Raw genomic sequence first — 187,929 nt, forward strand, 5'->3', positions numbered from 1 at the left:
CGGTATCGATGCGGCGCGCGTCGTGACCATCGCCGCGCCCGCCGACGCCGACCTGCTGCTGAGCCAGTTCCAGGGCATGCTCGGCTACTCCGACGCGGTCGCGGCGAGCATGCGCGAGCGCTTCGCGACCCGGTACTTCCCGGGCGAGCCGGACCCGCTCGCGTGGCTGTCGGGTGTGCGGCGCCCGCTGCCAGGCGGGGTGCCGCTCCTCGTCGTCCACGACCACGGCGATCGCGTCGTGCCGTTCGCCGAGGCGGGGCGGGTCGTCGCCGCCAACCCGGGGGCGCAGTTGCTCGCGACGAAGGGCCTCGGGCACAACCGCATCCTCACCGAGGACGCGGTGCTCGATGCCGTGCTGGACCACGTCCGCACTCCGCTCGTCGACGTCGAGCGGGTCGAGGCCGAACGTGTCGAGGTCGCGGAGTTGGGCGCGGTCGCGGCGTAGCAGCACCGCGTGCGCAGAATCGGAGGTTCTGTGCGACGCGCCGGGACACGGATGCTGCCGCTCGGCGCGTCGCGCGAGACCTCCGATTCTGTGCGCACAGATCTCGGCCGTTCGGCACATCTGCGACGCAGCGCGCAGCGGCGAGTACTCGCCGGGCGGGGCTCAGAAGAGCCGAGCGGATGCCTCGGCCCCAGGCAGCGACCGGGAGGACGCCGCCCGCAACGACGTCGCGGCGGCACGCCCGCGCGAGGTCGTGATGATCGGCGGCGCGCTGCGCGCGTCGGCTCGATCGGCGAGACCCGCCACGGGCGCGCCGCGTGGATTCTCTTCCTCGGACTGCCCGTCGAGGCCGTGCACGCGCAGCAACGGGCGCACCCGCTTGGCGAGCCACGAGCGGTATGCCTTCGGCGCGTATGCCGTCGCGCCGGGGTAAAGCCCTCGATATGACGACACGAGCTCGGGGTGCCGCTCGGCAAGCCACTCGAGGAACCACTGCTTCGCGCCGGGCCGCAGGTGCAGTGCGCCATAGACGACCCGCACCGCTCCCGCCGCCTTGATGCGGGCGAGTGCGTGGTCGATCGTCGCGATCGAGTCGGTGAGGTGCGGGATGATCGGCATCAGGAACACCGTGACGCGGAATCCCGCCTCGGTCGCCGCGCGCACCGTCTCGAGGCGCGCGGTCGCATTGGGCGTGCCGGGTTCGATGAGATGCTGCAGCTCATCGTCGAACACCGCGATCGACATCGCGAGCGTCACGTGCACCTGGCTCGCGGCATCCTGCAGCAGGGGCAGATCCCGCCGCAGCAGCGTGCCCTTCGTGAGGATCGAGAACGGCGTGCCCGACTCGGTCAGGGCCGACACGATCCCGGGCATCAGCTTGTAACGCCCCTCCGCGCGCTGGTACGGATCGGTGTTCGTGCCGAGCATGACCGGATCGTGCTGCCAGCTGCCCCGGCGCAGTTCCTTTCCGAGCACCTCGGCGACGTTCACCTTCACCACGACCTGCGTATCGAAGTCCCGGCCGGCATCGAGCTCGAGGTACTCGTGCGTGCCCCGCGCGAAGCAGTAGACGCATGCATGACTGCAGCCCCGATAGGGGTTCACTGTCCAGTCGAAGGGCATCGCGGAGGCGCTCGGCACGTGGTTGAGGGCCGACTTGCAGAGCACCTCGTGGAACGTCACGCCCGCGAACTCGGGGGTCGTCACCGAGCGCACCAGACCGTTCAGCTGTTCGAGGCCGGGCAGGGCCGCGGCATCCGCCACGCCCAGTTCCTGACCTTGCCACCGCATGCATCCATGAGAACAAAGCTTCGAACTTAAGTCAAGACGGATGTCGTCGTGTCTAGAACATCGACGAGACGGACGCCGCTTGCCTGGCCAAACCGGCCGTCGCGGGTGAGAATGGCTGACGTGACGGAGCCTGGCGGGCTCGCTACCCCCCGAGCCGCCCCCGAGACTCGTCGTGCCGCCCGAGCGATGCGCGAGGAGGCGGCGAGGCGTGCCCGCGAAGCGGAATCCGCCCCCGCCGATGCGGCCGCTCCCGTCGCCGATCCCGCCGACGACGTCCGGGCGTCCGAGCTGCCGAGCGACGAGTTCGCGCCGGGTTCGATCCCGTCCGGCGCGCCGTCCACGCTGCCGCTGGATCTCCGCCCGACGGGCGCCCCGGCGCACCGCACCGACTCGACGCCCCACCGCATTCCCGAGGCGCGCGTGCGCGGACGCCGCCGGGCGGTGCGCTCACCCCGCCCCGTCGTCAGCGAACGTCGCGCGGCGCGCGCGGCCGAGCTGCTCGAGGTCGACGAGAGCGCGCAGCCCGTCCGGCATGCGCGGCCGCGTCGACTGACCAAGCGGCTGATGCTGGTCGCCGGGCTCGCGACCGGTGCGGCGCTGCTGCTCGGGTCTGCGGCGATGACCGCGATGATGCTCCCGTCCGAGTCGCAAGCCGCCGGTGCCGACGCGGCGCCGACGATGACGATGGAGCTGCCCGAGATCCAGCAGCTTCCGGTTCCCCAGGTCGAGGAATCCCCGCCGGCGGCCGACATCTGCGCGCTTCCCGACGTGGCCGCCTCTCTCCAGCGGGGCGACGACGAGGCCGCGATCGTCGCGGCCGGCGGCGGCGAGGCGTTCCGCGCCGCGGTCGTCGAAGGGCGGGCTCTGTGCGTCGACCTCGGCGACTCCGCCCGCGTCTGGACCGTCATGGACAAGATCCGCCCGGCCAGCCCGATCGACTATCGCCCCGGCGCGCTCGTGCTCCCCGACGGGGTGCGCAACATCGAGGGCGGCGCGCTGCGTTCGGACGCGGCATCCGCTCTCGCCTCCCTCGCCACTGCCGCCCGCAACGCGGGCGTCGGCGAGATCGCGCTCGAGAGCGGGTTCCGCTCGTACGAGACCCAGCAGCAGACGTACGGGCGCCACTTCGCCGAGAAGGGCGAACGCGCCGACCAGGTGAGCGCGCGGCCCGGTTACAGCGAGCACCAGCTGGGACTCAGCGCCGACGTCGTCGCGTGCGCCGGCTCGTGCGGCACGCTCGACCAGCTCGCCGCGACGCCGCAGGGCCAGTTCGTCGCCGAGCACTCGTGGGAGCACGGGTGGATCGTCCGCTACACCGAGGGAGCCACCCCCGTGACCGGGTACCTGCCCGAGCCGTGGCACCTCCGCTACGTCGGCCACGAGCTCGCGAAGGCCTATCACGAAGGCGGCTGGACCTCGCTCGAGGAGTTCTTCGCGCTCGACCCGGCACCCGACTACCTCGGCTGACGTCGGGCGTCGGCGCTACGCTGCGGATCACGGATGCCGCGGCTCACAGCATCCATCACGGTGAAACTGAGTACCATATGCCGTGAGATGCAATTCCACCGGGGGTGCGTCTCCACACAGACTCGAGGATGAGAGGAAGGCGCATCATGGAGCGCGAGATCTACGACGAGGACCACGAGGCGTTCCGCGATGTCGTCAAGGAGTTCGTCAAGCGCTACGCGTCGGACGAGAAGCGCAAGCAGTGGGACGCCGCCGGCGAGATCGACCGGGCGACCATGCTCGCCGCGGGCGAGGCCGGCATCATCGGCCTGTCGGTGCCCGAGGAGTTCGGCGGCGCCGGCATGCTGCAGGACTATCGCTTCCGCTCGATCGTGCTCGAAGAGACCATCGGCGCCGGCCTCGGCTCGCTCGCCGGCGCCCTCGGCATCCAGGATGACCTGGCCGTGCCGTACATCGTGCACATGGGCACGCAGGAGCAGAAGGAGAAGTGGCTCCCGGGCATGGCGACCGGCGAGATCCTCGGCGCCCTCGCGATGACCGAGCCCGGCGCGGGCAGCGACCTGCGCGGGATCAAGACCACCGCCAAGCGGGTCGAGGGCGGCTACGTCGTCAACGGCGCCAAGACGTTCATCTCGTCGGGCAAGACCGCCGACATGGTCGTGACGTTCGTGAAGACCGGCGAGGGCAACCGCCCCGACGCGTTCAGCCTGCTGATCCTCGAGGACGGCATGCAGGGCTTCGACCACGGCAAGAAGCTCGAGAAGATGGGCTTCCACGGCTGGGACACCGCCGAGCTCTCGTTCACCGACGTCTTCGTGCCGGAGGAGAACCTCATCGGCGGCAAGGAGGGCCTCGGCTTCATCCAGCTCATGATGAACCTGCCGCTCGAGCGTCTGTCGATCGGTGTGGCCGCAGCGGCAGCCGGCGAGGCCGCGTTCGTCTGGACGCGCGACTACGTGCTCAGCCGTGAGGCGTTCGGTGAGCGGATCGCCGACTTCCAGAACACCCGCTTCAAGCTGGCCGACATGGCGACGACCGTCGACGTGATGTGGGCCTACGTCGACCGCGCGATGCTGCTCTACAAGGACCAGAAGCTCACCGCCGAAGAGGCGGCGAAGGTCAAGTTCTGGACCACCGACCGCGAGGCCGAGCTCCTCGACGTCGGCGTGCAGCTGCACGGCGGCTACGGCTACATCACCGAGTACCCGATCGCCCGCGCCTACCTCGACGCCCGCGTGCACCGCATCTACGGCGGCACGAACGAGATCATGCGCGACCTGGTCTCGCGCCAGATCGTCGGCAAGCGCTGACGCCTTCTCGACAACGGATGCCGCGAGCCCGCGCCTCTTCGAAGGCGCCGGGTCGCGGCATCCGTCGCGTGTGAGCGTTCCTTCCGCAGTCACCTTCGGCGGGTGCAGTTCGATCCGACCCGCACGAAGTGACTGCGGAACTCAGTGCTGGCCGGCGGGACCCGCACCGCGGCCGAGGCCACGCGACGCCAGGCCGCGGCGACGCGCGAGCTTCGCGACGCCGGCCCTGCGGAGACGGTCGGCCACGAGGATGCCGAGCGCGACGCCTGCGACACAGCTCGCGATCGTGAGGGCGAAGAAGGTGATGAGGGCCCACGGCTCCATCGCCCACAGGTTGAACGAGGCGGCGGCGAGCAGTGGGTAGATCGCACCCACGAAGACGGCGCCGGCGTAGTACTGCCAGGTCCGCCACGAGCGGTACAGGGTCACCAGGAACGCGAGCTCGGCGAAGAACGCCCACCAGATCGCCGCCCCGAGGAACGGGAACACAACGAGCCCCGAGATCACGCCCACGAGGATGCCGGCGAACGGGCGCTCGAGCAGGCGCAGCGCGACGGTGGCCGGCAGGAGCCAGAGACCCGCGATCGCGACCGAGACGAACGGCACCGTCGCGAAGAGGACGGTCGAGATCCAGCCGGCGCCCCACAGCATCACACCGCCGGCGACGCCGATCGCGGCGCACGTCAGCAGGTACGCGGTGGTCGCGCGACCGCGGGGGCGGCGCGGGGGCGTGGGGGTGATGATCGTGTCGTCCGCGCCGCTCACGAGTGGGCCTCGGCGGTCGCACGCCGGGACTTCGGGGCGGGCGACGCGGCTCCGACGCGCCAGTAGCCGCAGAAGCTCACCTGGTCCTTCGGGACGCCGCACTCGCCGACGAGGTGCCGGCGACCCTCGGTCGCGAGGGCCTGCTCGCCGACGATGTACGCGTGGGATGCGGCATCCGGGATCGAAGCCTGGCGGAGTGCCTGCAGCGCCAGGGTTCCGGGCTTCACATCGTGGTCGCGGACGATCCAGCGCACCGTGACGCCGGCGGGATGCGGGAAGTCGAGCGCATCCTCCGCGGAAGGCGCTTCGACGATCGCGAGACCGGTCGCGTGCGACGGGAGCGCCGCGCAGATGCCGGAGATCGCCGGCAGGCCGGTCTCGTCCGAGACCAGCAGGACGCGGTCGGTGCCGCGGTCGGGGTTGAAGGTGAGGCCCTCGTCGATCACGACGACGCTCTCGCCCGCCTGGCACGACTCGGCCCAGCGCGAGGCGGGTCCCGCGGTGCCGTCGGCGGCGGAGCCGTGCAGTACGAAGTCGACGTCGATCTCGGCGCCCGTGGTCGCCGTGGCGGGGCGGAACGCCCGCACGGTGTAGTTGCGCATGACCGGCCGGACGCCGTCGGGGATGCGCAGATACTTGAGGTACCCGAACATCTTGTTCGCCTTCGCGGGCAGGCGCTCGAGGCCCTCGTCACCACCGAGCGGCAGGAACAGGCGGAACCACTGGTCGTACCCCATCGGGCGGAACCGATCGATCTCGCCGCCGCCGAGCGTCACGCGCAGCCAATGCGGCGACAGGCGCTCGGTGCGCAGCACCGTGAGGTGCACGAGCCCCTGCGTCTCGGGCTTGACCAGTCGGGGATGAGCCATGTCGGTGCTCCTTGTCGGGAGGGCGAGGGGGTCAGAGGCCCCAGGGGAAGAAGACGGCGAACACCGCGGCGGACGCGAGCCAGAAGGCGAGCACGAACACGGTGTCGCGGACGCGCCACGGCACGAGGTATCGCTCGGTGCGGTCGGGGTGGGCGCCGAACGCACGGGCGTCCATCGCAAGGGCGACGCGCTCCGCGTGGCGGATGGCGCCGGCCATGAGCGGCACGACGTAACCGAACCAGCGGGCGATCGCGGCGAACGGCCCGCGCCCGCCGTGGGCGCCGCGCACGCGGTGCGCCTGGCGGATGACGTCGAGTTCGTGCCCGAACCTCGGGACGAACCGGAACGCCGCCAGCGCCGTGTACCCGATGCGGTACGGCACGCGCAGCTGCTGCACCGACGCGCGCACCAGGTCGGGTCCGGTGGTCGAGAGCCCTGCGATGAGTGTGAGGCCGACGATCGCCGCGAGGCGCAGACCCGTGGCGAAGCCCACCTCGAGCGCGCCGCCGTACATCGTCCAGCCGCCGATCTGCCACACCACGACCGACTGGTCGACCCGCGACGCGTCGGTCCACAGTGCGAACCCGAAGCCGATGACGAGCGCGCTGAGGGGCAGCGCGAGGAACAGGATCGCCGCGAGGCGCCGGGTGAACGACACCCCCACCAGCAGGACGACGTACGCGAGCGCGAGGAACGCGGCCGGCGTCGCGGCATCCCGCACGAACACCAGCAGCGCCATCGCGGGCAGCGGCGCGGCGAGCTTCGCGAGCGGGTTCATCCCGTAGAGGAAACGGACAGCGGATGCCTCGACCCGCCGCGCGTACGGATCGAAGGTCGAGTGCGCGGCCGTCGCCGCGGTGAGCGGGCCGGTGTCGGTCACGCGGCACCTCCCGTGGCGTGCGGGGCCGGGGCGGCCGTCGGCGTCGATCCGGTTCGCAATTCAGGATCGTTGGAGCGCGGCGGGTCGATTCGGGGGGATTCGACGGCGTCGGTCCTGAATTGCGAACGCGACGGGGCGAGGGGCGCGGGTGCGTCGGGCAGGTCGGCGAGGCGGGCGATGCCGGAGAGTCCGGGATGCCGCTGCACGGCCTGCAGCGCGCGGCGCAGGGGTGGCGGGCGCAGTCCTGCGCGGGCGATGAGGGCGTCGTCGGCGAAGACGTCGGCGGTCGCGCCCTCGGCGAGCACTCGGCCGTCGGCCAGCACCGCCGTGCGTTGCGCGTAGTCGGTCACGAGCTGCATGTCGTGCGTGACCACGATGATCGTGGTGCCCTCGGCGTTGAGCTCCGACAGCAGCGAGAGCAGCTCGTCGGCGCGGGCGCGGTCCTGACCGAAGGTCGGCTCGTCGAGCACGAGCACCGGCGCGCCGGCCACCAGCGCGGTGCCGACCGAGAGCCGGCGCTTCTGCCCGCCCGACAGCAGGAACGGATGGCTCTCGGCCTTGGCCGAGAGGCCGAACCGCTCGAGCAGCGCCTGGGTGCGCATGCGAACCTCTTCGTCCGGGAGGCGCTGGCGACGCAGGCCGTGCGCGATCTCGTCGAACACGGTGTGCGCGATGAACTGATGCTCGGGGTTCTGGAACACGAAGCCGATGCGCGAGCTCAGGGTGCGCGCGTCGGAGCGTCCGACGTCGAGCCCGTCGACGTGCACGGTGCCCTTGGGCGGTGAGACCACCCCGGCGAGCGCCTGGATGAGGCTCGTCTTGCCCGCGCCGTTCGCGCCGACCACCGCCACGAAGGCGCCTCGGGGCACGTCGAGGTCGACGTCGTGCAGGACCTCGGTGCGGCTGCGGCGCAGCGTAAGGCTCCTGACGCGGATCAGCGGTGCATCCCCACCCCTCTTCGCGGATCCGGAACTCGGAGATTCGTCGCGTTTGCGGAGCGCGGCGGCCGCAGCATCCGGAATCGGCGCGATTGTCCGAATTCCGGATGCTGCGGAGAGAGGCACGTGCGAAACCCCGGCGGGAGCGGCGGCGGGAGCAGGGCCCGTCGGTGCGGGGTCCGCGGGAGCGGGGCCGGCGGGTGGGGGGCCCGACGGGGCGGGCTCGGCGTCGAGCGCGGCCCGGAGCTCGTCGGGGGTCAAGGGCAGAGGATCCAGAGCGAAGCCGGCGCGGCGGAGCCGCAGGGCGGCGATCGTCGATACGGGCAGCCACACGCCCATCGCGTGGAGGTCCTCCGCACGGCCGCGCAGCACGTCATCCACCGAGCCGTCGGCCGCCAGGAAGCCGTCGTGGTCGAGCACCACGACCCGGTCGACGAAGCCTACGGCGGCGTCGAGGTTGTGCTCGACGAGGAGGATCGCCCGGTCGCCGGCTGCGACGAGTTCGGCGAGGGCGGCGTACACCTCTTCGATCCCGGCGGGGTCGAGATTCGCGGTCGGCTCGTCGAGCACGAGGAGCGGCGACCCCATCGCGAGGGCGCACGCGATCGCGAGCCGCTGGCGTCCGCCGCCCGACAGGCGGTCGGGGTTGTCGCGTCGGCGTTCCCACAGGCCGACCCGGCGGAGGGCCTCCTCGGCGCGGGCGAGCACCTCTGCCACCGGCATCCGGAGATTCTCCGGCCCGAACGCCACCTCGTCGAGGAGCGTGCCGGTGACGAGCTGCGCGTCCGGGTCCTGGAACACCATGCCGACGCGGGTGCTGAGCTCGGCGACGGGCGTCGCCTGGGTGTCGAGTCCCTCGACCTCGACCGATCCGGTGACGGTCGCCGGCACGGCCTGCGGCAGCAGCCCATTGAGAGCGAGGGTCAGCGTCGACTTGCCCGACCCGCTCGGGCCGAGCAGCAGCACCACTTCTCCGGGGGCGACATCGAACGAGACGGATGCCGGCGCCGGCGTGGTCTCGCCGTCATGGGTGATGCCGAGCTCGCGCACCCGCAGCAGCGGCACGGCAGCAGACACGGGCATCCGATCGTCGAATGAAACTTAGCCTTCCCTAACCTACCGGGCGCCCGTATGGCGGCGAAACGGCGAGCGGAGTGACGGATGCCTCAGAGCTGACTGCGGCGGGCGACCCCCGCACGCCGCAGCGCGGACCCGATCGCGAGGCCCACGGCGGTCCATGCCACCGGGCCTGCGATGAACAGTGCCACGTAGACGATCTGACCCCACAGCGGGAAGCGGGTCACGTCCGCCGCGAACCAGATCGCGGCCGCGATGACGGCGCCGACGATGACGGCCGAGAGGAAGAAGCGCCACGGCTCCCAACGCTTGTAGCGCGAGGTCGCGGCGATGATCTCCTGCAGCCCGCCGATGAGGAGGGCGGTGCCGATGTAGCGGCCGATCCAGAGGGGCACCACTGCGCTCGCGACGAGGGCGGCGACCATGTGCGTGATCAGCGCGACCCAGGGGCGGCGCAGCAGCTCCTGCGCGACCACCCCGGGCAGCACATGCACGCCGAGGACGAGGCCGTAGAGGATCGGCGCCCCGGCCGAGACGAAGCCGCTGATCGCTCCCGCGCCCGCCTGCAGAACACCGGTCGCGACGCCGATGGCGGCGCAGGTGAGCAGAACGCTCGTCGAAATCCGGGTGCGGGCAGCCACCTGCCCAGCGTACTGGGATGCAGCCTCGCGATTCTCACTGAGCTCTCATTAACTGAGATTCACCTGGCAGTTACGTTTGAATCCGCTGCGCCCCGACGATGTGGCGCAGCGACTCCCCACATATCAATGGAGGCCACGTATGGGTCGATCCTCCGTCAGAGCAGCCGCGGTCGTCACACTCGCCGCACTGTTCACGGGCACCGCCACCGCCAGTTTCGGCAGCGTCCCGGAGGAGGTGAACACCCCGACCCCCATCAACGCCGAGGACGGCCAGTACATCGTCCTCCTCAAGGACGCGCCCCTCGCCACCTACGAGGGCGGCTCGAGCGGCATCCAGCGCACCAAGCCCGACAAGGGCACGCAGCTGGACGCCAATTCCACGAACTCCAAGAAGTACCTCGCGCACCTGAAGAAGCAGCAGGCGGATGTGGCAGCCGAGGCCGGCGTCACGCCCCAGCAGTCCTACGGCGTCACCGTCAACGGCTTCAGCGCCGCGCTGACGGCGAAGCAGGTCGCCGAGCTGAGCGCAGACAAGGGCGTGCTGGGCGTCTTCCCCGACGAGATCCACCATCCCACGGCCGCCGTCCCCTCGACGGAGTTCCTCGGCCTCGGTTCGAACACGACCGGCGGGGGCGGAATCTGGGATGCCGTCGGCGGCGTGGGCGAGGCCGGCAAGGGCGTCGTCGTGGGTGTGATCGACACCGGCATCGCGCCCGAGAACCCCTCGTTCGCGGGCGATCAGCTCAAGAAGAGGGGCGCAGCGGGCGTCCCGTACACGGAGAACGGCGACACGATCGTCTTCGACAAGGCGGACGGCGGCCAGTTCCGCGGGCCGATCACGATCGCCCAGAGCTGGGACAAGCGCCACTACAACACCAAGCTCATCGGTGCCCAGTACTTCTCCGCGGGTGCGGCGGCGTCGGGCTTCGACTTCAGCTACGACTTCCTGTCGCCCCGTGACGGCGACGGCCACGGCTCGCACACCGCGAGCACCGCGGCCGGCAACTTCGGCGTCGACGCGTCGGTTGAGGGCATCGGGTTCGGCAAGATCTCGGGCGTCGCTCCGGCGGCCAAGGTCGCGGCGTACAAGGCCTGCTACGTCGGACCGGACGACCTCGTCACGACCGACGACATCTGCGCGGGCAGCGACCTGATCGCGGCCATCGACAAGGCCGTCGCGGACGGCGTCGACGTGATCAACTACTCGATCGGCGGCGGTGCCGCGTCGACCGTGCTGAGCGCCGACGACTACGCGTTCCTCGGCGCGGCCGCCGCGGGCGTCTTCGTCGCGGTCAGCGCCGGCAACGACGGCCCCGGCGCCTCGACCGCCGACCACGGATCGCCGTGGTACACGACGGTCGCGGCATCCACCATCCCGACCTACGAGGGCACGGTCAAGCTGCCCAACGGCTTCCAGGCCGCGGGCGCATCGGTGACGGTGCCGTTCGGCAAGGAGCTGACGGGCCCCGTCGTGTACGCGGGTGACATCGCCAAGGCGGGTGCCGCGCCGAACGAGGCGGCCCTGTGCTTCCTCGGGACGCTCGATCCGGCCAAGGCGGCGGGCAAGACGGTGATCTGCGACCGCGGCACCAACGCCCGCGTCGAGAAGTCGCAGGAGGTCAAGGCAGCGGGCGGCACGGCGATGATCCTCGTCAACGTGACCGCCGGATCGCTCGACAACGACTTCCACTCGGTGCCGACCGTCCACATCGACGCGCAGTACCGTGCGGCGCTGCTGGACTACGTCCGCACCGCGGGTGCCGGCGCGACGGCGACGCTCGTGGGCGACAACGTGACCGGCAAGGTGACGCCGACCCCACAGATCGCCGGCTTCTCGAGCCGCGGCCCGATCCTCGCGGACGGCCGTGACGTCATCAAGCCGGACGTCTCGGCTCCCGGTGTCGCGATCCTCGCGGCCACGCACAACGGACCCAAGGAGAAGCCCACATTCGGCTTCAAGTCGGGCACCTCGATGTCGTCGCCGCAGGTGGCGGGCCTCGGCGCGCTCTACCTCGGCGAGGAGCCCCTGGCGTCGCCCGCGAAGATCAAGTCGGCGCTCATGACGACGGCGTACAACCTGGTCGACGCGAACGGCCGGCAGACGGCCGACACGTTCGCCCAGGGCGCCGGTCACGTCGACCCGAAGCGGTACTTCAACCCGGGTCTCGTCTACGAGAACGGCATCGTCGACTGGGCCGGGTACCTCGAGGGCGCCCTCGGGCAGGACTACTTCTCGGACGTCGACCCGATCGACCCGAGCGACCTCAACCTCGCCTCGATCGGCATCGGCGCGCTCGCGGGCACGCAGACGATCACGCGCACGGTGACGGCCACCACAGCCGGCACGTACACCGCGTCGGTGAGCGTCCCAGGTGTCGACGCGGTGGTCCAGCCGTCGGCCCTGGACCTCAAGGTCGGCGAGTCGAAGTCCTTCACGGTGACCTTCACGACGGCCGGTGCGGCACTCGAGAAGTGGGCGACCGGGTTCCTCACGTGGACGGGGGCCGGCAACACGGTGCGCTCGCCCATCGCGGTCTACCCGGTCAGCGCCGACGCTCCGCCCACCGCGTCGGGCACCGGCGCCGAGGGCGACCTCGACGTCACGGTCACCCCGGGCTTCACCGGGCAGCTGCCGCTCACGGTGCTCGGCCTCGCCAAGGCCGACGTGCTCATCGACGGCACGGAGAAGACCGGCGAGGCGAACGGCGGCATCACCAACGTGCTGATCCAGGTGCCGGCGGGCATCGACGTGGCGAAGTTCGCGCTGGACTCGTCGGTCGACACCGCGGGCACCGACCTGGACCTCACCGTCTACCGCGTGGTGAGCCCGACCGACCTGCGCTACTACGAGCGCTGGCAGTCGGCCACCGCGTCCGCGGACGAGGCCGTGCAGATCACGCAGCCGACCGGCGGGTGGTACGTGGTCTCGGCCAACGTCTACGCGTTCACCGGTCCGTTCACCTGGACGGCGACGAGCGCGCTCGTCGGTCCCGGCGGCGTCGGCTCGCTCACCGCGACCCCGAGCACGCTGGCGGCCCAGCAGGGAGAAGCGGCGACGTACAACCTGTCGTGGTCGGGCCTCGACAAGGGCAGCTACCTGGGCGTGGTCCGCTACGGCGACTCGCAGGTGCGCACGGTGGTGTCGGTCGACGTGCCGTAACCCATCCGCACACGAGGGGCGCCCGGGCTCAGGCCCGGGCGCCCTTCGCATTGACGGGAAGGGTCACAGGCGGCGCCGGCGTCGCGTCAGGCGGACGGCGGGCATCGGCGGCGCGGGAATGCGCTCGTCGCCATGGTCGACGACGCGGCCGAAGCGGTCGGCGCCCGTCTCCCAGGCCTCGCGGGCCTCGACGATCTCTTCGTGGGTGCGGCCGACGAAGTTCCACCACATGACGACGTCGTCCTCGAACGGTTCGCCGCCGAGGAGGAACAGCGTCGCACCGGCCGGGCTCGAGATCACGACCTCGTCGCGGTGTGTGCCGAGGTAGAGGAGATGCGCCGCGTCGACCACGACGTCGTCGCCGGCGTCCGCCGTGACGGCGGCCTGGCCGTAGACGGCGACGAGCGCGTGCTCCCAGGCGCGCTCGAGCGGCACCGTCACCGTCGCGCCCGCCGGAAGCCGCAGCTCGGCGCCGACGATCGGCGTGTAGACAGTGGCCGGCGACGCGACGCCCGCGAGCACGCCGAGCACCACCGTGGCCGAACCCGCGTCGCCGGTGACGGGCGCGAGCTCCACTTCGGGCAGTACCGCATGCTGCTCGAACGCTGGTTCGCCGTGGCGTCGTGACTCGGGGAGGGCGACCCAGAGCTGCAGGGCATCGAGGGGTGCGGCATCCTCGCCGACCGAGTACTCGGAGTGGGCGATGCCCGCGCCGCTGGTCATGAGGTTGAGGGCGCCGCGACGCACGACGACGTCGCTGCCGACGGAATCGCGGTGGCGCACGTCGCCGAGATACGGCCAGGTCACCGTCTGCAGGCCAATGTGCGGGTGAGGCTCGACGCGCATGCGCGTCTCCTGCGGACCGAATCGGTCGAGGAAGCACCAGGCGCCCACGAGCGGCAGTTCACGCTGCGGGAGCGCGCGGTGCACGGACATCGCGCGAACTCCGCCGAGCGGCACCTCGCGGGCCTCGAGCAGCAGGGTGCGCGGGCCCGCGCACTCGACAGCGGATTCGGTGGCGACAGCGTCGTCGGCGTCCAGTCGGGTCATGTCGCCGGCTCCGATCACTCCGGGTGCGGCTGGTCGGGCCACTCGACGATGAGCCCGGGTACGTCGTGCGTGCGGAGGTACTTCACCACCACCGGGCAGTGCGGCACGACCGTCTCGCCGCGGCGCGCGACATCCGCCATCGCCTCCGAGACGACGATCTGCGCGAGACCGCGACCGCGGAAGGCGGGGTCGACCTCTGTGTGCGGGAAGTGCAACCGGCCCTTCGCGTCGATGCGGAAGACAGTGAACCCGGCGAGCACCTCGTCGACGTGCACCTCATAGCGGCGATCCTCGTCGTTGCGGGTCACGATGGTCTGCGCTTGCGTCTCGGTCACTTCAATCCCTCCGTCGTGCTTCTCAACGTACGGGTCGGTCGCGTGATTCCGCCACCGCGCGCACACGCGAAGCCCTGGCGGGACCGTCGCCACGGGTCTATCGTCGGCCTCGTCCGCACTCTGCGCGGGCCGATTCGGGGGAGTCGATCCGGTGAGGATTCGAAGGGGAATCATGAAACGACGCATTCTGGCCGCGCTCGCGGCCGTCGCACTGGGGGCCGTCGTGCTCGTCGCGGGGGCGGCAGGGCCGGCCACGGCCTCGCCGCTGCTGGTCGCCAAACACGTAGCCCTGGGCGACTCCATCGCCGCGGGACAGGGCGGCGGCGTACCGCTGGACGCCTGCGCCCGGACCGACGGGGGCTACGCGGCCCAGCTCGACCAGGCGCCGAAGTTCAACCTGCTGCGCAACGCCGGGTGCTCCGGTGCCACGATCGCCGACACCATGGGTCAGCTGTCGCAGGTGAACCGGGGCACGAACGTCGTGACGCTCACCGTCGGCGCGAACGACCTCGACCTCGACCAGGTCTACGCCGCGTGCGCGGCCGCGGCGGCGGGCGGGGACCCCGCGCCGTGCCTCGCCGCGATCCAGATCGCCGTCGGTTCCGCGCCGGGGATCGTCACGCCGCTCAGCTCGCTGATCGCATCGGTCGCCCAGCGCTCGCCGAATGCGACCATCGTCGTCACCGGGTACCCGCATCTTCTCGCCGCGCCGCCGGGTGCCCCGCAGTTCGCCCAGCTCGCCGCCCTCGTCGCCGCCGTGAACGGGGCGACCGACGCGCTCAACGCCGCGATCCAGGGCGCCGTCAGCGCCGCCGCCGCGGGCGGCGCGAACGTGAGGTACGCCGACGTGGTCGAGGCGTTCGCCGGGCACGGCGTGCAGCTCGTGCCGGGCGTGCCCAGCGACCCGTGGTTCGGGATCGACCCGGTGGGCGACCCCGCGGGCTACCTGCACCCGACGTACGCGGGGTACAGCGCCTACACCGAGGTGATCCTGGGCGAGCTCGGACGCTGAACACGGATGCTGCGGCCGGGCCGCGGCATCCGTCTCCTCTCATGCCCGCGCCGGCTCCTCTCATGCCCGCGCCCCACCCGGCTTGCGTCTCCGGAACTCGGAGTTGTGATCCCTTTCCGCAGCGTGGAGCCCTGCGGCTGCGGAGACTGTGCGAAAGTCCGGATTCCGGATCCGCGAAGGGGAGGGGCGCGCGAGAGGGGCCGAGTGAGCGCGGCGACGGCCGGGACGCACGGATGCTGCGACCTGGCAGACTCGGACGGTGACGCTTCTCGAGACCATCAGGGCCGCGGCCGAGGCCTCGGGTGCGCCCGCGGGGGCGCCCGACGCCGACGCGCTGTACGACGCGTTCGTGGAGTGGGCGGGAGATCAGGGCTTCGCGCTGTACCCCGCGCAGGACGAAGCGGTCATCGAGATCGTGTCGGGTTCCCACGTGATCCTGTCGACGCCGACGGGCACCGGCAAGTCGCTCGTCGCGGTCGCGGCCCACGCGGCATGCGTCGCGCGCGGCGGCCGCACCTACTACACCGCCCCGATCAAGGCGCTCGTGAGCGAGAAGTTCTTCGCGCTCGTCGACATCTTCGGCGCCGCGAACGTCGGCATGGTCACCGGCGACTCGTCGGTGAACCCGGATGCCCCCATCGTGTGCTGCACGGCGGAGATCCTCGCGAACCTCTCCCTGCGGCAGGGAGCGGATGCCGCGGTCGATCAGGTCGTGATGGACGAGTTCCACTACTACGGCGACCCCGATCGCGGATGGGCCTGGCAGGTGCCGCTGCTGCTCCTGCCGCGTGCGCAGTTCGTGCTGATGTCGGCGACTCTCGGCGACGTCACCACGATCGCAGAGGACCTCGAGCGCCGCACCGGCCGCACGGTGTCGCGCATCACCGGCGTCGAGCGTCCGGTGCCGCTGCACTTCTCGTACGCGCGCACGCCTGTGCACGAGACCGTGGAGGAGCTGCTGCAGACCGGCGAGGCGCCGGTGTACATCGTCCACTTCTCGCAGGCGGCCGCGATGGAGCGGGCGCAGGCGCTGTCGTCGATCCGGATCGTCTCGCGTGAGCAGCGGGATGCGATCGCCGAGGCGATCGGCGGCTTCCGCTTCACGACCGCCTTCGGCCGCACCCTCTCGCGATACGTGCGCGCGGGCATCGGCGTGCACCACGCCGGCATGCTGCCGCGCTACCGCCGGCTCGTCGAGACGCTCGCGCAGCGCGGCCTGCTGCGGGTGATCTGCGGCACCGACACCCTGGGCGTCGGCATCAACGTGCCGATCCGCACGGTGCTCATCACGGCGCTGTCGAAGTTCGACGGCACGAAGATGCGCCAGCTCTCCGCGCGCGAGTTCCACCAGGTCGCCGGTCGGGCGGGACGCGCCGGTTACGACACCTCAGGCACCGTCGTCGTGATGGCGCCGGAGTGGGAGATCGAGAACGAGGCAGCCCTCCGCAAGGCCGGCGACGACCCCGCCAAGCGCAAGAAGATCGTGCGCAAGAAGGCGCCGACGGGCGTCGTCAACTGGGGCCTCGGATCGTTCGAGCGCCTGGTCGAGGCCGAGCCCGAGCCGCTCGTGCCGCAGTTGCAGCTGACCGCCGCGATGCTCATCAACGTCATCGCCCGCGGCGGCGACGTGTTCGAGAACGTCCGCTCGCTCGTCTTCGACAACCACGAGCCCCGCGCCCGTCGCTACGAGCTCGCGCGGCGCGCGATCGCGATCTTCCGGACGCTGCTGACCGCCGGCGTGATCGAGATCGACCGCACCGGGGGTCCGGATGCCGGGGGTCGCGGCATCCGGAATCACATCCGTCTCACCGTCGATCTGCAGCCCAACTTCGCGCTGAACCAGCCGCTGTCGCCGTTCGCGCTCGCCGCGATCGAACTGCTCGACCCCGACGACACGAGCGCTCGCGACACGAACTCCTTCGAATCGGGGGCCGTGGGCCCGGAATCCGGCGGATCCGCCGGCGAACGCGCGGCTCGAAGGAGTTCTGACGGCGCCCGCACCGGCACCGGCCACTACGCGCTCGACGTCGTGAGCGTCATCGAGGCGACGCTCGACGACCCGCGGCCGATCCTGTCGCAGCAGGAGTTCAAGGCGCGCGGCGAGGCGGTCGCGGCGATGAAGGCCGACGGCATCGAGTACGACGAGCGCATGGCGCTGCTCGAAGAGGTGACGTACCCGAAGCCGCTCGAGGAGCTGCTCGCGCAGTCCTACGAGGTGTTCGCGTCGAGCCAGCCGTGGGTGCGCGACTTCGAGCTGTCGCCGAAGTCCGTCGTGCGCGACATGTTCGAGCGCGCGCTGTCGTTCTCGGAGCTGATCTCGCTCTACCAGCTCGCGCGCAGCGAGGGGCTGGTGCTGCGGTACCTCTCGGACGCGTATCGCGCGGTGCGTCAGACCGTTCCGGCCGAGGCGCAGACCGAGGACCTGCACGACCTGGTCGCGTGGCTCGGCGAGGTCGTCCGACAGGTCGACTCGAGCCTCGTCGACGAATGGGAGGCGCTGATCAACCCGGTCGACGACCCGGCCGCGCCGGTGGTTCCCCCGGCCCCGCCGTCGGTGCTGACCAACCGGCGGGCGTTCGGGGTGCTGGTGCGCAACGAGCTGTTCCGGCGGGTACAGCTCGCCGCGCTGCAGCGCGACGAGGAGCTCGTCGAGCTCGACCCCGAGGTGGACTGGCCGGCCGCGCTCGACGCCTACTTCGACGACCACGACGAGATCCTGACGGGCGGCGCGGCGCGCTCACCCCGACTGGTGACCGTGGACGAGACGGATGCTGCGGAGTCGGGGCTCTGGCGCGTGGAGCAGACCATCGACGACCCGGCGGGCGATCACGACTGGCGCATCCGCGGCGTGGTGGACCTCGCGGCGTCCGAGGAGGCGGGCACCGCCGTGGTGCGGGTGACCGAGGTCGTGCGGCTGTAGCCCGCGGGCCTCGCTCGTGCCCATCGCACGACGAAACTCGCCGCGGCCGCGCTCAGCCGAGTCCGAGGCCGCCGTCGGTCGAGAGCACCTGGCCCACCACCCACGCGCCGTCGGGCGTCGCGAGCCAGCCGATGAGCCGTGCTGGGTCGGCGGGCTCGCCGTAGCGGCCGAACGGTGTCGATCGCATCCACGTCTCGATCTCGTCGAGGGACCGATCGGTCGTCTCGGGGTCGAGATAGCCGGTGTTGACGGGACCCGGATCGATCGTGTTGAGGATGATGCCGAGGTCGAGCAGCTCCGCCGCGACCGTCTTCGTGACGCCCGCGAGTGCCGCCTTGCTCGCCGCGTACGCGACTTCGCCCCGCATCGCGCCGTGGATCTGGCCAGACGTCATCCAGAACACGCGCCCCGTCGGCTCGGCGAACGGCCCCCGCCGCTCGATGCGCTCGCCGGGGCGCGAGTCGGGTGCGGGCGCGCCCGCGTGCAGCCTCGCGAACTCCCGCGTGAGCAGCAGAGTCGATCGCGTGTTGGTCTGCCAGAAGGCGTCGAGCCGCTCGGCGGTCATGTCGAGGATCGACCCGTCGTCGCCCGACTGCGCGTGATTGCACACCAGGATGTCGAGCCGCCCGGTCAACGCCCGTGCGGTCTCGATGACGAGGGGGACGGTCCCCACGCCCCCTCCAGGCGCCGCTGGCGCGTCGCCCGGAGCCTCCGGGCGCGTGGGCCCAACTGCGTCCCGCAGGTCCGCGCTGATGTCGCCGAGTTGCGCGCCCGGCGCGAGCTCCGCGCGCAGAGCCTCGCGCACGGCGTCGAGGTCGTCGCCGCCCCACGGCAGGCGTGTGTCGTGCGGGCGGTAGTGGTGAAAGAAGACATCGGCGCCGAGGCGCGCGAACTGGGCGGCGACGGCGAAGCCGATGCCGCGCCGACGAGAGACGCCGGTGACGAGGGCGGTCTTGCCGGCGAGCGGAAGGGACGACGTGGAGGGGAACATGCGATGCCTTTCCACGGACGCCGGGTGGCAGCATCCGTGATCTTGTCCGTGCTGTTCGCGAACGGACGGAGTGGTGACGGAGACGGGTCACAGGCATTGCATGCGAAGAGGCTAGCGGATCGCCTGAGCCGGGGCTCGGTAGCTGCTGGTCTTTCCTGCGACTGCTGCGTCGCGCGACACAGCAGTCGCAGGGAACTGCAGCGGTCGCGCACGGGGAGCGGCGTTGTCGGGAATGATGGCGTCATGCCGACGTATGTGGCGTTCCTGCGCGCGATAAACCTCGGGGCGAACCGGAAGTTCCCGAAGGCCGACATCGTGCGGGTGGTCGAGGGCGTCGGGTTCACCGATGTCCAGACCCACATCAACACCGGCAACGTGCGCTTCACGACGCCGATGCGCTCGCGGGCGAGGATCGAGAAGACGCTCGAGGACGCGTTCGCGGAGGATCGCGGGTTCGACGTGCCGTCGATCGTGTTCACGATCGACGAGCTGGCGGCGATCGCCCGTGACGCCGTCGTGCTCACCGCGGGCCGCCACGGCCCGGAGCGTCACTACGTGTATCTGCTGAAGGAAGCGCTGCCGGCCGACACGGTCGCCGAGATCGAGGGGCTGAAGACGGATGCCGGCGAGATGGTCGTGCGCGGCCGGGTCGCGCACGCGCTGCTCGGCCCGGGCTACCAGGCCGGAACCGTCGACCCGCTCCGCGCGGCGAAGCTGCTCGGCGTCGCGACCAACCGCAACCTCAACGTCATCGCGACCCTCGCCGACAAGTGGTGCTGAGCTCGTCGCGAGGCGGCTCCGCCCGCTCCTCGATTGAGGACCAGGGCCGGAATGCGGACCTGGCCACGGCGCACCGCTACTCATCTCGGCCCTGATCCTCAATCGAGGATGCCGGGAGGCTCCTCCCCACAACCCGGGGGCCCGGTTCGCGACGGGGTTGTGCACGGTGGTGCGGGCGCGGGGGAGCGCGTCGGATGCCGCGGCTACCCTGGGACGGGTGACGATCCCCCAGGGCGACCCGTACGCCGACCTCGCGTGGGAGCCGGAGTTCGCTCCAGCGCCCGACGATTCATGGGCGCCGCCGGAGGACGGGTGGATGCCCCCGCCCGATCCGCTGCTGGGCGCCTCGACATCGATCGACCCGTTCGCGGGGGCCGGTCCTCGCCGTGACTTCACAGGGGCCGATGCGGCCACCGTGCTGCGCGAGGTGTACGGCTACGACGCGTTCCGCGGTGAGCAGGACGCGATCGTCGACCACGTCATCGCCGGCGGCGACGCCGTCGTGCTGATGCCCACCGGCGGCGGCAAGAGCGTCTGCTACCAGGTTCCGGCGCTCGCGCGCCCGGGCACGGGGCTCGTCGTGAGCCCGCTCATCGCGCTCATGCACGATCAGGTCGACGCGCTCGTCGCCAACGGCGTGCGGGCGGCGTATCTCAACTCCACACAGGCGCCGCCCGAGCGCGCGGCCGTCGAGCGTGCATACCTTGCGGGTGAGCTCGACCTGCTGTACGTCGCACCCGAGCGGCTGAACACCGAGGCGACGCTGCGCTTCCTCGCGCGCGGAAAGCTCAGCGTCATCGCGATCGACGAGGCGCACTGCGTGTCGCAATGGGGCCACGACTTCCGGCCCGACTACCTCGCGCTGGGCGCCCTCGCCGAGCGGTTCCCCGGGGTGCCGCGTCTCGCGCTCACCGCGACGGCGACGCCCGCGACGCATCGCGAGATGACCGAGCGGCTGCAGCTGCCGCAGGCGCGCCACTTCGTGTCGAGCTTCGATCGGCCCAACATCCAGTACCGCATCGAGGCCAAGTCCGATCCGCGGCGCCAGCTCGTCGCGTTCATCCGGTCGCAGGGGTCGGGCGCGGCGGGCATCGTCTACGCGCTCAGCCGCAAGTCCGTCGAGCAGACGGCCGAGTTCCTCTCGGCGCAGGGCGTCGACGCGCTCCCGTACCACGCCGGTCTTCCCGCCGAGACGCGCGCCGCGAACCAGTCCCGGTTCCTCCGCGAGGACGGCGTCGTCATGGTCGCGACGATCGCCTTCGGAATGGGCATCGACAAGCCAGACGTCCGCTTCGTCGCGCACATCGATCTGCCGAAGTCGGTCGAGGGCTACTACCAGGAGACCGGTCGAGCCGGCCGTGACGGCGAGGCATCCGTCGCGTGGATGGCCTATGGACTCGGCGACGTGGTGCAGCAGCGCCGCATGATCGACCAGTCGCCCGGCGATCGCGCTTTCAAGACCCGGCTCGGGCAGCACCTCGACGCCATGCTGGGTCTGTGCGAGACGGTCGGATGCCGCCGTCAGAACCTGCTCGCCTACTTCGGCGAGGCCTCATCCCCGTGCGGCAACTGCGACACGTGTCTCGAGGCGCCCGACACGTGGGACGGACTCGTCCCCGCGCAGAAGCTCCTCTCGACGATCGTGCGCCTCCAGCGCGAGCGCGGTCAGGCGTTCGGCGCCGGCCACCTCGTCGACATCCTCCGCGGCGCCTCGACCGACCGCATCCGCCAGCAGGGGCACGACAAGCTCTCGACGTACGGGCTCGGCGCCGATCTCAGCGATCAGGACTGGCGCAGCGTGATCCGCCAGCTGCTGGCCCGCGGCATCCTGGTCGCCCGCGGCGAGTACGGCACGCTCGCGCTCGGCGATTCTGCGGCCGGCGTGCTGCGCGGTGAGACGCCGGTGCCGCTGCGCCGCGACGTGATGGGTCGCTCGGGCGGTGTCCCGCGCGTCCGCAAGACGACCGCGCCTGAGACGCTCGACCCGGCGAACGCCGGCCTCTTCGAGGCGCTGCGCGCGTGGCGGGCCGGCGTTGCGAAGGAGCTCGGCGTGCCCGCCTACATCGTGTTCGGCGACGCGACGCTGCGCGCGCTCGCCGAGCGCCGGCCCGCGAGCCTCGCCGACCTCGACGGCGTCTCGGGCATCGGCGCCAAGAAGCGCGAGGCCTATGGCGAGGCCGTGCTCGCGGTGGTCGCGGCCGCCTGATCCGTCACCGTGGCAGCACGTCGTCGAGGTGCGCTGACAGCTGGGCCGCGACATCCACCGAGGAGCGGTCGTAGAGCCACTGGTACTGCAGGCCGTCCCAGAGGGCGGTGAGCCAGAGTGCCTCGAACTCGGGGTCGCGGTGGGAGGGAAGGTCGCCGTCCTCCTGGGCGGCGCGGAACAGCGCGGCGAAGTGGTCCACCACACCGCGGAAGCGCTCCGCGAAGTAGGCGTGCGCGGGGTGGTCGGCGGGAACCGCCTCGCACGAGAGCACGGCGTAGACCTCGATGAGGCCAGGGGCCGTGGCCGCGTTGACGGTGGCCCCGCGAGGGAGGCCGCGCAGCTCCTCGACCGTACGGTCGGCGGGAACGTAGTCCGCCCGCGACTCGATCTGCCGGTCGCGGTGGCTCAGCACCTCGCTCAGCAGATCCTCCTTCGACGCGAAGTGGTGGAGCAGCGTCGACTTCGAGACCCCGACGCGCTCGGCGATGTCGCGCAGGCTCGTGTCGCCGTAGCCCTCCTCGGCGAAGAGCGCGGTGGCGCCGTCGACGATGAGAGCGCGGCGCTCGCGGCCCACGCGATAGCCCGAGGGCGCAGCATCCGCTGTCGCGAATGAGGGCATCGGCGGCACCGGCGCCGCCGTCGTCGCGGGTGGGGGATCGTCCGCGCCACGCCAGCCGACGGGCAGAGCGAGCGACTCCTCGTAGGTCTCGAGGGTCTCGGCGATGTCGACCCGCTCGGGAAGGTACTGCGCCAGCAGCTGGAGCCCGTCCCATGCGGCGGCGATGCGCACGGCCTCGCCGCCCGGGTCGCGGTCCGCCGCCACGGTGTCCTGCGTGATCGCCTCGTCGATCGCGTCGGCCGACAGCTCGCGCAGGCGCGCATACCGGTCGCGCATGATCTCGTGCGCGGGATGACGGGGAGTGGATGCCTCGCCCGTGAGCGCGGCGAAGAGCGCCAGGTACCCGGGCACGGTCTCGTTGTGCCGGGCCAGCTCGCTGTAGGCGAGGTGGCCGGGGTCTTCGGCTGCCATGCGCTCGAGGAGCTCGGTCTCGTTGTCGCGCTCGAACAGGTCGACCACGGCCGCGAGCAGCTGGTCCTTCGTGGCGAAATGCCGCAGCAGACCGGGATGGCTGATGCCGGCGGCGGCGGCGATGTCGCGGAGCGACGTGGCGCGGTAGCCGCGGGTGACGAACGCGTCGTGCGCCGCGGCGACGATCGCGGCGCGGGTCTGCTCGGTGCGGGCGGTGCGCACGGCGCCGGGTGCCGTGGTTGTCGTCATGTCGTCACCGCCTCCCTGCGCTCGCCCGCGCCCATCCTATCCTCGTCGATTACCGCTCGGTCGAAATTGAGTTACCAAGCGGTCGGGTTTCATGTACGCTCGTGCCTGGACGCGCGTCGGAGCCGACCCGCGTCGCACCCGAGAAAGGACTCCGATGACAGAGATGTCGCACGCCGCAACGGCTGCCGCCGCCGGCACGACCGGCTTCAAGGCCCCGGGCACGACGCCCGAGAAGACTCCCCGGGGCTACACCCCCGGCCTCGCCGCAGTGAACTTCGGCGTCTATCTCGCGCTGCTCACGCCGGTCATGGTGTCGATGGCGTTCAAGATCCAGCACATCTCGGCCACGCCGGAGGAGGCCACCGGCAACCTCGGCCTGGTCCTCGGCGTCGGCGCGCTCTTCGCGCTCATCGCCAATCCGCTCGCGGGCCGTCTCTCCGACCGCACCACGTCGCGGTGGGGCATGCGCCGCCCGTGGATCCTCGGCGGCACGCTCGTCGGGCTCGGCGGCTTCGCGCTCATCGGCGTCACCGAGTCGCTGTGGGTCGTGCTCGTGGCATGGTGCATCGTCCAGGCCGCGATGAACGCCGTGCTCGCCGCCGCCAACGCGACTCTTCCCGACCAGGTGCCCCAGCAGAGCCGCGGCAAGGTGTCGGGCATCATCGGCATCACCACGCCGCTCGGCATCCTGGGCGGCAACTTCCTCGTGACGTTCCTCTCCGACGACTTCGCCCGCTTCGTCGTGCCGGCGGCCATCGCCACGGTGCTCTCGGTGCTCTTCGTCCTGGTCCTCAAGGATCGCCGCCTCGAGCACAAGCCGGCGCAGCGCTTCACCGTCGGCCAGTTCTTCGGCTCGTTCGTCTTCAACCCGGTCAAGCACCCCGACTTCGGCTGGACGTGGCTGACCAAGTTCTTCGTCATGTTCGGCTACGCGGGCGTCGCCACGTTCCTGCCCTTCTACCTCACCGAGAAGTTCCAGCTCGACGAGCAGGCCGCCATCACGACGATCCTGATCGCCAACCTCGCGTCGATGGCCGCGATGATGATCTCGGCGCCGGTCGGCGGCATCCTGTCCGACAAGATCGGCAAGCGGCGCCCGTTCGTCGCGATCGCCGGCGGCATCATGGTCGTGGGCCTTGCCCTGCTGGCGGTCGCACCCGACATCACGACGCTGATCGTCGCGCAGGCGATCATCGGCCTGGGGGCCGGCTCGTTCCTCTCGGTCGATCTCGCCCTCGCGACGCAGGTGCTCCCCAACCCGGAGGACACCGCGAAGGACCTCGGCGTGCTCAACATCGCCAACGCACTGCCGCAGTCGATCGCCCCCGCGATCGCCCCGGCCATCATCGCGATCGGAGCGGCCACGCCCCTCGGCGGCTACACCACGTGGTACCTCTTCGGCGCGCTCGTCGCCCTCGCCGGTGCCGTGCTCGTCTACCGCATCAAGGGAGTGAAGTGATGACCGACACCACGACGACGATCGCGGATGCTGCGACCCCCGCCGCATCCGCCCGGCCCTGGCTCGACGCGAGCCTGCCCGTCGACGAGCGCGTCGAGCTGCTCCTCGCCGAGATGACGGTGGAGGAGAAGGCGGGCCTCTTCTTCCAGACGATGATCGTGATGGGCGAGGGCGGCGAGCTCTCCGAGGGGGACGCGGCCTTCGGCATCCCGTCGAACCGCGAGTACGTGGCCGGCCGTCACATGAACCACTTCAACCTGCTGGGCGTCGCGCCGAAGGCCAGTGACATCGCGGCCTGGCACAACAAGCTGCAGGAGCTCGCGGCATCCACTCGCCTGGGCATCCCGGTGTCGATCTCGACGGATCCGCGCCACTCGTTCAGCGACAACCCGGGCGCCGCGATGTTCGCCGGCCCGTTCTCGCAGTGGCCCGAGCCGCTGGGGCTCGCGGCGACGCGTGACGCGGAGCTGGTGCAGCGCTTCGGCGACATCGCGCGACAGGAGTACACGGCCGTCGGCATCCGCGTCGCGCTGCACCCGCAGGTCGACCTCGCGACCGAGTCGCGCTGGGCGCGCCAGCTGCAGACGTTCGGCGAGGACGCGGATCTCGCCGGCGAGCTGGGCGCGGCCTACGTGCGCGGCTTCCAGGGCTCGGCCTTCGGACCCGGCTCGGTGAGCACGATGACCAAGCACTTCCCGGGCGGCGGCCCGCAGAAGGACGGCGAGGACCCGCACTTCGACTACGGCCGTGAGCAGGTGTACCCCGGCGGGCAGTTCGAGCTGCACCTCAAGCCGTTCGAGCAGATCTTCGCCGCGGGCGGCCGCCAGATCATGCCGTACTACGGCATGCCGGTCGGCACCGAGTACGAAGAGGTCGGCTTCGGCTTCAACAAGGGCGTGCTCACCGGACTGCTGCGCGAGCGCTTCGGCTTCGACGGCATCGTGTGCACGGACTGGGGCCTCGTCACCGATCAGCCGATCATGGGCACGGACTTCGCCGCCCGCGCGTGGGGCGTTGAGCATCTGACCCCCGCCGAGCGCATGGTCAAGATCCTCGACGCCGGCGCCGACCAGTTCGGCGGCGAGCACGACCCGTCGCTCCTCCTCGGCCTCGTGCGCGACGGCCGCGTGAGCGAGGAGCGCCTCGACGTCTCGGCGCGCCGCCTGCTGCGCGAGAAGTTCGAGCTCGGCCTGTTCGAGAACCCGTACGTCGACGTCGAGGCGGCCGACGCGATCGTCGGCTCCCCGGAGTTCCGCGCGGCAGGTGAAGCCGCGCAGCGCGCCTCGATCGCCGTGCTCTCGAACGACGGAGTCCTGCCGCTGCGCCGCGGCGTGAAGCTCTACGTCGAGGGCATCGCGCCTGAGGCGGTCGCCCACTACGGCGAGATCGTCGCGACGCCGGACGACGCGGATGCTGCGATCGTGCGTCTCCAGGCGCCGTACGAGCAGCGCGGGTCGATGTTCGAGAACTTCTTCCACGCCGGGTCGTTGGACTTCCCCGAGGATGTCGTCGCCCATGTGCGCGCGGTGTCGTCGGTCGTGCCGACCGTGGTGGACGTGTTCCTCGACCGCCCCGCGATCCTCGGCCCGATCGTCGAAGCCGCCGGCGCCGTCACCGCGAACTGGGGGGCGAACCCCGACGCACTGCTCGACGTGCTGACCGGCGGATCCCCGGCGACGGGCACGCTGCCGTTCGACGTGCCGAGCTCGATGGCGGCCGTCGAGGCCTCGCGCCCCGACGTGCCCTTCGACACCGCCGACCCGCTGTTCCGCTTCGGCCACGGGCTCTCGCTCTGACCCGCTGACACCCAGGATGCTGCGCCGCGACCTTGCGGCGCAGCATCCGTCGTCGTGTTTCCGGCGCACAGAGTCGGAGACTCTGCCCGACACGCGGGCTCGGGATGCTGTGACCCGGCGTGTCGCCGAGAGCCTCCGATTCTGTGCAGGGCTACGCGCCGGTCCCCGGCACGACCACGACGGGCACGGGTGCGTTGCGCAGGATCTTCGACGCGCTGGAGCCCAGGAACACCTGGGCCAGGCGGTGCGTGGAGGACGATCCCACGACCATGACGTCCCCCTCGGTCCAGCCGACCGACGACACCGCCGTGCCCCAGTCGCCGGCGGCGGCGATGCCGTACTCGAGCTCCTCGTCCGAGAATCCCAGCGTCTTCAGGTGCGCTGCCGCCTCCTGTAGCGCGGCCGCGGCCTGCACTCCCCACAGCTCGATGACCTGGGTCTGCGCGTGGCTGATGTCGGTGGTGACGGGCCGGCGCGCCGGGTTCACGAGGAACGTCACGAGGCGCATGCGCGCCGACGCGAGCCTGCTGAACTCCGCGACGCGGTTCAGCAGCGACCAGCTGGCGTCGTCGTCGCGGAAGCCGACGGTCACCCTCGTGACCGCGCTCGTCGTGCGGAAGCTCCGCGGCGCGATGGCCACCGGCAGAGGCGAGGAGTGGACGAGACGGTCGGTCTTCGAGGTCAGCCGCACGCGCCCGGGCTCCGCGTCCTCGGCGGATCCCACGACGATCATCCGCGCATCCCGCGCCACGGCCTGCTCGATCAGCGTCGCGGGCGCGGATCTGCCGGCGACCCACACCGCCTCGGCGGGAATGCCGGGGTGGTGCGCGAAGTCCGACAGGGCGAGCTCCGCGCTCAGCCGGCCTTCGCTCGCGGCCCACTCCTCGTACTCGCGGTCGACACCGCCGGCGAGCGGGGTGCCCCAGCCCTGCGGGACGACCGACACCGCCACCACCGGCTCGGGATGCGAGCGGGCGAACTGGAACGCGAGTTCGATCGCGCTGCGATCGTCGCCGCGCGGTCCGTATCCGACGAGGTAGGTCACGTCTCGTCCTCGGGACGGATCGGCTCGGCGATCTGCTCCGCCGAGGTGTAGTCGTTCAGCGTCGCGTGCTTTCGTCCGTAGAACCAGTAGTAGAGCAGCACGATCGCGATCCAGGTGCCGAAGATCACCCATGTGATGGCCGCCAGCCCCGACAGGATGTAGACGCACGCGGCGATGGTGAGGATCGGAACCACCGGGTAGAGCGGAACCCGGAAGGGTCGCTCGAGATCGGGCTTCGTGCGACGCAGCACGATGACGGCGAGCGCGACGACGCTGAACGCCATCAGCGTGCCGATCGAGACGGTGTCCCACAGGTAGTCGGACGGCACGAAGCCGGCGATGATCGCGACGATCGTCGAGACGACGACCGTGTTGTAGATCGGCGTCATCGTCTTGGCGTTGACGCGGAGGAACTTCCGCGGGACGAGCCCGTCGCGAGAGATCGAGAACAGGATGCGGGTCTGCCCGTACAGCGTCACCAGCGTCACGGAGAAGATGGAGACGACCGCGCCGGCCGCCAGGATCGTGCCCCAGATCGGGTTGCCCGTGATGTTCTCCAGGATCTGGGCGAGGCCTGCCTCGCTGGCCTCCTCGGTGGAGTAGAACTCGACCGGCTCTGCGGCGAGACCCGCGATCGCGACCAGGATGTAGACGGTCGAGACGATGATGAGGGCGCCGATGATCGCCCGGGGGAGCGCCTTCTGCGGGTTGCGCACCTCCTCGCCCGCTGTCGCGACGGCGTCGAGGCCGATGAACGAGAAGAAGATGGTCCCCGCCGCGGCGCTGATGCCGGCGGCGCCGAACGCGAAGAAGTTCTCGAAGTGGTCGGCGTTGAACGCGGTGAAGCCGAGGACGATGAACAGCGCGAGCACTCCGAGCTTGATCAGCACCATGATCGTGTTCACCGTGGCCGACTCGGCGACCCCTCGGATCAGGAGCAGGCAGCACAGGGCCACGAGGACGACGGCGGGCAGGTTGATGATGCCGCCGGTCGCCGCGCCATCGGATCCGGGTATGAACGACACCGACAGGGCATCCGGAAGCCGGAAGCCGAGCGTGTTCTCGAGCAGTTCGTTGAAATAGCCGCTCCAGCCCACCGCGACCGCCGAGACGGCGACGCCGTACTCCAGCAGCACGCAGCCCGCGATGATCACCGCCCAGATCTCGCCCAGCGCGTGGTACGTGTACGAGTAGGTGGATCCGCTCACGGGTATCGCTGAGGCGAGCTCGGCGTAGCACAGCGCCGAGAGGCCGGCGCAGATCGCGGCGACGATGAACGAGATGATCACCGCGGGGCCTGCCTCGGGGATCGACTCGCTCAGGACGAAGAAGATTCCGGTGCCGACGGTCGCGCCGACGCCGAACATCATGAGCTGGAAGGTGCCGATGTTGCGGGCGAGCTCCTCGCCCTTGTGGTGCTTCTGCTGTATGACGATGGGCTTGCGTCGAAAGAGCTGTTCGCCGAGTGCGGCCATGTCGGACTCCCACGGGGTGGCCGGGCCACAGCGCCCGGAGTGCCCCCAGTCTGGTGCGCGAGGCGGGGCGGGCATAGGCCCGCGCACCCGACCAGCGTCTGGGATCACAGACGTCAGAGGGGGAACGGACGCTGCCCCCCGGGGTCGCGGCGGTAGCCTTGCGCCCATGCCGCGCCTTCTCGTCCGTCGTCCATCGCCCCGTCTCGCGGAGGGCGAGCTCACCCACATCGCGCGCGTGCCCGTCGATGCCGCGCTCGCGCAGCGTCAGTGGGAGTCGTACGTCGACGTGTTCCGCCAGCGTGGCTGGGACGTCGTCGAGGTCGCCCCGGCCGACGAGCACGCCGACGGCGTGTTCATCGAAGACGCCGTCGTCATGTTCGGCGACCTCGCGGTGCTCACGAGCCCGGGGGCGGAGTCCCGCCGGGGCGAGATCGCCTCGACGCGGTCGACGCTCGAGGGTGCCGGCATCCCGTACCGCGCCATCGAGCTGCCGGGCACGCTCGACGGCGGTGACGTGCTGAAGATCGGGCGCACGGTGTACGTCGGGCGGACGCTGCGCACGAACGACGAAGGGATCACGCAGCTGCGCGACCTGCTCGCGCCGCGCGGCTGGAGCGTCGTCGGCGTGCCCGTCTCGAAGGTGCTGCACCTCAAGAGCGGCGTGACCGCGCTTCCCGACGGCACGGTCGTCGGGTTCGAGCCGCTCGTCGACGACCCGGCCGCCTACCCGGACTTCCTGGCGGTGCCCGAGGAGCACGGCACCGCCGTCGTCGTGCTCGACGACGCCACCGTGCTCATGTCGGCCGACGCGCCCGAGACCGCCGAGCTCTACCGGTCGCGCGGGCTCGAGGTCATCACCACGCCGATCACGGAGTTCGAGAAGCTCGAGGGCTGCGTGACGTGCCTCTCGGTGCGCGTCCGCGACGTGTGAGCGCCACCCGCATAGGCTGACGGAGGCGGGCGACGAGGCCCGCAGCGGGGAGCGAGCGTGGCCACGAGCAACATCGAGATCGCACAGCAGGCCGAACTCTGGCCGATCACCCGGATCGCCCAAGGGCTCGGCATCCCTGACGAGGAGCTCGAGCCATACGGCCGGTTCAAGGCGAAGGTGTCGCTGCGGCACCTGCGGACGCTCCAGGACAAGCCGCGCGGGCGGCTCGTGCTGATGACCGCCGTCTCGCCCACACCCGCCGGCGAGGGCAAGACGACGACCACTGTCGGCCTGGGTGACGCGCTCACCCGCATCGGTGAGCGTGCCATGATCTGCCTGCGCGAGCCCGCGCTCGGACCGGTGTTCGGCATGAAGGGCGGCGCCGCGGGCGGCGGGTACGCGCAGGTCGTGCCGATGGAGGACATCAACCTCCACTTCACGGGCGATTTCTCGGCCATCGCGATCGCCACGAACCTGCTCGCGGCGCTCATCGACAACCATGTGCACCATGGCAACGCGCTCGGCATCGATGTGCGGCGTGTGACCTGGCGGCGCGTGCTCGACGTCAACGACCGGGCGCTCCGCGACGCCGTGATCGGCCTCGGCGGTCCGTCGAACGGCTACCCCCGCGAGGACGGCTTCGACATCGTCGTGGCGAGCGAGGTGATGGCGATCTTCTGCCTCGCCACCGACCTCGCCGACCTCAAGGAGCGGCTCGGCGAGATCGTCGTCGCGTACACGCGTGACCGCGCTCCGATCCGTGCTCGCGACCTGCACGCGCACGGGGCCATGGCCGCGATCCTGCGCGACGCGCTCGCGCCGAACCTCGTGCAGACCCTCGAGCACACGCCCGCGTTCGTGCACGGCGGCCCGTTCGCGAACATCGCCCACGGCTGCAACTCGTACCTCGCGACCGACTCCGCGCTGCGGATGGCCGACTACGTCGTCACCGAGGCCGGCTTCGGCGCCGATCTCGGCGCGGAGAAGTTCGTCGACATCCTGTGCCGCACCACGGGGCTCCGCCCCGACGTCGCGGTGGTCGTCGCCACGGTGCGCGCCATGAAGTTCCATGGCGGCGTCGAGGTCCAGGGCCTCCCGCACGAGAACGTCGCCGCCCTCGAGCAGGGCACCGCCAACCTCCTGCGGCACCTCAAGACCCTCCGTGAGACGTGGGGCATCCCGACGGTGGTCGCGATCAACCATCGCGCCGAGGACACGGATGCTGAGACCGCGGCGCTCGCCGCGGCCGCCCAGTCCGTCGGGGTCACCGCCGTGGTCGCGAAGCACTTCGCCGAGGGCGGCGCGGGCGCGGAGGACCTGGCGCGCGAGGTCGTGCGGCTGTGCGAAGAGCGGGCCGCGCAACCAGACGACGAAGGAGCGCTGCGCTTCACATACCCGGACGACGCGACGCTGTGGCGCAAGATGAGCGCGATCGCGACGCGGATCTACGGGGCGTCCGAGGTCACCGCATCGACCGCCGTCCGCGCGCAGATCAAGCGCCTGCAGGACGAGGGGTACGGCGGGTACCCGGTGTGCGTCGCGAAGACGCAGTACTCGTTCTCCACCGACCCGAAGCTGCGCGGTGCGCCGACGGGCCACGTCGTCGACATCCGCGAGGTGCGCCTCGCCGCCGGCGCGCGGTTCGTCGTGATGATCTGCGGCGACATCATGACGATGCCCGGACTGCCGGTGACCCCTGCGGCGAACAGCATCGACGTCGACGACGACGGGCGCATCGTCGGGCTCTTCTGAGACGGATGCCGAGACCGCGGGTTCGCCCGGCCCTGCGGCGTCACGGGGGCGGGTCGGTGCGCACTCGGGTGCACGCGGCCCGGGGCGTCACGAGCGCGGGAAGGTGCGCACCCGCTCGACGCGGAACGTGTGGGGGAGCGCCGCGACGTCGCGCGTGCGGTCTGCGCGCGGCAGCTCGTAGAGGTCGAGCATGAGCTGGACGGGGTAGTCGATGCGCTGGCGCACGGTCTTGACCCAACGGTGATCGATGAAGAATCGCACCGCGTCGGGCGTCCACTCGGCGGCGTAGTCGTGCATCTGGGTGAGATCGCCCTCGACACGGATCTTCTCGAAGTCGTCGCGCAGGCGCGGGTCGTGCTGGCGCTTGACGCCGACGCCGACCCAGCCGCCCTCCTCGCCGACCTCGCTGCCGAAGATCTCGGCGATGCAGATCTCGCCGGAGTCCTCGGGGCGGTCCTCGAAGCCGATCGGCCAGAACGCCACCATCGCGTCCGGGTGGCGCACCGCGGCCATGCGGACTTCGACCACGCCGTACCGCGGGAGGTGGAGCCGGCGCTCCGGCTGCTCTTCGCGCACCACCAGGCCGTCGCGGAAGCGGTGCTGCCCGATCGTGCTGCCGCGCGCGCCCGAGAACTGGCCGGTCTGCACGTGCGAGACGCGGTTGTCGCCGTCGAACTCGGGTGACCACGGCGCGGTGTCGGCGTCGATGAAGAGTTCGAGCGCGTCGGGCGCGATCGAGTACCGGGCGGCCGTGCGCTCGCGCGACGCCCAGTGCGGCAGGTAGTGCGGCCACCACACCTTCTCGTCGAGCACGCCCTCGCCGAAGCGCTCGTCGAGGTCGGGCTCGCGGCCATCGAGATCGAGGGGGGAGAGGTCGAGGGTCCAGATGTGGAAAGAGAGTTCCGAGCCGCGCCAGGGCTGCGTGCCCGAACCGCGGTGCTCGAATCCCGCGGTGCGGCAGAGCGCGTTGGACGCGGCGTTGTCGACGCCCGGGAAGGCGACGAGCAGGTGGCGGTCGTGGCGGGCGGCGATCTCGTGGGTGAGCAGGCGCAGCGCCGCCCGAGCGAGGCCGCGGCCCTGCCACTCGGGGAACACGTTCCACCCGGCTTCCCACGCGGGTGTGCCGTCGTGGTCGATCCGCCAGTACCCGATGCCGCCGACAGCGACGCCGCCGAGCTCGATCCGGTACATGACCGCCTCGCCGGTGCGCATGAGGCGGAGGTGGCGTTCCTGCCGCTGCGCGAGCTCGGCGGGCGTCTCGGGACCGCCGAGGTGCGCCGTCATCTCCGGCGTGTTGGCGCGCTCGAGCAGCGGCAGGTCGTCGGGACCCCACGCCGCGAGGGTGACGGTCGCATCGGTCATCCCGTCCATTGTGCGCCCGCGCGGCGATGGCTGCGTGGCGGGGCGGCCGGGTGGGCGTGGGGGTGGCCGGGCAACCGGCCGCGTAAACACGGCCGCACGGGACCGCGCGGCTGCACGGGGGTCAGCGGGCGGGGCTCAGCGGTCGGTCACGAGGATGGTGTTCCCGTCGGGGTCGGTCGCGGTGAAGAAGAGGCAGCGGTCGGGGTCGCCGAGCTCGTCGCCCGGGTGCGCCCCGAGCCGCGCCAGGCGCTCGTGCACGGAGGCGAGGTCGTCGACGCGGAAGTTGCAGGTCGCCCATGGCAGCCCCGGTTCTACGTGGATGCCGCTCTTCGGGCCCATGAGCGTCACCTGCCCGTGCGAGCCCGCGAGCACGCTCGAGGAGTCGCTCTCCTCGACGACGCCGAGGCCGAACGCATCCGCGTACCAGTGCGCGCTCGCTCGCGGATCGTGCACGGGGATGAACGCGGTCGTGATCGCCGTCGGCGGGCTCATGACCTGAGCCTAGGCCTGGACGCGGACCTTCGCGCGGTACTGCCCGAACACCGCGGGCACGGCCTCCCGAGGCGCCCTTGCTGTGCGTCTCGCACAATGCATCCGTCACCAGGGTCGCTCCAGCGTTGTGGACATCCACTAGAGGCTTTGAGTGGAGGTTGTGGGAGTCCTACGGTCTAAGGGAACTTGATCCTTCCCGTCGCACCGAGAGGTGATGCACATGGCTGACGCCGCCGTCCGCACCAAGAAGCCCGCCGTCCACAAGAACACACCCGCCGGCGGAGCGCCGACCGCTCCGCACACCGCTGCCGAGGCATCCGATCCCCGTATCGACATCGCTGCGGTCACCGATCTGCTCCTCGGGACGTGGGGCGAGACCCGCCGCGAAGCCCGCGAGATGATCAAGGACCCCGCGTTCTGGCGCATCGAGGGCCAGCCGATGCCCGAGCACCGCGAGCGTGTGCTGACGCAGCTGCACCTGCTCGTCGAGCACGGCGGCTCGCGCCGCGCGATGCCCGAGAAGTTCGGCGGACTGAACGACAACGGGGCGAACCTTGCCGGCTTCCAGGAGCTCGTGCTCGCCGACCCCAGCCTGCAGATCAAGTCCGGCGTGCAGTGGGGCCTGTTCGGCTCGGCCGTCTTCCAGCTCGGCACCGAGAAGCACCACGACAAGTGGATGCCGGGCATCACCGACCTCTCGATCCCGGGCGCGTTCGCGATGACCGAGACCGGACACGGATCGGATGTCGCGTCGATCGGCACGACCGCGACCTACGACCCCGAGACCGAGGAGTTCGTCATCCACACGCCGTTCCGTGGCGCGTACAAGGACTACCTCGGCAACGCGGCGCTGCACGGCAAGGCGGCGACCGTGTTCGCGCAGCTCATCACGGGCGGCGTCAACTACGGCGTGCACTGCTTCTTCGTGCCGATCCGCGACGACGAGGGTGCGATGCTCCCGGGCATCATCAGCGAGGACGACGGCGTCAAGGGCGGCCTCAACGGCATCGACAACGGCCGCCTCGCGTTCGACCAGGTGCGCGTCCCGCGCTTCAACCTGCTCGACCGCTACGGTCAGGTCGCCGCGGACGGCTCGTACACCTCCGACATCCCGACGCCCGGCCGCCGCTTCTTCACGATGCTCGGTGCACTCGTGCAGGGCCGCGTGTCGCTCGACGGCGCCGCGACCACCGGCACCGCGCTCGCCCTGCACATCGCGCTCACCTATGCGAACCAGCGCCGCCAGTTCGACTCGGGCGCGGGCACCGAAGAGGTCGTGCTGCTCGACTACGGCAAGCACCAGCGGCGCCTGCTGCCGCTCCTCGCCCAGAACTACGCGCAGTTCTTCAGCCACGACGAGCTGCTGAAGAAGTTCGACGCGGTCTTCTCGGGCCGCACCGACACCCCTGAGGAGCGCGAGGACCTCGAGACCCTCGCGGCGGCGCTCAAGCCGCTGTCGACGTGGAACGCGCTGAGCACGATCCAGGAAGCCCGCGAGGCCTGCGGCGGCTCCGGCTTCCTCGCCGAGAACCGCATGGTCGGCCTCCACCAGGACCTCGATGTCTACGTCACCTTCGAGGGCGACAACAACGTCCTGCTCCAGCTGGTCGGCAAGCGGCTCCTGTCGGACTACGCCAAGCAGTTCAAGGGGAAGGATGCCGCGGCCCTCGCCCGCTTCGCCGTCGGCCACACGGCGGGCAAGGTGTTCCACGGAGCGGGCCTGCGCCAGCTCGGGCAGACCGTGACCGACTTCGGCTCGACGGCGCGCTCGATCGAGCTGGGACTGCGCACCGACCAGCAGCACGAACTGCTCGCCGGCCGCGTGCAGCAGATGGTGGCGGACGTCGCCGCCGCCCTGCGTCCGGCCGCGAAGCTGTCGCCCGCCGAGGCGGCGGCGCTTTTCAACAGCCACCAGTCGGAACTCATCGAGGCCGCCCGTGCTCACGGCGAACTCCTGCAGTGGGAGGCCTTCACCGACGGAGTGAACCGCGTCTCCGACGAGGGCACGAAGCAGGTGCTGACCTGGCTCCGCGACCTGTTCGGGCTGCACCTCATCGAGAAGCACCTTGCGTGGTACATCATCAACGGGCGGCTCTCGACCCAGCGCGCGGCATCCGTCTCCCGCTACATCGACCGGCTCGCGGCGAGGCTGCGTCCGCACGCGCAGGATCTCGTCGACGCCTATGGCTTCGCGCCCGAGCACGTCCGCGCTCCCATCGCGTCGGGTGCCGAGCGCACGCGCCAGGACGAGGCGCGCGAGTACTACCGCGCGCTCGCCGCGTCGGGAACCGCCCCTGTGTCGGAGAAGTCGCTCAAGAAGAAGTGACGGCGCCCGGCTCGCACCGTGCGAGCCGGCGTCCTCGAATGAGGAGCGGAGCCGGGATGAGGGCTGGTCTGCGCCGACGGCTCCGCTGCTCGGCAACGATCCTCGATCGAGGATCGGGATCGTCCGTCAGGAGGCGGTCCAGCCGCAGTTGCCGCATTCGCCCGTCGCGGAGACCTCGATGAAGCAGTTCGGGCACATCGCGCGCACGCGCTCGGGGACGACGGGCTTCGCGACGCGACGCTGCGCGGCCGGACGCGGGGACGACGACTTCGCGCGCGCGGTCGGCGCGGCCGCCGCCGGCTGCGGAACGATCGCCGCTGCGGGGACGTGGTACGCGCAATAGAAGCGCACGTAGCCGTCGTGGTTCTTGGGGTGACGGTGCTTGTACGCCCACAGCTCGGTGCGGGGCAGCAGCTCGGAGTCGGGGCCGCACGTGAAGCAGCGCGTCGCCTCGCCCGGGACCACGTCCGCGAGGAGCACGGGGTTCTCGAAGGGGACCGAGTCCCGCCAATCCGCCGACGCGACGATCTTCATGGTCCTGCCTCCCAGCTGCGCGGACCCGAACAGCCCGACATTCCAAGGTAAGCGACGCGGGCGGCATCCGGGAATCGGCGTGGTGACGCGCGTCTGAACTCCGGCGACGTCGGCGGGGGAGCCTAGGCTGGCGCAGTGAGCACCGATGTCCGCCTCGGCGCCGACGGCCGCGCGCGCTGCGCGTGGGTTGGCGACGACCTCGAGTACGCCCGCTACCACGACGAGGAGTGGGGTGTGCCCCTGCACGGCGACCGGGCCCTCTTCGAGAAGATGAGCCTCGAAGGGTTCCAGGCGGGGCTGTCGTGGATCACGATCCTCCGCAAGCGCCCGCGGTTTCGCGAGGTGTTCGCGGGCTTCGAGCCCGAGGCGGTGGCGGCGTTCGGCGACGACGACATCGCACGCCTGATGACTGATGCCGGCATCATCCGCAACCGCGCCAAGATCGAGGCCACGATCTCGAACGCGCGCCTGGTGCTCGAGCTCGAGCCCGGCGAGCTCGACGCCTTCATGTGGTCCTTCGCCCCGGCATCCCACCGACGCCCGGCGACCTTCGCGGACGTTCCGGCGATCACCGCCGAGGCGGCGGCGATGAGCAAGGCGCTCCGAAAGCGCGGGTTCCGGTTCGTGGGCCCGACGACGATGTACGCCCTGATGCAGTCCGCCGGCATGGTCGACGATCACGTCGACGGCTGCTGGAGGGTGGCTCCGTAGAAACGGATAGTTCATCCGTTTCGGGTGTAGGCTGAGGGCGTGAGCCCCCGAGCCGATGCCCTGCGCAGCCGTGAGCGCATCCTCGAGGTCGCGCGCCGGCATGACGTGCGCGCGTTGCGACTCAACGACATCGCCCGCGCTGCGGGCGTCGGCATCGGCACCGTCTATCGGCACTTCCCGACCGTGAGAGCGCTCGTCGAGGCGCTCAGCGTCGACACGCTGGTGCGGTTGGGCGACGCCGCCGACCGCGCGACCGCCGAACCGGACGCGCGGCAGGCGTTCCGGCGGTTCCTCGACGACGCCCTGACGCTCCAGCTCGAGGACGGCGGTCTCGAAGCCGTGCTCACCGACATGGCCCGCACGGATCCCGTGCTGCACGACGAGTGCGCCGCGGCGCGGGGCAAGGTGTTCGCGGGCTACGACGCGGTGCTCTCGCGGGCCCAGCGAGACGGCGTCGTGCGCGGCGACGTCTCGGCCGCGCAACTGCAGCGACTCCTCTGCGGTGTCGAGCACGCCGTGCGTCTCGGCGTCCCTGCCGACCGGGACCTGCTCCTCGACATCCTCCTTTCGGGCATGCGTCCCGACCCCCAGGCAGCCCCCGACTCACCGGCCGGCGTCGCAGCGATCCGTCGCCCCGCGGCACTCGGCTGAAAGGACCTCATGGACTACGGACACCCGCTCGAATTCGGCGCCTTCATCACCCCCTCCGCCGCGAGCCCCGAGGCCCCGGTGCTGCTGTCGCAGGTGGCCGAGGCATCCGGTCTCGATCTCGTCACCTTCCAGGACCACCCGTATCAGCCAGCGTTCCTCGACACGTGGACGCTCATGTCCTTCGTCGCGGCACGCACCTCCACCATCCGCATCGCGCCCAACGTGCTGAACGTGCCGCTGCGCCCGCCCGCCGTCGTGGCGCGCGCCGCCGCGAGCATCGACCTGCTGTCGGGCGGGCGGTTCGACCTCGGCCTCGGTGCCGGCGGATTCTGGGACGCCATCGAAGCGATGGGCGGCAGGCGGCTCACGCCGGGTCAGGCCGTGACGGCGCTGGGCGAGGCGATCGACCTCATCCGCGAGCTGTGGCGCACCGACGAGCGGCGGGGCGTGTTCACCGACGGGAAGTTCCACGCGGTGCACGGCGCGAAGCGGGGGCCGCGGCCGGCGCACGACATCCCGATCCACATCGGCGCGTACAAGCCGCGCATGCTCGCGCTCACCGGGCGCAAGGGCGACGGATGGCTGCCGTCGCTCGGCTACATGCAGCCGGGCGACCTCGCCAAGGGCAACGCCGCGATCGACGAGGCTGCGCAGTCCGTCGGCCGCGACCCGCGCGAGATCCGGCGTCTGCTCAACATCGGGCAGCTCGCCGCCGATCCGCGCGAGTTCGCCGAGCGCCTCGCGAAGCTCGCGGTCGAGGACGGCATCGGCACGTTCATCCTCGCCGGCGACGACCCGAACCTGCTCCAGCGCTTCGGCGAGGAGGTGGCCCCCGCCGTTCGCGAGCTGGTGGCCGCCGCGCGCGGCACCCGCGGGGTCGACGCCGCGCCGGTGCGGTCAGCCGCGGCGCTCGCCGCACGCCGTGACGGCATCGCGTACGACGACGTGCCGGCCGGCCTCCGCGCGATCGAGCCCGGAGACTTCGAGTACAGCGACGTGCGCGCCACCTACATGCGCGGCGGGCGGCCGGGGATCGTGCTCCAGCCCTCGTCGGCCGAACAGGTCGCAGAGTCGCTCGCGTTCGCGCGGCGGCATCCCGAACTTCCTCTCGCGGTGCGCAGCGGTGGCCACGGCATCAGCGGCCGGAGCACCAACGACGGCGGCATCGTGATCGACCTCCGCAGCCTCGACGAGATCGAGGTGCTCGACACCGACCGCAGGCTCGTGCGCATCGGACCGGGAGCGCGCTGGGCGCAGGTCGCCGCAGCGCTCGGGGAGCACGGCTGGGCGCTGACGTCCGGCGACTACGGCGGCGTGGGCGTCGGCGGTCTCGCGACGGCGGGCGGCATCGGCCTCCTCGCCCGCGAGCACGGCCTCACCATCGACCATCTCCGGGCGGCCGAGGTGGTGCTCGCCGACGGCTCGATCGTGCGGACGGATGCCTCGACCCACCCAGACCTCTTCTGGGCGATCCGCGGGGCCGGCGCCAACGTCGGAATCGTCACGGCGTTCGAGTTCGAGGCCCGCGAGGTCGGTCAGGTGGGCTACGCGCAGCTCGCGTTCCAGGTGGACGACGTGGCGGAGTTCCTCGAGGGCTACGGGCGCATCGTCGAGGAGTCGCCGCGCGACCTCACGCTGTTCCTGCTCACCGGCGGACCGCGCCCCGGTCAGCCGCAGGTCGTCCAGCTCTACGGGATCGTCGACTCCGACGACCCCGACACGATCATCGCCCGCCTGCAGCCGTTCGCCGAGCTCGCCCCCCTTGTCCAGCAGTCCGTGCAGCTGACGACCTACGCGCAGATCATGGCGAACGCCGACCTCGGCCCGCAGCACGGTGCCGGCGAGCCGCACTCCCGCTCCGGGCTCATCGAGCACGTCACGCCCGCCTTCGCGAAGGCGGCGTCACGGATGCTGGACTCCGGCGCCGTGCCGTTCTTCCAGCTCCGCGCGGTCGGTGGGGCGGTGGCCGACGTCGCGGAGGACGCGACCGCGTACGCGCACCGGTCGGCGAACTTCTCGGTCGCCGCACTCGGATCCCACCCCGACCGGCTCGACGCCCAGTGGCGCACGCTCGCGGATCATGTCGACGGCATGTACCTGAGCTTCGACTCGTCCGAGCGGCCGGAGCGGATCGCCGAGGCCTTCCCGCCCGCGACGCTCTCCCGACTGCGTCGCGTGAAGGCGACCTACGACCCGACGTGCGTCTTCCGCGACAACTTCGCGATCGAGCCTGCGGACTCCGAGGCGGCCTGAGGCGCAGCATCCGTCCCCCGTCCCCCGCGTTTGGGGCGCATTCCTTCCGTTGGGGCGCAGATTCTCCGCCCCAACGGAATAACTGCGCCCCAAACCCCCCAGGTGGTCCGGATGGAGCAGGATTCAGGAAGCGAGGTGTCCGGGTTGACCGGCATACTCGTCGGCATGGCATCCGAGTCCCACATCGCTGATTCGCACGAGGTCATCCGCGTCGTCGGCGCCCGCGAGCACAACCTCAAGGACGTGTCGGTCGACATCCCGAAGCGCCGCCTGACGGTGTTCACCGGGGTGAGCGGGTCCGGCAAGTCGTCGCTGGTGTTCGGCACGATCGCGAACGAATCGCAGCGCCTCATCAACGAGACGTACCCGACGTTCGTGCAGCAGTTCATGGGGCAGTTGAGCCGGCCCGAGGTCGACGCGCTCGAGAACGTGAGCCCGGCGATCATCGTCGATCAGGAGCGCATGGGTTCGAACGCTCGGTCCACGGTGGGCACCGCGACCGACGCGCACGCGATGCTGCGGCTGCTGTTCAGCCGCATCGGCGTGCCCCACGTCGGCTCTCCGCAGGCGTTCTCGTTCAACATCCCCTCGGTCTCGGGCGCCGGCGCCGTGACGTTCGAGAAGGGCGGCAAGAAGGTCAAGGAGCGCCGCTCGTTCGAGATCACCGGCGGCATGTGCCCGCGCTGCGAGGGCCTCGGCGAGGTGAGCGACGTCGACCTCGATGAGCTCTACGACAAGACCAAGTCGCTCAGGGAGGGTGCCATCCAGGTTCCCGGCTACAACCCCGACGGCTGGATGGTGAAGGCGTTCACCGAGTCCGGCTTCGTGGACCCCGCCAAGGCGATCCAGGACTACAGCGCCGAGGAACGCGCCGACTTCCTCTACAAGGAGCCGACCAAGGTCAAGATCGCCGGCATCAACATGACCTACGAGGGTCTCGTGCCGAAGATCACGAAGTCGATGCTCCAGAAGGATCGCGACTCGCTGCAGCCCCACGTCCGCGCGTTCGTCGACCGTGCCGTGAAGTTCCTGCCCTGCCCCGACTGCGGCGGCACGCGTCTGAACGAGGGCGCGCGGTCATCGAAGATCAACGGGACGAGCATCGCGGATGCTGCGGCCATGCAGATCACGGACCTCGCGGTGTGGCTCGACACGGTGAACGACCCCTCGGTCGCGCCGCTCATGGTGGGCCTGCGCCAGACGATCGCGTCGTTCATCGACATCGGCCTCGGCTACCTGTCGCTGGACCGCGCCTCGGGCACGCTCTCGGGCGGCGAAGCGCAGCGCACGAAGATGATCCGGCACCTGGGCTCGGCACTCACCGACATCAGCTACGTCTTCGACGAGCCCACGGCGGGCCTGCACCCCCACGACATCCAGCGCATGAACCGGCTGCTGAAGCTGCTGCGCGACAAGGGCAACACGGTGCTCGTGGTCGAGCACAAGCCCGAGGTCATCGAGATCGCCGACCACATCGTCGACCTGGGCCCCGGCGCCGGCCGTGCGGGCGGCGAGGTGCAGTACGAGGGGGATGTCGAGGGTCTGCGCACGTCCGGCACCATCACCGGCCGGCATCTCGGCGACCGCGCGCGCCTCAAGGACTCGACGCGGGCCGCGAAGGGCGCGCTCGAGATCCGCGGAGCCACCCAGCACAACCTCAAAGAGGTCGACGTCGATGTGCCGCTCGGCATCCTCACCGTCGTGACCGGCGTCGCGGGGTCGGGGAAGTCGTCGCTCATCCACGGCAACGTGCCCGGCTTCGACGACGTCGTGGTCGTCGACCAGTCGCCCATCAAGGGCAACCGGCGCTCGAGCCCGGCGACGTACACCGGCATCCTCGACACGATCCGGTCCGCGTTCGCGAAGGCCAACGGCGTCAAGCCCGCGCTCTTCAGCGCGAACTCCGAGGGCGCTTGTCCCGCGTGCCGCGGCCTCGGCGTGATCATCACGAACCTCGGGTTCACGCAGACGGTCGAGACCCTCTGCGAGCTCTGCGAGGGATCGGGTTTCAGCGACGAGGTGCTCGAGTACACGCTCGACGGCAAGAACATCGCCGAGGTGCTCGCGATGTCGGCGGCCGAGGCATCCGTCTTCTTCTCCAAAGGTCCCGCACACACGACTCTGATGCGCATGATCGACGTCGGCCTCGGCTACATCACGCTCGGCCAGGCGCTCAACACCCTGTCGGGCGGCGAGCGTCAGCGCCTGAAGCTCGCGATCTCGATGGCGAAGAAGGGCGCGATCTACGTGCTCGACGAGCCGACCACCGGGCTGCACCTCGCCGATGTCGAGAACATGCTGGGGATGCTGGATCGCCTGGTCGAAGCCGGCAACAGCGTGATCGTGATCGAGCACCACCAGGCCGTGATGGCGCACGCCGACTGGATCATCGACATCGGTCCGGGGGCCGGACACGACGGCGGCTCGATCGTGTTCGAAGGCACGCCCGCCGACCTCGTCGCGGGTGCAGAGACGCTGACGGCCCAGCATCTGCGGGAGTACGTCGGCGCGTGACCGAAGCCCGCGGCCGGGGATGGGTGTTTGTCCCCATCGATCATGTCTGATCAGGTGGAATACGATCTCCGGAGTTGACACTCCCTGTCTCGTCACACCCCGTGCCGCGGGTTAGGCTGGGGTGTTCCCCCAGGTCTTCTGTGAGCTCGCGACGCCCCTCGCCGGGGTCCCACGCCACGACAAGACGCACGATGCCCCGGAGGAGGCCGACGTCCCATGAGCTCATTCGCCTGGCTTCGCGCGCGCCCGCGCGCCCTCGCGTCGGCGGGCGCGGTGACGGCTGCGGCGGTCACGATCACGACGCTCGCGTTCGTCTATCAGGGCGTGCCCACCACTGAGGTCGACCTCCACGACGGCGGTGTCTGGGTGACGAAGCAGTCGAGCCTGCTCGTCGGCCACTTCAACCACGAGTCCCAGGTGCTCGACGGCGGCCTGCGCACCACGAGCGACGACTACGACATCCTCCAGTCGGGCAGCACCGTCCTCCTCGTCGACGACTCGGGCTCGTCCGTGAGTGTCATCGACCCCGCCATGGTCGCCCTGTCGGGGGCTGCCGGCCTGCCCGGCGACGCCGACGTGGCGCTCGGCGGCGAGACGGTCGCGATCCTGGACCGCGCCTCCGGCGACCTGTGGGTGGTTCCGAGCGCAAGCGTCGGCTCGTTCCAGATCGAGGGCACCGACCCCACTGCCAGCGTCGGCAAGGGAGCGGATGTCGCGGTCGGTGTCGACGGCGTCGTCTACGCGGTCTCGCCCGAGAGCGCCGAGCTGATCACGATCCGGGTCGGGGCGGACGGAACCCCGGAAGAGCCCTCGCGAGCCGGGCTGCCCGGAATCGACGGCAAGGCCGAGCTCTCAGTCACGGCTGTCGGCGACAAACCCGCCGTGCTCGACACGGCCACCGCGACCGTGATCGTCGACGGCCGTGCGTCCGAGATCGACGGCGGACGCAACGCCGTCCTGCAGCAGCCGTCCGCAGCGTCCGATGCCGTCGCGCTCTCCACGGCCTCCGCCTTCGTGCGCGTGCCGTTCGACGGGTCGGAGCCGACGAGCGTGAAGGCCGGTGCAGACGGCGCGCCGGCCGCGCCGGTGTGGCTCGACGGCTGCGGCTACGCCGCGTGGACGGGCTCGGGCCGGTTCGTGCGCGACTGCGCCGGCGAGGCCGACGACCTCGCGGCCGACATCGACGGCATCGAGCCGACATCGCTGCTGAAGTTCCGCGTCAACCGCGACGTGGTCGTGCTCAACGACGTCGTCGGCGGAGCCACCTGGATGGCCGCCGAAGACCTGCAGCGCGTCGACAACTGGGACGAGATCACCCCTCCCGAGGGCGAGACCGAGGACGACGAGCAGACCACCGAGGAGACGACGGAGACGGTCCTCCCGGAGCGCTCCGACATCAACACCCCACCCGACGCGAACGACGACGACCTGGGCGTGCGTCCGGGCCGCACCACGATCCTGCCCATCCTCGACAACGACAGCGATCCCGACGGCGACGTGCTGACGACGCGCGTCGTCGACGGCGGCCCCTCGGTGGGCGAGATCCAGTCGATCGACAACGGCCGGTCGCTGCAGATCGCGGTCCCGGAGGACGCCCAGGGCTCGACCTCTTTCACGTACGAGGTCTCCGACGGGCGTGGCGGCACCGACACCGCCCGTGTCTCGCTCGCGGTGCACGGCTGGGACGTCAATTCGCCGCCGAAGCAGAATCGCGTGACGACCGTCGCCGTCGAGGCCGGCGGCACCATCACATACAACGTGCTGCCGGACTGGATCGACCCCGATGGCGACGACGTGTTCCTCGGCTCCGTCCAGCCGGCGGAGGGCGACGAGGCCGACTACACGTCGGACGGGCGCATCACGTATCGCGCGGTGGGCGGCACGCAGGGCCGCAAGGATGTCGAGATCACCGTCTCGGACGGGTCGGATGTGACCGTCGGCACCGTCCGCTTCGACGTGCGCCCGGTCGGCTCGATCGACCCGGTGACGAACGCCGACTACATCGCCGTCCGCGCCGGACAGACGGCCACCGTCTCCCCGCTCGCGAACGACGTCGGCGCCGGCCGCGAGCCGCTGCGCCTTGCGCGCGTCGACCCGGTGACGGGTGCCGACATCGTCCCCGACTACGCGAACAAGACCTTCACGTTCCGCTCGGCGACGCCGGGGACGTACTACGTCCAGTACATGGTCGCCGCAGGAGCAGCCGGCGTTCCGGGCATCGTGCGCGTCGATGTGCTCCCCGACGGCGAGACCGACCTGCCGCCGGTCGCCGTGCGCGACGTCGCCCTGCTGCCGAGCGGCGGCGAGGTGCTCGTCAACGTCCTGACCAACGACTCCGACCCCTCCGGCGGCATCCTCGTCGTTCAGTCGGTCACCGTCGAGCCCAACTCGGGCGTCGCGGTGGCCGTGCTGAACCACGAGACTCTCCGCATCAGCGACCAGGCGGCGCTGTCGGAGCAGGTGCGCATCTCGTACCGCATCTCCAACGGCTCGCAGTCGGCCGAGGGCGACGTCATCGTGATCCCCATCCCGGCCCCCGCTCAGCTGCGCCCGCCGGTCGCCAACGACGACCAGGTGGTGGTGCGCGCCGGAGACGTCGTGACCATCCCGGTGCTCGACAACGACTACCACCCGAACGGCGACACGATCCACGTCGCGCCGGAGCTGGTGCCGCCCCTCATCGAGCCCGAGGACGGCGAGATCTTCGTCTCGCAGGACACCGTGCGCTTCCGCGCCTCCGACGAGCCGGGCACGGTCTACGCGACATACGAGGCCGTCGACAGCACCGGGCAGAAGGACGCCGGCTACATCACGATCCAGGTGCTGCCGGTGAACGCCGACACCAACGCGGCCCCTCGCCCACGCGACCTCACCGCCCGCGTTCTCGGCGGCAGTCGCGTGCGTATCGCGGTGCCGCTGGACGGCATCGACTCCGACGGCGACTCCGTCGAGCTCGTCGGCCTCGCATCATCGCCGGGGAAGGGCCGGATCACCGAGACCGGATCCGACCACCTCGTCTACGAGGCGTTCGACGACACCGCGGGCGTCGACACCTTCACCTACCGCGTGCGCGACCGCCTCGGCGCGGAGGCCACGGCCACCATCCGCGTCGGCATCGCGCCTCCGGAGGGCGTGAACCAGGCGCCGTACGCCGTCAAGGACTCCGTGATCATGCGTCCCGGTCGCTCGGTCGCCGTGCCGGTGCTCGCGAACGACTCCGATCCCGACGGCGACGAGTTCGGCATCGTCAAGAACGGCCTGATCCTGCCCGACGTGGCGGGCCTGAAGGCGAAGGTCGACGGCAACCGCGTCGTGGTCACTTCGCCGTCGCAGCCCGTCGAGACGTCGTTGCAGTACACGATCCGCGACGCGCGCGGCGCCGAGGCGAAGGCCGTGCTGCAGATCACCGTCGCCGAGGACGTGCCCCTGCAGAAGCCGATCGCGCGCGACGACTACGTCCGCGCGGCCGACGTCGAGGACGGCGTCGTCGACCTCGAGGTGCTCGCGAACGACGAGGACCCCGACGGCACGGTCGACGACCTCGAGCTGAAGGTGGCCGACGCGGATTCGCGCGTGCTCGCCGACGGCAAGGTGCGGATCACGCTCGGCGACGCCGACCGGCTCGTCACCTACACGATCACCGACCGCGACGGGAACGAGGCATCCGCGTTCATCCACGTCCCTTCTCTCTCCTCGCTGCCGCCCACCCTCGTGTCGGCCGAGCCGGTCGAGGTCAACAGCGGCGAGACCGTCGAGCTGGCGCTCTCGAAGTACGTGCGTGCGGCGGGCGGCGGCAAGGTCGTCATCACCGAGGCCGCCAAGGTCACCGCCGCCCACAACGACGGCTCGTCGCTGATCAAGGATCAGACGACGCTCGTCTACACGTCGGCGCAGGGCTACTTCGGACCGGACGCCATCACCTTCGAGGTGACCGACGGGACCGGGCCCGACGACCCCGAGGGTCTTAAGGCCACGCTGACCCTTCCGATCACCGTGCTGCCGCCAGAGAACCAGCAGCCGACGTTCGTGAACGGGCAGATGGATGTCGCGCCCGGCGAGGACGCGACGACGCTCGACCTCGGCGGACTCACGACCGACCCCGATCCCGAGGACGCGGGCCGCATCGAGTACCAGATCGTCGGCGGCGCCCCCGAGGGCATGACGGCGACGATCGACGGCGACGAGCTGAAGGTCAGCGCGGCGGCCGAGACGAAGAAGGGCACCGCGGCGACGATCCGCCTGAGGATCGACGACGGCACCACCGAGCCGGTCGACGGCACCGTCAACGTGCGAGTGATCGCATCGACGCGCGAGCTGCCCACCGCCAACGACGACATCGTGCCGGAGGCCCACCAAGGCAAGACCGTCACCGTGGGGGTGCTGAGCAACGACGTGAACCCCTTCCCGGGGAAGCCGCTGAAGGTGACGACGGCGCTCACCGAGACCGGTCAGGGCGATGTCCGCGTGGCGGGCGACCAGGTCGAGGTCACGCCGGACGCCAAGTTCTTCGGCACGATGGTGGTGCGCTATCGCGTGCAGGACGCCACGGGCGATCCCGATCGTGAGGTCGAGGGCCGCATCCGGCTGACCGTGCAGGGCAAGCCCGATGCTCCGGGCACCCCGATCGTCTCGAGCGTGCAGGATCGCACGGTCGTGCTGTCGTGGACGCCGCCGGCCAACAACGGCGCCGAGATCGAGCGCTACCTCGTCACCTCGACGACCGGCGGCTACGAGAAGGTCTGCCTCGCGACCACGTGCACCCTCGACCAGCTGACGAACAACGTCGAGTACAACTTCACCGTGGTGGCCGAGAATCGCGTCGGCCCCTCCGACCCGTCGGCGCCGTCCGAGACGGCCCGCCCAGACGCCCGGCCCGACACACCGGCCGCGCCGACCCTCGTGTTCGGCGACCGGAGTCTCACCGTCTCGTGGGTGACGCCGACGACGCCGGGTTCGCCGGTAGAGAAGTACACGCTCGAGATCTCGCCCGCGCCGCCGTCGGGGCTCGGCCAGAAGACCGAGGTCACGGGCAACTCGATCGTGTGGGACGGGCTGCAGAACGGCGTCGCGTACCAGGTGCGCGTGCAGGCGCACAACCGCGCGCCCGACCCGTCGAGCTTCAGCCCGTGGTCGGTGAGCGAGATCCCGGCGCGCGCGCCTGAGGCCCCCGGGGCCCCGTCGGTGAACCGTCTCGACCCGGTGGGCAATCAGGCCCAGCTCGAGGTGGTGTGGGGTGCGCCGGCCGACAACGGCGACGCGATCTCGGGCTACGAGGTGCAGGTGATGCAGGGCTCGAGCGTCATCAACACTGTCACCGGCATCCCGGGCACGCAGACCCGTCAGGCGATCAACGTCGCGACGTCCACGAGCGACTACACGTTCCGCGTCCGCGCCTCGAACAAGGCGGGCTGGAGTGCGTGGGGTGCTCAATCGGCACCGCGTCGCGCGTTCGGCGTGCCGGGTGCGCCGACGGCCGTGAGCGCGACGACGCCGCGCGGTGACAGCAGCATCGACGTGTCGTACTCGCCCGCGCCCGGCAACGGCGCGACGGCCGGCGAGGTCAAGTACGAGTACTCGCTCAACGGCGGAAACTGGCAGTCGCTCACCGGCAACACCATCGGCGGGCTCAGCAATGGCACCGACTACACGGTGCGGCTGCGCGCGTACACCGCGATGGACGGGGTGCGGTACAACGGCGACCCGTCGGCGGCGTCGAACGTGGCCAAGCCGTACGGTCCCGTCCGCAACCCGGGTGTGTCGGCTTCCGCCAATGGCCGATCGATCACGTACTCGTGGAGCGCCCCGTCGCCGAACGGTCGTGCCATCACCCAGATGCAGATCCGCATCGACGGCGGCGGCTGGCAGAACGTCGCGAACAACGGCTCGACGTCGGCCAACTACGGCTACAGCGAGACGCACCGGATCGACGCGCGCGCACAGGATGCCGCCGGCCAATGGAGTGCTGTCGTGTCGGACTCGGCACGGACGGTGGATGCCCCGAAGCCGCGCGCCTGGACCAGCAAGGGCTCGAGCGCCCAGGGCATGCCGGGCTGCAGCAGCGCGTCCTGCGGCTACATGGTGCTGAACGTCGAGAACTGGGTCGCCGGCAATTACACGCTCAATTGCAACGACACCGAGGGTCGATGGGGCAACCGCACCTTCTATGTGCCGGCCAACGGCAGCGTGCAGCTGGGCTGCTACACCGGCTACACCGGGTACACCAGCTGGGTGAGCTACAGCGGCCCGGGCGGCACGGGCAACGCCGAATCGATGGTCTGGTACTGACCGCTGTGCCCTACGAACACGACAGCAACGAGAGAACGAGAACACGCATGACGATGACCCCCGAACAGGCGGCCTGGTTCCAGGGAACCTTCGCGCGACTTGTCGACAACGTCGACCAGGCCCTCATGGGCAAGCGCGATGTCGTGGCGCTGGTGCTCTCGGCGATGCTCGCCGAAGGCCACGTGCTGCTGGAGGATGCCCCGGGCACGGGCAAGACGAGCCTCGCCAAGGCGCTCGCGGCCACCGTGCAGGGCACGTCGAGCCGCATCCAGTTCACGCCCGACCTGCTTCCGTCGGACGTGACGGGTGTCACGATCTACGACCAGACATCGCACCGCTTCGAGTTCCACCGCGGCCCGGTGTTCGCCTCGATCGTCCTCGCGGACGAGATCAACCGCGCGTCGCCGAAGACCCAGTCGGCGCTGCTCGAGGTCATGGAGGAGTCGCGGATCACCGTCGACGGCGTCACGCACGACGTCGGTCGTCCGTTCCTCGTGATCGCGACGCAGAACCCGATCGAGCAGGCGGGCACCTACAAGCTGCCCGAGGCGCAGCTCGACCGCTTCCTCGTCAAGACGTCGATCGGCTACCCCGACCTCGCGGTGGCCGAGCGGATCCTCGCGGGCGCGGCCGACCGCAACCCGTCGGCGCACCTGCCCGCGATCATCACGACCGGTGCCGTCGCCGACATGGCCGACCTCGCCGGCACCGTGCACGTCGACCCGGCTGTGCTGCGCTACACCGCGCAGCTCGCCGAGGCCACGCGCAACGACCCGGCCACGCGCGTGGGCGTCTCGGTGCGTGGTTCGCTCGCGATGATCCGCGTCGCCAAGGTCTACGCCGCCGCACAGGGCCGCCACTTCGTGCTGCCCGACGACGTCAAGGCGCTCGTGGCGCCGGTGTGGACCCACCGCCTCGTGCTCGACCCCGAAGCGGAGTTCGCCGGCACCTCGGCCGAGACCGTCATCGGGCGCGTCCTCGAGTCGGTCGCCGCACCGCAGGCGAGGTCCGCGGCCTGATGACGACGGAAGCACTCGGGCAGCCGGCGGCCACGGAGGACCGCCGCGCCTGGTACGGGCAGCTGGTGCTCGGCGCGCTGCGGCGCGTCGGCGCGGTGCTCGGCCGCGCGTTCGGGGTCGTGCGCCCCGTCGCCTGGGTGCTCATCGCCGGTGCGCTCACCTTGTGGATCGCCGGCCGGTCGCTCGGCTGGTGGGAGCTCACCGTTGCGGCGATCTCGATCACCGTCGTGCTGGCGCTGTGCCTGCTGTTCCTCATCGGCCGCACGGCCTACGACGTGTCGCTCGACCTCAACCGCACGCGCGTCGTGGTGGGGGAGCGGGCCGTCGGTGCGCTGACCCTCGCCAACACCGGCTCGCGCGCGATCCTCCCCTCGCGCGTGCTGCTGCCGGTCGGAGGCGGCCGCGGCGTCTTCGACGTGAACCGGCTGGCCGCCGGCGAGTCCGCCGAAGAGCTCTTCGCCATCCCGACGTCGCGACGCGCGGTCGTCAAGGTCGGCCCGGTGAGCGTCGTGCGCGGCGATCCGCTCGGCCTCTTCGAGCGCGTGCACCGCCGCGACGAGCCGGTCGACCTGTTCGTGCACCCGCGCACGGTGCTGTTCGACGGGCAGTCGCTCGGGTTCCTGCGCGACCTCGAGGGCCTTCCCGCCACCGACCTGTCGCCCGACGACGTCTCGTTCCACGCACTGCGCGAGTACCAGCCCGGCGACGACCTCCGCCACGTGCACTGGAAGTCGACCGCGCGCACCGGCCACATGATGGTGCGCCAGTACGAGGAGACCCGCCGATCGCACTTCGTGATCGGCCTGTCGACGAGCCCCGGCGACTACCGCGACGACGACGAGTTCGAGCTCGCGATCTCGGCGGCGGGCTCCCTGGGCCTGCGCGCCTTGCGCGACTCGCAGCGCGTCGAGGTGCGGGTGCAGGAGCGCGCGCTGCCGGCCGGCACGGGCAAGCAGTTCCTCGACTCGCTCTCGGCGCTCGGGCATTCGAAGGCGAAGGCGGGCTCCGTCGTCGAGCTCGCCGGCGTCGTCGCCGCGACTCTGCCCCTCGCGAGCGTGGTCGTGCTGGTGTGCGGCAGCAAGGTCGACTCCAACGATCTGCGCACCGCGTGCAGTCGCCTGCCGTTCGGCGCGCGCGTGCTCGCCGTGGTCGCGTCGCCGGGCGACTCCGCGCCGTCGCTGCGCAGAATCGGCGACGCGGATGTCGTGACCCTCGGTGCGCTCGACCAGCTCCCGAACGCCCTCCGGAAGGTGCTCGCATGAGCGCGTCCGTCACGCCGCTTTCCACGCGGGCCGAGGCTTCGACGCCGCCTCGGGCGGCGGCATCCGGTCCCCGCGCGTCGCGCGCCGACGCGCTCCCGGCCCGGCGCTGGATCCTCGACCTCGGCGCTGTCGCGCTGCTGCTGCTCATCCCGATCGTCGGGTTCGCGCCGACGTTCGACGGCGCGAGCTATCTCGTCGCCGCGCTCGGCGGACTCGTGCTCGGCATGGGGCTGGGCGTGCTCGGACGGCTGTTCCGCTGGGGCATCCTGCTGCTGACGGCAGCTGCGATCGCCGTCTACTTCCTCTTCGGCGGGGCGCTCGCGCTGCCGCACACGACGGTCGCGGGCGTCATCCCCACCCTCGAGACGCTGGGGCAGCTCGCGCTCGGCGTGGTCATGTCGTGGAAGCAGCTGCTCACCACCATCGCTCCGGTGGCGACCGACGACGGTCACCTGATCGTGCCGTTCATCCTCTCGCTCGTCGCGGCGGTGCTGACGACGTCCCTCGCCCTGCGGCTGCGCAGCGCCGGCTGGGCGCTGATCCCTGCGGCCGCGTTCCTCGCCATCGAGATCGCGCTCGGCACGTCCGAGCCGTTCGTGCCCGTCGTGCAGGGCGTCGCGTTCGGGCTCGTGGCCGTGGTGTGGCTGGCGCTGCGCCAGGCGTGGCAGCCGCAGGCGGCCGCGATCTCGGTCGGCGAGGGAGCGGCGAAGTCGGGCGCCGGTCTGCGGCGCGTGCTGATGGGCGCCGCCGTCGTCGCGATCGCCGCCGTCGTCGGCGTCGCCACCAGCGGGTTCGCGGCGCCGTCGTCGCCGCGGTACGTGCTGCGCGACGTCGTGATCCCGCCGTTCGACATCCGCGAGTTCGCCAGCCCGCTGCAGTCGTTCCGCGCGTACGTGCGCGACCACCCCGAGGACCCGCTCTTCACCGTCAGCGGCCTGCCCGAGGGCGCCCGCATGCGTCTGGCCACGATGGACGCGTACAACGGCACCGTGTACAACGTGTCGGACGACGGAAGCGGTTCGTCGAGCGCGTTCACACCGGCGCGCACCAACATGTCCGCCGGCGCCGAGGGCACGCCCGCGACGGTGCACGTCGAGATCGGGGAGCTCGAGGGCGTGTGGATGCCGGATGCCGGCGCCGTCCGCAGCGTCACGTTCGACGGCGACCGCGCCGACGACCTCCGTCGCACCGCGCACTACAACGAGGCGACCGAGACCGGCGTGGTCACGGTCGGGCTCGAGAAGGGCGACGAGTACACGCTCGACGCGGTGATCCCGGAGGTGCCGAGCGACGAGGCGCTCGCCGACCAGAGGTTCGCACCGCTGAAGATGCCGAAGCAGACCGGCGTGCCCGAGGCGCTGGCCGACATCGCGTCGAAGACCGTCGCCGAGGCCGAGACGCCCGTGGAACAGGTGCGCGCGCTGCAGCAGATGCTGTCGGAGGGCGGCTACTTCAGTCACGGTCTCGCCGGCCAGCCGCTGTCGCGCGCCGGCCACGGCGCCGAGCGCATCGCGACGCTGCTCGGCTCCGAGCAGATGGTGGGTGACGACGAGCAGTACGCGACGGCGATGGCCCTGCTCGCGGGCCAGGTCGGCATTCCGGCGCGCGTCGTGATGGGGTTCTACCCTGACGAGGATGCCGCCGGAGAGCCCGTGTACGCCGCGACCGGAGAGACCCTCCACGCGTGGGTCGAGGTCGCCTTCGACGGCGCCGGATGGGTGCCGTTCGACCCGACGCCTCCCGAGGACCAGGTCCCCAGCGACCAGACGACCAAGCCCAAGGCCGATCCCAAGCCGCAGGTGCTGCAGCCGCCGCCCCCGCCGGCGGAGCCCGTCGACCTGCCTCCGACGGTCGCCGACGACCGGGGCTCGGAGGACGAGAACGCGTTCGACGCGGGCCTGCTGTGGACGATCGTGTCGATCGGCGCAGGCCTGCTGGGCCTTCTCGCCGTGCTGCTCGCGCCCTTCATCGTGATCGGCGCCCTGAAGGCCACGCGCCGCCGCAAGCGGCGCGATGCCGAGCGCGCCGCCGACCGCATCAGCGGCGGGTGGGACGAGCTCGTGGATCGCGCCTCGGACTTCGGGGCGCCCGTGCGCCCCGGAGCGACGCGCCAGGAGGACGCCGGCGTGCTCACCGCGGCGTTCGCCGAGCCGCGGGTCGCGACCCTGGCATCCCGCGCCGACCTCGAGGTGTTCGGTCCCACCGAGCCGTCGCCCGATGACATCGCGGCGTTCTGGACACAGGTCGACGAGATCGTCGGCGGCATGGGGAAGGGCCGCTCGGTGTGGCAGCGTCTCGGCGCGAGGCTCAGCATCCGTACACTCCTCGAGGGCACGCGATTCGCGCTGCCTGCGCGCCCGGCGCGCGCACCGCGGACGCGGACGCCGGACGCCGTCGCTGCCCCGCAGCCCGACGCATCGGACGCCGACGCGGCCCAGACCTCGACCCGGCGCTCGCGCCGCGGCAGCAAGACCCGGAGCGCACCCGAGCGCTCCACCCACCCCGCACAGGAGAACGAATGACCGCGAGCCCGCCAGGCGCCGCCCCCGCGGCGACCATCGGACGCCGAGTGGGGGCGTTCGCGATCGACATCGGCGTCGCCTGGGTGATCGGCGCCGTGCTGGTCGGCATCGTCGTCGGCATCATCTTCGGCGTGGGCCCCGCCTGGGACCGCGACGGCCTGGCGGTCATGATCCTGCTCAGCTACGCCGGGATCGGCCTCCTGCTGTTCGCCTGGTGGCTCGTCTACTCGGCGATGCAGGGCAGCGGCGGCGGGTCCATCGGGCAGCGGATCCTCGGACTGCGCCTGCACGACGCCGCTTCGGCCGCCCCGATCGGCTTCTGGCGCGCGATCCTGCGCAACATCGTGTTCAGCCTCGCCGCGTCGATCGTTGTCGGCTACTTCACGCCCCTCTTCGACGCGAGCGGCCGCCGGCAGGGCTGGCACGACATGGCATCGCGTGCCCTCGTGGTCGATATCCGGAAACGGGATGCTGCGCCCCCTGCGCCCGCGGCGACGGCCACGGCGAACCCGTACCTGCCTCCGCCGACGGGGGCCGCATCGCTGGCGCCGGCGCCCTCCCTGCAGCCTGCGGGCCCGTTGCCCGCACCGGGGTTCATGCCGGCTCACGCAGCCCCGGCCTCGACGCGCCCGGCCGCTCCTGTATCGACCGGAGTGATCGCCGACGTCCCGTGGATCACGCACGAACCCGGGCCCACGCGGGCGGCCGGGTCCTTCCCCAGCGTCACCATGCCCTTCCCCGCCGCGACCACGACCGAGCCGCTCGGCGCCACCGCGACCGCCTCCACCGTCGTCCCCGCCTCCGCGGAGGAGGACGTCGAGTCCACGCGCATCGTGGTGCCGCCGCCGGCGCAGCGGGCCGCGCTCTACGACGGCGCGCCCGTGCTCGCGGTGCTGACGTGGGATGACGGCACGCGCATGGCCGTGTACGGGCGCACCCTCTACGGCCGCAACCCCGCGAGCGGGGACGGCGCGGTCGCGATCCCGGTGCGCGACGAGACGCTGTCGCTGTCGAAGACGCACTTCGAGGTCGGCGGCGACACCGCCGGCGCCTGGATCGCCGACCGGCACTCGACCAACGGCACCACGCTCGTCCGCGACGGCGGGCGGATCCCGCTCACTCCGGGCGTCCGCACGAACCTGCGCGACGGCGACACGCTCGAGTTCGGCGACCGGCGCGTGACGGTGGGGCTCGAGCGATGACCGGATCACCTCCGCCGATCGCGGTCGCGTTCGGGGCGTCGACGGACGCGGGCCTGCGCCGCCGCATCAACGAGGACTCGCATCTCGCGGTGTCGCCGCTGTTCCTCGTGGCCGACGGCATGGGCGGTCACAACGCCGGCGAGATCGCGAGCGCGACGGTGATCCACGAGTTCTCGGGCCTCTCCGGACGCGAGAGCCTGACTATCGACGACGTGCAGGCCGCGGTCGTCGCCGCGCGCCGCCGCGTCGCGGCGCTGCCGGCCGGCGCCGGTGCGGGTGCCGGCACGACGCTCGCGGGCGTGGTCATCGCCGACGTCGACGGTGAGGGTTACTGGCTCGCGATCAACCTGGGCGACTCGCGCACCTACCGCCTGAGCGAGGGCCATTTCGAGCAGGTGAGCGTCGACCACTCGGTCGTGCAGGAGCTCGTCGACAGCGGGCAGCTCGCCGCCGACGCCGCTCAGCGCGACTCCCGCCGCAACGTGATCACGCGCGCGATCGGGGCGGGCAGCGACGCCGAGCCCGACTACTGGCTCATCCCGGCCGAGGACGGCGACCGCATCCTGGTGTGCTCCGACGGACTCTCGGGCGAGCTCGAGCAGGACGCGATCCACGGCATCCTCCTGGCCGAGGCCGACCCGCAGGCGGCGGCGACGCGGCTGGTGCACGAGGCGATGGTGCGCGGCGGCCGCGACAACATCACCGCGATCGTCGTGGACGCCCTCGCGGTTCGCACGCGCACGAGCCGCACGTGCGAGCGCGACACGGTGCCGGCGAACGCCGCCGGCACCACCGACGCCGACATCGACGGCGACACGCTGCCCCGCGCGGTGTTCGCGGGAGGATTCTGATGCCCACGATCTACGCTCCGGGAACGACGCCGGTCGCCGTCACCCCACGCGGATTCGCCGTGCTCGAGCCCGGCGCCTCGGCGTCGCTGCTCGCCCGCATCCGGTCGGTGCTCGCCGACGGCCGCGGCTTCGGCGGCGTCATCGAGGCGCTCACCGGTGCCTACGGCGCGTCGCTGACCGCGATCCCCGCGTTCGCGGTGGCCCTCGCTGACGGCGACGGGATCCGCGTCGCCGTGCGCGGCGACTTCGCGTTCGACGTCGATGCCGCGGCGTCGGAGCGCGTATCGGGCGCCGGCGTCACGACGTGGACCGAGCGCGTGATCCCGGGCGCGGTGCGCGTCGCGCTCACGACGCCGGGGTCCGACACGCCGGCCGAGTTCGAGATCGCCGACGGCATCGTGCTGGCGAGCAGGATCGAATGGGATGCTGCGCCGGCGGGTGCGACGTCGGCCGCCGGTGACGCCCCGGTCGAGCCCGCACCCGGTCCGCGTCGGCGCGACGTCGCGGTGCCCGCGGCGTCGGAGCCGGCTCCCTCAGCCGATGCGCCGGCAGCCGCAGAAGCGCCGGCGAGTCCGGTGGCGCCCGCGGCAGCCTCTTCGTCGGGCGAGCCGCCGGTTCGCGGTCCGTGGTCCTCGCGCGTCGCCGTGCCCGACGTGCCGTCCTCGACCCCCGCCGCCGAGCTCATCGACTCGACGGCCGTGCCGTCGGTCGTCGACGCCGAGACCCTGCTTCCCCTCGACTCGGCCCTCATCCCTCCCGCCGCTGCGGACACCGTTGTGCCGTCGCCCGCCGCGCCGGTCGCCGCCGAGGATTTCGCCTCGACCACGGGCTACGACCACCTCTGGGGCGCCACGGTGATCCGCTCGGTCGAAGACGCCGCCGTCCGCCCCGAGGGCGACGACGAAGACGGCGCTCCCACAGCCCCGCCCGCCGGCGACCACGACGGGGCCACGATCTCGCTGGCCCAGGCCCGCGCCCTGCGTGAGGCGGCGGGCGGAGCCGGAGTTCCCATCGATTCGACCCCCGCGCCGCTCGCGCCGCCGCGGCCGCCCGCCCCCGGACGCATCCGGGTGTCGACGGGGCAGGTGCTGCTGCTCGATCGCACCGTCGTGATCGGCCGGCGCCCGCGCTCGACGCGCGTGAGCGGCACCGACCTGCCGCACCTGGTGGCCGTCGACAGTCCGCAGCAGGACATCTCGCGCAGCCACGTCGAGCTGCGGGTCGAGGGCGAGAGCATCGTCGCGACAGACCTGCGCACCACGAACGGCACGACGCTGCTGCGCCAGGGCGCCGAACCGGTGCGGCTGCATCCGGGGGAGGGGGCGGTCGTGATCCCGGGCGATGTGCTGGACCTGGGCGACGGCATCACCGTCGCGATCGAGGGGCTGTCGTGAGCGCCAAGCGCGCGCCCATGGCGCCGCCGGATCTTCCCGGCTTCACCTACGTCGACCTGCTCGGATCGGGCGGCTTCGCCGACGTGTTCCTGTACGAGCAGCAGCTGCCGAAGCGCCGCGTCGCGGTGAAGGTGCTGCTCACGGACCGCATGTCGAGCGGCTCGGTCGAGGAGTTCACCGCCGAGGCGAACGTCATGGCGATGCTGTCGACGCACCCGGCGATCGTCACGATCTACCAGGCGGGTGTCGCCAAGGACGGCCGCCCCTACCTCGTGATGGAGTACTGCCCGCGGCCGAACCTGCAGGTGCGGTACCGGCGCGAGCCCTTCTCGATCGCGGAGTCGCTGCGCGTCGGCGTTCAGGTGGCCGCCGCCGTCGAGACGGCTCACCGCGCGGGCGTGCTGCACCGCGACATCAAGCCCGCGAACATCCTCGTCACCGAGTACAACCGCCCGGCGCTCACCGACTTCGGCATCGCCTCGACCACGAACGCGGCCGCCGAGTCGGCGGGCCTGTCGATCCCGTGGTCGCCGCCGGAGTCGTTCGCCGACGTGCCCCGCAGCGAGCCGCGCTCCGACGTGTACGCGCTGGGCGCGACCGTCTACACGCTCCTGGCCGGACGCTCGCCGTTCGAGCTGCCCGGTCAGCGCAACGGCGCGGCCGAGCTCATCCACCGCATCGAGACGCTGCCGCTTCCCACTCTCGGTCGCGCCGACGTCCCCGTGTCGCTGCAGCGCGTGCTCGAGCGCGCGATGGCGAAGGCACCCGCCGACCGCTACGAGAGCGCGCTCGCCTTCGCGCGTGCGCTGCAGACCGTGCAGATCGAGCTGTCGCACTCGGTCACACCGATCGACATCCTCGACGACCAGCTCCCGGACGACATCGAGGAGGACGAGGACGACGGCCTCACCCGCGTCCGCGGCGTCGTCAGCATCAACCCCGAGACGACTCCCGCCGCGGGCATGACCCGCCCCTCCGCCACGACCGCGCCGAGCCAGGCTTACGCGCCGCGGTTCGACGCGGCGCCCGTCGAGACCGAGACCGTCGCCCGCCGGGTGCCCGCGGCCCCGCCGTCGGCGTACGAGCAGACGGTCCGGCGCGATCAGGTCGGCCTGCCGGTGTCGCTCGACGAGACGATCGTCCGCGCTCCCGCCTTCGAGGCGGCACCTCCGCAGGAGGAGAACACGGATGCTGCGCCGCGTCGCCGCCGTACCGGTCTGTGGATCGGGCTCGGCGCCGCCGCGCTCGTGATCGTCGCGGTCATCGTCGGGGTGTCGCTGCCGGGCATCCTGTCTGGCACGGCGCAGGAGCAGCCGAGGCCGACGGAGTCCTCGAAGCCGCAGGATCCGCTCTCGACCGTCGTCCCGGCCGTCGCAGACGTCGTCGGCGCACCGGTCGAGGGCGGCGTGAGGTTCACGTGGACGAACCCGGATCCCCAGGAAGGCGACTTCTACATCATCGAGGCCGTCTCGCTGACCGACGGCACGGGCGAGACCGAGCCGGTCGAGGCGCCCGAGATCACCGTGCCGGCCGCGACGACGGGGCAGACCTGTGTGGACGTCACGCTGGTGCGGGCCAACGGTCAGCAGCAGCCCGATCCCACCCGGGGGTGCACGCCGTGACCACCGCAGAGGCCGACGCGCTCACCGTTGAGTTCGCGGGCGAGGAGTTCTCCGTCGAGCCCGGCGCCGTCTTCACGGTGGGGCGCGAGGGCGACCTCGCGATCGACGACAACCTGTTCCTGCACCGGAACTTCCTCACGATCCAGAACGTCGAGGGGCTCTGGCTGCTCTCCAACGTGGGCTCGCGGCTGTCGGCGACGGTCACCGACTCCGGCGGGCGCGTGCAGGCCTGGCTCGCCCCCGGCGCACGGCTGCCGCTCGTCTTCGCCTCGACATCCGTCATCTTCAGCGCCGGCCCGACGACGTACGAGCTCACGATCCACGCGGCCGAGCCGACGTTCCGCGACACGCAGCCGCCCGCCGACGACGACGGCCTCTCGACGATCGGCGACGTGCCGCTGACGCACAGCCAGCGCGTCATGATCCTGGCGCTCGCCGAGCCCGTGCTGCGGCGCGAGGGCACCGGCATGAGCGAGCTGCCGACGTCGGCGCAGGCCGCCGAGCGGCTCGGGTGGACGCTCACGCGCTTCAACCGCAAGCTCGACAACGTCTGCGACAAGCTCGATCGTGTCGGCGTGCCCGGCATGCGCGGCGGGGTGCGCTCGTACGCGACGAACCGCCGTGTGCGACTCGTCGAGCACGCGATCGCGGCGCGCCTCGTCACCCGTGACGACCTCCCCCTCCTGGACGTCGAGCACGAGGGCTCCCTCCGCGGTGAGAGCGACCTGGGAGAGGACGACGCGTGAAGCTCAAGTTCACGCTCCACCGGTCCGGAACGCCGGTGGATCTCGAGGTCACGGCCGACGGCACCTCGACCGTGGGCGACCTGGCGCGCACACTCGTTCTCGCCGATCCGACCGCCGAGATCGCCGACCCGGGGGCCGTGACCCTCGCGGCGGCCGAGTCGGCGGGACCGCGCATCGTCGACCCCGAGCGCGCCGTCGCCGAATCCGGCATCCGCTCGGGGCAGACCGTGCAGGTCGTCGCCGCGCCCGCGTACGTCGGTGACGACGCGCCCGCCGCGGTTCTCCGCATCCGCAGCGGACCGCGTGCCGGCAGCGAGCTGCCGCTGCGCGCCGGATCGAACGTCGTCGGCCGCGACCGGGGCGCCGACATCGTCATCGACGACGCCCTCGTGTCCAAGCGCCACGCGCGCATCAACGTCGACGCGGGCATCGAGATCATCGACCTCGGCTCGGCCAACGGCCTCGTGATGGGCGGCGAGCAGATCGCCCGCACCACGCTCTCGCCCGACGACGTCGTGCTGCTGGGGTCGACGGAGGTGTCGGTCGTGCCGCTCACGCGCCCCGGCAGCGTGCACTCGGCGGCATCCACCGTCGAGATCGTGCGCTCGCCGCGCGTCGTGCCGCGCTACGAGAAGCCCGACTTCCCGGCGCCCAAACCGCCCCGGCCGCAGGCCGCTCAGCGGCTTCCGATCATCGCGCTCATCGCGCCGCTGTTCATGGGTGCGATCCTCTTCTGGTTCACCCAGTCGATCCTCGCCGTCGTCTTCATCGCGCTGAGCCCGCTCATCATGATCGCGGCGTTCGTCGACAACAAGCTCGCCGCACGGGCCGAGCACAAGAAGGCGGTGGCGCGCTTCGACGCCGGAATGGAGCAGTTCGACGCGCTCCTGCAGCGCGAGCAGATCGAAGAGCGCGCGGTGCGCTCGGCCGAGGTGCCGGCGCTGGCCGATGCGCTCGCGTCGCTGTCGTCGTGGGGCGACCTGACGTGGACCCATCGCCCGGAGCACCCGGCATTCCTCACGGCCCGCCTCGGCACGGGCACCCTGCCTTCTCGCGCGGTCATCGAGCTCGGCTCGATCGAAGACACCGAGCCCGAGTTCACCGAGCGCCTGTTGGCCGTGCGCGAGCGCTTCGCGACCATCGACGACGTGCCCGTCGTGGCCGACCTCCGCGAGGCGGGCAACGTCGGCATCGCGGGCTCGCGCGGACAGGCGGATGCCGCGGCGCGCGCCTTCGCGATGCAGCTGGTGGCGACCCACTCTCCTGCCGAGCTCATCGTCACGGCATTCACGTCACCCGCGTCGCGTCCGGCCTGGTCATGGCTCGAATGGCTGCCGCACACGAGCTCGCCCCACACTCCGCTGGACGGCGCGCACCTCGCCGCGAACCCGGGGACCGCAGCATCCCTTCTCTCCCGTCTCGAGGGTCTCGTCGACGAGCGCGTCGGCGACAAGGACATGCACAAGGGCCGCGGGCCCATCGAGTCGGGAAAGCCGGCAGACGCCGCGCCGTCGCGCGTGCCCGCGGTGCTCGTGATCGTCGAGGACGACGCCACTGTCGATCGCGCGCGCCTGACGCGCCTCGCCGAGCGCGGCCCCGACGTCGCGGTGCACCTCCTCTGGGTCGCGCCGACGGCGCTCGCCCTCCCCGCCGCGTGCCGGACGTTCCTCGTGGTCGACGGTGCCGCCGAGGGCACGGCGGCCGGGATCGTCCGCCGGGGCCTTTCGAGCACCCCGGTGCGCGTCGAACTGCTCGACGACGGCTCGGCGACGGCGTGGGCGCGCGTGCTGTCGCCGACGGTCGACGCCGGAACCCCCGTCGACGACGAGTCCGACCTCCCGCGCTCGGTGTCGTTCATCGACCTCGCCGCCGCCGACATCGGCGGCGATGCCGCGGTGATCGTCGACCGCTGGCGCGAGAGCGATTCGATCACCCCGCGCGACGGCCGGCCGCCGCAGCGCCGCAAGAAGGAGGGGAACCTCCGCGCGCTGGTCGGACACGGCGGTGCCGGGGCCTTCCACCTCGACCTCCGCACGCAGGGTCCCCACGCGCTCGTCGGCGGCACCACGGGAGCCGGCAAGTCCGAGTTCCTGCAGTCCTGGGTGCTCGGCATGGCGGCGGCGCACAGCCCCGACCGCGTGACGTTCCTGTTCGTCGACTACAAGGGCGGCTCGGCCTTCGCGGACTGCGTCGACCTGCCGCACACCGTCGGCCTCGTCACCGACCTGTCGCCGCACCTCGTGCGCCGCGCGCTCACGTCGCTGCGCGCGGAGCTGCGGTACCGCGAGCACCTGCTCAACCGCAAGAAGGCCAAGGACCTCGTCTCGCTCGAGCGCACCGGCGACCCCGAGACGCCGCCGAGCCTCATCATCGTGGTCGACGAGTTCGCCGCGCTCGTGAGCGAAGTGCCGGAGTTCGTCGACGGCGTCGTGGACGTCGCGCAGCGCGGCCGGTCGCTCGGTCTGCATCTGATCCTCGCGACGCAGCGGCCCGCCGGCGTCATCAAGGACAACCTGCGCGCCAACACCAACCTCCGCGTCGCCCTGCGCATGGCCGACACCGAGGACTCCACCGACATCCTCGGCACGCCGATGGCCGCGCACTTCGATCCGTCGATCCCCGGCCGCGGCGCCGCGAAGACCGGACCGGGGCGCGTCGCGTCGTTCCAGACCGGCTACGTCGGCGGCTGGACGACGGGCGAGAAGCCGCGCCCGCAGATCGGCATCCACGAGCTGGACTTCGGCGTCGGCGCCCGCTGGGAGGTGCCGGCCGAAGAGGTCAGGGCGGTCGCCGATCCCGGTCCGACCGACATCGCCCGGATCGTCCGCACGGTCAGGTCCGCGGCATCCGCGCTCGCCATTCCCGCCCCGCGGAGACCGTGGCTCGACGAGCTCGCGACCGCCTACGACCTGGCACGCCTTCCCAGCCCCCGCACGGACGAACGGATGCTGCTGGGCGTGGTCGACGACCCGCACACGCAGTCGCAGCCGACGACGTTCTACGAGCCCGACCGCGACGGCAACGTCGCGATCTTCGGCACCGGCGGCTCCGGCAAGAGCACGGCGCTGCGCACCATCGCGGTGTCGGCGGCCATCACACCTCGCGGCGGCCCCGTGCACGTCTACGGCCTCGACTTCGGCGCCGGCGGCCTGCGCATGCTCGAGGGTCTGCCGCACGTCGGTGCGGTCGTGGACGGCGACGACGACGAGCGCGTCACCCGCCTGCTCCGGATGCTGCGCGACATCGTCGACGAGCGCTCGACGCGCTACGGCGACCTACGGGCGGGCACGATCGGCGAGTACCGGCGCCTCGCCGGCCGTCCCGACGAGCCGCGCATCGTGGTGCTGATCGACGGGCTCGGCGCGTTCCGCGAGCGGTACGAGTTCGCATCGGGGAGCTCCGGCTGGTTCGCGGTGTTCTCGCAGATCGCCGTCGACGGCCGCCAGGTCGGCGTGCACTTCGTGATGACCGGCGACCGCCCGAACTCGATCCCGACCTCGATCTCGTCGACGGTGCAGAAGCGATTCGTGCTGCGCCTGGCCACCGAGGACGACTACCTGCTGCTCGGCGTCCCGAAGGACGTGCTGACCGCGGCCTCGCCCCCTGGCCGCGGCATGCTCGACGGCGACGAGATCCAGTTCGCCGTGCTCGGCGGCAGCTCGAACATGGCGGTGCAGGCGCGTGAGCTCGAGCGCCTCGCCGACGCGATGCGGCGCCAAGGCGTCGCCGACGCCCCCGCCGTCGGCCGTCTGCCGGAGCGCGCGGACCTGGCGAAGCTGCCGCCGCGCACCCCGCGCGGCGACCTGGTGATCGGACTCGCCGACGAGGACCTCGGACCGGCCGGCATCGACGCGCGCGGGGCGTTCCAGCTCGCGGGCCCTCCCGGCAGCGGCCGCACCACGACCCTCGAGACGATCGGGCGCGCGCTGCGCCGCGCCGATCCGCAGCGGCCCGTCGTGCACCTGTCGGCCCGGCGCACCGCGCTGCGGCTGGCGACCGAGCCGGGGTACGCGGCACAGGACCCGCCAGCCGTCGCCGCGCTCGCCGCGACGCTCGCCGACGAGATCGAGTCGGGGGCGCTCGCGAACCCCGCGATCCTGGTCGAGCACCTCACCGAGTTCTCCGGCGGCGAGGCCGAGTCGCCGCTGGACCGGCTGATCCGTGCCGCCGTGCGCGCCGACGGGTTCGTGGTCGGCGAGGCGGAGTCGTCGACGTGGAGCCAGGCGTGGCTCCTCGGCCAGCCGTTCAAGGCCGCCAGGCAGGGACTGCTGCTCGCCCCCAGCGACGTGGACGGCGACTCCCTCTTCGGGCTGTCGCTCGGCCGCGTCAAGCGCGCCGACTTCCCGCCAGGACGCGGCTTCACGATCCATCAGGGGCGCGCACGGCGCCTGCAGGTGGCCGTCTCGGACGGCGTCTGGTGACGGTGCAAGGCCGATGGGGATATGTCCCCATCGACGGTGTGGAAGCGGCGCCGATAGCGTCGTGGACATGAGAGGGAATCGCCTCTCGAAGGACTTCCCGGAACGACTCGGGGCCTGAACCGGAACCACTCGCCCGCTCGCCGGGCAACCAACGAAGGAGAACACCATGGCCGTTTGGGGTCTTGACGTCCAGCAGGTCCGCGAGCTCTCGACGCAGCTCAACAGCAAGGCCGGCGACATCCAGTCGATCCTGTCGCAGCTCACCTCGAAGCTGAACTCGACGCAGTGGACGGGCCCGGACGCCGAGCAGTTCCGCAACGCCTGGAACGGCGAGCACACCGCGTCGCTCAAGAAGGTCATCGCCGCGCTGCAGGAGGCCGGCCAGAAGGCTTCGGCGAACGCCTCGGCTCAGGAGAGCACCTCGTCGTCGCTCTGATCGACGCGTTGCAGGGGCGGTCCTCGGGACCGCCCCTGCACGCGTAGGTCGGGCCTGATCCGCCGGAAGGTGCGAAATGGGTGTCTACGGGGCAGACGTCGCGCAGCTGCGCGACGCGGCATCCGAGTTCGAGCGCGCCGCGCAGTCGCTCGAGTCGATCACGACGCTGCTGAGCGGCGAGCTCTCGAGGGCGCCGTGGCACGGCGCGGACGCGACGACGTTCCGCTCCGACTGGGACACGGACCATTCGCGCCGGCTGACCGATGCTGCGACCCGCCTCCGTGACGCGTCGCGGGCCCTGCGCACCAACGCCGACGACCAGGAGGTCACGAGCTCCGTCTCCGGCGGCCCCGGTGGCTCCGCAGGCCCGGGTGGACCCGGGACGAGCGTGCCCGGACCGACCACCGGCGGCGGGGGCACGACCACACCGCCGGGATCGTCCACGGACGAGGACTCGCCCAACTTCGCCGGCTGGGAGAACGGCGTCGTCGAGGCGGGCGACGGCGAGGTCGCGTGGCGCTATGGTCTGAACGCCCGCGGCGAGGCCGAGGCCGAGGTGCTCGGCGGCACGGCGAAGGCGGACGGCGAGATCGGCGCCGGCGTCAAGGCCAACGCGTCGGGCGACTACAGCTTCGGCGAATCGGACGAGACGCAGCGCAACGATGCGAACGACCGCAGCAAGCACCTGGGCGACGACGTCACGCAGAACAACGTGGGCATCGGCGTGGGCGGGGAGGCCTCCGTGAAAGCCGGCGCCTACGCCGAGGGATCGGCCGAGTACGGCAACGACCTCGGCCACGTCGGCGTCGAAGGCGAGGCGCTCGCCGGCGCCCGCGCCGACATCGGCGGCGGACTCACCCTCGGGCCCGAGGGGGCGCAGGCCGGCGTCAGTGCCGGCGCGTTCGCCGGTGCCGAGGCGAAGGGCTCCGTCGAGGCCGAGATGCTCGGGGTCGGCGGCGAGCTCGAGGCGGGCGTGCGCGCCGGCATCGGGGCGGAAGCCGCCGTCAACGCGCAGTTCGGCGTCGACAAGGTGGATCTCGAACTCGAGCTCGGCCTCGCGCTGGGTGTGGGATTCTCGGTGAAGCCGTCGATCTCCTTCAGCCCGAAGGACATGGCCGACGGCATCATGAGCCTGTTCTGACCACGCCCGCCCTACGACGACCCATACGGACCTGACACACCGAGAGGACCTCATGTCCCAGGCATCCTTCCCCAGCGACGCCTTCCCCGCCTTCCCGGCGGTGACCCTCGACGCGCCCGACGGCTGGGAGCCGCGGGCGTTCGCGGGCACGGTGCTCGCGCTCATCGACGACCGCGGCCCCGAGGCGTTCTCGCCCAACGTGGTCGTCGGGTTGACGCGCGCCGAAGCCGGACACACGCTCGAGGCGGCGGCCGCCGCAGTCGAGGAATACGTCGCGCAGCTTCCCGACGTCGCGCCGGTCGACTCCGCGCGCGTCGAGTTGTCCGGCCGGACGTGGGCCGTGTCGGAGTTCGCCTATGCGACGGCCGCCGTCGGCACCGTCGTGCAGGTGGTCGCGGTGACCGTGGTCGAGCACGGTCCAGTCACGGACGTGGTGCGGGTCACGGGCACGGCCACCCCGGCCGACTACGAGACGTCGCTGCCTGCGATCCGCCAGATCGTCGCAGGCGCCCGCATCGGCTGACCGGCGAGGCGCGTCAGCGCCCGGCGTCGTACAGGTGGCGCCCACCGTGGCTGACGACCTTCACCACCACACCGCGGCGGTGCAGCTCCGCGACGGTGCGGGTCTCCTCGTCGATGTCGCGCCCGAGCGCGTGCACGTTCGCGACCACGAGCACGTCGCCGCGCACGAGCGTGCCGTACAGGCGGACGAGCCGCTCCTCCCACGACTCCAGCGTCTCCGGTGCGGGGTGGCGGAAGCCTTCGATCGGCACGCCGAAGCGCGTGAGGTCATTGCGCTGCTCGACGACGGACGGCATGTCGTCGCGTGCGATCACGAGCCCGACGAGACGTGAGCCGGCGGGCTGGGCGAGCCACCAGTTGCGGTTCTGCTGCAGCTCGGTGAAGCACTTGGGGCACTCGGCCGCCTGGTGCGGCAGATGCAGCGGCGCGGTGTCGGACGCGACCGGCCCCGGAGTCGGCGCCGCGTGCGTGTGCGCGGCATCCGGCGTCTTCGTCGTCTCGCTCATGTGAGGCCCCCTCGCTCTCGACCATTGTCCCCCACACCGCCGTGACCTGGCGACGCGGTACCCTCCGGAGGCAAGTGCTGCACTTTCCGGCACCTGCTGCGTCGCGCGACGCAACAGGCGCCAGGAACTGCAGCGGTCGCGGAAGGCCCGTGCTCAGTCCTCTTCGTCGTCGAGGCGCAGCTCGAGGCTGAGCTGGTCGGCGTCGAGCTCGGCCAGTGCGTGGCGCAGGGCGGGCGTGCTGTAGTCGCCGCCCGATGACAGCTCGTTCAGGCGCACGCGCATCGCTTCGATCATGGCGAGCCGGAGCTCCAGCAGGTCGCGGGTCGGGAGCCCGTCGGCGTCGTCGGGCGGATCGACCATGCGGCTGCCGATCCGTTCGACGAGCTCCTCGTCGAACGCCGATCCGTCGCGGCGGCGGAGCGCGGGGCTCGACAGCGCGCCGACCGCGGCATCGCGCAGCTCGTCATCGAGCGCCGACTGCTCGGCGCGGTCGAGGCTGTCGTCGCCCGGTCGTTCGAGCCGCAGCGCCTTGACCACCCACGGCAGCGTGAAGCCCTGCAGCATGAGGCTGCCCACGGCGACCGCGAACGCGATGAACACCAGCAGCGCACGGTCGTCGGTGACATCGCTCGAGATCGTCTGAGCGGCCGCGAGCGTCACGACGCCGCGCATGCCGGCCCACACGATGATCGCGCCGTGCTTCCAGCCGAGCGGCGACGCCTGGTAGTAATCGAGGTCGCTGAGCGCTCGCGAGACGCGAGACCGCATCGACGAGAGGCGCCGCTGGGCGCGCGGGTCGTCGAACGAGGCCTCGCCGCGACGGCCGCGATATCGCGGATCCGGCACGACCGAGCCGTCGGCGATCTGGTCGAGCCGCGTGTTCATCGCCTCGAGGCGCGTGCGCTGCCGCCCGCGGGCGCGGCGGCTCTGCAGCCACACCAGCAGCGAGACGTACCCGGCGCGCGCCGCGATGATGATCGTCAGCGCGCCGAGCGCGATCCCGAGTCCGGTGCCGATGCCGTTGTGCTGCTCGACGTTCTGCTCGACGATGTCGCTGAGTTCCAGGCCCATGATGAGGAAGACGGCGCCCTCGAGCACGAGCTCGATCGTGTGCCAGTTGTGCTCATCCGATCGTCGCTGCTCGGGCGTGAACCACCGGGCCGCACCCTGGCCGGTCACGATGCCCGCGACGACCGCGGCGACGAGGCCGGATCCGCCGAGCTCCTCGGTGGGGATGTACGCGATGAAGGGCACCACGAAGCCGATCGCGGTGTTCGCTGCGGAGTTCTTGATGAGCGACCGCAGGCGCAGGTTGAGCCACCCGACGATCGCGCCGACCACGACCGCGACGACGACGCCCCACGCGAACGCCGGGATGAACCCGAACCCGATGCGGGTGTCGCCGGTGACGCTGGTCGCGAGTCCGACCGACGCGATCATGGTCCGCAGCAGCACCAGCGCCGTCGCGTCGTTGAGCAGGCTCTCGCCCTCGAGCATCGTCACCACGCGCCGCGACACACCCAGGCGCTTGACGATCGAGGTGGCCACAGCATCCGTGGGACTGAGGATCGCCCCGAGCGCGACAGCGACGGCCGGATGGATGCCGGGGATCACGGCCATGAAGAAGAACCCGAGCAGCACGGAGCTCAGGATGACGAGCAGGAACGACAGGCCGGCGATGGGCCCGAAGTCACGGCGGAACTCGATCGCGGGGAGCGAGACGGCCGCCGAGTAGAGCAGTGGGGGCAGCACGCCGACGAGGATGAACTCGGGGTTGATCTCGGGGATCTCGAGGAACGGCAGCAGGCTCACCGCGCCGCCCACGAGCACGAGGATCAGCGGTCCCGCGATCCCGAGCTTGGGCGCGACCGCCGTCGCGAGGGCGATCACCACGATCGCGATGATGACGACGATCAGGGCTTCCACGACTCAGAGCCTATTGCCGCCCGTTCCGGCCTCCGGCGAACCGCCGATCGCGTCAGAGCACGCCGAGCGCCCGGACCGCGTCGCGCTCCGCGACGAGTTCGTCGACGGATGCCGCGACCCGGGCGCGCGCGCGGGCGTCGAGGTCGAGTCCCTCGACGACTTCGTACCCGCCGCCGTGCGATCCGACGCCGCGCGAAGTCACAGGGAACGAGCACACGAGCCCCTCGGGCACCCCGTACTCGCCGCGCGAGACGACCGCGGCCGAGGTCATGCCGCGGCGGGTGCCGTGCTGCTCGTCGCGGACGTGGTCGATCGCGGCGTTGGCCGCGGACGCGACCGACGACGAGCCGCGCACCTCGATGATCTCGGCCCCGCGCTTGGCCACCCGCGGGATGAAGACGTCGTCGAGCCATGCCGCGGCCGCGGCCTCGCCGCCGAGGCGCTCGGCCAGAGCCTCGAGCACCGACCTCGCGTCGGGCAGGATCGCGTGCGCGACGTCGGGGAACTGGGTCGCGGAGTGGTTGCCCCAGATCACGACGTCTGCGATGTCGCCGGCGGCGACATCGAGGGCCTCGGCCAGCTGGCCAACGGCGCGGTTGTGGTCGAGGCGCGTGAGGGCGGTGAAGCGCTCGGACGGGATGTCGGGCGAAGCGGATGCTGCCGCGATGAGCGCATTCGTGTTCGCGGGGTTGCCCACCACGACGACACGCACGCTGTCGTCGGCCACCGCGCCGATCGCGTTGCCCTGCGGCCCGAAGATGCCGGCGTTCGCGGCGAGCAGGTCGCCACGCTCCATGCCGGCGGTGCGCGGCCGCGCGCCCACGAGCATCGCGATGCGGGTGCCGTTGAAGGCCGTGAGCGGGTCGTCGGTGACGTCGACGTCGGTCAGGAGCGGAAACGCGCAGTCCTGCAGCTCGAGCGCCGCGCCCTCGGCCGCGCGCATGCCCTGGGGGATCTCGAGCAGGCGCAGCCGAACCGGACGATCCGGGCCGAGCATGTCGCCCGCAGCGATGCGGAACATCAGGGCGTAGCCGATCTGGCCTCCGCCGCCGGTGATGGTCACGGTCGTAGGTTCGCTCGCCATGCCCCGAGCCTAGACCGCGGCATTTTACTCATTCCTGCCGATTAGGGAATGGTTCCTGCTCTGGATCGGACTGTCGCGGTACCGTGACGGCATGACGTTCAATGAGAACGCCAACGTCGGGGGGAACACGGCGCGGCGTCGAGGAGCGGGCGTGGCGGTGGCAGGCGGCGGTATCGCCGGCCTCGGCGCGATCGCGGTGATCCTGTTCCAGTTGTTCACCGGACAGGACCTGTCGAGCATCATCCCCTCGCAGCCGCAGGTCGGATCCGGCGAGGAGTCCGAGATCCAGCAGTGCGAGACCGGCGCCGACGCGAACAGCAACGACGCGTGCCGCCTCGCCGCGGGCACCGTGGTCCTCGACAAGTACTGGGGCACCCAGGTCCAGGGCTATCGCGCCCCGCAGCTGATCATCGTCGACCAGCAGACCAGCACCGCCTGCGGTACGGCCTCCAACCAGACCGGTCCGTTCTACTGCCCCCCCGAAGAGACGGTCTACGTCGACCCGACCTTCTTCGGATTGCTGCGCCAGCAGTTCGACGCGACCGCCGGCGACCTCGCCCAGCTCTATGTGCTCGCCCACGAGTACGGCCACCACGTGCAGTACATCACCGGCATCATGGACCAGCACCCGAGCAACGGCACCGGTCCAGACAGCAACGGCGTGAGGACCGAGCTGCAGGCGGACTGCTTCGCCGGTGCGTGGGTGGGCGACATGACCACGCAGGTCGACGAGAACGGCGTACCGTATCTGAAGGAGCCCACGCAGCAGCAGATCGCCGACGCGATCAACGCGGCCGGCGCGGTGGGCGACGACCACATCCAGCAGGAGTCCGGGGGCATCGTGAACCCCGAATCCTGGACCCACGGTTCGAGCGAGCAGCGCCAGCGCTGGTTCGAGACCGGCTACCGGAACGGTCCCTCCGCATGCGACACCTTCGCCGTCTCGGGGGCGAGCCTGTGAACGAACACCTCGACGACATCCTCTATCCGCCCATCGAGCCCTACGACACCGGCACGCTCATCGCCGGCGAGGGCAACCGCATCGCGTACGAGCAGAGCGGAAACCCCGAGGGCAAGCCGGTGGTGTTCCTCCACGGCGGGCCGGGCGCCGGTACGTCGGCCTGGCACCGCCGCTTCTTCGACCCCGAGCGGTATCGCATCATCCTGCTCGACCAGCGGGGCTGCGGCCGCTCCACTCCGCACGCGAGCGAGCCCGACGCCGACCTCCGCCACAACACGACGTGGCACCTCGTCGCCGACATCGAGCTGCTGCGCAAGAACCTCGGCATCGAGCGGTGGCAGGTGTTCGGCGGCTCGTGGGGGAGCGCGCTGGCGCTCGCCTACGCCGAGGCGCATCCGCAGGCCGTCACCGAGATCGTGCTGCGCGGCATCTTCACCCTGCGCCGCCACGAGCTGGAGTGGTTCTACGAGGGCGGCGCGGCATCCATCGTCCCGGATCTGTGGGAGGACTTCATCGCCCCCATCCCGATCCTCGAGCGCTCGCAGCTCATGCAGGCCTACCACCGCCGGCTCTCGGATCCCGACCCCGCCGTGCACGTGCCGGCTGCGGTCGCGTGGTCGCGCTGGGAGGCCGCCAACCTCACTCTGCTCCCGGATGACGAGCTCATCGAGGCGATGACCGAACCGCGCGCGGCGGTGGCGTTCGCGCGCATCGAGAACCACTACTTCCTTCATGGCGGCTGGTTCGAACCCGAGCAGCTGATCGCGAACGTCGGCCGCATCCGCGACATCCCCGCCGTCATCGTGCAGGGCCGCTACGACGTCTGCACCCCTGCCATGACCGCGTGGGACCTCCACCGCGCCTGGCCCGAGGCCGACTTCGTCATGATCCCGGATGCTGCGCACGCCGCGTCCGAGCCGGGCATCGCGTCCGCCCTGCGCGCCGCGACCGACCGCTTCGCGGAACTGACGCCGGCGGAGGAGACGCAAGCGCCCGCGGAGGACGCGGAGGCGCCGGCGGAGGACGCGGAGGCGCCGGCGGAGGACGCGGAGGCGCCGGCGGAGGAGCCCGGCGCTGCCGGGATCGCAGCGGAGTCCGAGGAGGTGCCCGAGTCGGCAGACCCTGAGGGTGAACCGACGGAGGAGGAGTCCGACACGTCAGAGTCGGCGATGGACGAGCCCGACGAGCCCGAGTCGGAAGCGGAGTCCTCCGCGCCTGAGGCTGACCTCGAGGCCGACGACCCCGACGACGCCCCCGACCCCGAGGCCGCCCCGCATGCCGAGCCGGCACTCCGCCGGGAGCGCATCCGCAAAGGGTCGAAGAAGCGCAAAGACACCGCCGGCCTCTGACGGCGGAGGGCAACGCCCAGCCACCCACTGGTAGGGTGGAAACCCTTGCAGCGCATTCTTGCGCTTCTCGCGTCGTAGAACGCTTCCCTCGCCGGCATCCGGACCCCGCTCCGAAGAACCGCGCTGACATCTTTCGTACGGCGACCCGCGGGCGAGATACGCCCCGGCCACCGACAGGGCACCCGTGTGCCCGGAGAACATCCACTCATGACCGAAACCTCGTTCGGCGCGCTCGGCGTGCCTCAGCCCCTTGTCGACGCGCTCGCCGCGAACGGCAAGACCACCGCGTTCCCGATCCAGGTCGACACGCTCCCCGACACGCTCGCCGGCCGCGACGTGCTGGGCCGCGGCAAGACCGGCTCGGGCAAGACCCTCGCCTTCTCGATCCCCATGGCCGCGCGCCTCGGCGGCAAGCTGGCCGGCGGCAACCGTCGCAAGGGGCGCCCGCTCGGCCTCGTGCTGGCGCCGACGCGCGAGCTCGCCACGCAGATCGATGCCACCCTCGCCCCGCTCGCCAAGGCGTACGGCCTCACCACCACCACGATCTTCGGCGGCGTGAACCAGAACCGTCAGGTCAACGCCCTCAACGCCGGCGTCGACATCGTCGTGGCGTGCCCGGGCCGCCTCGAGGACCTCATGAAGCAGGGCTTCGTGCACCTCGACGCCGTCGAGGTCACCGTCATCGACGAGGCCGACCACATGGCCGACCTCGGCTTCCTTCCGGGCGTCACGCGCATCCTGAACGCGACGCCGGCCGGCGGCCAGCGCCTGCTGTTCAGCGCGACCCTCGACAACGGGGTGGACAAGCTCGTGAACCGCTTCCTGCAAAACGAGGTGCTGCACTCCGTCGACGAGGCGCACTCGCCCGTCGCCGCGATGACGCACCACGTCTTCACGCTGGCCGACGCCGACGCCAAGAAGGACGTCGTCACGGCGCTCGCCTCGGGCATGGGTCGCCGCATCCTGTTCATGCGCACCAAGCACCAGGCGAAGAAGCTCGCCAAGCAGCTCACCGGTCAGGGCATCCCGGCCGTCGACCTGCACGGCAACCTGTCGCAGGCCGCGCGCGACCGCAACCTCGCGGCGTTCTCGTCGGGCTCCGTCAAGGTGCTCGTGGCGACGGATGTCGCGGCCCGCGGCGTGCACGTCGACGACGTCGAGCTCGTCATCCACGTCGACCCCCCGACGGAGCACAAGGCGTACCTCCACCGCTCCGGCCGCACGGCCCGCGCGGGCGCCGAGGGTGCCGTGGTCACCCTCGTGCTCCCCGAACAGAAGCGCGACGTGTCGCAGCTGCTGCGCAAGGCCGCCATCTCCGTCGAGCCCGTCGCGGTCACCGCGACCTCGCCCGAGGTCGTCGAGCTCGTCGGCCAGGTCGCGCCGTACGTCAAGCCGGTCCCGGTCGCCGAGACGCCGCGCGGCACCAGCCAGGGAGCCAACGCTCAGCGCAAGCGTGCCGCTCGTGACGCTCGCGATACGGATGCCGCAGCCGGCGCCGGTCGCTCCGGCGCCGGTCGCTCGGGCGGCGGTCGCCGTCGCGGCTCCGGCCAGGGCGGCTCCGGCCAGGGCGGTTCCGGCCAGGGCGGTTCGGGCTCGCGTCAGCAGGCGTCGGGCGGTCAGCGTCGGGACGCTGCCGCCGCGCACGACAAGGCGTCGCACCAGCGTCACGACCAGAGCGCCGGCCACTCGCGTTCGGCCCAGCCCACGGGCAACCCCCGCACCTCGGGCCGTCGCGCCTCGTCGGGCGGCAGCGGCAAGCTCATGGTCGGCTCGGTCGTCCGCCCCAACGGCACCAACCGCCGCGGCGGCCGCTGACCCCCAGAGCACGCTCCCAGACGCCCCGTCGCTTTCGCGGCGGGGCGTCTTCGTCGTGTACGCGCCGCGGCCGGGGGTCGCAGCATCCGTCCCTCCATCCCGCAACAGGTCAACCGGGCTTCCGCAGGACACGAGCGCGGAGATCGGTCCTGTGGAACCGCGGTTGACCTGTTGACGGGGTATGCGGGGATCGCTGACCCGAGTCACGTTTGCTCGAGGCCCCCGCTCCTCGCGAGGGGGCGTCTCGCTGTGTACGCGCCGAGGCCGGGCTCGAAGCATCCATCCCTCCATCCCCCCGACAGGTCAACCGGGCTTCTGCAGGACGCGTGCGCGGGGGCCCGTCCTGTGGAACCGCGGTTGACCTGTTTACGGGGTGGAGGAGGGCCGGGTCTGGGCGCCGCCCGCGCCGTCGCCGGCGATCGCCGTGACCGCGCGGGCGAGCTCGTCGCCGGTCGGCAGGGACTCGGGGCTGATGATCCACAGCAGACCGAGGCTCTGCACGAGCACGAACTCGAGCTTGGCGATCGCATCGAGGTCGGCGGGGCCGAGGTCGGGGCGTGCGGAGCGCAGCACCTCGACGATGCCCAGGTGCGCCTGCTCCGTGGCATCCGCCAGCGCTCGGCTCGCACCGGCGTCGCGTGACACGCGAACGGAGTTCTCCAGGCTGGCGACCAGCGCCTCCCGGTTGGCCGCGAAGATCTCGGGCATGCGGTCGAACAGCGTGGCGAAGCCGTCGATCAGGGGGAGTGCGGCCGTCTCGTCGACGATGGCCTCCATCGCGTCGCCGATGCCGCTGCCGAGGGACTCGGTGAGCGCGGCGCTGATCAGCTCGTCCTTCGAGCCGAAGTGATAGCCGATCGCAGCGAGGCTCACACCTGCCGCGGCGGCGATGTCGCGCGCGGTGGCCTTGGCGACGCCGCGCTCGAGGATCACCTGTCGTGCACCGGCCAGGAGGTCTTCGCGATTGCCCATGCGCCCATCGTACCGATGTGTCTGAGACGAACGTGCTAGACAAACGTCTGACAAGTCTGTTAGACATATGTCTCATACAGATGTCTAAGAGATGGGACACCTCATGAACGACTTCGACGCGACGCCTCACGTCCTCGTCTCCGGCGCCGGGATCGCCGGTCTCGCCCTCGCCGTGCAGCTGGTGCGATCCGGCATCCGCACCACCGTCGTGGAACGTGCGGAGGCTCCGCGCCCGGGCGGGCAGGCGGTCGACCTGCGCGGTGCGAGTCGCGAGGTCGCCGAGCGCATGGGGATCATGCCCGGTGTCGATCGCCTGCGCGTGCACGAGGAAGGCATGTCGTACGTCGACGGCGAGGGGAAGGTGTTCGGCCGCATGTCGATGGCGGACTTCGACGGCGAAGGAGCGGTCGCCGAGATCGAGATCGCCCGCGGCGACCTCGCGCAGGTGCTGCTCGACACGCTGCGCGCCGCCTCCGACGCGTCACCCGGGCTGCTCGAGCTCCGCTTCGGCGATGGCCTGACCGCTCTCGCCCAGGATGCGACGGGCGTCGACGTCGAATTCGAACACGCCGAACCCGGCCGCTTCGACGTCGTGGTCGGCGCCGACGGCGTGCACTCCCTCACGCGCGGGCTCTCCTTCGGGCCGGAGGACCGGTTCGCCACCTACCTGGGCGGATACGCCGCGTTCTTCACGATGCCGACGCCCGCTGACCTCGAAGAGCACTGGTTCGCGATGCGGTTCGTGCCCGGAGCGACCTTCGGAATCCGACCGGACCGCGATCCGGCGACCTCGAAGGCGATCCTCACGTTCCGCATGGACCGCGACCCCGCGCTGCGCGGCGACCGAGCCGCGCAGGAGTCGCTGATCCGCGATCGCATCGCCGGCGCCGGCTGGCATGCGCCGGCTGTGCTCCGGGCGCTGGCCGAGGCATCCGATCTGTACTTCGATGAGCTGGTGCGCATCGACGTGCCGGACGTCGCAAACGGCCGCGTGGTGCTGCTCGGCGACGCCGCGTCGTGCGGCTCGCCGATGACCGGTCAGGGCACGGCCACGGCCCTCATCGGGGCGTACCTGCTCGCGGCGCGGCTCGCGGCGACGCCCGGCGACGCCGTGGGTGCGCTGCGCCACTATTCGGCCGACATCGCGCCGTTCGCCGAGAAGGGCAAGGAGATTCCCGGCGGCGGCATCAGGCGGATGGTCCCGGCGACCCGGTTCGAGGCGGCGATGTCGCGGGCGCTGACCCGCGTGATGTTCTCGCGCGCCGCGCTGCCCCTGGTCCGGCGCATGTTCGCCGGCGGTACGCCGCTGGCGCTCCCCGAGGTCGCGGTGCCGGCGCCCCACCGCTGAGGCGCCCGGCGGTCACCCACCGGGACCGCCAGGGCCGGTCAGACGCGTCGGCCGCGCACGAGGTCAGCCGCGACCTCGCCGATCACGATCGACGGAGCGTTCGTGTGGCCGCGGATGACCGTGGGCATGACCGAGGCGTCGGCCACGCGGAGGCCGCTCACGCCACGGACGCGGAGCTCGGGGTCGACGACGGATGCGGCATCCGTCCCCATCCGTGCCGTGCCGACGGGGTGATACAGGGTGTGCGAGTAGCGGCGCAGGGACAGCTCGGCGCGATCGGCCGGCGTCATGTTCTCGCCGCCCTCGGGCAGCACCCACCCGCCGGTCGTGATCTTCCGCAGCGCGTCGGTGTCGATCAGGCGCTCGCACTCGGCGAGGCCCGCGCGCAGCGTCGTGGCGTCGATGTCGCCGGCGTCCGACAGGTAGGCGGGGTCGATGAGCGGCGCCTCGGCCGGGTCCGCCGACGCGAGGCGGATCGTGCCGCGGCTGACGGGCCTGAGCAGGATCGCGGCGACCGTCAGCCCGTGCGCCGGCATCGGGACCAGGCCTTCGCCGACGTACGGCCCGGGCACGAAGATGATCTCGATGTCGGGGAGGCCCTCGGGGACGCCGGCCGCATCGGCCACGGGTGTGCGCACGAAACCGTACGCCTCGGCGGCGTTCGAGGTCAGCATCCCCTTGCGGGCCAGGAGGTACTTCACGAGCTCGGCGGGCTTCTCGGCATCGTAGAGCGTTCCGCCGTGGGCCGCGGGGGCGAGCCCGGCGACGAGGTGGTCCTGAAGGTTCGCGCCGACCTCGGGCGCATCGACGACCACGTCGATGCCGTGTGCGGCGAGGTGCTCCGCCGGGCCGATGCCGCTCAGCATCAGCAGCTGGGGGGTGTTGACGGCGCCGCCTGACAGCACGACCTCTCGCCGCGCGCGCACGTGGCGCGTGATCCCGTCGATGTCGGCGTACACGCCGGTCGCACGCGGTTCGCGCGGAGTCCCGGTCCCCGTCGAAGCGGCGAAGGTCACGCGTCGCACGTGCGCCCGCGTCACGACGCGCAGGTTGCGCCGCCTCTTCGCCGGCCGCAGGTACGCGTCGGCGGTCGAGGCGCGGGCGCCGCGGTGCTGACTGACCATCGTCTGCGCGAACCCCTGCCCTGCGGGGAGGTTCGGCGGAGTCACCGGATGCCCCGCCTCCCGCGCCGCTGCCAGGAACACGGCCGTGTGCGGCCGGGGGTCGCGCTGGTGCTCGACCGACTGCGGACCCTGGGAGCCCTGCGTCGGGTCGACCGGGTCGGCGGTGCGCTCGACGCGCTGGAAGTAGGGCACCAGGGCGTCCCACGACCACGCCGGGCCGGCAGCATCCGCCCACTCGTCGTAGTCGGCGGCGAAGCCCCGGATCCACATCAGGGCATTGAGCGACGACGACCCGCCCAGCGTCTTGCCGCGCGGCCAGTAGACCGTGCGGCCTTCGAGCTGCGGCTGGGGCACCGTGTCGTAGTTCCAGTCGTACTCGCCGCGGAACAGCTTCGAGAACGCAGCGGGCACGTGCAGCTGAGGCGCTCTGTCGGGGGCGCCGGCCTCGAGCAGCAGCACCGAGACGTCGGGGTCCTCGCTCAGCCGGGTTGCGAGCGCCGCACCCGCCGAGCCCGCGCCGACGACGACGTAGTCGGCCTCGAGCCCGTCGTCACCGAAGCCGGCGGTCACGCCTGCATGGCCTTGGTCAGGGTCTTCACCAATCCGGGGAGCTTGCCGTCGACGAGATAGCGCGTGAGGCCGGCGCTGACCTCGGCGCCGGTGCGCGAGCTCACGAACCACGGCGGCGTCGGCAGGATCGTGAACACGCCCTTGCCGACCGACCGGGGGAAGGGGCGGAACGGGCCGCGCGCGACCGAGCGCTCGACCCGATCCAGCAGCAGCGCGTTGTGCACCACGCCGATGCCGCTCGACACGTCGGCGAGCGTCGCTCCCGGAAAACCGCCCCACGTGAGGCGTGCGGTCAGGAAGTTGAAGGCCGTCCAGGTGTTGATCGCGACGTCGCCGTAGCAGAGGTCGGCGATCGCGCGCTCGAACCCTTCGCCGAGCGCCTCCTCGGTGGCGGGGTCGATGATCACGTTCGCACCGAGGGTGCCGGTGAGGCGGTCGTTCGCGTGCGCCACTGCGCTATCGAGGAACTCCTGGCCGGTGCCGCCGACCTCGACGACCCCGAGGATCGGTGCGAAGTACTCGACCGTCTCGACCTCGTCGTCGCCGTCGCCCGCCGCGACGATCGCGCGCGTGCGGTCAGCGCTCCACACGGCATCGGGATAAGCGGATGCTGCGGCCTCCAGCCGCTCTTCGCTGCGGGGGTACCAGACCGGGCGCTGCGGGGCCGCGGCGTACGCCGCGTGCAGTTCGCGCAGGAAGTCCGCGCGCTGCGGCCAGTCGGAGCTCACGATGACGACCTGCCCTGCGATGCAGTTGTGCCCGGCGTTCACGAGGCGCATGGTCGCGACGTGCTCCGCCTGGTACTTCAGGTCGGCCGCCGACCACCGGCCCGGCACCACGATGATGGGCGAGACGCCGCCGAGCTCGGCGGTGATCGGCACCTGCAGCTTCGGGGTTCCGGACTCGCGTGCGGCATCCGTCCCGGTGCCCCATACGATCGCGTCGAACGTGACCGCCGAGCCGGTGATGTGCACGTGCGCGAAGCGCGGGTGCGAGGTCAGATAGGCGCCGGTCGCGGCCCCGCCGCGCACGATGCGCACGAAGCCGGGCTCGATCAGCGGGGCGAGCGCGCGCTCGAACACCGGCACGAGTGCGTCCTGCGTCGGGTTGACCTTGAGCAGCGCCACGCGATTGTGCGCGAAGAGCTCGTAGAGCACGTCGGCGACCGGGATGGAGGTCACGTTGCCCGCGCCGAGCACGAGGCCGACACCGCCGGAGGAGGTCGGGGTGAGCTGGGCGAGGCCGGCCGCGCGGGTCGCCTCGATCGCGGAGACGCCCGGCTCGAACCACACTTCGCCGGTGAAGCCCGACAGCAGGAACTTCTCGGTGCCGTTCAGCGGGAATGTGTGCGCGCGCAGACGACCGCCGGGAGCCTCGTCGAGCGTGACGCCGTCGAGTGGACTGCGGCCCTTCGCGAGCGCCTCGAGCGTCTCGCGGAGGGCGTCGAGCAGTCCGATGACGGCGTAGGGCCCGCCGAGCCACTCTTCCCCCGACAGCGGATGCCCCGGCGTCAGGCCCTTCGACACCGTCGCGGCGTCGGCCCACTCCTGTGCGACGACGCCGACGGCATCGCGGACGCGGCCGAGCAGGCGGGCCCGCTGGTCGAGGGTCAGCGCGACCCACACCTTGGCGCCCGCTTCGAGCCGATCGATGTCGGCATCGAGCGCCGCCCGCTCGTCCGCCGGCACGTCGGACTTCGGCGTGTGCCCCGGCGCCTTGCGCGGCTTCGCCGGCGTCGCGGACGAGGTGGGGGACATGTGTTCTCCTTCGAACTCGCGCGCGACTCCCGCTCGTGAGTCCGTCACCGGGCATCCTACGTCACGGCGCCAGACACTCGGTGTCAGCAGGTGTGCGACCCGATCCCACGTCGTCGTGCACAGAATCGGCGGTGCGGCCCGACACGCCGGGAGGCGGCATCCGTTCGTCCGCGTGTCGGCGAAGATCTCCGATTCTGTGCCGGTGGACGGATGCTGCGGCGCCCGGCCGTCAGCCGTGATCGATGTCGGCGCGGCGCAGCGGGTAGCGGGCGAGGGTGAGAAGGCTCAGCGCGATCAGCACGGCCGGCGCGAGGCTGAAGCTCACGACGATGCCCGTGATCGCGGCATCCGGCTGCTCCACCACCTGCGTGCCCGTCGACGAGACGTATCCCGTCACGGCCAGGATCACCGCCAGCGTCGTCGCGCCGAGCGCGAAGCCCACCGTCTCGCCGGCGGTCCACACGCCGCTGAACGACCCTGCGCGACCGGGTCCGTGCATGCGCTCGTCGTGCGAGATGACGTCGGGGAGCATCGCCATCGGCAGCGACTGCATGCCCGCGTACGCGATGCCGGCGACGCCGACCGGCGTGTAGATCCAGTCGCCCGGCGCCCACAGCATGCCGACGATCGACAGGGCCGCGATCGCGAACACGACGCTCGCGATCGTGAACGTCCGTTCCTTGCCGATGCGGCGCGCGACCACTCCCCACGCGGGGGCGGCGAGCAGGGCCGGCGCGATGAGCGCGACGAACAGCAGCTCGACCGCGGCCTGAGAGTGCAGCACCCACGTCGCCACGTACTGCGCACCGGCGAGCATGAGCCCGGTGGCCAGCGCCTGCAGCACGAACGTCGACAGCAGCAGCCGGAACGGCCTGCTGCGCGTGAGGGCACCGATCCCCGAGGCGAAGTGCTCCCGGATCCCCGCCGAAGGCTCCGCGCTCGCCGAAGCTGCAGATGCAGCAGCGGCCCCGGAGGCGTCGACCCGGCGCCTGGCGACACCGGTGGCCACCAGCATCCCGATCCCGATCACCACGCCGCAGACCACGCCCATCACCAGGTACTGGACGAACGGGTCTTCCGAGACACGACGCAGCGCCGGGCCCCCGGCGCCGAAGAGCAGGATCGCGAGCGTCAGCACGACGACGCGCCACGTCAGCAGGCGCGTGCGCTCGTCGTAGCGCGGCGTGAGCTCGGCGGGAAGCGCGATGTACGGCACCTGGAAGAGGCTGAACGCCGTCGCCGTGAGCGTGAACGCGAGCAGCACCCAGATGCCGGCCACCACGGGACCGAGCGACGGCGGCACCGCGAACGTCAGCGCGAACAGCACCGGCAGTGCGAGCGCGCCGATGAGCATCAGGCGTCGCCGGCTGCCGTGGCGGGCGAGGTCGCGGTCGGTGAGCGCCCCGATGACCGGGTCGATCACGACGTCCCACACCTTCGCGACCGTGATCACGGCGCCGGCCGCGAGCGCCGCGACGCCGAGCGAGTCGGTGAGGTAGTAGGTCAGCACCAGGCCGGGCAGGGTCGCGAACCCGCCCGTGCCCAGCGACCCGGTCGCATAGCGCGCGATCGTGCCCCGGCTGAGACGTGCGGAGGAGATGGATGCCGGAACCCCAGTCGCCGGCGGAGCCTCATTGCTCATCGAGCCAGTGTAGGTCAGCAGTGTCGCTTGCTCGGCTCGGCCTGTGGACGCCGATCCCGCCGTCAGGACTCCGCGCGGACCGCGGCCTCGACCGCCCGAAGCCCGGCGATGGTCTCGGTGAAAGACGTGGACAGCGGGGAGAGGCCGATGCGGAGGCCGTCGGGATCGCGGTAGTCGGGGATGACGTCCTGGGTCCACAGGCGGGCGGTGACCGCGCGCATAGACGGGTGCGAGAGCGTCACGTGTCCGCCGCGCTCAGCGGGATCCCGCGGCGACGCCACCGTGACCCCGAGCGGGGCGAGCAGCTCGTCGGCCACCCGCACGGCGAACTGCGTGAGCGCGATGGACTTCGCGCGCACGGCCTCGATCCCGACCTCCTCGAGCAGGTCGAGGGTGTCCTGCATCGCGAGCATGCCGACGATGGGCGGCGTGCCCGACAGGAAGCGCCGCATGCCGCCGGCCGGGCGGTACTCCGGGCCCATCGCGAAGACGTCGGCCGCGCCCATCCACCCCTGGATGGGCTGGGCGAGCCGATCCTGCAGCCGCGAGGCGACGTAGGCGAACGCCGGCGAACCAGGACCGCCGCCCAGGTACTTGTACGTGCAGCCCACCGCGAGGTCGAATCCCCACGCGTCGGCCTCGACCGGCACCGAGCCCGCCGAGTGGCAGAGGTCCCACACGATGAGCGCGCCGGCGGCGTGCGCGATGCGGGTGAGGGTCGCGGCATCCGTCAGATATCCCGAGCGGTACGCGACGTGCGACAGCAGCACGACCGCCGTCTCGGAGCCGACCGCCGCGGCAAGCGCCTCGGCGGACACGCCGCGGGCGAGATCCACGTCGATCCAGCGCACGCGTCCGCCGCGCTCCGCGGCGATGCCCTCGACGAGGTAGCGGTCGGTGGGGAAGTTGTCGCGATCGACGACGATCTCCACGCGCGCCGGATCCGCGGCGAGGGCCGCGTCGAACGCGGCCCGCACCAGCTTGTAGAGGAGGACGGTCGTCGAGTCGCCGATCACCGTCTGGCCCGCCGCGGCGCCGATCGCGGCGCGCCCCACGGCGTCGCCGATGTCGAACGGCAGCTGCATCCACGACTCGTCCCAGCCGCGGATGAGGCGCCCTCCCCACTCGTCGCGCGCGAACGCGGCGAGCCGATCGACGCTCGCCCGCAGCGGACGACCGAGCGAGTTCCCGTCGAAGTACACGAGCGATGTCTCGGCTCCGACGAACGCGTCGCGGTGCGCGCGCAGCGGGTCTGCGGCGTCGAGAACGGATGCCTCGTCCTCGAGCCGCTCGGCCACCCGCGCCTGCGCCGGGTCAGTGGTCGTCATGGATGAGCTCCTCGGTGGGGACGACGGTCGCTCCCCGCAGCCACTCGGCGACCTCGTCGAGTCCAGTGGGCGGGGGGCCGGGGACGAAGGTGCAGACGCCCGAGGGCGGATCGGCCAGGGGCCAGGGGTCGGCCAGCGTGGAGATGAGCGCTGCACCGCGGATGCCCGCGCGGTCGAGCGCCGCGACCTCTTCGGGGTTGACGCCCACCGGCTGCTCGCCGTTGCCGAGATCCGTGCCGTAGAGCACGCGCCCGCCCGCGGCGGCGAAGCCCGCGAGGTTCACCCGCGCGTACTCGGCGGACTCGGCGTCTGCGCGGTGGATCGCGAGCGTCGAGATCCACACCTGACCGGCGGCGACCGCGTGGGCGGTGAAGGTGCGTCCGACGAACTCGGTGAACGGCGTGTGGGCGAAGCCGTCGACGCCCGCGTCGAGTGCGAGCTGCGGCATCCCGTCGCCCTCCGCATGCGCGACGACGGGCAGCCCGCGCTCGCGCGCGACCTCGACGATCGCGGCCAGCGCCTGCGCGTCGAGCACGGGACCCGCCGCGCTGTTGAGCGCGGCTTTGATGACGGATGCCCCGAACGACGCCTGCTCGTCGACCGCGGTCCCAGCGCCGCCGGCGACGCCGGGGTGGGTCGACGCGTCCGCGATCTCGCGGGCGATCTCCGCGGGTGCCCAGGACCGGCCGAGCGGGTATCCCCCCACCGCAGTGAGGAACGCGCCGGCATATGCCACGCGCGGAATGCTGTGGTTCCCGCGCCGTGCCAGCGCCACCGGGTCGCCGCCGAGATCGACGACTCCCGCGATGCCGCCCGCGGCCAGACCGCTCTCATCGATGAGATGCAGGTGCACGTGGTGATCGGTGAACGGGGGAAGCGAGACACCATGCTCGCCGGTGATGGCCCGGTGGCAGAGCGCCGCATCGGCACCGAGGAGTTCGCGCAGTGCGTCGGGATCGTGCGACATCACAGCTCCGTCCGCACGGCGTACAGCTCGGGGAAGAAGGTGAGATCGAGGGCCCGCTGCAGGAACGGCACGCCGCTCGATCCGCCGGTGCCCGTCTTGAAGCCGATGATGCGCTCGACCGTCTTGAGATGACGGAAGCGCCACAGCTGGAAGTTGTCCTCGAGGTCGACGAGCTCCTCGCACGTCTCGTAGGCCGCCCAGTGGGCCTCGGGGTCGCGATAGATCTCGGTGAACACCGGCACGAGCTCCGCCGTGTAGGTCCACGCCTTCGTGACATCGCGCCCGAGCACCTCGGCGGGGATCGGGTAGCCCGAGCGGGCGAGCAGCCCGAGGAACTCGTCGTAGAGGCTCGGCGCCTCGAGTGCGGCGCCGACGAGCGCGTGGGCGGCGGGGTCGGAGGCGAACACCCGCAGCATCGCGGCGTTCTTGTTGCCGAGCGTGAACTCGACGGCGCGGTACTGCGCCGACTGGAAGCCGCTCGCGTTGCCCAGCACGCCGCGGAACTGCCCGTACTCGGCGGGTGTCAGCGTCGCGAGCACCGACCACTGCTCGGTGAGGGTCTTCTGGATGTGCTTGACGCGCGCGATGCCCTTGAGCGCGGGTGCGAGCTGGTCCTCGCGCAGCAGCCGGCACGCGGCGCCGAGCTCGTGCAGCACGAGCTTCAGCCACAGCTCCGTGGTCTGGTGCTGCACGATGAACAGCAGCTCGTCGTGGTGCTCGGGGTTGCTGAGCGGGCGCTGGGCCGACAGCAGGGTGGCGAGATCAAGGTAGCCGCCGTAACTCATGCGGTCTTCGAAGTCGGTGACGACGGATCCCTCGATCGCCCGGGTATTGCGTTCGACGCTCACGGCCTCAGCCTAATGACGAGGGATGCCGCGGCGTCAGGGTGTCGAGATGCCGGATCGCCGACCCCCCCGACAATCCCCTCACCCGGGGCAAGACCGGTGGGCGGCCTCAGATGAGGGAGAGCTCGCGCAGCTTCGACTCGACGTCGGCGTTCGACGGCTCGACGTGGTGCGAGGCATCCGGGTACACGACGACCGGGATGTTGGTGCGGCCCGAGATGTCGCGGGCGACGTCCGCCGCGGCGGGGTCGGCGACGAGGTCGACGTACGTGTACGAGATGCCGAGCTCGTCGAGCTGCTTCTTGGTGCGGATGCAGTCGCGGCACCAGTCGGCGCCGAACATCGTGATGGTCGAGGAGGAGTCGGGCGTGTAGGTCACCCTTCCATTCTCCGGGATGGATCCTGGGCGCGGGCCGGGTGAGGCATCCGGTGTGCCGGCCGTGCGTCTCCCATGCGTCTGCTGAACCCTGAGTGGACCATTCACCGACGCGTGGGAGGATAGCCCGCGATGCTGTTGTCCATCGTGGTTCCGACGTACAACGAGGCTCCGAACATCGCGGAGCTCGTCCGGCGTATCACCGCCGCGGTGCAGAACCGGCTCGATGCCGAGATCGTCTTCGTCGACGACAGCACGGATGCCACTCCCGACGTGATCCGCGAAGTCGCAGCATCCGCTTCCCTGCCGGTCCGGCTGATCCACCGGGACCGACCCGTCGGCGGCCTCGGGGGAGCGGTCATGGAAGGCTTCGCCGCTGCCGAGGCGGACGCCTGCCTCGTCATGGACGCCGATCTGCAGCATCCGCCCGAAGAGATCCCGGAGCTCTGGCACCGCTACTCGCGCGGCGACGTGGACGTCGTGATCGCCTCGCGCTACGCCGGCGGAGGCACCGCGGGCGGACTCGCCGACCGCACCCGGGTGACGGTGTCGAAGGCGTCGACCGCCGTGACGCGAGCGATGTTCCCCATCCGGCTGAAGGACGTCTCCGACCCGATGACGGGGTTCTTCCTCATCGACCGCCGCGCCATCGAGCCGGAGCAGCTCCGCCCCCGGGGGTTCAAGATCCTGCTCGAGATCCTCGCGCGCCGCCCGATGCGCATCGCGGAGGTCCCGTTCGACTTCGCCGACCGCCATGCGGGTGAGTCGAAGGCGTCGATGCGGCAGGGCCTGCACTTCCTCACGCAGCTGACCGCGCTGCGCTTCGGCAAGATGTCGCTGTTCGCCGTGATCGGCGGGCTCGGCGCCATCGCGAACGTCGGGATCGTCTGGGCGCTCACCCACTGGGGCGTCGACTACATCGTCGCCGCGATCATCGCCGCCGAGGTGACCATCATCGGCAACTTCCTGCTGCAGGAGCGCTTCGTCTTCCAGGACATGCGCGAGAGCGCCTCCGGAGTGTGGCTGCGCTTCGCGAAGTCGTTCACCTTCAACAACGCCGAGGCCGTCATCCGGATCCCGATCGTCGCGATGATGGTCTCGACCGGGCACATCTCAGCGGTCGTGGCGACGGCGATCACCCTCGTTGTCGCGTTCTTCGTGCGCTTCCTCTTCCACTCGCTGGTCGTCTACGCGCCCCGCAAGGCCGGCGCCGAGGTCAGCCCCGCCCGCCGCTTCGTCGAGGACCTCGACCGCGAGGCCATGCAGCCCGGCGAGCTCTAGAGGACGGATGCCTCGGCCCGAGGCATCCGTCAGTCCACAGGACGGAGTCGCTCGCCCTCCTGGATGTAGCGGTCACCCGACTCGGGGCAGACCCACGCGCCACCCTCCTGGACGAGTGGCTTGCCGACCTTGCCGACCCACCCGATGCGTCGCGCAGGAACACCCACGACCAGCGCGTAGGCGGGCACGTCCTTGGTGACGACCGCCCCGGCCGCGACGAGGGCCCACTCTCCGATCGTCACCGGAGCGATGCACACTGCGCGCGCCCCGATGGAGGCGCCGTCGCCGATCGTGACGCCGACCGCATGCCAGTCGTCCGCGCTCTTGAGGGAGAGGTCGGGGTTCGCCGCCCGCGGGAACTCGTCGTTCGTGAGCACGGCGGCCGGCCCGATGAACACTCCGTCGCCCAGACGCGCGGGCTCGTACACGAGCGCGTAGTTCTGCAGCTTGCAGCTGTCGCCCATGATGACGTCGGGGCCCACGTACGCTCCCCTGCCGATGTTGCAGTCGGTGCCGAGCCGCGCACCTTCGCGTACCTGCGCCAGATGCCAGACGCGCGTACGGGCGCCGAGCTCGGCACTGTCGGCGACATCGGCGGATGCTTGGATCACGGGTGCGTCTGACATGTCTTCTGGTTCCTCGCGTCGCGGGGCCGGGGTCTGCTTCGAAAGATGTATCAGTCGAGGGCCCGGGCTCTCCCTCAAGAGTGGGTAAAGGTACGCCATGCTCCCCCTCCACGGAGGGGCGGCATGAGGATATACTGCCCGCGGGGAGACCCGAATCGTTGCGCCATGGGGATTTGACGGCGCGCGATCCGGAGCTCGCGCTGCGACGGGGGTCGCAGCGTCGGATGACCGCGACGTCGGCGGGGACTGGGGATCATGACGAACTTTGCAATGGGGACGGTCGGAGTTCGTCGGCGATGGCCCCGTGGTGCCCGGATCAGCACGTTCGTGGCCGTGGTCGCGCTCATCGCAGCGGCGTTCGTCGCCTTCGCGCCGACGCCCGCAGCGCAGGCCGCGGGCAGCCCCTGCGGGGCGACGATCAACCCCATCGTCTGCGAGAACCAGAAGCCGGGCACGGACCCGGACGTGTGGGACGTCTCCGGCGCCGGCGACTCGAGCATCCAGGGCTTCGCGACCGACATCTCCGTCAACGCAGGCTCGAAGATCGACTTCAAGATCGATACGGATGCCTCGGCCTACACGATCGACATCTATCGCACTGGGTGGTACCAGGGGCTCGGAGCGCGGTTCATCACCTCGGTCCCCGTCACCGCGCCGCTGCCGCAGCACCAGCCCCAGTGCATCTCGGAGGCCAGCACCGGGCTGTACGACTGTGGCACCTGGGGCGTCTCGGCATCATGGGATGTGCCCACGAGCGCGGTCTCGGGCGTCTACATCGCCAAGCTGACGCGCTCCAACGGCGATGCGAGCCACATCACATTCATCGTGCGCAAGGACGGCAACACCTCGGACGTGTTCTTCCAGACCTCCGACACGACGTGGCACGCGTACAACACCTACGGCGGCGCGAACTTCTACCAGGGAGGTGCCAACAACCGCGCGTACAAGCTGAGCTACAACCGCCCCTTCGCGACGCGCGACTCCACAGATCTCAACTCGCCGTCGGGTGACACTCAACGCGACTTCTATTTCGACTCCGAATACCCCACCGTCCGCTTCCTTGAGCGCAACGGCTACGACGTCAGCTACACCACCGACATCGACACGGACCGCCGAGGCTCCGAGCTGCTCAACCATAAGGTCTTCCTGTCCGTCGGTCACGACGAGTACTGGTCCGGCGCTCAGCGCGCCAACATGGAGGCGGCGCGGGACGCCGGCGTGAACTTCCAGTTCCTGACAGGCAACGAAGGCTACTGGCGTGTGCGCTGGGAGTCGTCGGTCGACGGCTCCCACACGCCCTACCGCACGCTGGTCACGTACAAGGAGACCTGGGCGTACGGGAAGATCGACCCCGACGAGCAGTGGACCGGAACCTCGCGCGACCCCCGATACGCCACGTCCGCGCAGGGAGCGCACAACCCGGAGAACGCGCTCACCGGCACGATGTACATGGTCAACGACATCGACCTGCCCATGAAGGTCACTTCGGAGGAGGGCAAGCTCCGGGTCTGGCGCAACGCCGGTCTGTCGAACATCGCATCGGGGACCAGCGTCAGCCTGGGCGACGGGATCCTCGGCTACGAGACGAACGAGGACGTCGACAACGGATTCCGCCCGGCGGGCCTGATCCGCATGTCGACCACCGTCGCGCCGACGACGCAGTACCTGCGCGACTACGGGAACGTCGTGGCCGCGGGAACCACGCAGCACCACATCACCCTGTACCGTGCGCCCAGCGGTGCGCTTGTCTTCTCGGCGGGTACGATCCGCTGGGGCTGGGGCCTGGACGACGTGCACGACGGACGCCAGGGCACTTCCGATTCGCGCATTCAGCAGGCGACCGTGAACCTCCTGGCCGACATGGGCGCCCAGCCCTCGACGCTGATGTCGGGACTGTTCGCGGCCACCAAGAGCACGGACACCACGGCGCCGACCACCACGATCACTTCGCCGGCGGCCGGCCAGGCGATCCCGAACGGCACCGCCGTCACCGTGACGGGCACGGCCTCGGACGTCGGCGGCCGCGTCGCCGGCGTCGAGGTCTCCACCGACGGGGGCACGACGTGGCGCCGAGCCGAAGGCACCACCTCTTGGACCTTCACCTACGTGCAGCAGGGCGACGGCGCCCAGACGATCACGGCCCGCGCGATCGACGACAGCGCCAACTACTCGTCGACCGGCGTGAGCCGCGCCATCACCGTCGGCGGTCCCTACTCGGCGCTGGGCAACGCCACTCCGGCCAACCCGTCCACCGATGACAGCCAGGCGGTAGAGCTCGGGCTGCGCTTCTCGACCGAGTTGGACGGATATGCCAGTGGCGTGCGCTTCTACAAGGGAGCCGGCAACCTCGGCCAGCACGTCGGGTCGCTTTGGGACGAGGCGGGCGTACGCCTGGCCACGGTGACCTTCGCGACCGAGTCGGCCACCGGCTGGCAGACCGCTCGGTTCTCCTCACCCGTGCCGATCATCGCGGGCCAGACATACACGGTGTCGTATACGGCGCCCCAGGGCGGCTACGCCTACCAGGAACGCTACTGGCCGTACAATGCGCGGCCCTCGTCGCCGGTGAAGGTGACGTCGGCCACCGGCGCGAACACCGCCGGCGTGTACGGCGTGGCCGGGCAGTTCCCGACCTCGACCTGGTCCGACGCGAACTACTTCGTGGACGTGGAGTTCACCAAGTCCGACACGTCGCCCCTGCGGATCCAGCTGCGCACGCCCGGCGCGGGGGCCGCCAGCGTCGCGTTGGACGCCCCGGTCACGGCGACCCTGACGAGGCCGGCGACGCCAGAGTCCGTCGGTCTGACGATCAAGGATCCCTCCGGCGCCACCGTGCCGGGGACGGTCACCTACGACTCGGCCACTCGCGTGATCCGGTTCGTTCCCACGGGGACGTACGCGCCGAGCACGGCGTACACGGTGACGCCGGTCGCGCAGGACGCCGCGGGAGTGGGCCTGGCGCCCGATTCCGGCTGGACGTTCACGACGCGTGCAGACGGCCAGTCCGATGGGCAGTGCCCGTGCAGCCTCTTCGACGAGAGCCGCGTGCCGGCGATCCAGAGCGACTCCGACACGTCGTCGGTCACGCTCGGTGTCGGGTTCACCGTCGCCATCCCTGGCAAGATCAGTGCGCTGAAGTTCTTCAAGGGACCTGGCAACATGGGCGCTCACGTCGGCACGCTCTGGGACGATTCCGGCACTGCGCTGGCGACCGTGGACTTCACCAACGAGTCGGCCTCCGGGTGGCAGAAGGCCAACCTATCGACTCCGGTGACGGTACAGCCCGGCGTGCGATACGTAGTGTCCTACCGCGCCTCGCAGGGCGGGTATTCGGCCACCCCGGCGACGTTCGCGCAGGAGTACACCCGCGGACCCCTCACCGTCGCCGCCGCCGGATCGGTCTTCACCTACTCCAACGGGTTCCCGACGCAGAGCTCGACCACCGACTACGGCGTGGACGTGGTCTTCCAGCCGCTCGGCGACAGCCCCGTCCTGACGAGCTCGTCGCCCGCCGCCGGCGCGACCGCCGTCGCGGCGAATGCGCCGATCTCTGCGACGTTCAGCGGCGCGCTGCGCGGCGGATACACCGGCACGGTCAAGGCGAACGGCAGCCCGGTGGCTGGATCGTGGTCGCTTTCGGGCGACAAGAAGACGCTGAGCTTCACGCCCTCGGCACCGTACTCCTCGTGGGCGCAGGTCTCGGTCGCCATCACCGGCATCGTCTCTGAGTCCGGCGTGGCCGGCGCTGATGTCGGCTGGTCGTTCACGGCCGTCGGCTCGGCGACGATCTTCTCGCTCCTGGGCGCAGCGACTCCGGCGCAGACCGAGGCGTCGGACACGGCATCGGTCGAGCTCGGGATGTCGTTCACCACGGCGTCGGACGGCAATGCCACCGCGATCCGGTTCTACAAGTCGACCTCGAACACCGGAACCCACGTGGGATCGATCTGGAATGCGGCGGGCGAGCGCCTGGCGCAGGCCACCTTCGTGTCGGAGACCGCCAGCGGCTGGCAGCGCGTGGTGCTCCAGCAGCCGGTCGCCCTCACCGCCGGACAGGTGTACACGGTGTCCTACCTCGCTCCCCGCGGCGGCTACTCATACACGGGTGGATACTTCGCGGCGCCAGTGTCGTCGGGTCCGCTCACCGCTGTCAGTCCCGCCAACGGCGTCTTCCGCTATGGCGATGGCGCGGCGATGCCGACCTCGACCTGGAACTCGACCAACTACTTCGTGGATCTCGAGTTCGTCCCCGACTCGCAGGGAGAGACCCCGCTCGCCGTGGAGTCGACCTCGCCGGCCGACGCCGCGACGGCGGTGGCCATCGACGCGCCGATCGCCGCGACGCTCAACCGCGATGCGGCCGGCCAGTCCGTCGGGATCACGGTCGTGGCCGGCGGCGCCGAGACCGAGGGCGAGGCCACCTACAATGCGGTGACCCGCACCGTGTCGTTCCAGCCGGACAGTGCGCTCGCGTATGCAACCTCGTACACCGCCACGGTGACCCTCGGGGGGCTGGGCCTGCACTCCTGGACGTTCGAGTCGGTCGGGCCGCCGGCATCCGGCGAGGTCCAGACGCTGTTCGGCGATGCGTCGCCCACCGTCGCGTCCGTGGCCGAGACCGACCCGGTGGAGCTCGGCACCGCGTTCACGGTGGCCAAGGCGGGCAACGTGACGGCGTTGCGCTATTACAAGGGCGAGGGGTCCACTGGCACGCATCGGGGAACCCTGTGGACCTCGACCGGCCAGGAGCTCGCGCACGTAACGTTCGAGAACGAATCGGCCTCGGGATGGCAGCGGGCCGTGCTCAGCACACCGACCCTCGTGAAGCCCGGCGTCACCTATGTCGTGTCGTACTTCGCGCCGAACGGCGGCTACGGGTACACCAGCGGGTACTTCTCGCAGGCACGTGTCTCGGGCGACATCACGGGGCCGTCCACCGACAACGGGCGTTTCTTCTACGGGGCGAACGGCGGCTTCCCCACCTCGAGCTGGGGTGGGTCGGCCTACTTCGCCGATGTGGAGATCGACTTTGGGCCGCCGCCGACCGTCGTGCCGCCCTCAGCACCGGCCCTGTCGTCGCGGACTCCGAGCGCCGATGCGACGGGGGTCTCGACGACGACGGTGATCAATGCGACCGTCGCGCATGCGACGTCGGCGACGATGGCGGTGTCGACAGGCGGCACCGCCGTCGCGGGCGCGAGCACCTTCGACGCCGCCACGGGCGTGGTGAGCTTCGTGCCGACGGAGGCTCTGGCGCGGGGCAAGACCTACTTGGTCTCGGTCAGCGTGGGTCAGCAGCCGGTCGCGGACGGCACCTGGTCGTTCTCGACGCTTGCGGCGCCGTCGATCAGCAACCGCACGCCCGCCCAGTCGGCCACCAACGTCGATCCCGCGACGGCGACGCTGTCGGCCACGCTCGTCAACGCGACCGCCGCGTCGATGACCTTGAGCAGCGGCGGCGCAGCGGTCCCCGGATCGTCCGGCTTCGACCCGTCCACGGGCACCGTCACGTTCGTCCCGGCGGCCTCGTTGCAGTGGGGCAAGACGTACGAGCTCTCGGTGACGGCGGACGGCGCGGCCGTGACGGGCGGGGTGTGGTCGTTCTCCACCCTCCCGGTGGCGACGCTGACCGCGACGACACCCGCCGCAGGAGCCAGCACGGTCGATCCTGCCACTGCCCAGGTCACCGCCACCCTGACCGGCGCGGTGAACGCGACCCTCTCGCTCAATGCCGGCGCCAACGCGGTGGCCGGAACCTCAAGCTTCAACGCCTCGACGGGCGTCGTCACCTTCACTCCGACTGCACCACTGGACCGGGCGAAGACCTACACCGCGACCGTGTCGGCGAACGGCACGGCCGTGGCCTCGGGCACGTGGTCGTTCACCACCATCGCCAACCCGGCGATCACCGCCAGGACGCCCGGGTCGTCGGCGACCGGGGTGCTCGTCAACGCGCCCATCACGGCGACGATCTCGAACGCGTCGTCCGCGGCGATCAGCGTCGCGACCGGCGGCGCCGCGGTCGCCGGCGCGTCCAGCTTCAACGTGTCGACGGGGGTGGTCACCTTCACACCGGCGGCGGCGCTGGGCTTCTCGCGGACCTACTCGGTCACGGCAACCGCGAACGGAGCGGCGCTGGCCGGCGGCACTTGGTCGTTCACCACGATCGCCCAGGCGACCCGGACGTCGAGCTCGCCGGCGTCGGGCGCGACGAACGTGAACCCGTCGGCGCTCACCATCACGGCGACTCTGTCGAGCGGCGCGCAGGCCGGGGCGATCACGCTGGCGCAGGGAGCGACGAACATCGCCGGCACGTCGACGTACAACGCGACGACGCGCGTAGCGAGCTTCGTGCCGGCGGCTGCCCTCGACTGGACCAAGACCTACACCGCGACGGTGACCGCCAACGGTGGTGCGGTGACCGGCGGAACGTGGTCGTTCACCACGATGGCCAAGCCGGACCAGGTGAGCCTGTTCGCGACCGGAACTCCCACGAACTCCAACGCGAGTGCGGTGCTGGCCTACCAGGTGGGCACGAGATTCCGCACGAGTGCTCCCGGTGTGGTCACAACGATCAAGTACTACAAGGGCACCCTCAACACGGGCACCCACACGGGCTACCTGCGCAGCGCGACCGGCACGGTCCTCGCCCAGGTCACGTTCCAGAACGAGACATCGTCCGGATGGCAGAGCGCGTTGCTCTCGTCGCCGGTGAGACTGACCGTCGGCACGGAGTACCGGGTGACGCTCTATAGCTCCTCCGGACGGTACGCCGTGACCGACGGTGCACTGGCCTCTTCCGTAACAGTGGCCCCCTTGTCTACAGTCGCCAATGGGGGCGTGGCCGGATTCGGGACATCCAATCCGACCAACATCAGCAGCAACAAGTACTGGGTAGACGTCATCTTCGATCCCGACAACTAGTCGACGGGGTTCTGCAGCAGTGATCACTCCGGTTTGGGGACTGGAGAGAAGGAAATGGGGGTAATCCGACGTGTCTTCACGACTGAGCGTCGCCGTCATCGGTGCGGGGTATTGGGGGCCGAATCTGGCCCGCAACTTCCGTGCGTCGGCGGACTGGAACCTGGCTGCGATCTGCGATCTGGACCTCGAACGCGCCCAGCGCGTGGCCGACAGCGTCGGCGGGGTCCCCATCACACCGAGCCTCGATGACGTGCTCGCCGACCCGGCGATCGATGCCATCGCCATCGCCACGCCCGCGCGCACGCACCATCCGATCGCGCTGGCCGCGCTGGATGCCGGGAAGCACGTCATGGTCGAGAAGCCCCTGGCCGACACCCGCGAGCGCGGCGTCGAGATGGTCGAGCGCGCCGGTGAGAACGGTCTGGTCCTCATGGCGGACCACACCTACTGCTACACGCCTGCGGTCCTAAAGATCCGAGAGCTCATCGAGGACGGGGCGCTCGGCGAGATCCTCTTCGTCGACAGCGTGCGCATCAACCTCGGCCTGATCCAGCCCGACGTCGACGTGTTCTGGGACCTCGCCCCTCACGACCTGTCGATCATGGACTTCATCCTCCCCGGCGGTCTCGACGTCACTTCGGTGTCGGCGCACGGCTCGGACCCGCTGCGCACGGGCAAGGCGTGCATCGGCTACCTCGCGATGCCCCTGACCAGTGGCGGGATCGCTCACGTCCATGTCAACTGGCTGAGCCCCACCAAGATCCGGCAGATGGTGATCGGCGGCACCAGGCGCACGCTCGTATGGGACGACCTCAATCCGCAGCAGCGGGTGAGCGTCTACGACCGTGGCGTCGACCTGGCCCTGCAGTCCAAGGCGACGGCCGACACGCGTGCGGCGAACATCTCGTATCGACTCGGCGACACGTGGGCGCCCGCGCTGCCCGAGCGCGAGGCGCTTGCGAACGTCGCGGGCGAGTTCGCCGCGGCGATCCGCGATGCCCGCCCGGCCCGCACGAGCGGCGAGTCCGGCCTGCGCGTGCTCTCGGTGCTCGAAGCGGCCTCCACCAGCCTGGGCGCAGACGGTGCGCCCCATCACGTCGCATCTCACATCAAGGAAGTGCAGGAAGCATGACCACTCTCGAAGGCACCCGCGTCCTCGTCACCGGCGGCGCCGGGACGATCGGCTCGACACTCGTCGACCAGCTCCTCGACGCCGGCGTCGCCCACGTCGACGTTCTCGACAACCTCGTGCGCGGTCGCCGGGCGAACCTCGACGCCGCGCTGGCGACCGGGAAGGTTGAGCTCGTCGACGGCGACATCCGCGACGCGAAGCTCATCGACGACCTCACCGCCGGCAAGGACGTCGTCTTCCACCAGGCGGCGATCCGCATCACCCAGTGCGCGGAAGAGCCGCGGCTCGCACTCGAGGTGCTCGTCGACGGCACGTTCAACGTTGTGGAATCCGCCGCGAAGCACCGTGTGAAGAAGCTGATCGCCGCATCCAGCGCGTCCGTCTACGGCATGGCGGAGGAGTTCCCCACGACCGAGCGCCACCACCACGAGAACAACGACACCCTGTACGGGGCGGCCAAGACGTTCAACGAGGGCCTGATCCGCAGCTTCCGTGCCATGCAGGGGCTCGACTACGTGCTGCTGCGCTATTTCAACGTGTACGGCCCGCGAATGGATGTCCACGGTCTGTACACCGAGGTGCTCGTGCGGTGGATGGAGCGCATCGCCGACGGCAAGCCGCCGCTCATCTTCGGCGACGGCCAGCAGACGATGGACTTCGTGTGCGTGCCCGATATCGCGCGCGCCAACCTGCTCGCCGCGCAGAGCGACGTGGTCGAAGGCACCTACAACATCGCCAGCGGCACCGAGACCAGCCTGCTCGAGCTCGCCGAGGCGCTGCTGCGCGTGATGGGCTCGGACCTGGGTGTCGAGCACGGCCCGGAGCGTGCCGTGAACGGCGTCGCGCGGCGCCTCGCCGACACGTCGGCCGCGCGGCGCGACCTCGGATTCGAGGCGACCATCGGCATCGACGAGGGCCTGCGCCAGCTCGTCGACTGGTGGCAGCCGCTGCGCGAGGAGATCGCGGCGGGTCGGGCGGTCCCCGTCTCATGAGCGACCGCATCAACGTGATGGTGCCCTGGCTCGGCCAGGAGGAGGCGGATGCCGTCGCCGCGGCGATCGCCAGCGGATGGGTCGCACAGGGCCCACGGGTGGCGCGCTTCGAGGAGGAGTTCGCGGACGCGATGCAGGCCCGCTTCGCCGTTGCGACCAGCAGCTGCACGACGGCGCTGCATCTCGCGCTCATCGTCGCGGGCGTGGGCCCGGGCGACGACGTGGTGGTGCCGTCGTTCTCGTTCATCGCCACCACGAACGCGGTCACCTACGTCGGGGCGAACCCCGTGTTCGCGGAGGTCGACGCCGTCACGGGCAACGTGACCGGTCACACGGTCGCGGAGGCCCTGACTCCTCAGACGCGCGCGGTGATCGCCGTCGATCAGGGTGGCGTTCCGGTCGACATCGACGACATCCGGGCCTTCACCGATCAGCTGAACATCGTCGTCATCGAGGATGCCGCGTGCGGCGCGGGCTCGACGTACAAGGGCCGTCCCGTCGGGGCCGGCGCCGAGATCGCCGCGTGGTCCTTCCACCCCCGCAAGCTCCTCACGACAGGCGAGGGCGGGATGATCACGACGTCGAATCCCGACTGGGCTGACAGGGCACGGCACCTCCGCGAGCACGCGATGAGCGTCTCGGCGGCGGACCGCCACGCGTCGCTGCTGCCGCCCGCCGAGGAGTACACCGAGGTCGGCTTCAACTTCCGCATGACCGATCTTCAGGCCGCGGTCGGGCTCGTGCAGCTCGGGCGACTGCCCGAGATCGTCGCGCGGCGCCGCAAGATCGCCGAGCGGTACCAGGGGGCGATCGAGGAGATCGTCGGGCTGCGGGCAGTCACCGATCCCGAATACGGCACGGGCAACTTCCAGTCGTTCTGGGTCGAGGTCGGCGATGAGTACCCGACCGATCGCGACGGTCTTCTCGAGGCTCTTGCGAACGCCGACATCTCGGCGCGCCGGGGAATCATGGCAGCGCATCGGCAGCCCCCGTACCGTGATCTCACCCCCGAAGGGGGCCTGCCGGTCACCGAGAGACTCAACGAGAAGACGCTCATCCTTCCGGTCTTCCACCAGCTGACGCAGGAGGACCAGGATCGCGTGATCGCCGTCCTGCGCGCGCCGATCGGAGCGGCGTAGTGGCGGCAGGACTTCTGCTCGTGGGGGCGAGCGGGCTGGCGCGCGAGGTGCTGGCAGCGGGGATCACGGGTGTCGTCGGCATCCTCGACGACAATGTCGAGCTGCATGAGACGGAGATCGACGGCGTTCCCGTCGTCGGCTCCGTCGCCGACGCCGTCGCACGCGCCGAGTCGCTTCTCGTCTGCGTCGGCCCGAGCCAGAGCCGCCGCAACGTCGTGCGCCGTTTTCGCAAGTTCGGCGTCGACGAGGAGCGGTACGCGACCTTCGTCGCCCGCTCCGCGCGCATCGGTAGATCGAGCGACATCGCGGCCGGCAGCATTGTGCTGGACAGCGTGGTGGTGACCGCGGATGCCGTGATCGGCCACCACGTTGTGGTCATGCCGAACTGCACGATCACTCACGATGACACCCTCGAGGACTTCGCGACGCTCGCCGCGGGGGTCTCGCTCGGGGGAGCCGTCCGGGTGGGGGAAGCCGCCTACGTGGGCATGAATGCGTCCGTACGGCAGGGGCTGACGATAGGCTCCGAGTCCACGGTGGGGATGGGGGCCGTCGTGCTGCAGGACGTCCCCACGGAGGCGACGTGGGCCGGTGTGCCCGCCCGCGAGATCGGAGCACGCGCGTGAGCACCAATGTCCCCTTCCTCGATCTCACCGCCCAGCAGGCGGAGATCGCCGAGGAGGTCTTCCCGATCTGGCGCGAGCAGCTGACGTCGGCGTCCTTCATCGGCGGCCCCCAGGTCGAGACGTTCGAATACGAATACGCCGCATACATCGGCGTCGAGCACGTGGTGGGCGTATCCAACGGCACGGATGCGCTCGAGCTCGCCTACCGGGCGATCGGAGTCGAGCCGGGCGACGAAATCATCATGCCTGCGAACACCTTCATCGCCACCGCAGAGGCCGCCTCGCGCATCGGGGCGGTGCCCGTCTTCGTGGACGTCGACGACGAGTACCTGCTCATCGACCCGGACGCGATCGAAGCGGCTATCACCCCCCGTACCAAGGCGATCGCGCCCGTGCATCTGTTCGGTCAGACGGCGCCGCTGGAGCTCGTCACCCCTATCGCCCGGAAGCACGACCTGGAGGTCGTCGAGGACGCCGCACAGTCCCAGGGTGCGTCGGGTCCCGCCGGGCGTGCCGGCGCCTTGGGCAGGGTCGCCGCGACGAGCTTCTACCCCGGCAAGAACCTCGGCGCGGCGGGCGACGCGGGTGCGGTCATGACCGATGATGCAGGCGTCGCTGCGCTCATCCGCAACCTGGCCGCCCACGGCAGCTCGGTCAAGTACGTGCACGACCACATCGGCATGAACGCGCGGCTCGACGCCGTGCAGGCCACGGTGCTGCGGGCGAAGCTCCGCCGGCTCGACGGCTGGAACTCCGCGCGACGCGCGGCCGCCGCCCGATACGGTGACCTACTCGCGCAGGTCGACGGCGTGCGGCTGCCCGCGACGCGTCCGGGCAACGAGGACGTCTGGCATCTCTACGTCGTCCGCGTCGACGACCGGGACCGCGTGGCGGCCGAACTCGGTGCCGCCGGCATCGGCGTCGGCATCCACTACCCCACTGCGGTGCATCTCACCGAGGCCTACGAGGGGCTCGGATATCGCCGCGGGCAGTTCCCGGTCGCCGAGCGCGCTGCCGACACGATCCTGTCGCTGCCGATTTTCCCTCACATCGTGCCCGACCAGCAGGTGCGGGTCGTTCACGAGCTGTCAACCGCCACGCGGGGCCATGGCTGACCTCGCGGCAGCATTCTCTGCGGACGCGGCCGCACGGCCGCGTCTGGCGTTCTTCCGCCTGAACGACACGGATCTGCCAGAGTTCATCCGCGGTCATTTCGATGATCACGTCAGGTGCCTCGAGCAGTTCTTCAACGTCACGGTCATCGCCGAGAACTGCGACTACGACGAGGTTGTCGACCGCGTCCGACCCGACGTGGCCCTGTTCGAGTCCGGAGTGTATGCTCGGCCGGACCGCTCGATCACTCGCACCGACACGCATCCGCAGATCCCGAAGATCGGTCTCCTCGACGCGGACGCCTACTGCCTCACGCGTTCGGTCTTCCTCTCCGACATGGACGACTGGGGGGTGGAGACCTTCTTCACGATCGCGGCCTCGGCGACCGGCTACACCCCCGATATCGCCGACCGCACCTACGTGTGGCCGAACTTCGCCGACCGGGCGGTGTTCCATTCCTACCCGGAGGGCAAGTCCCAGACGATTCTTCTCAGCGGCAGCCGGGCGACGAACTATCCGTGGCGGGTCAGGGTCGATCGCCTGCTCTCCGAGCGTTTCCCTGTGCGCGCCTTGCCGCATGCGGGATGGTTCGGACGCGATGCCTCGATCGGGATGCCCAGCGGTGAGGCGTATGCGCGATCGTTGAGCTCGGCCCTGATCGTCCCCACCTGCGGGACGATCGCCAACGAGTTGGTGCGCAAGCACTTCGAGATCCCGGCCGCGGGAGCGATCCTGCTGACCGAGCGGACCGAGGCGGTCGAGGCGGCGGGGTTCGTCGACATGGAGAACTGCATCTTCGCCGACACCGCGGATGTCGTCGAGAAGGTCGAACAGGTGCTCGGCGACGAGACGCTCCGGGAGCGGATCGCGCGGTCGGGCCAGGAGCTTGCCCACGCGCGGCACTCGATCGAGAATCGCTCCCAGATCCGGGACTGGTACGACCTGAGCCGGCGGGCCGGTGCGGGGCAGCGTGTCGTTCAGCCCGGTCTCTTCGGCCCGCTCGCACTCGAACACCCGTACCCTGCGCCGGCTGCGAGTGCGGTGAGCCCGATCGCTCCGGCGGGCGTGGATCGCATCCTCGTCGCCTCTGGACGGGAGCGGCTGCGATCGGGGCGCCCCGAGCTCGCCCTGGATGAGTTCGCGAAGGTGCTCAACATGCATTTCGAGCCCGAGGCGGCGTACGGCATCGCGCGCAGCTGGCTCCAGCTCGGTGAGCCGTCCCGCGCACGGCGGATCCTGGAGTACTCGACCGGCGTCGTCGTTCGTGCACATGGCGCGTCCCAGCCCGACCCTGTGGAGTGGGCAGGGCTACTGCGGGCGGTGCTCTGTGAAGGCAAGCCGGGCGAGGCTGTCGAACTGTCCGAGCGTTATCCCGGCCTCCGTCATCCAGAGCTCGACCGCACGCGGTGGGTGCTGTCGCACCTGACCGACCTGCCTGTGGGGTTCGCCCATCGCGCCCGCCGGCGGTCGGTCCACGGCGCATCCGCGCAGCGTTGGGAACTATGGCGGGCGGAGTTCCGCGGTGAGCTCGAGGCCGCGGGCCGACCCGAGCTCGCGGCGCGCGTGGCGCACGTGGCCGAGCCCAGCGCCGTCGACCTCGCACGCGGGCCGGCCCGCCGCCGACCGCCGCGTGTGTCGGTCATCGCCCGACGGGGAGTGCGAGCTGGCCGACGCGTCACGGGCCGTGCGGTTCGCGAATGGTCCCGCCTGCGGGGCGTGAGCCGAGAGCCGGACCGCACCGCGATCTCGACGCTCCTGGCCGGGCTGCCCGTCGATGTCGTCATCGCTCTGCTCGTCGAGGACGCGATCGCCGCGCGTGCGGAGTCGGCCGTCGTGAACGACGGCACGGACGTCGCGTTCGTGCGTGTCGGCCGCGCGGCCTCCCCCGATGCTTCGGCTGCCGAGGTTCCTCACGGCCTCCGGTACGCGACGAACGAGCGGGTGCTAGCCGGCGTGCTGGGCTCGGGGCGAGCCGTCGTCGTAACCGGGGCGGTCGGCGCCGCCCATCTCGCGCCGCCCCAGCTCGACGACACCGTCCTGCTGGTGATCGTCGGCGAGCAGGTCGAGACCTCGATCGAACCGCGCATAGAAGAGGCTGGGCGGTGGCATCGCGCCGCTGCGGAGGTAGAGGACCGGCTCACGCGTCTATGGGACGGCAGGACGGTGCGCGTGTGGGTGCACGGCGCCCTCGACGGCGTCGGCAGTTCGTGACGGGGAGGGATGAGGTGACAGGACAGGAGCCGGGACTGCGCGCGAAGGCGACCCGGGCGGCCGCGTGGAGCGGGATGAGCACGATCGTGCTGCGGCTGGGCAGCCTGGTCGTCGGGATAATCCTGGCGCGCATCCTCAGCCCCGAACAGTTCGGCGTCTATGCGGTGGCGCTCACGGTACAGTCCATTCTGATCACCGTCGCAGATCTCGGTTTGTCCGCCGACCTCATCCGCTCCGATAAACCGGACCGGATCGCACCCACCGTCGCGACCCTGGGCCTGGCGATGGGCACCACGATGACCATCATCACCGTCCTTTCCAGCGGGTTGCTTGCCGATCTGCTGGGGAGCCCGGAAGCGGCTCCCGCCATCTCAATGCTCGCCTTCACCCTCGCACTCGCGGGCGCGTCGGTCGTGCCCTACGCCCTGCTGCAGCGTCGCTTCCAGCAGCGGGAGATGTTCCTGATCGGCGTCGCCGACTTCATCGTCTCGACCACGGTCACGCTGGTTCTCATCGGTCTTGGCTTCGGCGTGCTCGGCCTGGCGATCGGCCGCGTCGCGGCGCAGATCGTCTCTTCCGCCCTCCAGTTCGTGCTGGCCCGGGTGAAGCCGCGCTACGGGATCGATCGGTCGGTCGTCGGCCCGGTGCTCGCCTTCGGCCTGCCCATTGCGGCCGCCAACATGCTCTCGTGGGGGCTGCTCAATGTCGACAACATCGTCCTCGCGCGAGTCGCCGGGGCCACGGCGCTCGGCTATTACGTCCTGGCATTCAACATCTCGAGCTGGCCGATGAGCGCTCTGGCACAGGTCGTGCGATCGGTCTCACTGCCGTATTTCTCACGATCCACCGAGGGCGGTAGAGGGCTGGCAGCGCTCACGGCCGTCGCGTGGGCCGGTGCGCTCCCCGCCGGCGCCACACTGGCGGCCCTGTCCGCGCCCGTGATCGAGGTCGTGTACGGCGCCAAGTGGCTGCCTGCCGCCCCGGTCCTCGCGGCGCTCGGTGTTTACGGGAGCATGCGTGTCGTCTTCGATATTTTCGCGGGGTACCTCTACGCCCGCGGGAAGTCGGGCGGAGTCCTGATCATCCAGATCGTGTGGCTCGTCGCGCTGACGGTGGGCATGATCTTCGCGACGCGCGCGTACGGCATCGTCGGCGCGGGGTGGGTGCACGTTGTGGTCGCGGCCGTCGTGATCCTCCCGGCCTACGCCATCGCGCTGCGCGGCACGGGCGTCCGCATGGCGGAGTTCGTCCGCGCCGCGTGGTGGCCGACTCTCGCCACGGTGCCGGCGGTGCTCGCTGCGCTGGGAGCGCGTTGGCTGCTGCCGGGTGCGCTGCTGGAGCTCCTGGTCGGCGGAGGGGCGGCGGTGCTCGTCTACGGTGCGCTGATGTGGCCATGGTTGCGCACACACGTTCGGGCGATCCGTGCGGGCGGCGACAGTGCCATCGTGGAGGTGTCCGATGAGTGACTCGCGGTGGACGAGGTTCCAGGAGGAGCACGCGCTCGACGGGACGGTGCATCGGCTGCTGGCGAGGCTGTCGCCGCGCGCCCCGCGCCCGATCCGGGCCGGCACGGCGCCGCGGGTGAAGCCGGCGACACAGGCGACGGCATCCGTCGTCATCCCCTGCTACAACTACGGGCGGTTCCTGCCCGACGCCGTCCGGTCGGCGCTGAGCCAGGACGGAGTCGAGGTTGAGGTCATCGTCGTCGACGACCAGTCCACAGATGATAGCCGCGAGGTCGCGGCCGGGCTGGCCGAGGGCGATGCCCGGGTGCGGCTCCTGGTCAATCCGGTCAACTCCGGCCACGTCCGCTCTTTCAACGCCGGCTGGGAGGCGTCGACCGGCGAGTTCGTCGTCAAGCTCGACGCCGACGACCTGCTGACGCCCGGATCGCTCTCACGTGCGATCGCGCTCTTCGAGGCGAACCCGTCGGTAGGCCTGGTCTACGGGCACCCGCGCCACTTCACGACGAGCACGCCGCCGGACGGCCGCGTGGCCACCGTCCGCTGGTCGGTGTGGGCCGGGCGCGACTGGCTAGCCGAGCGGTGTCGGCTGGGTGTCAGCGCGATCACCAACCCCGAGATGGTCATCCGTGCGTCCTTCCTGCGGGAATCTGGAGCGATGAATCCCGCCGTCGACTATGCGCCGGATATGGAGATATCGCTCCGGGCGGCGGCGGTGTCCGACATCGGCTACGTCGGCGGCGCCGATCAGGCGCTTCACCGGGAGCACGGGGAGAGCATGAGCGAGACCGATGGCGCGGGCACGCTCGTCGACCTCAAGGCGCGTCGCCTCGCGTTCGAGCACGCTCTGGAGGCGCTGCCCGAGCCGGACCGCTCACGAATGCTCGCGCTGGCCGGGCGCGGCCTCGCAGAGGATGCGCTGCGCTTCGCGTCTTCGGCCCGAGATCGCGGGCGCTCTCGCTCCGAGACGGAAGATCTCCTGCGCTTCGCGCGGGAGGCCAGCGCCGAGGTCTTCGATAGCCCCGAGTACCGGCGCCTGCTGCGCCGCGCCGACGGCGGGGGCACGCGGGCGGCGGCAGCGCTCCGTCGGGCACGACGCCGGTGGCGGCAGGAGAGGTACCACGTGCGTTGGATGATGTCGGGTGTGTGAGAGCGGGGGACCGATGCGGGTGAGTGGAGCATGAGCCGGATAGACAGGACTCTGGCCAAGGCGCGGCGCGCGTGGGCCGTCGGGCCCCGCGGCGTGGCGCAGCGCGTCGCCTGGCGTGCCTACAGTTCCAGCGGCGCCGCCGACCTCTTCTTCCAGCTCGACGCCGCCGACATCCTCACCGACGTTCCCGCGTCGCTTCCCGAGCCGGAGACCAGGCCGGCCGCCGGAGCGCCTCTCACCGTCGGCTGGGTGTCGACGGCTCCCGCTCCCGGATCGGGCGGGCACACCACGCTGTTTCGCATGGTGGCCGCACTCGAGGCCCGCGGCCACCGCTGCGTGCTCTACTTCTACGACCGGCACGGCCTGGACGTGGCCGAACTGTCCGCCATAGTGCGCCGCCACTGGCCGCAGCTCGGGGCGGAGGTGCGGGACGTGCGCGAGGGGATCGCCGGCGTGGACGCCGTCGTCGCCTCGGGATGGGAGTCCACCCATCTCATCACCAAGTACGCACAGGAGCCCACCCGTCGCCTGTACTTCATGCAGGACTACGAGCCCTACTTCTACGGGCACGGCGCCGAGTACGAGTTCGCGGCGATGTCGTATCGGCTGCCCTTCCGCCGGATCGCACTGGGCGAGATGCTGGATGGGATGGTGCTGCGGGAGACGGGCCTCGCGAGCGATGTCGTCCCCTTCGGTTGCGACTCGGCCGCCTACAGCCCACCCTCGCCGCCGCGGTCGAGGGCGGGGATCGTCTTCTACTGCCGCCCCGACTACCCGAGGCGCGGGTACCAGCTGGCCTGCGTAGCACTCGGGCTGTTCCACCGGATGCATCCGGAGCACCAGATCCACGTGTACGGTGCCCGCCCGCGCCAGGTCGACTTCCCGTTCACCTTCCACGGGCGTCTTTCCACGAGAGAGCTCAACGACCTGTACGGCGCCACGATCGCCGGACTCGCGATGTCGTTCACGAATATCACGCTGGTCGCGGAGGAGATGCTGGCGGCGGGCAACATCCCCGTCGTCAACGACATGGACCTCGCGCGAGTCGTGCTTCCCAATCCGCATGTGCGATGGGCGGCGCCGACTGGCAGCGCTCTGGCCGCCGCGTTGGGGCAGGCAGTCACAGCGCCTGATATCGGTGCGCGGGCAGCGGCGGCAGCCTCTTCCGTCGAGGGCCGGTCGTGGAACCCCACGAAGGAGGCCGTAGTGCGCATCATCGAGGAAGAGGTCTACGGTTCATGACGTCACCCCATGTCCTGATCATCGTTCAGAACCTGCCTGTGCCGCTCGACAGGCGCGTATGGCTGGAATGCCAGGCGCTCGTCGCGCGAGGCTACCGCGTCAGCGTCATCTGTCCGAAGGGACCCGGAGATCCCGACCGCCAGCACATCGACGGCGTGGACATCTATAAGTACGCGCCCGCGCCCGAGGCGGAAGGACTCCTCGGGTTCGCGTGGGAATTCGCGTACAGCTGGGTCAGGACGGCCTGGCTCTCGCTCGCAGCGTGGCGTCGCCGCCGGTTCGACATCATCCAGGCCTGCAACCCGCCGGACACGTATTGGCTCTTGGCTCTGCTGTGGCGTGTCCGCGGAGTGAGGTTCGTCTTCGACCACCATGACCTGAACCCGGAGCTCTTCATCTCGCGCTTCGGCCATCCCACGGGGTTGCTCAAGCGGCTGGAGTACCGGGGGCTGCGGTGGCTGGAGCGGCGGACGTTCCGCGCGGCCGATCGGATCATCTCCACCAACGAGTCCTACAAGGCCGTCGCAGTCCGTCGTGGCAATCGTCGGCCCGGCCATGTCACTGTCGTCAGGAGCGGGCCGGACACTGAGCAGATGCGACCGATCTACCCCGCCGACCCCCGTCCGGCAGAGGGCATCGAGCTGGTCTATCTCGGCATCATGGGTCCCCAGGACGGCGTCGACCAGGTGCTGCTGGTCGTCGATGAGTTGGTGAACAAGCGAAGTCGCGGCAACGTGACGGCGACGCTCCTGGGTTTCGGCGACTGCCTCGAGGAGCTCAGGGCCCAGTCCGCTCGCCTCGGGCTGGAGGATCGGGTGACCTTCACCGGGAGGGTGGACCGCGTAGCGATCGCCGAGTACCTGAGCCGAGCCGACATCGGTCTCTGTCCCGACCTGAAGACTCCGCTCAACGACCTGTCGACGATGAACAAGACAATGGAGTACATGTCCTACGCCCTGCCGGCGGTCTCCTTCGACCTCGTCGAGACCCGCGTGTCGGGCGCCGACACCCTGCTGTACGCGCCGTCGGGCGACATCCACACGTTCGCGGACCAGGTGGAGCGTCTCATCGACAACCCGGCGCTGCGCGTCGAGCTCGGCCGCAAGGCGCGTGCCCGCGTCGCAAGCGAACTCGACTGGCGTCCGCAGGCCGAGGCGTATGTCGCGGTGTTCGACGAGGTCTCCGGCTTCTCGCAGCCGGGACCTGCGGTGCCGGCGGGGGAGGGGCGGCGCGACACTGCTGACGCGCAGGGGCGGCGCTACGTCGATCTGGACGACGATGCCGAGTTCGATCGCTACGTCACCGAGAGGCGCGCGCCGTGATCCGCACGAACTTCCACCACCTGCTCGCGGGTGCGGCTGCAGCATCCCCCGACGCTCCGGCGCTCAGTTACAAGGGTGGGACCGTCACCTACGCGGCGGCGTGGGGCGGTGCGCAAGCGCTCTCCGCCAGGTTGCTCGACCTGGGACTGGCGCGCGGCGACCGCGTCGCGATCTACCTCGAGAAGCGGATCGAGACGGTACTCGGGCTGTTCGGGGCCTCGGTGGCTGGAGGCATGTTCGTTCCGGTGAACCACGTGCTGAAGGCTCCGCAGGTCGGGCACATCCTCTCCGACAGCGGTGCGCGCTACCTGATCACGTCGGCCGACCGCCTCGCCCAGATCGCCGACACCCTGCCGGACACCGCGGTGGAGCACGTGATCGCCGTGGGCTCGGCAGACGCGGCAGCACCCGGCGTGACCGTCCACCCCTGGCCGGAACGGGAAGAGGTCGAGGCATCCGTTCGCCCCGCTGCCGTGCTGGACGTGGATCCGGCCGCGATCCTCTACACCTCGGGAAGCACCGGCAAGCCGAAGGGGGTGGTGCTGAGCCACCGCAATCTCATCGTGGGGGCCGAGAGTGTGAGCACCTACCTCGGGAACACCGCGGACGACGTGATCCTCAGCGTCCTGCCGCTCAGCTTCGACGCCGGCCTCAGCCAGGTGACCACCGCCTTTGCCGTCGGCGCGCACTGCGTCCTGATGAACTACCTGCTTCCGCGTGAAGTTCCCAAGCTGTGCGCGCAGTATGGGGTCACCGGGCTCACCTGCGTGCCGCCGCTGTGGATTCAGTTGGCCGACGTCCCATGGCCGGCTGAAGCCGCTGAGCGCCTGCGCTACTTCGCCAACACGGGAGGACGGATGCCGCGGGCCACGCTCGAGCGGCTCCGGGAGATCTTCCCTCAGGCGGATCCTTTCCTGATGTACGGGCTGACCGAGGCGTTCCGGTCGACGTACCTGGACCCCGCGGAGGTGGATCGGCGGCCGGACTCCATCGGCAAGGCCATCCCCAACGCCGAGATCCTCGTCCTCCGCCCCGACGGCACGCTGTGCGATCCGGGCGAGGAGGGTGAGCTCGTCCACCGTGGAGCTCTCGTCGGCCTCGGGTATTGGAGGGACCCGGTGCGCACCCGCGAGAGGTACAAGCCGATCGAGCGCGTGGGGGACGAGTGGCGCACCCCCGAACTGGCCGTCTGGTCGGGTGACACCGTCGTGGCTGACGACGAAGGCTTCCTGTACTTCGTCGGCCGCAAGGACGACATGATCAAGACGTCGGGCTACCGCGTCAGCCCGACCGAGGTCGAGGAGGCCGCCTACAGCACCGGCCTGGTGCGCGACGTGGTGGCCGTGGGGGTGGACGACGCTGCGCTCGGGCAGCGGATCGTGCTGGTCGCGACCCCGACGGACGGCGTCCTCGATGTCTCGGGGCTCACGACGGCCCTGCGCCAACGACTTCCGATGTACATGGTGCCCGGGCAAGTCGAGATACGTGACGAGCTGCCCCGGTCTCCCAACGGCAAGTTCGATCGCAATCTGATCAAGGCGGAGGTGTCGGGATGAAGCCGGCTGAGCATGTCGCGGCATTCGGGACGACCGACGGTGAGTTGCGGGTGGGCGGCATGCCGCTGACCCGGCTGGCCGCGCGCGTCGGTTCCACACCCTTCTTCGCGTACGACCGCGCTCAGCTGGATGCGCGGGTCGAACGGCTCCGCGCCGCGCTTCCGCAGCGAGTCGAGCTGAGCTTCGCGATGAAGGCGAACCCGATGCCGGCGATCGTGCAGCACCTCGCACGCCGTGTCGACCGGATCGACGTCGCGTCGGGGCTTGAGATGCAGACTGCGCTCGACACGGAGATCCGGCCAGAGCGGGTCAGCTTCGCCGGGCCCGGTAAGACACCGGCCGAGATCCGGCAGGCGGTCGCCGCGGGCATCATCGTGGAGATCGAATCGACGACGGAGCTGCGGCGGGTACTCGCCGCTGGAGACGACCTGGGCCTGACGCCCCGCGTCGCGATCCGGGTCAATCCCGACTTCGCGGTCAAGGGGTCGGGGATGCGGATGGGGGGCGGCCCGCAGCAGTTCGGAATCGACGCCGAGCAGGTTCCCGATGTCCTGCGGGAATATGCCGGATCGGGCATGGACCTCCTGGGCTTCCATGTCTTCGCCGGCTCGCAGAACCTGAACGCCGAGATCATCGCGGAGGCCCAGCGTCGCACGGTCGACCTCGTCACGGACCTCGCCGCGGGGCTGGCGGGACCGTTGCGCTACCTGAATCTCGGCGGCGGCTTCGGGATCCCCTACACCGAACGCGACCGGCCGCTCGACCTCGACGCGGTCGCGGCGAGCCTCCACAATCTGGTCGATGGGCAGATCGCTCAGCGATTCCCCGAGGCGAGCCCAGTGATCGAGCTCGGCCGGTACCTCGTCGGCGAGTCCGGGGTGTACGTCACGCGTGTCGTCGACCGCAAGGTGAGCCGCGGCAAGACGTTCCTGGTCGTGGACGGCGGCATGCACCACCAGCTCGCCGCCTCGGGGAACTTCGGGCAGGCCATCCGCCGCAACTATCCGCTCGTCGTGGGCAATCGCGCGGACGCGGCCGGCGACCAGGGGGTCAACGTCGTGGGCTGCCTTTGCACGCCCCTCGATCTGCTTGGCGACGACGTCGAGTTGCCGCCGGCCGACATCGACGACCTGATCGTCATCTTCCAAGCAGGAGCGTACGGACTCACCGCGAGCCCCACCGCCTTCCTGGGGCACCCGGTCCCAGCCGAAGTCCTCGTCTGAACCCGAAGGAGAACCATGACCGCCACGATCGATGCCATCCGCGGTGTCCTCATCGAAACGCTCGAGCTGCAGCAGTCGCCGGAAGAGCTCACCGCCGACACCGCGCTGTTCGGCGCGCTCCCCGAACTCGACTCGTTCGGCGTGGTCGCGCTTGTTGGCGCCCTCGAGGATCGTTTCGACATCACAATCGACGACGACGAGTTCGGTGCAGACCTGTTCGAGACGGTCGGCACGCTCACGGACTTCGTCGACTCCAAGATCCCAGACTGAGCACCGCCGGGATCGCTGATGGAGCGACGCACTCTCGGCGGGCTGGAGGTCTCGATCCTCGGCCTGGGGACGTCTCGCCTGGCATCGATCGGCACAGGGCGGTCCAAGTCGGACGCCAAGGCACTTTTCAATGCCTGCCGCGAGTGCGGGGTCAATGTCATCGATACGGCCGACGCGTACGGTTCGACGATGGCCGAACGATGGATCGGCGAGCTGACGCGGGCCGATCGGGAGCGGTGGGTGGTGGTCACCAAGATCGGACTGCCCACGGTCGACCTGCCGGGTCCTTTCCGTGTGTTCGGCCAACGGGCGCGAAAGACCACGCAGGCGCGGGCCGGAGGTGCATTCGCGCTGGATCATGCCTCGCTCACGCGGAGCATCGAGCGGAGCCTGAAACGTCTGCGGCGGGATCGAATCGAGATCTTCCTGCTGCACCTGCCACCGGCTTCGATCGTCGAGGACGACGAGGCGCACGAGATACTCCAGGAGGCGCAGCGGTCCGGGGTGATCGCTCATTTCGGCGTGTCGACCGACATGCCGCGGACGATCGCCGCGGTTCGTGATGCCTGGGGCTGCCCCGTGGCCGAAACCGCAGTGAATCCCTGGTCGCTCGCGAGCGCCGCTCCCGCTTCCATGACCGGCGTCGACCTCATCGCGAACCGGGTCATGGGATCGGAGGCCCTTCGCGTCCAGCTTCTGGATCGCGAAGCCGCGTCGTCTGCGCCGCACCGGGCTGCGCCGATCGCTCGGCGGCTGTTGCGCCACGCCGCCGCAGTGCCCGGCGTGAAGGTCATCCTCACCGGCACCATGGAGCCGGCCCACCTGCGGGACAATGCCCGGGCGATCGACACCCCCGTCACTGCGGAGGACCTGATCGCATGAGCTTGAGAACGCGACCGCCTGTCCGCAGCGCGAGATGCGCCCGGCTCGAGCAACATCAGCGCATACTGCGAGGAGCACACATGACGCACATTCCCGAGACGACCGGCCGCCCTCCGCGCCCCGAGCGGAAGCTCTGAGCGGCCATGCAGCCTGACCAACTGCTTCCCGGAGCCCTGGCCATCGCCGGACCGGCGAATCCGCCTGTGCCGTTTCCGGCCGCCGCGATCAGAGCCGACTGCGGCCCTATCGTCATCTGGCACTGGGGGGTGGACCCCCTCGCTGAAGTCGGTGACGCGAGTCTCGCTCTCGTGCTGAGCAGAACCGCGCGGCGCGCGGACGGCCGAGTCGCGCACGCCGACATCGTCGCCCTACTCCGTCACCGCCCGGACGCGCTGACGCGGCTCCTGCCGCCGTTCGGCGCCCTCGGGGCGTCTCCTGAGGGCGCGGAGGCGGTAGCGGACTCCATGGGCTTCCAGCATATTTTCCATTCGGATCCAGGCGAAGGGACCGTCCCCCTCGTCTCGACGTCCGCGCTCCTGGCAGCGCGCGCGCTCGATGCGCAGCTGGACCCCATGGCCGTCGGCATCCAGTCGCTGCTCGGCTGGCAGCTGGGAGGCAACAGCCTCTTCGCGGGCGTCAAGAAACTCGAAGCCGGCGCCGTCGTCACGCTCGACGAGCGAGGTGTGACGCTCACGAAGACGTCGGCGCGGCGCCATGAGCCCATCTCGCCGGCCGAGGCGGTCCAGGAGGCAGCGGATCTGCTGCGCACATCGCTCAATGCCGTGCTCGACGACTACCCGGACGCCGTCCTCCAGCTCACCGGCGGCATGGATTCCCGGCTGCTGCTCAGCGCGATCCCGCCCGCGCGTCGCCGCGGCCTTCGAGCGATGACCCTCGATGTGCCTGGCAAGGGCGATACCGCCATCGCGAGCATGATCGCGCAGCAGTACGGCATCCGGCACGACGTCCGTGGGCTCACCGACGTCGCCGGCGTGAGCGCTGTTGAGGCCTGGGAGCTGTGCCGGATCGAGGCGACGCGCCTGGACGCCATGGCGGACCCCGTCGCCCTTGCCGCCCAGCGCATCGCCGAGCGCGCGTTCGACCAGGGCGTGCGCATCTCGGGACTGGGCGGTGAGATCGCGCGAGGCTTCTATTACGTCGGGCGCGTCCGGGACCGGACGTACGACCGCCAGGATGCCGCACGCCTCGCGGCGTGGCGGATGTTCGTCAATGAAGCCGTGGAGCCTGGCCTGCTTGTCGGCGAGTTCGCCGCATGGGCCGAGAGCGTCGCGACGGCGCAGGTGCACGACGCGCTAGTCGACGGTGGCGAAGAGTGGTTCCGCGCGACTGACGAGCTGTACCTGCGTCATCGCATGCAGCGGTGGGCGGGTGCGACGGACCTCGCGGTGAGCGTGGAGAGGATCGTCATCAACCCGATGCTCGACGAGGGCTTCCTCGATCTGGCATACCGGCTGAGGCCGCAGGACAAGGTGAACTCCCGCTTCCTCGGCGCCCTGCAGATGGAGCTCGACCCCGAGCTCGGGAAACTCCCGCTCGACGGACGGCCTGCTCCTGCGACGTATGCGGCGCCCTCGCGCTGGGAACCGGTGACCCAGTTGGCGAGCACGGGCAAGCGCTTCGCGCGAAAGGCGATCCAGCGCGTGCAGCGGGGCAACCGCCCTCCCGCCGGCGGCACCATTCTCGCGGCGAAGGTGGTCGAGCACTGGCGTGCCGAGTCGCAGGTGCTGCGCCCTCTGGAGGAGCTCGACTTCGTCGATCCGTCGTGGGTGTCGCGGGTGCTCGACGGCAGCGTGGATCCGCGGCCCAGCAGCGTCGCGTTTCTCACCAACCTGATCGTCGCGACGAGCGACGCGGGTTGAGGCTCAGGCGGTCGTGCCTGTCACCTCGTCGTAGATCCGATCCATCCGGTCCAGACGCCCGGACCACAGGTGGGTGGTTTCCGCACGTCTGCGCCCCGCGTCGCCCATCCTCTCGCGCAGGTTCGGATCCTCTGCCAGCGCCCGCACGGCCGCCGCACAGTCCGCGGCGAGCTGGGTAGGGTCGTCGGCGTCGAGAAGGAAGGCGCATGATTCGTCGACGTTCGCGCCCGGGCCGCCGCGCCGGCAGACCACGACGGGCAACCCCCAAGACATCGCCTCGAGGCTGACGTTGCCACCGGGCTCACGGTAGCTCGGGAAGACGAAGACATCTGCGTTTCGGTAGAACTCGTCGACGACAGCTCGAGGCACGGACCCGTGCAGCGTGATCCGCTCACCGAGGCCGAGCTCCTCGATGAGCTCTTCGCAGGCCCCGCGATCGTTGCCGTCGCCCAGGACATCCAGCACCACATCGAGGTCGCGCAGCGCACCCATCGCGCGGATCGTGTCCCGCAGTCCCTTGGTGCGGACGATGCGGCCGACATGCAGCAGTCGGAGCGGTCCGCTCCTGCCCGTTCGGTCGACCGGCGGGTGGACGGATTCCACCGCGGTCTCGCTCATGATCTCGAATCGCCGAAGATCCAGTCCGGCGAGGAACTCTCGAACGTAGTCGGCCACGCCGACCACGCAGTCGGCCCGCTCGTACGTGCGCCGCAGCAGCGGGTCATGCCGGATGCGCCATCCGTCGAGCGCGCGCAGCCGCTGGTACCAGGGCGTCGCGCCTTCCTCCTCGACGAACGCAAGAGGTGAGTCGAGGCTTCCGCCTACGGGACCGATGACGAACGGAATCCCCAGACCGACGACCGGCGACGGGTAGCGCATCGCGACCGGCACAACCTGGTGCGCGATGTCGAAGTGCTCGCCCGCTTCGAGACGCTGACGGATCCACCGTCGGGACCGCGCGTAGAAGGGCACGTAGCCGGGCTGCATCAGACTGTTCAGCCGCTCCAGCCGGCCGACGCCGGGCGGCTCCTGCCATTCGATGACCCGTGCGCCGGGCAATTGCCGGGCCATCGGGGTATGGCCGCGCTTGTACGTCGTCAGGAGCGTCAGCTCGTGACGTGCGGCCAGACGGAAGGCCCATTGGGCCGCCACCCAGGCTTCGCCGACATCCTCGCCGTCACAGGCGGGGGCGACCATCAGGAGCTTCTTCATCGGGCCCGTGTCTCCGTCAGCGGGGAAGGATACTGCCGCCGGCGTTGAGTGCCGGCGGCCTCAGGGACGGGCGCAGGAGGGCGCGCACCGTGGGCCAGGATTTGTCGTGACCCAGCAGCGCGCGGCGCAGCTCTATGAGCACCGTCATCCCGTAGTAGAACCAGGCATGCGTGGTCCCCGCCCTTCGGCGATAGAGGCGGATTCGGTTGACCTGCTTCATGATGTGCGTCGTGGCGCTCTCACCGGAGCCGCCTCCGATATGCATCGCACTCGCGTTCGGGGTGTATACGGTGGACCATCCGGCGTCCTTCGCCCTCAGGCTGAAGTCCGTCTCCTCCGAGTAGAGGAAATAGCTCTCATCCATTCCGCCGAGCCGCTCGTAGCACTCTGCGTCGACCAACAGGATCGCGCCGACCGCCCAATCGACCTCGTGTTCGGTGTCGTACTCGGCGGCCTTCTCGATGCGTTCGGTGAACGCCGGCCAGCCGGTGAAGCTCAGCCCGCCGACCCGACCCAATGTCGGGCCTCGGCGGAGCGTGGGTGACAGGCTCCCGTCCGCCTCCCGCACCCGTGGTGCGACGATCCCCACACCCGGTTTGCGCAGTACCTCGAGCATGGCGGGAACGGCGCCGTTGTCCAGGGTGGCATCGGGATTGAGGATGAGGACCGCGTCGGCGGGCGGGGACGCACGCACGGCTCGGTTCATGCCGCCGGCATAGCCGACGTTGGAGGAGCGGACGGCGATCACGTCGGCCCTCTGCTCGAGCAGCTCGACGGTGGAATCGGAGGATCCGTTGTCGACGACGACGACGGAGTAGGCCAGCGTGCCCATCGAAGCGGGGATGCTGTCGAGGAGCTCCTCGATGTGTTCCGCGCTGTTGTAGGTGACCACCACAGCTGCGACATCTACACGCACGATGTCATCTTAGGAGGGCAGCGAGGCCCGCTTTGGCATCTTCTACGCGGCGGAGCGCTCCGGCGAGTCCCAGGGTGAGGAAGAGCGCGCCCATAGTCATAGGGAAGGCGAATGCGTCGAACATGAAGAGGCAGCTGAACCCGGCGCAGATGGCGGCCGTCAGGGCCATCGCGAGATCCCGGGATGCCTCGTCGCGCAGACGTGTGCGAAGACGGATCGTCGTGACGACAGCGGTGACTGCCAGAGCGAGGAACGCCACGGTGCCGGCGATGCCGACCGTGACGAGCAGCAGAAGGTACTGGTTGTCGAAGATCCGGTACTTCGGCAGGAAGGTGCCCAGGCCCCGGCCGAACCAGGGACTCCTCTCGATGAACTCGAGCGCGAGGGCGAAGCTATCGGTGCGTGACGTGATGCTGGGGTCCTCACTCGCCCCGGTGAACAACCCGATGATCGAGTTGAGGAAGTTCGGGGCGACAACGGTCATGGCGAGGAGCCCGATGACGCCGACGCCGATCACGCGCGCTCGTCGCTGCCTCGTCCAGCCGATGAGGCATACGACCAAGGCGATCAGCGCCCCGAGGTAGGCCGAGCGGGACGACGTGAGGGGGAGGATGAGGGCGACTGCGGCTGCGGGTGCCCACCGGAGCAGGACGTGACGGTGAGTGTGGTGGAACGCGACATGGAGGGTGACAGGCAGAATCATCGCGAGGATGACACCGTACTCGATGGGGTGGATCGCCGTGCCTGCGGGGCGGACGTACCCGCCTCGTGTGCTCAGCCCGTATCCGGGAGTGCTGGTGAGTCCGGGAATGGACAGCTGGTCCACCCACAGCTGGCGGGTGACCACCTGGAGCAGGCCCAGCGCCGCGATGGCTCCTCCGCAGAGGGCGAATCGCCAGATCAGGGTGTCGAGCCGACCCCGGTCGCTGATGCCGTCATGCGTGAGCAACAGCGTTCCGGCCCAGGAGGCGAGCGCCAGCAGCGCGACGTCGCCGGGACTGGCTTCGTCGGGGATGAGCGGATTCGACATCGCGAGGGCGTAGCTGACTCCGACGCAGAACAGGAAGACGCCCAGCGCGATGCGGATCGGCTGGGCTTCCGTGGCCGCCCGTCGTGCCGCTCCGAGGAAGGCGAACAGCCACAGCAGCAGACTTCCGAGTCCGAAGAGCATCGACGGGGCCCCAGCGCTTCCCAGGGGTCCGAGGATGAGCCGGGAGGGGATGAAGAGCAGGAGCCCGAGATAGACGGTGAGCCAGGCGACCGCGTCGATCCACCGCGTTCGCTGGCCGATCCCGAGCGAGGTGATGGTCAACGATTGCGTCCTGCGCGCGAATCGAGACCGGCGCGACCAGAACCGGACGAGACTCTCTCGGGGTCACTGACACGATCCCGGGCCGAGCGCGAGCTGCCCTGCTGCGGGTCGGCGGTCTCATTCGGATCGTCGGCCGGGCTCTCGCCTCCGACGGGATCGTCCACGGCGGGATCATCGGACGGGATGATCTCCTCGGCGCCGACCAACGCGTCGTAGTCTGCCGCCGCTTCGGGTGCGGGGTCGGCGTCAAGCGCTACCGCCTCCGTATCGACGGATGTGGTGGGGCCGAATTGCGCGGCGGCCTTCGCCCTGCGGCGCGTACGCCTACGCATCAGCACGCCGTCCAATGCGAACGTCGCGACACCGGTCGCGACGATTCCTGCTGCCAGTGCGGCGATCGTGATCCGCACCGTTCCCGAGTTGTCCGCCTCGGGCTCGTCATCGGTGACGAGTTGCATCGAAGAAATGATGGAGGGCGCGGGCGCACCCACCTCGTTCTGCAGTCTTTGCAACTCCTCGGGCACCCGCGCCGCGAGGAAGTCGAGCGTCTCGATCGTTCCCTCCGCCGTCTGGTCGGTCACGTCGATGGCGATGACGGGACCGCGCGTGGAGGCATCGAGTTGAACCGAGAACTCTGCGGTGTCCGAGACCCCCGCCACCTCCTCTTGCGCAGCCGTGCTGCCGAAGTAGGCGACGACGATGCTGGCGGGCTGTTCCAACCCGCTCAGTGCGAGGAACGGGTTGCCGCCGTCGGGCACGGCGTTCGCGCCCGGAAGGAGGAGGACCAGACCGCGCGCTTCGTACTCGGGCGGCGTCGCCTGGTACGCCGTCCACGTGAGGGCGGCAGTCAGGATAAGCCCGGTCAGAACGATGTACCATCGACGTGCCATCGCTCGCATTACGTCCAGGATCACTGCTGACTCTCCCCCTGCTGAGATGGCGGATGGCCACCGGTGCGAGGTTTATCTTAGGTACGGGGACTTATGACTTTCTGGGAGTTGCTGGCGGCTCTTCTCCGGCGGTGGCCGATTCTACTGGTCGGCGCGTTGGTGACTGCCTTAGCAGGCTACGCGGTCGTCAGCGACAGAGGGGTGTATTTCACCCGCACGGAGATCGTTTTCCTCGCTCCGACGAGTTCGGCGAATCCGAATGCTTTGCGCACGCAGTCGGAGGACATCATCGACCTGGCCGGAGTGGTCGCCAAGCGGCTGACCGGGCCGGGCGAGGTCACCAAGTACGCTTCGCCCGACGTCATGCTGGCCGGACTCGGCGTGCGCGACGGCTGGTCGCTGGGCCTGCCTGACACGGGCGGGCAGTGGGGGACGAACTTTGCGACGCAGCAGCTCGTGCTCGACATCGTGGCCCCTACACGCGAACGCGTGCAGGAGCAGCAGGACGAACTCGTCGGACAGATCATGACTCAGCTGCACGAGCTCCAAAGCGACAAGGGGGTCGATCCGGTCAACGAGGTGACAGCCATCGTCGCACCGCAGACGACGATCATCCACCACGTCGGCGGCAGTCGCCCGCGGGCGCTGGGGATGACTGCTGTCCTGGGCCTGGGCGCAACCGTCGCCGCGGTGACGTTCCTCGAATACCGCAAGCGTCGGGCTCTGTGGGATCGTGCTGCTCGGCACGGGCAGCCCGCGGGGGAGGTCGCGTGACCGGCACCCAGGTGCCCGCTCGCCCGATCGTGGTGCCGATCGGCGAGGCGGAGGCTCCCGAAGCGGCGGAGTTCCTCCACCGTCATCTCAATCCGCGAATCAGTCCCGAACGCTGGCTCGCCGTACTGGCGCCACCCTGGGCGGACGGCCCGAATCGTGGCTTCGCCCTGCTGAGCGGCGGCTCGGTGGTCGGGGTGTATGCCGCGATCTACTCGACGCGGACGCGGCGTGGTGCGACGTTCGGGGTGTGCAATCTCGCCGCGTTCTGCGTTCTTGAACCGTACCGCGCCCACTCGCTGAGGCTCGTCCGTGCGCTCCTCGGCCAGAAGGATCTCGTCTTCACTGACCTGTCGCCGAGCGGCAACGTGCCGGCGATGAACGAGCGTCTCGGGTTCTCCACTCTCCCGTCGGCGACGCGCCTCATGGTCTGCCTGCCCCGGATCGGTGGTGGTGCCCGGCTGACCGAAGCGCCGGACGTGATCGCTCGCACTCTGAGTGGACCGGACGCCGGCGTGTTCGCTGACCATCACGACGCAGCTGCCGCACGGCATCTCGTCGTTCAGGATGGGGAGCGATACGCCTATCTGGTCTACCGCCGGGACCGGCGGAAGCGGCTGCCGCTCTTCGCATCACCGCTCTACGTCGGCGGGGACCCCGTGGTGCTCGAGTCGAACTGGGGAGCCGTCGCGTCTCACCTGCTGCGTCGCGGATACGTTGGCGTGCTCGCTGAGAGGCGAGTCCTCGGCTTCACACCGCGCGGATGGGGCTTCGAAGTCCGCCATCCGCGACCCAAGATGTTCAAGGGCGCGTCCGACCCCGAGGACATCGACTACCTGTACAGCGAATTGACGTTGCTGGAGTGGTGATCCGAGTCGATCGGACCACCACTCCAGCAACGTCTCACCAGCCGTGGCTGGTCAGTTGGCCGGTGCTACGGCAGTGCCGTCGTCGTACAGGTTGTTGGTCCAAACATTTCCAGGTGCGTTGCGGTCGAAGGACGTGATCGCGCCCCAGAAGCCGCATTTCCCGGAAGAACCCTTCTGATAGACGTTGTTCGTGAACTTGATGTTCTTCGTCTGTCCGGAGTAGGGCTTGCCCGCAGTCGATCCACCGTAGGAGCAGTACCCTCCCGAACCGGCGATGATCAGGTTCCCGTCGACTGTGTTGTTCTGAACGGGGTCGAAGTCGGGGTAGCCGGTGATCGCGGCCGAGCACCCGGCGTCCGGCGGGAAGTCCGGCGCGTCGCAAGCGATGGTGTTCCCGATCAGCGAGCTGTTCGTGTTGATCCGGATGCCGGACTCGTGGTGCACACCTGTCGTGTCGTGCAGCTGGCCGTGGACGTAGGAGTCGCGGACCGTGCAGTTGGCGTAGCAGTTGATCGAACGGGTTCCACCTGTCACCTCGACACGGGTCGCTGTGAACCAGGCATCGCCGATCCCGGTCCACGGACCGTCGCCGGCGTCCACCTCACTGTCCGTGATGGTGAACGATCCCTGGTTCTGCGTGTAGTCGGCGTAGACCGTGCCGTTGATCTTGGAGTTCTTGATAACGACATCCTTGGCGAGGATGCGGAGGCTGCAGTCGACCTGCTTGCCGTCGATGACGTAGCCAGCGGTCTGGATCGTGCACGGACCCGTGTACTTGGTCAGCGTCGTACCGGCCGGAACACCCGTCGTGTTGGCGTTCGGGAAGCTCCTACCGAGTACCACCGTTCCACCGGAGCTGGATGGAGGCGGGGTCGTCGTCGGCGGGGTCGTCGTCGGGGGCGTCGGCGTAGGCGTCGGGGTGGCCGTGGGAGTCGGCGACGGGGTCGGCTTCGGCGTCGTCGTGGGAGTCGGCGTCGGCTTGGGCGTCGCGGTGGGGGTCGGCGTCACGGTCGGCTTGGGCGTCGCGGTCGCCGTGGGGCTCGGAGTCGCCGTGGTCGACGGCTTGTACACGATGTCGACGAGGTAGTTCGAGCCCGAGTACGTCGAGGTCGGGACCTTGCCGGTCGCGCCGTAGCGGTACACGCCCGCGCCGGATTTGAGCGTGAAGCCGTTCTGCACCCTCGTGCGAGTGAGGTCGTTCTCGGTGACGGCGTATCCGCCGCTGGGTGCGTTGTAGGACGCCACGTAGGACGCCCCAGCCGTCAGGGTGACGGGCTTCGAGAGCGCGACGGTGCGCCAGCCCACGGTGGTCGACGCCGTGAACGAGACCTGCGAGAGTACCGTGCCGTCTGACGACCACAGCGTCGCCGTCGTGACATTCTTCGCACCCTTGCCCTGGTAGTACTGCAGGGCGGTCACGGTGCCCGATTTGTCGGGGGAGAATTTCACCCCGAGCTCGACCGCGGTCCGGTCGGAGTCGGCGGCGATCTTCGGCTGGAGGTCGTCGGCGAAGATTCCGGTCGTCGTCGGGGCGGCGATGGCAGGGACGACGGCGAATCCGGCGGCGACCAGGACACCCGCGACAAGAGCGGTGAATCCGATGTTGGCGCGGCGTATGCGAGTACGAAGGCGTAGGCGAGCGCGTAGTGCTTTTCGAGACATGATGATTCCGGGTCGGGGGATGACTTATTCGGGGTAATGGAAGTATCACCTACCCTCCTGCGCCCCATCAACGGATGAGAGAAGACTCATGTACACTTCCCCCGCCCTTAATGTGGACCCGGGGGCATCAGATCCGCGCTTGTGCACACCGAGGGGAGCCGTGCATGTCGGAGGGCGCATCCGTTCGTCGTCGCTGGGTGATCGCCGGGCTGGCGGCCTACGCACTGGTCGTGGGGCTCGTCCTGCTCCTGCCCGTGTCGTACTCGGGCATCGTCAACCGGATCGGCGACTGGCTCCGCGACGGGTTCGGGATGGACTGGTTCGGGACGGGCTGGATCGAGTTCGGTGCGAACATTCTCATGTTCGTGCCCCTCGGATTCCTGCTCACCCTGCTGTTCCGCCATCCCTGGTACGGCGTCGCGCTCGCGCTGGCACTCTCGGCCGCCGCGGAACTCGCGCAGGTGATCATCCCGTCGCGTCAGCCGACGATCCGCGACATCCTCGCCAACACGCTCGGAGCGGCGCTGGGTGCCGCGCTGGCCTGGCTGATCGTCCTCAGGGCGCAGCACAAGTCCGCCCGCAAGGCGGCTGTCAGCGACGCACCACCGACGGCGACCAGGCGTGCTCGATGAGGACCGCGGGGTCGCCTGAGCCGTCGGCGGCGAGCGCCCACACGTCGTAGTCGCCCGCCTGGTCGTCCCGCGGCATCCCGTAGAGGATCGTGTCGTCGTCGAGCCACTCGATCTGATCGTCAACGTTGCGTGGCTCCGGGAGCAGTTCGACCTCGCCCGTCGCGAGATCCATGACCGCCGGCGTCCAGTGGACGGTGGGGCCGGAACCCGCGGTCACGGACTTGAAGGCGATCCGCGTGCCGTCGGGTGACAGCGACGGGCACTCGACATCCTCCGCGATCGTGGTCAGCGTGCGCGACGGGATGTCCCCCTTCACGAGGTAGGTCTTGCCCGAGTTCGTCATCCCCGCAGTTGCATAGAAGGTCTCGTCGTCGATGAAGGTGACACCCCAGAAGTTCCGGTCCAGCGGTGCGCTGGGGGCGCCGTCGACGATGAACGTCCACTCTTCGAAGTTGCCGAAGTCGCCACCGGCGTCATCGTGGATGACCGTCTCGGTCGAGAAGCCGATCGTGGCGTAAGAGTGACCGGTGACGAAGGATGTCGTGGCTATGCGCGTCCCGTCGTCCGAGATGCGTGTGCGGCTGGGGATGCCGGGAAGCGGCCAGGTCTGCCGCACCACCCCGTCGTTCGTGTACAGCGACGCGCTGTAGGACGGGACGACGCCGCGCTCGGTGCGCAGACACGAGAACTCTTCGGGCGTCGCGTCCACGCGGTCGCACGCGACAGCGGTGAGCGCCCGCACGCCCGACGGCTCGGCGAGCGGCACACTCGCGACCAGACCGTAGCCCTCGCCCAGCGCCGTGTTGCGGAACACGACCCGGTCGCCGGTGGCCCAGTCGTCGGACGCCGTCGTCTCGGCCGCGCTGGGCGCGACCTGTCTCGTCTGGTACTGCTGCCATGCGACCACGCCGACGGCGGCGGTGGCTGCGAGGGCGACGGCCGAGACGCCGGCGACGACCAGCCACTTGGTGCGGTTGTTCACTGGCCGGAGACCTCCGTGGGCTCGCTCTGGTCGGTGTCGGGGTACAGCGGTCGCGTGGTGGCGAGATAGGGGCGCAGCAGCAGCGCGACAAGGGGGATGGCGACGACCAGCAGGACGGCCACCACGATCATGGCGGACTCCGGGCCGACGGCGTACCAGAGGAAGCCGAAGCCCGTCGCCGAGACGAAACGCGTCAGTGCCACGACCGTCTGGGCGGCGGCGATCCCCGTGCCTCGCGTCTCGGGAGTCGTCAACTGGCTGGCGAGGGCGGCCAGCACCCCGTCGGTGGAGGCGTAGAAGGCGCCCAGCAGCACGAGGCAGAGGATCGTGGCGGCGACGTCGGTGATCGGCATCGCCGCGACGAAGTAGGCGGCCACGAGCGCGACGTGCCCGAAGACGAAGACGCGGCCACGTCCGACGCGGTCCGACAGTCGTCCCAGAGGGATGGCGAACGCCAGGAACGCGAGGTTGGTGCCCACATACATCAGCGGGAACCATTGCGCCGCGAAGTCGCTGCGATCCTGCAGGACGAGGTAGATGAAGCCATCGCCGATCGTCAGGATGCCGAGGATGCCGGCGGCGGCCAGGACGCGACGCATCGGCCCCGTCGTCACGGCCGCCCAGTCGAACTTCTTGCGCAACGGTGCGGGCGCGGCCGGCGTCCCCTCGCCGGTGCCCGGAGCGCCTTCGCGCCCGCGGGTGCGGACGTTCGGGACGACCAGCCCGAGGATCAGCACGCCGATGAGCGCGAAGGCGAGGGACGCTACGAAGACCGTGTGGAAGCCGTCGGGGATCAGCAGCAGGATGAAGAATGCGATCAGCGGCCCGATCGCCGCGCCGATGTTGTCGAGCGTACGGTGCACGCCGAAGGACCTGCCCAGGTTCTCCGGCTCCGATGTCGCCGTGATGAGAGCGTCGCGGGGTGCTGTGCGGATGCCCTTGCCGATGCGATCCGCCGTGATCACCGCGGTGATCGCCGCGAACCCCGAGGCGAAGAGCAGCCCGACGCGAGCGACCGCGGCCAGAGCGTAGCCGACGAACGCCACCCACTTGGGCTGGTCGGACCGATCCGACACGTAGCCGCCGCCGATGCGCACCAGCGCGCTGACTCCCTGATAGAGGCCGTCGAGGAAGCCGAAGGCGATGGTCGACAGGCCCAGTACCCCCGTGACGTAGAGGGGGAGGATCGCCGCGACCGACTCAGACGAGATGTCGGTCAGCATCGAGACGATGCCGAGGGTGATGACCGTGGAGGAGACCGTGCGCGTCCCCGGTGGCGTGCGCGGCGCGTCGCCCGTCTTGTCTTCAGGCTCGGGCGAGTTGGAGAAGGAGATGTACAAGCGATGCTCAACTCGTGCGGAAGACGCCGTAGATCATGTACACGGTGCCGGTCCCCGACGACTCCGAGAATGCCAGCGACAGCGACGAGAAGGCGTCGGAGTAGGTGATCGACCCGTCGCCGCCGCTGGTATCGGTCAGACCCAGGTCGGCCCACAGCTCGCGGTAGTGCGCTCGAACGTCGTCGTCCGCAGCATCCGTCCGAGCCACGAGGCTGACCTGCATGGTCGAGCCTTCCGTGGAGATCGAGCTCTCGAGCACCTGCGAGTCCGGCACCGGACCCATCAGGTCGACCGGGAAGCCCTTCACGAGCTCTCCGGATGCCGAACCAGAGGCAGGCAGCGGGTCGCTGACGAGCGGAGACGAGGTCGGAAGTGGCGGGAGACGGTCGATCGGCGCCGCGGTCTCGTCCGGCGGCTGCACCTCGCTGCCGGTCGTCGGAGTCGCGCCCGGGATCGGCCCCTGGGTCACCGTCGCAGTGGGGGTCGATCCCGCATCCGGGTCGGCGCCGTCGACTCCGGCGGTCCCGCTGCCGATCGTGAGCAGCCAGATGGTGACGGCGATCCCGAGTACCACCACGGCAGCGACGATCCACAGCACCGTCCGCATGCCCGTCGTGAGCCGCGTGCCTCCGCCGGCGCTTGTCGGCTCCGTGCCGTGGCCATCGCTCGTCGCCTCGGTGGCGTCGCCGTGGCCGGTCGGCTCCGCAGCCGCCCCGGGCCGCCCTTCCTCAGGCGTTCCCTTTTCATCCCCCATGTCGCGTCCCCCAAGACGACGATCCGGCATCCTCGGTCGGGATGCCTCTGTCCAACGCTACCCCGTCCGCCGGGGATCACCGCACGCGCTTGACCGCGCTGGCCAGCACATTCCTTGCTTCGTGGAGGCCCGGTCGGCCCCTCGCGATCCGCGAAACCGATTCCACCGTGTCGTCGGCCGTGACGCTGTAGCGCGCCTGCAGCCAGGACGACTTCCGTGCGGGGAACCGGTCGCTGGTGAAGACCGTCCGGTAGCCCGCCGCCTTGAGACGGCGCAGCGCCGACCGGTCGTACCGGCCGAGTGGGAACGCCGCTTCGGAGATCTTCGCTCCGCTCGCTCCTTCGAGAGCGCTCCGGGCGTCGATGAACTCGCGCTTCGCATCCGCGCTGGTCAGGCCCCGCCAGGGGATGTGACTCCATCCGTGGGACCCGATCGACATCCCCTCGGCCCGCAAGGCCCGCAGGTCGGCCGCATCCAGGCTCGCCGGGTCGTCGAGCCGACCCGCCAGCACGAAGAACGTGGCCGTGAGTCCGCGCTCGCGCAGCGCGGGAAGGGCGATCTCGGCGTCGGAGCGGTTGCCGTCGTCGAAGCTCAGCGCGACATCGGCGCGGCCCGCGACGGCGTCGAGCACGCCGAGGAAGACGTCCTCCTTCATCCAATACCGCGCCTCGCCGGGCTCCCGCTCGCGCTCGCACACACCGAGGCCGTGGAAGCAGACATTCACCATCATCCGGTCGAGCCTATGAGATCCGGGGTCCTCTGGCGCGTGCTCTCATCGCGGCCCCACGCGTCGGCCGTGTGAGGAGCGCGCCGCGCGCGGAGAGCGGCCGTCACGGTGATCACCAGGTAGGGAACGGCGGCGAAGACCAGGTGCGGGTTCGGCAGGATCACGTCGCGGAGCCACGCCCACTTGTCTGACGGACGGATCGCGACCGCGACCTCACCGCTCGCGGATGCCGAGCGCATCTCGGCGTTGCCGCGGCGCACGCGCACGAGCCGGTTCACGAGCGCCTTCGTCGTGCGTGGTGCCTCGACGACGACCTCCACCGAGGTCGCCTCTGCCTTCTCGGCAGCCGAGAACTGCGAGTCGAGGAAGAGGTCATCGGCGATCATTGCCGGGAACCGATCGAAGCGCCGCCGGCCGCTCTCCGACACGGCGATCATCCCGCGGCCGAAGAGTCCGTCGCGGAACACGGGCAGACGCTCGTTGATCGCGAAGTAGGCCCTGACGGCGAGGGGGCGTCCCGAGGTGTCCACACGGCGCCGGGGGACCGCCGCCAGCGCGCCCTGGTCGAGCAGTCGTTCCAGGGCGGCCACACCCCCTTCGGGGACTCGGATGTCGGCGTCGAGGTACACCCGGGGGTAACCGGTCGCCAGCTCGTCGGCGGCGTTCAGCGCGCCCGGCTTCCCCGGCTCGGGCCGGTCGATCACGGCCGCGCGGTGCTCGCGTGCCACCTCGACCGTACGATCGGTGCATCCGTTGGCGCTCACGATGATCTCCGCGTCCGTGCGGAGGCCGTTGCGAATCGCGTCCAGACATGACCCGATCACAGGCTCTTCATTGTGCGCTGCGATGATGATGCTCAGCATGTGTTGGCCCCCAGAGCCGTTGTCGTGACCTACCCCAGTCGGTCTGTTCGCTTGTCGTCGTGTGCGATCTGCACACTTTCCCCAGGGATCCGCGGCCACGCCCCCTTGGGGGAAGGGCACCGTCTCGGGTGGCCGCCAGTGCGCACTGGCGGGGTTCGACGGATGGGTGGCCGCGGATCCGGCTCATGTCGGCCGACGACGCCGTTGTCGTCGACCGAGCGCTGTGCGGGCCATCAGTACGCCCCCGTGGGGGCGATCATCACCTTGGCCGTGCGCCACATGATCATGAGATCGCTCGTGATGGACCAGTTCTCGACATACCGGAGGTCCAGCCGCACGCTCTCCTCCCACGAGAGGTCGCTGCGCCCGCTCACCTGCCAGAGCCCCGTGATGCCGGGCTTGATGAAGAGGCGGCGGTAGACCTTTCCCTCGTACTCGCGCACCTCCTTCGGCAGCGGCGGGCGCGGTCCGACGACGCTCATGTCGCCGATCAGCACGTTCCAGAACTGCGGGAGCTCGTCGATCGAGTACTTCCGCAGGATGGCGCCGATCCGCGTGATGCGCGGGTCGTTCTTCATCTTGAACAGCACACCGTTGCCGTCGCTCTGCGCCTCCAGCTCAGCGAGTCGCTCCTCGGCGTCGGCGCGCATCGTGCGGAACTTCAGGATGCCGAACTCCTGGCCGTCGCGGCCGATCCGCGTCTGACGGAAGAACACCGGACCGCCGTCGTCGAGCTTGATGAGCAGTGCGATCACCGGCATGACGATGAGCGAGAACGGGATCATCACCAGGGATGAGAACGCGACGTCGACTGCTCGCTTCAGGGCGTGCTTGCCGCCCTCGAACTCCGGGATCTTCACGTGGATGAGGGGCAGCCCGTCGACGGGACGCAGCGAGATGCGCGGGCCCGCGACGTCGGCGACGCGGCTCGAGATGATCAGCTCGGACGCCGTGCCCTCGAGCTCCCAGCTCAGGCGCTTGATGAAGTCGGGGTCGTCCTCTGGCCGGGTGGCCACGATGATCGTGTCGGCCTCGAGCGTGCGGGCGTGCATCGCGACGGAACTCATGGTCCCGACGACGTCGTGGACGCGGCCGTCGATCACGATCGGCTCGTCGCTCTGGTCCGATGGCGCGGCGCCGATGGTGACGTAGCCCGATCCGCGCTCGTCGAGTGTGCGCAGCACGTACTCGATGTCGTCGCGGCTGCCGGTGACGATCGCCCGCGACGCGTAGTGGCCGTACCGGCGCTGACCAAGCAGCCACTTGCGCCACAGCCAGCGTCCGACGAGGAGCGCGAAGAGTCCGGCGGGCAGCGCGGCGATGAGCTGCAGCCGCACCCCCTGCCACTGGAAGAGTACGAAGATCATCGCGATGACGCCGAAGGCGAACCCGGTGGCGTGGATCACGCGCTTGTACTCGGTGGCGCCGGAGCCGCTGATCGATGCAGCGCGACTCTGCACGAGCGCGAGGCAGAGCAGCCACACCACCGTCGTCAGCACAGCGACCCGCCCCACCGCGAACGCGCCGGTCGACCACACCGACGTGTCGATCAGGGCGGTGAGGGCGGTCGCGCTGATGACGACGACCGCATCGGTGGCCTGCAGACGGCGTGCGTAGCGGTGCTCCCAGAGGCGCCGCCGCTCGATCGCGGGCTCCGTCCGCGGCACCAGCGTCGTGAGCGGCTTCGTGGCGGTCGCGCGTGGGGTGAGGATCGGCGGGAACGCAGGTGCGTCCAGCCCGGTCACGGTACGTGCGCCGGCGTCGATGGCCGTCATCGTGCAACCCCCAGGCACGATGAGCGCACGGCATATGGATATGCCATTGCGATATTCCCCAGTTTTTTGCGGTGGCCGGGTAACCAGCCGCGTTATCCCCAGTGCGCCCACCGGATCCCCATCCAGTGCCGACATCGGATCCCAAACCCGATGTCATAGGAGAGCCCGAAAGCTCCCACGCAGTTGTCACAATACAGCGGGCGCATCGACTTAGGAAGCGCGATTGCTCAAGCTTCGCTGTGTTTCAGATCGTCCTGCTGTTGACAGAGGAGCCTGTGTCATCTCGTGTGATACACGATCACTGACGGATGCTGCGGCCCGCAGCATCCGTCACCCCCACGCGATCACCCGATGAGGTTGATCAGCGCGTCCAGTCCCATGCCGTAGTTGATGCGCACGGTGGGCAGTGCGAGCTTGTCGGTGCCGATCGTGACGTAGCCGGGCTCGATGGTGCGGGCCATCTCCCAGCCCGCCTGGCGCAGGCCCTCTTTCGCGGTGTCGTTGTAGTGCCCGAACGGGTAGGCCATGATCTCCTTGGCCCCGAGCACGCCGTACGACGCCTCCATGTCGGCCACGATCTCGGGCACCGAGAGGTTCGTGATGAGCCCGTCGCCGTTCGCGCCCGCGCGATGCATGTCGTGCGTGTGCGAGCGTCGCAGGACGTAGGGGTTCGGCGGCGGATCCTGCCGGTAGGCCGTGATCATGAACGAGGTCGTGAGCACCTTGTAGGTGGAGACAACGGGAGCCGCGAGGTCGAACCAGGTCTGGTCGGCGTCGTCGTCGGTGACGATCACCGAGTGGTTCGGCAGGAAGAGGCGTCCGTCGATGAAGGCCGACAGCTCATCCCACGTGGGCAGGTAGAAGCCTGTCGTCGCGATGTGGTTCATATGCGCGTCGAAGTCGCCGATGTAGGCGTAGTTGCCGCGCAGCCAGCCGCTCTCACCGCCGGGGTCGGCGGTGAACTGGTGGTACATGAGGATCGGGATGCGGGCGTTCTCGGCCGCATTCTGGTCGGGGCTCATCCACGCACCGTGCAGTGTCACGCGCTGGTCGGTGCAGACGACGGGTTCCGAGCCGTTCACGCGTCCAGGGATCGCGAACGCCGCGGCATCCGACGGCGTCGCGTACCAGCCGGCGAACACGAGTCCGTCGCGCGAAGGGATCGGCAAGCCTGCGTACAGCGCGCCCTGCGTCTGCAGCATGGGTGCGTCGGCGATCCCGTCGCCCATGAAGCTCACCGCGCACGCCGCAGGGTCGGTGGTGGAAGCGAGCAGCTGCTCTTCGGGTGTCAGTGGCGTCGGGGTGGGAGTGGGCGTCGGCGTCGCCGATCCGGTGGCGGTGGGCGCGGCATCCGTCTCCTGGTCGTGGGCGCCCGCGCGTGCGAAGCCGATCGCCGCGACCGAGCCGCCGATCACGGCGAGCAGGACGACAGCGCCCGCGATGCCCGCGAACAGGCGTCGGCGACGCACCCGCTCCGACGGCCGTCGGGCGGGAGGTGTGCCGAAGGTGGCCATACGACTCCCCGCGTCCGGACCGCGCATCCCCACGTGCGATCTCTGAAGCGGATGCTACCCGGATGCCGCGGCCCAGTGCCCGACCGCGGTGCGGGTTGTGGATGATCCGCGTCGCCTGTCGGCGTCGGTGTCGGTACGCTCGTGTCCCATGCTGCCCGCGGACTGGATCGAGCACCGCCGCGCCGACGGCGAGATCCTGGGATGGATGCTCCCCTCCGGCGACGGCTTCCGCGTCTTCGACCTGCTCGGCCGCGAGCGCACGCCCGAAGGCGTGGGCGGCGTCGAGTGGCTCGCTGCCGAGGTGCTGCTCGAGCAGCTCGGCATCGGCTATCTCGCCGACCAGTGGACCCTCCGCCTCGCGGACGGCACCGAGCGACCGGTGCGGATCGCCGAGGCGAGCGCCCGCGGCGTCACCGTCGTCGCGGACGAGTACGGTGCGGCGTCCGCTGTCGGCGCCGATCCTGAGCGCTTCCGGCTGCCGTTCCCGGTGACGTCGGAGCTCGCCCCGCGCTGAGCGCGCGCGGTCGCTACCCTGACAGGTATGACGACGCTCGTGCTCACCCTTGTCGGAGGCGATCGAGCCGGTCTCGTGGCGGCCGTCGCCGATGTGGTCGATCGGCACGGCGGCAACTGGGAGAACAGCCAGCTCGCCGAGCTGTCGGGCGTCTTCGCCGGCGTCGTCGAGGTCTCCGTGGCGGCGGCGCGCGCGGACGAGCTCCGCGAGTCCCTGTCTGTGCTCGACGGGCTGCTCTCCGTCACCGTCAGCACAGGGGTCGAGCCTTCCCCGGAGGAGGCCGCGATGCGTCCGCTCACCCTGCAGCTGATCGGCAACGACCATCCGGGCATCGTCCGGGAGATGACGACGGTGCTGCGCTCCCACGACATCAGCATCGACCGGATGACCACCGAGACGCGTGAGGCGGCGATGTACGGCGGCCGGCTGTTCGAGGCGACGGTGACGGCCCGGATCCCGGCATCCGTCGATCTCGCCGCCCTCACCCGGGAGCTCGAGCGGCTCGCGTCCGAGATTCAGGTCGACGTCACCTTCGAGTCCTGAGTGCGCGGCGGTCAGGCGAGGTCGCGCAGCCGGGCCGCGAGGCCGGTGCCATCGCCCGCCCGCCGCTCATAGCCGACCGCGATGATGAGCAGCACCGCGCCCACCACCGACAGCGTGATCCACCACGGCATCGCTTCGATGCCGCGGCCGATCTGCACCATGAACGCCAGCACGTTCTCGACAGGCAGCACGACGATCCCGATGAGGAACGGCGCGGCGAGACGCCGGGTGGCGCCCACCAGGATCGCGACCAGTGCGATCGCCATCACGAGAATCGCGCGCCACGTGCGAGGGTCGGTGTAGGTCGCCGCGACGGACGCGCTCAGCATCGTGATCAGACCGGGCGCCAGGAGAGGCCACGACCCCGTCCAGCCGGCGGGCCACGCCTGGAGCGACCTCGCGCGCGCGAACGGTGCGGGCCTTCGCAGCGCGAGCGCCCCCGCCGCGAGGAGGAAGAGCCCGAGCGGCAGCGAGAACCACTCGACGCGCAAGTCGCGAGGACTCCACGCGACCACCGCGGTCGTGAACGACACCGCGAACAGGAACCACACCGGGGGCAGCGCGGTCGGCGCCCGAAGGCCGCGTGCGGCCACCCCCACCTTGAGCGTGAGCAGCGCCAGCAGCAGCGCCCACATCGTCCAGATGACGGACCAGTCCCGCTCGATCGCCGGCCAGGTCGCGATGCCGAGGATCAGCACGGCGGGGGCGCCGAGCCAGCGCGTATGGGCGATCAGCGTCTCCGGTGTCGCCCCGCGGTGCAGGGAACGCGCGGCGCTCGCCGCTGCCCCGCCGCCGACGAGCCCGAACACGAGCGCCGCGACGATCAGCGGATCCGTGGGCGCGGCATCCAGCCCCGTACCCCACCGCACGCCCTGCACCGCAGCGGCCGCGGCTGCGACGATCGCGACGGCGAGCGTCGGCGCGCGCAGCACCCGCAGGCGGCGCACACGCGGCGCGGACGCGCGAGACACGACGACGGATGCTGCCACCAGCGCCCACGCCGCGCCCACGAGCGCGTACGCCCGGGCGGGGAAGCCGGCGTCGATCGCGAGCGCGGGCGTCGCGGCATCCGTGCCGTCCAGCGCGAGTGCGATCAGCACGGGGATCACTGCGACGGCGAGCCCGACCGTATAGAGGCCTGCCGCGGGGCGCCCGCGGGCGGTCAGCCACGCCGCCACGACGGCGACCCCGAGCGCAGGCGGCAGCAGATACGGCTCGAGGCCGGTGACGCCCACGAGGCCCCACGCGCTCCACAAGGCGCCCGTGAACGCCGCGCCGGCGAGAGGCCACGCGTAGTGACGCGGTGAGAAGAGTGCGGTCGCGACGAACCCGATGCCCAGGATCACGAGCACGAGCAGCGTGGTGGGCAGCCCCGCCGACGTGCGAACCAATGAGAGTCCGACGGCGATCACCGCCGTGAGGAGAGCGGATGCCTCGACCGCGAGCCCTGCGGCCCGCACGTGCGCCGCCGGCAGGCGTCGCGAGAGCGCGGCGGCGAGGAGGTCCGCCGACGCCAGCACGCCGGCGACGATCGCCGCGATGACGGGGAGCACGATCGGCGAGCCGCTCATCGGCAGCAGCTGCGCGCCGAGGCACACCGCGACCACCGCGAGGGCGGGCACCAGGGTCGCCGCGGCGAGTGTGCGCACGACGATGCCGAGCCCCGGCCGCGTCGTCGTGACGAGTGTCAGGGCGAGGCAGAAGATCACCGCTGTCGACAGGGCGGTCCAGCCGCTGCGCTCGAACACCACCTGCAGCACGCCGATGGCGAAGGGCACGGCCGTCACGACGAGCACGGCGTACCACTCGCGCGACGGGACCCGGCGGGCGAACGTGACCGCGATGGCCACCGCGCCGGCGGCGCAGGTCGTGAGGCAGACCACCACGAGCGGATCCGCCCCCGCACGGGCGAGCGCCGTCGCGACCATGACCAGCGCGTAGGCGAACCCGACTCCCACGTGCACGAACCGGGCTGCGCGCGGCACCGTGAGCGCCAGCACGCCGAGGGTGGCGACGACGGCCGCGCCCGCCCACACCGTGAGGTCGTCGTCGCGCCACGACAGCACCGCGGCGAACGCGACGGCCGCGTGCGCACCCACCACGAGCGGCATGCGGACGGCGGCCGGGGCATCCCGCAGCCGCGTCGTCGACACGGTGCCCGCGATGACCGCGGCGACGAGCCCGAGCGCGATGCGCGCCCACACCCCGAGGTCCGCCAGCGCGAGCACCGTGAGGAACGCGAGCACCGCGTACCATGCGCCGAGGAATCCGAGCCACCGGGTCCCGATCGCCGACGGCCGCCACGGCTCGACCGTTCCGGCGTCGGGGATCCGGGGCGCATCGGGTGCGTTCGGGGCGTACGGCGCGCGCCCAGAAGGCGCGGCGTCCGCCCCGAACCTGTGGGCAGGGGGGACGGATGCCTCGTCCCGGGTCGCAGCCGTCACCGCGACGCCGTGCGGGGTCGTGATGGCCGCGAACGACGCGAGCGACAGGGCCAGGGCCGCCAGCCCTGCTGTGAGCCCGAGCCCGGTCGCCGACACAAGGACGGTTCTCGGGCTGGCGATGACGCCCCCCAGCGTCAGGAAAGCGGTGAGCGTCGGGATCACGGCGACGGCCGCGACGACCGCGACGGCTCCGGCGAAGAATGCACCGCGCGCGATCATGCGATGCAGTGGGCTGAGCGCGCCCGCGACGACGAGCCCCAGGCCTGCGGCGACGGGGAACGCCGCGAGCCAGTAGCCTCCCGTCGCCGAGGCGAGCGGCAGCACCGCCGCGGAGGCGACGATCGCCCCACCGGCGAGACCGCTCCACAGCGCTCCCGCGAGGTGCCGGGCGGATGCTGCGGCCAGGCCGGCGATCGTGACCAGGGTCGCACTCGCGAGGTACGCGGGGGAGACGCCGGTGGAGGCATCCGCTGCCCACACCGTCACGAGCGCCGCAGCGGCGAAGCCGAATTGGACGACGGTGAGGGTCACGACCTCCGCCGTGAGCGGGCGGGCGAAGCCGGCCGACCCGCGGGACGCGAAGGCGACCAGGGCGCTCGCCGCGGCGGCGGAGGCCAGGCAGCCGGCTGTCGCCGCGAGCGCCGAGGGGGTCGCGAGGCCGAGCATCAGCGGGACGAAGGCCAGAGCCACGAGACCGCTCCAGAGCCACGCGCGAATGCCGGCGCGTGGGCCGAGTACCGCGAGGGCGCCGCCGGCGACGAGCGTCGACAGCGCGGTGAAGACCCATCCGTCCAGGCCGGGTGGAAGCAGCGCGAGCGCCGTCGCGATGGTGAGGGCGAGGAAGACCACGCCGAGAGCGCCGATCGCCTCAGCGGAGAAGCGCAGGCCGCGGCGCGCGAGGAGCGCCGATCCGCCGAGGAACGCCGCGGCGATGCCGCCGACGATCGCGGCCCGCGGCAGCGGGTCTGCGAGGTCGGGGTTGAAGAACGTGAACACCACCGCCGCCACCGCGACGAGCCCTGCTCCCGCGACCGCGAGCACCGACTGCACGGTCGCGGAGGGGCCGGGGCGTGAAGCGCCTGCGACGGCCGGAGGCGGCGCGGCCACCGGTGCGGATGGCGCGGCGGACGGGGCAGGGGCCTCCAGAGCGGCCGCGATCGGCGCGATCGGCACCCGGTCGAGGACCGCCTGGCGCACGCGGAGCGCATCCACGGCGTCCTGCGACGCCGCCCACAGATCGCGGCCGATCGCGCCGCGGAAGTCCGCGCCGCATGCCGGGCACCGCCGCTCGGCGACGATGCCCGAGCCGCACACCGGGCAGCGCGCGACGTCGAGCAGCTCCGCGATCGCCGTGGAGCTCCACGCCGGCGTCGCCCTGCCACTCGCCGTCGCTGCTGTCATGCCTCGCCCTCCGCCGCGGTGATCGCCGCCGGGTGGTCGTCGGGCACCCATTCGAGGATGTCGCCGGGCTGGCAGTCGAGCACCCGGCAGATCGCGTCGAGCGTCGTGAACCGCACCGCCTTCGCCCTGCCGTTCTTCAGCACGGAGACATTGGCGGGGGTGATCTCGATCGCGGCGGCGAAGTCGGTGACCGACATCTTCTTCTTCGCCAGCTGCACGTCGAGGTTGATGATGATCGGCATCACACCACCTCCGAGAGGTCGTGCTCGAGCTGCGAGGCTTTGCGCAGGAGGCTCCGCAGCACCACGATCAGCAGCGACAGGCCGGCGCCGACCACGACGCCGAGCAGCAGGAGCAGGGTGATGGACGGCGTCATGAATCCGGTGAGGCTCAGTGCGATGAGCGCCACGAGCACCAGGAACGTCGCGAACGCGACCGCCGCCAGACTGACATCGACGTCGGGGAACGCGCTCTCACTGAAGATGCTGTCTTCGCGCACCAGCGACAGCAGCCGCCACACGCACACGAGCACCACCTGCACGCATAGCAGGAAGAGGATGCCGACGATGGTGCCTGGGATCTCGAAATAGGCGATCTCGGAGTAGCGGACCGCCGACTGCGCGGCGACGGCCGGAACCACGAATACCTGGCAGCACAGCAGCAGCACGAGCAGTGCCGCGATGAGGACTTTCAGGACGACGATCGTGGTGCGTTGCATGCGAGCCTGCCTATCGATAAACGGTACGTAGCTATCGAGAAACAATAGCCGCAGCATCCGTCCACACCGCAAGTGGTGGTTGCTGACGATTCGCTGGCAACGCGGGAACGGTAGCCCGCGAGCGACGCGCCGGGTAGCCTGCCGACGCATGGGGTCGCTCATCTACTTCAACTCCGCCTCGCTCGACGGCTACATCGCGGGTCCGGACGGCCGATGGACGTGGGCCACGCCGGACGCGGAGATCCACTCGTTCGTGAACCGGCTGCTGGCTCCGGCACGCACTCACCTCTACGGCCGCAAGGTGTACGACGTGATGAAGGTGTGGGACGACATCCCGCTCGACGACCTGCCGCCCGCCGAGCGCGAGTTCGCTCTGCAGTGGCGCGACGTCGACAAGATCGTGTACTCGCGCCGCCTGGGCGCGGTCACCACCCGGCGCACCGAGCTGCGCTCCACGTTCGACGCCGACGAGGCGCGGCGACTGAAGGATGCCTCGGCCGCCACACTCGCGATCGGCGGCGGTCAGCTGGCCTCGGTGGCGGCGCGAGCCGGCCTCCTCGACGCGGTGCACGTCGTCTTCTGCCCCGTCGTCGTCGGCGGCGGCATCCGCTTCCTCGACGAAGGACTGCGGCTCGACCTGGAGCTGACCGACGAGCGTCGCTTCGAGAACGGCTTCGTGTATCTCGGGTACCGCGTGCGGCAGGGCTAACGAAGAAACCCCCTCCATGTAGAAGCTAGGAGAGGGTTTCAGTGGCTCCGACCGGCATCGATCCGGTGACCTTTCGATTTTCAGTCGAACGCTCTACCAACTGAGCTACAGAGCCGCGCGGCATCTCTTATACAAGACCTGCCGCGTCCTAGACGAAAGGCCCTCTTCGAAAAAAGGGCCCGTCGCTCGGAGCGACCCTGACGGGACTTGAACCCGCGACCTCCGCCGTGACAGGGCGGCACGCTAACCAACTGCGCTACAGGGCCATGCTTATTGAATTGTGGAGTGACCCCAACGGGATTCGAACCCGTGCTACCGCCGTGAAAGGGCGGCGTCCTAGGCCGCTAAACGATGGGGCCGGGTGAACCTTTGGGGCTCACTGCCGAGGACCAAGCATACGTAACTCCTCGCGAAAACGCGAATCGAGCGCGCGTCGCCCTTGTACAACGGGTCCTGAGGGCGCACACTGACCGGGTGACCGCTTCCCGAGGCGGCAACAGCCGTGCACCCCTGGGGGTTGCGCATGTTACTGATGTTGCTAGTGTGAAACGAGTTGACGCCGCGAGGGAGGGATCCGGTGCAGCCCGAAAACGTCACTGACCAGGCCGTGTCCGACGACACCTCCGTGGACTGCGGGTGCGCGCCGTCTGCTCGCGAGCAGCGGCGGCTCTGGCCATCGATGAACCGGCGCACCGCGCTCGGGCTCGGAATCCTGGGCGTCGCGGCGATCGGCGCAGTCGGCGGAACGCTCGGGCCGCTGGTCGCCCCCGCTTTCGCAGCCGACTACCCCTCGTGGGACGACGTCGTCGCGGCGAAGAACAATGAGGCCGCCAAGGCCGCCGAGGTCACGAAGATCCAGCAGCTGATCGCCGGGCTCGAGGCTGATGTCGCCGCCAAGCAGCAGGTCGCGCAGCAGCTGGCCGATGAGTTCTACGTCGCGCAGCAGGCGTACTTCGACGCCGCCTTGCGGGCCGACCAGTTGCAGCAGCAGGCGGACGAGCAGGCCGCGGCTGCGACGGATGCGGCCAACAAAGCAGGCCGCGTGGCTGCCCAGCTCTACCGCAACGGCGGCGACGACACGTCGATGGAATTGTTCTTCGCGGGCTCTGCCGCCGGCGCAGACGACCTGCTGGCGCGCCTGGGCACGATGGACAAGCTCGTCCAGCGCAACCAGGACGTGTACGCCCAGGCCGTCACCGCGCGCGACTCGGCCCAGAGCCTCAGCGATCAGGCCGCCGTCCAGCGCGCCGAGCGCGACCGGCTGCAGAAGATCGCCGAAGAGAAGATGGTCGCAGCGCAGAAGGCCGCCGACGAGGCGCAGGCCGCCCTCGACGCGCAGAACGCCAAGCGCGGCGAACTCGAGGCGCAGCTCGCCGCACTCCAGGACGCGACCGCCACGACCGTCGCACAGTACGAAGAAGGCGAGCGTGTCCGCAAGGAGCAGGAACGCCTGCGCCGCGAAGAAGAGGCACGTCGCGCCAAAGAGGAAGCCGACCGCCTCGCCCAGCAGAACCAGGGCGGAGGCGGCGGCGGTGGTGGCGGTGGCGGAGGCGGCGGGGCCGTCGTGGGCTCGGGCTGGGCCCGTCCGTCATCCGGCTGGCGCAGCTCCGGCTACGGCCCGCGCACCGTGCAGTGCGGCAACAGCTACTGCTCCAGCGGCTTCCACTACGGTGTCGACCTCGCCGCAGGGTGCGGATCCGCCATCTACGCCGCGTCGGCGGGGCGCGTCGTCTACGCCGGGTGGAACGGCGGCTACGGCAACTACATCAAGATCGACCACGGTGGCGGCATCGGCTCGGGCTACGGCCACATCCGCACGGGCGGCATCTTCGTCGGTGTCGGGCAGTGGGTCAGCGCCGGGCAGCTCATCGCGAGCGAGGGCAACACCGGCAACTCGTTCGGCTGCCACGTGCATTTCGAGACGTACGTCAACGGCTCCCCGGTCAACCCGATCTACTTCATGGCCGATCGCGGCATCTCGGTCTGACCGGCATACACACCTCGAACGACGAAGAGCGGATGCCGAGGCATCCGCTCTTCGCATGAAGACAGCCGTCAGAGCGTGTTCGGCGCGACGCCCTCACCCTGGGTCGCGGTCTGGCCCTCGTGCTGGGCGAAGCGCGCGAACGCCTCGTCGACCAGGCGCTCGGCCTCGGCGGCGTCCGCCCACTCGTCGACCTTGACCCACTTGTTGGGCTCGAGGTCCTTGTAGTGCTCGAAGAAGTGCGCGATCTCCTTCTGGAGGAACTCCGGGATGTCGGCGACGTCCTGGATGTGCGCCCAGCGCGGGTCCTTGGCGAGCACCGCGACGACCTTGTCGTCGCCACCGGCCTCGTCGCTCATCTTGAGCACGCCGACGGGGCGGACGCTCGCGAGGATGCCGGGCGCCAGGTCGACGTCGAGGATCACGAGCACGTCGAGCGGGTCGCCGTCCTCGCCGAGGGTGTTCTCGAAGAACCCGTAGTTGGTCGGGTAGCCCATGGGCGTGTAGAGGATGCGGTCGAGGAAGACGCGGCCGGTGCCGTGGTCGACCTCGTACTTCACGCGGCTGCCGCGCGGGATCTCGATGACGGCGTCGTACGCGCCCATAGTGGTGCTCCTTCGAAGACTGTGGATTGCCGCGACCAGCCTAGTTCGGGCGCCCATCGGGCACTAACTCAGGATCGTCGGCGCGCACAGGCGCGACACGCCGCGGCGAGGCGTGACCGCGAGGCTCCGATCCTGAGAACGGTACGGCGTCCCCGGTACGGTGGGCGGGTGGAGGAGCGCAGACCCGGACTCGACCCCGCCGTCGCCGAGGTGCGGCTCGCCGTGCGCCGCGCCCTCGCCGGCCTCCGACCCGGTGCGACCGTGCTCGTCGCGCTGTCGGGTGGTGCGGACTCCCTCGCGCTCGCCGCCGCGACGGCCTTCGAGGCGCCGAAGCCGGGGCTGCGGGCCGTCGCGCTCACCGTCGACCACGGCCTGCAGGACGGATCGACGGATGCTGCCGCCGCCGCAGCCGCGAAGGCCGAGGCGCTCGGGCTCGAGGCCCGCGTGGCGCGCGTCGAGGTCACGGGAGCAGGCGGTCCCGAGGCGGCGGCGCGCGAGGCGCGCTACCGCGCCCTCGCCGAAGGTGCCAGGGCGATCGGAGCGGCCGCGATCCTCACCGGCCACACGCTCGACGACCAGGCGGAGACGGTGCTGCTCGGCCTCGCCCGCGGCGCGGGTGCCACCAGCCTGCAGGGCATGGCCGAGGCATCCGTCCTCGAGGGCATCGCGCTCCTGCGCCCGCTGCTGGGTGTGCGCCGCGTCACGACCCGCGCCGCGTGCGCGGCCGAGGCGCTCGAGCCCTGGGACGATCCCCACAACGCCGACCCGCGGTTCGCGCGTGTGCGCGTGCGCGAGACGGTGCTGCCGGTGCTCGAGTCCGAACTCGGCCCGGGGATCGCCGAGGCGCTCGCCCGTACCGCAGCGCAGCTGCGCGAGGACTCCGAGGCGTTCGACGAGATGATCGACGAGACGATCGAGGACATCGTCGAGCACGCCGAGGCCGGCATCTCGGTGTCGGCGGCCGCGCTCGCCGCCAACCCGGCGGCGCTTCGGAACCGCATCATCCGGCACGTCGTGGCCAGTGAGTTCCACGAGAGCCTCTCGCGGACGCAGACGCTCGAGGTGGCGCGCCTCGTGACGGACTGGTCGGGTCAGGGCCCGATCGATCTGCCAGGTTGCCGCGCCCGCCGTCTCGGCGGGCGCGTCGAGTTCACCGCGCGCTGATGGTGCCCCTCTAGACTCGTCGCATGCGCGCGGCCGACGTTTCCAGCGACATCACCGAAGTCCTCGTCACCGAGGAGGAGATCCGAGCCAAGCTCGACGAGATCGCGGCGCGGGTCGCCGAGGACTACGCCGACGAAGACCTGCTGCTGGTCGGGGTGCTCAAGGGCGCGATCATGGTCATGGCCGACTTCTCGCGCGCGCTCAAGAAGCACGTGACGATGGACTGGATGGCCGTCTCGTCATACGGCGCCGGCACCAAGTCCAGCGGTGTCGTGCAGATCCGCAAGGACCTCGACACCGACATCCTCGGCAAGCACGTGCTCATCGTCGAGGACATCATCGACTCGGGTCTGACCCTCAGCTGGCTGCTGGAGAACTTCGCGGCCCGTGGTGCGGCATCCGTCGAGGTCTTCGCGCTGCTGCGCAAGCCCGAGGCCGCCAAGGTCGAGGTGCACTGCCGGTACGTCGGCTTCGACATCCCGACGGAGTTCGTCGTCGGCTACGGCCTGGACTACGCGGAGAAGTACCGCAACCTGCGGGACGTCGCCGTGCTCGCGCCGCACGTCTACAGCTGACGGCACCGCTCAGCCCCCGAGCATCTCCACAAGAGCGGGCGGTGCCGCGTACGTCGCGATGTGGTCGACGATGAGCCGACGGCATCCGTCCAGCTCCACCGTGATCGGAGCCTTCCCCTCCTCGTCCGCGTCGAGCACGACCAGGGAACCGGGGATGTCGTCGCAGGCCTCCGGCAGCGGCTGAGCGGATGCTGCGGCCCCGAGCACTGCGCGCGTCTCGGCGGCGTCGAGCTGACGGCTGCCGGTGAACCACGCCGTGCCCTCCGCATCGACGGTGACCCAGGTCGTCGACCCGGGCGCGGGCGTCGCCGAGGGGTTCGCGGCGTCGTCGGTGGAGTAGGCGCAGAGGCGGAGCGTCTCGACCTCGCCGGGTGCGGGCGTGCGCGGAGGCGCCCACGGAATGGTCTGGATCCCCGTCGACGACGGCGCGGGGGCGGGTGCGTCGAGGGTGCCCTCCCATTCCTCGAGTTCCTCCGGCGCGGCGATCTGCAGCGGCCGGGCCGACCAGGTCGGCGCGCACCCGGACTCGAGCGCTGCGCGCGGCTGCGTGAGCGTGCGCTGCTCTTCGTCGGTCTGCACGACGGCGAGCTCGGCCAGCGCGTCGCCGATGAGGTCGAGCTTCGGCTGGCTGCAGCCGTCGGCCGGATAGCGGACGCGGATGCCTCGGCCCGCAGCATCCGTCAGCCAGATCTGCGGCGCGATGATCGCGATCGCCGCGCACGGTCCCGGAGAGCGCGCGTCGTCGGGCTCGGCCTGCGCACGCAGGAGCGCCGTGAGATCGCCTTCGAGCCGCTCACGGAGGATGACGGACCAGATGCCCTCGTCGTCCTCGACGGTCTGGAAGGGCACGCAGCGGACCGCGGCGACCGGCTGGAAGTGATCGGGCATGGGCCCGGCTCGACCGGGGTCGCCGCCCAAGGGGTCCGTGCTCGCGCAGGCGATCTCGGCCACGATCTCGGAGGGCGTCAGTGACTGCGGACCGGATGCGCAGCCGGTCAGGGCGACGGCCGCCGCAGCGAGGACGATGAGCGAGGGGCGGATGCGGGGCACGGGGTCCTCCTCGTCGTGGGCTCGTGCGGCGCTTCGCCCCCACGCTATCGGGCGGGCTGTGATTACGCCCGGGGCGAATGCACAGACGGCGCCTAGGAATCGCGCGATACCCTGATTCAACCGTCGACGGGGGTTTTCCGTCCGCGGCGGCACGTCGACGAAAGGGGTCGGGCTCGCGCCCGTGCCATGGACTTCAAGAAGATCACCCGCAACCCTCTCTTCTACGTCCTGCTGATCGGGGTCTTCCTCATCGTGGGTTTCTCGCTCATCTCGAGCCTGGGCGGGGCGAAGCAGATCTCCACGCAGGAGGGTCTCGAGCTGCTCTCGGGCGACACGGTCACCGAGGTCGTCAACACCGACGGCGACCAGCGGGTCGACATGAAGCTCTCGAAGGAGTACGAGGGCGCCAGCGACGTGCAGTTCTATTACGTCTCAGCACGCGCTGACGAGGTCGTCACCGCGATCAACGACGCGAACCCCAAGGACGGCTTCAACGACGCCGTCCCGCGTGCCACGTGGTTCGACGGCTTCATCTCCCTCCTCCTGCCGATCCTGCTGCTCGGCCTGCTCTTCTGGTTCCTGCTGTCCAGCGCCCAGGGCGGCGGCAGCAAGGTGATGCAGTTCGGCAAGTCGCGCGCGAAGCTCGTGACGAAGGAGATGCCGCAGGTCACCTTCCAGGACGTCGCGGGCTCCGACGAGGCGATCGAAGAGCTCGAAGAGATCAAGGACTTCCTCAAGGACCCGTCCAAGTTCCAGGCGGTCGGCGCCCGCATCCCGAAGGGCGTGCTGCTGTACGGCCCTCCCGGAACCGGCAAGACGCTGCTCGCCCGCGCGGTGGCGGGTGAGGCAGGCGTGCCGTTCTACTCGATCTCGGGTTCGGACTTCGTCGAGATGTTCGTCGGCGTCGGCGCGAGCCGGGTGCGCGACCTCTTCAACAACGCCAAGGACAACGCGCCGGCCATCATCTTCATCGACGAGATCGACGCCGTGGGCCGCCACCGTGGCGCCGGGATGGGCGGCGGACACGACGAGCGCGAGCAGACGCTCAACCAGATGCTCGTCGAGATGGACGGGTTCGACCCCAAGGCGAACGTCATCGTGATCGCGGCGACGAACCGCCCCGACATCCTCGACCCCGCGCTGCTGCGTCCCGGCCGCTTCGACCGTCAGATCGGCGTCGACGCCCCCGACCTCAAGGGCCGCACGAAGATCCTCGAAGTGCACGGCCGTGGCAAGCCGCTCGCCGACGGCGTCGACCTCGAGGTCGTCGCCCGCAAGACGCCCGGCTTCACCGGTGCCGACCTGGCCAACGTGCTGAACGAGGCCGCGCTGCTGACCGCCCGCTCGAACGCGCAGCTGATCGACAACCGCGCCCTCGACGAGGCCATCGACCGCGTGATCGCAGGCCCGCAGCGCCGCACGCGCGTCATGAAGGACAAGGAGAAGCTCATCACGGCCTACCACGAGGGCGGTCACGCGCTCGCGGCGGCGGCGATGAACCACACCGACCCCGTCACGAAGGTCACGATCCTCCCGCGCGGCAAGGCCCTCGGATACACGATGGTGCTGCCGCTGGACGACAAGTACTCCGTCACGCGCAACGAGCTGCAGGACCAGCTCACGTACGCGATGGGTGGCCGCGTCGCGGAGGAGATCGTCTTCCACGACCCGACCACCGGCGCCTCGAACGACATCGAGAAGGCGACGAACATCGCCCGCAAGATGGTCACCGAGTACGGAATGACCGGCGACATCGGCCCGGTCAAGCTCGGTCAGTCGTCGGGTGAGGTCTTCATGGGCCGCGACATGGGGCATGGCCGCGAATTCTCGGAGCGCGTCGCGGAGCGGGTCGACGTCCAGGTGCGCGACCTCATCGAGCAGGCGCACAACGAGGCGTACGAGGTCATCAACGCCAACCGCGATGTGCTCGACAAGCTCGCGCTCGAGCTCCTCGAGAAGGAGACGCTCGATCACCTCGAGCTCGCCGAGATCTTCAAGGACGTCAAGCGCCTCCCCCCGCGTCCGCAGTGGCTGTCGAGCGAGCAGCGCCCGGTCTCGGAGCTGCCGCCCGTCGAGGTTCCGCAGCGCCGCGACGAGGCCGGTCTCGCCGCGAGTGTCGAGGCCGACGAACTGCCGGCCGCCGAGAAGGCGACGAAGCGCCGCCCCACCGGACAGGCGCGCCCGGCGACCGCGTAGGCTCGGCCTATGGCCGTCGATCGTGAGCGTGTCGCCGTGCTCGTGCGCGAACTGCTCGAGGCGATCGGCGAAGACCCCGAGCGCCCCGGGCTGAAGCAGACGCCTGAGCGCGTCGCCGACGCGTACACCGAGTTCTTCGCGGGGGTGGGGACGGATGCTGCCGCCCCGCTCGCGCACACCATCTCGGTGTCGCGCGGCCCCGCCCCAGACACGCTGCCGTCGGGCGCGGTGATCCTGCGCGACATCATCTTCCGCTCGGTGTGCGAGCACCACCTGCTGCCCTTCCGCGGGCACGCGCATCTCGCATACCTCCCCGGCGAGCAGGTCGTCGGACTCGGCGCGCTGCCCAAGGTCGTGGACATCCTGTCGTCGCGTCCCCAGGTGCAGGAGCGCCTGGGCGAGCAGATCGCCGACGTGATCGCCGGATCCCTCGACGCCCGGGGAGTGCTCGTGGTGCTCGATGCCTCGCACGAGTGCGTGACGATGCGCGGCGGGCGGCAGCCGGATGCCTCGACCGTGACGATCGCCGCCCGCGGGGAGCTCGCCGAACCGGCCGCGCGCGCCGAGCTGATCGCGCTGATCGGGGCTGGTCGCGGATGACGCTCATCATGGGCGTCGTCAATGTGACGCCCGACTCTTTCAGCGACGGCGGGCGGTACGTGGATGCCGAGGCCGCCGTCGCCCACGGACTGCTGCTGAGGGCGCAGGGCGCCGACATCCTCGACATCGGCGGCGAGTCGACCCGGCCGGGTGCTGAGCGCGTGGCGCCGGACGTCGAGCAGGAGCGGGTGCTTCCCGTCGTGCGCGCCCTCTCGGATGCAGGGGTCGTCGTCAGCATCGACACCATGAACGCCTCGACCGCCGCCCTGGCCGTCGAGGCGGGCGCGCGGATCGTGAACGACGTCTCGGGCGGCATGGCCGACCCCGGGATGCTGGCGGCCATCGCCCCGACCGACGCGGACGTGGTGCTCCAGCACTGGCGCGGCCACTCCGCGGACATGTACGCGCGTGCCGTCTACGACGACGTCGTGGCCGAGGTCACGCGCGAGCTCACCGCCAGGATCGCGGCCGCCGCGCAGGCCGGCATCGATCCCGCGCGGGTCATCGTCGATCCCGGGATCGGCTTCGGCAAACGCGGGGAGCAGAACTGGCAGACCTTGCGAGGGCTCGACCGCTTCGTCGCGATGGGCCAGCGGGTGCTGATCGGCACCAGCCGCAAGCGCTTCCTCGCCGACGCGCTCGCCCAAGACCCCGCCGACGCCTCCGAGGCCCGGCGCGATCTGGCGACCGCGGTGACGAGCGCCCTCGCGGCGCAGGCGGGCGTGTGGGCGGTGCGCGTCCACGATGTCGGCGCCACGCGGGATGCTCTGGTGGTCGCCGAGCGGTGGGCCGGTGCGGATCGATCAGGCGGCCGGGAGGGCTGATGGACTTCATCGACGAGATCACGCTCACCGGTGTGCGCGCCTACGGGTATCACGGGGTGTTCGAGGACGAGCGCCGCGAGGGCCAGGAGTTCGTCGTCGACGTGACCCTGTACCTCAGCACTGCGGAGGCGGCCGAGACGGACGACGTCACCGACACCGTACACTACGGCGAGGTCGCCGAGCGCATCGTCGAGCTGGTCGGCGGGGAGCCGTTGAACCTCATCGAGGGCGTCGCGGCGCGCATCGCCGACGACCTCCTCTCCTACGACCTCGTGCGGATGGTCTCGGTCACGGTGCACAAGCCTCAGGCCCCGATCACCGTCGCGTTCTCCGATGTGGCGGTCACCATCCGGCGCGGCCGCCCCGTCGAGCCGGCGTGGACGGTGGGCTCGTGAACCGCCGACTCGCCCAGGGCTTCGACGGCGACCCCGACCGCCATCCGCGGGAGGCGGTCGAAGCCGTCGTGGCGCTCGGCGCCAACCTCGGCGACCGTGCCGAGACGATGACCGCGGCCATCAAGGACCTCGCCCGCGTGCCGCTGGTCGACGCGGTCCGCGTGTCGGAGCCGATCGAGTCGGTCGCGCTGAAGCCGGAAGGGCCGGATGCCTCCGCTCCGGCGTACCTGAACGCCGTGGCGATCCTCACGACACGCCTGGCGCCCTCGGTGCTGCTCGGCTACCTCCACGCGATCGAGCAGCGCCACGGCCGGGTGCGGTCGGTCGCTCGTTCCGCGCGCGAGGGAGGCTGGGAGGACCGCACGCTCGACCTCGACCTGATCGCCTACGGTGACGTCGTCAGTGGCGACCCGCGGCTGCTCCTCCCGCACCCACGGGCGGTCGAGCGCGACTTCGTGCTCGGGCCGTGGCTGACCGTCGATCCCGACGCGGTGCTCCCTGGCGTCGGCCGGGTCGACGAAGCGCTGCGCCGACTGCGGGCGGGGGACCGATGAAGCGCACCGGCGCCGGCGTGCTGATCATCGCCGCGGTCCTCGGAGTCGCGGCGGGGTTCCTCGCGGATCAGGTGCTGACCTCGTCGGGGAGCCCCACGTTCACGCCTGCGGTGACACTGCCCATCCTCCTCGTGCTGCTCGGCGTGGTGGTGATCGCCCTCGCGATCCCGATCCGCCGCGCCACCCACGGCACCGCCAGCAGGAAGGTCGACCCGTTCCGCGCCGTGCGCATCGCGATGCTCGCGAAGGCGTCGAGCATCGTGGGCGCCGCGATCGGCGGGCTGGGTGCAGGCCTGTGGATCTTCCTTTCGACCCGGCCGGTCACGCCCTCGCTAGGCTCGTTGGGAACGGTCATCGCGACGACCGTGTGCGGCGCCCTGCTGGTCGCCGCGGGTCTGATCGCGGAGCACCTGTGCACGATCCGGAAGGACGACGATGACGAACAGCCCGGAGGCGATGACCCCGGACTCGAACCGCGGATCCACGGCCACTGACGCGGCGGCTGCGGCTGTCCCCGACGCCGGCCCGGAGTTCGAGCGGCTCGTCGAGCCGCGGTCCGAGAACCGTCTCTCGCTCGAGGGTGGGGTGTGGCACCAGATCTCGCCGAAGTACGTGACGGTGCAGCTGATCTCGACGGGGTCGTTCCTGCTGGTCGTCATCGCCGCCACGCTCGTGCTCACGCTGCTGATGCACCAGCTGTGGGCGTGGATCCCCGGCGGCATCATGACAGTGATCCTCGCGTGGACCCTCGCCATCCTTCCGCGACAGGCGCGGGCGATCGGCTACCAGCTCCGCGACGACGACCTCGTCTTCCGTCGCGGCATCCTGTGGCAGCGCTTCGTCGCCGTGCCCTACGGCCGCATGCAGCTCATCGACATCACCCACGGTCCGCTCGACCGCGGCTTCGGCATCGCGCAGCTCAAGTTCGTGACGGCCGCCGCCGCGACGGGCGTCGTGATCCCGGGGCTGGCGCAATCCACCGCCGAGACCCTCCGCGACCACCTCGTCGAAGTCGCCGAGAGCCGCCGCACCGGGCTATGAGTACGCTTCCCCCTCCTGAGCCGACGCCTGCCGGACCCGGCGTTCCGCCGCCGCAGCTGGTGCGGTCGCCGCTGAGCGACGGCGAGTGGCACCGCCTGCATCCGCTGACCCCGTTGCTGCGCGGCGGCCTGTTCCTCATCGTCGTCATCGGCATCGTCTTCGCGAACCTGCGCGATCGCCTGCTGTACATCTTTCTGCCGTGGCTCGCGCCCGGGGTGGGGGACGAGGTCGTGGAGTGGGAGCAGGTCGGCGGCGACCCCGTCGACTTCATCATCGCGAACAACCTCTACGTACTGGCGGGTGTCGCCGTCCTCGCGGTTCTCATCGTGCTCGTGGCGGTGTTCTACACCTCGTGGCGCTTCCACACCTTCCGCATCACCGAGGACGACGTCGAGGTGAGAAGCGGCATCCTGTTCCGCACACAGCGGCGTGCGCCCCTCGACCGGGTACAGGGCGTCAACCTCACGCGGCCGATGATCGCGCGGCTGCTGGGCATGGCCAAGCTCGAGGTCGTCGGCGCGGGCACCGACGCGAACGTCAAGCTCGAGTATCTCTCGACCGCCAATGCCGAAGCGGTCCGTGCCGACATCCTGCGCCTCGCGTCGGGGCGCCGCCTCGCGATGACCGCCGGCCCCGGCGGTGCGGCCGCGCCGCGGCAGGCCGGCAGGGTGGCGTCCCTCAGCCAGACCGTCGGACGCGAGATCACGGGGCTCATCGAGGGACCCGAGGCCCCGGTCGCCGAACGGGAATCGGTCGTGCACATCCCGGTCGGCCGGCTCGTGGCATCCCACGTCCTCAGCGCGTCGACGCTGGGACTGCTGTTCGCCGTCGTCGCCATCGTGATCGGCGTCAGCCAGGGCGTGACGTGGCTGCTGTTGGGCTTCGTGCCCGCGATCATCGGTTTCGGCGCGTACTGGGTGCGCTCGATCGTCCGGTCGCTGCGCTACTCGATCGCCCCGACGCCCGACGGCGTGCGCATCACATTCGGACTCTTCACGACGATCACCGAGATCGTCCCACCCGGCCGGGTGCATGCCGTCGAGGTGACGCAGGGGGTCTTCTGGCGCCCCGCCGGGTGGTGGACGATCCGCATCAACCGCCTCACCGGTCGCAGCGCCGCCGACAGCACGACCGATCAGTTCACGACGGTGCTGCCGGTCGGCACCGCGGCGGACGTCGAGCGGGTGCTGCGCCTCCTCCAGCCGTCGCTGCCCGACGACGAGCGGGCACTCATCGTGCGGCAGGGCATGTTCGGGCCGACCGACGATGATACCTTCACCAACACGCCCAAGCGCGCCTGGTGGATCCGGCCGTTCTCCTACCGCCGCAACGGCTTCCGCCTCACCGACGACGTTCTCCTGATGCGGCGTGGGGTGGTGTGGCGCAAGCTCGTGATCCTCCCGCTCGCTCGCCTGCAGAGCTTCGGGCTGTATCAGGGGCCGCTCGACCGTGCGTCGCGCGTGACCAACGTGCGCGCGCACGTCGTCACGGGCCCGGTCTCGCCGTTCCTCGCGGCCGTCGACCGGGACTCCGCCCTGGCGCTGTTCGACGACGTCGCCCGCGGGTCGGTGCGCGCCACGCTCGCCGACCGCACGCACCGCTGGGCCGAGGACGAGACGGTCCCCACGCCCCCTCCGGGCGCCGTCCCCGCTGCCCTCGTCTCCACGGCGCGCGATCTTGACGTGCCTGCCGGGCCGCCGCCCGCGGGTCCCGTCACCGTCGGGACGGCTGCGCCGCCGGTCCCGCCTCCGCCCGCGGGATACACCGTTGCGGCCGAGCCGGGGAAGGACCGCGCGTGAGCCGGGACGGCCGTCTCGGCGTCGGCATCATCGGCGCGGGCAGGGTCGGACCGGTGCTGGGCGCGGCACTCGGTGGAGCCGGGCACGCGCTCGTGGGGGTCACGAAGGGCTCCGACCCCGAGCGAGTCGAGGCGATCCTGCCCGGCGTTCCCGTTCTGGACGCGACCGAGGTCGCCCGCCGCAGTGAGCTCGTGATCGTCGCGGTGCCGCACGACCAGCTCGAAGGTCTCGTCAGCGGTCTGGCCGAAGTCGGCGCGTGGCAGCCGGGGCAGCTCGTGCTGCACACGGATCCGGCCTGGGGCGCCGGCATCCTGTCGGCCGCCGTGGCGAAGGGCGTGATCCCGCTCGCCGTGCACCCGGCGATCGAGTTCACCGGAACCTCGATGGATCTGCGTGCGCTCTCCAGCGCGTACGCGGCTGTCACCGCGCCCGCTCCCGTGCTGCCGATCGCGCAGGCGCTCGCCGTCGAACTCGGCTGCGAGCCCGTGGTCGTCGAGGAGTCGGCGCGCCCCGCGTACGGGGAGGCGATCGCGACTGCGCGAGTCTTCTCGCGGTCCATCGTGCACCAGGCGGCCGCGCTGCTGGCGGAGGCCGGTGTGCCGTATCCCGGGTCGTTTCTCTCGGCTCTCGCGCACACCACGCTCGACCAGGCCCTCGCGGAAGCAGGCTCTGGTCCCGCGAGCGGCGAGCCCCCCGCTACGATCCAAGGATGATCAGCACCGTCGACGAGCTGCGCGCTCGGCTCGCCGAGGTCCGCTCCGCCGCCCCGGAGGCGCGCGTCGCGCTCATCTCCACCATCGGCTCGCTCCACGACGGACACATCGACCTCGTGCATCGCGCGCGCGAAGTGGCCGACATCGTCGTGGTGTCGGTGTTCGTCAACCCGCTGCGCTTCGCCTCGCCTTCCGAGTTCGCCGCGTACCCCCGGACTCCCGACGAGGACGAACGTCTGCTCGAGTCGCTCGGGGTCGAGGTCGTGTTCGCACCGGACGCGAGCGAGCTGCTCCCCGACGGTTCGAATACGACGAAGGTCACCGCGGGCGACCTCGGCCTTCGCTACGAAGGGCGCGCACGCCCGTTCTACTTCGACGGGCTCCTGACGGTCGAGGCCAAGCTGTTCCATCTCGTCCGGCCGGACGTCGCCCTGTACGGCGAGCGCGACCGGCAGCGGGTGTTCCTGGTACGCCGCATGATCCGCGATCTGTTCTTCGACGTGGAGGTGGCGACCGTCGAGACCGTGCGGGGTGACGACGGACTGCCGGTGTCGACGCGGGTCGGCATGCTCGAAGACCGCGACCTCGTGGCCGCCGCTCTCCTCCCGGCCGCGCTCGACGCGGCGGCCGCGAACGCGGACCGCGGCATCGACGCGTGCATCGCCGCCGCGCAGTCGACCCTGATGGGGGAGCCGCGGATCCGGCTGGAGTACTTGAGCGTCGTCGACCCGGCCACGTTCCTGCCCGTCGACGAGGGCAGCAACGGCCCCGCCCTCGCCCTCATCGCCGCCTCGGTGGCGGGGCACCGATTCATCGACAACGCCGAGATCTACCTGGGCTGACGCCGGGTACGAGGGCTGGGAGGCGACATGCGCGTCACACGGATCGGCGGTCCGACCGCCCTCGTCGAATGGGAGGACTGGCGGATCCTCACCGATCCCACGTTCGACCCGCCAGGGCGCACGTACTCGTTCGCGCTGGGCACGTCGTCACGCAAGACCACCGGTCCCGCGATCTCGCTCGAGGAGATCGGCCCGGTCGACGTCGTGCTGCTGAGCCATCATCACCACGCCGACAACCTCGACGACGCGGGTAGGGCGGGGCTGTCGGCAGCGCGGACGGTGCTGACCACGGTCGCGGGCGCCAAGGCGCTGACGTCCGACGGCGCGCACCCCGACGCCCGAGGCCTGGCTGCCGGAGATGCCGTCACCCTCACCGCCGAGGGCAAGCGCGACCTCGTCGTCACGGCGACCCCGTGCCGGCACGGCGCTGCGCTCACCAGGCCGATCGTCGGGTCCGTCGTGGGGTTCGCCCTCTCGCTCGGGGGTGCCGCCCGTCCCGGCCTGTGGATGACCGGCGACACCGTGATGTACGGAGGCCTGCGGCGTGCGGCGACCGGGCTGCGGCCCGAGGTGGCACTCGTGCACATCGGGGCCGTGAAGTTCCCCCTCACGGGGCCGCTCTCGTACACGATGGACGCCGACGACGCGGTCGAGCTCATCGAACTTGCCCAGCCTGGCATGGCCATACCGATCCACGTCGAGGGATGGAGTCACTTCTCGCAGCAGGAGGACGCCGCCATGGCGGTCTTCGACGCCGCCCCGGGGGCGGTGCGGGAGCGAGTCCGCTGGGCGCCGCTCGGCGTGCCGGTCGACCTGCCCTGACGCGATCCGCGTCCGGGCAGCCGCCGGGGATCAACGTGCCCGGTCGTCCGACCGCGTGCGTGCCGGGAGCGAGTGACGGCGCATCGCGACGCCGGAGCCGAGCGTCGCGAGGAGCACGACGGCGGAGAAGACGAGAAGCACGGTCGTCTCGGCCACGAAGGGAAGGCTCAGCCCCACGAGGAGCACCGGTGCGACGAGGCCTCCGTAGGCGATGAGGAAGAGGAGCGCGAGAGTCTCGCCCCGGCGCTCGGGCGCCGAGAGCGCGCCGGCCGCGGCGATCGCCGAGCGGAACATGATGCCGGCGCCGGATCCGGCGACGACGCCGCCCAGGATGAAGAGGGCGAGGGTGGGGATCAGCGCGCCCGCGGCGATGGACACGAGTCCGACCACGAAACACAGGATCGCGATGAGGAGCTGCGTCCGCTGGGCGACGTGGACCAGAAGCACCTGCGCGAGCGCCGCGGCGCCGAAGACGGCGAAGACGGCGGCACCGTCCACGAGGTGGTCGGACACGCGGAACGTGTCGTGGAGGAATGTCGGCGCCAGCGACGTGAACAGCGCGAACAGCGCGAACGAGGCGGCCGCGCCGGTGCCCGCCGCGGTGAAGGTCGTGCCGGACCCGGCGGGGAGTGCCAGCCGCTGCGGTCGATAGGCCGGATGCCGCGCCGACGTGTCGACCGTCTCGGGCACGTGGCGCAGAACGAGCGCTGCGACGACGAAGAGCACCAGGAAGACGATGTGGGGCAGCTCGAGGGGGTCGGGAGCGAACTCGGCGAACGTGCCGCCGACGAGTGGTCCGAGCGCCAGGCCGCCGAGGTTCGCGGCTCCGGCCACCGACGCCGCGACGACCGCGGTCTCCGCGGGGCGCGCCCTCGCGCGCAGTTCGGCGAGGTGGGCGGTCGCCGCAGCGCTGAGTACGCCGACGCTGACCCCGTCGACGAATCGCGCGACGATGAGGCCAGGGACCGTGTTCCACACGATGAAGACGACCGCCGCGAGCGCCGAGACGAGGATCGCGATCACCGCCATCCGGCGTCGTCCCGCCCAGTCGCTGATGTGCCCGATCAGGAACAGGCTGAAGACGACCCCCACCGCGAACGCGGCGAAGATGAACGTCACGACCGGAACGGGGAAGTCGTCGGCCGCCTGGTACAGGGGGTACAGCGGCGTCGGGACCGTGGCGTAGGCGGTGACGCTCGTGAACGCGGCCGCGACGACCCAGAACCCGGTGAGATCCGACATCGTGCGACGAGCTTGCGACATCGCGTCGTCCGATCGTGTCGAGGTGGGCGTTCCAAGGCCGTCCCCGACCTTACTCGCGCCCTTGAGCACCTCGGTAGACTTGGGGGTCCGCGTTCTGCGGAGAACACCCCACCGAGGAGCCCACCCCGTGACCGACGCGACCGCGCCAGACGAGCCGACCGAAGAAGAAGTCTTCGAGCAGAAGGCCGTGCGGCTGGCAAAGCGCGAGCGGCTGATCGCGGAGCGCACGGATGCCGCGGGCGGGGCGTATCCGGTCAGCCTGCCGATCACCGACACGATCCCGGCCCTGCGCGATCGGTTCGCCGACCTCGAGGCGGGCGCCGAGACCGGCGTCACCGCCGCGGTCGCCGGTCGCATCGTCTTCAGCCGCAACACCGGAAAGCTCTGCTTCGCCTCGCTGCAGGCCGGCGATGGCAGCCGCATCCAGGCGATGGTGTCGCTCGCGGCCGTCGGTGACGAGTCGCTGCAGGCCTGGAAGGAGCTCGTCGACCTCGGAGACCACGTCTTCGTCTCGGGTGAGGTCATCTCGAGCCGCCGCGGCGAGCTGTCGATCATGGTGTCGGACTGGCGCATCGCGTCGAAGGCCGTGCTTCCGCTGCCGAACCTGCACTCCGAGCTCAGCGAGGAGAGTCGCGTCCGCAGCCGCTTCCTCGACCTCATCGTGCGCGACCGCGCGCGCGACACGGTCCTCGCACGCGCGAAGGTCAACGCGAGCCTGCGGCAGACCTTCGCGTCTCACGAATTCGTCGAGGTCGAGACCCCGATGCTGCAGGTGCAGCACGGTGGGGCATCGGCACGCCCGTTCATCACGCACTCCAACGCGTTCGATACCGACCTGTACCTGCGCATCGCGCCCGAGCTGTTCCTCAAGCGCGCTGTGGTCGGTGGCATCGACCGTGTCTTCGAGATCAACCGCAACTTCCGCAACGAGGGCGCCGACTCGACCCACAGCCCCGAGTTCGCGATGCTCGAGGCCTACCAGGCGTACAGCGACTACAACGGCATCGCCGACCTCACGCAGGAGCTGATCCAGAACGCCGCCGTCGCGATCTCGGGCTCGACCACCGTGACATGGGCCGACGGCACCGAGTACGACCTGGGCGGCCAGTGGGATCGCCTGTCGATGTACGGGTCGCTGTCGGAGGCGGCGGGCCGCTCGATCACGCCCGAGACGCCGTTCGAGGACCTGGTCGCGCTCGCCGAGGCCGAGGGCGTCGACCTGCCGCCGCACGCGATCCACGGCAAGCTCGTCGAGGAGCTGTGGGAGCACTTCGTGAAGCCGGGCCTCGTGCGCCCCACCTTCGTCATGGACTTCCCGGTCGACACGAGCCCGCTCGTGCGCGAGCACCGCTCGATCGCCGGCGTCGTGGAGAAGTGGGACCTGTATGTGCGCGGCTTCGAGCTCGCGACCGGCTACTCCGAGCTCATCGACCCGGTCATCCAGCGGGAGCGCTTCGTGGAGCAGGCCAAGCTCGCTGCCAAGGGCGACCTCGAGGCGATGCGGATCGACGAGGAATTCCTGCGCGCGCTCGAGCACGGCATGCCGCCGACCGGCGGCATGGGCATGGGCATCGACAGACTGCTCATGGCGGTGACCGGGCTCGGCATCCGCGAGACCATCCTCTTCCCGCTCGTCAAGTAGTCCGCGGGCGGGATCCTTCGGTACGCGGATCACCGGGCGCTCGCGCGGTGGAACGCCCAGTCCGGGAGGTGCCCGGCGTTCACGAACGACAGCACGATCTGCGACAGTCCGTGCTCGGGCTCGATCTCGCACGCGCGCTCCGCGTACGCCGCCGCATGGGTCGAGCGGCCGAGAGCCCACGACAGCCACGCGCACATCGCGAGCGGACCGGGCTGTGCGTCGCGAGGCGCGACCGCGGCGGCCCGCCGTGACAGCTGCAGAGCGGTCTCGAGCCGAGACACCTGCGGCCGATCGCCCTCTCCCCACATGCGCATCGCGAGGTGCGCCGGATACTCCTCACCCGACTCCCACCGCAGCTGTGCATCGAACGCCTCGTCGCCCTGTGCGAGATTGCCGCTCCATTGCACGAGCGCGACATCCCGCAGCGACGGGCGTGCGAGGCACCACACGAGCGCGGCGACGTCGTACGCGTCCGCCGCATCGAGCGGGCGTGCGAGGGCGTCCTCGAAGAAGCCGGGCAGATCGTCGAACCGGCAGACTGCCGCGAGCGCCTGCGGGTCGACCCGTGCCGCCTCGTCGGTGACGGATGCCTCCGCCTCCACCGCGCCCGGCACCGGTGCGGGAACGGGGCCGAGGTCGCTCATGCGCGCGTTCGGCCGCGCAGCGCTCGTCGCGACCTCCGCCCCGCGGGCGCAGCCCGTCACCGCGTCGTCGCACGCGGTGCGAGCCGATCGCGCGGTGCGCGCCGCAGTACCGCCGTCCGCCTGCGGTCCGCACAGCACCGCCACCGCCGTGTCGAGCGCCGTCATCGCCTTCGCGACCCGCTCCCGCTCCTCGGCCGAGCATGCGGGCAGGTCCGCGCCTGTCGACTGATCGCCGTCGGGCTCCGGGATGTCTCCAGCACCGATCCACTCCAGGTCGCCGAGCGGCCTCCCGGTCGCGGGACACTCCGCGTCGAGGAACGAACCCCACCCGTCGCCGGCGACGCACAGCAGATCGGTGACCCGTAGGCCGCACGCATCCGCACGGCGCTCGAGAGCGGCGAGGAGGTCGCGATGCGGCATCCGTTCCTCGTCCTGGAATCGTGCTCCGGTGTAGGCGATCGCGGCGACGGCATCCGCTTCGGGGAGCCGGCAGACCATGCCGGTGACGGTGGCGGCGATCCGGTCGACGGCGTCGTCATCGCCGTCGGGGAGGTCGAACCGCATCGCGCCGAGGCTGCGGGCTCCCTGGAACGGGATCACCACGAGGCTCTGCGTCGGGTGGTAGCCGAGCATGCGGGGGACGAAGGAGAGGAACTGCGCGGCATCCGCGGCTTTCACGACGGTGGGGGTCATGGCCCGAGTGTCGCCACGCCCGATGCCTGCGTCCCGGTTTCCACAGGTGCTCGGCCTGCGGCGCCCGCAGAGGTGCCCCTGGGGAGGAGGCGATACCGGCACGGCGTATCCTTGGGGACATGGATTACTGGGTCGCGGCGCTCTGGACGCTCCTGCCGACCGTCCTCGTGTCGCTGATCTTCTTCTTCGTGCTGCGCAGCATCGTCCGCGCCGACCGCACCGAGCGTCGTGTCTACGCGAAGATCGAGGCCGAAGAGCGTGCCAGGCGCGGGCTGCCGCCGGTGGCTCCCGGCACCGCCTCCACCGACGCCTGACCGCCATCGACGCCGCGGGCTGATCCCCGCCGGTCCCCCCGCGCGGCACCTCGCGACTCCGCCCGGATGCGGGGCCGCGTCCGCCGCCCCCGATAGTGTGGGCACACCGCTTGGTCGGCGTGTCCGATCACGCGGGTCCGCCCGACGCCGGTGAGAGGCTCCGCTCGATGATCACCATCACGTTCGACGCGACGTGGTGGGTGGTGCTCGTCTTCATCGTCGACATCGTCATCCGCGTCACTGCGATCATCGTGGTGCCGCGCAACCGCCGCCCGACCGCGGCGATGGCGTGGCTGCTGGCGATCTACTTCATCCCGATCATCGGCGTGTTCCTGTTCCTGCTGATCGGCAACCCGCGGCTTCCGCGCAAGCGCCGCCGCAAGCAGGAGCGCATCAACGACTACATCCACGACACGAGCGCGTCGCTGGACTTCGGCACGTTGCGCCCCCACGCCCCGGGCTGGTTCACGTCGCTCGTGACGCTCAACCGCAATCTCGGCGCGATGCCCCTCGCCGGCGACAACGCTGCGCACCTGATCCCCGACTACCAGGAGAGCCTCGACGCGATGGCGGACGCCATTCGCGAAGCCGAGCGGTTCGTCCACGTCGAGTTCTACATCCTGCAGGCGGACGCGGCGACCGACAACTTCTTCCGCGCGCTCGAAGAGGTGGCGGCGCGCGGCGTGACCGTGCGCGTTCTGCTGGACCATTGGGCGAACCGCGGCAAGCCGTTCTACAAGCGCACTCTCAAGCGCCTGACCGCGATGGGCGCGCAGTGGCACCTCATGCTCCCGGTGCAGCCGCTGCGCGGCAAGTATCAGCGACCCGATCTGCGCAACCACCGCAAGCTCCTCGTCGTCGACGGACGCGTCGCGTTCACCGGCTCGCAGAACGTCACCGACTCGACGTACAACCTGCGCAAGAACATCAAGCGGGGCCTGCACTGGGTCGACCTCATGGCGCGCATCCAAGGCCCGGTCGTGGCATCCGTCAATGCCGTCTTCCTGAGCGACTGGTACAGCGAGACCGACGAGGTGCTCACCGACCAGATCGACCTGTTCGACGTGACCAGCGGGCCGGGCGATCTCGACTGCCAGATCATCCCCTCCGGACCGGGCTTCGAATTCCAGAACAACCTCAAGCTCTTCGCCGGGCTGCTCTACGCGGCGCAGCGCAGGATCATCGTGGTGAGCCCGTATTTCGTGCCTGACGAGGCGATGCTGCTGGCGATCACGACTGCGTGTCAACGCGGCATCCATGTCGAGCTCTTCGTGTCGGAGGAGGGCGACCAGGCGATCGTCTACCACGCGCAGCGCAGCTACTACGAGGCGCTGCTGCGCGCGGGCGTGAAGATCTGGATGTACAAGAAGCCGTTCATCCTGCACACGAAGAGCCTCACCATCGACGACGAGGTCGCCATCGTCGGCTCGAGCAACATGGACATGCGCTCGTTCGGTCTCAACATGGAGATCTCGATGCTCGTGCGCGGCGAGGAGTTCGTGCGCCAGATGCGCATCGTGGAGGACATGTACCGCTCGCTCTCACGGGAGCTCACGCTCGAGGAGTGGGAGAAGCAGCCGCTGCGCTCGACGGTGCTCGACAATCTCGCGAGGCTCACCTCGGCCCTGCAGTAGGGGGTTCTCCCGGCGGATCGTGACCTTGACGTGACCGGACTGCTGAGATTCCGGGGCGTTTTGCGACACGATATGGGTGACGGATGCTGCGGGGGATGGCGTCCGCAGAACTCCAGGAGGCCTCGCATGCCCACTCGCTCCCGTTCACTGCTCGCCGGTCTCGGCCTGGCGCTGCTCACCGCAGGACTCCTGACGGCCTGCGCGACGCCCGCCGGCGGCGGCACCACCCCGACGCCGGCCGCGACCGGCAAGGACGACGACAGCAGCAACGAGCAGGAGGTCGGCGCGGCCTGGCTCGACGGCGGTCGCATGGTCGGCATCGTCACCCAGGGCAGCTCGACGTGCATCCCGGTCGCCGAGGAGGCGACCTACGAGGACGGCGTGATGAAGGTCACCCTGGTCGACGCCGAGGGCGACGAGGCGTGCACCGCCGACCTCGTCCCGCGCGTGACGCTCGTGGGCACCCCCGACGGTGTCGACCCGGCGAAGGGCGTCGAGATCGAGGTGACCGGCGACGGCTGGCACGGCGACACCGACCTCGAGGGCGTCGAAGGCCTGAAGACAGGCGGTGAGACCGACTACCTGCCGAGCGCCGGCTGGACGGACGTCGACGGCCAGTTCGTGATCCTGTCGTGGGGTTCGTCCTCGTGCGCTCCCACGATCGAGAACACCGAGCCGACGAGCGCTACCGAGGTCACCGTGACCTTCGTGACCCCGCCAGCAGACCAGGTCTGCACCATGGACATGGCCCCGCGCGGTGTCGTGACGGCGGTGAACGGCCTCGAGGACGAAGACGCCGACACCTTCGCCATCCTCACCGGCGGCGAGTTCGACAACATCCGCATCCCGATCTACCCCAACTGACGCGTGGGACTCCGGATGCCGCGGCCCGCGGCATCCGGAATCCCTCAGCCGGTCCGCCCGCCCCGCCTGCCGCCGCCCCGTCATCGCACCGCAGTCACTTTTGGCGTGTTCCGAGCCTCGAGTCCGGCCGTTTCTGACTGCGGAACGCCGTGGCCGGGCGCCGCGTACCCCGGCGTTCGGGCACCTTCGTTCGGCAGTCACTTCCGGCGCGTTCCCGGCGTCGGTCCCGCCCTAGCTGACTGCGGAACCGCCGTGGGCGGGGCTCCGTCCCCAGGCGTTCGGGCACCTTCGTTCCGCAGTCACTTTTGGCGCGTCCTGGGCCTCGAGTCCCGCCCTTACTGACTGCGCAGCGGCAGGCGCTGGTTCCTCCCCAGGAGGAGTGAACGGTGCCGTCGTCCACAGAGCGCGGAACGGAGTTCCACCGCGACCGACCGCGCGGTCAGGATCGGGCGGCATGCGCAGAACGCCGCTTCCACACGGTCTCGGGACGGTCTTCACGATCGCGGAGGCGCGGAGTGCGGGTGTCCCGAGGTCGAGGCTGCGGGCTCTCGACCTCGACAGCCCCTTCCGCGGGCTCCGCGTGGTGTGCGACGCAGTCCCCGCGTCGCCGGGAACGCGGTCCAAGGCGGAGGAGGCGACCGCAGCCATTCGCGAACGTGCCCTCCTCTACGCGCGGGTGATGCCCGCGAATCAGTTCTTCTCGCACGTGACCGCTGCGGTGTTGTGGGGGCTGCCACTCCCGTCTCGCACCCTGACCGATGCGTTCGGTCGTCCCCGGATGCTCGACGTCGCGGTGCGGGCTCCGCTGCGGCATCCGCGGCACGACGGAGTTCTCGGCCACCAGGTGAAGCAGCGAAGCGTCGCGGTCGTCGATCACCCGAGCCACGGCCTTCCGCTGACGAGTCCCGCATTCACCTGGGTGATGCTGGCGGCGGTCGTGCGCGACGAGTACGACCTCGTGGCGCTCGCCGACGGGGTCGTCCGCGAGCAGATGTTCTCGGGGGACGCGCAGCCGCTCGGCACTCTCTCCGAGCTCGAATCGGCGGTGCGGTCTGGCCGCAGGGTGGGCATCAGGGCGTTGAGGACGGCATTTCCTCGTGTGCGCACCCGTTCGGCGTCGCGAATGGAGACGCGCTGCAGGTTGATCATCGTCGACGCGGGTCTGCCGGAGCCGCTCCTGAACCATGCGGTATTCGACTCGATCGGGGGACTCATCGGAGTCGTCGACCTCGCATACCCCGAGCTGAGGATCGCCATCGAGTACGAGGGTGAACACCATCTTCGCGATCCCGAGCAATGGGCGAAGGACATCGCTCGCTACGAGGCGCTGGCCAGCACCGGCTGGTTCGTGATCCGAGTCACGAGGAACGACGTGGTCGACGGTCGGGCGGACCTCGTCCGCCGCGTGCGGTCGGCAATCCGCTCCCGTCGCTGACGGCGACGTCCGCCATCGCCGCTCCGCAGTCGCTTCGGGCGGGTCGCCCCACCGGGAGCTGACCAAACGTGACTGCGGAGCGGGGACGGATGCTGCGGCGGTGGGCGGCCAGAATCCTCAATCCGCCCGCACCAGCAGGTCGCCGACCTCGCAATCCAGCGCCCGGCAGATCGCGGACAGCGTCGAGTAGCGGATCGCGCGGGCGCGGTCGTTCTTGAGGATCGACAGGTTCACGACCGAGACTCCGACGAGTTCCGACAGCCGTGTCAGGGTCATGCCGCGCTCCTCGAGCAGCTCGTCGAGCCGGCAGTGCACCCCGGAGGGGCCGTCGTCGTCGGCGGGAGTCACACGAGGCCTCGCACGTCGCGCTGCAGCGAGGCCCCGTGCCGGAACACCGCGCCGAGAGCCCACAGCGCGACGGCGGCGCCGATCGGCCAGAGCGGCACCGTGAGCCGGTAGATGCCCGTCGCGGTCACTGCCGCGTCACTCGTGCTCGGCGGCAGTACCTCAGCCGCGGCCATCGCACGGCCGATGTCGCCGACGAGTCCGCCGCCGAGGCCGGCCGCCAGCACGACGACGGCTGCGATGACGAGCCAGCGGCCGGCGATTCGAGCGAAGGGTGTTCCCCGCAGCGCCTCGCGGCACACCACGACGAGGAGCACCGCGGGCATCGCGATCACCACGAGCGTGAGCAACTCGCCGAGGGCGAGCATCACCTTGGCGCCCGCGCTGAGCACCGTGATCGTGAGGTCGGCCGCCGGGGCATTCGCGCACCACAGTGCCGTGGTCGCCGTCGGCTCAGCGGGAACGGTCTGTTCGCACGGCAGCGTCTCGGGCCACACCAGCGCCACCGGGACACCGGCGACCCACGTGTCGACCGCGCTGAGCCAGCGCCAAATCGTGAGCCCGGCCGCGAGTACGGTGAGCGCGAGCCACATGCGGGCGACCGCGCCGGTCACCTCGAGGATCACGCTGGGGCTCTTTCGTCGCCGCGCGTCCCAGACGAGCAGGCCGACGATCGCCGCGAGGATCGCGAGCCCTGCGAGGGTGAGGAGCAGGGCGCCGCCGAGGTCTGTCCACCCGATGCCCATCAGACCAAAGCCTCCGTGTCCTTCTGCATGCGCACGCCGATCTGGAAGGCCGCGGCTACCAGCGCGAGCCCGAGCGCCCATCCGACCGGAGCAAGGTCCAACGACAGACTCCATCCCATGAAGCCCTCGTACGGTCCGTCGCCCATGTCGCCGGCAGTCATGTGGCGTGCGCCGAGGTAGGCGACGACCGATGCCCGCGCCGCGCTCGCCAGCACCTGCGAGCCGAGTCCTCCGACCAGCACCGCGATCGAGGCCACGCCGACGACGTTGGGAAGCGACCGCACAAACGGGCGTCCGCGCAGGAGAGCGATGGCGAGCCACGCCACTGCGAGGCCGATCGAGAGAGTTGCGAGCAAGGGCAGCGCGAGTTCGAGGTACAGCAGCCAGCGCGTGCCGTCGGGGAGACCTGTCACGTCGATCCATGCCGATTCGTAGCCGGCGTCTACAATCGCGCTCGACTTCTCGGTGAACGCAGGCACCAGCGCGTTCCCGAGCGGGAAGCCCGACACCCGCGAAGGCTCCCGGGTGAACACCTGGATCCCCGCCGTCACCAGAAAGACCGCGCTGCCGCCGGCGACGAGCAGGGCGCCCGTGCCCACCAGGGCGACGACCCACTCCTCTACCCGCGAGAGCGCCGTGGCGCGGTCGCCGCGTCTGCTGCGCACCATCACCGCCACCACGAGCGTCGCCACGACGATCGGCAACCCGACCCAGAGTGCGAGGAATCCCCATCCCATGCCTGACCCCATATCGATAAACGTTGTTATCGAAAAACGATAAGCCCGATGGATGCTGCGGCGCAAGGCATCCGTTCCGTTTCGCGCGCGCTATGCCCACGGCGAACACGGCCGTGCGCTCCCGAGCCGCTGGCTACCCTCGATGTAAGGCGAGATGGGCTCAGCAGACCCACACCGCCCCGGAGGAGTGAACGATGTTCGAGAGATTCACCGACCGTGCCCGTCGTGTGGTCGTCCTCGCCCAGGAAGAGGCGAAGATGCTGAACCACAACTACATCGGCACCGAGCACATCCTGCTCGGTCTCATCCACGAGGGCGAAGGGGTCGCCGCCAAGGCGCTCGAGAGCCTGGGCATCTCGCTCGACGCCGTGCGCGAGCAGGTGCAGGACATCATCGGCCAGGGCCAGCAGCAGCCGACAGGGCACATCCCCTTCACGCCGCGAGCCAAGAAGGTGCTCGAGCTGAGCCTGCGCGAGGCGCTGCAGCTGGGCCACAACTACATCGGCACCGAGCACATCCTCCTCGGCCTCATCCGCGAGGGCGAGGGCGTCGCCGCCCAGGTGCTCGTCAAGCTCGGGGCCGACCTCAACAAGGTGCGCCAGCAGGTCATCCAGCTGCTCTCGGGCTACCAGGGCAAGGAGCCCGCGGGCGTGGCCTCCGGCGCCGGCGAGCAGACCCAGGGCACGACACAGGGCGGCTCGCAGGTGCTCGACCAGTTCGGCCGCAACCTCACGCAGGCCGCGCGCGACAACAAGCTCGACCCGGTCATCGGGCGCGAGAAGGAGATCGAGCGCGTGATGCAGATCCTGTCGCGTCGCTCCAAGAACAACCCTGTCCTGATCGGCGAGCCGGGTGTCGGCAAGACCGCTGTCGTCGAGGGGCTCGCTCAGGCGATCGTCAAGGGCGACGTGCCCGAGACGCTCAAAGACAAGCAGCTCTACTCGCTCGACCTCGGCTCGCTCATCGCCGGCTCCCGCTACCGCGGTGACTTCGAGGAGCGCCTCAAGAAGGTCACCAAGGAGATCCGCACGCGCGGCGACATCATCGTCTTCATCGACGAGATCCACACCCTGGTGGGTGCGGGTGCCGCCGAGGGCGCGATCGACGCCGCCTCGATCCTGAAGCCGCTCTTGGCCCGTGGCGAGCTCCAGACGATCGGCGCGACCACGCTCGACGAGTACCGCAAGCACTTCGAGAAGGATGCTGCGCTCGAGCGCCGCTTCCAGCCGATCCAGGTCGCCGAGCCGAGCCTGCCCCACGCGATCAACATCCTGAAGGGGCTGCGCGACCGCTACGAGGCGCACCACAAGGTGCAGATCACGGACGGCGCGATCGTCGCGGCAGCGAACCTCGCCGACCGCTACATCTCGGATCGGTTCCTCCCCGACAAGGCGATCGACCTGATCGATGAGGCCGGCGCGCGCCTGCGCCTGTCGATCCTGTCGAGCCCGCCGGAGCTGCGCGAGTTCGACGAGAAGATCGCCAAGGTCCGTGAGGACAAGGAGCGCGCCTCCGAAGACCAGGACTTCGAGAAGGCCGCGTCGCTGCGCGACGAGGAGAAGTCGCTCCTCGCCGAGCGCCTGCGCCTCGAGAAGCAGTGGCGCTCCGGCGACGTCGCCACCCACGCAGTGGTAGACGAGGGCCTGATCGCCGAGGTGCTCGCCCAGGCCACCGGCATCCCGGTGTTCAAGCTCACCGAGGAGGAGTCGAGCCGTCTCGTCTTCATGGAGAAGGCGCTGCACCAGCGCGTCATCGGCCAGGAGGAGGCGATCGCCGCACTCTCGAAGACGATCCGCCGTCAGCGCGCGGGCCTCAAGGACCCGAAGCGCCCGTCGGGCTCCTTCATCTTCGCCGGCCCCACGGGCGTCGGAAAGACCGAGCTCGCCAAGGCGCTCGCCGAGTTCCTCTTCGACGACGAGCACGCGCTCATCTCTCTCGACATGTCGGAGTTCGGCGAGAAGCACACCGTCTCGCGGCTGTTCGGCGCCCCTCCCGGATTCGTCGGGTTCGAAGAGGGCGGCCAGCTCACGGAGAAGGTGCGTCGCAAGCCGTTCTCGGTGGTGCTCTTCGACGAGATCGAGAAGGCCCACCCCGACATCTTCAACTCGCTCCTGCAGATCCTCGAAGAGGGTCGCCTGACCGACGGTCAGGGTCGTGTCATCGACTTCAAGAACACGGTGATCATCATGACGACGAACCTCGGTTCGTCGGCGATCGCCGGAGGCCCCGTGGGCTTCCAGGTCGAGGGCAACAGCGGCACGACCTACGAGCGCATGAAGGGCAAGGTCAACGAGGAGCTGAAGCGCAACTTCAAGCCCGAGTTCCTGAACCGCGTCGACGACATCATCGTCTTCCCGCAGCTCGACAAGGACGAGCTCCGCCAGATCGTGGGTCTGTTCACCAAGCGCCTCGGCGAGCGGCTGCTCGACCGCGACATGACGATCGAGCTGACGGATGCCGCGAAGGACAAGCTGATCGAGATCGGCTTCGACCCCGCGCTCGGCGCCCGGCCGCTGCGTCGCGCGATGCAGCGCGAGGTCGAGGACCGTCTTTCGGAGAAGATCCTGCACGGCGAGCTCGACGCGGGCGACCATGTGAAGGTCGACGCGCAGAACGGCGAGTTCGTCTTCGAGCACGGACCGCGCGGCGACAAGGTCGCCGTCGGCGTCGTGCACAACGGCGAGATCACCGCCACGCCGGATCTCGCTGCGAACGCGTAAACCTGATCGGAACGAAGAGCGGATGCTGCGGCATCCGCTCTTCGTCGTTCGTGGGTGCGTTCGTCGGCGAGCGGGGGTCTTACGCTGGACGGGTGGCAGAGTTCACGGTCAGGCCGGCGCGCACGAGCGACGTCCGCCGCATCCAGGCGCTCCTCGAGCCGTTCGTGCAGCGGCGCATCCTGCTCGGCAAGGACCTCGTGGTGCTCTACGAGGCGACGCAGCAGTTCCTCGTCGCCGAGGATGCGAACGGCGACCTCATCGGCTGCGGCGCGCTGCACGTCATGTGGGAGGACCTCGGCGAGGTCCGCACCCTGATCGTCGCCGACGGCTGGCTGCACCACGGCGTGGGCCGCGCGATCGTCGAGGGCCTCGAGACGAACGCCCGTACGCTCGGCCTTTCGCGCCTGTTCTGCCTGACGTTCGAGGTCGAGTTCTTCACGCGCCGCGGGTTCGAGCAGATCGGCGAGCAGGTCGTCGACCCCGACGTCTACTCGCAGCTCATCCGCTCTCCCGACGAGGGCGTCGCGGAGTTCCTCGACCTCGCGCATGTGAAGCCGAACACTCTCGGCAACACCCGGATGATCAAGCGCCTCTGACGCTCGCGCTGCCGCCGGGTCGCGGCATCCGGGGCGCGCCGACGAGAGAAGGCCACGCCCGCCGTTAGCCTGGTGAGCATGACCGGCACCACCCCCCGACGTCGCCCCTCCAAGGCGGTCTACCGTCGCCGGCGGCTTGTGCTGATCGTGGGGCTGCTGGTCATCGCGGCGGTCGTCTGGCTGCTCATCGCCCAGCCGTGGGCGGGGGCGGCGACCACATCATCCGAGGACAAGCCCCCGGCGAAGAACACGGCCGAGTCGCTTCCCGTGCCGTCGTCGCAGGCGACGACCGGAGGAACCGACACCGGCGCCGTCGAGGGGGCTGTCGTCGAAGGGCAGACCCCGACGCCCGGGGCCACCCCCACCGCACAGCCGTGTGTCGCGAGCGAGATCACGGTCGAGCCGGTCACCAGCGCCGACACCTACGCGGGCGACCAGCAGCCGCAGTTCACCATCTCCCTCACCAACAACGGTCCCGACTGCACGATGAACGTCGGCACGAGCGCCCAGTCGTTCACGGTGACCAGCGGCGACGACATCTGGTGGCGCTCGACCGACTGCCAGAGCGAGCCCAGCGACATGATCGTGCTGATCGCCGCCGGGCAGACGGTGTCGAGCGCAACGGCCCTCTCGTGGGATCGCACGCGCTCCGCGGTCGGCACCTGCGCCGACGGCAACCGCCCGATGGCTCCCGGCGGCGGCGCCTCGTACCACCTGTCGGTCGAGATCGGCGGCATCCCCTCGACCGAGCCGAAGCAGTTCCTGCTCTACTGAGACGATCGCGGGAAGCGACGACGGCGCCGGATACCGCTGCGCAACGCGTGAACGCGCGCCCGACGTTTGCGTTCATTGCTTGGAACAAATGCGCAGCCGGTGCCGCGTGTGTCATCGTGGCTAGTGGCTTCGACAGCACGCCCGGCCCATCCCCAGAGGGGCGCAGTAGGGCGGTGCGTTCCCCTGTCCCCAGCAGGAAACGCACGCGCCGTTGATGGCCCGGCCCCCCTCGGGCTTCGGTAGCTGGCAGGCGACGGGCTCGAGGGGGGCTGCTCGGAAAGCGCCCGCGCATACTCGGCCGTTCCCCAGTTTCCCCAGTCGGCATGTCGTGAGGCGAGGCTCCCACAGCCTCCCCAGCGCCTCACGACGACGCCACGTTCAAGGTACCTTGTCCCCCAAATGGGGGACACCGAACCGGAGATTTCTTGCGCGAATCTTGCGGTTGCGTTCACGACCCGGTTGCTCTCGCCATCAGTCGCAGACGCGCGCAACGTCAGCCATCTCCGCATGATGGGCGCGCGGAGCTTCCGGCGGACGCGGATCAGGGCGGTCGGGCGAGGGCGCCGCCGCGCGCGGGCCACGATCGGAGTAGGATCACGGACGAACGCGGAGATTCGAAATGCTTCGTGGAGCTGGGGAGCTCGAATGGACTGGGGAGTCTTCGTCTGGCGTCGTCGTTGTCGCGCAGACCGCCGATGCTATTGCTGGCCTTCGGGCTTCGCCGGGTGTTCGTCGCGACGGCGGATTGCGGCAGTCGGCCGCACGTCGTAGCCACACGCTGCGTCGCCGGCGACGGGGCGCGTCACGTCGCGCATGCTGGTGTCGGCGGGGCGTGGGCCCGTCGCGGGCCGACCGGCTAGAGTGAACGCGATTCCGTTGCAGAATCAGCGCAAAGGTGTCCCCAGCACCGATCCCCGGCCTCCCCAGTGCCGGGTCGACTGTCCCAGCGGTCGGCGCGGAAACGGAATCGCGGTCCCTCGGACGCCCTGCAATGGCATCCGAGGGACCGCTTTGCTGCGGAAGTTCAGTGGCCCCAGATTCCCCAGAAGATCCCAGCTCCCCAGTGCACCGACTCGGTCTCCCAGCCGTCGACGGCGGATCAACGATAACCATCACGGCCGGGTTTGTCCACCTTTTGGGGGACACGGCATCCGGCGTGTCGAGCGCGAGCGTGCACCGGTCGATTGAGTCGTTTCAGTGCGCGTGAATCGGGGCGGGGCCGCCCCAGGCGGCCACGCCCCGCTCCTCTTCCCCTGCACAGGTGTCTTGGCCGAACACCTAGGGCTTGTTGTCGAAGACCTCTTTCTCCATCGCGTCGTAGCCCTCCGCCTGCGGATCGCGGTGCCGGCCGCCCGACAGCGCGTACTCCTCCTCAGGAGAGAGCACGAGGCGGTGGCGGCCGACGAGGGCGAAGATGACGAGGCCGATGACGTAGAGCACTCCGATCGCGATGATCGCGGCCGTGTATCCGGGGTTGATGAACTGGCCGATGAACGTCGCGAGTGCGATGACGCCCGCGATGGCGGCGCCCGTGATGCCGACCGGGCTGCGGTACGGGCGCGCGACGTCGGGCAGCTTCACCTTGAGCACGATGTACGACACCATCTGCAGCAGGTACGAGATGACGGCGCCCCACACCGCGATGTTGAGCACGATCGCGTTCGAGACGGCGCCGATGTCTTCGTTGGCCTTGGTGATGAGGTCGACCCCGACCAGCACGACGAAGCCGATGATCGCGCCTGTCAGGAGAGCCACCCATGGCGTCTGGCGCTTGCCTGTGAGCGACAGGAACTTGGGGTAGTAGCCCGCGCGCGACAGGGAGTACATGTTGCGTCCGTACGCGAACATGATGCCCTGCAGCGAAGCGAGGAGGCCGATCAGGGCGAACAGGGCGAGCACCGCGGCGAGCTGGGGCGGGAGGAACGCTCGGAAGCCGTCGAGCAGCGGCTCACCGCTGGCCGCGATCGCGGCCGAGCCGGTGACCGCGGGGTTCAGGAACAGCACGATGGCGCCGGTGAAGATGAGGGTCAGCAGGCCCCAGATACCGGCACGGGGGATGTCCTTCTGAGGGTTGTGCGCCTCTTCCGCTGCGAGGGGGAGCTCTTCGATCCCGAGGAAGAACCACATCGCGAACGGCAGGGCGAACAGGATGCCCATACCGCCGAACGGCAGGAACTCCGACGACCCGGCAACGGACTCGTCGGGCGCGATGTCCCACACCCGGGAGAAGTCCACCGCGCCGTTTGCGAACGCGAGCACGCCGAAGAGCACGAGGATGCCGATGGTCAGGATCGACACGACGACGGCGAAACGGAAGGAGATCGCGGCTCCCGCGGTGTTGAGGGCGATGAACACTGCGTAGAGGACGATCCACCAGACCCACTGGAGTCCCGCCTCCTTGAGGTCGAACGCCCCGCCGGTGAGGATCGAGAAGATCCCGTTCAGGTAGTCGGCGGAGAAGAGCACGATGACGCCCGTGGTGAAGACGTACTCGATGGTCTCGGCGAACCCCGTGATGAATCCGCCCCAGGGGCCCATCGCCGATCGCGCGAACGAATAGGCGCCGCCGGTGTGGGGCAGCGCCGCCGACATCTCCCCGATCGAGAAGAGCATGCCGAAGTACATGACGATGATGATCAGCGTCGCGATCAGCAGCCCGCCCCAGCCGGCGGCTCCGAGGCCGAAGTTCCAGCCCGAGAAGTCGCCCGAGACGACAGCCGCGACACCGAGGCCCCACAGGCCCCAGAATCCGGCGGCCCGGGTGAGTTGGCGTTTCTGGAAGTACTCGCTGCCGGCCTGCGTGTAGGTGACGCCGCCGACGGATCGGGAATCTGACATGACGGGCTCCTCGCTCTCGGGAAAGCGCGCGCGATTCTGCGGATGTATCGCCTCTGGGCAAGAGAATGGCGCGAAAGGTACTTCGTGTCTACCTTTAGAAGCAACTTCGTCCCGCGCGTGGCCCGATACGGTGGCATTGGAGGGGCGAAAAGGACGCGCTGCCCACCAATGGAGGACTCATGACGGCCAAGGCCCCACTCAGCGTCTCCGATCTCGACGCCGGGATCGCCGCGGGTGACATCGACACCGTCATCGTCGCGTTCGCCGACGCGCAGGGCCGGCTCGTCGGCAAGCGGGTGTCGGCGCGGCTCTTCCAGGAAGAGGTGCTGCCGCACGGCGCGGAGGCGTGCAACTACCTGCTCTCGGTCGACGTCGACATGAACACCGTCGACGGCTACGCGATGTCGAGCTGGGAGACCGGCTACGGCGACATGATGCTGCGGCCCGACGTCTCCACACTCCGGCGCATCCCGTGGCTTCCCGGATCGGCACTCGTGATGGCCGACCTCACGTGGGAGAGCGGCGACCCCGTGGTGCAGTCGCCGCGCGACATCCTGAACCGCCAGCGCGAGCGGCTCGCCGGCCGAGGTCTCGTTGCCTTCTCCGGGACGGAGCTCGAGTTCATCGTCTTCGACGACACGTATCGGGAGGCCTGGGCCAAGGGCTACCGCGACCTCACTCCGTCCACCGACTACAACGTCGACTACGACCTGCTCGCCTCGGGCCGCCTCGAGCCGCTGCTGCGCGACATCCGGCTGTCGATGGACGGGGCCGGCCTCTACACCGAGGGCGTCAAGGGCGAGTGCAACCTGGGCCAGCAGGAGATCGCGTTCCGGTTCGCCGAGGTGCAGCAGACCGCCGACCAGCACGCGATCTACAAGAACGGCGCGAAGGCGATCGCCGGGCATCACGGCAAGTCGATCACGTTCATGGCCAAGTTCAACGAGCGCGAGGGCAACAGCTGCCACATCCACCTCTCGGTGCGCTCGGCGGCGGGCGACCCCGTCATGGCCGGCGACGGCGCGCACGGCTTCAGCCCGCTCATGGACCACTGGATCGCCGGCGTCCTGGCGACGCTCCGCGAGTTCACGCTGCTCTACGCGCCCAACATCAACTCGTACAAGCGATTCGCGAAGGGCTCGTTCGCCCCGACCGGCGTCGCGTGGGGCGTCGACAACCGCACGTGCGCGCTGCGCGTGGTCGGCCACGGTTCCTCGCTCAGGGTCGAGAACCGGGTGCCGGGCGGCGACGTCAACCCGTACTTGGGCATCGCCGCCATCATCGCGGGCGGCCTGCACGGCATCGAACACGAGCTGCCGCTGCCCGACCGGCTGGAGGGCAATGCCTACACGGCCGGCGTCGACCACCTGCCGACCACGTTGCGCGAAGCGGCGCAGCTGTTCGACGAGTCGGCCATCGCCCGTGCGGCGTTCGGCGACGACATGGTCGACCACTACCTGAACCAGGCGCGCATCGAGGTCGAGGCCTACGACGCCGCCGTGACCGACTGGGAGAGGGTCCGTGGCTTCGAACGCCTTTAGGAAGCCCCTGATCGGCCTGACGACCTACCTCGAGCAGGCCAAGCAAGGCGTATGGGACGTGCGTGCGGCGTTCCTCCCGCAGGTCTACTTCGACTCGGTGACGGCGTCCGGCGGCGTGGCCGTGCTGCTGCCGCCGCAGCCGGACCCCGAGATCGCCGCCGAAGCGGTGCTCGATGGACTCGACGGACTGATCCTCACCGGCGGGCGCGACGTGCAGCCGGAACTCTACGGGGCACAGCGGCATCCGCTCACCGACGAGCCGCGCCCGGACCGCGACGCGTGGGAGCTCGCGCTGTTCCGCGGCGCGGAACAGCGTCGGCTCCCGGTGCTCGCGATCTGCCGCGGCCTCCAGCTCGTGAACGTGGCACGCGGCGGCACGCTGCATCAGCATCTGCCCGAGGCGCTCGGCACCGAGCGGTTCCGCGTCGGCGGCGGCGTCTTCGCGACGAACGACGTCATCGTCGACGAGGGGTCGCGCCTGGCGGAGCTCGTCGGTCCCGGTGAGCTCGAGGTGCACAGCTACCACCACCAGGGCATCGACCGTCTCGGCGCCGGACTGGTCGCGACCGCCCACACCGACGGGCTCGTGCAGGCGTTCGAGTCCGACGGCGAGGGCTATGTGCTCGGCGTGCAGTGGCACCCCGAGCAGAACCAGGAGGACCGCCGGCTGTTCGCAGGTCTTGTGGCCGAGGCATCCGTCTATGCATCACGAGGAGTGCCGACCGCATGAGCGTGTTCACCGTCATCAACCCGGCGACCGCGCTGCCGATCCGTGAGGTCGCCCGCGCGAGTGCGGGCGAGACGGATGCTGCGATCTCGCGCGCCGTCGTCGCGCAGCGTTCGTGGGCCTCGCTGCCGCCGGTCGCGCGCGCCGACGCGCTGCGGTCGTTCGCGCGCGTCGTCGAGGCGCACGGGGAGGAGCTGGCGCAGCTGGAGGTGCTGAACTCGGGTCACCCGATCGGCTCGGCGCGCTGGGAGGCGTCGCACGTCGCGCAGGTGCTGAACTTCTACGCCGGCGCGCCCGAGCGTCTGTCGGGACAGCAGATCCCGGTCGCGGGCGGGCTCGACGTGACGTTCCACGAGCCCTACGGCGTCGTCGGGATCATCGTGCCGTGGAATTTCCCGATGACGATCGCATCGTGGGGGTTCGCTCCGGCGCTCGCCGCGGGCAACGCCGTGGTGCTGAAGCCCGCCGAGCTGACGCCGCTCACGGCGATCCGGCTGGGGGAGCTCGCGCTTCTCGCCGGATTGCCCGAGGGGCTCTTCGAAGTGGTGACGGGGTCTGGCTCCGTGGTCGGGCAGCGGTTCGTGTCCCACCCGGACGTGCGCAAGGTCGTCTTCACCGGATCGACGTCGGTGGGGACGGATGTCGCGGCCGGCTGTGCGCGCGAGCTCAAGCCCGTCACCCTGGAGCTCGGCGGCAAGAGCGCCAACATCGTGTTCGCCGACGCCGACCTCGAGAAGGCCGCGGCATCGGCACCGGGTGCGGTGTTCGACAATGCCGGGCAGGACTGCTGCGCCCGCAGCCGCATCCTGGTCGAGCGATCGGTGTACGACAGGTTCCTCGAGCTGCTCGAGCCCGCGGTGCGGGCCTGGCGAGTCGGCGACCCCGCGGACGAGGCGACAGAGATGGGCCCGCTGATCTCGGCCTCGCATCGCTTCACCGTCGAAGGGTTCCTCGATGGTGCGGACGTCGCGTTCCGCGGGTCGGCGCCGTCCGGTGACGGCTTCTGGTTCGCGCCCACGGTGGTGCTGGCGGACCCCGCCGACCGCATCGCGCGCGAGGAGGTCTTCGGACCCGTCGTCGCGGTGCTGCCGTTCGAGGACGAGGCCGGAGCGATCCGTCTCGCGAACGACACGATCTACGGTCTCGCCGGCTCGATCTGGACGGAGAACCTCGGCCGTGCCGTGCGCGTCTCGCGGGGCGTGAAGAGCGGCGTGCTGTCGGTCAACTCGCACTCCTCCGTGCGGTACTGGACCCCGTTCGGCGGCATGAAGGCGTCGGGGCTCGGCCGCGAGCTCGGCCCCGACGCCGCCGAGCACTTCACCGAGACCAAGAACGTCTTCTTCGCGACGGACGCCTCGTGATCGGCATCCACCACCGTTGCGATGTCCGGACTTCGCGGCCTCCGGGGCGCGGAATCCTGCAAAGTCCGGATTGCGCACGGCAGAAATGGAAGGGAACAGCATGGATCTGACCCAGCGGCTCAAGGACCGGGTGGCCGTCATCACGGGCGGGGCATCCGGCATCGGCCTCGCGACCGCACGGCGGTTCGCCGCCGAGGGCGCACGCGTCGTGATCGCCGACCTCGACCCCGCGACGGGCGAGCGTGCCGCCGCCGAGGTGGACGGCCTGTTCCGGCTCGTGGACGTCGCGGACGAGGCATCCGTCAACATGCTGTTCGACTCGGTCGCGGGGGACCTCGGGCGCCTCGACATCGCCTTCAACAACGCCGGCATCTCTCCCGCCGATGACGACTCGATCGAGACGACCGAGCTGCCGGCGTGGGATCGCGTGCAGGACGTCAACCTCAAGAGCGTGTACCTGTGCTCGCGAGCGGCGCTGCGGCACATGGTGCCGGCGGGCAAGGGATCGATCATCAACACCGCCTCGTTCGTGGCGCTGCTCGGGTCGGCGACGTCGCAGATCTCGTACACCGCGTCCAAAGGGGGCGTCCTCGCCATGACCCGCGAGCTCGGCGTGCAGTTCGCGCGCCAGGGCGTGCGCGTGAACGCGCTGTGCCCGGGGCCGGTGAACACCCCGCTGCTGCAGGAGCTCTTCGCGAAGGACCCCGAGCGCGCGCAGCGCCGGCTCGTACACGTCCCGATGGGCCGCTTCGCCGAACCCGAAGAGCTCGCGGCTGCGGTCGCCTTCCTCGCGTCGGACGACGCGTCGTTCGTTACCGCGAGCACGTTCGTGGTGGACGGCGGCATCACCAACGCCTACGTCACGCCCCTGTAAGGTCTCGCCATGACCGATGCCCCGCTGCAGGAGGTGCGCAAGGCCGTCTACCGGCCGGTGCGCGAGGGCAACGCGCTCGAGGACACCGTCGCGCGGCTGGTGCAGACGATCCGGCTCGGTGTCGTCGCGCCGGGGGAGTCGCTCCCATCCGAGCGGGAGCTCGCCGTGCTCTACGCGGTGAGTCGCGACACCGTGCGCGAGGCGATCCGCGAGCTCGCGGACACCGGCTACCTCGTGCGTCGCCGGGGCCGCTACGGCGGCACGTTCGTCGCCGACCCGCTGCCGCAGCCGCCACACCCCCGCGACGTCACGACCGCCGAGCTCGAGGACGTCCTCGGGCTTCGCCGCGTGCTCGAGGCGGGCGCGGCGCGTGCGGCAGCCGGACGCACGCTCGACGCCGCCGCCCGCGACGAGCTCTGGGCGCGGTACGAGGTCGTGGCCGAGGCATCCGAATCCGACTATCGCCGGCTCGACACCCTGCTCCACCTGACGATCGCCGAGCTCGCCGCCATCCCGTCGCTCGTCGCGCTCGCCGCCGAGAACCGCGCGCGCGTGAACGAGTGGCTCGACACCTTCCCGCTGCTGCCGCGCAACATCGAGCACTCCAACGTGCAGCACGAGCGCATCGTGACCGCGATCCTCGCGGGGCGACCGGATGCTGCGGAAGCCGCGATCCTCGAACACCTGGCCGGTTCCGAGGCTCTGCTGCGCGGCTTCCTCGCCTGAGCCGCTCCCGGTCCGGGGAGAGCGGCGGCGAGCGGGCGATTACGCTGGACGGGTGGCAGGCAAGAAGCGCGCGAACAAGGCGAAGGAACCGCTCGAGTTCCGCAACACGCAGCTCGGCGACGCGCTCCAGACGCAGGACATGGCCGCGGTCGCCTTCGCGCTGCGCCACGGGCCCACCGTCGTCCCGCTGATGCGTCCCGGACACCGCGACAACCCACTCGATGTCGGCGAGGTCTGGACGTACCGCGACGCGAAGACCGGCGACGTCGCGCTGCTGCTGTTCAGCGACGCCGCACACAAGCCCGAGACGCTGCCGCCGGGAGTCGCGCTGCAATCGCCGAGTTGGCTGCGCGCCTTCCTCGGCGCGCACGAGGACGAGATCACCACCGTCTTCTTCGACATCGCCGGACCACACCCTCTGCAGGCGTCGCCCACCGACCTCATCGCCGCACTCGACGCCTGACTCCGGCGTCCCGCCTCCCGGGCCACGTTCGTGTCGACCAGATCAGGAGATCCGGCGAGAACCGGACGATCGGGCGCGAAAGTTCCTGTCTCCGCCAGGTCTCCTGATCTGGCAAGAGGGGGCGCCGGACGGATGCCTCGACCCGGCGACACTCCGGGCGAAGGGTTTGCGCGACGCGGGACCACGGGGCAGACTCGCCGGGTGGAATTCCTGCTGGTCGGAATCGTGTGCGCGGCTGGACTCGTGATCCCCATCGTGCTGGGATTCGCCGACCCGGAGCGTCGCCGGCGGCCTCGCGGTCGCTGAGCGCGTCGCCGCTGCTCAGACCTCGGGGATGTCCTCGCCGGGGCGGCCCTTCGAGCGCGCCCGCACGTCGCTGACGGCGCCGCCCAGCGACCCCGAGCGGTGGTCGATCACGTCCCGATAGCCGAGGCGGGCTCCTTCGCTGCGCCGCTGTGCGGCCTGGGTGACGGGACGCACCTCGCCCGCCAGACTCAGCTCGCCGACGACGGCGATATGCCGCGGGATCGTCCAGCCCTCGACCGCGCTGGCGACCGCGAGCGCGATGGCGAGGTCGGCCGCCGGTTCGGCGAATCTCACACCGCCGACCGTCGAGACGTAGACGTCCTGGTCGGAGGTCTTGATCCGCATCCGCTTCTCGAGCACCGCGAGCACGGTCGCGACGCGCGCGGCATCGACGCCGTTCACGATGCGCCGCGGGTTGCCCGACTTGCTGTCGATGGTGAGCGCCTGCACCTCGACCGGCAGCGCGCGGCGGCCCTCGAGCGCGATCGACACGCACGTGCCGGGCTCGGTGCTGCCGTGCCCGAGGAACAGCGCGCTGGGGTCGGGCACCTCGGCGATGCCGGCGCCGGTCATGTCGAAGCATCCGACCTCGTCCGTGGGGCCGAAGCGGTTCTTGAGCGCGCGCACGAACCGCAGCGACGTCTGCCGGTCGCCCTCGAACTGGCAGACCACGTCGACCAGGTGCTCGAGGATGCGAGGCCCCGCGATCGAGCCGTCTTTTGTCACGTGACCCACGATGATCGTCGGCAGCCCGCGGTCCTTCGCGACGCGGATGAGCGTCGCGGCGACCTCGCGCACCTGCGACGGATGCCCGGCCATGCCCTCGGACAGTGCCGACGACACCGTCTGCACCGAGTCGACGATGAGGAGGTCGGGCGTCACGTCGTCGACGTGGCCGAGGATCGTCGCCAGGTCGGTCTCGCTCGCGAGGTACAGCTCGTCGTGGAGAGCGCCGGTGCGTTCGGCGCGCAGCCGCACCTGTGCCGTCGATTCCTCGGCGCTCGCGTAGAGCACGCGGCGCCCGGCCTGCGCCGACCGTGCGGCGACCTCGAGCAGCAGCGTCGACTTGCCGACGCCCGGTTCGCCCGAGAGGAGGATGGCGGCCCCGGGCACGAGCCCGCCGCCGAGCACGCGGTCGAACTCGCCCACGCCGGTGGTGCGCCGCGGGGCGTCGGAGGTGTCGATGCGGGTGATCGGCTGCGCCGCGCGCCCCGTCCCGGGAGACACCGGCGTGACCGACCGGAGGATGCCGGTCTGTTCGGCGGCCTCGACCACGGTGCCCCACTGCTGGCACTCGCCACAGCGCCCGACCCACTTGAGCGTGGTCCAGCCGCACTCGGTGCACCGATAGGGGGCGGTCTGCGTCGGGCGTCGGGCGGCGGGCATGCGATGAGCCTACGTCCGCCCCGCGACATCGCCGGCGAGCCCCGCTGAGCCGCGCGGGACGAAAGCGAGCTGTCGCAGCATCCGTCGCCCGGATCCGTTACACGGGCGAAACGAGGGCACAATCGCGCCGACACCGGGCCGCCCCATACTTCGAATACCTGTCGTTCGACAGATATAGGTAGGAGCCCCGGGAATGACCACACTCCACGTCACCGACACCGTCGGCAACGCCCGCGCCGATGCCCGCGCGCAGACCGGCCTGACCAGCGACTTCATGCCCTACCTGCCGGCATCCTCCTCTCCCTATGTCCCCGCCGGCGTCGACCCGGCCACGCTCACGTGGGCCGAGACGGTCGCACCTGGCGGCTACACCCACCGCGTGATCGCCCGGGGCACCCACCTGCGTCTTGACGACCCGGCCGGCGACGCCAACGCGCACGTGCTGCTGTTCAATGCCGACGAGCCGTGGGAACGCCTGAACGTCGCCGACACCGTCAAGATCCCGTGGCAGGCCTACCTCGGGGCGGGGCATCCCCTGCTCTCAGGCGACGGCCGTGCGCTCGCCACGATCGTCGCCGACACCTCGGGGCGGCATGACGCACTGTTCGGAACGTCGACGGATGCTGCGAACCTGGCGCGGTTCGGCGATGCACGTCCGGAGGGCCCGGCGCCGTCAGGCCGTGCGCTGTTCCTCAAGGCGGCCGCGAAGCACGGCCTCGCCCCGCGCGACCTGCCGCCGAGCATCTCGTTCTTCCAGGGCGTGAGGGTCGGACCGGACGGTGCGATCGAGTGGCTCGGGTCAGCCGGACCCGGCACCTCGGTCACGCTCGTGGCCGAACTGCCGCTCATCGTGCTCATAGCGAACGTCATGCATCCCGCCGATCCGGCGCCCGGCTACCGCAGCGGCCCGCTGCGCGTGCACGCGTGGCGCGGCTCGCCGACGCTGCCCGGCAGCCCGCGATTCGACGCCTCGCCCGAGTCGCGCCGTGCCTACCTGAACACCCTCGACTACGCGGAGGCCCGCGCATGACCCTCGTCGCAACCCCCTTCGAAAGCGCGGTGCCCGTCGGCGCCGTCGCCGCTCCCGACTCGCTGCTGGACTGGAGTTCGAGTGCCGTCCCCGGCCGCGTCGTCGCGGACGAGCGCATCGTGTCCAACGCGTCGTGGTCGGCCGTCGTCGCCGCCGGCAATGTGCTCACCATCGTCGACGTCGGCGGCAACCAGTCAGCGGACTTCCTCGTGTACGACGCCCACGACACGGCGCACCGCTACAGCGCGCCCGACACCCTCGTCGCGCAGGGCAACGCCTACCTGCGCGAGGGGTCGGTGCTGCTCTCGAACGAGTCGCTGCCGCTCATGACCGTCGTGGTGAACGAGATCGACCGTCAGGACACCATCGGGGGAGCGTGCTCCAAGGAGTCCAACACGCTGCGCTACGGGCACCACGTCGCGTTCCAGCACGCGTGCCGCGAGAACTTCCTCACCGAGGCGGCGGTGCACGGGCTCGGCGCGCGCGACCTCGTCTCGAACATCAACTGGTTCATGAACGTCCCCGTCGAGGCCGACGGCAGCCTCGGCATCGTCGACGGCATGAGCGCCCCCGGCAAACGCGTTGCGCTGCGCGCCGAGCGCGACGTTCTCGTGATCGTGTCGAACTGCCCGCAGATGAACAACCCCTGCAACGACTTCAACCCCACGCCGCTGCGCGTGATCACGGTCGAGCCGCGCGAGGCGGCCGGCACCGAGGAGGCCTCCCGATGACCGCTCTCTCGCGCGACACCGTCCTGATCGCCAACCGCGGCGAGATCGCGCGGCGCGTCATCCGCTCGGCCCGCGACCTCGGCATGCGCACCGTCGCCGTGTACTCCGACGCCGATCGCGCCGCGCCGCACGTGCGCGAGGCCGACGAGGCGGTGCGCCTCGGCCCGGCCGCGCCCAAGGAGTCGTACCTCCGCGCCGACGCCGTGCTCGAGGCGGCGCTCAACGCCGGCGCCGGGCTCATCCACCCCGGCTACGGGTTCCTGTCCGAGAACCTCGCGTTCGCGGCGGCCGTCGAGGGGGCGGGCATCGGGTTCGTCGGGCCTTCGGCAGACCACATCGCCGCGTTCGGCGAGAAGCACACGGCCCGTGAGCTCGCGCAGCGCGCGGGGGTGCCCATGCTCCACGGCACGGGCCTGCTCGCCGACGCCGACGAGGCCGTCGCGGCCGCCGACGCGATCGGCTACCCCGTCATGGTGAAGGCCACCGGCGGTGGTGGTGGCATCGGCATGCAGGCGTGCTTCAGCGCCACCGAGGTGCGCGACGCCTTCGCCCGGGTCGCGGCGCTCGCCGCGGCGAACTTCGGGTCTACGGGCATCTTCCTCGAGCGCTTCGTGCGCCCCGCCCGTCACGTCGAGGTGCAGCTGTTCGGCGACGGCGAGGGCCGCGTCGCGGTGTTCGGCGACCGCGACTGCTCGCTCCAGCGCCGCAACCAGAAGGTCATCGAAGAGGCGCCCGCGCCCGCCCTGCCCGCCCACGTGCGCGACCTGCTGCACCGATCGGCGCGTGAGCTCGCAGCATCCGTCTCCTATCGGAGTGCCGGCACCGTCGAGTTCGTGTACGACCCGGTGCGTGAGGAGGCGTCGTTCCTCGAGGTGAACACGCGCCTGCAGGTCGAGCATCCCGTCACCGAGGAGGTGTTCGGGGTCGACCTGGTCGCGATGATGCTCACCCTCGCCCGCGACGGTGCATCGGGGCTTGCCGAAGACGTGTTCACGCGGGAATGGATGCCGCGGGGAGTCGCCGTCGAAGCGCGCGTGTACGCCGAGGACCCGGGCAAGAGCTCGCTGCCCTCGACGGGTCTCGTGACGCGTGCCGCGTTCCCCGGCCAGGGTGCGGAGGCGATCGCCGGGGTGCGGATCGACGGCTGGGTCGAGGACGGCACCGAGGTCACGGCGTCGTACGACCCCATGCTCGCGAAGGTGATCGCGCACGCCGGCGACCGGCCCGCGGCGCTCGAGCTGCTCGGCCATGCGCTCGACGCCAGCCGCGTCGACGGCATCGTCACGAACCTCGGGATGCTGCGCGCGCTCGCCGAGACACCCGCGCTCGTCGACGCGACCCACAGCACCTCCACCCTCGACGTCACCGAGGATCCCGATCCGCGCATCGACGTCATCGCGCCCGGTGCGATGACCACCGTGCAGGACCTTCCCGGTCGCGTCGGGTACTGGCAGATCGGCGTTCCGCCGAGCGGCCCGTTCGACCGCGTGTCGTTCTCCGAGGCGAACCTCGCCGTCGGCAACCCCGAAGGCGCACCCGCGCTCGAGATCACGCTCACCGGGCCGACCCTGCGGTTCTCGCACGCCGCGGTCGTCGCCGTCACCGGCGCTCCCGCCGCGGTCACGGTGGACGGCGAGCGCGTGCCGCTGTGGGAGCCGGTGCGTGTGCCTGCCGGTGCGACGCTGGCGATCGGGCCCGCGAGCGGCCCGGGGCTTCGGACCTACGTCGCCCTGCGCGGCGGTCTCGACGTGCCGGCCTACCTCGGCAGCGCGTCGACCTTCACGCTCGGCGGCTTCGGTGGCCACGGCGGCCGGGCGCTCCTGGCCGGCGACGTGCTGCGCCTGGGCGGCGTCGAGGCGCCGGTGGTCGACGCCGAGCTCGGCGACGAGACCCCGGCCGACCGCCGCCCGGCGCTCACCGACGCGTGGACCATCGGTGTGACCGAGGGTCCGCACGCCGCGCCCGAGTTCTTCACCCGCGACGACCTCGATGCGTTCTACGCCACCGACTACGAGGTGCACCTGAACTCGGCGCGCACCGGCGTGCGGCTCATCGGGCCGAAGCCGCGCTGGGCCCGGCCCGACGGGGGAGAGGCGGGGCTGCATCCGTCGAACATCCACGACACCCCGTATGCCGTGGGCGCGATCGACTTCACCGGTGACACCCCGATCATCCTCGGGCCCGACGGCCCGTCGCTGGGCGGATTCGTGTGCCCGGCCGTGGTGGCGAGCGGCGAGCTCTGGAAGGTGGGACAGCTGCGCCCCGGCGACCGCGTGCGGTTCGTGCCGGTCCTCGAGGCCGAGGCGCCGTCGCTCATCACGCGGCGCGCCGCCCCGACGCTCCTCACTGCGGGCGGCGACGGCGATGACGGCGTATACGCGCGCCGCGCGGAGACCGAGACGGGTCCGAGCGTCACCTATCGCCGCGACGGCGACTCCAACGTGCTCGTGGAGTACGGCCCGATGCAGCTCGACCTCGCGCTGCGCATGCGCATCCACGCTCTGCAGGAGACGCTGGCCGCGCACGCCCCGAAGGGCATCGTCGACGTCACCCCCGGCATCCGTTCCCTCCAGGTCCACACCGACCCGGACGTCCTGCCCGCGTCCAAGATGGCGGCGCTCCTGCAGGAGCTGGAGGCCGAGGTGCCGCCCACGAGCGAGCTCGTCGTGCCCTCGCGCACGGTGCGCCTGCCACTCAGCTGGGACGATCCCGCGACGCGGCTGGCGATCGAGCGGTACATGAACGGCGTCCGCAACGACGCCCCGTGGACCCCGTGGAACATCGAGTTCATCCGCCGCATCAACGGCCTCGACTCGGTCGACGACGTGTTCCGCACCGTGTTCGACGCGAGCTATCTCGTGCTGGGACTCGGCGACGTGTACCTCGGCGCCCCGGTGGCGACCCCCCTCGACCCGCGCCACCGGCTCGTCACGACCAAGTACAACCCCGCCCGCACCTGGACCGCCGAGAACTCCGTCGGCATCGGCGGCGCGTACATGTGCATCTACGGCATGGAGGGCCCGGGCGGCTACCAGTTCGTCGGCCGCACCGTGCAGATCTGGAACCGCTTCCGCCGCGGCGGGCTGTTCCAGGAGAACCCGTGGGCGCTGCGCTTCTTCGACCGCATCGAGTGGTACCCGGTCTCGGCCGAGGAGCTGCTCGAGCTGCGCGCCGAGACCGACGCCGGCCGCGGCGAGTACGAGACCGTCGACGGCAGCTTCTCGATCGCCGAGTACTCGCGGTTCCTCGACGACAACGCCGCCTCGATCTCGCAGTTCCGCGATCGCCAGAGCGCGGCGTTCGCCGAGGAGCGGGAGCGCTGGCGCCTCGCGGGCGAGTTCGAGCGCTCGGACGAGCCGCCCGCACCGCCGGCTCCCGCCGAGATCACGATCCCCGACGGTGCCGAGCCGGTGTACGCGCCGTTCGCCTCGACGGTGTGGCAGCTGTCGGTCGACGTCGGCAGTGCGGTCGCCGCGGGCGATCCGATCCTGTCGGTCGAGGCCATGAAGATGGAGTCCAAGGTCGTCGCTCCGCGCGCGGGCCGAGTGCTCGAGCTGTACGCCTCACCCGGAGAGCAGGTCGTCCCGGGTCAGATCCTCGCCGCGATCGGAGCACACGCATGACCCGCCGCCAGCCGACCGCCCGCGCCGCCGTCGAGCGCTCCCTCGCCCGGATCGCCGAGGTCGACCGACCCGAGATCTGGATCTCGCTGCGGCCCGCGGCCGATCTGGTCGCGGAAGCCGCCGACGTCGACGCGCGCGTCGCGGCCGGTGACGACCTGCCGCTGGCCGGCCTCACCGTCGCGGTCAAGGACAACATCGACGTCGCCGGACTCCAGACGACGGCGGGAGCGGCATCCTTCGCATACGAACCCGTCGTCGACGCGACCGCGGTCGCCCGCCTCCGCGCCGCGGGTGCGATCGTGGTCGGCAAGGCGAACCTGGACCAGTTCGCGACGGGACTCGTCGGCACGCGCTCACCGTTCGGAGCCGTGCGCAACGCATGGGATCCGACGCGCATCTCCGGCGGCTCGTCGTCGGGCTCGGGCGTCGCGGTAGCCCTCGGCATCGTCGACCTCGCGCTCGGCACCGACACCGCCGGCTCGGGCCGCGTCCCGGCGGCGCTCAACGGCATCGTCGGCGTCAAGCCGACCAAGGGGCTGGTGCCCACGACCGGCGTCGTGCCCGCGTGCCGCACGCAGGACGTGGTGACGGTGTTCGCCCGCGACCTCGACCTCGCGAGGTCGGCGGTCGAGATGATGACCGGTGTCGACGGGCGGGATCCGCTGGCGAGGACGGATGCTGCGTACGCGGCGCTGCCCGCGCGCGCACGGCTCGCCGTGCCGCTGCCGACCCAGCTCGAGGGCCTCGCGGACGGCTGGCGTGAAGCCTTCGTCGCCGCCACAGAGGTGGCGCGGTCCGCGGGGTTCGAGGTCGTCGAGCGCGACATCTCGGCGCTGCTGGATGCGGCGCGGCTGCTGTACGACGGCGCGTTCGTCGCCGAGCGGTACAGCGCCGTCGGCGCGCACATCGCGGCTCACCGCGAGCTGATCGGCGCGGACCTCGACGAGACGGTCGCGGGCATCATCCTCGCCGGCGCGGCGCCGGCGGCGCACGAGCTGTTCGACGACTTCGAGCGGCTCGACGCGCTGCGCCTGCGCGGGGCAGAGGCGCTCGACGGCTGCGTCGCGCTGCTCACCCCGACGACGACCTGGCACCCGACGCTCGCCGAGGTCGCGGCTGATCCGGTGGGCGCGAACTCGCGCATGGGGCGCTTCACGAACTTCGCGAACCTGCTCGACATGGCCTCGCTCGCGGTCCCCGCCGGCGTCGTCGACGGCCTGCCGTTCGGCATCATGCTGACCGGACCCGCATTCACCGATCGCGTGCTCGCGCAGATCGCGCAGCGCATCGCGGCGGCGCCGCGGCGCCTGTTCGTGGTGGGCGCGCACCTCAGTGGCCAGCCGCTCAACAGTCAGCTCGTCGCCGCCGGCGGCCGCCTGATCGGCGCAGCGTCCACCGCCGCCGAGTACGCGTTCCACGCGCTGGCCACCACGCCCGCGAAGCCCGGCCTCGTGCACATCGGCGCGGGCGGCACGTCGATCGTGGGCGAGGTGTGGGACCTTCCCGCGGCCGGATTCGCGGCGGTGGTGGATGCCGTGCCCCCGCCGCTCGCGATCGGCTCGGTGCTGCTCCACGACGGCACGAGGGTCGCCGGCTTCCTCGCCACGCCCGCTGCGCTCGAGGGTGCCACCGATGTCTCGGCACTCGGCGGCTGGCGCGCCCACCTCGCCAGGGCGTGATCCGCTCGACGGGCATCCTCGCGCGATCGTGCGAGGATGCCGGTATGAGCACGACGCCCCGAGCCCGCGTGGGCCGGCCCCGGGCCACCGCCGGCTCCACCCAACTGGCACCTCGCGACGAGATCCTCGATGCCGCCGCCGCGCTGTTCGTCGAGAACGGGTTCGCCGCCACCACGACCCGTGCGATCGCCGAGAGGATAGGCATCCGTCAGGCGTCCCTCTACTATCACTTCGCCGGCAAGGACGACATCCTCGTCGAACTGCTCGAGCGCACCGTGCGTCCCAGCGTCGAGTTCGCGAAGACGCTGCGCGAGGATCCGTCGCTCGCCTCCGCTGCCGCGCTGCACACGCTGGCCGTCCGCGACGTCGAGACTCTGGCCGCCGCACCGCACAACATCGGCACGCTCTATCTGCTGCCCGAGGCGAACCGCGACCGTTTCGACGGCTTCCGTGCGTCGCGGCGCGAGCTGCGTGACGCCTACGGCGCATTCGCGATGGATGCGGCGACCGACGCGCTTCGCGCCACCTGGACGCTCGCCGAACTGGGCGCCGCGATCATCCATCTCGTCGAGATCGTGATCCCGCTGCGTCGCGACGGCGAGATGATCGACGCCGTCCGCATCGCCGACGCCTGCCTGCGGCTGTGCGGCCTCGACGACGCCGCGATCGCCGCCGCCACCGGTCGCTGAGCCCGTTCCGAGGGCTCCGCGGCGCGCGTCCGGCCGCGGCCGGAACACTGTTACACGCCTGAAACGGGGCGGCAATCGGTGTGGAATCGCGGGCCTTCACACTCGATGCAAACGATAACTATCGATTGACAGGTATCGGGCTCCATCGCCTGTCCGGCCGTATCAGCACGCCACCTCCGAAAGGGCCCGCCATGGCATTGACCGCTCGCCGATCCTCGCTGCACGACTCCGGTGCCGACACCGACCACGGTTACACGCAGGAGCTCCACCGCGGGGTGGGCTCGTTCTCGTCTTTCGCTGCCGGCTTCTCGTTCGTCTCGATCCTCACGACCGTCTTCCAGCTCTTCGCGCTCGGCTTCGGGCTCGGGGGGGCCGCCTTCTTCTGGACCTGGCCCGCCGTGTTCCTCGGTCAGCTGATGGTCGCCCTCAACTTCGCTCAGCTCTCGGCGCGGTGGCCGATCTCGGGTGCGATCTTCCACTGGTCCAGCCGCCTGGCCGGCACCGTCTTCGGCTGGATGGCGGGCTGGACGATGGTGATCGGCCAGATCATCACCGTCGCCGTCGCGGCGATCGCCGTGCAGGCGGTGCTCCCGGCGATCTGGGACGGCTTCCAGATCGTCGGCGGCTCGGGCGCCGATCCATCGATCGCGTCTCCGACCGGTGCAGCGAACGCCATCGTGCTCGGCCTCATCATGCTCACCGCGACCACCACGGTGAACATCCTCAGCGTGCGGCTCATGGCGCGGATCACGTCGTTCGGTGTCGTCGTCGAGATCATCGGCGCGATCGTGCTCATCGCGATCCTGTTCCTGCTGCCGCAGCGCGACCCGTCGATCCTCCTCACCACCGAGGGACGCGTCGGCACCGGGCCGTACCTGTTCGCGTGGCTCGCGTCGTCGCTCATGGCCGCGTACGTGCTGGTCGGCTTCGACTCGGCGAGCGAGCTGGCCGAAGAGACCCACAATCCGCGCCGCACCACGCCCCGGACGATCCTGCGCGCGCTGGTGTTCTCGGGCCTCGGCGGCGCGCTGCTCATCGTCGGCGCACTGCTCGCCGCTCCCAGCCTCACCGACGGCAACCTCGCGACCTACGGACTCTCGTACGTCATCACCGCCGTCCTCGGCGACACGGGCGGACGCCTCATGCTGTGCACCGTCGCGGTCGCGGTGTTCGCGTGCACCCTCGCCGTGCAGACCGCCGGAGCGCGCATGATGTTCTCGATGTCGCGCGAGCGCGCCCTGCCGTTCCACCGCGCGATCGGTCGGGTCTCGCCGCGCACCGGCACGCCGATCACGGCATCGGTGGTGGTGGGGGTGGGCGCCGCCATCGCGCTCGCCGTGAACTTCGGCCAGCCCGCGCTGTTCACGGCGCTCTCGAGCATCGGAATCGCGATGATCTACATCGCGTATCTCGGCGTGACCGCACCGCTGCTGGTCGCCCGCATCCGTCAGCGCCGTAGCGGAGGTCTGCCCTCGGGCGTCGACGAGGACGGCAAGCCGTTGTTCACCCTCGACCGCTGGGGTGTCGTGGTGAACGCCGTCGCCGTCGCGTTCCAGATCGCGATGATCGTGAACCTCGTGTGGCCGCGGCCCGAGATCTACGACCTCGAGGGCGACTCGCCGCTGCTGCAGTGGAGCGCGCTCATCACGATCGGCCTCAGCCTCGCGATCGGTGGCGCTTACCTCTGGTGGCGCCGGCGCGCACACGGCCCGATCGTGCTCGCGCCGATCCCCATCACGGCGCATGCTCGGGCCACCACCGCCCGCGCCGAGAGCCACGGAGTCTCGTGACCGAGCCGTCGGACGTGTGGCCGCTCCTGTTCGTGATCCTGTCACTGGGGGCAGCCGTCATGGCCAGTCTCCTCGCGACGGCTCGCGGGCGGACATCGGACTCCTCACGGGAGCACGGTTCCGCCCGCGGGCGGCGGTCGCCCTCCGCGACCGAGTGAGAGCTCAGCCGCGCAGCGAGTCTGCCACCTGCTTCAGTGCGTCGGCGGAGGCGTGGAACAGTTCGAGCTCCTGGTGGTCGAACTGCGTCTCACGGATCGGCACGGCACCGGCCGCGCTCACGACGGAGGGCACCGACAGCGCCACGCCGTCGACGCCGTGGAAGTCGCGCAGCACCGGCGAGACCGGCATGACCGCGCGCTCGTCGTTCAGGATCGCCTCGATGATGCGCGCGCTCGACAGGCCGATCGCGTAGTTCGTCGCCCCCTTGCCCTGGATCACCTTGTAGGCGGCGTCGCGCACGTCGATGGCGATCTGGTCGAGCTCTTCGACGGACATGCGGTCGCCCGCGGGCGTGACCCACTCGAGGATCGGGACGGTGCCGATCGTCGCCTTCGACCACAGCGGGAACTCGGTGTCGCCGTGCTCGCCGACGATGTAGGCGTGCACGCTCGAAGTCGAGACTCCCGCGCGCTCGGCGAGCTTCCACCGCAGACGCGACGTGTCGAGCACGGTGCCCGACGCGAAGATGCGCTCGGGCGGCAGACCGGTCTCCTCCTGCGCGAGGACCGTGAGCACGTCGCAGGGGTTCGTGACGATGACGTAGACGGCGTCGGGCGCGACGCTCAAGAGCTGCGGCATCATCGTCTTCATGATCCCGGCGTTCACGCCGGCGAGCTCGATGCGCGTCTGGCCCGGGTTCTGCTTGGCGCCCGCTGTGATCACGACGACGTGCGAGCCCTCGACCACCGACAGATCGCTGCCGCCGATGATGTCGCTCGTGCCCGTGAACTGCGTGCCGTGTGCGAGGTCGAGCACCTCGGCCTCGACCTTCTGCGTGGCGATGTCGTAGAGGGCGACGTGGCGGGCGGAACCGCGGATGAGCGCGGCATATGCGGCGCTCGAGCCGACGCTGCCGGCTCCGACGATGGTGACTTTCGAGTTCTCGATGACGGCCATGCGGCCAGTCTTGCAGTGTGCCAGTGCCTCAGGCCAGCGTGGATCGCCGGGTCTATGCCTCGTCGGGTGAGCGCTCGGGATTGCGGATCCCGAAGAACGATGTGATCCCGCCGGCGATCATGAGCACCGCCGTGACGATGGCCGACCGGTGGAAGCCGTCGAGGTCGAGCGCGCCGCCGACGATGGTGGCGAGCAGGGCGATGGCGATGAGCCCCGCGACGCGCGCGACCGCGTTGTTCACCGCAGAGGCGATGCCCGAGCGTTCGGGCTCGATCGCGCCGAGGATCGCCGAGGTGAGCGGTGCGACCGTGAGCGCGAGGCCCGCTCCCATCACGATCATGCTCGGCAGCACCTGCCACCAGTACGAGAAGTCCGTGCCGACGGTGAGCAGGAGCAGCGCGCCGATCCCCATCGTGATCGGGCCGACGGTCATGAAGAACCGCGGACCCCACCTCCCGCTGAGCGCCCCGACCCGCGAGCTGAAGAGGATCATCAGGATCGTCATGGGAAGGCTCGCCAGCCCCGCGAGAGTGGCGGAGAGGCCGGCGCCCTCCTGCAGGTACACCACCACGACGAGTCCGTTCAGCGCCAGCGCCCCATAGATGAACGTGGTCGCGACGTTGCCGGTCCAGAAGTTGCGCACGCGGAACAGGTCGAGCGGGAGGATCGGATGCCGCACCGTGCGCTGGCGCAGCACGAACGCGAGGAACAGCACCGCGCCGAGGACGAGCGGCACCCAGATCGCGGGGGACCCCCAGCCCCGGTCGGGCTGCTCGATGAGGGCGTAGACCATGCCGCCGAGACCGAAGGTGCACAGGGCCGCGCCGATCCAGTCGATGGACGAATCGGGATGCCGGGTGTCGTGGAAGCCGCCGCGCGCCAGCATCATGAGCGTGACGCCGATCGGCACGACATTGATGAGGAACGCCCAGCGCCACGACACGAAGTCGACCAGGATGCCGCCGATCAGCGGGCCGACGATCATCGCCGAGGTCGTCATCGCCGTCCAGATGCCGATGGCACGGCTCTGGGCGGAGCCTGTGAAGTTCGATGTGATCAGCGCCAGCGAGCTCGGCACGAGGAACGCACCGGCCGCCCCCTGAAACCCGCGCGCGACGATGAGGAACTCCGCCGTCGGGGCGGCGGCGATCGCCAGGGAGGCGACTCCGAATCCGATGAGCCCGATCCGCAGCACCAGCACGCGCCCGTACGCGTCGCTCACCGATCCTGCGACGAGGATGAGCGCGCCGAGCGTGATGAGGTAGGCGTCGACCACCCACTGCTGCGTGGTGATGCCGCCACCGAGCTCGTCGCTGATCGCCGGCAGGGCGACATTCACGATCGTGCCGTCGAGGAAGGCCACGAACGACGCGAGCACCGCGATCCAGAGCACGTACCTCTGAGTTGTGGCCATGCGGCCCGTGACGGATGCCGGCGCCTGGGTGTGGTGCTCGTCGGTCACGGTCCCCACGTTAGACCCGCGCGGTCACCCCGAGGCCGCCGCATCCGTTCTCGACAGGTCGACCGGCCCTCTGCAGACGACTTTCGGGAGACCCGGCCCTGTGCGAGCCCGGCTGACATGTCGGAGCGGATCGCCCGTCCGCGGCCCTCGGGCGCCAGCGCGGCCACTAACCTGACGGTGCGGCCGGTCCGGTCGTCGGACACGGGAGATGCCGATGGACTTCGGAATCCACATCGCTGACTTCACCTGGCGCAGCGGCGCCGCTCAGCTCGGCCCGGCGCTCGCCCGGCATGTGCGCAATGCCGAGGACGCCGGGATCCGTCGCATCACGGTCATGGACCACTTCTGGCAGCTGCCCGGTCTCGGTCCGGTGGAGCACGAGATGCTCGAGGCCTACGCGACGCTCGGGTTCATCGCGGCGCACACCGAGAAGGCGATGCTGCATGCGCTGGTCACCGGTGTGATCTACCGGCATCCGTCGCTGCTGGCCAAGCAGGTCACGACGCTCGACGTGCTGTCAGGCGGTCGCGTGGGCCTCGGCATCGGCGCCGCGTGGAACGAGGAGGAGTGCCGCGGGCTCGGCCTGCCGTTCCCGCCCGTGGCGCAGCGCTTCCGCGAGCTCGAGGAGACGCTGCAGATCTGCCTGCAGATGTGGTCGGACTCGGAGGAGCCCTACGACGGCGCCATCTGGCAGCTCGAGCGCACGCTGAACTCGCCGCAGAGCATCAGCCGGCCGCATCCGTATCTGATGATCGGCGGCGGGGGCGAGAAGAAGACCCTGCGGCTCGTGGCCCAGTACGCGGATGCCTGCAACCTGGGCGTGCGCGACGAGCTGCCGACGCACAAGCTCGACGTGCTCCGCGGACACTGCGACGCCGTCGGACGCGACTACGACGACATCGAGAAGACCGCGATGGTTGCGATCACGCCGGAGTCGACCGCGGCGGATCTCGCGGGTATCGCCGAGTCGTTGGCGGGCGTCGGGTTCACCGCGACCTACGTGTTCGCGGTCGGGATCGACGAGCCGGAGCGCGTGGTGGACGTCATCCGCGGCGCGATCGAGCTGGGCTGAGGCCGCGCGAAGGCTCGATTCGCAGCATCCGCCGACGTGTCGTAAGCTTGTCGGCGGTGACGTGTCCGAGCGGCCGAAGGTGCAACTCTCGAAAAGTTGTGTAGGGTAACCCCCTACCGTGGGTTCAAATCCCACCGTCACCGCCATCTTCACCAGATCAGCCCTGCCTCGTGCAGGGCTGATCTGCGTTCGGGGCAGATTCGATCGCGACGTGATCGGGACGTTCCGCCGAGCCTCCGCGCCGGCCACGCAGTCGCGCAGGGCGTCGATTTGGACGAAAGCGCCATCGCGGGGTAGAGTCTTCTTGTTCGCCCCAAAGGGTAGAGCGAAAGGCCTCAGGGTCTGGCTCCCCTCAAGTAGCGAACCACCCCATCACCTCCAAGACGCTCCGCGTGCTGGACGATGGGTCTCTCACTCGAAGCGCCCGGTCGGTCTGACGGATGGCTTCGGTGGGATAAGATGGTGAAGTTGCCCAGCTGGGGCGCGGGTCGTGGGATTCGTTGCTGGTTGGTGCGTCCGATCTTTGAGAACTCAACAGCGTGCACTTGTCAAATGCCAATTTTTTTCTCTGTCGACCATTTTTTGGTTGGTGGGGGTCTTTTTTGGATCAATTCATGGATGTCAGTTTGATATTCGTTTTTGGTCATGGTTGAAC

The 187,929-nt window shown here is 70.5% G+C and carries 144 protein-coding genes, 4 tRNA genes and 1 pseudogene (1 of these 149 only partly in view); 93 read left to right on the top strand and 56 right to left on the bottom strand.

Translation table 11 applies throughout. The features are described from left to right. Positions 1–445: the final stretch of an alpha/beta hydrolase gene (locus J2Y46_RS19780; RefSeq protein ID WP_310244794.1), read on the top strand. It extends 482 nt beyond the left edge of the window; the window shows 445 of its 927 coding nt (coding positions 483–927); the start codon falls outside the window, past its left edge; the stop codon is at positions 443–445. Positions 446–607: 162 nt separating this feature from the next. Here J2Y46_RS19780 and J2Y46_RS19785 read toward each other — a convergent pair whose 3' ends face one another. Beyond that, a complete protein-coding gene (locus J2Y46_RS19785) occupies positions 608–1,735 on the bottom strand; it encodes an Rv2578c family radical SAM protein (RefSeq protein WP_310244796.1) in 1,128 nt (375 codons plus the stop codon). Between the two features lie 120 nt (positions 1,736–1,855). Here J2Y46_RS19785 and J2Y46_RS19790 point away from each other — a divergent pair, with 120 nt between their 5' ends. Together J2Y46_RS19790 and J2Y46_RS19795 are read left to right on the top strand one after the other, a co-directional pair. Beyond that, a complete protein-coding gene (locus tag J2Y46_RS19790; RefSeq protein WP_310244800.1) occupies positions 1,856–3,202 on the top strand; it encodes a M15 family metallopeptidase in 1,347 nt (448 codons plus the stop codon). Positions 3,203–3,348: 146 nt separating this feature from the next. Next, on the top strand, positions 3,349–4,512 hold the full coding sequence (locus J2Y46_RS19795) for an acyl-CoA dehydrogenase family protein (RefSeq protein ID WP_310244802.1): 1,164 nt from the start codon (positions 3,349–3,351) through the stop codon (positions 4,510–4,512). 141 nt (positions 4,513–4,653) lie between these two features. On the opposite strand, the gene J2Y46_RS19800 is transcribed toward J2Y46_RS19795, so the two are convergent. From J2Y46_RS19800 to J2Y46_RS19820, 5 genes are all read right to left on the bottom strand, one after another. Then, complete coding sequence (locus J2Y46_RS19800) at positions 4,654–5,277, bottom strand: ECF transporter S component (RefSeq protein WP_310244804.1); 624 nt, start codon at positions 5,275–5,277, stop codon at positions 4,654–4,656. Then, complete coding sequence (locus J2Y46_RS19805; RefSeq protein WP_310244806.1) at positions 5,274–6,146, bottom strand: siderophore-interacting protein; 873 nt, start codon at positions 6,144–6,146, stop codon at positions 5,274–5,276. Before J2Y46_RS19805 ends, J2Y46_RS19800 begins: the two co-directional genes overlap by 4 nt. Positions 6,147–6,177: 31 nt before the next feature. Then, entirely contained in the window at positions 6,178–7,026 is an 849-nt protein-coding gene (locus tag J2Y46_RS19810) for an energy-coupling factor transporter transmembrane component T (protein ID WP_045296619.1), read from the bottom strand. Continuing rightward, a complete protein-coding gene (locus J2Y46_RS19815) occupies positions 7,023–9,047 on the bottom strand; it encodes an ABC transporter ATP-binding protein (RefSeq protein WP_310244808.1) in 2,025 nt (674 codons plus the stop codon). The genes J2Y46_RS19810 and J2Y46_RS19815 overlap by 4 nt, the downstream gene beginning before the upstream one ends. An 83-nt stretch (positions 9,048–9,130) precedes the next feature. Further along, positions 9,131–9,682, bottom strand: coding sequence for an ECF transporter S component (locus J2Y46_RS19820; protein WP_045297676.1), 552 nt, complete (start codon positions 9,680–9,682; stop codon positions 9,131–9,133). Positions 9,683–9,821: 139 nt separating this feature from the next. Between J2Y46_RS19820 and J2Y46_RS19825 the strand changes: the two genes are divergently transcribed. After that, entirely contained in the window at positions 9,822–12,842 is a 3,021-nt protein-coding gene (locus J2Y46_RS19825) for a S8 family serine peptidase (RefSeq protein WP_310244812.1), read from the top strand. Between the two features lie 63 nt (positions 12,843–12,905). Here the strand turns inward: J2Y46_RS19825 and J2Y46_RS19830 are convergent, their stop codons facing one another. Both J2Y46_RS19830 and J2Y46_RS19835 read right to left on the bottom strand, forming a co-directional pair. Next, a complete protein-coding gene (locus J2Y46_RS19830; protein ID WP_310244814.1) occupies positions 12,906–13,892 on the bottom strand; it encodes a pirin family protein in 987 nt (328 codons plus the stop codon). Between the two features lie 14 nt (positions 13,893–13,906). Continuing rightward, the gene (locus tag J2Y46_RS19835) at positions 13,907–14,227 is read right to left on the bottom strand and encodes a GNAT family N-acetyltransferase (RefSeq protein WP_084695482.1); all 321 of its coding nucleotides are present in this window, start codon (positions 14,225–14,227) and stop codon (positions 13,907–13,909) included. Positions 14,228–14,399: 172 nt separating this feature from the next. Between J2Y46_RS19835 and J2Y46_RS19840 the strand changes: the two genes are divergently transcribed. Next, positions 14,400–15,239, top strand: a complete 840-nt coding sequence (locus J2Y46_RS19840) for an SGNH/GDSL hydrolase family protein (protein WP_310244817.1) — start codon at positions 14,400–14,402, stop codon at positions 15,237–15,239. Positions 15,240–15,498: 259 nt separating this feature from the next. Then, entirely contained in the window at positions 15,499–18,159 is a 2,661-nt protein-coding gene (locus J2Y46_RS19845; RefSeq protein ID WP_310244818.1) for a DUF3516 domain-containing protein, read from the top strand. Between the two features lie 52 nt (positions 18,160–18,211). Here the strand turns inward: J2Y46_RS19845 and J2Y46_RS19850 are convergent, their stop codons facing one another. Further along, positions 18,212–19,150, bottom strand: a complete 939-nt coding sequence (locus tag J2Y46_RS19850) for an SDR family oxidoreductase (RefSeq protein WP_310244821.1) — start codon at positions 19,148–19,150, stop codon at positions 18,212–18,214. A gap of 243 nt (positions 19,151–19,393) precedes the next feature. Here J2Y46_RS19850 and J2Y46_RS19855 point away from each other — a divergent pair, with 243 nt between their 5' ends. Together J2Y46_RS19855 and recQ are read left to right on the top strand one after the other, a co-directional pair. Further along, entirely contained in the window at positions 19,394–19,930 is a 537-nt protein-coding gene (locus J2Y46_RS19855; protein WP_310244823.1) for a DUF1697 domain-containing protein, read from the top strand. Between the two features lie 217 nt (positions 19,931–20,147). Continuing rightward, positions 20,148–22,136 (top strand): DNA helicase RecQ, encoded by a 1,989-nt coding sequence (recQ, locus tag J2Y46_RS19860; protein WP_310244826.1) that lies wholly within the window; start codon positions 20,148–20,150, stop codon positions 22,134–22,136. A 4-nt stretch (positions 22,137–22,140) separates the two neighbouring features. Here the strand turns inward: recQ and J2Y46_RS19865 are convergent, their stop codons facing one another. Further along, positions 22,141–23,415: a TetR/AcrR family transcriptional regulator gene (locus J2Y46_RS19865; protein WP_310244828.1), complete on the bottom strand. Its 1,275-nt coding sequence runs from the start codon at positions 23,413–23,415 to the stop codon at positions 22,141–22,143. Between the two features lie 154 nt (positions 23,416–23,569). Here J2Y46_RS19865 and J2Y46_RS19870 point away from each other — a divergent pair, with 154 nt between their 5' ends. Both J2Y46_RS19870 and J2Y46_RS19875 read left to right on the top strand, forming a co-directional pair. Next, the gene (locus J2Y46_RS19870) at positions 23,570–24,874 is read left to right on the top strand and encodes an MFS transporter (protein WP_310244830.1); all 1,305 of its coding nucleotides are present in this window, start codon (positions 23,570–23,572) and stop codon (positions 24,872–24,874) included. Next, entirely contained in the window at positions 24,874–26,670 is a 1,797-nt protein-coding gene (locus J2Y46_RS19875) for a glycoside hydrolase family 3 N-terminal domain-containing protein (RefSeq protein WP_310244832.1), read from the top strand. Before J2Y46_RS19870 ends, J2Y46_RS19875 begins: the two co-directional genes overlap by 1 nt. A 151-nt stretch (positions 26,671–26,821) precedes the next feature. Here the strand turns inward: J2Y46_RS19875 and J2Y46_RS19880 are convergent, their stop codons facing one another. Then, positions 26,822–27,715: a universal stress protein gene (locus J2Y46_RS19880; RefSeq protein ID WP_310244834.1), complete on the bottom strand. Its 894-nt coding sequence runs from the start codon at positions 27,713–27,715 to the stop codon at positions 26,822–26,824. Continuing rightward, entirely contained in the window at positions 27,712–29,190 is a 1,479-nt protein-coding gene (locus tag J2Y46_RS19885; RefSeq protein ID WP_045297662.1) for an APC family permease, read from the bottom strand. Before J2Y46_RS19885 ends, J2Y46_RS19880 begins: the two co-directional genes overlap by 4 nt. Positions 29,191–29,356: 166 nt before the next feature. Between J2Y46_RS19885 and ddaH the strand changes: the two genes are divergently transcribed. Further along, positions 29,357–30,121: a dimethylargininase gene (ddaH, locus tag J2Y46_RS19890; RefSeq protein ID WP_045297661.1), complete on the top strand. Its 765-nt coding sequence runs from the start codon at positions 29,357–29,359 to the stop codon at positions 30,119–30,121. Between the two features lie 57 nt (positions 30,122–30,178). Continuing rightward, positions 30,179–31,873 (top strand): formate--tetrahydrofolate ligase, encoded by a 1,695-nt coding sequence (locus J2Y46_RS19895; RefSeq protein WP_310244837.1) that lies wholly within the window; start codon positions 30,179–30,181, stop codon positions 31,871–31,873. A gap of 87 nt (positions 31,874–31,960) precedes the next feature. Here J2Y46_RS19895 and J2Y46_RS19900 read toward each other — a convergent pair whose 3' ends face one another. Both J2Y46_RS19900 and J2Y46_RS19905 read right to left on the bottom strand, forming a co-directional pair. Further along, positions 31,961–33,235 carry a GNAT family N-acetyltransferase gene (locus J2Y46_RS19900; protein ID WP_310244839.1) on the bottom strand — a complete coding sequence of 425 codons (1,275 nt, stop codon included), beginning with the start codon at positions 33,233–33,235 and terminating at the stop codon, positions 31,961–31,963. A 135-nt stretch (positions 33,236–33,370) separates the two neighbouring features. After that, positions 33,371–33,727 carry a VOC family protein gene (locus J2Y46_RS19905; RefSeq protein WP_310244840.1) on the bottom strand — a complete coding sequence of 119 codons (357 nt, stop codon included), beginning with the start codon at positions 33,725–33,727 and terminating at the stop codon, positions 33,371–33,373. Positions 33,728–33,947: 220 nt separating this feature from the next. Between J2Y46_RS19905 and J2Y46_RS19910 the strand changes: the two genes are divergently transcribed. Then, the gene (locus J2Y46_RS19910) at positions 33,948–36,053 is read left to right on the top strand and encodes an acyl-CoA dehydrogenase (RefSeq protein WP_045297706.1); all 2,106 of its coding nucleotides are present in this window, start codon (positions 33,948–33,950) and stop codon (positions 36,051–36,053) included. Between the two features lie 126 nt (positions 36,054–36,179). Here the strand turns inward: J2Y46_RS19910 and J2Y46_RS19915 are convergent, their stop codons facing one another. Continuing rightward, complete coding sequence (locus J2Y46_RS19915; protein WP_045297657.1) at positions 36,180–36,587, bottom strand: hypothetical protein; 408 nt, start codon at positions 36,585–36,587, stop codon at positions 36,180–36,182. 135 nt (positions 36,588–36,722) lie between these two features. On the opposite strand from J2Y46_RS19915, the gene J2Y46_RS19920 reads away from it, so the two are divergent. From J2Y46_RS19920 to J2Y46_RS20000, 17 genes are all read left to right on the top strand, one after another. Continuing rightward, complete coding sequence (locus tag J2Y46_RS19920) at positions 36,723–37,298, top strand: DNA-3-methyladenine glycosylase I (protein ID WP_310244842.1); 576 nt, start codon at positions 36,723–36,725, stop codon at positions 37,296–37,298. 39 nt (positions 37,299–37,337) lie between these two features. After that, positions 37,338–37,949 (top strand): helix-turn-helix domain-containing protein, encoded by a 612-nt coding sequence (locus J2Y46_RS19925; protein WP_310244843.1) that lies wholly within the window; start codon positions 37,338–37,340, stop codon positions 37,947–37,949. Between the two features lie 9 nt (positions 37,950–37,958). Next, a complete protein-coding gene (locus J2Y46_RS19930) occupies positions 37,959–40,202 on the top strand; it encodes an LLM class flavin-dependent oxidoreductase (protein ID WP_310244844.1) in 2,244 nt (747 codons plus the stop codon). A gap of 165 nt (positions 40,203–40,367) precedes the next feature. After that, complete coding sequence (locus tag J2Y46_RS19935; RefSeq protein ID WP_310244846.1) at positions 40,368–42,716, top strand: excinuclease ABC subunit UvrA; 2,349 nt, start codon at positions 40,368–40,370, stop codon at positions 42,714–42,716. Between the two features lie 216 nt (positions 42,717–42,932). Next, positions 42,933–49,001, top strand: coding sequence for an Ig-like domain-containing protein (locus tag J2Y46_RS19940; protein ID WP_310244848.1), 6,069 nt, complete (start codon positions 42,933–42,935; stop codon positions 48,999–49,001). A gap of 47 nt (positions 49,002–49,048) precedes the next feature. After that, complete coding sequence (locus tag J2Y46_RS19945) at positions 49,049–50,020, top strand: MoxR family ATPase (RefSeq protein WP_045297651.1); 972 nt, start codon at positions 49,049–49,051, stop codon at positions 50,018–50,020. Next, on the top strand, positions 50,020–51,282 hold the full coding sequence (locus J2Y46_RS19950; protein WP_045297649.1) for a DUF58 domain-containing protein: 1,263 nt from the start codon (positions 50,020–50,022) through the stop codon (positions 51,280–51,282). Before J2Y46_RS19945 ends, J2Y46_RS19950 begins: the two co-directional genes overlap by 1 nt. Then, positions 51,279–53,804, top strand: a complete 2,526-nt coding sequence (locus tag J2Y46_RS19955; protein WP_310244851.1) for a transglutaminaseTgpA domain-containing protein — start codon at positions 51,279–51,281, stop codon at positions 53,802–53,804. Before J2Y46_RS19950 ends, J2Y46_RS19955 begins: the two co-directional genes overlap by 4 nt. Next, positions 53,801–55,006, top strand: a complete 1,206-nt coding sequence (locus J2Y46_RS19960; protein WP_310244853.1) for an RDD family protein — start codon at positions 53,801–53,803, stop codon at positions 55,004–55,006. The genes J2Y46_RS19955 and J2Y46_RS19960 overlap by 4 nt, the downstream gene beginning before the upstream one ends. Beyond that, positions 55,003–55,857: a PP2C family serine/threonine-protein phosphatase gene (locus tag J2Y46_RS19965; RefSeq protein ID WP_045297646.1), complete on the top strand. Its 855-nt coding sequence runs from the start codon at positions 55,003–55,005 to the stop codon at positions 55,855–55,857. Before J2Y46_RS19960 ends, J2Y46_RS19965 begins: the two co-directional genes overlap by 4 nt. Then, positions 55,857–57,251: an FHA domain-containing protein gene (locus J2Y46_RS19970; protein WP_310244856.1), complete on the top strand. Its 1,395-nt coding sequence runs from the start codon at positions 55,857–55,859 to the stop codon at positions 57,249–57,251. The genes J2Y46_RS19965 and J2Y46_RS19970 overlap by 1 nt, the downstream gene beginning before the upstream one ends. Beyond that, positions 57,248–58,873 carry a serine/threonine-protein kinase gene (locus J2Y46_RS19975; RefSeq protein WP_310244858.1) on the top strand — a complete coding sequence of 542 codons (1,626 nt, stop codon included), beginning with the start codon at positions 57,248–57,250 and terminating at the stop codon, positions 58,871–58,873. The genes J2Y46_RS19970 and J2Y46_RS19975 overlap by 4 nt, the downstream gene beginning before the upstream one ends. Beyond that, complete coding sequence (locus tag J2Y46_RS19980) at positions 58,870–59,619, top strand: hypothetical protein (RefSeq protein ID WP_310244861.1); 750 nt, start codon at positions 58,870–58,872, stop codon at positions 59,617–59,619. The genes J2Y46_RS19975 and J2Y46_RS19980 overlap by 4 nt, the downstream gene beginning before the upstream one ends. Then, entirely contained in the window at positions 59,616–64,040 is a 4,425-nt protein-coding gene (locus J2Y46_RS19985; protein WP_310244863.1) for an FtsK/SpoIIIE domain-containing protein, read from the top strand. Before J2Y46_RS19980 ends, J2Y46_RS19985 begins: the two co-directional genes overlap by 4 nt. 166 nt (positions 64,041–64,206) lie before the next feature. Next, entirely contained in the window at positions 64,207–64,476 is a 270-nt protein-coding gene (locus J2Y46_RS19990) for a WXG100 family type VII secretion target (protein ID WP_045297640.1), read from the top strand. Positions 64,477–64,552: 76 nt separating this feature from the next. Then, positions 64,553–65,617, top strand: coding sequence for a WXG100 family type VII secretion target (locus J2Y46_RS19995; RefSeq protein ID WP_052676721.1), 1,065 nt, complete (start codon positions 64,553–64,555; stop codon positions 65,615–65,617). Between the two features lie 52 nt (positions 65,618–65,669). Next, positions 65,670–66,140, top strand: coding sequence for a hypothetical protein (locus J2Y46_RS20000; protein ID WP_045297638.1), 471 nt, complete (start codon positions 65,670–65,672; stop codon positions 66,138–66,140). Between the two features lie 13 nt (positions 66,141–66,153). Here J2Y46_RS20000 and J2Y46_RS20005 read toward each other — a convergent pair whose 3' ends face one another. From J2Y46_RS20005 to J2Y46_RS20015, 3 genes are all read right to left on the bottom strand, one after another. Next, positions 66,154–66,645 carry a recombinase family protein gene (locus J2Y46_RS20005; protein ID WP_310244867.1) on the bottom strand — a complete coding sequence of 164 codons (492 nt, stop codon included), beginning with the start codon at positions 66,643–66,645 and terminating at the stop codon, positions 66,154–66,156. 153 nt (positions 66,646–66,798) lie between these two features. Beyond that, positions 66,799–68,571: a sodium:proton antiporter gene (locus J2Y46_RS20010; RefSeq protein WP_045297636.1), complete on the bottom strand. Its 1,773-nt coding sequence runs from the start codon at positions 68,569–68,571 to the stop codon at positions 66,799–66,801. A 52-nt stretch (positions 68,572–68,623) separates the two neighbouring features. Next, entirely contained in the window at positions 68,624–69,655 is a 1,032-nt protein-coding gene (locus J2Y46_RS20015) for a malate dehydrogenase (RefSeq protein WP_310244869.1), read from the bottom strand. A 91-nt stretch (positions 69,656–69,746) separates the two neighbouring features. Here J2Y46_RS20015 and J2Y46_RS20020 point away from each other — a divergent pair, with 91 nt between their 5' ends. From J2Y46_RS20020 to J2Y46_RS20030, 3 genes and pseudogenes are all read left to right on the top strand, one after another. Then, positions 69,747–70,616, top strand: a complete 870-nt coding sequence (locus J2Y46_RS20020) for a neutral zinc metallopeptidase (RefSeq protein ID WP_045297633.1) — start codon at positions 69,747–69,749, stop codon at positions 70,614–70,616. Continuing rightward, positions 70,580–71,578: pseudogene (pip, locus tag J2Y46_RS20025) on the top strand (prolyl aminopeptidase); the annotation flags it as partial. The gene J2Y46_RS20020 and the pseudogene pip, both read left to right, overlap by 37 nt. 594 nt (positions 71,579–72,172) lie before the next feature. Continuing rightward, a complete protein-coding gene (locus J2Y46_RS20030) occupies positions 72,173–73,780 on the top strand; it encodes a DEAD/DEAH box helicase (protein WP_310244872.1) in 1,608 nt (535 codons plus the stop codon). Positions 73,781–74,146: 366 nt separating this feature from the next. Here J2Y46_RS20030 and J2Y46_RS20035 read toward each other — a convergent pair whose 3' ends face one another. Then, a complete protein-coding gene (locus J2Y46_RS20035; protein WP_310244874.1) occupies positions 74,147–74,752 on the bottom strand; it encodes a TetR family transcriptional regulator in 606 nt (201 codons plus the stop codon). Positions 74,753–74,855: 103 nt separating this feature from the next. Between J2Y46_RS20035 and J2Y46_RS20040 the strand changes: the two genes are divergently transcribed. After that, a complete protein-coding gene (locus J2Y46_RS20040; protein WP_310244876.1) occupies positions 74,856–76,100 on the top strand; it encodes an FAD-dependent monooxygenase in 1,245 nt (414 codons plus the stop codon). Between the two features lie 38 nt (positions 76,101–76,138). Here J2Y46_RS20040 and J2Y46_RS20045 read toward each other — a convergent pair whose 3' ends face one another. From J2Y46_RS20045 to J2Y46_RS20075, 7 genes are all read right to left on the bottom strand, one after another. Beyond that, positions 76,139–77,794: a GMC family oxidoreductase N-terminal domain-containing protein gene (locus tag J2Y46_RS20045; protein ID WP_310244879.1), complete on the bottom strand. Its 1,656-nt coding sequence runs from the start codon at positions 77,792–77,794 to the stop codon at positions 76,139–76,141. After that, entirely contained in the window at positions 77,791–79,551 is a 1,761-nt protein-coding gene (locus tag J2Y46_RS20050) for an aldehyde dehydrogenase family protein (RefSeq protein WP_310244882.1), read from the bottom strand. The genes J2Y46_RS20045 and J2Y46_RS20050 overlap by 4 nt, the downstream gene beginning before the upstream one ends. 229 nt (positions 79,552–79,780) lie before the next feature. Beyond that, entirely contained in the window at positions 79,781–81,193 is a 1,413-nt protein-coding gene (locus tag J2Y46_RS20055; protein WP_310244884.1) for an MFS transporter, read from the bottom strand. A gap of 62 nt (positions 81,194–81,255) precedes the next feature. Then, the gene (locus J2Y46_RS20060; protein ID WP_310244886.1) at positions 81,256–82,521 is read right to left on the bottom strand and encodes an aminotransferase class V-fold PLP-dependent enzyme; all 1,266 of its coding nucleotides are present in this window, start codon (positions 82,519–82,521) and stop codon (positions 81,256–81,258) included. Beyond that, positions 82,508–83,488 carry a hypothetical protein gene (locus J2Y46_RS20065; RefSeq protein WP_045297621.1) on the bottom strand — a complete coding sequence of 327 codons (981 nt, stop codon included), beginning with the start codon at positions 83,486–83,488 and terminating at the stop codon, positions 82,508–82,510. The genes J2Y46_RS20060 and J2Y46_RS20065 overlap by 14 nt, the downstream gene beginning before the upstream one ends. Beyond that, a complete protein-coding gene (gene kynA, locus J2Y46_RS20070; protein ID WP_045297620.1) occupies positions 83,488–84,336 on the bottom strand; it encodes a tryptophan 2,3-dioxygenase in 849 nt (282 codons plus the stop codon). Before kynA ends, J2Y46_RS20065 begins: the two co-directional genes overlap by 1 nt. 106 nt (positions 84,337–84,442) lie before the next feature. Next, positions 84,443–84,676, bottom strand: a complete 234-nt coding sequence (locus tag J2Y46_RS20075; RefSeq protein ID WP_045297699.1) for a glutaredoxin domain-containing protein — start codon at positions 84,674–84,676, stop codon at positions 84,443–84,445. Positions 84,677–84,841: 165 nt separating this feature from the next. Between J2Y46_RS20075 and J2Y46_RS20080 the strand changes: the two genes are divergently transcribed. After that, complete coding sequence (locus tag J2Y46_RS20080) at positions 84,842–85,990, top strand: glycosyltransferase (protein WP_045297619.1); 1,149 nt, start codon at positions 84,842–84,844, stop codon at positions 85,988–85,990. A gap of 29 nt (positions 85,991–86,019) precedes the next feature. Here the strand turns inward: J2Y46_RS20080 and J2Y46_RS20085 are convergent, their stop codons facing one another. Beyond that, positions 86,020–86,616, bottom strand: coding sequence for an acyltransferase (locus tag J2Y46_RS20085; RefSeq protein WP_045297617.1), 597 nt, complete (start codon positions 86,614–86,616; stop codon positions 86,020–86,022). A gap of 333 nt (positions 86,617–86,949) precedes the next feature. Between J2Y46_RS20085 and J2Y46_RS20090 the strand changes: the two genes are divergently transcribed. The 16 genes from J2Y46_RS20090 (at position 86,950) to J2Y46_RS20165 (ending at position 111,741) form a co-directional block, all read left to right on the top strand. Further along, a complete protein-coding gene (locus tag J2Y46_RS20090) occupies positions 86,950–93,540 on the top strand; it encodes a DUF4082 domain-containing protein (protein WP_169748676.1) in 6,591 nt (2,196 codons plus the stop codon). 70 nt (positions 93,541–93,610) lie between these two features. Beyond that, the gene (locus J2Y46_RS20095; protein ID WP_045297616.1) at positions 93,611–94,672 is read left to right on the top strand and encodes a Gfo/Idh/MocA family protein; all 1,062 of its coding nucleotides are present in this window, start codon (positions 93,611–93,613) and stop codon (positions 94,670–94,672) included. Beyond that, positions 94,669–95,664 carry an NAD-dependent epimerase/dehydratase family protein gene (locus J2Y46_RS20100; RefSeq protein WP_310244891.1) on the top strand — a complete coding sequence of 332 codons (996 nt, stop codon included), beginning with the start codon at positions 94,669–94,671 and terminating at the stop codon, positions 95,662–95,664. Before J2Y46_RS20095 ends, J2Y46_RS20100 begins: the two co-directional genes overlap by 4 nt. Continuing rightward, on the top strand, positions 95,661–96,803 hold the full coding sequence (locus tag J2Y46_RS20105) for a DegT/DnrJ/EryC1/StrS family aminotransferase (RefSeq protein WP_310244893.1): 1,143 nt from the start codon (positions 95,661–95,663) through the stop codon (positions 96,801–96,803). Before J2Y46_RS20100 ends, J2Y46_RS20105 begins: the two co-directional genes overlap by 4 nt. Further along, on the top strand, positions 96,803–97,429 hold the full coding sequence (locus tag J2Y46_RS20110; protein ID WP_045297612.1) for a NeuD/PglB/VioB family sugar acetyltransferase: 627 nt from the start codon (positions 96,803–96,805) through the stop codon (positions 97,427–97,429). The genes J2Y46_RS20105 and J2Y46_RS20110 overlap by 1 nt, the downstream gene beginning before the upstream one ends. Further along, on the top strand, positions 97,426–98,544 hold the full coding sequence (locus tag J2Y46_RS20115; protein ID WP_045297610.1) for a DegT/DnrJ/EryC1/StrS aminotransferase family protein: 1,119 nt from the start codon (positions 97,426–97,428) through the stop codon (positions 98,542–98,544). Before J2Y46_RS20110 ends, J2Y46_RS20115 begins: the two co-directional genes overlap by 4 nt. After that, positions 98,537–100,753: a glycosyltransferase gene (locus J2Y46_RS20120; RefSeq protein ID WP_052676719.1), complete on the top strand. Its 2,217-nt coding sequence runs from the start codon at positions 98,537–98,539 to the stop codon at positions 100,751–100,753. Before J2Y46_RS20115 ends, J2Y46_RS20120 begins: the two co-directional genes overlap by 8 nt. A gap of 14 nt (positions 100,754–100,767) precedes the next feature. After that, positions 100,768–102,219, top strand: a complete 1,452-nt coding sequence (locus J2Y46_RS20125; protein ID WP_310244896.1) for a lipopolysaccharide biosynthesis protein — start codon at positions 100,768–100,770, stop codon at positions 102,217–102,219. Continuing rightward, entirely contained in the window at positions 102,212–103,366 is a 1,155-nt protein-coding gene (locus J2Y46_RS20130; protein ID WP_052676717.1) for a glycosyltransferase family 2 protein, read from the top strand. The genes J2Y46_RS20125 and J2Y46_RS20130 overlap by 8 nt, the downstream gene beginning before the upstream one ends. A 30-nt stretch (positions 103,367–103,396) precedes the next feature. Next, entirely contained in the window at positions 103,397–104,608 is a 1,212-nt protein-coding gene (locus J2Y46_RS20135) for a glycosyltransferase family 1 protein (RefSeq protein WP_310244898.1), read from the top strand. Further along, entirely contained in the window at positions 104,605–105,930 is a 1,326-nt protein-coding gene (locus J2Y46_RS20140) for a glycosyltransferase family 4 protein (protein WP_045297608.1), read from the top strand. Before J2Y46_RS20135 ends, J2Y46_RS20140 begins: the two co-directional genes overlap by 4 nt. Continuing rightward, a complete protein-coding gene (locus J2Y46_RS20145) occupies positions 105,927–107,486 on the top strand; it encodes an acyl-CoA ligase (AMP-forming), exosortase A system-associated (protein ID WP_310244901.1) in 1,560 nt (519 codons plus the stop codon). Before J2Y46_RS20140 ends, J2Y46_RS20145 begins: the two co-directional genes overlap by 4 nt. Beyond that, positions 107,483–108,709, top strand: coding sequence for a pyridoxal-dependent decarboxylase, exosortase A system-associated (locus J2Y46_RS20150; protein WP_310244903.1), 1,227 nt, complete (start codon positions 107,483–107,485; stop codon positions 108,707–108,709). Before J2Y46_RS20145 ends, J2Y46_RS20150 begins: the two co-directional genes overlap by 4 nt. A gap of 15 nt (positions 108,710–108,724) precedes the next feature. After that, complete coding sequence (locus tag J2Y46_RS20155; RefSeq protein WP_045297605.1) at positions 108,725–108,979, top strand: acyl carrier protein; 255 nt, start codon at positions 108,725–108,727, stop codon at positions 108,977–108,979. An 18-nt stretch (positions 108,980–108,997) separates the two neighbouring features. Further along, positions 108,998–109,861: an aldo/keto reductase gene (locus J2Y46_RS20160; RefSeq protein WP_310244905.1), complete on the top strand. Its 864-nt coding sequence runs from the start codon at positions 108,998–109,000 to the stop codon at positions 109,859–109,861. A 308-nt stretch (positions 109,862–110,169) separates the two neighbouring features. After that, the gene (locus J2Y46_RS20165; protein ID WP_157005418.1) at positions 110,170–111,741 is read left to right on the top strand and encodes an asparagine synthase-related protein; all 1,572 of its coding nucleotides are present in this window, start codon (positions 110,170–110,172) and stop codon (positions 111,739–111,741) included. 3 nt (positions 111,742–111,744) lie between these two features. On the opposite strand, the gene J2Y46_RS20170 is transcribed toward J2Y46_RS20165, so the two are convergent. The 4 genes from J2Y46_RS20170 to J2Y46_RS20185 are packed head-to-tail and all read right to left on the bottom strand — an operon-like array spanning position 111,745 to position 115,939. After that, on the bottom strand, positions 111,745–112,953 hold the full coding sequence (locus J2Y46_RS20170; protein ID WP_045297603.1) for a glycosyltransferase family 4 protein: 1,209 nt from the start codon (positions 112,951–112,953) through the stop codon (positions 111,745–111,747). Positions 112,954–112,969: 16 nt separating this feature from the next. Then, complete coding sequence (locus J2Y46_RS20175) at positions 112,970–113,869, bottom strand: glycosyltransferase family 2 protein (RefSeq protein WP_310244909.1); 900 nt, start codon at positions 113,867–113,869, stop codon at positions 112,970–112,972. 4 nt (positions 113,870–113,873) lie between these two features. Continuing rightward, positions 113,874–115,181, bottom strand: coding sequence for an O-antigen ligase (locus J2Y46_RS20180; RefSeq protein WP_052676714.1), 1,308 nt, complete (start codon positions 115,179–115,181; stop codon positions 113,874–113,876). After that, a complete protein-coding gene (locus tag J2Y46_RS20185) occupies positions 115,178–115,939 on the bottom strand; it encodes a hypothetical protein (RefSeq protein WP_310244912.1) in 762 nt (253 codons plus the stop codon). Before J2Y46_RS20185 ends, J2Y46_RS20180 begins: the two co-directional genes overlap by 4 nt. A gap of 225 nt (positions 115,940–116,164) precedes the next feature. Here J2Y46_RS20185 and J2Y46_RS20190 point away from each other — a divergent pair, with 225 nt between their 5' ends. Next, positions 116,165–116,845, top strand: coding sequence for a hypothetical protein (locus J2Y46_RS20190; protein ID WP_310244914.1), 681 nt, complete (start codon positions 116,165–116,167; stop codon positions 116,843–116,845). 29 nt (positions 116,846–116,874) lie between these two features. Then, the gene (locus tag J2Y46_RS20195; RefSeq protein ID WP_310244916.1) at positions 116,875–117,711 is read left to right on the top strand and encodes a hypothetical protein; all 837 of its coding nucleotides are present in this window, start codon (positions 116,875–116,877) and stop codon (positions 117,709–117,711) included. A gap of 51 nt (positions 117,712–117,762) precedes the next feature. On the opposite strand, the gene J2Y46_RS20200 is transcribed toward J2Y46_RS20195, so the two are convergent. Next, positions 117,763–119,373: a DUF4082 domain-containing protein gene (locus J2Y46_RS20200; protein WP_310244918.1), complete on the bottom strand. Its 1,611-nt coding sequence runs from the start codon at positions 119,371–119,373 to the stop codon at positions 117,763–117,765. A gap of 164 nt (positions 119,374–119,537) precedes the next feature. Between J2Y46_RS20200 and J2Y46_RS20205 the strand changes: the two genes are divergently transcribed. Then, positions 119,538–120,005 carry a VanZ family protein gene (locus J2Y46_RS20205; protein WP_052676712.1) on the top strand — a complete coding sequence of 156 codons (468 nt, stop codon included), beginning with the start codon at positions 119,538–119,540 and terminating at the stop codon, positions 120,003–120,005. Here the strand turns inward: J2Y46_RS20205 and J2Y46_RS20210 are convergent. The 7 genes from J2Y46_RS20210 to J2Y46_RS20240 all read right to left on the bottom strand — a co-directional run bounded on the left by J2Y46_RS20210 (position 119,965) and on the right by J2Y46_RS20240 (position 127,960). Beyond that, positions 119,965–120,987 carry a hypothetical protein gene (locus J2Y46_RS20210; protein ID WP_310244922.1) on the bottom strand — a complete coding sequence of 341 codons (1,023 nt, stop codon included), beginning with the start codon at positions 120,985–120,987 and terminating at the stop codon, positions 119,965–119,967. The genes J2Y46_RS20205 and J2Y46_RS20210 overlap by 41 nt on opposite strands. Continuing rightward, positions 120,984–122,327, bottom strand: coding sequence for an MFS transporter (locus J2Y46_RS20215; RefSeq protein ID WP_310244924.1), 1,344 nt, complete (start codon positions 122,325–122,327; stop codon positions 120,984–120,986). The genes J2Y46_RS20210 and J2Y46_RS20215 overlap by 4 nt, the downstream gene beginning before the upstream one ends. Positions 122,328–122,334: 7 nt before the next feature. After that, positions 122,335–123,081, bottom strand: a complete 747-nt coding sequence (locus J2Y46_RS20220; RefSeq protein ID WP_045297597.1) for a hypothetical protein — start codon at positions 123,079–123,081, stop codon at positions 122,335–122,337. Positions 123,082–123,157: 76 nt separating this feature from the next. After that, a complete protein-coding gene (locus J2Y46_RS20225; RefSeq protein ID WP_310244927.1) occupies positions 123,158–123,811 on the bottom strand; it encodes a polysaccharide deacetylase family protein in 654 nt (217 codons plus the stop codon). After that, positions 123,808–124,671: a glycosyltransferase gene (locus J2Y46_RS20230; RefSeq protein WP_310244929.1), complete on the bottom strand. Its 864-nt coding sequence runs from the start codon at positions 124,669–124,671 to the stop codon at positions 123,808–123,810. The genes J2Y46_RS20225 and J2Y46_RS20230 overlap by 4 nt, the downstream gene beginning before the upstream one ends. Positions 124,672–124,904: 233 nt before the next feature. Then, entirely contained in the window at positions 124,905–126,446 is a 1,542-nt protein-coding gene (locus J2Y46_RS20235; RefSeq protein WP_045297593.1) for a sugar transferase, read from the bottom strand. 344 nt (positions 126,447–126,790) lie between these two features. Continuing rightward, positions 126,791–127,960: a polysaccharide deacetylase family protein gene (locus J2Y46_RS20240; protein ID WP_310244931.1), complete on the bottom strand. Its 1,170-nt coding sequence runs from the start codon at positions 127,958–127,960 to the stop codon at positions 126,791–126,793. A gap of 148 nt (positions 127,961–128,108) precedes the next feature. Here J2Y46_RS20240 and J2Y46_RS20245 point away from each other — a divergent pair, with 148 nt between their 5' ends. Together J2Y46_RS20245 and J2Y46_RS20250 are read left to right on the top strand one after the other, a co-directional pair. After that, positions 128,109–128,474 (top strand): hypothetical protein, encoded by a 366-nt coding sequence (locus J2Y46_RS20245; protein ID WP_045297591.1) that lies wholly within the window; start codon positions 128,109–128,111, stop codon positions 128,472–128,474. A 27-nt stretch (positions 128,475–128,501) separates the two neighbouring features. Next, positions 128,502–129,017, top strand: a complete 516-nt coding sequence (locus J2Y46_RS20250) for a glycine cleavage system protein R (RefSeq protein WP_045297590.1) — start codon at positions 128,502–128,504, stop codon at positions 129,015–129,017. Between the two features lie 11 nt (positions 129,018–129,028). On the opposite strand, the gene J2Y46_RS20255 is transcribed toward J2Y46_RS20250, so the two are convergent. Genes J2Y46_RS20255 through J2Y46_RS20265 form a run of 3 tightly spaced genes read right to left on the bottom strand, consistent with a single transcriptional unit; the run spans position 129,029 to position 133,580 of the window. Next, entirely contained in the window at positions 129,029–132,862 is a 3,834-nt protein-coding gene (locus J2Y46_RS20255) for an SCO7613 C-terminal domain-containing membrane protein (protein WP_310244933.1), read from the bottom strand. Then, positions 132,859–133,104 carry a helix-turn-helix transcriptional regulator gene (locus J2Y46_RS20260; RefSeq protein WP_310244935.1) on the bottom strand — a complete coding sequence of 82 codons (246 nt, stop codon included), beginning with the start codon at positions 133,102–133,104 and terminating at the stop codon, positions 132,859–132,861. Before J2Y46_RS20260 ends, J2Y46_RS20255 begins: the two co-directional genes overlap by 4 nt. After that, positions 133,104–133,580 carry a DUF2975 domain-containing protein gene (locus tag J2Y46_RS20265; RefSeq protein WP_045297586.1) on the bottom strand — a complete coding sequence of 159 codons (477 nt, stop codon included), beginning with the start codon at positions 133,578–133,580 and terminating at the stop codon, positions 133,104–133,106. The genes J2Y46_RS20260 and J2Y46_RS20265 overlap by 1 nt, the downstream gene beginning before the upstream one ends. 148 nt (positions 133,581–133,728) lie before the next feature. On the opposite strand from J2Y46_RS20265, the gene J2Y46_RS20270 reads away from it, so the two are divergent. After that, a complete protein-coding gene (locus tag J2Y46_RS20270) occupies positions 133,729–134,289 on the top strand; it encodes a dihydrofolate reductase family protein (protein ID WP_310244936.1) in 561 nt (186 codons plus the stop codon). 42 nt (positions 134,290–134,331) lie between these two features. On the opposite strand, the gene J2Y46_RS20275 is transcribed toward J2Y46_RS20270, so the two are convergent. From J2Y46_RS20275 to J2Y46_RS20285, 3 genes are all read right to left on the bottom strand, one after another. Further along, a tRNA-Phe gene (locus J2Y46_RS20275) sits at positions 134,332–134,404 on the bottom strand. Between the two features lie 77 nt (positions 134,405–134,481). Beyond that, a tRNA-Asp gene (locus tag J2Y46_RS20280) sits at positions 134,482–134,555 on the bottom strand. 20 nt (positions 134,556–134,575) lie between these two features. Continuing rightward, positions 134,576–134,648: transfer RNA gene (locus tag J2Y46_RS20285), tRNA-Glu, on the bottom strand. Between the two features lie 320 nt (positions 134,649–134,968). On the opposite strand from J2Y46_RS20285, the gene J2Y46_RS20290 reads away from it, so the two are divergent. Beyond that, positions 134,969–136,276: a M23 family metallopeptidase gene (locus J2Y46_RS20290; RefSeq protein ID WP_245619483.1), complete on the top strand. Its 1,308-nt coding sequence runs from the start codon at positions 134,969–134,971 to the stop codon at positions 136,274–136,276. Positions 136,277–136,344: 68 nt separating this feature from the next. On the opposite strand, the gene ppa is transcribed toward J2Y46_RS20290, so the two are convergent. Beyond that, positions 136,345–136,878: an inorganic diphosphatase gene (gene ppa, locus J2Y46_RS20295; RefSeq protein ID WP_045296419.1), complete on the bottom strand. Its 534-nt coding sequence runs from the start codon at positions 136,876–136,878 to the stop codon at positions 136,345–136,347. 168 nt (positions 136,879–137,046) lie between these two features. Between ppa and tilS the strand changes: the two genes are divergently transcribed. Both tilS and hpt read left to right on the top strand, forming a co-directional pair. Next, positions 137,047–138,042, top strand: coding sequence for a tRNA lysidine(34) synthetase TilS (tilS, locus tag J2Y46_RS20300; RefSeq protein ID WP_310244938.1), 996 nt, complete (start codon positions 137,047–137,049; stop codon positions 138,040–138,042). 23 nt (positions 138,043–138,065) lie between these two features. Continuing rightward, entirely contained in the window at positions 138,066–138,617 is a 552-nt protein-coding gene (gene hpt / locus J2Y46_RS20305) for a hypoxanthine phosphoribosyltransferase (protein ID WP_045296423.1), read from the top strand. 9 nt (positions 138,618–138,626) lie between these two features. Here the strand turns inward: hpt and J2Y46_RS20310 are convergent, their stop codons facing one another. Next, positions 138,627–139,667, bottom strand: coding sequence for a hypothetical protein (locus J2Y46_RS20310; RefSeq protein WP_310244939.1), 1,041 nt, complete (start codon positions 139,665–139,667; stop codon positions 138,627–138,629). A gap of 186 nt (positions 139,668–139,853) precedes the next feature. Here J2Y46_RS20310 and ftsH point away from each other — a divergent pair, with 186 nt between their 5' ends. From ftsH to J2Y46_RS20365, 11 genes are read left to right on the top strand one after another with little or no spacing between them, the layout of a single operon-like run. Beyond that, positions 139,854–141,863 carry an ATP-dependent zinc metalloprotease FtsH gene (ftsH, locus tag J2Y46_RS20315; protein ID WP_045296427.1) on the top strand — a complete coding sequence of 670 codons (2,010 nt, stop codon included), beginning with the start codon at positions 139,854–139,856 and terminating at the stop codon, positions 141,861–141,863. 9 nt (positions 141,864–141,872) lie between these two features. Further along, positions 141,873–142,463, top strand: a complete 591-nt coding sequence (folE, locus tag J2Y46_RS20320) for a GTP cyclohydrolase I (protein WP_045296428.1) — start codon at positions 141,873–141,875, stop codon at positions 142,461–142,463. Beyond that, positions 142,460–143,287: a dihydropteroate synthase gene (gene folP, locus J2Y46_RS20325; RefSeq protein ID WP_310244943.1), complete on the top strand. Its 828-nt coding sequence runs from the start codon at positions 142,460–142,462 to the stop codon at positions 143,285–143,287. Before folE ends, folP begins: the two co-directional genes overlap by 4 nt. Beyond that, complete coding sequence (folB, locus tag J2Y46_RS20330) at positions 143,287–143,682, top strand: dihydroneopterin aldolase (RefSeq protein WP_045296432.1); 396 nt, start codon at positions 143,287–143,289, stop codon at positions 143,680–143,682. Before folP ends, folB begins: the two co-directional genes overlap by 1 nt. Continuing rightward, the gene (gene folK, locus J2Y46_RS20335; protein ID WP_310244945.1) at positions 143,679–144,236 is read left to right on the top strand and encodes a 2-amino-4-hydroxy-6-hydroxymethyldihydropteridine diphosphokinase; all 558 of its coding nucleotides are present in this window, start codon (positions 143,679–143,681) and stop codon (positions 144,234–144,236) included. Before folB ends, folK begins: the two co-directional genes overlap by 4 nt. Then, positions 144,233–144,730 (top strand): DUF3180 domain-containing protein, encoded by a 498-nt coding sequence (locus J2Y46_RS20340; protein ID WP_310244947.1) that lies wholly within the window; start codon positions 144,233–144,235, stop codon positions 144,728–144,730. Before folK ends, J2Y46_RS20340 begins: the two co-directional genes overlap by 4 nt. After that, complete coding sequence (locus J2Y46_RS20345; RefSeq protein ID WP_045296434.1) at positions 144,672–145,277, top strand: PH domain-containing protein; 606 nt, start codon at positions 144,672–144,674, stop codon at positions 145,275–145,277. Before J2Y46_RS20340 ends, J2Y46_RS20345 begins: the two co-directional genes overlap by 59 nt. After that, positions 145,274–147,076: a PH domain-containing protein gene (locus tag J2Y46_RS20350; protein WP_310244950.1), complete on the top strand. Its 1,803-nt coding sequence runs from the start codon at positions 145,274–145,276 to the stop codon at positions 147,074–147,076. Before J2Y46_RS20345 ends, J2Y46_RS20350 begins: the two co-directional genes overlap by 4 nt. Next, positions 147,073–147,789 carry a DUF2520 domain-containing protein gene (locus tag J2Y46_RS20355; RefSeq protein ID WP_045296435.1) on the top strand — a complete coding sequence of 239 codons (717 nt, stop codon included), beginning with the start codon at positions 147,073–147,075 and terminating at the stop codon, positions 147,787–147,789. The genes J2Y46_RS20350 and J2Y46_RS20355 overlap by 4 nt, the downstream gene beginning before the upstream one ends. After that, positions 147,786–148,631 (top strand): pantoate--beta-alanine ligase, encoded by an 846-nt coding sequence (panC, locus tag J2Y46_RS20360; RefSeq protein WP_310244953.1) that lies wholly within the window; start codon positions 147,786–147,788, stop codon positions 148,629–148,631. The genes J2Y46_RS20355 and panC overlap by 4 nt, the downstream gene beginning before the upstream one ends. 27 nt (positions 148,632–148,658) lie before the next feature. Further along, on the top strand, positions 148,659–149,453 hold the full coding sequence (locus J2Y46_RS20365; RefSeq protein WP_310244955.1) for an MBL fold metallo-hydrolase: 795 nt from the start codon (positions 148,659–148,661) through the stop codon (positions 149,451–149,453). Between the two features lie 30 nt (positions 149,454–149,483). On the opposite strand, the gene J2Y46_RS20370 is transcribed toward J2Y46_RS20365, so the two are convergent. Further along, on the bottom strand, positions 149,484–150,695 hold the full coding sequence (locus J2Y46_RS20370) for an MFS transporter (protein WP_310244956.1): 1,212 nt from the start codon (positions 150,693–150,695) through the stop codon (positions 149,484–149,486). A gap of 148 nt (positions 150,696–150,843) precedes the next feature. Between J2Y46_RS20370 and lysS the strand changes: the two genes are divergently transcribed. After that, the gene (lysS, locus tag J2Y46_RS20375) at positions 150,844–152,358 is read left to right on the top strand and encodes a lysine--tRNA ligase (protein ID WP_045296439.1); all 1,515 of its coding nucleotides are present in this window, start codon (positions 150,844–150,846) and stop codon (positions 152,356–152,358) included. Positions 152,359–152,387: 29 nt separating this feature from the next. On the opposite strand, the gene J2Y46_RS20380 is transcribed toward lysS, so the two are convergent. After that, positions 152,388–153,695, bottom strand: a complete 1,308-nt coding sequence (locus tag J2Y46_RS20380; protein ID WP_310244959.1) for a DUF4192 family protein — start codon at positions 153,693–153,695, stop codon at positions 152,388–152,390. A 119-nt stretch (positions 153,696–153,814) separates the two neighbouring features. Here J2Y46_RS20380 and J2Y46_RS20385 point away from each other — a divergent pair, with 119 nt between their 5' ends. From J2Y46_RS20385 to J2Y46_RS20400, 4 genes are all read left to right on the top strand, one after another. Beyond that, positions 153,815–154,009, top strand: coding sequence for a hypothetical protein (locus J2Y46_RS20385; RefSeq protein WP_045296442.1), 195 nt, complete (start codon positions 153,815–153,817; stop codon positions 154,007–154,009). Positions 154,010–154,176: 167 nt separating this feature from the next. After that, complete coding sequence (gene cls, locus J2Y46_RS20390; protein WP_045296477.1) at positions 154,177–155,643, top strand: cardiolipin synthase; 1,467 nt, start codon at positions 154,177–154,179, stop codon at positions 155,641–155,643. Positions 155,644–155,769: 126 nt separating this feature from the next. Then, on the top strand, positions 155,770–156,507 hold the full coding sequence (locus J2Y46_RS20395) for a hypothetical protein (RefSeq protein ID WP_310244961.1): 738 nt from the start codon (positions 155,770–155,772) through the stop codon (positions 156,505–156,507). Between the two features lie 679 nt (positions 156,508–157,186). Continuing rightward, positions 157,187–157,942 (top strand): DUF559 domain-containing protein, encoded by a 756-nt coding sequence (locus J2Y46_RS20400; RefSeq protein ID WP_310244963.1) that lies wholly within the window; start codon positions 157,187–157,189, stop codon positions 157,940–157,942. Positions 157,943–158,059: 117 nt separating this feature from the next. Here the strand turns inward: J2Y46_RS20400 and J2Y46_RS20405 are convergent, their stop codons facing one another. From J2Y46_RS20405 to J2Y46_RS20415, 3 genes are read right to left on the bottom strand one after another with little or no spacing between them, the layout of a single operon-like run. Beyond that, a complete protein-coding gene (locus tag J2Y46_RS20405; protein ID WP_310244964.1) occupies positions 158,060–158,290 on the bottom strand; it encodes a helix-turn-helix domain-containing protein in 231 nt (76 codons plus the stop codon). Beyond that, the gene (locus J2Y46_RS20410; protein WP_310244965.1) at positions 158,287–159,033 is read right to left on the bottom strand and encodes a hypothetical protein; all 747 of its coding nucleotides are present in this window, start codon (positions 159,031–159,033) and stop codon (positions 158,287–158,289) included. Before J2Y46_RS20410 ends, J2Y46_RS20405 begins: the two co-directional genes overlap by 4 nt. Then, positions 159,033–159,770, bottom strand: a complete 738-nt coding sequence (locus J2Y46_RS20415; RefSeq protein ID WP_310244966.1) for a hypothetical protein — start codon at positions 159,768–159,770, stop codon at positions 159,033–159,035. Before J2Y46_RS20415 ends, J2Y46_RS20410 begins: the two co-directional genes overlap by 1 nt. A gap of 194 nt (positions 159,771–159,964) precedes the next feature. On the opposite strand from J2Y46_RS20415, the gene J2Y46_RS20420 reads away from it, so the two are divergent. The 3 genes from J2Y46_RS20420 (at position 159,965) to J2Y46_RS20430 (ending at position 163,860) form a co-directional block, all read left to right on the top strand. Continuing rightward, positions 159,965–162,490: an ATP-dependent Clp protease ATP-binding subunit gene (locus J2Y46_RS20420; RefSeq protein ID WP_045296449.1), complete on the top strand. Its 2,526-nt coding sequence runs from the start codon at positions 159,965–159,967 to the stop codon at positions 162,488–162,490. 92 nt (positions 162,491–162,582) lie between these two features. After that, entirely contained in the window at positions 162,583–163,086 is a 504-nt protein-coding gene (locus tag J2Y46_RS20425; RefSeq protein ID WP_045296450.1) for an amino-acid N-acetyltransferase, read from the top strand. 78 nt (positions 163,087–163,164) lie between these two features. Next, positions 163,165–163,860: a hypothetical protein gene (locus tag J2Y46_RS20430; RefSeq protein ID WP_310244969.1), complete on the top strand. Its 696-nt coding sequence runs from the start codon at positions 163,165–163,167 to the stop codon at positions 163,858–163,860. 1,278 nt (positions 163,861–165,138) lie between these two features. Here the strand turns inward: J2Y46_RS20430 and J2Y46_RS20435 are convergent. Beyond that, the gene (locus tag J2Y46_RS20435; protein ID WP_045296452.1) at positions 165,139–166,698 is read right to left on the bottom strand and encodes an amino acid permease; all 1,560 of its coding nucleotides are present in this window, start codon (positions 166,696–166,698) and stop codon (positions 165,139–165,141) included. Between the two features lie 179 nt (positions 166,699–166,877). Here J2Y46_RS20435 and J2Y46_RS20440 point away from each other — a divergent pair, with 179 nt between their 5' ends. The 6 genes from J2Y46_RS20440 (at position 166,878) to J2Y46_RS20465 (ending at position 172,390) form a co-directional block, all read left to right on the top strand. Further along, positions 166,878–168,239: a glutamine synthetase family protein gene (locus J2Y46_RS20440; protein WP_310244971.1), complete on the top strand. Its 1,362-nt coding sequence runs from the start codon at positions 166,878–166,880 to the stop codon at positions 168,237–168,239. Continuing rightward, entirely contained in the window at positions 168,220–168,969 is a 750-nt protein-coding gene (locus tag J2Y46_RS20445; RefSeq protein WP_045296455.1) for a gamma-glutamyl-gamma-aminobutyrate hydrolase family protein, read from the top strand. The genes J2Y46_RS20440 and J2Y46_RS20445 overlap by 20 nt, the downstream gene beginning before the upstream one ends. After that, positions 168,966–170,327: an aldehyde dehydrogenase gene (locus tag J2Y46_RS20450; RefSeq protein ID WP_045296456.1), complete on the top strand. Its 1,362-nt coding sequence runs from the start codon at positions 168,966–168,968 to the stop codon at positions 170,325–170,327. The genes J2Y46_RS20445 and J2Y46_RS20450 overlap by 4 nt, the downstream gene beginning before the upstream one ends. 100 nt (positions 170,328–170,427) lie before the next feature. Next, entirely contained in the window at positions 170,428–171,201 is a 774-nt protein-coding gene (locus J2Y46_RS20455; RefSeq protein ID WP_045296458.1) for a 3-oxoacyl-ACP reductase, read from the top strand. A 9-nt stretch (positions 171,202–171,210) separates the two neighbouring features. Beyond that, positions 171,211–171,927: a FadR/GntR family transcriptional regulator gene (locus tag J2Y46_RS20460; protein ID WP_045296459.1), complete on the top strand. Its 717-nt coding sequence runs from the start codon at positions 171,211–171,213 to the stop codon at positions 171,925–171,927. 52 nt (positions 171,928–171,979) lie between these two features. Next, on the top strand, positions 171,980–172,390 hold the full coding sequence (locus J2Y46_RS20465; RefSeq protein ID WP_045296460.1) for a hypothetical protein: 411 nt from the start codon (positions 171,980–171,982) through the stop codon (positions 172,388–172,390). A 321-nt stretch (positions 172,391–172,711) separates the two neighbouring features. Here the strand turns inward: J2Y46_RS20465 and radA are convergent, their stop codons facing one another. Next, positions 172,712–174,082: a DNA repair protein RadA gene (gene radA, locus J2Y46_RS20470; RefSeq protein ID WP_310244974.1), complete on the bottom strand. Its 1,371-nt coding sequence runs from the start codon at positions 174,080–174,082 to the stop codon at positions 172,712–172,714. A gap of 193 nt (positions 174,083–174,275) precedes the next feature. Here radA and J2Y46_RS20475 point away from each other — a divergent pair, with 193 nt between their 5' ends. From J2Y46_RS20475 to J2Y46_RS20500, 6 genes are all read left to right on the top strand, one after another. Beyond that, complete coding sequence (locus J2Y46_RS20475; RefSeq protein WP_045296463.1) at positions 174,276–175,112, top strand: urea amidolyase associated protein UAAP1; 837 nt, start codon at positions 174,276–174,278, stop codon at positions 175,110–175,112. Then, complete coding sequence (locus tag J2Y46_RS20480) at positions 175,109–175,843, top strand: urea amidolyase associated protein UAAP2 (RefSeq protein WP_045296464.1); 735 nt, start codon at positions 175,109–175,111, stop codon at positions 175,841–175,843. The genes J2Y46_RS20475 and J2Y46_RS20480 overlap by 4 nt, the downstream gene beginning before the upstream one ends. After that, positions 175,840–179,466, top strand: a complete 3,627-nt coding sequence (uca, locus tag J2Y46_RS20485) for an urea carboxylase (RefSeq protein WP_310244976.1) — start codon at positions 175,840–175,842, stop codon at positions 179,464–179,466. The genes J2Y46_RS20480 and uca overlap by 4 nt, the downstream gene beginning before the upstream one ends. Next, a complete protein-coding gene (locus J2Y46_RS20490; protein WP_310244978.1) occupies positions 179,463–181,145 on the top strand; it encodes an allophanate hydrolase in 1,683 nt (560 codons plus the stop codon). Before uca ends, J2Y46_RS20490 begins: the two co-directional genes overlap by 4 nt. Positions 181,146–181,189: 44 nt before the next feature. Continuing rightward, on the top strand, positions 181,190–181,834 hold the full coding sequence (locus tag J2Y46_RS20495) for a TetR/AcrR family transcriptional regulator (RefSeq protein ID WP_045296469.1): 645 nt from the start codon (positions 181,190–181,192) through the stop codon (positions 181,832–181,834). Positions 181,835–182,025: 191 nt separating this feature from the next. Further along, positions 182,026–183,624, top strand: a complete 1,599-nt coding sequence (locus tag J2Y46_RS20500) for an amino acid permease (RefSeq protein WP_310244980.1) — start codon at positions 182,026–182,028, stop codon at positions 183,622–183,624. 162 nt (positions 183,625–183,786) lie between these two features. On the opposite strand, the gene J2Y46_RS20505 is transcribed toward J2Y46_RS20500, so the two are convergent. Both J2Y46_RS20505 and J2Y46_RS20510 read right to left on the bottom strand, forming a co-directional pair. Then, positions 183,787–184,740, bottom strand: a complete 954-nt coding sequence (locus tag J2Y46_RS20505) for an L-lactate dehydrogenase (protein WP_045296471.1) — start codon at positions 184,738–184,740, stop codon at positions 183,787–183,789. Between the two features lie 52 nt (positions 184,741–184,792). Beyond that, complete coding sequence (locus tag J2Y46_RS20510; protein WP_045296478.1) at positions 184,793–186,154, bottom strand: MFS transporter; 1,362 nt, start codon at positions 186,152–186,154, stop codon at positions 184,793–184,795. A 262-nt stretch (positions 186,155–186,416) separates the two neighbouring features. Here J2Y46_RS20510 and J2Y46_RS20515 point away from each other — a divergent pair, with 262 nt between their 5' ends. Next, complete coding sequence (locus tag J2Y46_RS20515) at positions 186,417–187,274, top strand: LLM class F420-dependent oxidoreductase (RefSeq protein ID WP_045296472.1); 858 nt, start codon at positions 186,417–186,419, stop codon at positions 187,272–187,274. Positions 187,275–187,329: 55 nt separating this feature from the next. Beyond that, positions 187,330–187,420 (top strand) — tRNA-Ser (locus tag J2Y46_RS20520). Positions 187,421–187,929 lie beyond the last annotated feature (509 nt).

Source organism: Microbacterium sp. BE35, assembly GCF_031457705.1.
Classification (GTDB): Bacteria; Actinomycetota; Actinomycetes; order Actinomycetales; family Microbacteriaceae; genus Microbacterium; species Microbacterium trichothecenolyticum.

Excerpts from the sequence above, each read along its gene's own strand:
- J2Y46_RS20055 (WP_310244884.1), bottom strand. The coding sequence starts at position 81,193 with ATGAGCAATGAGGCTCCGCCGGCGACTGGGGTTCCGGCATCCATCTCC.
- J2Y46_RS19935 (WP_310244846.1), top strand. The coding sequence starts at position 40,368 with ATGGCATCCGAGTCCCACATCGCTGATTCGCACGAGGTCATCCGCGTC.
- J2Y46_RS20000 (WP_045297638.1), top strand. The coding sequence starts at position 65,670 with ATGTCCCAGGCATCCTTCCCCAGCGACGCCTTCCCCGCCTTCCCGGCG.
- J2Y46_RS20050 (WP_310244882.1), bottom strand. The coding sequence starts at position 79,551 with ATGTCCCCCACCTCGTCCGCGACGCCGGCGAAGCCGCGCAAGGCGCCG.
- J2Y46_RS20440 (WP_310244971.1), top strand. The coding sequence starts at position 166,878 with ATGACGGCCAAGGCCCCACTCAGCGTCTCCGATCTCGACGCCGGGATC.
- J2Y46_RS19940 (WP_310244848.1), top strand. The coding sequence starts at position 42,933 with ATGAGCTCATTCGCCTGGCTTCGCGCGCGCCCGCGCGCCCTCGCGTCG.
- J2Y46_RS20205 (WP_052676712.1), top strand. The coding sequence starts at position 119,538 with ATGTCGGAGGGCGCATCCGTTCGTCGTCGCTGGGTGATCGCCGGGCTG.
- folP (WP_310244943.1), top strand. The coding sequence starts at position 142,460 with ATGACGCTCATCATGGGCGTCGTCAATGTGACGCCCGACTCTTTCAGC.
- J2Y46_RS20130 (WP_052676717.1), top strand. The coding sequence starts at position 102,212 with ATGAGTGACTCGCGGTGGACGAGGTTCCAGGAGGAGCACGCGCTCGAC.
- ftsH (WP_045296427.1), top strand. The coding sequence starts at position 139,854 with ATGGACTTCAAGAAGATCACCCGCAACCCTCTCTTCTACGTCCTGCTG.
- J2Y46_RS20005 (WP_310244867.1), bottom strand. The coding sequence starts at position 66,645 with ATGAGCGAGACGACGAAGACGCCGGATGCCGCGCACACGCACGCGGCG.
- J2Y46_RS19905 (WP_310244840.1), bottom strand. The coding sequence starts at position 33,727 with ATGAGCCCGCCGACGGCGATCACGACCGCGTTCATCCCCGTGCACGAT.
- J2Y46_RS19900 (WP_310244839.1), bottom strand. The coding sequence starts at position 33,235 with ATGACCGATGCGACCGTCACCCTCGCGGCGTGGGGTCCCGACGACCTG.
- J2Y46_RS20345 (WP_045296434.1), top strand. The coding sequence starts at position 144,672 with ATGACGAACAGCCCGGAGGCGATGACCCCGGACTCGAACCGCGGATCC.
- J2Y46_RS19815 (WP_310244808.1), bottom strand. The coding sequence starts at position 9,047 with ATGCCCGTGTCTGCTGCCGTGCCGCTGCTGCGGGTGCGCGAGCTCGGC.
- J2Y46_RS20255 (WP_310244933.1), bottom strand. The coding sequence starts at position 132,862 with ATGACAGCAGCGACGGCGAGTGGCAGGGCGACGCCGGCGTGGAGCTCC.
- J2Y46_RS20460 (WP_045296459.1), top strand. The coding sequence starts at position 171,211 with ATGACCGATGCCCCGCTGCAGGAGGTGCGCAAGGCCGTCTACCGGCCG.
- J2Y46_RS20120 (WP_052676719.1), top strand. The coding sequence starts at position 98,537 with ATGGCTGACCTCGCGGCAGCATTCTCTGCGGACGCGGCCGCACGGCCG.
- J2Y46_RS20035 (WP_310244874.1), bottom strand. The coding sequence starts at position 74,752 with ATGGGCAATCGCGAAGACCTCCTGGCCGGTGCACGACAGGTGATCCTC.
- J2Y46_RS20245 (WP_045297591.1), top strand. The coding sequence starts at position 128,109 with ATGCTGCCCGCGGACTGGATCGAGCACCGCCGCGCCGACGGCGAGATC.
- J2Y46_RS19930 (WP_310244844.1), top strand. The coding sequence starts at position 37,959 with ATGGACTACGGACACCCGCTCGAATTCGGCGCCTTCATCACCCCCTCC.
- panC (WP_310244953.1), top strand. The coding sequence starts at position 147,786 with ATGATCAGCACCGTCGACGAGCTGCGCGCTCGGCTCGCCGAGGTCCGC.
- J2Y46_RS20085 (WP_045297617.1), bottom strand. The coding sequence starts at position 86,616 with ATGTCAGACGCACCCGTGATCCAAGCATCCGCCGATGTCGCCGACAGT.
- folB (WP_045296432.1), top strand. The coding sequence starts at position 143,287 with ATGGACTTCATCGACGAGATCACGCTCACCGGTGTGCGCGCCTACGGG.
- J2Y46_RS20225 (WP_310244927.1), bottom strand. The coding sequence starts at position 123,811 with ATGATGGTGAATGTCTGCTTCCACGGCCTCGGTGTGTGCGAGCGCGAG.
- J2Y46_RS20060 (WP_310244886.1), bottom strand. The coding sequence starts at position 82,521 with ATGACGACCACTGACCCGGCGCAGGCGCGGGTGGCCGAGCGGCTCGAG.
- J2Y46_RS20235 (WP_045297593.1), bottom strand. The coding sequence starts at position 126,446 with ATGACGGCCATCGACGCCGGCGCACGTACCGTGACCGGGCTGGACGCA.
- J2Y46_RS20480 (WP_045296464.1), top strand. The coding sequence starts at position 175,109 with ATGACCCTCGTCGCAACCCCCTTCGAAAGCGCGGTGCCCGTCGGCGCC.
- J2Y46_RS20240 (WP_310244931.1), bottom strand. The coding sequence starts at position 127,960 with ATGGCCACCTTCGGCACACCTCCCGCCCGACGGCCGTCGGAGCGGGTG.
- J2Y46_RS20160 (WP_310244905.1), top strand. The coding sequence starts at position 108,998 with ATGGAGCGACGCACTCTCGGCGGGCTGGAGGTCTCGATCCTCGGCCTG.
- J2Y46_RS20020 (WP_045297633.1), top strand. The coding sequence starts at position 69,747 with ATGACGTTCAATGAGAACGCCAACGTCGGGGGGAACACGGCGCGGCGT.
- J2Y46_RS20220 (WP_045297597.1), bottom strand. The coding sequence starts at position 123,081 with ATGGGGGATGAAAAGGGAACGCCTGAGGAAGGGCGGCCCGGGGCGGCT.
- J2Y46_RS20505 (WP_045296471.1), bottom strand. The coding sequence starts at position 184,740 with ATGGCCGTCATCGAGAACTCGAAAGTCACCATCGTCGGAGCCGGCAGC.
- J2Y46_RS19840 (WP_310244817.1), top strand. The coding sequence starts at position 14,400 with ATGAAACGACGCATTCTGGCCGCGCTCGCGGCCGTCGCACTGGGGGCC.
- J2Y46_RS20420 (WP_045296449.1), top strand. The coding sequence starts at position 159,965 with ATGTTCGAGAGATTCACCGACCGTGCCCGTCGTGTGGTCGTCCTCGCC.
- J2Y46_RS20350 (WP_310244950.1), top strand. The coding sequence starts at position 145,274 with ATGAGTACGCTTCCCCCTCCTGAGCCGACGCCTGCCGGACCCGGCGTT.
- J2Y46_RS20385 (WP_045296442.1), top strand. The coding sequence starts at position 153,815 with ATGGATTACTGGGTCGCGGCGCTCTGGACGCTCCTGCCGACCGTCCTC.
- J2Y46_RS19850 (WP_310244821.1), bottom strand. The coding sequence starts at position 19,150 with ATGTTCCCCTCCACGTCGTCCCTTCCGCTCGCCGGCAAGACCGCCCTC.
- J2Y46_RS20395 (WP_310244961.1), top strand. The coding sequence starts at position 155,770 with ATGCCCACTCGCTCCCGTTCACTGCTCGCCGGTCTCGGCCTGGCGCTG.
- J2Y46_RS20430 (WP_310244969.1), top strand. The coding sequence starts at position 163,165 with ATGACCGGCACCACCCCCCGACGTCGCCCCTCCAAGGCGGTCTACCGT.
- J2Y46_RS20075 (WP_045297699.1), bottom strand. The coding sequence starts at position 84,676 with ATGTTCGGCGCCGACTGGTGCCGCGACTGCATCCGCACCAAGAAGCAG.
- uca (WP_310244976.1), top strand. The coding sequence starts at position 175,840 with ATGACCGCTCTCTCGCGCGACACCGTCCTGATCGCCAACCGCGGCGAG.
- J2Y46_RS19870 (WP_310244830.1), top strand. The coding sequence starts at position 23,570 with ATGACAGAGATGTCGCACGCCGCAACGGCTGCCGCCGCCGGCACGACC.
- J2Y46_RS20340 (WP_310244947.1), top strand. The coding sequence starts at position 144,233 with ATGAAGCGCACCGGCGCCGGCGTGCTGATCATCGCCGCGGTCCTCGGA.
- J2Y46_RS20260 (WP_310244935.1), bottom strand. The coding sequence starts at position 133,104 with ATGCCGATCATCATCAACCTCGACGTGCAGCTGGCGAAGAAGAAGATG.
- radA (WP_310244974.1), bottom strand. The coding sequence starts at position 174,082 with ATGCCCGCCGCCCGACGCCCGACGCAGACCGCCCCCTATCGGTGCACC.
- J2Y46_RS20290 (WP_245619483.1), top strand. The coding sequence starts at position 134,969 with ATGAACCGGCGCACCGCGCTCGGGCTCGGAATCCTGGGCGTCGCGGCG.
- J2Y46_RS20500 (WP_310244980.1), top strand. The coding sequence starts at position 182,026 with ATGGCATTGACCGCTCGCCGATCCTCGCTGCACGACTCCGGTGCCGAC.
- folE (WP_045296428.1), top strand. The coding sequence starts at position 141,873 with ATGGCCGTCGATCGTGAGCGTGTCGCCGTGCTCGTGCGCGAACTGCTC.
- J2Y46_RS20450 (WP_045296456.1), top strand. The coding sequence starts at position 168,966 with ATGAGCGTGTTCACCGTCATCAACCCGGCGACCGCGCTGCCGATCCGT.
- J2Y46_RS19785 (WP_310244796.1), bottom strand. The coding sequence starts at position 1,735 with ATGCGGTGGCAAGGTCAGGAACTGGGCGTGGCGGATGCCGCGGCCCTG.
- J2Y46_RS19885 (WP_045297662.1), bottom strand. The coding sequence starts at position 29,190 with ATGGCCGCACTCGGCGAACAGCTCTTTCGACGCAAGCCCATCGTCATA.
- J2Y46_RS20490 (WP_310244978.1), top strand. The coding sequence starts at position 179,463 with ATGACCCGCCGCCAGCCGACCGCCCGCGCCGCCGTCGAGCGCTCCCTC.
- ddaH (WP_045297661.1), top strand. The coding sequence starts at position 29,357 with ATGCCGCGCCTTCTCGTCCGTCGTCCATCGCCCCGTCTCGCGGAGGGC.
- J2Y46_RS20030 (WP_310244872.1), top strand. The coding sequence starts at position 72,173 with ATGACCGAAACCTCGTTCGGCGCGCTCGGCGTGCCTCAGCCCCTTGTC.
- J2Y46_RS20265 (WP_045297586.1), bottom strand. The coding sequence starts at position 133,580 with ATGCAACGCACCACGATCGTCGTCCTGAAAGTCCTCATCGCGGCACTG.
- J2Y46_RS19945 (WP_045297651.1), top strand. The coding sequence starts at position 49,049 with ATGACGATGACCCCCGAACAGGCGGCCTGGTTCCAGGGAACCTTCGCG.
- J2Y46_RS19825 (WP_310244812.1), top strand. The coding sequence starts at position 9,822 with ATGGGTCGATCCTCCGTCAGAGCAGCCGCGGTCGTCACACTCGCCGCA.
- J2Y46_RS19910 (WP_045297706.1), top strand. The coding sequence starts at position 33,948 with ATGGCTGACGCCGCCGTCCGCACCAAGAAGCCCGCCGTCCACAAGAAC.
- J2Y46_RS20250 (WP_045297590.1), top strand. The coding sequence starts at position 128,502 with ATGACGACGCTCGTGCTCACCCTTGTCGGAGGCGATCGAGCCGGTCTC.
- J2Y46_RS20170 (WP_045297603.1), bottom strand. The coding sequence starts at position 112,953 with ATGAAGAAGCTCCTGATGGTCGCCCCCGCCTGTGACGGCGAGGATGTC.
- J2Y46_RS20200 (WP_310244918.1), bottom strand. The coding sequence starts at position 119,373 with ATGTCTCGAAAAGCACTACGCGCTCGCCTACGCCTTCGTACTCGCATA.
- J2Y46_RS20495 (WP_045296469.1), top strand. The coding sequence starts at position 181,190 with ATGAGCACGACGCCCCGAGCCCGCGTGGGCCGGCCCCGGGCCACCGCC.
- J2Y46_RS20135 (WP_310244898.1), top strand. The coding sequence starts at position 103,397 with ATGAGCCGGATAGACAGGACTCTGGCCAAGGCGCGGCGCGCGTGGGCC.
- J2Y46_RS19955 (WP_310244851.1), top strand. The coding sequence starts at position 51,279 with ATGAGCGCGTCCGTCACGCCGCTTTCCACGCGGGCCGAGGCTTCGACG.
- J2Y46_RS19995 (WP_052676721.1), top strand. The coding sequence starts at position 64,553 with ATGGGTGTCTACGGGGCAGACGTCGCGCAGCTGCGCGACGCGGCATCC.
- J2Y46_RS20105 (WP_310244893.1), top strand. The coding sequence starts at position 95,661 with ATGAGCGACCGCATCAACGTGATGGTGCCCTGGCTCGGCCAGGAGGAG.
- J2Y46_RS20510 (WP_045296478.1), bottom strand. The coding sequence starts at position 186,154 with ATGGCCACAACTCAGAGGTACGTGCTCTGGATCGCGGTGCTCGCGTCG.
- J2Y46_RS20475 (WP_045296463.1), top strand. The coding sequence starts at position 174,276 with ATGACCACACTCCACGTCACCGACACCGTCGGCAACGCCCGCGCCGAT.
- J2Y46_RS19965 (WP_045297646.1), top strand. The coding sequence starts at position 55,003 with ATGACCGGATCACCTCCGCCGATCGCGGTCGCGTTCGGGGCGTCGACG.
- J2Y46_RS20065 (WP_045297621.1), bottom strand. The coding sequence starts at position 83,488 with ATGTCGCACGATCCCGACGCACTGCGCGAACTCCTCGGTGCCGATGCG.
- J2Y46_RS20455 (WP_045296458.1), top strand. The coding sequence starts at position 170,428 with ATGGATCTGACCCAGCGGCTCAAGGACCGGGTGGCCGTCATCACGGGC.
- J2Y46_RS19970 (WP_310244856.1), top strand. The coding sequence starts at position 55,857 with ATGCCCACGATCTACGCTCCGGGAACGACGCCGGTCGCCGTCACCCCA.
- J2Y46_RS20410 (WP_310244965.1), bottom strand. The coding sequence starts at position 159,033 with ATGGGCATCGGGTGGACAGACCTCGGCGGCGCCCTGCTCCTCACCCTC.
- J2Y46_RS19865 (WP_310244828.1), bottom strand. The coding sequence starts at position 23,415 with ATGACGACAACCACGGCACCCGGCGCCGTGCGCACCGCCCGCACCGAG.
- J2Y46_RS20015 (WP_310244869.1), bottom strand. The coding sequence starts at position 69,655 with ATGGCGAGCGAACCTACGACCGTGACCATCACCGGCGGCGGAGGCCAG.
- J2Y46_RS19855 (WP_310244823.1), top strand. The coding sequence starts at position 19,394 with ATGCCGACGTATGTGGCGTTCCTGCGCGCGATAAACCTCGGGGCGAAC.
- J2Y46_RS19875 (WP_310244832.1), top strand. The coding sequence starts at position 24,874 with ATGACCGACACCACGACGACGATCGCGGATGCTGCGACCCCCGCCGCA.
- J2Y46_RS20155 (WP_045297605.1), top strand. The coding sequence starts at position 108,725 with ATGACCGCCACGATCGATGCCATCCGCGGTGTCCTCATCGAAACGCTC.
- J2Y46_RS20230 (WP_310244929.1), bottom strand. The coding sequence starts at position 124,671 with ATGCTGAGCATCATCATCGCAGCGCACAATGAAGAGCCTGTGATCGGG.
- J2Y46_RS20435 (WP_045296452.1), bottom strand. The coding sequence starts at position 166,698 with ATGTCAGATTCCCGATCCGTCGGCGGCGTCACCTACACGCAGGCCGGC.
- J2Y46_RS20080 (WP_045297619.1), top strand. The coding sequence starts at position 84,842 with ATGCTGTTGTCCATCGTGGTTCCGACGTACAACGAGGCTCCGAACATC.
- J2Y46_RS20365 (WP_310244955.1), top strand. The coding sequence starts at position 148,659 with ATGCGCGTCACACGGATCGGCGGTCCGACCGCCCTCGTCGAATGGGAG.
- J2Y46_RS19960 (WP_310244853.1), top strand. The coding sequence starts at position 53,801 with ATGACCGCGAGCCCGCCAGGCGCCGCCCCCGCGGCGACCATCGGACGC.
- J2Y46_RS20190 (WP_310244914.1), top strand. The coding sequence starts at position 116,165 with ATGACTTTCTGGGAGTTGCTGGCGGCTCTTCTCCGGCGGTGGCCGATT.
- J2Y46_RS19830 (WP_310244814.1), bottom strand. The coding sequence starts at position 13,892 with ATGACCCGACTGGACGCCGACGACGCTGTCGCCACCGAATCCGCTGTC.
- J2Y46_RS19795 (WP_310244802.1), top strand. The coding sequence starts at position 3,349 with ATGGAGCGCGAGATCTACGACGAGGACCACGAGGCGTTCCGCGATGTC.
- J2Y46_RS19805 (WP_310244806.1), bottom strand. The coding sequence starts at position 6,146 with ATGGCTCATCCCCGACTGGTCAAGCCCGAGACGCAGGGGCTCGTGCAC.
- ppa (WP_045296419.1), bottom strand. The coding sequence starts at position 136,878 with ATGGGCGCGTACGACGCCGTCATCGAGATCCCGCGCGGCAGCCGCGTG.
- J2Y46_RS20415 (WP_310244966.1), bottom strand. The coding sequence starts at position 159,770 with ATGGGATGGGGATTCCTCGCACTCTGGGTCGGGTTGCCGATCGTCGTG.
- J2Y46_RS19990 (WP_045297640.1), top strand. The coding sequence starts at position 64,207 with ATGGCCGTTTGGGGTCTTGACGTCCAGCAGGTCCGCGAGCTCTCGACG.
- J2Y46_RS20380 (WP_310244959.1), bottom strand. The coding sequence starts at position 153,695 with ATGACCCCCACCGTCGTGAAAGCCGCGGATGCCGCGCAGTTCCTCTCC.
- J2Y46_RS19915 (WP_045297657.1), bottom strand. The coding sequence starts at position 36,587 with ATGAAGATCGTCGCGTCGGCGGATTGGCGGGACTCGGTCCCCTTCGAG.
- J2Y46_RS20515 (WP_045296472.1), top strand. The coding sequence starts at position 186,417 with ATGGACTTCGGAATCCACATCGCTGACTTCACCTGGCGCAGCGGCGCC.
- cls (WP_045296477.1), top strand. The coding sequence starts at position 154,177 with ATGATCACCATCACGTTCGACGCGACGTGGTGGGTGGTGCTCGTCTTC.
- J2Y46_RS19950 (WP_045297649.1), top strand. The coding sequence starts at position 50,020 with ATGACGACGGAAGCACTCGGGCAGCCGGCGGCCACGGAGGACCGCCGC.
- J2Y46_RS20150 (WP_310244903.1), top strand. The coding sequence starts at position 107,483 with ATGAAGCCGGCTGAGCATGTCGCGGCATTCGGGACGACCGACGGTGAG.
- hpt (WP_045296423.1), top strand. The coding sequence starts at position 138,066 with ATGCGCGCGGCCGACGTTTCCAGCGACATCACCGAAGTCCTCGTCACC.
- J2Y46_RS20270 (WP_310244936.1), top strand. The coding sequence starts at position 133,729 with ATGGGGTCGCTCATCTACTTCAACTCCGCCTCGCTCGACGGCTACATC.
- J2Y46_RS20140 (WP_045297608.1), top strand. The coding sequence starts at position 104,605 with ATGACGTCACCCCATGTCCTGATCATCGTTCAGAACCTGCCTGTGCCG.
- J2Y46_RS20040 (WP_310244876.1), top strand. The coding sequence starts at position 74,856 with ATGAACGACTTCGACGCGACGCCTCACGTCCTCGTCTCCGGCGCCGGG.
- J2Y46_RS20400 (WP_310244963.1), top strand. The coding sequence starts at position 157,187 with ATGCCCGCGAATCAGTTCTTCTCGCACGTGACCGCTGCGGTGTTGTGG.
- J2Y46_RS20100 (WP_310244891.1), top strand. The coding sequence starts at position 94,669 with ATGACCACTCTCGAAGGCACCCGCGTCCTCGTCACCGGCGGCGCCGGG.
- J2Y46_RS20370 (WP_310244956.1), bottom strand. The coding sequence starts at position 150,695 with ATGTCGGATCTCACCGGGTTCTGGGTCGTCGCGGCCGCGTTCACGAGC.